At 53.7% G+C, this 190,441-nt stretch carries 174 protein-coding genes, 1 tRNA gene and 5 pseudogenes (1 of these 180 running past the window's edge); 85 read left to right on the forward strand and 95 right to left on the reverse strand.

All coding sequences use genetic code 11. The features are described from left to right. The 3 genes in view from RJ38_RS16985 to RJ38_RS16995 are tightly spaced (at most 59 nt apart) and all read right to left on the reverse strand, a layout consistent with a single transcriptional unit that may run on beyond the window. On the reverse strand, window positions 1–195 hold the 5' end (the start) of the coding sequence (locus RJ38_RS16985; RefSeq protein ID WP_039020049.1) for an FAD-binding oxidoreductase. It extends 1,239 nt beyond the left edge of the window; only the first 195 of its 1,434 coding nucleotides appear in the window; its start codon is at window positions 193–195; the stop codon falls past the left edge of the window. After that, window positions 188–1,849 (reverse strand): sulfatase-like hydrolase/transferase, encoded by a 1,662-nt coding sequence (locus RJ38_RS16990; protein WP_039020050.1) that lies wholly within the window; start codon window positions 1,847–1,849, stop codon window positions 188–190. The genes RJ38_RS16985 and RJ38_RS16990 overlap by 8 nt, the downstream gene beginning before the upstream one ends. A gap of 59 nt (window positions 1,850–1,908) precedes the next feature. Then, window positions 1,909–2,478, reverse strand: a complete 570-nt coding sequence (locus RJ38_RS16995) for a TetR/AcrR family transcriptional regulator (RefSeq protein WP_039020051.1) — start codon at window positions 2,476–2,478, stop codon at window positions 1,909–1,911. A gap of 133 nt (window positions 2,479–2,611) precedes the next feature. On the opposite strand from RJ38_RS16995, the pseudogene RJ38_RS17000 reads away from it, so the two are divergent. After that, window positions 2,612–3,068, forward strand: a pseudogene (locus tag RJ38_RS17000) (nuclear transport factor 2 family protein). A 12-nt stretch (window positions 3,069–3,080) separates the two neighbouring features. Continuing rightward, window positions 3,081–3,716, forward strand: a complete 636-nt coding sequence (locus RJ38_RS17005; RefSeq protein WP_039020052.1) for a pyridoxamine 5'-phosphate oxidase family protein — start codon at window positions 3,081–3,083, stop codon at window positions 3,714–3,716. A gap of 17 nt (window positions 3,717–3,733) precedes the next feature. Here the strand turns inward: RJ38_RS17005 and RJ38_RS17010 are convergent, their stop codons facing one another. From RJ38_RS17010 to tldD, 7 genes are all read right to left on the reverse strand, one after another. After that, a complete protein-coding gene (locus tag RJ38_RS17010) occupies window positions 3,734–4,843 on the reverse strand; it encodes a THUMP domain-containing class I SAM-dependent RNA methyltransferase (protein WP_039020053.1) in 1,110 nt (369 codons plus the stop codon). 180 nt (window positions 4,844–5,023) lie between these two features. Next, entirely contained in the window at window positions 5,024–5,650 is a 627-nt protein-coding gene (locus tag RJ38_RS17015; RefSeq protein ID WP_039020054.1) for a 3-oxoacid CoA-transferase subunit B, read from the reverse strand. A gap of 40 nt (window positions 5,651–5,690) precedes the next feature. Beyond that, window positions 5,691–6,386 (reverse strand): CoA transferase subunit A, encoded by a 696-nt coding sequence (locus RJ38_RS17020; protein ID WP_039020055.1) that lies wholly within the window; start codon window positions 6,384–6,386, stop codon window positions 5,691–5,693. A 198-nt stretch (window positions 6,387–6,584) separates the two neighbouring features. After that, on the reverse strand, window positions 6,585–9,266 hold the full coding sequence (gene topA, locus RJ38_RS17025; RefSeq protein ID WP_039020056.1) for a type I DNA topoisomerase: 2,682 nt from the start codon (window positions 9,264–9,266) through the stop codon (window positions 6,585–6,587). A 124-nt stretch (window positions 9,267–9,390) separates the two neighbouring features. Next, window positions 9,391–10,560: a DNA-processing protein DprA gene (dprA, locus tag RJ38_RS17030; protein ID WP_337588984.1), complete on the reverse strand. Its 1,170-nt coding sequence runs from the start codon at window positions 10,558–10,560 to the stop codon at window positions 9,391–9,393. 74 nt (window positions 10,561–10,634) lie between these two features. Then, the gene (locus RJ38_RS17035) at window positions 10,635–11,144 is read right to left on the reverse strand and encodes a hypothetical protein (RefSeq protein WP_039020057.1); all 510 of its coding nucleotides are present in this window, start codon (window positions 11,142–11,144) and stop codon (window positions 10,635–10,637) included. Between the two features lie 148 nt (window positions 11,145–11,292). After that, window positions 11,293–12,732: a metalloprotease TldD gene (tldD, locus tag RJ38_RS17040; protein ID WP_039020058.1), complete on the reverse strand. Its 1,440-nt coding sequence runs from the start codon at window positions 12,730–12,732 to the stop codon at window positions 11,293–11,295. Between the two features lie 244 nt (window positions 12,733–12,976). Here tldD and coxB point away from each other — a divergent pair, with 244 nt between their 5' ends. The 10 genes from coxB to RJ38_RS17090 all read left to right on the forward strand — a co-directional run bounded on the left by coxB (window position 12,977) and on the right by RJ38_RS17090 (window position 22,039). Continuing rightward, window positions 12,977–13,849 (forward strand): cytochrome c oxidase subunit II, encoded by an 873-nt coding sequence (gene coxB / locus RJ38_RS17045; RefSeq protein ID WP_039020059.1) that lies wholly within the window; start codon window positions 12,977–12,979, stop codon window positions 13,847–13,849. A gap of 58 nt (window positions 13,850–13,907) precedes the next feature. Then, window positions 13,908–14,855 (forward strand): heme o synthase, encoded by a 948-nt coding sequence (cyoE, locus tag RJ38_RS17050; RefSeq protein WP_039020210.1) that lies wholly within the window; start codon window positions 13,908–13,910, stop codon window positions 14,853–14,855. After that, complete coding sequence (locus RJ38_RS17055) at window positions 14,855–15,043, forward strand: hypothetical protein (protein ID WP_052245516.1); 189 nt, start codon at window positions 14,855–14,857, stop codon at window positions 15,041–15,043. Before cyoE ends, RJ38_RS17055 begins: the two co-directional genes overlap by 1 nt. Then, window positions 15,040–15,627 carry a cytochrome c oxidase assembly protein gene (locus tag RJ38_RS17060; RefSeq protein WP_039020060.1) on the forward strand — a complete coding sequence of 196 codons (588 nt, stop codon included), beginning with the start codon at window positions 15,040–15,042 and terminating at the stop codon, window positions 15,625–15,627. The genes RJ38_RS17055 and RJ38_RS17060 overlap by 4 nt, the downstream gene beginning before the upstream one ends. A gap of 31 nt (window positions 15,628–15,658) precedes the next feature. Then, window positions 15,659–16,462 (forward strand): cytochrome c oxidase subunit 3, encoded by an 804-nt coding sequence (locus RJ38_RS17065; protein WP_039020061.1) that lies wholly within the window; start codon window positions 15,659–15,661, stop codon window positions 16,460–16,462. 95 nt (window positions 16,463–16,557) lie between these two features. Continuing rightward, window positions 16,558–17,232 (forward strand): SURF1 family protein, encoded by a 675-nt coding sequence (locus tag RJ38_RS17070; protein ID WP_039020062.1) that lies wholly within the window; start codon window positions 16,558–16,560, stop codon window positions 17,230–17,232. A 13-nt stretch (window positions 17,233–17,245) separates the two neighbouring features. After that, the gene (gene thrC / locus RJ38_RS17075; protein ID WP_039020063.1) at window positions 17,246–18,634 is read left to right on the forward strand and encodes a threonine synthase; all 1,389 of its coding nucleotides are present in this window, start codon (window positions 17,246–17,248) and stop codon (window positions 18,632–18,634) included. Continuing rightward, complete coding sequence (locus tag RJ38_RS17080) at window positions 18,631–19,932, forward strand: M16 family metallopeptidase (RefSeq protein WP_272945950.1); 1,302 nt, start codon at window positions 18,631–18,633, stop codon at window positions 19,930–19,932. The genes thrC and RJ38_RS17080 overlap by 4 nt, the downstream gene beginning before the upstream one ends. After that, window positions 19,932–20,516, forward strand: coding sequence for a GNAT family N-acetyltransferase (locus tag RJ38_RS17085; protein ID WP_039020064.1), 585 nt, complete (start codon window positions 19,932–19,934; stop codon window positions 20,514–20,516). Before RJ38_RS17080 ends, RJ38_RS17085 begins: the two co-directional genes overlap by 1 nt. Before the next feature lie 107 nt (window positions 20,517–20,623). Further along, complete coding sequence (locus RJ38_RS17090) at window positions 20,624–22,039, forward strand: FAD-binding oxidoreductase (protein ID WP_039020065.1); 1,416 nt, start codon at window positions 20,624–20,626, stop codon at window positions 22,037–22,039. 13 nt (window positions 22,040–22,052) lie between these two features. Here the strand turns inward: RJ38_RS17090 and RJ38_RS17095 are convergent, their stop codons facing one another. The 15 genes from RJ38_RS17095 to RJ38_RS17160 form a co-directional block, all read right to left on the reverse strand. Then, complete coding sequence (locus RJ38_RS17095; protein WP_039020066.1) at window positions 22,053–23,189, reverse strand: sterol desaturase family protein; 1,137 nt, start codon at window positions 23,187–23,189, stop codon at window positions 22,053–22,055. Further along, entirely contained in the window at window positions 23,186–23,842 is a 657-nt protein-coding gene (locus RJ38_RS17100) for a phosphatase PAP2 family protein (RefSeq protein ID WP_052245517.1), read from the reverse strand. The genes RJ38_RS17095 and RJ38_RS17100 overlap by 4 nt, the downstream gene beginning before the upstream one ends. Window positions 23,843–23,905: 63 nt before the next feature. After that, entirely contained in the window at window positions 23,906–24,526 is a 621-nt protein-coding gene (locus tag RJ38_RS18330; protein WP_162183589.1) for a hypothetical protein, read from the reverse strand. Next, window positions 24,469–24,885, reverse strand: a complete 417-nt coding sequence (locus RJ38_RS17105) for a Rieske 2Fe-2S domain-containing protein (protein WP_052245519.1) — start codon at window positions 24,883–24,885, stop codon at window positions 24,469–24,471. The genes RJ38_RS18330 and RJ38_RS17105 overlap by 58 nt, the downstream gene beginning before the upstream one ends. Further along, window positions 24,882–25,871 carry a DUF3419 family protein gene (locus tag RJ38_RS17110; protein ID WP_420319428.1) on the reverse strand — a complete coding sequence of 330 codons (990 nt, stop codon included), beginning with the start codon at window positions 25,869–25,871 and terminating at the stop codon, window positions 24,882–24,884. The genes RJ38_RS17105 and RJ38_RS17110 overlap by 4 nt, the downstream gene beginning before the upstream one ends. Before the next feature lie 62 nt (window positions 25,872–25,933). Beyond that, window positions 25,934–27,178, reverse strand: coding sequence for a CoF synthetase (locus RJ38_RS17115; protein ID WP_238321749.1), 1,245 nt, complete (start codon window positions 27,176–27,178; stop codon window positions 25,934–25,936). Beyond that, entirely contained in the window at window positions 27,175–27,993 is an 819-nt protein-coding gene (locus tag RJ38_RS17120) for an MBL fold metallo-hydrolase (RefSeq protein WP_039020068.1), read from the reverse strand. The genes RJ38_RS17115 and RJ38_RS17120 overlap by 4 nt, the downstream gene beginning before the upstream one ends. Beyond that, window positions 27,990–28,967, reverse strand: coding sequence for an NAD-dependent epimerase/dehydratase family protein (locus RJ38_RS17125; RefSeq protein ID WP_039020069.1), 978 nt, complete (start codon window positions 28,965–28,967; stop codon window positions 27,990–27,992). Before RJ38_RS17125 ends, RJ38_RS17120 begins: the two co-directional genes overlap by 4 nt. A 1-nt stretch (window position 28,968) precedes the next feature. Further along, on the reverse strand, window positions 28,969–29,970 hold the full coding sequence (locus RJ38_RS17130; RefSeq protein WP_039020070.1) for a 3-oxoacyl-[acyl-carrier-protein] synthase III C-terminal domain-containing protein: 1,002 nt from the start codon (window positions 29,968–29,970) through the stop codon (window positions 28,969–28,971). A 319-nt stretch (window positions 29,971–30,289) separates the two neighbouring features. Continuing rightward, window positions 30,290–30,823: an adenine phosphoribosyltransferase gene (locus RJ38_RS17135; RefSeq protein ID WP_039020071.1), complete on the reverse strand. Its 534-nt coding sequence runs from the start codon at window positions 30,821–30,823 to the stop codon at window positions 30,290–30,292. Then, a complete protein-coding gene (locus tag RJ38_RS17140; RefSeq protein ID WP_039020072.1) occupies window positions 30,820–31,851 on the reverse strand; it encodes a DUF418 domain-containing protein in 1,032 nt (343 codons plus the stop codon). Before RJ38_RS17140 ends, RJ38_RS17135 begins: the two co-directional genes overlap by 4 nt. A gap of 11 nt (window positions 31,852–31,862) precedes the next feature. Beyond that, complete coding sequence (locus RJ38_RS17145) at window positions 31,863–32,345, reverse strand: DUF2269 family protein (protein WP_039020215.1); 483 nt, start codon at window positions 32,343–32,345, stop codon at window positions 31,863–31,865. After that, entirely contained in the window at window positions 32,345–33,619 is a 1,275-nt protein-coding gene (locus tag RJ38_RS17150) for a DoxX-like family protein (RefSeq protein WP_039020073.1), read from the reverse strand. Before RJ38_RS17150 ends, RJ38_RS17145 begins: the two co-directional genes overlap by 1 nt. Continuing rightward, on the reverse strand, window positions 33,616–34,494 hold the full coding sequence (locus RJ38_RS17155) for an S-methyl-5'-thioadenosine phosphorylase (RefSeq protein WP_039020074.1): 879 nt from the start codon (window positions 34,492–34,494) through the stop codon (window positions 33,616–33,618). The genes RJ38_RS17150 and RJ38_RS17155 overlap by 4 nt, the downstream gene beginning before the upstream one ends. 36 nt (window positions 34,495–34,530) lie before the next feature. Then, window positions 34,531–35,136 (reverse strand): flavin reductase family protein, encoded by a 606-nt coding sequence (locus tag RJ38_RS17160; RefSeq protein ID WP_039020075.1) that lies wholly within the window; start codon window positions 35,134–35,136, stop codon window positions 34,531–34,533. Between the two features lie 96 nt (window positions 35,137–35,232). On the opposite strand from RJ38_RS17160, the gene RJ38_RS17165 reads away from it, so the two are divergent. Continuing rightward, window positions 35,233–35,721, forward strand: coding sequence for a GNAT family N-acetyltransferase (locus RJ38_RS17165; protein ID WP_039020076.1), 489 nt, complete (start codon window positions 35,233–35,235; stop codon window positions 35,719–35,721). A gap of 4 nt (window positions 35,722–35,725) precedes the next feature. On the opposite strand, the gene RJ38_RS17170 is transcribed toward RJ38_RS17165, so the two are convergent. The 8 genes from RJ38_RS17170 to RJ38_RS17210 form a co-directional block, all read right to left on the reverse strand. After that, window positions 35,726–35,923, reverse strand: a complete 198-nt coding sequence (locus RJ38_RS17170; protein WP_039020077.1) for a hypothetical protein — start codon at window positions 35,921–35,923, stop codon at window positions 35,726–35,728. Window positions 35,924–36,016: 93 nt separating this feature from the next. Beyond that, window positions 36,017–38,257, reverse strand: a complete 2,241-nt coding sequence (gene ptsP, locus RJ38_RS17175) for a phosphoenolpyruvate--protein phosphotransferase (protein ID WP_039020078.1) — start codon at window positions 38,255–38,257, stop codon at window positions 36,017–36,019. Window positions 38,258–38,651: 394 nt separating this feature from the next. Next, window positions 38,652–38,978, reverse strand: a complete 327-nt coding sequence (locus tag RJ38_RS17185; RefSeq protein WP_039020080.1) for a DOPA 4,5-dioxygenase family protein — start codon at window positions 38,976–38,978, stop codon at window positions 38,652–38,654. A gap of 177 nt (window positions 38,979–39,155) precedes the next feature. Continuing rightward, window positions 39,156–40,391 carry an aspartate kinase gene (locus RJ38_RS17190; RefSeq protein ID WP_039020216.1) on the reverse strand — a complete coding sequence of 412 codons (1,236 nt, stop codon included), beginning with the start codon at window positions 40,389–40,391 and terminating at the stop codon, window positions 39,156–39,158. Between the two features lie 126 nt (window positions 40,392–40,517). Then, on the reverse strand, window positions 40,518–41,621 hold the full coding sequence (locus tag RJ38_RS18335; RefSeq protein WP_052245520.1) for a Hint domain-containing protein: 1,104 nt from the start codon (window positions 41,619–41,621) through the stop codon (window positions 40,518–40,520). A gap of 345 nt (window positions 41,622–41,966) precedes the next feature. After that, entirely contained in the window at window positions 41,967–42,617 is a 651-nt protein-coding gene (locus RJ38_RS17200; protein WP_039020081.1) for an SDR family oxidoreductase, read from the reverse strand. A 30-nt stretch (window positions 42,618–42,647) separates the two neighbouring features. Next, the gene (locus RJ38_RS17205; protein ID WP_039020082.1) at window positions 42,648–43,124 is read right to left on the reverse strand and encodes a DUF1178 family protein; all 477 of its coding nucleotides are present in this window, start codon (window positions 43,122–43,124) and stop codon (window positions 42,648–42,650) included. Window positions 43,125–43,236: 112 nt separating this feature from the next. After that, on the reverse strand, window positions 43,237–43,710 hold the full coding sequence (locus tag RJ38_RS17210; protein ID WP_039020083.1) for an NUDIX hydrolase: 474 nt from the start codon (window positions 43,708–43,710) through the stop codon (window positions 43,237–43,239). Between the two features lie 317 nt (window positions 43,711–44,027). On the opposite strand from RJ38_RS17210, the gene nrdR reads away from it, so the two are divergent. Both nrdR and ribD read left to right on the forward strand, forming a co-directional pair. Then, complete coding sequence (gene nrdR / locus RJ38_RS17215; RefSeq protein WP_039020084.1) at window positions 44,028–44,495, forward strand: transcriptional regulator NrdR; 468 nt, start codon at window positions 44,028–44,030, stop codon at window positions 44,493–44,495. A gap of 21 nt (window positions 44,496–44,516) precedes the next feature. After that, complete coding sequence (ribD, locus tag RJ38_RS17220) at window positions 44,517–45,614, forward strand: bifunctional diaminohydroxyphosphoribosylaminopyrimidine deaminase/5-amino-6-(5-phosphoribosylamino)uracil reductase RibD (RefSeq protein ID WP_082005816.1); 1,098 nt, start codon at window positions 44,517–44,519, stop codon at window positions 45,612–45,614. Here ribD and RJ38_RS17225 read toward each other — a convergent pair whose 3' ends face one another. The 3 genes from RJ38_RS17225 to RJ38_RS17235 all read right to left on the reverse strand — a co-directional run bounded on the left by RJ38_RS17225 (window position 45,615) and on the right by RJ38_RS17235 (window position 50,225). After that, complete coding sequence (locus tag RJ38_RS17225) at window positions 45,615–47,687, reverse strand: capsular polysaccharide biosynthesis protein (protein ID WP_039020085.1); 2,073 nt, start codon at window positions 47,685–47,687, stop codon at window positions 45,615–45,617. Window positions 47,688–47,690: 3 nt separating this feature from the next. After that, the gene (locus RJ38_RS17230; protein WP_039020219.1) at window positions 47,691–48,779 is read right to left on the reverse strand and encodes a polysaccharide biosynthesis/export family protein; all 1,089 of its coding nucleotides are present in this window, start codon (window positions 48,777–48,779) and stop codon (window positions 47,691–47,693) included. Window positions 48,780–48,923: 144 nt separating this feature from the next. Then, on the reverse strand, window positions 48,924–50,225 hold the full coding sequence (locus tag RJ38_RS17235; RefSeq protein WP_039020086.1) for a capsule biosynthesis protein: 1,302 nt from the start codon (window positions 50,223–50,225) through the stop codon (window positions 48,924–48,926). A gap of 206 nt (window positions 50,226–50,431) precedes the next feature. Between RJ38_RS17235 and RJ38_RS17240 the strand changes: the two genes are divergently transcribed. The 3 genes from RJ38_RS17240 (at window position 50,432) to RJ38_RS17250 (ending at window position 54,754) form a co-directional block, all read left to right on the forward strand. Beyond that, the gene (locus RJ38_RS17240) at window positions 50,432–51,034 is read left to right on the forward strand and encodes a riboflavin synthase (RefSeq protein ID WP_039020087.1); all 603 of its coding nucleotides are present in this window, start codon (window positions 50,432–50,434) and stop codon (window positions 51,032–51,034) included. Window positions 51,035–51,271: 237 nt separating this feature from the next. After that, window positions 51,272–53,578, forward strand: coding sequence for a xanthine dehydrogenase family protein molybdopterin-binding subunit (locus RJ38_RS17245; RefSeq protein ID WP_039020088.1), 2,307 nt, complete (start codon window positions 51,272–51,274; stop codon window positions 53,576–53,578). A gap of 12 nt (window positions 53,579–53,590) precedes the next feature. After that, window positions 53,591–54,754, forward strand: coding sequence for a DUF2235 domain-containing protein (locus RJ38_RS17250; RefSeq protein ID WP_052245521.1), 1,164 nt, complete (start codon window positions 53,591–53,593; stop codon window positions 54,752–54,754). An 18-nt stretch (window positions 54,755–54,772) separates the two neighbouring features. Here the strand turns inward: RJ38_RS17250 and RJ38_RS17255 are convergent, their stop codons facing one another. Both RJ38_RS17255 and metF read right to left on the reverse strand, forming a co-directional pair. Continuing rightward, window positions 54,773–55,255 carry a PaaI family thioesterase gene (locus RJ38_RS17255; RefSeq protein ID WP_039020089.1) on the reverse strand — a complete coding sequence of 161 codons (483 nt, stop codon included), beginning with the start codon at window positions 55,253–55,255 and terminating at the stop codon, window positions 54,773–54,775. 160 nt (window positions 55,256–55,415) lie between these two features. Further along, window positions 55,416–56,282 carry a methylenetetrahydrofolate reductase [NAD(P)H] gene (gene metF, locus RJ38_RS17260; protein WP_039020090.1) on the reverse strand — a complete coding sequence of 289 codons (867 nt, stop codon included), beginning with the start codon at window positions 56,280–56,282 and terminating at the stop codon, window positions 55,416–55,418. A 108-nt stretch (window positions 56,283–56,390) separates the two neighbouring features. Here metF and RJ38_RS17265 point away from each other — a divergent pair, with 108 nt between their 5' ends. The 4 genes from RJ38_RS17265 (at window position 56,391) to RJ38_RS17280 (ending at window position 61,299) form a co-directional block, all read left to right on the forward strand. Further along, window positions 56,391–57,305: a LysR family transcriptional regulator gene (locus RJ38_RS17265; protein WP_039020091.1), complete on the forward strand. Its 915-nt coding sequence runs from the start codon at window positions 56,391–56,393 to the stop codon at window positions 57,303–57,305. 32 nt (window positions 57,306–57,337) lie between these two features. After that, on the forward strand, window positions 57,338–58,042 hold the full coding sequence (locus RJ38_RS17270; RefSeq protein ID WP_156121921.1) for a hypothetical protein: 705 nt from the start codon (window positions 57,338–57,340) through the stop codon (window positions 58,040–58,042). A 165-nt stretch (window positions 58,043–58,207) separates the two neighbouring features. Next, window positions 58,208–60,718 (forward strand): GcvT family protein, encoded by a 2,511-nt coding sequence (locus RJ38_RS17275; RefSeq protein WP_039020093.1) that lies wholly within the window; start codon window positions 58,208–58,210, stop codon window positions 60,716–60,718. A gap of 131 nt (window positions 60,719–60,849) precedes the next feature. After that, window positions 60,850–61,299: an NUDIX hydrolase gene (locus RJ38_RS17280; RefSeq protein ID WP_039020094.1), complete on the forward strand. Its 450-nt coding sequence runs from the start codon at window positions 60,850–60,852 to the stop codon at window positions 61,297–61,299. Here RJ38_RS17280 and RJ38_RS17285 read toward each other — a convergent pair. Continuing rightward, complete coding sequence (locus RJ38_RS17285; protein WP_039020095.1) at window positions 61,292–62,371, reverse strand: NAD(P)/FAD-dependent oxidoreductase; 1,080 nt, start codon at window positions 62,369–62,371, stop codon at window positions 61,292–61,294. The genes RJ38_RS17280 and RJ38_RS17285 overlap by 8 nt on opposite strands. Window positions 62,372–62,640: 269 nt before the next feature. On the opposite strand from RJ38_RS17285, the gene RJ38_RS17290 reads away from it, so the two are divergent. Then, on the forward strand, window positions 62,641–62,949 hold the full coding sequence (locus RJ38_RS17290) for a hypothetical protein (RefSeq protein WP_156121922.1): 309 nt from the start codon (window positions 62,641–62,643) through the stop codon (window positions 62,947–62,949). A 216-nt stretch (window positions 62,950–63,165) separates the two neighbouring features. On the opposite strand, the gene rlmB is transcribed toward RJ38_RS17290, so the two are convergent. Continuing rightward, a complete protein-coding gene (rlmB, locus tag RJ38_RS17295; RefSeq protein ID WP_039020097.1) occupies window positions 63,166–63,942 on the reverse strand; it encodes a 23S rRNA (guanosine(2251)-2'-O)-methyltransferase RlmB in 777 nt (258 codons plus the stop codon). Between the two features lie 158 nt (window positions 63,943–64,100). Here rlmB and RJ38_RS19000 point away from each other — a divergent pair. The 3 genes from RJ38_RS19000 to RJ38_RS17305 all read left to right on the forward strand — a co-directional run bounded on the left by RJ38_RS19000 (window position 64,101) and on the right by RJ38_RS17305 (window position 65,728). After that, a tRNA-Tyr gene (locus RJ38_RS19000) sits at window positions 64,101–64,184 on the forward strand. Window positions 64,185–64,274: 90 nt separating this feature from the next. Beyond that, the gene (locus RJ38_RS17300; RefSeq protein WP_156121923.1) at window positions 64,275–64,691 is read left to right on the forward strand and encodes a hypothetical protein; all 417 of its coding nucleotides are present in this window, start codon (window positions 64,275–64,277) and stop codon (window positions 64,689–64,691) included. 2 nt (window positions 64,692–64,693) lie between these two features. Further along, complete coding sequence (locus RJ38_RS17305; protein ID WP_039020099.1) at window positions 64,694–65,728, forward strand: tyrosine-type recombinase/integrase; 1,035 nt, start codon at window positions 64,694–64,696, stop codon at window positions 65,726–65,728. A 284-nt stretch (window positions 65,729–66,012) separates the two neighbouring features. On the opposite strand, the pseudogene RJ38_RS17310 reads toward RJ38_RS17305, so the two are convergent. From RJ38_RS17310 to RJ38_RS17345, 9 genes and pseudogenes are all read right to left on the reverse strand, one after another. Continuing rightward, window positions 66,013–66,670: pseudogene (locus tag RJ38_RS17310) on the reverse strand (IS3 family transposase); the annotation flags it as partial. A 12-nt stretch (window positions 66,671–66,682) separates the two neighbouring features. Continuing rightward, window positions 66,683–67,483 (reverse strand): annotated as a pseudogene (locus RJ38_RS19355) (phage tail tape measure protein); the annotation flags it as partial. A 605-nt stretch (window positions 67,484–68,088) separates the two neighbouring features. Then, window positions 68,089–68,313 (reverse strand): annotated as a pseudogene (locus tag RJ38_RS17315) (DNA adenine methylase); the annotation flags it as partial. 238 nt (window positions 68,314–68,551) lie between these two features. Then, window positions 68,552–68,752: a hypothetical protein gene (locus tag RJ38_RS17320; RefSeq protein ID WP_156121924.1), complete on the reverse strand. Its 201-nt coding sequence runs from the start codon at window positions 68,750–68,752 to the stop codon at window positions 68,552–68,554. Window positions 68,753–69,046: 294 nt separating this feature from the next. Next, window positions 69,047–69,802: a M48 family metalloprotease gene (locus tag RJ38_RS17325; RefSeq protein ID WP_039020102.1), complete on the reverse strand. Its 756-nt coding sequence runs from the start codon at window positions 69,800–69,802 to the stop codon at window positions 69,047–69,049. A 241-nt stretch (window positions 69,803–70,043) separates the two neighbouring features. Continuing rightward, complete coding sequence (locus tag RJ38_RS18340; protein ID WP_052245522.1) at window positions 70,044–71,978, reverse strand: midas domain-containing protein; 1,935 nt, start codon at window positions 71,976–71,978, stop codon at window positions 70,044–70,046. Window positions 71,979–72,199: 221 nt separating this feature from the next. After that, complete coding sequence (locus RJ38_RS17335) at window positions 72,200–73,582, reverse strand: TolC family outer membrane protein (RefSeq protein WP_238321750.1); 1,383 nt, start codon at window positions 73,580–73,582, stop codon at window positions 72,200–72,202. A gap of 110 nt (window positions 73,583–73,692) precedes the next feature. Then, entirely contained in the window at window positions 73,693–74,346 is a 654-nt protein-coding gene (locus tag RJ38_RS17340; protein WP_039020223.1) for a protein-L-isoaspartate O-methyltransferase family protein, read from the reverse strand. Between the two features lie 195 nt (window positions 74,347–74,541). Beyond that, complete coding sequence (locus RJ38_RS17345) at window positions 74,542–74,856, reverse strand: DUF6280 family protein (RefSeq protein ID WP_039020103.1); 315 nt, start codon at window positions 74,854–74,856, stop codon at window positions 74,542–74,544. A 229-nt stretch (window positions 74,857–75,085) separates the two neighbouring features. On the opposite strand from RJ38_RS17345, the gene efp reads away from it, so the two are divergent. Continuing rightward, window positions 75,086–75,649, forward strand: coding sequence for an elongation factor P (gene efp / locus RJ38_RS17350; protein WP_039020104.1), 564 nt, complete (start codon window positions 75,086–75,088; stop codon window positions 75,647–75,649). Between the two features lie 88 nt (window positions 75,650–75,737). On the opposite strand, the gene RJ38_RS17355 is transcribed toward efp, so the two are convergent. Together RJ38_RS17355 and ygfZ are read right to left on the reverse strand one after the other, a co-directional pair. Further along, window positions 75,738–76,376: an invasion associated locus B family protein gene (locus RJ38_RS17355; protein WP_039020105.1), complete on the reverse strand. Its 639-nt coding sequence runs from the start codon at window positions 76,374–76,376 to the stop codon at window positions 75,738–75,740. Between the two features lie 94 nt (window positions 76,377–76,470). Beyond that, window positions 76,471–77,241 carry a CAF17-like 4Fe-4S cluster assembly/insertion protein YgfZ gene (gene ygfZ, locus RJ38_RS17360; RefSeq protein WP_039020106.1) on the reverse strand — a complete coding sequence of 257 codons (771 nt, stop codon included), beginning with the start codon at window positions 77,239–77,241 and terminating at the stop codon, window positions 76,471–76,473. Between the two features lie 57 nt (window positions 77,242–77,298). On the opposite strand from ygfZ, the gene RJ38_RS17365 reads away from it, so the two are divergent. Then, window positions 77,299–78,012 carry a glycosyltransferase gene (locus tag RJ38_RS17365; RefSeq protein ID WP_039020224.1) on the forward strand — a complete coding sequence of 238 codons (714 nt, stop codon included), beginning with the start codon at window positions 77,299–77,301 and terminating at the stop codon, window positions 78,010–78,012. Window position 78,013: 1 nt separating this feature from the next. On the opposite strand, the gene RJ38_RS17370 is transcribed toward RJ38_RS17365, so the two are convergent. Then, window positions 78,014–79,810, reverse strand: a complete 1,797-nt coding sequence (locus RJ38_RS17370) for an ABC transporter ATP-binding protein (RefSeq protein WP_039020107.1) — start codon at window positions 79,808–79,810, stop codon at window positions 78,014–78,016. 158 nt (window positions 79,811–79,968) lie between these two features. Between RJ38_RS17370 and RJ38_RS17375 the strand changes: the two genes are divergently transcribed. The 3 genes from RJ38_RS17375 to RJ38_RS17385 all read left to right on the forward strand — a co-directional run bounded on the left by RJ38_RS17375 (window position 79,969) and on the right by RJ38_RS17385 (window position 83,145). After that, window positions 79,969–81,216, forward strand: a complete 1,248-nt coding sequence (locus tag RJ38_RS17375; protein WP_052245523.1) for a pyridoxal-phosphate-dependent aminotransferase family protein — start codon at window positions 79,969–79,971, stop codon at window positions 81,214–81,216. 67 nt (window positions 81,217–81,283) lie between these two features. After that, a complete protein-coding gene (locus tag RJ38_RS17380) occupies window positions 81,284–82,102 on the forward strand; it encodes a ChaN family lipoprotein (RefSeq protein WP_039020108.1) in 819 nt (272 codons plus the stop codon). 56 nt (window positions 82,103–82,158) lie between these two features. Next, window positions 82,159–83,145: an NADPH:quinone reductase gene (locus RJ38_RS17385; protein WP_039020109.1), complete on the forward strand. Its 987-nt coding sequence runs from the start codon at window positions 82,159–82,161 to the stop codon at window positions 83,143–83,145. On the opposite strand, the gene RJ38_RS17390 is transcribed toward RJ38_RS17385, so the two are convergent. The 4 genes from RJ38_RS17390 to RJ38_RS17405 form a co-directional block, all read right to left on the reverse strand. After that, window positions 83,146–84,255, reverse strand: coding sequence for a pyridoxal phosphate-dependent aminotransferase (locus RJ38_RS17390; protein WP_039020110.1), 1,110 nt, complete (start codon window positions 84,253–84,255; stop codon window positions 83,146–83,148). A 117-nt stretch (window positions 84,256–84,372) separates the two neighbouring features. Further along, on the reverse strand, window positions 84,373–87,360 hold the full coding sequence (locus tag RJ38_RS17395; protein WP_039020111.1) for a valine--tRNA ligase: 2,988 nt from the start codon (window positions 87,358–87,360) through the stop codon (window positions 84,373–84,375). A gap of 82 nt (window positions 87,361–87,442) precedes the next feature. After that, window positions 87,443–88,939, reverse strand: coding sequence for a D-alanyl-D-alanine carboxypeptidase/D-alanyl-D-alanine endopeptidase (dacB, locus tag RJ38_RS17400; RefSeq protein ID WP_039020112.1), 1,497 nt, complete (start codon window positions 88,937–88,939; stop codon window positions 87,443–87,445). An 81-nt stretch (window positions 88,940–89,020) separates the two neighbouring features. Next, window positions 89,021–89,623: a nicotinate-nucleotide adenylyltransferase gene (locus RJ38_RS17405; RefSeq protein ID WP_039020113.1), complete on the reverse strand. Its 603-nt coding sequence runs from the start codon at window positions 89,621–89,623 to the stop codon at window positions 89,021–89,023. A 304-nt stretch (window positions 89,624–89,927) separates the two neighbouring features. Here RJ38_RS17405 and RJ38_RS17410 point away from each other — a divergent pair, with 304 nt between their 5' ends. From RJ38_RS17410 to RJ38_RS17420, 3 genes and pseudogenes are all read left to right on the forward strand, one after another. After that, window positions 89,928–90,371, forward strand: coding sequence for a hypothetical protein (locus RJ38_RS17410; RefSeq protein ID WP_156121925.1), 444 nt, complete (start codon window positions 89,928–89,930; stop codon window positions 90,369–90,371). Window positions 90,372–90,455: 84 nt separating this feature from the next. Continuing rightward, window positions 90,456–92,110 (forward strand): annotated as a pseudogene (gene ettA, locus RJ38_RS17415) (energy-dependent translational throttle protein EttA). A gap of 57 nt (window positions 92,111–92,167) precedes the next feature. Next, a complete protein-coding gene (locus tag RJ38_RS17420) occupies window positions 92,168–93,157 on the forward strand; it encodes a hypothetical protein (protein ID WP_052245524.1) in 990 nt (329 codons plus the stop codon). Window positions 93,158–93,308: 151 nt separating this feature from the next. Here RJ38_RS17420 and RJ38_RS17425 read toward each other — a convergent pair whose 3' ends face one another. Continuing rightward, on the reverse strand, window positions 93,309–93,590 hold the full coding sequence (locus RJ38_RS17425) for a hypothetical protein (protein ID WP_039020115.1): 282 nt from the start codon (window positions 93,588–93,590) through the stop codon (window positions 93,309–93,311). 249 nt (window positions 93,591–93,839) lie between these two features. Between RJ38_RS17425 and RJ38_RS17430 the strand changes: the two genes are divergently transcribed. The 5 genes from RJ38_RS17430 (at window position 93,840) to RJ38_RS17450 (ending at window position 99,106) form a co-directional block, all read left to right on the forward strand. Next, entirely contained in the window at window positions 93,840–95,096 is a 1,257-nt protein-coding gene (locus RJ38_RS17430; protein ID WP_039020116.1) for an NAD(P)/FAD-dependent oxidoreductase, read from the forward strand. An 82-nt stretch (window positions 95,097–95,178) separates the two neighbouring features. Beyond that, a complete protein-coding gene (proS, locus tag RJ38_RS17435) occupies window positions 95,179–96,516 on the forward strand; it encodes a proline--tRNA ligase (protein WP_039020117.1) in 1,338 nt (445 codons plus the stop codon). Between the two features lie 48 nt (window positions 96,517–96,564). After that, on the forward strand, window positions 96,565–97,053 hold the full coding sequence (locus tag RJ38_RS17440) for a DUF2937 family protein (protein WP_039020118.1): 489 nt from the start codon (window positions 96,565–96,567) through the stop codon (window positions 97,051–97,053). Window positions 97,054–97,143: 90 nt separating this feature from the next. Beyond that, window positions 97,144–98,430 (forward strand): lipoprotein-releasing ABC transporter permease subunit, encoded by a 1,287-nt coding sequence (locus RJ38_RS17445; RefSeq protein WP_039020227.1) that lies wholly within the window; start codon window positions 97,144–97,146, stop codon window positions 98,428–98,430. Next, entirely contained in the window at window positions 98,423–99,106 is a 684-nt protein-coding gene (locus RJ38_RS17450; RefSeq protein ID WP_039020119.1) for an ABC transporter ATP-binding protein, read from the forward strand. Before RJ38_RS17445 ends, RJ38_RS17450 begins: the two co-directional genes overlap by 8 nt. Before the next feature lie 10 nt (window positions 99,107–99,116). Here RJ38_RS17450 and RJ38_RS17455 read toward each other — a convergent pair whose 3' ends face one another. Then, window positions 99,117–99,974, reverse strand: coding sequence for a hypothetical protein (locus RJ38_RS17455; protein ID WP_052245525.1), 858 nt, complete (start codon window positions 99,972–99,974; stop codon window positions 99,117–99,119). Between the two features lie 62 nt (window positions 99,975–100,036). Continuing rightward, on the reverse strand, window positions 100,037–100,486 hold the full coding sequence (locus tag RJ38_RS17460) for a DMT family transporter (RefSeq protein WP_039020120.1): 450 nt from the start codon (window positions 100,484–100,486) through the stop codon (window positions 100,037–100,039). A gap of 537 nt (window positions 100,487–101,023) precedes the next feature. Between RJ38_RS17460 and RJ38_RS17465 the strand changes: the two genes are divergently transcribed. Then, window positions 101,024–101,290: a hypothetical protein gene (locus RJ38_RS17465; protein WP_039020121.1), complete on the forward strand. Its 267-nt coding sequence runs from the start codon at window positions 101,024–101,026 to the stop codon at window positions 101,288–101,290. Here the strand turns inward: RJ38_RS17465 and parE are convergent. Next, entirely contained in the window at window positions 101,287–103,248 is a 1,962-nt protein-coding gene (gene parE / locus RJ38_RS17470) for a DNA topoisomerase IV subunit B (protein WP_039020122.1), read from the reverse strand. The two genes, RJ38_RS17465 and parE, sit on opposite strands and share 4 nt — an antisense overlap. Window positions 103,249–103,446: 198 nt before the next feature. On the opposite strand from parE, the gene RJ38_RS17475 reads away from it, so the two are divergent. The 4 genes from RJ38_RS17475 (at window position 103,447) to RJ38_RS17490 (ending at window position 107,603) form a co-directional block, all read left to right on the forward strand. Continuing rightward, complete coding sequence (locus RJ38_RS17475) at window positions 103,447–104,889, forward strand: pyridoxal phosphate-dependent decarboxylase family protein (protein ID WP_039020123.1); 1,443 nt, start codon at window positions 103,447–103,449, stop codon at window positions 104,887–104,889. Window positions 104,890–104,971: 82 nt separating this feature from the next. Beyond that, window positions 104,972–106,210: a threonine ammonia-lyase IlvA gene (gene ilvA, locus RJ38_RS17480; protein ID WP_039020124.1), complete on the forward strand. Its 1,239-nt coding sequence runs from the start codon at window positions 104,972–104,974 to the stop codon at window positions 106,208–106,210. Between the two features lie 85 nt (window positions 106,211–106,295). Continuing rightward, on the forward strand, window positions 106,296–106,904 hold the full coding sequence (locus RJ38_RS17485) for a carboxymuconolactone decarboxylase family protein (RefSeq protein ID WP_039020125.1): 609 nt from the start codon (window positions 106,296–106,298) through the stop codon (window positions 106,902–106,904). Window positions 106,905–107,273: 369 nt separating this feature from the next. Continuing rightward, window positions 107,274–107,603, forward strand: coding sequence for a hypothetical protein (locus tag RJ38_RS17490; RefSeq protein ID WP_039020126.1), 330 nt, complete (start codon window positions 107,274–107,276; stop codon window positions 107,601–107,603). A gap of 17 nt (window positions 107,604–107,620) precedes the next feature. Here the strand turns inward: RJ38_RS17490 and RJ38_RS17495 are convergent, their stop codons facing one another. After that, window positions 107,621–108,817 carry a winged helix-turn-helix domain-containing protein gene (locus RJ38_RS17495; RefSeq protein WP_052245526.1) on the reverse strand — a complete coding sequence of 399 codons (1,197 nt, stop codon included), beginning with the start codon at window positions 108,815–108,817 and terminating at the stop codon, window positions 107,621–107,623. Window positions 108,818–109,006: 189 nt separating this feature from the next. On the opposite strand from RJ38_RS17495, the gene ppk2 reads away from it, so the two are divergent. The 3 genes from ppk2 to RJ38_RS17510 all read left to right on the forward strand — a co-directional run bounded on the left by ppk2 (window position 109,007) and on the right by RJ38_RS17510 (window position 112,713). Then, on the forward strand, window positions 109,007–109,942 hold the full coding sequence (gene ppk2 / locus RJ38_RS17500; protein WP_039020230.1) for a polyphosphate kinase 2: 936 nt from the start codon (window positions 109,007–109,009) through the stop codon (window positions 109,940–109,942). Between the two features lie 115 nt (window positions 109,943–110,057). Further along, entirely contained in the window at window positions 110,058–111,218 is a 1,161-nt protein-coding gene (locus RJ38_RS17505; RefSeq protein WP_202903904.1) for an amidohydrolase, read from the forward strand. A gap of 160 nt (window positions 111,219–111,378) precedes the next feature. Beyond that, window positions 111,379–112,713: an MATE family efflux transporter gene (locus tag RJ38_RS17510; RefSeq protein ID WP_039020127.1), complete on the forward strand. Its 1,335-nt coding sequence runs from the start codon at window positions 111,379–111,381 to the stop codon at window positions 112,711–112,713. 60 nt (window positions 112,714–112,773) lie between these two features. Here RJ38_RS17510 and RJ38_RS17515 read toward each other — a convergent pair whose 3' ends face one another. Both RJ38_RS17515 and RJ38_RS17520 read right to left on the reverse strand, forming a co-directional pair. Then, entirely contained in the window at window positions 112,774–113,190 is a 417-nt protein-coding gene (locus RJ38_RS17515) for a hypothetical protein (RefSeq protein ID WP_039020128.1), read from the reverse strand. A 51-nt stretch (window positions 113,191–113,241) separates the two neighbouring features. After that, entirely contained in the window at window positions 113,242–114,444 is a 1,203-nt protein-coding gene (locus RJ38_RS17520; protein WP_039020232.1) for a pyridoxal phosphate-dependent aminotransferase, read from the reverse strand. 81 nt (window positions 114,445–114,525) lie between these two features. Here RJ38_RS17520 and RJ38_RS17525 point away from each other — a divergent pair, with 81 nt between their 5' ends. From RJ38_RS17525 to RJ38_RS17545, 5 genes are all read left to right on the forward strand, one after another. Continuing rightward, a complete protein-coding gene (locus tag RJ38_RS17525) occupies window positions 114,526–114,918 on the forward strand; it encodes a helix-turn-helix domain-containing protein (protein ID WP_039020129.1) in 393 nt (130 codons plus the stop codon). Window positions 114,919–114,920: 2 nt separating this feature from the next. Continuing rightward, a complete protein-coding gene (locus RJ38_RS17530; protein WP_039020130.1) occupies window positions 114,921–115,184 on the forward strand; it encodes an FAD assembly factor SdhE in 264 nt (87 codons plus the stop codon). A 55-nt stretch (window positions 115,185–115,239) separates the two neighbouring features. Beyond that, entirely contained in the window at window positions 115,240–115,620 is a 381-nt protein-coding gene (locus RJ38_RS17535; protein ID WP_052245527.1) for a copper resistance CopC family protein, read from the forward strand. Window positions 115,621–115,641: 21 nt separating this feature from the next. Next, window positions 115,642–116,466, forward strand: coding sequence for a CopD family protein (locus tag RJ38_RS17540; RefSeq protein WP_082005819.1), 825 nt, complete (start codon window positions 115,642–115,644; stop codon window positions 116,464–116,466). Between the two features lie 99 nt (window positions 116,467–116,565). Continuing rightward, a complete protein-coding gene (locus RJ38_RS17545; RefSeq protein ID WP_039020132.1) occupies window positions 116,566–117,063 on the forward strand; it encodes a MarR family winged helix-turn-helix transcriptional regulator in 498 nt (165 codons plus the stop codon). A gap of 71 nt (window positions 117,064–117,134) precedes the next feature. On the opposite strand, the gene RJ38_RS17550 is transcribed toward RJ38_RS17545, so the two are convergent. After that, window positions 117,135–117,563, reverse strand: a complete 429-nt coding sequence (locus RJ38_RS17550; RefSeq protein ID WP_039020133.1) for a VOC family protein — start codon at window positions 117,561–117,563, stop codon at window positions 117,135–117,137. A 153-nt stretch (window positions 117,564–117,716) separates the two neighbouring features. On the opposite strand from RJ38_RS17550, the gene RJ38_RS17555 reads away from it, so the two are divergent. After that, entirely contained in the window at window positions 117,717–118,550 is an 834-nt protein-coding gene (locus tag RJ38_RS17555; protein WP_039020134.1) for a thymidylate synthase, read from the forward strand. Further along, window positions 118,551–119,036 carry a dihydrofolate reductase gene (locus RJ38_RS17560; RefSeq protein ID WP_039020135.1) on the forward strand — a complete coding sequence of 162 codons (486 nt, stop codon included), beginning with the start codon at window positions 118,551–118,553 and terminating at the stop codon, window positions 119,034–119,036. It begins immediately after the preceding gene. Window positions 119,037–119,108: 72 nt separating this feature from the next. Here the strand turns inward: RJ38_RS17560 and RJ38_RS17565 are convergent, their stop codons facing one another. Further along, a complete protein-coding gene (locus RJ38_RS17565) occupies window positions 119,109–119,318 on the reverse strand; it encodes a cold-shock protein (protein WP_039020136.1) in 210 nt (69 codons plus the stop codon). Window positions 119,319–119,543: 225 nt separating this feature from the next. Between RJ38_RS17565 and RJ38_RS17570 the strand changes: the two genes are divergently transcribed. Next, entirely contained in the window at window positions 119,544–119,876 is a 333-nt protein-coding gene (locus RJ38_RS17570; protein WP_039020234.1) for an arsenate reductase family protein, read from the forward strand. Window positions 119,877–119,917: 41 nt separating this feature from the next. Next, entirely contained in the window at window positions 119,918–120,271 is a 354-nt protein-coding gene (locus RJ38_RS17575) for a hypothetical protein (protein WP_039020137.1), read from the forward strand. A gap of 56 nt (window positions 120,272–120,327) precedes the next feature. On the opposite strand, the gene RJ38_RS17580 is transcribed toward RJ38_RS17575, so the two are convergent. From RJ38_RS17580 to thrS, 5 genes are all read right to left on the reverse strand, one after another. After that, window positions 120,328–120,888, reverse strand: coding sequence for a DoxX family membrane protein (locus tag RJ38_RS17580; RefSeq protein ID WP_039020138.1), 561 nt, complete (start codon window positions 120,886–120,888; stop codon window positions 120,328–120,330). Between the two features lie 4 nt (window positions 120,889–120,892). Beyond that, entirely contained in the window at window positions 120,893–121,648 is a 756-nt protein-coding gene (locus RJ38_RS17585) for an HvfC/BufC N-terminal domain-containing protein (protein ID WP_039020139.1), read from the reverse strand. Beyond that, window positions 121,645–122,517, reverse strand: a complete 873-nt coding sequence (gene bufB, locus RJ38_RS17590) for an MNIO family bufferin maturase (RefSeq protein ID WP_039020140.1) — start codon at window positions 122,515–122,517, stop codon at window positions 121,645–121,647. Before bufB ends, RJ38_RS17585 begins: the two co-directional genes overlap by 4 nt. Window positions 122,518–122,660: 143 nt before the next feature. Continuing rightward, a complete protein-coding gene (locus RJ38_RS17595) occupies window positions 122,661–122,969 on the reverse strand; it encodes a BufA1 family periplasmic bufferin-type metallophore (protein ID WP_039020141.1) in 309 nt (102 codons plus the stop codon). A 226-nt stretch (window positions 122,970–123,195) separates the two neighbouring features. After that, a complete protein-coding gene (thrS, locus tag RJ38_RS17600) occupies window positions 123,196–125,145 on the reverse strand; it encodes a threonine--tRNA ligase (RefSeq protein WP_039020142.1) in 1,950 nt (649 codons plus the stop codon). Window positions 125,146–125,448: 303 nt separating this feature from the next. Between thrS and RJ38_RS17605 the strand changes: the two genes are divergently transcribed. From RJ38_RS17605 to RJ38_RS17615, 3 genes are all read left to right on the forward strand, one after another. Beyond that, window positions 125,449–127,032, forward strand: a complete 1,584-nt coding sequence (locus RJ38_RS17605) for a Hint domain-containing protein (RefSeq protein ID WP_039020143.1) — start codon at window positions 125,449–125,451, stop codon at window positions 127,030–127,032. Between the two features lie 136 nt (window positions 127,033–127,168). Next, window positions 127,169–128,971 carry an aminopeptidase P family protein gene (locus tag RJ38_RS17610; RefSeq protein WP_039020144.1) on the forward strand — a complete coding sequence of 601 codons (1,803 nt, stop codon included), beginning with the start codon at window positions 127,169–127,171 and terminating at the stop codon, window positions 128,969–128,971. A gap of 73 nt (window positions 128,972–129,044) precedes the next feature. Then, the gene (locus RJ38_RS17615) at window positions 129,045–129,386 is read left to right on the forward strand and encodes a DUF427 domain-containing protein (protein WP_039020145.1); all 342 of its coding nucleotides are present in this window, start codon (window positions 129,045–129,047) and stop codon (window positions 129,384–129,386) included. 9 nt (window positions 129,387–129,395) lie between these two features. Here the strand turns inward: RJ38_RS17615 and RJ38_RS17620 are convergent, their stop codons facing one another. Further along, window positions 129,396–131,039 (reverse strand): chloride channel protein, encoded by a 1,644-nt coding sequence (locus RJ38_RS17620; RefSeq protein ID WP_238321751.1) that lies wholly within the window; start codon window positions 131,037–131,039, stop codon window positions 129,396–129,398. A 144-nt stretch (window positions 131,040–131,183) separates the two neighbouring features. On the opposite strand from RJ38_RS17620, the gene RJ38_RS17625 reads away from it, so the two are divergent. Then, window positions 131,184–132,551, forward strand: coding sequence for an FAD-binding oxidoreductase (locus RJ38_RS17625; RefSeq protein WP_039020147.1), 1,368 nt, complete (start codon window positions 131,184–131,186; stop codon window positions 132,549–132,551). Window positions 132,552–132,560: 9 nt separating this feature from the next. On the opposite strand, the gene cobT is transcribed toward RJ38_RS17625, so the two are convergent. From cobT to RJ38_RS17640, 3 genes are all read right to left on the reverse strand, one after another. Beyond that, on the reverse strand, window positions 132,561–134,435 hold the full coding sequence (gene cobT, locus RJ38_RS17630) for a cobaltochelatase subunit CobT (RefSeq protein ID WP_039020148.1): 1,875 nt from the start codon (window positions 134,433–134,435) through the stop codon (window positions 132,561–132,563). Window positions 134,436–134,535: 100 nt separating this feature from the next. Continuing rightward, complete coding sequence (gene cobS, locus RJ38_RS17635; protein ID WP_039020149.1) at window positions 134,536–135,507, reverse strand: cobaltochelatase subunit CobS; 972 nt, start codon at window positions 135,505–135,507, stop codon at window positions 134,536–134,538. A gap of 256 nt (window positions 135,508–135,763) precedes the next feature. After that, window positions 135,764–137,782, reverse strand: coding sequence for a hypothetical protein (locus RJ38_RS17640; RefSeq protein ID WP_156121927.1), 2,019 nt, complete (start codon window positions 137,780–137,782; stop codon window positions 135,764–135,766). Window positions 137,783–137,929: 147 nt separating this feature from the next. Between RJ38_RS17640 and RJ38_RS17645 the strand changes: the two genes are divergently transcribed. Continuing rightward, a complete protein-coding gene (locus tag RJ38_RS17645; protein WP_039020235.1) occupies window positions 137,930–138,634 on the forward strand; it encodes an SIMPL domain-containing protein in 705 nt (234 codons plus the stop codon). 60 nt (window positions 138,635–138,694) lie between these two features. Here the strand turns inward: RJ38_RS17645 and RJ38_RS17650 are convergent, their stop codons facing one another. After that, window positions 138,695–139,327 (reverse strand): J domain-containing protein, encoded by a 633-nt coding sequence (locus RJ38_RS17650; RefSeq protein ID WP_039020151.1) that lies wholly within the window; start codon window positions 139,325–139,327, stop codon window positions 138,695–138,697. Between the two features lie 107 nt (window positions 139,328–139,434). Between RJ38_RS17650 and RJ38_RS17655 the strand changes: the two genes are divergently transcribed. After that, the gene (locus RJ38_RS17655) at window positions 139,435–139,695 is read left to right on the forward strand and encodes a BolA family protein (RefSeq protein WP_039020152.1); all 261 of its coding nucleotides are present in this window, start codon (window positions 139,435–139,437) and stop codon (window positions 139,693–139,695) included. A gap of 89 nt (window positions 139,696–139,784) precedes the next feature. Here RJ38_RS17655 and RJ38_RS18345 read toward each other — a convergent pair whose 3' ends face one another. From RJ38_RS18345 to gatB, 3 genes are all read right to left on the reverse strand, one after another. Then, window positions 139,785–140,198, reverse strand: a complete 414-nt coding sequence (locus RJ38_RS18345) for a DUF4177 domain-containing protein (protein WP_052245530.1) — start codon at window positions 140,196–140,198, stop codon at window positions 139,785–139,787. A gap of 395 nt (window positions 140,199–140,593) precedes the next feature. After that, window positions 140,594–142,285, reverse strand: coding sequence for a bifunctional helix-turn-helix transcriptional regulator/alpha/beta hydrolase (locus RJ38_RS17665; protein ID WP_052245531.1), 1,692 nt, complete (start codon window positions 142,283–142,285; stop codon window positions 140,594–140,596). Between the two features lie 291 nt (window positions 142,286–142,576). Continuing rightward, window positions 142,577–144,088: an Asp-tRNA(Asn)/Glu-tRNA(Gln) amidotransferase subunit GatB gene (gatB, locus tag RJ38_RS17670; RefSeq protein WP_039020153.1), complete on the reverse strand. Its 1,512-nt coding sequence runs from the start codon at window positions 144,086–144,088 to the stop codon at window positions 142,577–142,579. A 148-nt stretch (window positions 144,089–144,236) separates the two neighbouring features. On the opposite strand from gatB, the gene RJ38_RS17675 reads away from it, so the two are divergent. Continuing rightward, window positions 144,237–144,824, forward strand: a complete 588-nt coding sequence (locus RJ38_RS17675; RefSeq protein ID WP_039020238.1) for a lytic transglycosylase domain-containing protein — start codon at window positions 144,237–144,239, stop codon at window positions 144,822–144,824. Between the two features lie 24 nt (window positions 144,825–144,848). Here the strand turns inward: RJ38_RS17675 and RJ38_RS17680 are convergent, their stop codons facing one another. The 3 genes from RJ38_RS17680 to pepN form a co-directional block, all read right to left on the reverse strand. Next, a complete protein-coding gene (locus RJ38_RS17680; RefSeq protein WP_039020154.1) occupies window positions 144,849–145,376 on the reverse strand; it encodes a hypothetical protein in 528 nt (175 codons plus the stop codon). Between the two features lie 48 nt (window positions 145,377–145,424). Further along, complete coding sequence (locus RJ38_RS17685) at window positions 145,425–145,727, reverse strand: I78 family peptidase inhibitor (protein WP_039020155.1); 303 nt, start codon at window positions 145,725–145,727, stop codon at window positions 145,425–145,427. A gap of 71 nt (window positions 145,728–145,798) precedes the next feature. Continuing rightward, on the reverse strand, window positions 145,799–148,342 hold the full coding sequence (pepN, locus tag RJ38_RS17690) for an aminopeptidase N (protein WP_039020156.1): 2,544 nt from the start codon (window positions 148,340–148,342) through the stop codon (window positions 145,799–145,801). Between the two features lie 248 nt (window positions 148,343–148,590). Here pepN and RJ38_RS17695 point away from each other — a divergent pair, with 248 nt between their 5' ends. The 3 genes from RJ38_RS17695 (at window position 148,591) to RJ38_RS17705 (ending at window position 152,058) form a co-directional block, all read left to right on the forward strand. Then, the gene (locus tag RJ38_RS17695; protein ID WP_039020157.1) at window positions 148,591–150,717 is read left to right on the forward strand and encodes a malate synthase G; all 2,127 of its coding nucleotides are present in this window, start codon (window positions 148,591–148,593) and stop codon (window positions 150,715–150,717) included. Between the two features lie 3 nt (window positions 150,718–150,720). Continuing rightward, window positions 150,721–151,149 (forward strand): GlcG/HbpS family heme-binding protein, encoded by a 429-nt coding sequence (locus tag RJ38_RS17700; protein ID WP_039020158.1) that lies wholly within the window; start codon window positions 150,721–150,723, stop codon window positions 151,147–151,149. A gap of 150 nt (window positions 151,150–151,299) precedes the next feature. Then, complete coding sequence (locus RJ38_RS17705) at window positions 151,300–152,058, forward strand: gamma-glutamyl-gamma-aminobutyrate hydrolase family protein (RefSeq protein WP_420319427.1); 759 nt, start codon at window positions 151,300–151,302, stop codon at window positions 152,056–152,058. 224 nt (window positions 152,059–152,282) lie between these two features. Here RJ38_RS17705 and RJ38_RS17710 read toward each other — a convergent pair whose 3' ends face one another. Both RJ38_RS17710 and RJ38_RS17715 read right to left on the reverse strand, forming a co-directional pair. After that, a complete protein-coding gene (locus RJ38_RS17710) occupies window positions 152,283–154,523 on the reverse strand; it encodes a xanthine dehydrogenase family protein molybdopterin-binding subunit (RefSeq protein WP_039020160.1) in 2,241 nt (746 codons plus the stop codon). A gap of 3 nt (window positions 154,524–154,526) precedes the next feature. Beyond that, a complete protein-coding gene (locus RJ38_RS17715) occupies window positions 154,527–154,988 on the reverse strand; it encodes a (2Fe-2S)-binding protein (RefSeq protein ID WP_039020161.1) in 462 nt (153 codons plus the stop codon). 92 nt (window positions 154,989–155,080) lie between these two features. On the opposite strand from RJ38_RS17715, the gene RJ38_RS17720 reads away from it, so the two are divergent. Continuing rightward, window positions 155,081–155,692 (forward strand): TetR/AcrR family transcriptional regulator, encoded by a 612-nt coding sequence (locus tag RJ38_RS17720; RefSeq protein ID WP_052245532.1) that lies wholly within the window; start codon window positions 155,081–155,083, stop codon window positions 155,690–155,692. Window positions 155,693–155,817: 125 nt separating this feature from the next. Here the strand turns inward: RJ38_RS17720 and kynA are convergent, their stop codons facing one another. The 3 genes from kynA to kynU are packed head-to-tail and all read right to left on the reverse strand — an operon-like array spanning window position 155,818 to window position 158,341. Beyond that, a complete protein-coding gene (gene kynA, locus RJ38_RS17725; protein ID WP_039020162.1) occupies window positions 155,818–156,663 on the reverse strand; it encodes a tryptophan 2,3-dioxygenase in 846 nt (281 codons plus the stop codon). Next, entirely contained in the window at window positions 156,660–157,190 is a 531-nt protein-coding gene (locus tag RJ38_RS17730) for a GNAT family N-acetyltransferase (protein WP_039020163.1), read from the reverse strand. The genes kynA and RJ38_RS17730 overlap by 4 nt, the downstream gene beginning before the upstream one ends. Then, window positions 157,148–158,341 (reverse strand): kynureninase, encoded by a 1,194-nt coding sequence (gene kynU, locus RJ38_RS17735; protein WP_039020164.1) that lies wholly within the window; start codon window positions 158,339–158,341, stop codon window positions 157,148–157,150. The genes RJ38_RS17730 and kynU overlap by 43 nt, the downstream gene beginning before the upstream one ends. Window positions 158,342–158,650: 309 nt before the next feature. On the opposite strand from kynU, the gene RJ38_RS17740 reads away from it, so the two are divergent. Then, on the forward strand, window positions 158,651–160,222 hold the full coding sequence (locus RJ38_RS17740; protein ID WP_039020165.1) for a Re/Si-specific NAD(P)(+) transhydrogenase subunit alpha: 1,572 nt from the start codon (window positions 158,651–158,653) through the stop codon (window positions 160,220–160,222). 13 nt (window positions 160,223–160,235) lie between these two features. After that, window positions 160,236–161,669 (forward strand): NAD(P)(+) transhydrogenase (Re/Si-specific) subunit beta, encoded by a 1,434-nt coding sequence (locus tag RJ38_RS17745; protein WP_039020166.1) that lies wholly within the window; start codon window positions 160,236–160,238, stop codon window positions 161,667–161,669. 68 nt (window positions 161,670–161,737) lie between these two features. On the opposite strand, the gene RJ38_RS19550 is transcribed toward RJ38_RS17745, so the two are convergent. After that, the gene (locus RJ38_RS19550) at window positions 161,738–161,857 is read right to left on the reverse strand and encodes a YHYH domain-containing protein (protein WP_156121928.1); all 120 of its coding nucleotides are present in this window, start codon (window positions 161,855–161,857) and stop codon (window positions 161,738–161,740) included. Window positions 161,858–162,064: 207 nt separating this feature from the next. Between RJ38_RS19550 and RJ38_RS17750 the strand changes: the two genes are divergently transcribed. Next, complete coding sequence (locus RJ38_RS17750; protein ID WP_039020167.1) at window positions 162,065–163,333, forward strand: DUF3422 family protein; 1,269 nt, start codon at window positions 162,065–162,067, stop codon at window positions 163,331–163,333. 153 nt (window positions 163,334–163,486) lie between these two features. Here the strand turns inward: RJ38_RS17750 and RJ38_RS17755 are convergent, their stop codons facing one another. The 3 genes from RJ38_RS17755 to RJ38_RS17765 all read right to left on the reverse strand — a co-directional run bounded on the left by RJ38_RS17755 (window position 163,487) and on the right by RJ38_RS17765 (window position 167,298). Then, window positions 163,487–164,497, reverse strand: coding sequence for an ABC transporter permease (locus tag RJ38_RS17755; protein WP_052245533.1), 1,011 nt, complete (start codon window positions 164,495–164,497; stop codon window positions 163,487–163,489). Then, window positions 164,490–165,497 (reverse strand): ABC transporter permease, encoded by a 1,008-nt coding sequence (locus RJ38_RS17760; RefSeq protein ID WP_039020168.1) that lies wholly within the window; start codon window positions 165,495–165,497, stop codon window positions 164,490–164,492. The genes RJ38_RS17755 and RJ38_RS17760 overlap by 8 nt, the downstream gene beginning before the upstream one ends. 100 nt (window positions 165,498–165,597) lie before the next feature. Then, entirely contained in the window at window positions 165,598–167,298 is a 1,701-nt protein-coding gene (locus RJ38_RS17765; RefSeq protein ID WP_039020169.1) for a peptide ABC transporter substrate-binding protein, read from the reverse strand. 456 nt (window positions 167,299–167,754) lie between these two features. On the opposite strand from RJ38_RS17765, the gene RJ38_RS17770 reads away from it, so the two are divergent. The 7 genes from RJ38_RS17770 (at window position 167,755) to RJ38_RS17800 (ending at window position 176,869) form a co-directional block, all read left to right on the forward strand. Then, window positions 167,755–169,575, forward strand: a complete 1,821-nt coding sequence (locus RJ38_RS17770) for an ABC transporter ATP-binding protein (RefSeq protein ID WP_039020170.1) — start codon at window positions 167,755–167,757, stop codon at window positions 169,573–169,575. 219 nt (window positions 169,576–169,794) lie between these two features. Next, a complete protein-coding gene (gene argE / locus RJ38_RS17775; protein WP_039020171.1) occupies window positions 169,795–170,973 on the forward strand; it encodes an acetylornithine deacetylase in 1,179 nt (392 codons plus the stop codon). Further along, the gene (locus RJ38_RS17780; RefSeq protein WP_039020172.1) at window positions 170,970–172,313 is read left to right on the forward strand and encodes an NAD(P)/FAD-dependent oxidoreductase; all 1,344 of its coding nucleotides are present in this window, start codon (window positions 170,970–170,972) and stop codon (window positions 172,311–172,313) included. The genes argE and RJ38_RS17780 overlap by 4 nt, the downstream gene beginning before the upstream one ends. Window positions 172,314–172,336: 23 nt before the next feature. Further along, complete coding sequence (locus tag RJ38_RS17785) at window positions 172,337–173,503, forward strand: M20 aminoacylase family protein (RefSeq protein ID WP_039020241.1); 1,167 nt, start codon at window positions 172,337–172,339, stop codon at window positions 173,501–173,503. A 52-nt stretch (window positions 173,504–173,555) separates the two neighbouring features. After that, entirely contained in the window at window positions 173,556–174,725 is a 1,170-nt protein-coding gene (locus tag RJ38_RS17790; protein ID WP_039020173.1) for a M20 aminoacylase family protein, read from the forward strand. Window positions 174,726–174,873: 148 nt separating this feature from the next. Then, window positions 174,874–175,797, forward strand: coding sequence for a PHP domain-containing protein (locus RJ38_RS17795; protein WP_039020174.1), 924 nt, complete (start codon window positions 174,874–174,876; stop codon window positions 175,795–175,797). 346 nt (window positions 175,798–176,143) lie between these two features. Continuing rightward, window positions 176,144–176,869 carry a hypothetical protein gene (locus RJ38_RS17800; protein WP_156121929.1) on the forward strand — a complete coding sequence of 242 codons (726 nt, stop codon included), beginning with the start codon at window positions 176,144–176,146 and terminating at the stop codon, window positions 176,867–176,869. Between the two features lie 111 nt (window positions 176,870–176,980). On the opposite strand, the gene moaA is transcribed toward RJ38_RS17800, so the two are convergent. Then, window positions 176,981–178,009, reverse strand: a complete 1,029-nt coding sequence (gene moaA, locus RJ38_RS17805) for a GTP 3',8-cyclase MoaA (RefSeq protein ID WP_039020176.1) — start codon at window positions 178,007–178,009, stop codon at window positions 176,981–176,983. A 156-nt stretch (window positions 178,010–178,165) separates the two neighbouring features. Between moaA and RJ38_RS17810 the strand changes: the two genes are divergently transcribed. After that, window positions 178,166–179,788, forward strand: a complete 1,623-nt coding sequence (locus RJ38_RS17810; protein ID WP_202903905.1) for an AMP-binding protein — start codon at window positions 178,166–178,168, stop codon at window positions 179,786–179,788. A 349-nt stretch (window positions 179,789–180,137) separates the two neighbouring features. Here RJ38_RS17810 and RJ38_RS17815 read toward each other — a convergent pair whose 3' ends face one another. The 3 genes from RJ38_RS17815 to glmU are packed head-to-tail and all read right to left on the reverse strand — an operon-like array spanning window position 180,138 to window position 183,998. Beyond that, window positions 180,138–180,818, reverse strand: coding sequence for a DNA alkylation repair protein (locus tag RJ38_RS17815; protein ID WP_039020177.1), 681 nt, complete (start codon window positions 180,816–180,818; stop codon window positions 180,138–180,140). Then, complete coding sequence (gene glmS / locus RJ38_RS17820) at window positions 180,815–182,632, reverse strand: glutamine--fructose-6-phosphate transaminase (isomerizing) (protein ID WP_039020178.1); 1,818 nt, start codon at window positions 182,630–182,632, stop codon at window positions 180,815–180,817. The genes RJ38_RS17815 and glmS overlap by 4 nt, the downstream gene beginning before the upstream one ends. Before the next feature lies 1 nt (window position 182,633). Further along, entirely contained in the window at window positions 182,634–183,998 is a 1,365-nt protein-coding gene (gene glmU, locus RJ38_RS17825; protein WP_039020179.1) for a bifunctional UDP-N-acetylglucosamine diphosphorylase/glucosamine-1-phosphate N-acetyltransferase GlmU, read from the reverse strand. Between the two features lie 153 nt (window positions 183,999–184,151). Between glmU and RJ38_RS17830 the strand changes: the two genes are divergently transcribed. From RJ38_RS17830 to RJ38_RS19010, 5 genes are all read left to right on the forward strand, one after another. Then, complete coding sequence (locus tag RJ38_RS17830) at window positions 184,152–184,817, forward strand: HAD-IA family hydrolase (protein WP_039020180.1); 666 nt, start codon at window positions 184,152–184,154, stop codon at window positions 184,815–184,817. Window positions 184,818–184,829: 12 nt separating this feature from the next. After that, window positions 184,830–186,038, forward strand: coding sequence for a DegT/DnrJ/EryC1/StrS family aminotransferase (locus RJ38_RS17835; protein ID WP_039020181.1), 1,209 nt, complete (start codon window positions 184,830–184,832; stop codon window positions 186,036–186,038). Between the two features lie 112 nt (window positions 186,039–186,150). After that, complete coding sequence (locus RJ38_RS17840) at window positions 186,151–186,600, forward strand: SRPBCC family protein (RefSeq protein WP_238321752.1); 450 nt, start codon at window positions 186,151–186,153, stop codon at window positions 186,598–186,600. A 179-nt stretch (window positions 186,601–186,779) separates the two neighbouring features. Then, window positions 186,780–187,085 (forward strand): hypothetical protein, encoded by a 306-nt coding sequence (locus RJ38_RS19440; protein WP_039020182.1) that lies wholly within the window; start codon window positions 186,780–186,782, stop codon window positions 187,083–187,085. Continuing rightward, a complete protein-coding gene (locus RJ38_RS19010) occupies window positions 187,086–187,400 on the forward strand; it encodes a hypothetical protein (protein ID WP_039020183.1) in 315 nt (104 codons plus the stop codon). It begins immediately after the preceding gene. 39 nt (window positions 187,401–187,439) lie between these two features. On the opposite strand, the gene RJ38_RS17855 is transcribed toward RJ38_RS19010, so the two are convergent. Next, window positions 187,440–188,261, reverse strand: coding sequence for a TauD/TfdA dioxygenase family protein (locus RJ38_RS17855; protein WP_039020244.1), 822 nt, complete (start codon window positions 188,259–188,261; stop codon window positions 187,440–187,442). A 90-nt stretch (window positions 188,262–188,351) separates the two neighbouring features. Between RJ38_RS17855 and RJ38_RS17860 the strand changes: the two genes are divergently transcribed. Next, a complete protein-coding gene (locus RJ38_RS17860; protein WP_082005823.1) occupies window positions 188,352–189,290 on the forward strand; it encodes a LysR family transcriptional regulator in 939 nt (312 codons plus the stop codon). 127 nt (window positions 189,291–189,417) lie between these two features. Beyond that, a protein-coding gene (locus RJ38_RS17870) for an IS3 family transposase (protein WP_238321753.1) occupies window positions 189,418–190,441 on the forward strand; the annotation gives its coding sequence in 2 pieces (ribosomal slippage) (window positions 189,418–189,664 and window positions 189,664–190,441; 1,025 coding nt annotated over the 2 pieces). This gene is flagged as partial in the annotation.

Below are 190,441 nucleotides of genomic sequence, written 5' to 3' on the forward strand. Positions count from 1 at the left end.
CACGGGTGTGTTGGTCGCATCGGCCAATTCAAGGATTTGCGCGACCTCGGCCGTACTGGCTGGGCGTACGACCGCGAGGGATTTTCCGATTTTATCACCAAAGACATCAGTATCAAAACCGGCGCGCTCATCATCGCCGGACAAGACATGTTTTTCTCCGCAAATGTCACGAAGTGCTGAGATCAGGTCAGTCATGTGTATAATCCTTTCGCGCCGCCCCGATGTATTTTTCACGGGCCTCTTGAGGGACGTCATCTTCCTCATAGTGGCCGATAAATATGCCAACGCCGCCACCAGGTGTGTTACCTTGGCGCGGGATGATTTGCGCATCTGACATGGTGACGCGTTGACTCATCCTGCGGCCCCATTGCCCAAGACGATCATACATTTTTCTAATGATGTCAGCGTGATCTAGGCTGTTCCCAAGATCTGTGTATTCATTTGGATCATTTCGAAGATCAAATAGCATAGGGGCGAATCCGCCTTCGGAATGCATGAACTTCCAACGATGATCTGTGATCATGAACAAGCGCGCGTCTGTGGGGCTAAGGCCAAGTTCGGCGCACATGGGTGTGCAAGAAAAATCATATTCGCTGACGGCCCAGTCGCGCCATTTAGGTGTTTCACCACGCAGCAAAGGCATAAGCGATTGCCCCTCGCAAATGTGGTGGGGGATTTCGCCACCGGCCACGTCAATGAAGGTGGGCAACAGGTCAATGGCCTCGACCAAAGCATCGCAAGTTTCCCCGCGCATAGCATCTGGCGATGGATCATAGATGATCAAAGGAACCTTGACTGAAGCCTCGTGGAATAGGTCTTTTTCGCCCAGCCAATGATCCCCAAGATAGTCACCATGATCTGATGTAACGACGATCATCGTATCGTCCATCCGACCCGTGGCCTGGAGATGTGCGAACAGGCGTCCCATCTGATCATCGGCTTGTTTGATCAATCCCATATAGGCGGGAATGACCTTTTGCCGAACCTCGTCACGGGCGAATGTCTTGCCAACCTGATTGTTCATGAAGGCGTCGTAAACGGGGTGTGGGGTTTGGCGTTCAATCGGTGATTTTATTGCAGGAACAACATGTTCTGATCCATACCTGTCGTGATAAGGGGCGGGCACGATATAGGGCCAATGGGGTTTGATATAGGACAGGTGACACAACCAAGGATCATCACCTTGAGCGTCGATGAAGTTAATCGCCTCATCGGTTAACCACGGTGTTTCGCTGTCTTCTTCCCGAATGTTGGCGGGTTTGTTGGCGTGTTCCATGAACCAACCCGAGGCGAGGTTGCCTTCGTGGATACCGGCGTTGGCGAACTCGGCCCAGGGGTTTTCACCGGGATAGCCTTTGGATTTTAGATACTCATTATAAGGGGATCGTTTTTCATCGTAGAACCCCTTTGGTCCCTCAGCCCACAGCCCATCATCACGGGCCCATACGTCAAAACCGCATTCCTCTTGGCGGGCTCCGATGATGCTGTCGGGGGCCAGTCCAAGACGTTTCATGCCCTCTACATCGGCTTTCATATGGGTTTTCCCAATGAGGTGACAGGACATGCCGCTAGCACGCAAATGGTCGCCCATTGTCATTTCACCCACACGCAGAGGAAATCCGTTCCATTGCGCGCCATGGGACGATGCATATCGCCCCGTGTAGGTTGACATGCGCGAGGCACCACAGACGGGGGATTGCACGTAGGCACGTGTAAAACGGGTGCCTTTCGCAGCAAGGGCATCCAGGTGAGGGGTGTGCAAATGGGGGTGGCCCGCACAGCTGAGATAGTCAAACCGCAACTGATCAAACATGATGAACAGAATGTTCTTCGCCGTTGTTGAACTCATTTGGATCCCCCGTTTTTCTATGTTTGTGACATAGCTGAAGGGTCAGGCAAAGGGATATGTTAGTCTTGGCGTTTGGCTGTGCATAACAACGTAACGGCGGCCTTTCGTGCATCCCCTGCGGGATCGTCGACGACGCCCATAACGGCGGCGACGATGGCCCCTTGTGCAAGCAACCAGATGCTCAAAGCGATATCGGCTGGGGAAGAAAAACCGGCCTTTTTTGCCAGGTCATGGTAATAGGCCAGCGCCTGCCTTTGATGGGCGCAGGATTGTTGGTGAATAGGATGGTCCACGTCTTGAAATTCGGCGCAGGCCTTGATGAACAGGCAACCGAAAAACCCTTTTTGCGCGAACCATTCTGCATGTGCGTCAAAGACCGCCAACAAGCGGGATTCGGCCGTATCCCCCAGCGCTTCGATCCGAGAGACCATCCATGCTCGAAATTCTTCGTCACGCAGCTGGATTACAGCCAAGATAAGATCGTCTTTCGTGCGAAAGTGATTGTAGATCGCAGTCTTAGAAATACCGGTCTCTTTTGCGACCAGATCCATGCCACTGGCGTGAAAACCATGACGATAATAGACATCCAACGCTTTGCGGACCAGTTCGTCTTTTTTGCTCGGGCGCATTGGATCTCCTTCGATTTTGGCAAAGTTACTGAACTTGCGGGCGAGAGACAAGTCTGAGCGCTTGACTTTAAATACCGATCGGTACATTTAGTAAAAAGAATGATCGGTAATGTTTGAAAGCAAAGGAATGCAAATGCTGCGCCACCCACTTCCCCCGTTCACCCATGAAACGGCCATTGAAAAAGTTCGCCTTGCCGAAGACGGCTGGAATTCGCGCGATGCAGCGCGGGTGACACAGGCCTATAGCGACGATTCCATTTGGCGAAACCGCAATGTGTTTTTGCGCGGCCACGATGAAATTGAAGCGTTCCTATCTGGAAAGTGGGATAAGGAACGACAGTATCGATTGATCAAAGAATTGTGGGCCTTCAGTGGAAATCGGATCGCCGTGCGCTATGCGTATGAGTGGCATGATGCGGATGGGCAGTGGTGGCGTTCATATGGAAATGAGAACTGGGAATTCGACGAAGATGGACGCATGCGCGAGCGTCATGCAAGCCTGAATGACTTGCAAATATCCGAAACAGATAGATTGGCCCATTGGGCGGCGCCCCGATGACCATGCCAGCTTGTCTGATCTTGGACTTTAAGGAAAAAATACAATGACATATCCCTTCGCAGATATCCTTTTTACCGACGACGTGAAACAACTTCAGACGGATGCTGGATCGCGTGAAGGGTATGAAAAAATGGTGACACGCTCTGACCGCCAGCAAGGTGGTCAGACAATAGGTGTTGATGAAAAAGCCTTCATTGAAGCGCGTGATGGATTTTATCAAGCGTCGATTTCCTCGTCCGGTTGGCCCTATTTGCAGTTCCGGGGCGGGCCTGCGGGCTTTGCCAAGGTCACGGGTGAAAGAACTATCGCTTGGGCGGATCTGCGCGGAAACCGGCAGTATATTTCCGCGGGCAACTTGCATCATGAAGATCGCGTCGCGCTGTTCATGATGGATTATCCCAATCGATCGCGCCTAAAAATCTTGGGGCGTGCCAAAATTCTAACCCTGGAAGACGCACCTGATCTGCTGGAACAAGTTGCAACGCCAGAAATGAATGGTCGTGCCGAACGCATCATCGAAGTGACGGTCGAAGCGTTTGACTGGAATTGCCCAGCCCATATCCCACAGCGATTTACAGTATCCGAGTTGGACCCACATCTTGGGCCTTTGCGCGACCACATTGCGAAGCTCGAAGCCGAAAATTTGTGGCTGAACGCGCGACTGGATGCCAAAGAATAACAGCTTCAAGCGGGGGGTTAGGGAAGCTTACCTGTCTCAAATAGGCGTATTTTCAATCCACCATTAGGGATGGGTTTGCCTTCCGACTTGAATTTCAAACCGGTCGCTCGTGCGAGGCCGGCGTCGGTTGTGATGATCCCGACGCGCCAACCTGAAAAACGTTCCAACAAGACCTTCCCAAGCGCGCCGTACAGGCCAAAAAGCAGCTTTTTATTGCCAATACGCGCGCCATAAGGCGGGTTAACAATGACAATACCTGGCGCGCAATCTGGACGTTGCAGATCGCTTACTGGCCCGGTTTGAAATAAGGTCGCGTCGGAAATGCCCGCGCGTTCCGCGTTTTGCTGTGACATGCGCACAGCACCCTGATCGCGATCTGACCCGAAGAACTGCAATTGTGCTTGGCTTGCTGGCTGGGAACGCATTTTCTGCCAAACATTCGCGTCAAAGGTTGCAAGTTTTTCAAAGGCAAAGCTGCGGCTACGTCCTGGCAAAAGTTTGGCGGAAATTTCGGCGGCCTCAAGAATAAAGGTTCCGGATCCGCACATTGGATCAAGCACGGCCTGGCTGCCGTCATAGCCCATTTCATACAGGAACCCGGATGCCAGAGTTTCGCGCATGGGGGCCTTGTTTACCGCGACTTTATGGCCACGTTTGTGCAGGCTTTCGCCCGTGGTATCGACGCTGAAGACGCAATTATTGTCATCAATTCGCAGCTTTAGACAGATGTCTGCATCCGCTGATATTTCTGCGCCTAAGGTTTCTTTGATTGCCGTTTCTACACGCTGTTTCGCGGCACCGGCATGGTATATTTTGGACTTTTTGTTGGTTGAAACTTCTACACGAATGGGGTGGTCTGCGCGCAAAACATCCGCCCATGGGAATTTACGAGACCGCTTGTCCAACTGCGCAAGATGAAAGGCCCGAAATTCACCAATCCGCGCAAGTACGCGCGTGGCTGTTCGCAGTGTCAGGTTCGCCCGCCAAACTTCGCCCCAATCACCTGTGCAGGTAACACCGCCAGGGGTGATTTTTGGGTTTTCAAAGCCAGCGGCTTGCGTCTCGGCAAGAAGGACGGCTTCAAGGCCTGGGGCGATCGAGAGAAATATTTCAAAATTCGTATCCATGCGCCGTATTAACGTAGAAGCTTCGTGCTGGCGACCGAATTCGCGGTGATTTGCTATTTATGGGGGGGCTTGTACCGGCGCGGGCGTGGTTCACGCCACCTGTGACATATCATCTGTTTGGATACCAATGCCGTGGAGATGTTGGGACGAGACAAATCGCCCCAACATAATATCTTGATCTTAGTTGACGATGGTGGCTTCTGTTGCCGCGCGAATTTCTTCGTCTGTCACGCCGTCGGCCAGTTCCAGCAGCTCCAGGCCGCCTTCAACAACGTTGAACACACCAAGGTTGGTGATGATCATGTCAACAACGGCTTTGCCGGTCAGGGGCAGGGTGCATTCTTTCAAAAGCTTGCTTTCGCCCTTTTTGTTGGTCTGGTCCATGACGACCACAACACGGCCAACACCAGCCACCAGATCCATCGCGCCGCCCATGCCTTTAACCAGCTTGCCCGGGATCATCCAGTTGGCCAGATCACCGTTTTCGGCAACTTCCATAGCACCCAGAATCGCCATAGCGATTTTGCCGCCACGGATCATGGCAAAGCTTTGCTCTGAGCCAAAGTAAGATGTGCGGTCAAGTTCGGTGATGGTCTGCTTACCCGCGTTGATCAGATCCGCGTCAATCGCGTCTTCCGTCGGGAAGGGGCCCATGCCCAACATGCCGTTTTCAGACTGTAGCGTCACGTCGACGCCCTCAGGAATATAGTTGGAAACCAGCGTCGGAATGCCGATGCCCAAGTTCACATACCAGCCGTCCTGCAGTTCCTTTGCGGCGCGTGCCGCCATTTGATTACGATCCCACATGTTCTGTCTCTTTCTGTAAATCTTCAGGTGCCTGACGGCATTAAGCGGCGGTTACGGTGCGCTGTTCGATGCGCTTCTCGTGGTCACCTTTGATCACGCGGTGCACATAGATGCCGGGCGTGTGGATCAGATCAGGGTCAAGCGAACCTGTTGGGACGATCTCTTCAACCTCAGCGATGCAGATCTTGCCACAAGTGGCGGCGGCTGGGTTAAAGTTACGGGCGGTTTTACGATAGATCAGGTTGCCCTGTTCGTCGGCTTTCCAGGCTTTCACAATCGCCAAGTCGGCTTTGATACCCGTTTCCAGAATGAAGGTTTCACCGTCGAAATCTTTGTGCTCTTTGCCGTCGGCAATCACGGTGCCAACGCCGGTTTTTGTATAAAAACCTGGGATGCCAGCCCCACCTGCGCGCATGCGTTCCGCAAGCGTGCCCTGTGGGTTGAATTCCAGTTCAAGTTCGCCGGACAGGTACTGGCGCATAAATTCAGCGTTTTCACCCACATAGGAAGAAATCATTTTCTTAACCTGTTTGGTTTGCAGCAGAATGCCGATGCCAAAATCGTCAACGCCGGCATTGTTTGACGCAAATGTCAGGTCTTTTACACCATCTTCCTTGATCGCCTGTAGCAGCAGTTCAGGAATGCCACAAAGGCCGAACCCGCCGGAGGCGATAAACATGCCGTCAGAAAGAACGCCATCCAGCGCTTCTTTTGCGGAACCATAGATTTTTTTCATGAGTGTCTCCCAACGCATGAGGCCAGTTTTTTCATGCCTCAATGAATATCTGGTCGCATTTCTGTACGCGAGATGTTGGGAAGTCAATTGATTGCTGCGCTGCGGCGGGAAATAAAATTTGTTATTTTGCGGGCTGGTTAAAATAAAAACACCCAGCCAAGGCCGGGTGTTTCCATGTTTTTACTGCATTGCAGCGGTTTACTCGATGACATCACCGCTGTCAGTGGCCGTCGCTTTCTTCGCAGGCGCCTTTTTTGCAGCAGGCTTTTTCGCCGTTGTTTTTTTTGCGGCGGGTTTCTTTGCGGCTGTCTTCTTCGCAGCAGGTTTCTTAGCTGCCGCCTTTTTCTTGGGGGCAGCCTTTTTACGTGTGCCCTTTTTCGCCGCTTTTTCTTCGATCAGCACCATGGCTTCTTCAACGGTCAGATGCTCAGGGTTGGTTTCCTTCGGCAGGGTGGCGTTGACCTTTTCCCATTTCACATAGGGGCCATATTTGCCTTCCATGATCTGGATCGGGCCACCATCATCAGGATGATCACCCAGTTCACGCAGGATCTTGGCAGCCGCACCACGCCCGCCACGGGACGCTACTTTTTCCGCCAAAAGCTGAACTGCCCGATTCATGCCCACTGTGAACACTTCATCCAAATCTTCAAGGTTGGCGTTGGTGCCGCCCCGGTTCGACGTGGTATCCGCATGTTTCAAATAGGGGCCATAGCGACCAATATTCGACCAGACATTTACGCCATCTTCGGGGTGCGGCCCCAGGAGGCGCGGCAAGGACAGAAGCTTAACAGCCGTGGCCAATTCAACATCCTCTGGCGGCCATTCTTTTGGAATGGATTGACGGTTCGGTTTTTTGTTTTCTTCAGTCACTTCACCACGTTGGGCATAGGGGCCAAAGCGACCTTTATGCACCCAAATGTTGTCGCCTTCATCTTGACCCAACATCTTACCTTCTGGTGGAATCGCGCTTTCGCTTTCCATGCCAGGGGGGCCGAAGGGGCGCGTGTAGCGGCATTCAGGATAGTTGGAACAGCCAATGAAAGCGCCGCCGGAACGCGCTGTGCGCATGGACAAACGACCTACGCCACAGTTTTTACAAGCGCGTGGATCAGACCCATCTTCTGTTGGTGGGAACAGGTGCGGTTCTAGAACTTCGTTAATTTTATCAAGAACTTCGGTGATGCGCAGTTCCGTGGTTTCACCGATGGCAGCTGAGAAGTCGCGCCAGAAACGGGCCAAGACGTCTTTGTAATCGGCGTTGCCTGCAGAGACTTCATCAAGTTCATTTTCCAAGTTCGCTGTGAATTCATACCCGACGTATTTGCGGAAATAATTGTTGAGGAACACAGTCACAAGACGACCTTTATCTTCTGGATAAAGACGGTTCTTGTCCTTGCGTACATATTCACGATCTTGAATCGTCGTCACAACTGAAGCGTATGTGGAAGGACGACCAATGCCGAGTTCTTCCATGCGTTTCACAAGGGTCGCCTCAGTATAGCGGGGCGGCGGTTGTGTGAAATGCTGATCCGGGGTGACGGATGCCTTCTTGGCGGCTTCACCAGAAGCGATCTGTGGCAGACGTTTATCGTCTTCATCCACCACATCATCGCGACCTTCTTCATAGACTTTCATGAAGCCGTCAAACAACATCACCTGACCAGAGGCGCGCAGTTCAATCTGTTTGTCCGCGCTGCCGACAGTCACGGTCGTGCGTTCCATACGCGCCGCTTCCATTTGGCTGGCAAGCGTGCGCTTCCAGATCAAATCATATAGTTTGCGCTGATCTGGATCGGCAATCTTCAAATCTTCGGTGGCCTTGGACAGTTCGGTCGGACGAATACATTCATGCGCTTCCTGCGCGTTCTTCGCCTTGTTTTTATAGACCCGTGGCGACGCAGGGACATATTCCTTGCCGTAACGACCAGCAATCGCATCACGTGCGGCCGTGATGGCCTCGGGTGCCATGTCGATACCATCGGTCCGCATATAGGTGATCAACCCGGCCTCATACAAACGTTGGGCGCAAGACATGGTTTGCCGCGCACCAAAGTTGAACTTGCGGCTGGCCTCTTGTTGAAGGGTCGAGGTCATGAAGGGCGGGGATGGGTTCCGGCTTGCGGGTTTCGCTTCAACGCTTGCAATCGACAGATCACGCGAATTGATCGCATGGACGGCCAATTCTGCAGCTTCAGTTGTCGCGATATCGAATTTATCCAGCTTTTTGCCACCAAGAACAGTAAGTTTGGCTTCAAAGCTTTGACTGCGTGGGGTTTCAAGCATTGCTTTAACCGACCAATATTCGCGGTTATTAAAGCTTTCGATTTCCATTTCGCGTTCAACGATCAAACGCAGACAGACCGATTGTACGCGACCCGCTGATCGTGCGCCAGGCAGTTTACGCCATAGAACCGGTGACAGGTTAAAGCCCACTAGGTAATCGAGGGCGCGGCGTGCCAAGTAAGCTTCAACCAATTCCATATCGACATCACGCGGGTTTTTCATCGCTTCCGTCACGGCGGATTTGGTGATCGCGTTGAAAACCACGCGCTTCACAGGCGTGTCTTTCTTGATGGCCTTACGTTTGGTTAGGGCTTCCTGCAGGTGCCATGAAATTGCTTCGCCTTCGCGGTCGGGGTCGGTCGCGAGGATCAGGTCGTTGTCATCCGCAAGGGCATCGACGATTGCTTTGACGTGCTTTTTGCTGTCGCTCGCGATCTCCCATTTCATGTCGAAATCGTTCTCTGTATCTACGGATCCATCCTTGGGTGGCAGATCGCGCACGTGCCCATAAGAGGCAAGAACCACGTAATCATCACCGAGATACTTGTTAATAGTCTTGGCTTTGGCCGGGGATTCGACGACGACAACAGGCATGAAATTCCTTTCGACTCATAAAGAGTGTATAGCGGCGCAAAATGTGCGAGGGATGGGATGAAAGTCAATGGGGCAATCTGATCACAACATTACGAGTGTTGCCCATTGGATGAAATTCAAACCTTCATTCTTGGCGCAACAGCCGTAAAACGCCCCCGGTTTTGCGTTCTATGCGTCCGTCGATTTCCAATCTGGTTAACAATAGGTCTAGGTCAGGCAAGGTCACGTTGAGATCTTCCATCAGTTGGGTTTCCGCCAAAGGGGCGGTCGTCAATGTGTTGAGAATTTGATTGTGCAACTCGGCGACCTCTGCCGGGCGTTTGCGTGGCGGGCGCTTGCGCGGGGAACTGTGGTCGAGGTCGCTGACGGTATCTATCAGTTCGGCAGCGGGTGTTGGTTGATCTTGAAGCTGGGGAAGGGCGGTTAGAATATCATCGACGTTGCGGATCAAGGTCGCGCCATCGCGGATCAACGCGTTGCACCCGCTGGCCCGCATATCAATTGGATGCCCAGGAACGGCCAATACATCACGTCCCTGATCCAGCGCGTTTTTTGCGGTGATCATAGATCCAGATTTCAACGCGGCTTCCACCACCAAGACCCCCTGACTAAGCCCCGAGATGATTCTGTTGCGCATGGGGAAATGCCGCGCCGTGGGTTTTGTGCCTGCAGGATGTTCAGACAGGATTAACCCATTTTTCGCAATGCCGTTATGTAAGGCTTTGTTTTCAGATGGGTAAATCACATCGACCCCGCCTGCAACGACAGCAATGGTGCCAAACGCCAAAGCCCCGTTATGTGCGGCACTGTCTGTCCCGCGTGCTAGGCCTGAAACCACGATGATCCCATTTTTTCCCAACTCACCGGCCAATCGTTTTGCCATGCGCAACCCGATGGATGACGCGTTGCGCGCGCCGACAATGGCGACGGCCGGGCGTTGCAATAGATCGATATTTCCCTTTGCCCAAAGTGCTGCAGGCGGATCTGGGATGTCTTTCAGGGGGGCGGGGTAGAAGGGGTCGCCCCATAAGATTAAGCTTGCCTTGGCGGCCTTTCCTGCCTTGAGTTCCTGATGGACCTGTTCGCGTGCAATAGGCGACCAATCTGGGCGGTCTTGCGCCATGACATCAATGGCGACGCGCGCGGATCCGTGTCGATCCAGCAGGCGATAAAATGTTGTTAGCCCGACCTTTGGCGAACGGATCAATTGCAGCCGCGCAAAACGTTCCTTTGGATCCGGCGGGGCAAGTTCCGCCGTGTTTCCTGTAAACAGATCGTGGTCAATGTGTTCCAAATCATTCGCCCCAGAGGCCAGATTACCCTGGCACAGACAGTGACACAGAAGCGGTTAATGATTTCTAAAGAAAGTCAGGAGAACACATCCGTTGTGTCTGGTTCAGGCTGGAACAGTGCTTTGTGGAAGACTCGAAGGAGTAACCATGTGAATAAGTTCGCAAGAAGAAAGGGCAAAAGAGCTATGAAAAACACAGAGGTTTCGCTTAAGCGCAAGAAGAAAATAGACTCCAAACTGGCTCCTAGGTAATGGATCAAAAGCTGCGAGAGCAGGCCACCAAGCAGTGCAACAATCAAGACACTACTCAAGCCGCCTCTTCCATGACGAAACAGATATCTGAACAGGAAAAACATAATGGGGAAGGACAAAATCTGAACTACCATAGATATTCCATAGATAATCGCGGCATCGTCTGTGAAATTTCGATGTAGAGATGTGATACTTACTTCTATGGTCGCAAAGCTGACAATGGAGACTATAAGTGCAATCACTGGAGCCAGTATAAGCGCAAGCAGCAGCCGCCATGCAATCTTTTCCTGTGCTGCCTTGGCATTGGTGTGAAACAGCCAGTGAGAACGTCGCATGTGAAACCCCTTACTCAATAATTCTTATCTTAAACAGCCGTGTGACTGGCACGAGAGGCACATTAGGTCAATCCATAGCGCAATAGAGATATGGCTCTACGCAACAACGTGTTTGTTACTACACTAGAGCCAAGAAAGCTGTGAAGCATTAGGTTGCAGCGCCACCAACTGTTAGCCCTGAGATCAACAAACTTGGCTGTCCCACGCCCACGGGCACCCATTGGCCTTGTTTGCCACAGTTGCCCATGCCGGGATCCATTTCCATGTCGTTGCCGATGGTGCGGATTTGGTTCAAGGCGGTGGCACCGTCACCAATTAGGGTGGCGCCTTTGACGGGGGCGCCGACTTTGCCGCCTTCCACGCGATAAGCTTCGGTACAGGAAAACACGAATTTACCATTGGTGATATCAACCTGACCACCGCCAAACCCAACCGCATAAATACCGTCTTTTAGCCCAGATAGAACTTCTTCGCGGGTTGCGTCACCGCCCAGCATATAGGTGTTGGTCATGCGCGGCATTGGCGCATGGGCATAGCTTTGGCGACGACCGTTGCCGGTGGCCTCAACCCCCATCAGGCGGGCGTTTTGGCGATCTTGCATGAAGCCGGTTAGAATGCCGTCCTCGATCAACACGTTCTTGCCGCCGGGTGTGCCTTCGTCGTCAATCGTGACGGATCCCCGGCGGTCAGGCATGGTGCCATCATCCAAAACGGTGACGCCTTTTGCAGCGATGCGTTTGCCCATGAGGCCCGCAAAAGCGGATGATCCCTTGCGATTGAAGTCGCCTTCCAGCCCGTGACCAATGGCTTCGTGCAGCAAAATACCAGGCCAGCCAGGGCCAAGCACAACATCCATGACGCCAGCCGGGGCAGGGACGGCCTCAAGGTTCACATTTGCGACGCGCAATGCTTCACGCGCAACCGATTGCCAATGATCGCGCTGCATCAGTCCAAGGATACCGGCACGTCCGCCACCACCAGCACCGCCGCTCTCGCGCCGACCGTCTTTTTCAACGATCACTGAGATATTCAGGCGCGCCATGGGGCGGACGTCCGTGAGGCGCGTGCCTTCGGGGCGTAGAATTTCGATTTCCTGCACGGATGCGGCAAGGGTTGCTGAGACTTGAACAACACGTGGATCAAGACTGCGCAGGAAATCATCGATCTCGCGCAATACTTCAAGCTTCACAGCAAAAGGCGCCTCAGAGATAGGATCCAGAGGTTGATAAAGCTGTGTATTCGTACGGCGCGGGGCATCCGCGAGGGTGCCACCTCCAGATGCTACCGCGAGGCGCGCGGTCTCTGCGGCACGCTTCATGGCAGATTCGGTCATTTCTGTGGAATGGGCATACCCCGTGGTTTCCCCTTTGACCGCCCGCAGGCCAAAGCCTTCGGAGGCATCAAAACTTGCCGTTTTAAGACGACCGTCGTCAAACACCAATGCCTCAGAGCGGGCGCGTTCCAAGAAAATCTCGCCATCATCCGCGCCATTCAGCGTCTCTCGCAGTAAGGTTAATGCGCGGGCCTCATCAAATGTCTCGTCAAAAGGGCGGAAACGATCAGTTGCAGGTGTCTGTGGGGTGTTCATTGGTGTGGCTCCGCCTCTGTTTCAACGCCATTTAAGCCGTCTTGGCCAATTGGTCGCAGGAAATTGGTGATAAAATCACAAATGTGGGCCAAAAGCGCACATGAATTACTTGTTCCATACGCCTTAATATGGTTTCAAGCAGGCCAGACACAATTGGATTCCGTCGGTTTTCGCCAAAAGCGGCAGAATTAATCGTCCGTGGCAGTAAAACGGACGACCGGGGAAAAGTGAACAGGACGAAGATATGCAACTTAAAAGCACAGTTTCAGGCTTCTTGGCATCAGCAGCCAGCGTAATTTCAGTGGGCAGCGCCTTCGCACAAGATTCAGGTGATGGAATCACCGGCCTTGAAGTGATCGGCGCACCAACAGCGGGCGGCGTTAACTTTCAGCCAGCAGCGACAAACATCGCGCAACAAGCCTTTGGTCTGGATACGCTGGTTCTTTGGATTATTTCAGGTGTCGTCCTTTTCGTTGTTGCCTTGCTTGCCTATGTGATTTTGCGTTTCAACCAGCGTGTAAACAAAACGCCAGCGACATTTACCCATCATTCACAACTTGAAATCGCATGGACGATACTACCGGTCGTCGTTTTGGTCTTCATTGGTGCCTTCTCTCTGCCGGTTCTGTTTAACCAGCAAGAAATTCCCGAAGGTGACATTCATATCAAAGCGACAGGCAACCAATGGTACTGGTCCTATGAATACATCGGCACAGACATCGCGTTTGATAGCTTCATGCTGGGCCGTTCTGCTTTGGAAGAAAATGGCTATACTCAAGACGAATATTTGCTGGCAACTGACACTGCGATTGTTCTGCCATCAGGCAAAGACATTGTTGTACGTGTGACGGCTGCTGATGTGATCCATTCCTGGGCGATCCCTGCCTTTGGTGTGAAACAAGATGGTGTTCCTGGTCGTACCGCTGAACTTTGGTTCAATGTAGATGTTGGCAACGAAGGCATCTATTTCGGTCAGTGTTCTGAGCTTTGCGGTAAAGATCACGCCTATATGCCAATCACTGTGAAAATCGTGACGCAGGCGGAATATGAAGCATGGTTGGGTCGTCAGGCGTCTTTGGACGTTGATGCGACCATCCAAGTTGCTTCCGCTGACTGATCCTGAAGCCCGGACCCGAGCGGTTGATGCCGCTGGGTCTTCGCAACGTGGAACTGACATGAGCGATATGAGTGCAGATAAATCAATCACCTCCGGCTTCGAATATGAAGCCGGTTTTGGCGACTATTACGCCCTGTTGAAGCCACGGGTGATGTCGCTTGTCGTCTTCACAGCCTTCGTTGGCTTGATGGTGGCACCCGTGTCCGTTCATCCGTTTTTGGCCTTTGTGTCGATCTTGTTTATCGCGCTGGGCGGCGGGGCCTCTGGGGCGTTGAACATGTGGTATGACCACGACATTGACGCCAAAATGAAACGCACGATGAACCGCCCAATCCCTGCGGGCAAAGTCACCAAGGAAGAAGCTTTTGGCCTTGGCTGTGCACTTTCCGGTTTTTCCTGCATCATGCTGGCCTTGGCTGCGAATATTTTTGCTGGCCTGTTTCTGGCGTTTACGATCTTCTTTTATGTGGTGATCTACACCATGTGGCTGAAACGCCTGACACCGCAAAACATCGTTATTGGTGGCGCGGCTGGTGCCTTTCCCCCGATGATCGGTTGGGCTGTGGCCACCGGTGGTGTGTCAATCGAAAGCATCTTGATGTTCATGATTACATTCATCTGGACCCCCCCGCATTTCTGGTCTTTGGCGCTGTTTACGAAGACTGATTACGCGGATGCGGATGTGCCGATGCTGACTGTGACTCATGGACGGGTTGCCACACGCAAACACATTCTGGCCTATACCATCCCTCTGGCGATTGTGACGCTGGGGATTGCGGCGACATCCATTGGTGGTTGGGCATATCTGATCACGTCCATCGTGCTGAACGCATTGTTTATCCGTGGCGCTGTCCAAATCCTGCGTCGCGATGATGCGGCGGCCGAGGCGGATGATTACAAAGTCGAGCGCCGCTATTTCAAGCTGTCACTGCTATATCTATTCCTACATTTTTCAGCATTGCTGTTGGAAGCTGGATTGAAATCTTTCGGATGGGGAGGTTTCTAATGGATCTCAGAGTTGAACATGAAATTCACAAGCGCCGCTTCAGCCGTAACGCGGGCCTCGGCCTTGTTCTAGCGGCGTTCGTGGCCTTGGTTTTTGGCATCACCGTTGTAAAGGTGAACATCATTGGCGATGTACCAGAGGCCTATAACGCCTCACGTGGGTTGACCAACGAAGGGGCGAGCGAATGAGCGCGCAGCAGCCACAAGTAAGTCACGGCAAAACAGTTCTGACATTGGTTGGCGTTGTTTTTCTGATGGGTGGATTGGCCTGGGCGTCGATCCCGCTGTATGACTGGTTCTGCAAAGTCACGGGTTTTGGCGGCACCACGCAGGTGGCTGCAGATGGATCCGGTGTGGTATTGAATGAAACCATCATTGTGCGTTTCGATGCGTCTTTGGACCGCGACATGCCATGGGAATTCAAAACCGTACAAGACGACGTCACAATTCGCATCGGCGAAACAGGTCTGATCTATTATGAGGCCTATAACCCAACGGATCGCGTTGTGGCCGGCACAGCCAGTTACAACGTCGCGCCCTATTCAACAGGCGCTTATTTCACCAAGATTGATTGCTTCTGCTTTACCGAGCAGGTGCTGCAACCCGGGGAACGTGTGATGATGCCGGTGACATTCTATGTCGACCCGGAAATCGTAAACGATCGTGAAGCAAAGTTTGCACAACACATCACACTGTCCTACACCTTCTATGAAACCGACTTGCCGGAAGATGTGGCGCAACTTGCGTCCGATACTTCGGTGGTACAGAATTAAACACGAATAGCCTCCAGCAGGGGAAACGCACATGGCACACGAAAAAAATCACGATTACCACATCCTAGCCCCAAGCTGGCTGCCATTGATGGCCGCTGCTGCAGGGTTCTTCATGCTGTATGGCGCCGTTCTTTGGATGGCCAATGATATGCCTTGGATGTTCTTTGCGGGCCTGGCTGGCGTTCTTTATGTGATGTTCGCTTGGTGGTCTGAAATGGTCACTGAAGGTCAAGGTGGTGTGGATCACACACCGGTTGTGCGCATCGGCTTGCGTGTTGGGTTCATCCTGTTTCTGATGTCTGAAGTTATGTTCTTTGTAACATGGTTCTGGGCTTTCTTTAAGAATGCTATGTATCCAATGGGCCCAGACAGCCCAGCGATTGATGGTGTTTGGCCACCTGTTGGTATCGAAACATTCGACCCGTTCCACCTGCCACTGATCAACACATTGATTCTGCTGTGTTCTGGTGCGGCTTGTACTTGGGCACACCACGCCTTGGCGCATGAAAACAATCGTAAAGACATGATCAATGGTCTGTTGATCGCTGTCCTTCTTGGCGTCGTGTTTACGTTCTTCCAAGCCTATGAATACAGCCACGCAACCTTTGGTCTGGGCGGCAGTGTGTATGGCGGCGTTTTCTACATGGCGACTGGCTTCCACGGTTTCCACGTCATCGTTGGCACCATCTTCCTGTTTGTGTGCCTGATGCGCGCAAAAGCAGGCCACTTTACCCAAGAACAGCACGTCGGTTTTGAAGCTGCGGCTTGGTATTGGCACTTTGTGGACGTTGTTTGGCTGTTCCTGTTTGCCGCGGTTTATATCTGGGGCGCCTAAGGTTGAACCTTCCGGCAATAACGGCTTTAAAGCGCAGGTGGAAACATCTGCGCTTTTTCCGTTTTTGGCTCCGGCGCGCATGAGTGAGATGACGAATGAACGGTAAGACAATCCTGACAGTGATCTTTGGTGCAATTGGCTTGGTCATTTTGTTGTGGCTGGGGTTTTGGCAGGTTTCGCGTCTGGCTTGGAAAAACGCGAGCCTGGCTGAGATTGAACTGCGCATTCAGGCCGAACCCGTTGCCTTGCCCGATCAACTGGACCCCGAACGCGACCGGTATCTGCCTGTGGCTGTCACAGGCATCGCAAGCCCTGGGGTGCAGGTTTTCGCGACCGCCAAAGCCCAAGGGGCGGGGTTTCGCATGTTGTCGGTGTTTGAGGTCAAGGGGCGTAGAATTTTGCTCGATCGAGGCTATCGCAAACAAACAACGCCCGATGACCTTTTGTCCGAGGTGGAGTTGAGCATCACTGGCAACCTGCTTTGGCCTCAGGAAGTCGACGGGTTCACACCGGAACCCGAAGGCACCACTTGGTACGCACGTGACATTCCGGCCATCGCTATGTCGCTGAACACCGAGCCGATCCTGATCGTTGCCCGTAGCGTGACCCCCAATACCTTCAAAGCCAGACCAATGCCGGTTTCAACCGAAGGCATCCCAAATGACCACTTGGGATATGCGATCACATGGTTTTCTTTGGCATTTATCTGGTTGGTGATGACAGCCGCCGTTGTCTGGCGTATCAGACAACAAACCCCGAAGCTTCAGTGAGCAAAGCAGAGCGATGAAATATATCTCTACACGTGGCCAAGCGCCGGAACTGACATTTGAAGACGCCATGTTGACTGGCCTTGCGCGCGATGGTGGACTTTATGTGCCTGAAACTGTGCCGACCCTAACCAAGGATGAAATCGCCGAGATGGCGGGCCTGTCTTATGAAGATATTGCTTACCGCGTCATGCGCCCGTTTGTAGGCGAAAGCTTTGGCGATGACGAATTTCGCACGCTGATCAAAAACGCATATGCCGGTTTTGCACATGACGCGCGTGCGCCCCTGAAACAACTTGCCCCGAACCATTTCTTGCTGGAACTGTTCCACGGTCCGACTTTGGCGTTCAAAGACTTTGCCATGCAGTTGATTGGGCAGATGTTCCAAGCCGCACTGACAAAACGCGGTGAACGCGTGGTGATTGTTGGTGCGACCTCTGGTGATACCGGGTCCGCCGCGATTGAGGCGTTCAAAGGTCTTGATAACGTCGACGTCTTTATCATGTTCCCAGAAGGGCGCGTATCTGAGGTGCAACGCCGCCAGATGACCACGCCATCCGAAAGCAATGTGCATGCCTTGGCCGTGAAGGGTGATTTTGACGATTGCCAAGCGCGCCTGAAAGATATGTTCAACGACCATGATTTCCGCGACGAAGTTGGTCTTGCAGGTGTGAATTCGATCAACTGGGGCCGCGTTTTGGCGCAGGTTGTTTACTATTTTTCCTCCGCCGTTTCGCTTGGTGCGCCGCATCGTGAAGTGTCCTTCACTGTGCCAACAGGTAACTTTGGCGACATTTTCGCCGGTTATATCGCTAAGAAAATGGGCTTGCCGATCAACGACCTTGTGATTGCGACGAACCAAAACGACATTCTGCATCGCACCATGGAAACTGGCGCTTACACAAAAGAAGGCGTGACCCCGTCCATCAGCCCGTCCATGGATATTCAGGTCAGTTCCAACTTTGAACGTGCCCTGTTTGATGCATATGGCCGCGATGGTGCTGCGATCCGCCAACTGATGGAGGACATGTCTGAAAAAGGCAGTTTCACCATCAGCCAAGGCGCGATTGAAGCCCTGCGCGAGCAGTTTAAATCTGGCCGCGTTTCCGAAGAAGAAACCAACGAAACCATCAAAGATATGCTGGCGCGCACTGGCGAAACCCTGTGCCCACATTCTGCGATTGGCGCGCGTATTGGTGATCAGAACCTGTCTGACGTCCCGATGATCACGCTTGCCACAGCACATCCAGCCAAGTTCCCCGCAGCGGTAAAAGCCGCCTGTGGTGTTGACGTTGGTTTACCACCTCACATGGGTGGATTGTTTGACCGCGACGAGCGCGTCACACCCGTCGCCAACGATCTTTCCGCCCTTACAACCCTCATTCGGGAGCGCCTGAACAAGTGAACGTTGACTTAACCCGTACCGCATCCACTGGATCCAGCCAGAAAATTCACACGCTTTCCAATGGGTTTCGGATTATCACCGAACATATGCCTGGTCTTGAAAGCGCCACCCTTGGAATTTGGGTGAACGCTGGTGGCCGCAATGAGGCTGAAAGTGAAAACGGCATCGCGCATTTCTTGGAACATATGGCGTTCAAAGGCACGGATACACGTTCGGCCCTTGATATTGCGGAACAAATTGAAGATGTGGGCGGTTACTTGAATGCCTATACATCGCGCGAAATGACCGCCTATTACGCGCGTGTCTTGGAAAGCGATGTTCCATTGGCCTTGGATGTGATCTCGGATATTTTGTTGAACCCAACGTTTGATCCGGCGGAAATCGAGATCGAACGCGGTGTCATTTTGCAAGAAATCGGCCAAGCGCTTGATACGCCGGATGATGTGATCTTTGATTGGCTGCAAGAACGCGCCTACCCAGATCAGCCGCTTGGGCGCACGATTTTGGGCCCTGGTGAAAAGGTATCGGCCTTCCAGAAAGCAGATCTTCAATCCTTCATTGGCACCCATTACGGCCCTGAAAATATGATCCTTGCCGCTGCTGGTGCCATTGATCATGACAAACTTGTTGCCCAGGCCGAAGCCCTGTTTGGCACACGCGTTGCGGGGGCTGCACCTGCCTTGATCACCGCGTCTTACCATGGCGGTGAAGTGAAGGTCGAAAAGGATCTTGAACAAGCGCATTTCGCATTGGCGTTTGAAGGCCCAAGCTACACCGATGATGCCATCTGGGCGGCGCAGCTGTATTCCGGTGTGCTTGGCGGGGGCATGTCTTCGCGCCTGTTCCAAGAGTTGCGCGAAAAACGTGGGCTTTGTTACACGATCTATGCCCAAGCTGGCGCCTTTGCTGACAGCGGCATGATGACGATCTATGCGGGCACCAGTGGTGACCAAGTGGCCGATTTGGCGCTTGTCACCATTGACGAGATGAAACGGGCAGCCGGCACAATCACGCAGGCTGAATTGGATCGCGCCCGCGCGCAGATGAAAGCGGGGATGTTGATGGGGCTTGAAAGCCCGTCAAATCGTACGGAACGTCTGGCACGCATGATGTCAATCTGGGGCAGGGTGCCGCCGGTTGCGGAAGTGGTTGAGAAAATCGACAGTGTTGATTTGACTGCTTTGCAGGACTTCGGTGCAGATATGGCCAGCAACGCAGCGGCGACCCTGGCGCAATATGGGCCAGTGTCCGACGCCGTCGATTTGGATGGGATTACACAACGACGCAAGGCTGGCTAATGCTTGGTCGCAATCGGAAACTTCGGCTTGAAACGCAACGCATGTATCTGCGTCCGCCCCAACACGGTGACTTCCGTGAATGGGCGGCGCTGCGTCGCAACAGCGCCGAATTTCTAACACCGTGGGAACCGGCCTGGTCGCCAGATCACCTGTCACGCAAGGGTTTCACCAATCGTGTATATTGGGCGCGGCGTTCCATTGCCCAAGGCACAGCAGTGCCTTTGTTCATTTTTCGCCGGTCTGATAACTATCTGATTGGGGCAATCACAATGGACACGATCCGGCGTGGCCCGGCACAGGCTGCGACGCTTGGATATTGGATCGGACAAGGGTTTGCACGCCAAGGTTACATGCGGGAAGCCATTCTTTCTGTTGAACATTTTGCATTCCGCAGTTTGGATTTGTCACGTCTAGAGGCGGCTTGCCTTCCAGAGAACAAGCCTAGCCGGGGATTGCTTGAGCGATCCGGTTTCAAATATGAAGGTGTCGCGCAAAGCTATCTGCAAATCAATGGCCGCTGGCGCACGCATGTATTATACGCAAATCTTCGTGGGGATCGGCGCGGTCGCACTGACGTGTGTTAGACCTCACTTCAGGTGGTCGTTTGGGGTAAGAAGAGATTGCGCAAAACAAACGCTTCTTTCTTGAATGCCGACTTCAGACATGATCAGTTCAGCACCGGAGGCCCCACATGCTAAACCCTGCCGATCCCGAATTTATTGCACATTTGACGTCGCTTCTTGGCGATGACATTTTGCGCCCTGCATCTGAACTATATTTAGAAGAACCCCGCAAACGCATCACTGGCCATGCAGGCGCGATTGTGGCGCCACGTGATACGAATGAAGTGTCGCAGATCCTTGCGCTGTGTTCAGAACATCAGGTTGGTGTGATCCCATTTGGCGGTGGTACGGGGCTTGTTGGTGGGCAACTTATGTCTGCGGATCAAGGGGTTGCCCCGTTGATCCTGTCGCTTGAGCGTATGAACAAGATGCGCGATATTTTCCCTACGGAAAATGTGATGATTGTGGAAGCGGGCATGACTTTGGCAGCCATACAGGACGGAGCCGCAGATGAAGACTTGCTGTTTCCGCTGTCATTGGCATCCGAAGGCACATGCCAGATCGGCGGAAACCTTGCGACCAATGCGGGCGGTGTGAACGTGCTGCGTTATGGCAACACGCGCGATTTATGTCTTGGGGTTGAGGCCGTTCTCTCTGATGGCCGGGTTCTGAACAATTTGTCGCGGCTGCGCAAAGACAACACAGGATACGATCTTAAGAACTTGTTGATCGGGTCTGAAGGCACGTTGGGGGTGATCACGGCCGCCAGTTTACGCCTGTCTGCGCGGCCTGCGCGTGTTGGAACCGCAATTCTGACTGTTCGCGATCCCGCTGCCGCATTGGAACTTTTGTCAAAAGCGCGCGAGATCACGGGGGATGCTGTTTCCGCATTTGAATTGATCAGCGGCACGGGCATGGAATTTGTGCGTGACACATTGCCAGGTATTCATCAGCCCTTTGCCCAGTCGCCTGAATGGTCGGTGTTGGTGGAATTTGGTGTGCCTGCGGCGTTGAACCCAGAAACCTTGTTGGAAGATCTCTTTGTTACGGGAAGCGAGGCGGGTCTCGTGACGGATGGGGTGATTGCCCAGTCTTTGGCCCAACGCACCGAGATGTGGTCTCTGCGGGAACATATTCCCGCTGCAAACAAAAAAATCGGCGCCATTGGCAGCCATGATATCTCATTGCCACTGTCCGAAATGGCGCGTTTCATCCCCCTTGGCATGGCAGAAATTGCCAAGATCGCACCTGTGCGCGTGAACTGTTTTGGTCATTTGGGGGACGGGAACCTGCATTATAATGTCTTCCCACCTGCTGGGCAGAAGGCCAGCGCCTTCGCGGATTATAAAGATGAGATTGAACGTTTGATCCATGATTTGGTCCATGCTCATGGCGGGTCATTCAGCGCGGAACATGGGGTGGGGCGGCTGAAATCTGGCGAGCTTACCCGTTACGGCGACCCAACAAAGCGCGCGATGATGCAGCAGATCAAGCAAGCTTTGGACCCACGTGGCATCATGAACCCCGGCGCGGTTCTAGACTGATTTTCTTGCCGTTTCATTGCATTGGGTCTTCTGCATTTGGGCTGATTACACTTCGGTCGCGTCCGATTCCTGCCAACAATGATAGGCTATGGATGATCAAGGCAAGGCAGCCCACCAGCCAAGCATAACTTGCGCCACTGTTCAGCGCTTCGAGCATAAGAAATGCACTTGTAAGGTGCCAACCGTAAAGCGCCCAGAGGCGACCTTCGCTTATTCCACCGAGGGCAATGGCTCCAAAAGCCAACAAGGCGAAGCGTGTCAGCTGGCTATAACTTGTGTCCGCATATCCATACCCGTAAAGCCACACATATCCGGTGACGAGGGCGAATAAGACTATGGTTCCCACCAGAACCATTACCCCATTCGCATGGTAGGAAGGGATGGGCTTTGCGACGCTAACGTTCCAGTTCAACAGGTGCCGTAAGACGGGGATGTTGCTCGCGATTGCTGGGTTGAACGACGGTGACGCCCCTTTGACGCCATAGTTGAAATCATCTTCGGGAAGGTCGGGGCGATAGGTGTTGAACAGCTTGTCCCAAATGACAAAACTGCCGGCGTAGTTGCTGTCGGACCAAGCTCTGTCGGCCACGTGATGGATGCGATGGTGGGTTGGGGTGACCAGGATATGCTCTAAGAACCCTAGATGAGGTGTCAGTGCGCTGTGGTTCATCAGTTGAATGCCGTAATGTACCACGGACACTGAGATGAACATTTCAACCGGAATGCCGAGCAATGCCAATGGGATAAAAAATGGAATAGAAGCCAGTGATGAATACCATGAATTGCGCATTGCGAGGGATAGATTGAAGTGCTCGCCCTCATGATGAACAACATGGACCGCCCAAAGGATGCGAAACTTGTGATGCAACCGGTGCAGCCAATAGAAGCAAAAGTCCCAACCAATGAGGGCGATGGCCCAGACAACTGCAACAGGCCAATCGCTGACAAAACCGGTGCCAAACCTGTTCAGGATCAAGCCATAGACGGCGATTTCTAACCCGCGAAACAGCCAAACCATCAAATGTCCAGAATTGAGATTAAAGACAACATCGTGCCAATCGACGACATGTCGGCCTTGACGGTTGAATATGATCATTTCCGTTAACACAAGGATCAACATCAAGAGAATGGGGAACGCGACTGCGGTCATGGCGTGCCCCCCCAACGGATAATGCCATAGCGTTTGAAAATGACGGTAGCTGCACAGGCCAACAGGGCCAATCCTAGCCCCGCCAGAAGATCGACGAACTGGTGTCGGTGAAGCGGTAAGATAGAAACCATTATCACTACGGCCCATCCCGTCAGCAGCAGGTTGCGCCAGAGATGTCCCGCCTGCAACAGTGCCAACAGCGCCAAGCATGTCAGTGTCACGTGCAGGGAAGGCAGGCAGTTGACCACTGCATCATAGCGCATCAACAGTTTAAGCGTTTGTGCGCTTAGGCCTTGTTGCGTGACGTCTGGGAAAACCATGGTCGTTGGGAAAAAACCAAACACAATTGCGGCACCTATTGCGCTGCACAGCATGACACAGCTTAGCCATTTCACGCGTTCGGGCTGGGCGCAGAAAAACCCCATGGGAATGAACAGGAAGAACGACATATACACCCAAATCGCGGATGGGGTGAACGGGAACCAAAGGTCTATCGATGACGGCGTCAACAGATGTGCGGCTTCGGCGCCGCGCAGGCCCGACAGCGTATAGACAATGCCAATCGATCCCCAACTGGACACCATCAAGACCAGTCGTGACAAAAACGACAAAGTCACCTTACTGGCGGAAGCGTCGTCTATATTATCGAACATTGAGAACTCTCCAAAATGACATTGAATATTGAGAGGGGGCAGAAGATTGCACTTTTGGCTGGCCTAAATATCCAGCGTGACGCGTTGGACATCAACATTATTCGTTTGCCCGTCAAGCACCTGCGAAATCAGCGGGTATAAAATATCAAGCGGGCCATTTGCATGCGGTGGCTTTCCGGCGGCTTCCCAATTTTCGGTCGCATTTGCCATAATCCGTAAATCTTGCGAAATTACAATGCGCATCAGGGGCACAAAAAGCAACGCTTTGATCCAGCCAAGGCCATACTGTCGCGGCCCGGTCATCACGGCGAACCCCCGTAAATGCGTGTCATCTTCACGGGTGAAGTAAAGTGTGGTGACAAGATTTAACCCATGCTTCCCCCAGTATTCGAGGCTTACAACACCGGGGCGGCGAAAGCGGCTGATGGCGTGACTGCGTTGGCTTTCAAGCAGTCGGGACATCAAGCCATTGGATTGCGTTTCACCACTGTAGCGCATCACAAGTTCTCCAGCGTCGATCCCGGCTTCAAGGGTCACCTTACTGGTCGGGCCACCACCACCGCGGATAATTCCGCTGTGCACAAACAGAGTGTGAATTGGATCAAGCACGTTTTCCACGGCATCTGTCAACGTCGCGTGTGCGTGGCTTTCCAAATCCGAGAAACCTGTGCTTGGTGGTCCCATGTCGGCGCAGGAATTTCGCCTGCGGCCTTGGCGTCGCGGGTGACAAAGACCAGGCCATGTGCTTCGCGGGCGTCCCAAGATCGCACCAAGCGGTTTTTCACGGGACCCTCAGCAAGCGGGATATGCGTGCAAACGCCTTTTCCGTTGAACCGCCAGCCATGATAGGGGCATTCAACGGTGCCGTCGATAACGCGCCCTTTCGACAGCGAGGCCGAGCGATGTGGGCAACGATCGGCAATAGCAGACACGCCATTTAATGTACGGAAGAGGACAAGTTTCTCGCCTTCGAATGTGACGGCGCGCGGTTTTTTCTTCAGCTTTGAGGCGCGCAATACGGGGTGCCAATGGGTTTCGGTCATGTGGTGATCCTTCCGGCGCGGATGTCATATATGATGGCCCGGTCATGCTTAGTCAGCTGATCTGACAGGGGGTGATCTATTTCAATACGGTCATCAGGCAAGGCAAGTGGGTTCATGAATATGCGTTCAACAAAACAGGCATTTGGGCGTGCAGCCCGAAGAACACCATCCCACGCCTGCGCATAGGTTCTCGGGCTGGTGTACGACCCAAAGTCCGACAACGAAAACCCATCGGCATTGGTGCATCTGTCCAGTTGATGTAGCCCCGTCAGGCGTATTTCAAGTCGCTCAAGCCGGGCTTGTACGGTTTCATAGTTCTCGGCCAAAAGATGCAACGGCAATGCGTTTGGCAGCGCGGAGTGGCCGCGCAGTATCAGTGACGCGAAATCACTGTTGCGAAACAGAAACGTGGAGGACGCGCGTGTAAACGCCCCGGCGAGGCGGGCTTCGACGTGCTGCGGTTTTGGCAGGAATGCGCCGCCGGGTTCTCCGATCACGCGTGTCCAAATCCAGGGTCGCCCCAATGTGCGAATGGAAAGCCGCCAGATCCAGTCGTCAAAATGCTGTGCCCAAATTTTGGCTTGCTCATCAAGATCGTGGGCGTTGAAAAGCGCGTCAATCCTGCGCCCTCGGATCAGACGCGTGCCACATGCGCCCTTGCGCAATACCCGTTCCCAAAGCCCGGCATACCAAATACCACCTTGGATCTGCCGGCGTTTCAGCGTCCAAAAGGTTGCGTGGTCTTCTGATAGATGTTGGCGTATTTTGTCCCAATACTCTAACGGATCCCCCGGAAGAATGCCCAGAAAAGTTAGCATTTCGTGGTGATCAAGACAACGGATGGCGGCAATCTTTAAACGAAGTAACGCGTTCTGGACGGGATTCATATCGACGGAAATGACCGTTTCGGCGTTGGACAGAAGCATGTCTAATGGCCGAGTTCCAGACCCTGTGATACAGACCATGCGTTCAACAGAATTGGCCAAACCCGTCAGTTCGCTCCGCCCGTCCTCATTGGATGAAGCGAAGTTGAGATTTTGGAAAAAACTCATTCAGGGGGGCTCCAGCAATTTTCAATGCGGCGTAATTTTTGACTGGTGTCCAGCTGCAAAGGCGCGTGCTGAAGGTTTACCGAGATATCTAATCCGCGCGTTTCAAAGAGCTTGGCAAGGCTGGCCAGCGCCGCAAGTGCATCTGCGTTGGCTTGTTCTGGCTTCAACACCAGTGTGACGGATTTTTCCGCCTCACGCCGGACGCGAAAATCGTCAATGCCACGGGCGGCATCTAAGACAGCGTTGCGCAGAATGTCAGGGGTTATCAGCTTGCCATCGAAAACAAATACATCATCCATGCGCCCAACCACTTCGTCGATTACACGTAAGGGGGATCCACAGGAACAGGCGTCGGGCGACAATCTAAGCAGGTCATTCATGCGATACCGCGCCATGATCTGAAACCTGCGTCGAAAGCCTGTGACCAAAGGGGATACCAAACCGTCATCCATCGGCTCAAACTCAAAATAAGTTGCGTCTTCCGCAAGGTGTAACTTGCCATGGGCACAACTCACCCCGAACAACCCTTCTGTCGCCATATAGATCTGCCCAAGTCGCAGGTTGAAATGGGTTTCGATCACATTTCGGTCGATCTGATCCAAGGTTTCAGCCCCGGAAAATACTTTACGTGGTTTTAAGTCAGCGCCGGTTTCCGCCAAGTGACGCAACACCCGCGGAGGCGCAGTGATCGTGGTCGGATCAAATGTCATCAGCCTGTCTTGCCAAGTTTCTGGGCCTTGACGTAGATCGAAAAATTGCAATCGTAACCGCCGGCTTTTGTTTGCCTCGTCATACAGGCTTGAGGACTGCGGCAATATCACAGCAACCCTTTCCTTGCGCCACAAAAACTGCGGAGCCGTTTTCGCCAACATCGCCCCAAGCCAACGGTTGCGTTCATCAGATGTCACAGCATAAAGGGCGCGGTTGCCAGATGTACCGGTTGATGCACCGATACCTACGCCGTTGATCTCGCCGCTTCCTGCCATCGCGTCCCAAGCCTTTGTCTGCGTGATGCCCCCCAAATTGAACGCTTCAAACTGATCCATGACGATGGCTTTGTCGGTGATCTTAAGGTCGGCCAATTCGGTGGGGTTTTCGGTGTAATATCCCACGCGCGGCAAGTCGTCTGACAGCCAGCGCTTTAGCCGACGCGCCTGCCAGCGGTCAAACTTTGGGCGTGACATGCGGCTCACCCAAAGGGTTTCCAATAAAGCGGCAAGCACTTGAGACATTTGTTTCATGTGTTTGGCTTTCGATCATACGCAGTCATTTCCGGGGTGTGACAGAGTAAAACATCGCCACCCGCACGGGCAAAACCGGCAACCTTTGCCGTGCTTTCACGTTGGGCATGGGGATCTTCCGCGACCAGCCGCCCGGGGTATCCTATCGGGCCACGTGTTAACGCCGCCGTCACCCATTGCACATCCGCAGCATATAGCATTGGGCGTTCCAGTTGCGGAAAACATAGTCCAAAATGCCCCTCAGCGTGGCCAGGCAATCTGATCGCTAGGATGCGATTATCTTCAAATATATCATAGACTAGGCCAAGGCCAAGGGGGCCGTTTACCTGTGGTTTATCAAAGACGTTTTCCAAGCGAACGGTCATATCATTTGGCAAAAATTCAGGAAATATCCCACGATGAATATTGGCCCAGATGCTTCGCGTTCTTACGTTCTCAAAGGTCTGTTGGCAGGCAATCAGGCGTGCGTTTGGAAAACGTGCCAAGGCCGATATGTGATCGACGTGGAAGTGCGTAAGGATGATCGCTTTAACGTCGTCAGCCGTGTAGCCCATCTGCGATAAAGCTTCGATCGGGTCCCCATCAGGCAGAAGTTCAGGGGAAAACGCCCATGAATACGCCCGCAGCATGGGCGAGCGTCCGGGGGCACTGATGGCTTCGGGGCTGTACCCTGCATCGATCAAAACCACACCATCAGGGTGCTCAATGATCCCAACGCGTACCTGCAACGCCAAGCGTTTATTCCAGCGCCCTTTGTTGAGAACCAAGCGTTCCCGCGTGTGAACATATGCGGTGTTGGTGAAAGTGATTTTCATCGCGTTTTCCCTGCGAAGGTTAGTTCTAATCCCTTAGAAAATGGCACGCGCGGTGACCAATCCAGCTGGTGTTTCGCTTTGTCGATATTGAGACTTTGCCGATAAGCAAAAAGACCCAATGCATAGGGGGTGATGCGTGGTTCTGAGCCGTTCGGATGAAGCTTGCTGACCGCATCTGAAATGCGCGCAACGGCGAGGGCTGGGCACAGCGGAACTGAGCGCCACGTCACCGAAACATCTGCGCGTGCGGCGGCAAGTTCTACGATGTCACGGACTAACGTTTGCTCGCCGCTTGAGATGTTGAAGCTATGACCTTCTACTTCGGGGCCGGCAACCAATGCCGCTTCGATCGCACTGACGACATCGGACACATGGGTCAGATCGATAGCTGCATTTCCGCCATGCAGGCTTGGTAGGGGGCCTCGCTTGGCGGCGGCCAATAAACGGGGTAAGAGTGCCGTGTCATTGGCACCATAAATGCCGCGTGGTCGCAAATTGATTGGGTGAACCGTTTGATGTGCAAGCACCCGGCGTTCCGCTTCGGCCTTTGTGGCGGCATAAGCATTCACGGGTTTCGGCAAAGGGTGGGTTTCGGTGACATTTTCCTGATCACAAAAGTCAAAATAGATAGTCGGGGACGAGATATTGATGAACCTCTGCACACCGGAGGTTTCCGCGATTTTAAGTGCGTTTTCCGTGCCAAGAATATTCGCCCGGTGGAATGCGGAATGCCTTCCCCATGGGGCCGAAAGGGCGGCGCAATGGATAAAGGCATCCGCACGTCCTATGCGATCAATCGAGGCGTTCGTTGGAGAGGCGAGATCGATCTCGGCGCAGTTAATCCCCTGTTTTCTCAATGCATCAAGACGTAGTTCGTTCCGACCGATGGCCAAAACATCATATCCTGTTGCCGCGAGATGCGCTGAAACCGCCCCCCCAAGGAAACCCGTCGCACCTGTGACCAACACCCGCATGTCAGACCTCAATCGCCATGCCGCCAAAGCTTACTCCGGCAGAGGTCCCCAATATCAGCAGCCGCGTCCCTTTGCAGATACGTCCATCCTTTCGCGCAATATCGAGGGCCGTGGGGATGGATGCCGCAATTTGGTTGCCCAAATGGCTGGCGATATTCACGACTTTTTGCGTGTCTAGGCCGATCGAACGGATCATGTGTTCAAGCGCAATTGGGCTTGCTTGGTGGGGCACAATAAGATCGACGTCGCCTTGGTTCCAACCGGCGCATTGCAATAGATCATCCACAAAACCTGAGAAATGGCGATGCGTAACACGGAACAGCGCGGTTCCATCCATGTGGAACACGGCGTTCTGTGCAAATTCTTCGGGCCGCGTGTGGAAATCAATTCGTGTTCCACCAGAGGCGATGGAACTTGCTTCATATGCGGACGGGTAGGTGCACATCATGCTGGCGCGAATGCAGCCTTGCCCTGGTGTCGCTGTGGTCAAAATCGCAGCGCCCGCGCCGTCGCCAAAAAGTGCGGCCACTTCGGGTTGCGTTGACCAAGGAAGGGTTTTCGAGGCGACTTCAGACGAGACAACCAGCACCATGCGTGCCCGTCCCATAGCAATGCGCGTTGCTGCGATATCAAGCGCGGTTACAAAGCTTAGGCACGTGGAATTGACATCGAATGCCTGCGCAGACCCATCATTCATGCCCAATTCGCGCATGATTAAAGGTGCTGTGCTTGGCAGTGCCTGATATGGAAGCCCCGACGCGCCGATTACCAGGTCAATGTCGTTCAGATTTATGCCTGCGTCATCTAACGCGATACGTGCCGCCTGGACCGCGAGGTCGATTTGACTTTCATTAGTGCAAATGCGGCGTGCGATAACACCGGTCGCCTGTTCAAGGTGACCGCAGTTTAAATTTAGGCAGTGGTCAAAATCAGTCGACAGCTTTTCGGTCTTTGGCAAGGCATGACCAGTGCCGAGAATTCGGGCAGGGAGCACATTAAACATTTTCAAACACGACCATATTATAAATTACTGAACACCGTTCATATATGGGGGAGGGCGCAACGAACGTCAAGCGCGTCCTGTAATGTCTTAAGGCACCAAATGGTTTTGAGCCTTCTACGTTTGGCTGGTGTGGCGAGCGTTTATCGTGGAGCAAGGGGGTCGTAATAAAAGAGACCGCCCTGAGAAACAGGGCGGTCGGTTCTTTACGTGTGTTTTGCAAACAGCGTCCGTGGGTAGCGGACCGGTCCTTTCTACGGGGTAATTCTTACCGAAAGATTTATAAAGTTAGCGAAATTGAGGATTTCTTCGATTTCTAAGTTTATAGCCCATCAAATTCGCAAAGCGAGTATACATCCATGCCAAGCGCCTCCAGCTTTTTGCGGCCGCCAAGGTCAGGCAAGTCGATCACAAAAGCGCATCCGACGATATCCGCGCCCAGTCGTTCAAGCAGCTTGATCCCGGCCTCGGCAGTGCCGCCGGTCGCCAGAAGATCATCAACAACAAGAACGCGCTCACCTGGTTTTAGCGCATCGTCATGGATCTCGACCGTGGCTTCGCCATATTCCAAAGTGTAATCTTGGCTGATGGTCTTGCCTGGAAGTTTGCCCTTTTTACGCACAGGGACAAATCCAACAGACAATTGATGTGCGATTGCGCCGCCCAAAATGAAACCACGCGCTTCTAGGCCGACGATTTTGTCGATGGGTTGGCCAACATAAGGGTGCAACAGTTGATCGATGGCTAAGCGAAACCCACGTGGGTCTTCAAATAGTGTGGTGACATCGCGAAACATGATGCCTTCATGTGGGAAATCCTCAATCGTGCGGATATAATCCTTGACGGTTTTATTCATCTTACTTTGCCTTCCGTGGTGAGCCGCATCAGGGCCTCAAGCGGGCCGCGTTTGAACTTATAGAACCAGAGGCGGGCGAACAATGCGGCAATCAGGCAAAATCCAACGGAAATTGCAAATACTGTCATTGTTGTCAGGCTTCCATCAAGTTTTCCCAAACCTTCAAGCACCCCCATCCCGATGTAGATGTGCGCCATGTATAAGGTTAGGCTCATGCGGCCCGGTGCTGCCAGAATGGCCCCGATGTATAAGCGGTCAAGTACTGGCGTTATCCGCAAGACCAACCCCAATGTTGCCAATGCCGAACCCGTCCCGGCCAAGATGTAAAACGGGGTTGGGGGAAGGGGGGATGTTCCGGTGATTTCAGCAAGTTCTGGATCTAGTGCACCCAAGCCCCAGCTGAGTGTTGTGACGATGACCGCCATGAATATGCCGCCCACAATCAACCGCAACTGCACATTTTTCGCACCCAAGTCTAGCCGTCCGATCCACATGCCAATCAAAAAGAACGCAGCCCAGGGGAACACAGGGTGCCAGCCATTGTAAAATGAGTGGCGAAAAAACCCCTGTAGTGACCAAAAGTCATTGTATTTCAATGTGTCAAAGTCCCAGCCTGCCTCGTAATTGAAGGTGAACACGGCAATATACCCGATCAACGTGATTGCCACAGCCCCAAGCAATAGGCCTTTGTTCGATGCACGGGTGAACAAGATGCCAATCACAAAATAAAGCGCGTAGAAATGCAAAATATCTGCATCGAACACGATCATATCCAACATGCCGATGACAAATAAAAATGCAGCGCGGCGCAAAGTAAGGTGCCAAGGTTGCCGCCCACTAGATTGCCCAAAGGCGAAACCGACCCCGGCGAGGATTACAAACAATGCCGCTGCGCGCCCTTCAAGCCCATTGGTGATAAGTGACGGCAGGTCGGACGTGGCATTGACTTGGGTTGCGATCCGAAAATTCACCAAAACCATGCCAAGAAAGGCGATGAAACGCGCGATATCAATGCCTTGCAGTCGCATGTTGAGGCTCCCTAAAACAGTTGTGGTTTGGTGATCATCAGCCAGAATATTCCGGTCAACCCAAGGAAAGCGGGCCAGCCGAGGAAAAACCAGATTTTAAAAAGGCGGAAGGCTTCGTCTGGCAGGGGTGAAGCTGTCTCAAGCGCCTGTGCGGCCAAGTTTCTGATTTTGATCTGCAGATGTACGACGGGTAACCAGCAAACCAGGGCGATGAAATAAAGCGCGTAGGTTGCGATCAGCCACGATTCTGTCAGCGCCCATCCTTGCAAATAGATCAGCCAAAGCCCTGTTGCTGGCTGGATTATCCCGGCCGGGGTAGTGAAGATCCAATCGGCCAGCACCACACCGCAGACAACCGAATGCACCGTTTCCACGCGTCCTTTGCGGGACAAATGCATGGCCCAAACCATTTGAAAAGCGGTTCCAATGCCGGTTCCGAACAACACCGTCGAACACAGGATATGTAGATATTTTGCAACGAAATAGCAATCCATCATCGTTCTTCTTCAAGGATGAGAAAAATACATAATAACAACAAAATTGGAATGTTCTTTAACAGGCCTCCGACTGGTAATAACCACAGAGATGGCGCCAAAACGGTCAACCCGATACTGTACCCTCCGACAAGTGCCAGCTGGATCCAGCCCATTAATTTCAACCGCCATCCGCGCAATAATGCAAGGGCGATTGCCAAGTCTGCCAAGCCGCCTAAACGCGCGATTGCGATCAAGGCGCTGTCTGGCAAGGCAGCGCCAGACAACATTGGTAAGAATGCTTCTGACGGCAATAATAGGCCAACTAACCCGGATAAAACCCACATGAAGATTAGGGTTAGCCGCAATACGGGTCGCAACAGATATAGCCGGGCTTGCCACAAATCTTGTGTGCCTGCTGGGCGGGCGTTGATGAAATCAGAAAACCCACGCGGTTTGTTCTTCAACTTCGTCGTGAGGGCTGTGTCCTTCGCTAAGACGCCGACCTCTAGCTGGGATAGGGCGGTGGTGGAAATTGGCCCCATTTGCATGAAATCCCCACAGCGACCTGCCCATCGCGCAAGCCCCTTTGGCAGCGTGAAACATATGCTAGGCCGCAGACCATACCAGCCGCGGTATCCTGCGATCATTTGTCGTTGAGACACTTTCTCAGGCCCGCCAATATCGTGGGGGCCTGATCCAAATTGTGAAGGGGTTTCGACGATTTCGCGTGTGACCCGGGCCAGATCGGCCGCATGTATTGGGTTCATGATCTGCGTCCCTCCGCCGGGAAGAGGTGTTAGCGGTACGCTGGCCAACGCCCGAAGCAATGACGATCCGCCATAAGACGTGTCGCCCAAAACGAGGCCGGGGCGCAGACAGGTGACGTTATGAGTTTGGGCAAGGGCTTCGCCCGCGCGACGCCAACGGGCAAATCTTGTGGTGGCCGTGTCAATGCCCACCGCAGAGATCAAAACTGTTTGCGCGCGGCGTGCCGCTTCATACAGCGCCTTGGGCGCATTGACGTGTACGGCCTCAAACACGGTGTCGGATGCATTCAATAGGCCAGCGGCATTTATCACCACGTCGCAATCTTCTGCAGCGGTCTTCCAAAAGGATGGGTCATGTGTTTCGCGCTTGGACAGATCGGCGTGAAAGGTTTTAAACCCCATATTTTTCAAGGCCTTTACCCGTCTGGCGCAGGCAATTACTTCCCATCCTGCTGTGCGAAACTCAAACGCGATGTGTCGGCCAATAAAGCCGTCGGCACCAAGAATTAAAATGCGTTTTTTCACCCGATCACACGTCCTGCAACGGCATCTAGTTTTGCCATCAGGGCGGGGTCACGTTTGTCAGCCGCTGTTAGGATCGCAAATTCAAGTGCACGATCACAGCCATGCACACAGGGGGCACGATCAGCGCCCAACACCTCAGGCAGTCGGGCAACCATGTCTCGCCCCTTGTTCGCATTTCCCATTAATGTCTTAATGATTTCAGTGACATCAACTTCACCATGGTCCGGGTGCCAGCTGTCATAATCGGTGATCATGGCAACAGACGCATAGCAAAGCTCGGCCTCGCGGGCCAATTTAGCTTCGGGCATGTTGGTCATGCCGATCACATCGCAGCCCCAGCTTTCGCGGTACATTTTGCTTTCGGCCAGCGTAGAAAACTGAGGGCCTTCCATAGCCAAATAAGTGCCGCCACGATGTACATTTATGTCGGCGTGCCGTGCCGCAGTTTCGCAAGCGTCCGACAGACGGGGGCAAGTGGGGTGCGCGACCGAGACATGAGCGACACAACCCGTGCCAAAAAAGGACTTCTCTCGCGCAAATGTGCGATCAATAAATTGATCTACAATGACGAAGTCGCCGGGTGCCATTTCGTCTCGGAAGGATCCGCAGGCAGATACAGAGATCACATCGGTGACGCCGATACGCTTCAATGCGTCAATATTTGCGCGATAGGGCACGGTTGACGGGGAATGCACATGGCCTCGGCCGTGACGCGGAAGAAAGGCCATTTTAACGCCATTCAACACGCCGGTCAGAACCTCATCCGATGGTGTGCCCCAAGGGGTTTCAATCGCCTGCCAGGCCGCGTTGTCAAGCCCATCAATCTCATAGAGGCCAGACCCCCCGATCACGCCAATCATGGTTTCTGTGGTCATCAATGGGCTCCTGCATTGGGTTGTGTTTGGGGTAAGTTAATCATCGGGACGCTTTAGGGTAAAGACCTCTTCCACCTTTGCATAATCACGATATCCCATGCGGGCCAGCGGCTGGTATTTTGTCGCGTCAAATATTCCGTCTGTCATACAATCATCGTTCAAATGTACGCCGATAACTTCGCCAAAGACTACGGTGTTGGCCTCACCCGGCAATTGCACCATTTTTGTCATTTTGCATTCTAAGGCTGCCGGGGCGTTTGCGACGCGGGGGACGTTGATGCCTGTGCAATCGAGTTTTTCCAGACCGGCGTGCAGAAACTCATCTTCATCGGCTGTGAGGGCCGCTGAGGTCGCATTCATTGCGTCGCGCATCTCAAAACCCACGACATTTACGCAAAAAACGCCAGTTTCCTGGATGATGCTTGCGCTGTCTTTCATTCCATCGCGGTCGGGCTTGCCCGAGGTGGTGGCAAACATCACTTGCGGTGGCTCGTAGGCCACCCCGTTGAAAAAGGAATAGGGAGCAAGGTTGTCGCAGCCTTGTTTATCGCGTGTCGATATCCAGCCAATGGGACGCGGAGTGATCAACGCATTAAACGGGTTGTGGGGCAGGCCATGGCCATCTTCTGGGCGGTAAAACATCTGCTTTCCTTCAAAGGCGTCGCGGTTTACTCAGAGGTAATGGCGCATTGGTCCGGGGTCCAGTGCTTGGATAGAAAAACTGTGTGAGGGGACGCGGTGATTGAACTTAGGCAGGAAACGTCAGCGGATTGCTGGGAAGTTGAAGCACTTTATGATCTGTGTTTTGCGCCGGGGCGCGAGGCACTATCATCCTATCGTTTGCGCGAAGGCGTGGATCCTGTTGCTAAACTGTCCATTGTCGCCCGTGACGAGATGAATATCCTTGCAGGCGCAATCCGATATTGGCCGGTCGATGTAAGTGGACAGCGCGTTCTGCTTTTGGGACCAGTCGCTGTACACCCCACCCACCAAGGCGAAGGTCTTGGGGGGTCCTTAATGCGTCACAGCATTGAACTTGCTAGGGAAACCGGATGGAAACATGTGATGCTGGTCGGTGATGAACCCTATTATCACAGATTTGGTTTCCGCCGACTGACCGGTGTGTTCATGCCGCCCCCCACAAATCCGGAACGTGTGCTTGGACTTGAACTTGTGCCGGGCTGTTGGCTTGGGGTCGCAGGCGATGTTCGTAAGGTCGATGTGTAACTGATTATGGCGTGAAGCGCACAAGGTTTCTGTGACGTTTCGTGTTTTGGATGAATGATGCACATCCCATGACCAACAAAGTGCCAGCACCTGAGAGACTGTAACCACAGACCACTGCCCAAACTGGAGCAGCGGTCAGCCATAGGCTAATGGCAATCGAAATAGCAACAAAAAAGCTAAGCGCAATATCAGAGTGATTCATGGTATTCCCCAAGTCGAAATCGAGACATTAATTATGCCCCTAGACTGTCTTGGAAATATTAAATATCCATGAATGTTCCTGATAAGTTCTGGTTTAGCGTTTGTGTAAATAATCCAACACTGCAGGTCGCACCGTTTGGGCTCCGGTCGCACGTGCTTCGTCGATCACGTCCCGCAGTTCTTGCAGGTTTGTACGTCGCAAATGATGTTTGACCGGGCCAATGGATGCAGGGCGCATGGAAAGCGTGTGCAAGCCAATCGCAGCAAAACAGAGTGCTTCTATCGGGCGCCCGGCATCTTCGCCACAGAATGAAAGCGGTGTATTGCTGGCATGGCAGCGTTCGACAATCGTTTCCAAGAAATTTAGAAAACTGACGTTCAGAGTGTCATAGCGTTTGCGCACCCGTTCATTTTCACGATCTGCCGCGAAGAAAAACTGTTTCAAATCGTTGCCGCCGATTGATATGAAATCCGTCATTTCAAAGAACTGCGGAGGCGAAAACGCCAAGGAGGGTGTTTCCAGCATTGTTCCGATTTGCAGGCTTTCGGGCAAGGCATGGCCTAAGACACGTTCGCGTTCGACCTCGCGTAGGATCAGATCTCGGGCCTCTTTGAACTCGGCGAATTCTGCAACCATCGGGAACATCACAGATAATGGCCGCCCCTTGGCAGCCCGCAACAGCGCTTGAATTTGCATGCGCATGACACCGGGTTTATCAAGGCCAACCCGGATCGCACGCCATCCCAAGGCGGGGTTGGGTTCATCCAGCGGGTTCATATAGGGCAGTACTTTGTCTGACCCAATATCAAGCGTACGGAAAATCACGGGCTTGTCTTGTGCTGCATCCAGAACTTGGGTGTAGGTCGCTGCCAATTCGGCACGTTTGGGCATTTTGTTGCGAACTAAAAATTGCAACTCGGTGCGAAACAAACCCACACCTTCCGCGCCCGAGGTGGGCAGGGAGGGGAGATCGGCCATCAGGCCAGCGTTCATGGTCAGCCTGATGACTTCGCCTGAGAGGGTTTCTGCGGGTTTGTCGCGGATCGATGTATAGCGTTCCTGGGCTTCAGCTTGCATCAAGATCTTGTCGCGAAACGCAGTTGCAACGCTTTCATCAGGGCGCAAATGCACAGTACCATGTTCGCCGTCCACAAGAATCTGGTCGCCATTCAGTGCTTCGTTGGTGATACGTTCCGTATGGATCACAAGCGGGATCGCAAGGGCACGTGCAACGATGGTGGCATGGGAGCCAACAGAGCCTTCCTCAAGCACGATCCCCTTCAGCCCCCGGCCGTATTCCAGCAACTCAGCGGGGCCAATATTGCGCGCAATAAGGATCGGGTTTTCGGGCATTTCCGCGCCGGTATTACTGCCCTGACCCGTCAAAATACGCAGCAAGCGATTGGAAAGATCATCTAGGTCGTGCAATCGGTCGCGCAAATACGCATCCGATGCTTGGGACATGCGCGCGCGGGTGGTGGATTGTTCCTTCTCAACCGCAGCTTCTGCGGAAAGCCCACGTTTGATGTCTTCGGACATCCGACGCATCCAACCCTTGGAATTGGCAAACATGCGATAGGCTTCAAGAACCTGCACCTGGTCTTTGTCTCCGCCCGCTGCGTTGTCGAGCATTTCGTCAACGGAAATTCGCAGCTGGTCCACGGCTTCTTCGAGACGCGCTTGTTCCGCTTCGGGATCCTCTGCAATTGGGTTGGTCACAACAACGCGGGCCTCATGCAGCCAGACATTGCCTTCTGCCACGCCTTCTTGTGCCACGGATCCGCGCAACATCACTGCCTGGCTGTGGAGGGGGGATAGCGCCGCGCCTTCGCCAACAAAGGCCCCTAATTCCGTCATTTCAGCCAAGACCATGGCAACGACTTCTAGGGCATAAACTTCATCATCGGTATATGTGCGCGCGTCTTTGGATTGCACGACCAACACGCCCAAGCGTTCACCTAGGCGCTGCACAGGCACGCCTAGGAAAGAGGAAAATACTTCTTCCCCGGTTTCGGGCATATAGCGGAAGCCCTTTTCGGATGGGGCGTCGGGTGTGTTCACAAGGCGCGAGAACTTTGCAACTTTACCAACCAGGCCCTCGCCGATTTTCATACGGGTTTGGTGCACAGATTCCGCATTCAAACCATGCGTCGCGCAAAGCTCAAGCGTGTCATCATCGCGAAACAGATAGATAGAACACACTTCGGCCTGCATCGAATCCGCGACAAGTTCGGTGATCCGATCAAGCCGTGCTTGGCCCGCTGTATCTTGCGCCAGTGTTTCTTGCAGCCGCCCAAGAAGCTTGCGGCTTTCACTTTCAGTGCTGTGTGCCATGTTCTGTCCTGTGGAACCCTGTTTTCTGCAGCTTATGCAAAAAACAAAAGAGGAACCAGTGAAATGCGCCACCAGAACCATATCCTTCATTCCAATGACAATAAGGATATGTTGCGGTGTGATTGTACTGCGCTATGGTTGCAAGTGGGGGATGAAAGGCAAACCTATGAGAAATGTACGAATAACGCTGTCGAGCTGTGTAATGGTCGTCGCATTGGCCGGGTGTGAACGAACACCAGAACGGGACCAGGCCATCAATGAATTCCTATGGGGCCAGAATTACAATCAAAGTTGTAATGACATTTACAACCAAACCCTGCGTGAAGGATACTCAGAGAGCCGCGCGCAAGAGGCCTATCGTGGCTGTAAGGCCAGCGGTCGGACATAGCTTCGTCTACTGAAAGATCGATAAATCCAAATCAAGTCCGACGCCCAACCATATTCCTCGGTCGCGGTGATCTTGGAGATGCTGCCCGGTGTCTGGATGTGAAAAAACGATCAGCCCCTGACGGTTCAAAGCAAGCCAGGGCAGAAGTTCTGCGAATTGTTCCGGTGTTGCCCCCAGCTGACATGAAGGCATGGGGTGGGGGCCAACGGGGCGGTCATGCATGCGCCCCATGGTGACGCCGAATTTTGCAGCGGCTTCATGGCAGATAGCGTCTGCGCGGGCCTTACTGCCGGCTTCATAGTAAATATGTGCGTGATATCCGATTATGGTCATGGGGGCCTCTGCAGAGTGGGTGGTCTGCATGTAATTTGGTCGTGAAGCCCAGGCAGCACAAGCGCAATATCGGTGAGTGGGTACAGGACCTATGTGCGCCTCTGCACGGAACCCGTCAGAAAAAAACCACCGACCTGCAACGGCAAATCGGTGGTTTTTTAGTGTATTTGAAAAAGGTTAGGCTTTTTCCAGCTCAAAGCTGTCATGCAGCGCTTGCACGGCCAATTCCATGTATTTGCGCTCAACCAGAACAGAGATCTTAATCTCGGATGTGGTGATCACTTTGATGTTGATGCCTTCGTTTTGTAGCGCTGCAAACATCTGCGCGGCAACACCCGCGTGGGACCGCATGCCGATGCCGACGATGGAGATCTTGGCAACAGCTGTGTCAGCGACCAGATCGTGATAGTTGATGTCGCCCGCATCTTTAGAAGCTTGCATTGCCGCTTCTGCACGCGCGACTTGGTCGGTCGGACAGGAGAACGTCATATCCGTGCGCCCATCTTCAGAGATATTCTGCACGATCATATCGACGTTGACGCCAGCCTCTGACAGGGGGCCAAAGATCGCGGCAGCAATGCCAGGACGGTCCGCGACCGAGATCAGGGTGACTTTCGCTTCATCGCGGGAATAGGCGACGCCGGCAACTACATTTGATTCCATGATTTCCTCCTCGGCGCAGACAAGCGTACCGGAATTTTCATCGTTATCTTCAAAACTGGACAGAACCCGCAGACGCACACCAAAGCGCATCGCAAGTTCAACAGAACGGGTTTGCAGAACTTTCGCACCTAGGGATGCCAGCTCCAGCATTTCTTCAAAAGCAATCTTATCAAGTTTGCGCGCCTTGTCAGAAATACGCGGGTCGGTGGTGTAAACCCCGTCCACGTCAGTATAGATGTCGCAACGTTCCGCGCCAAAAGCGGCGGCAAAGGCCACAGCGGTTGTGTCAGATCCCCCGCGACCCAAGGTCGTGATGCGCCCTTCATCCGAGATGCCCTGGAAGCCTGCAACAACAGCAACCCGCATACCTTCGCCAAATTTGGCGTTCAGATTGTCGGTTGGGATTTCTTCAATCCGGGCGTTTGCATGTGCGGACGTGGTTTTCAGCGGCACTTGCCACCCTTGCCAACTGCGCGCCGGCACATCCATTTGCTGCAACGTCAAAGCCATCAAGCCTGCCGTGACGTTCTCGCCAGAGCTGACCACAGCGTCATATTCGCGTGCATCATACAGCGGCGAGGTCTCATTCACCCAACCCACAAGTTCATTGGTCTTGCCCGACATTGCCGAGACAATCACGATCACGTCATAGCCTTTGGCGACTTCCACCCCAACCCGCTTGGCCGCACGTTTGATGCGATCAAGGGATCCGACAGAAGTTCCGCCAAATTTCATTACCAAAAGCGGCATGGTGTTTCCTTTACCCAGCGCCAATAAATCCAGCATTTCATAGGAGGTTGGTCGCCCGGGGGCAAGAGCCAAGAGCGCCTTCATGCGCCAGGTCCGCATTGTGCCTAATAAATGGGCATTGGCACCTTACGCAGAGGGGGATTCAGAAATGAAGCTGTGTTTGTTTTTCTCGAGACGGCGGATGAAATTTTGTTGGCGTTTTCCGGGTGGGATGGGCCGCGCGGACGCACGGGAAAACGTGTTTTCGCTTAACTCTGGAAACAGAGTGAATATTTCTTCCAGCGCTTTTTGGGGAAGGGTTTTGAGCGCCTCTGGGCCGGTGTGCAGGCTTTCCGACGGGGCCCCTTCAGCATAGACAATTTCATGTTGGTCGAACAGCAGGTGGTAATAGGTCACGGGCCCGTCCACAGGCATGATCTCGATATCTGGAAGTGCAGTTAACTTGATGGCTGAAATCAAGACTTCATTCTCGTCAAACATTCGTTTGGAAAGCCGCGACACGGTCAGCATCCGGTGTTGCCGTGAAACAATCAAATCTCGCGCTGGGGTCATATTCGCCAAAGCACCAGCTTTAATGCAAACGGGCCGAAGTTTATGGTTTCTCTCAAGTTGGGCAGACGAAATTTCTTTTTTTCCAATCCATCGAATTGGTTGTGTGCCTCTGTCTCGGGTCATGACCAGATCGCCGGGCGACAGGTTTTCAACGGCCACACATCCGGTTTCAGTTTCAATCATTGTACCTGCGGTAAAACAGACAACATCATCAACATCGCCTGTGGATAGAAAAATCCAACCATGCTGTCTGTCAGCGTCAAAGTTTGTCACCGTGATCTGGTCAAACGCAGTGTTGACAGAGACGTTTTCAACGATGTTTGTATTGAACGGCGCTTCGTAAACAGCTGTGGTGCCGCTGGTGCCCGTGCTGAGATTTGTGACGACGGGGGTTCCGGCCAGTGTCGATTGAATTTCAAGGCGGTCGTTAAAGCCGCCTTGGTAGTTGTTCGAATTCACATCGCCGATGCTAAATGTGAGATCTTTAACGGGTTTGGAAAACGTCAGCGTGAACGTATCTGCATCCGTGTCGACTGCGTTGTCGGATTGCACCTGTCCAGTGCTGTTGATGTGAAATCCGCTGGTGAAGGTCGCCGTTACTGTAACGGTTTGGCCATCAGCGTCGACAATGGTTTGGGCCCCATTGCTTAGCAATGTGGCGAAATTGATCGCGACCATTTTGGATTCCAATTGTCCAACAAGAAGGGGGGAGGCAACGCACAGATTTCACAAACAAGAAAATACGATGATGCAACGAGACCTGTTTGCGGCTCTGACGAGATGCAAGTTGCGCGAACAGTAACGCGCTATGGTTCGATGTATTCAGAGCAGTCTAAACATCGGAAATATGGCCTAAAAAAGGCATTTTCAAAATTACAATTTTAGATTGCTCGCGTCGATTCCCAAATCACTTTATGGGGGTGATTTGGGACCGAAATGCTAATCATAGAGCCCGTGATAGGGGGAGAATGTGTCTACGTTAGAAGCTGGTAATTATTTTGGTGGTTTGCGAAATCATCCCAATTACAATGCGTGCGGTGTTCCGTCGAACGCCAGAAACTCGCCGCTGCGGGTCATACTGAGGCGCGCAAAGTGGCCGATCAACTGTGTTGCGGACTCGGTCGGTGTGACATGGCCTTCATCACCGCCCATGTCTGTTTGAACCCAGCCGGGATGGTATACGCCAACAGCTATGCCCTCACTGCGCAGATCATGGGCAAGGTTGAATGTTAAGTTGATGACAGCGGCCTTAGATGCGCGATAAATATAGCTGCCGCCTTGGGCCTTGTCGCGGGTGCCCATTTGTGAACCGATAATCGCGATCTTAGGGCTTTGGGCGCGGCGCAAAGCGGGCAGGGTGGCCTCAATCGTTTTGTAAACACCGGTGACATTGGCAGCGAACGTTTGCGCCCACATGTCAGCAGGCAAATCATCCCCGCTATAGCGACCTTTATCCAGATACACGCCCGCGTTACAAACCAGCAAATCAATGCCCTGGGTTTCCAGAGACTGCCCTAAATCCTTGGCAGAGCTTTCGCAGGTGACATCAAACGACAAAAAATCACGGCTTTCTGGGCCTCGTGTTGTGCCGATCACGCGTTGGTTTTTCGCCTGATACTGAAGCATCATTTCTGCGCCAATGCCCCGATTTGCCCCGGTGATCAGAATTGTCATGATGTATCTCCCGCCAGAATTTTGGGCAGGTTAGTTGGTTTTGCGCGTGGGGGTAAAGGGCAAAGGCAACACAGGCACGCCGTCTTCGATCAGTGATTTGGCCTCTTCCGGTTTTGCTTCACCCCAAATGGGGCGGCTGTCGATGTCGCCGTCATGCATGGCGCGCGCTTCCTCTGCAAAGCTCATCCCGACGTATTCCGAGTTTTTTTCAACGTCAGATTTCATCCGTGCGATTGCAGCTTCAGCATCTGTTTGAGGCGCAGATAGTGGCTTTTCCACCGCGGACGGTGACGGTGGGGCAGTCGCCTCAGCCGGTTCTGCGGGTTTGGCCGCCTTTTTGCGCGCGGTCGTCACTTGTGGGGCCATCAACGATTTTCGCGTATCTGCAGATCCACAGACAGGGCAGGCATTCATCCTCGCACTTTGAAGCGTTTCAAAGGCATCGGATGATTTAAACCAGCTTTCAAAGCTGTGATCGTTTTCACATTTCAGCGTATAGCGGATCATCTACCCATCCTGTCCCTAAATCGTAAATAAGCCCCTAGCGCCGCAAAGACAATGATATGTTAAGGCTGGGCGCTGATATTCTGTGATTTGGCGCGCCAAAGTAGGGGCAGAGTTAGTCAAAGGTCTTTGGATTAAAGTTTTGGATGATTTGCGCCAGTTCCGGTTCATCAACCAAACTTGCGGCTTTCTTTGGGGAAAACCATTGCCGTGAACGCTCATTGACTTCGGGGTAGTCCTTCAAGACTTGCTTCACTTTCAGCGGGAAAATCGCAACGATGCAGGGGATTAATTCATCGGAATTTCCTGATGCTTCCCGCATGGTTGAATACAGGCCCAACACCGTTTCATAGACCTTGCCTTTTACGCCCGCTTCTTCAAAGGCTTCGACAGATGCAGCTTCTGATGGTGTTTTACCGTCCATCGGCCAGCCCTTTGGAACGACCCAGCGTCCGACACCGCGAGATGAGATCAGCAAAACCTGTAGGCGTCCCTGATGACGCCGGTAGCATAGGCTACCAAATTGCGTCCGCAAAGAACGTTTCCCGCCGTCGGCAAGATTGATCGGTTGTTGCTTTGTTGGTATCATCGTCAGACTTGTTGTACCTGCCGCGCATAGTATCAAGGATTTGTTTCAAATACCTTACTATACGGGATATTTCCTGTTCGCATTCACTTTGCCCCTTATTGGAGCAGGCCATCGCATACGCCCATGAACTGTATTTTTCAACCACAATGTCCGGTGTTGGTTGTCAAACCCCGCAAAATGGACGGAATTTCTTGAAAAATCGTGATTTGCACGACGCCGGTCCGCCCATGTTTAGTGGGTGAAACTTTGGACTACCCAAAACCCAGGGGGCTGCCTATAGTGCATATATTGATGATCACCAAGGCAAGGGGACTGCAATGCGCTGCCCATATTGTGGAAATGTAGATACGCAGGTGAAAGATTCACGCCCTGCGGAAGATCACGTTGCGATCCGTAGACGGCGGTTTTGTCCGTCTTGTGGTGGGCGCTTCACGACTTACGAACGGGTGCAGCTGCGCGATCTCGTGGTGATCAAATCCAACGGCAAACGTGAAGACTTTGATCGCGACAAATTGGAACGTTCTATTCGAATTTCCATGCAGAAACGTCCCATCGAACCTGAGCGGATTGATCAGATGATTTCGGGCATTGTGCGCCGCTTGGAAAGCATGGGTGATACTGACATCGCATCTGGCCAAATCGGCGAGATCACCATGGAAGCGCTGGCGCGGATTGATACCGTTGCATACGTGCGTTTTGCGAGTGTTTACAAGAACTTCCAAGCCGCCGATGATTTCGATAAATTTGTCAGCGAACTGCGCCCGCCAGAAGCGGCTGACGACTGATTTACCCGCAAGGATGTGCTGATGTCGGCTGACGATTTGCGCCATATGAAACATGCGATGTCGCTTGCAAGGCGTGGATTGGGAACGGTTTGGCCGAACCCTTCGGTTGGCTGCGTTATCGTGAAAAATGGCGTCACGGTTGGGCGTGGCCACACTGCGGTTGGCGGCCGTCCGCATGGCGAACCTCAGGCGTTGGCTATGGCTGGAAACGCTGCCATGGGCGCGACGGCATATGTCACCCTTGAACCCTGTTCCCACACCGGTAAAACCCCGCCCTGTGCACGGGCTTTGATTGATTCCGGTATCGTGCGTGTGGTGTCGGCTTTGGAAGATGACGATCCAAGGGTTGCGGGGCGTGGACACAAGATCTTGCGTGAGGCAGGGATCGAAGTCGTCACAGGGATCTGTGCATCTGAGGCCCATGCGCTGAACGAGGGTTTTTTTCGGCGGATCAATCTGGGCCGTCCGATGCTAACTTTGAAACTGGCGTCCAGTTTTGATGGACGTATCGCAACTGCGCGTGGCGAAAGCCAATGGATCACAGGACCGGCTGCGCGGCGCAATGTTCATATGGAACGGGCCCGTCATGACGCTGTTTTTGTTGGGGCAGGGACCGCACGTGCCGATGACCCGTCGCTTAACGTGCGTGGGCTTGGTGTGAGACAGCAACCGGTGCGCGTGGTCGCCGCGCGGATGCTGGATATTCCTTTAAGCAGCAAGCTTGCGCAGACCGCGCGCGAAATTCCGGTTTGGATAATGCATGGCCCATCCGCGCTGCGTGAACATCGTGACGCTTGGACTGCATGCGGTGTGAAACTTATTGAAGTTGCTGAAGAGAATGGCACTTTGTCACCGCTTGCGATGATGCAGGCGCTTGGGCACGAAGGCTTGACACGGGTCTATTGTGAAGGCGGGGGGCAGCTTGCTGCGGCTTTGTTGCGTGCCAATATGGTCGATCATATTTCAGGCTATACTGCTGGGATCATGCTGGGGGCAGAAGGCCTGTCGGGGCTTGGGCCGATGGGGTTGGATCATTTGGCGGACGCCCCGCGTTTCACCTTGAAGGATGTGAAAGCTCTTGGAGGCGACACGGTTCACAGCTGGCAACGTGAAAGCTGATCAACGCGTCCAAATCCAACGATAGCTGGCCAAACGCCCCTGTAGCTTCGATAAGATCCGATTGTATCGAGAGGGGGCAGGAAAATCCCCCGAGATCAAACGCTCGACGATTGTCTCAGCTGGCGAAGCACGTCCGGATTTTGGATCAAAATAGCGGGGGTAATCGATTAGGGCCGCATAAGCCAAGCCCGCAACAGTTGGTCGTGCATGACGGCGTTTAGGTGTTTCAGACATATCCTGGGTAAGCCCCCACCCGGCATAAAACGGTACACCATAACAGGTGACTTTGTTGCCACGCAGAAGGGCTTCAAACCCCATCAGTGACGTCATGGTTGACACTTCATCACAGTGATCAAGTAGAACCGCAGGATCGGCATTGTCTATGACGTAATCGGCCCACTGAAGCGCCTCTGATTGATCTAGGCCCCCCGTGCGCAGGCCAACTTCACAATCCGGGTGGGGTTTGTATAGGATCTGCGCATCAGGGTTGGCTTCGCGGGTGGCTTGCAGCAAACCTGCATTGCTGCTGATCGCATCCGTTCCAAACCGAATAGAGGCATCATCTTCGACCTGCCCCGGCACCAATATGCATTTTCGGCCCTCTGCGCGCGGTGGTAAAGTGATTGCGTCTGGTTTCAGATTATACTTGCTGAGCCTTGCATCGGTGATTTTATGGATCAGGCGCTCAATGCGTGTATCTTCGGCGTCGCTTAGACGCTGGCGCTCTGCTATCAGGTGTTCCAACCGGCTTGGGGTGCGTGGATCATAATATATGCCTACGTCATCCGCGACCAAGGATAGGGGCGGGGTTAAGTTTGCGCCCAGCCCGCGCGAACGTAGGAAACCATCTTCAACACGTCTTAGGGTGGTGTGTTTGGCCGCATCGCGAATACGATCATCTGCATATCCAGCCCAAATCATCAGATGTCGGCGGTCATGTCTTGCATTGGCGGCAGCGCGTTTAGGGCGGTCGTCAAACCGTACTGCGCGTTGATGTCCAAAGAATTTTTGTAGGTGCCCGCGTTTCCAACTGCGCATGGCCATGGCGATATAGCCTTGTCGATCCTCTCGCCACTGTCGAACTTCGGCTTCCAACGCACCGATCGCGTCCTCTAAGCTACAGAGGCGATCATTGCACGGGTCATACCAAGTCGGGTATAAAATCATTGCTCCGGCAAAAAGCTGGGCACGGGTTAAAACACGTTGGCGCCGATCAACGGGGTGTTCGTCCTGTGTCAGCCCCCAGCCAGCATAAAAGGGTTGACCAAACACGCGTGGTTTGTGGCCTGCGAAAATGGCTTCAAACCCCAAGGTAGAGGACACTGTGTACACGGCAATCGCCCCTTGCATTAAGCCATAGGGGGACACTGGACCCGTGAATAAGGTGACGCGGTCGTTCTCGTCACTGGGTGTGAAGTAACCTTCGCGATGGCCAGCGGCGGTTTCTGGGTGGGTTTTGATTAGTATCTTTGCGTGCGGATGTTCTTGTTGTGCAAAGACCAACATCTCTCGGAAGGTGTTTGAGTTGGCCCCGCTATATGTCACCGAGGCGTCACCGCGCGTTTGATCGAGAACCAGTACATAACCGGCTTCGGGTAAGTCATGGGCTGGATCAAAGTTGTTATACTTGGACAGATGGGCCTTGTGGATGCGCTCGATTGCACCACGGGCACGATTTAATATAGCGGTGTCATCTAAAGGGGTTTGTGTAAGGATTTCTTCAAGTCTAGAGGGGGTGCTGCTGTCGAAATGCACGGCTTTGTCGTCCAAAAGCAGACCAATGGGTTCACTGCCACTTCGACCGGGTAATACTGATCGCAAGAAAGCATCTTCAACCCGCAGGATGGGTGCGTCATGTCTGTCGGCCACCTTTTCACCGCGGGGCGAGGTCGGACTTTTCCCCCAAACGCCTACCATGTCGCCTGCGGAAGGAGTGCCGATTTTTATCTCATATCCGGCAAGTGTGAGCATGCGCCGGATACGGGGTTGAGTGAGAAAACCACCATTATAGACATAAAGACGCTGGCCCTTTTCAGGTCCAGCGTCTTGTAAGCCGTTACTCTGCTTCGTCATATGTTAATTGGCAATGCTGCTAATGGCAGTCGCAGATTGCAAAGACCCGGTGAGTGCGGAGATGGATTTGTTCCAACTCACGAATGGGGCCTCAGTGACGTAGATCGTGTCTTCGTCGCGGATCATGAAATCACGCGCGATGAATACGCCGTTCGGTTTCGTTAAATCGAGGATATATGCAACCCGCTGCGGCCCTGCCAGATCGCTGCGTCCCAGCACGGCATTGGCTGTTTTTGCAGACTCGGTGCGGAAAACGAAGATGCCGGTCGGGTCCGCGGTGTTTGTAGAGATGCCGCCGACACGCGCGATGGCTTCTACAGCAGAAAGTTCCCGAGATTCGAACGGTACAAGGCCTTGGCCACCGGTTGCGCCCATAGTGGTGTATGCGCGCTTATCGGCCTCTACGAGGATGCGATCATTGCCACGTAGGGCGATATCCAGTTCTGGATTTTCATACAGATCTTCAAGCCAGACTGTCCCGCGCTGAGAACCCCGTAGCACTGTGATATGGACGATTTCTGGTGCAATAGAGATGCCGCCAGCGCTGGCAAGCATTGGTGCAAGGGTTCGCGTTGGACGTTCAATTGTGAACACACCCTGTGTGCCGGCGCTGCCGACAATAGAAACAGTTGCACCGTCCCCAGCCAAGCGCGTCACCAAAACTTGGGGATCGGGCGTCTGATCATCAAGTTTCTCTGTAATTATACGACGTAATGCTTCAGGCGTGTTTCCAGCTGCCCGTACACGGCCTGCGTAGGGAACGAAAATCATACCGGCACCGTCAACTTGCAGTTCACTCAACGTGGAAGGGGCACCGCGCGTGCCAAGAACGCCAGCGTCAACGTTTTCCCAGATAGAAAGGCCGAGCGTGTCACCGGGGCGAATCGTGTCGGATCCGATCTGGCTTGCGTTCAGGAAGGCTTGTGAAAATCCGGTTAGGGGTTCTTCGACAATCAGGTTTGATGTTTGGTTGGTCACCGGAATAATGAATGAGCTATGTTGGACATCATCGGCGCCTGCAAGAATTTCCCGCTTGCTTGGTCCGGAGCGCGGCAAACCGCAAGACGTAAGCGCAAAAATAACTGCGGTCATAGCAAGGGGTTTCACCCATCCGGTTGTCAAATAAATCACTACTCTGCCCTCATGTATTATTATTTGCGGCATTTTTTGACCGCAGTATTATTTAGGGTACCTTACGCAAGGGGTGGTTAGAAATCCAGCTACGTTTGTTGTAGCTCACCTTATGCTTTGCAATTGTTGCCTTGGTGCCGCGTTCCCGGTCATTAATGCCTCATAAGGATCCAGGTCGGCCAACATCATGTCGACGACCTGGCGTAGGGCCTGACGCCGTCCGCGCGCTGAATAATATCCGCCGATGATTTGCGATGTTTCCAAGATAAAATGCCTATAATCACGGTATGCGCGCGTGTCTGGGCGGTTGGGTTGGGCAAAGAATTCCGCCAAGGGTTGCTTAGAGACGAATTCCTGTTTTGCGTAGATCGCATCGCCAAAAACCTTCAAAGGCAGTCCGCGCCAAAGCACCTGCTGGCCAGCAGTGGAATTGACGGTGATTGCGCTTCTGGCGTGGTTCAAAAGTTTGGCAAGTTTGCCGCCGCGTACATAATGAACCCGTTTTTCGACGCCAAACTCGCGAGCGATTCGCTGAATTTCCCGCCGTTGAGGGATCCGCCCATCTTCCAATGGGTGGGCCTTGAACACCAAGTGGTGGTGCAAAGGTGCGCCTTCGGAAAATCCTTTAACTGCCGCTTCCAAGAACTGTGTCATCGTTGCAAAGGGGCTGTGCATACGAAAACTTGAATCATGTTCCAACTGAAGCAAAGCCAGATGAAAGGGGAAGCCACCGTATTTGATGCGTGTACTTGCCGCAATCCGGTCCATAGCCAAAAAAGGTGCCAACATGAGGCTTCGGAAATATAGATGAAACTCGCGCCAGACGCTGATTTCACGGTGGGGTTTAAACCCTTTGTACTTCCGGTTCCGCAGCATCACATACCAATGGTACAGCGCGCCGTAAAACATATGTTGACGCATGTCGCCCCAGTTCGCGGGAACTTCTGGCACATCCATATCAACGGTTTCCAAGGCTTTTTGCATGTCTTGAAGGTTCAGCTCCATCAGCCGAGAGTTGCCGTTTGATCCACCGCGCTCATAGGTGATCCAATAGGGGCGCAAATATCCTTCTTCAAAGATATGTACCCGCAGCCCTCGGGCATTGGCCAATGAGACGGCGGTGGCATGAATGTCGCGGGTGTCACCATAGAGCACGATATCGCTGACTTTATGGGCGTCCAGCTGGGTTTCAAAAAATGGCCCCCAGTCTTCGGGGGTTCCCATGTAAGGAATATAGCCCGGCCCACGAAACCACATGGCCTGATCTCCGGCATTAAACCCAACCCGGTGAACCTCGGCACCTGCCGAGCGTAACATTTTTCCGAGCCGTGAAAAAAACGGCCCGTGCGGTCCTTGCAAGAACAGAAAACTGCTCCCAGCTGGAGATGGTTGTGAGATTTTACTCATTACTGCCCGCACTTTCTGTGAGTCTACGCCCTCAGTTGAACCTGATGTTATGTCGCTGAAGTTTAGCCTATTACAGATATAAGGCGAAACTAAGGGTATAGTTACCCATTGCAGGATCATTGCGCAAGTTTGTCACAAGGGTTTCACTTGCGCCAGCTTTCTCAAAAAGCTAACCCGGGGCAAAGGCATCTAATCAGGGGCGTAGCATGTTTACTGGAATTATTACAGATATTGGCGAAGTTCTTGAAGTTGAACAGCGCGGCGATTTGCGTGCGCGTATCGGTACGTCTTATGATGTGGACACCGTTGATATGGGGGCTTCGATTGCGTGTGATGGTGTGTGCCTCACTGTGATCGCGACCGGGACGGTGCCAATGAATTGGTTCGACGTTGAAATTTCAGCTGAAAGCGTCAATCTGACCAATATTGGCCGCAATGCATGGTTTGCCGGGCGTCGTCTGAATTTGGAACGTGCGTTGAAGGTGGGCGATGAGCTTGGTGGGCATATCGTATCTGGTCACGTCGATGGAGTAGCGGAATTGATTGAGCTGCGCGACGAAGGTGACAGCACCCGCATGACGTTCCGTGCCCCTGAAGAACTTGCACGATTTATTGCGCCCAAAGGTTCTGTTGCGCTGAACGGGGCGTCGTTGACTGTGAATGAGGTCGAAGGATGTACATTCGGCATCAATGTTATTCCTCATACAAAAGAAGTTACGACTTGGGGGGATGTCAGTGTAGGCGATCATATCAATCTTGAGATAGATACAATGGCCCGCTACGTCGCACGTTTGCGCGATTTCGACTAATTTCAGTGCCGCCTCGGTGGCAATGAATGTTCAAGCGGGCGGGGTGGTGAAATACATGCACCTTGTCGGTTTCCAAAGTTGGGCGATGGACATGACCGAAGTAAGGCGTGCATAAATTGCGCAGGGCGTTCGCATCTGTTTGATTGATTTGCTGTGCCGCATTTGTGTAATCGCTATGGACAAGCGCGCGGTGGGGGCTAGGCTAGAGAAAAGACCTAGCCGCACAAGAGAGACCCCATGGAAAAATTCGGAAAAAGCCAACCAGTGAAACGGGTTGAAGATGTGCGCTTCTTGACCGGCCAAGGTCAATATGTCGATGACATTCGCCCGGACGGCGCGTTGGTGGCTTATTTTTTCCGCTCACCTGTGGCCCATGCCGATATTACCACGCTGGATCTTTCTGATGCGCGGGATGCGGAGGGTGTGCATCTTGTTTGGTCTATCGCAGATTTAGAAGCGCTGGGCATAGAGATCGGTTTGAACGGTTCCGTGGTGACAAATCGCGACGGATCTGACGGGGCATCGCCTTTGCGACCCGTGCTTGCGAAGTCGCGTGTGCGTCATGTAGGGGAAGCGATTGCAGTGATCATAGCGGACAACATGGAAGCCGCAAAGGATGCGGCCGAGTTGATCGAGTTTGATTTTGACGAATGTCCTGTGCATTTAGGGCTAAGCGTTGGCGGCGATGCGATCCATGATGAAGCCCCCGATAACCTTGCCTTCGACTGGGGGCTGGGGGATGAAACCGCTACCCAGGCAGCTTTTGATGCTGCGGCCCACCACGTAACTTTGGACATTGGCGATAATCGTGTGATCGTGAACGCGATGGAACCACGCGGGTGTTTCGCAGAACCTGACCCGACACAAGACGGCCGTTTGCATTTCAGTGTGAATGGGCAGGGCGTTTGGGGGATGAAGAAAGATCTGTCAAAAGCGCTGAAGATTGACCCTGAGTCCATCCGGGTGACCAACCCAGATGTGGGGGGAGGCTTTGGCATGAAGGCAATGCATTATCCCGAATATATCCCTGTGGCGGCGGCGGCGCGTATTTTGCAGCGCCCAGTGCACTGGATGGCAGACCGCACCGAAAGCATGTTGTCCGATAATGCAGGGCGGGATCTGACATCGACCTGTGAATTGGCCTTTGATGCGGATCATCGCATTCTTGCCTATCGTGTGAATACTATTGCCAATATGGGGGCCTATAATTCGGGTTTCGCCCAGCCTATTCAAACGCAGTTGTTTTCGCGGGTTCTGATGGGAACTTACGACTGCCAGACGACATGGTTGCGGGTGCAGGGGATCTATACGAACACCACTTGTGTTGATGCCTATCGTGGCGCTGGGCGGCCTGAAGCCATCTATGCTTTAGAACGCCTGATGGATCGTGCTGCGCGTGAATTGGGCGTTGATCCATGGGAGTTGCGCCGTATCAACTTTATCAAAAAGGATCAGTTTCCGTATAAGGCGGCGACGGGGGAAACCTATGACGTTGGCGACTTTCATAAGGTTTTGGATCGTGCCGCATTGGAAAGCGATCAATCAGGGTTCGCAGCGCGCAAAGCCAAAAGTGCGGCGGCGGGTTTGTTGCGGGGACGGGGGCTTTGTTATTATATTGAATCTATCCTCGGTGACCCTTCTGAGACATCTAAAGTCGAGTTCACCGCAGATGGCGGGGCAGAATTGCTGGTTGGTACGCAAAGCAATGGCCAAGGACACGAGACGGTTTATGCGCAATTCTTGTCTGACCAAAGCGGGATCCCAATTGATCGCATCAAAGTGATACAGGGTGACTCGGCCCGTATTAAGCAAGGTGGTGGCACAGGTGGATCACGTTCTGGCACGGTGCAAAATGCCGCGACTTTGGAATGTGTTTCGGTGATTGTGAAAGCGTTGACACCCTTTGTTGCGACACGTTTGGGTGTGGCAGAAGATGACGTTAGTTTCGATCATGAAAGCTTTCGTGCGGAAGGATCAAATCAGACGCCTGATATCCTGACTGTGGTTGCTTGGGCACGTGAAGACGGGCGCGAGGATCTTTTGCAACACGAGGCTAGGATCACTCTTGATGCGCGTTCCTTCCCCAATGGTGCGCATGTGGCTGAGGCAGAAATTGACCCTGAAACCGGTGTTGTATGTATAGATGGTTACGCCGTCGTCGATGACTTTGGCAACCTTATTAACCCGATGGTGGTAGAAGGTCAGATACATGGCGGTGTTGCGCAGGGGTTGGGCCAGGCGATCACGGAACAGGTTGGTTTTGATGAAGATGGCCAGCTCCTCACGGCAACGTTCATGGACTATGCAATGCCACGTGCCGATAATATGCCATGGGTTACATTCGTGAACGAACCCACGCCTTCAAGTTACAACCCTATGGGAATGAAGGGCTGTGGCGAAGCTGGAACCGTTGGTTCGATGGCGGCAGTGGCCAATGCGGTACAAGATGCGCTCTGGGAACGTGGGGTGCGTCAGGCAGATATGCCGTTCACACCGCTTCGTGTTTGGGAGATGTTGAAAAATGCTTCTGGTGACAAACTTTAAAGGAACAGTTTAATGCGCATTGTTCAGCGCATAGCGAATTGGCTGCGTCCATCAAGTTGGCGCAGTGACACCCGTGCTGTGGCGCGGCGTGGACCTGTAAACCATGTGGTGATCATTGATGGAACCATGTCGTCTTTACACCCAGAATGCCATACCAATGCAGCGATAACTTACAAGCTATTGCATGAACGGGCACCAACTGCGGATATGACATTGTTTTATGGCGCCGGTGTGCAGTGGAAATCATGGCGCGACACGGTGGACGTCATCCGAGGGCGGGGTATTAACCGTCAAATCCGGGCTGCATATGGGCATTTGTCTTCAAAATATAGGCCGGGGGATAGGATATTTCTGTTTGGATATTCGCGTGGGGCTTTCGCCGTGCGATCCCTTGCAGGTGTCATTGATCGCATTGGTTTGTTGCGCCCAGCAGAAGCGACGGAGCGCAATATACGTCAAGCCTACCGACATTATGAATGCTCGCCAGGGGCCGAGACTGCCCAAAGGTTCGCGCGCATGTATTGTCATAACACGCCGGTTGAGATCGAGATGATCGGCGTGTGGGATACTGTCAAAGCCTTGGGGTTTCGTGCCCCGCTGATTTGGCGATTTGTGCCGGATGTCTATGAGTTTCACAATCACACACTTGGGGCATCTGTACGCCATGGGTATCACGCTTTGGCGTTAGATGAAACGCGCCAGGCCTTTGCGCCAGTTTTGTGGGATACGCCGGGCGATTGGGCTGGGAACGTTGAGCAGATGTGGTTTAAGGGCGCGCATAGTGACATTGGCGGTCAGATCGGTGGGCATGAAGAAAGCCGAGGCCTGTCGAATATTCCTCTCGTCTGGGTACTTGGACGGGCGGAAGCGCTGGGCTTGCAATTGCCTGATGGATGGCGTGCACGGTTCAAGCGAGATGCAACTGCACCGGCGGTTGGATCCTATCGCGGGTGGGGCATGTTGTTTTTAAATCGTCGGCGACGCAATGTAGGGCGCGATGTATCTGAAATGATCCACGAAAGCGCTGTCGGACATTCGCCCACAGCGCGGATTTTGCGGGCTGACCTCGCGGAACAAATTTTGGGCGAAACTTCTGAGGTGGCGGGGCCACAAAAAACCGCCAAACGCATGGGGGGTGATCGGATGCTTGGTGCGGGAGCGGTGCAAGGTGAATAAGGCAGGGCGCATGGTGCGTCAGGGTTTCATGATGATGCAGGTTGTCGACCCGGTGGCATAAAGCTTTCCATCGGCGACACCACGCAATTCGCCACGGGAAATCCCGGTTGATCGACCAGCATGTTGAACGACGCCGACGGCCTCAACCTCTGTGCCTAAGGGAATGGCGCGGTTGATATTTATTTTATATTCCAAGGTTGTGTAGATGGAGCCTTTCGGCACTTCAGTCATGACCGCGCAAGCCATGCAACTGTCGAGGATCGTACCATACCAACCGCCATGCACCGTCGACATCGGATTGGTCAGGTCAAATTCAGGCGTGCCGCGAAACACGACGTGACCCTGTTCTACGCTGTGCAGGTGAAATCCCATTGTTTTGCCAATGGGAGGGCCTGACAAAGTGCCGTTGAGGACATCCTGCATGAATTCCAGACCTGAGCGTGAGAAGAGATCTTCTTGCGTTGGCATTTGAGCGGGGGAGCTTGCGATGAAAGAGGGCATGGGGATCCTTGATGTTTCCCCCAGTTGGCCATGAGTTGTATTTGTTTTCAACCCTAACGCGGGGTCGCAGGGCTCCCGCCCCTTTAGCAACGGCGAAGTCGTCGCAAAAAGTGTTGGGCCGGGCGCGCTTCGCGCGAAGATCAAATGGGTCGGTTATAGGTTAGGCAACATTTTGCAGTTTGACCTCGGGCTCAATCCCCAAAGCGCGACAGGTGTCGCGGGTGAGGTTTGGGGTGTTCAGGGTGTAAAAATGTAGGTCTTGTACGCCCCCATCTAGCAAATCTGAGCAGAGTTCTGAACATTGGGCGAGGGCAAGCAGTTCATGGCAGTTATCCCGAGCAGCGTTCTCAAACGCTTGACGAATTTCGGCTGGAATTTGGGTGCCACAGCTTTGTGCGAATTTGCGTGCACCCGCCCAATTTTCGATGGGAAGAATGCCGGGAAGAATACGATCTCCGTCAATGCCAGCGGCTTGGCAGGCATCGCGGAAGCGAAAGAATGTGTCGGGGTCGAAAAAGAACTGGGTGATCGCAGAAGTCGCGCCCGCTTCGAACTTACGCTTCAACCACGCAATGTTCTGCGCCATGTCTGTGCTTTCGGGATGGGTTTCGGGGTAGGCGCCAACGCGGATATTGAAATCGCCCGCATTGGCCAAGCCTTCGATCAACTCAATCGAGTCCGTAAACCCATCGGCGCGCGGAATAAATGCACCGCCCCCGGGGGTATCGCCGCGCAGGGCCACCAAATCGCGGACGCCGGCCTTGGCATAGTTGGCGGCAATCGCAAGCGTCTCTTCGCGACTGGAATCAACACAGGTCAGATGGGCCGCAACATTCAACCCTGTGGCTTTGCCGATGGTGGTCACGGCGTCATGCGTCAATTTTCGGGTTGTGCCGCCCGCGCCATATGTCACGGATACGAATTCGGGAGCAAAGGGCGCAAGCGCCTGCACCGTGTCCCAAAGTCGAAAGGAAGCCGCGAGCGATTTGGGCGGGAAGAATTCAAATGAGATATTCGGGCGGGTCATCGGCACGGCATCCTTGATCAGCTTTGTTTCGGGTTGTTCATTGGATTGCAGGTTGGTTAGAATGAATCAATTTCATAATTCTAAAGATCAATATGAGGATTACTTGAATTGCATATCGAACTTCGCCATCTGCGCACCATAAGAGCCATCCATGAATCTGGCGGCCTGGCCCGAGCGGCGGGGGTTATGAACATCACCCAAAGTGCGCTTTCGCATCAGATAAAAGGGCTTGAAGATCAGGTCGGTGTTGAGCTTTTTGTGAGGCGCACCAAACCTTTACGCCTGTCATCTGCGGGATTTAGACTGTTGCGTTTGGCCGAGCGGATTTTGCCAGAAGTTGCCGCAACGGAGGAGGAGTTCAGAGGTCTGCATACGGGGCGTCACGGACGGCTTCATATCGCGATTGAATGCCATGCGTGTTTTGAATGGTTGCTACCAGTTTTAGAAGAATTCCGCAAAGCCTGGCCCGATGTGGACGTGGATATCCGCGCGGGGCTGGCGTTTGACGCGCTGTCTGCGCTTGCACGCGAGGACGTGGATCTGGTGATTTCGTCCGATCCTGAGAACCTGCCAGGCGTGGAATTTAAGCCTTTGTTTGACTATGAACCCTTGTTGGTGGCCGCCGCGCACCATGATTTCGCGCAAAAACCTTGGGTGGACGCGGCGGATTTGCGCGACGAAACCTTGCTGACCTATCCGGTGGACCGCACGCGCCTTGATGTGTTCACGGAACTGCTGACCCCCGCCAAGATCGAGCCCAAAGCCACCCGAAAAGTGGAATTGACAGCAGTGATGTTGCTGCTAGTGGCCTCGGGGCGCGGGGTGGCGGTCTTGCCCGATTGGGTCCTGCGCGAGGTGCGCTACAGTTCCGATTATATCACCCGATCCCTGACCGAAATCGGCCTAACCAAACGCCTCTATGCCGCCGTGCGATCCGACGACGCCGCCCAACCCTATATGGCGCATCTCATCCGTCTTGCGCGCACGGAACCTGTGAAGTTGCAACGGGGGTTGGAGGGGTAACTACAATACTTTAACATGATAGGAGTGTTTTCTTGAAGACTTTTGGACAAACTATGGCCCGCATTGGGTTAGGCTTAACCGCTATGGCATTTCTTATGTGGTTGATGTGGCCTTCTGATCCTATTCAAGCAATTCGGGATGTCGAAGCAGAACCGTTGTTCGCTTTTAGTGTCGCGCTGTTCGTCTGGATTGCGTCTGAGTTTAAGCGCAGCGAAGAAGTGATTTTTAGAGAATCCTCACCTAACGATGTTGTCGTTGGCCGACGTCTGGTCAGTTATAGCGCTTACCAATTGCGTGAAGTTTTACGCGATCACGAATTTAGTGATGGTTTGCCTTATCGATACTCAACAGAACTTCAGGGATTGAGAGACGAGATTTCCATAGGTCTTATGGGTTTTCAAAACAAAAAACTACAAGAGTACTTTGGCAGCTTTTATCATGAGCTAGAACAGCTTACATTGATGTTAGCCACTTATACGTCGCCTAGTGGTTTGGGGGATGCAACGCTGTTATACGTTAAGGCTCCAAAGCTGCATCGATACGGGGGTATAGAAGACCGTTTCAATTCTGGTGAATTTACGGATGTTCAGCTCAAAGAAATAAAAGAGCTGAATGAAAAATGCCGTGTTACCTGGTCCTCTCTTCAGAGATTGATCAAGAAGGTCAAAGAGCAGGTGCCAGAAGTTTTTGATGAAGCAATTGAATACAAGTGGTTCTATTGGCGCTCTGAAGAGTGATGCACTTGGTTCCTTTTACCGGACAAGACCCGTCGATTGAGGGAGGGGTGTCAGATCCGACACCCCCACGTCGGTTTTGCGCGAAATCGGGTCGCGGGGCACTTTCCATGAATGTTACTTCTAGGGCAGATTAAGCATAACATTCTGACAGAGAGAGTCGTGCTCATGAAAACACAGGTCAAAGCCCTTGTCGTTGGTGGCGGTGCCATCGGGACTTCCATTGCCTATCACCTTGCCAAAGCGGGCTGGGATGATGTGATGCTGATTGAGCGGGATGAATTGACATCCGGCTCGACATGGCACGCCGCTGGTCTGCTGCCACTGTTCAACATGTCCTATGCGACGACGCATATCCACAAATACTCGGTTGATTTTTACAAATCCCTTGAGGCAGAAACCGGTTTGAACGCTGGTTTTGCTGTGGTGGGAAACTTGCGTATGGCGCAAACAGATGAGCGTATGGACGAATATATGCTTTACGCGTCCACGGCGGAAACCTGTGATGTGCCTTATGAGTGGCTGACCCCGGATGAGATCAAATCCCGCTGGCCGCTGATCAACACGGAAGATCTGAAAGGCGCGCTGTATCACAACACCGACGGCTATATTAACCCAGCTGACGTGACCCAGGCGATGGCGAAGGGCGCGCGTCAGCACGGTGCGGATATCGTGCGTAAATTGCAGGCGGATGCCTTCCATTGGAACGGCACGCATTGGGACGTCACCTGTACCAAGATGGTCGAAAAAGGTGGCAACCTGGTGGAAAGCGACGAACAGGTCGTGATCACGGCGGAACATGTCATTACAGCGTCCGGTAACCACGCGCAGCGCACAGCGAAAATGCTGGGCATCAAGATGCCAGCCGTGCCTGTGGAACACCAGTTTGTCGTGATGGATCAGGACCCCGAGCTTGTGAAATATCGCGAAGCTGGCAACCCAGAGCACCCGGTTATCCGTGATGCGGATGCGCAATCCTATGTGCGTGAAGAACGCGGCGGCTGGATCCTTGGTGTGTACGAGAAAAACGCACCAGCCTGTTTTGAACATGGTGTGCCGGATTCATTCCGTGCCGATCTGTTCCCACTGGCGCTGGACCGCATTGAAGACCAATACATGGCGATGATCCACCGGATGCCGTCTTGTGAAGAAAGCGGCCTGAAAGATGATTTCAACGGCCCGATTTGTTATACCCCTGATGGCAACCCATTGGTTGGTCCGGCCCCTGGTCTGCGCAACATGTGGTTGGCAGAAGGGTTCTCATTTGGGATCACGGCTGCGGGTGGTACGGGTTATTACCTTGCCCAGATGATGGTTGATGGCGAAGCTGAAATCGATATGGCGTCGCTTGACCCGAAACGTTACAGCCAAAGCTGGATGACCACGGAATTCGCGGCGCGTAAGAACGAAGAATGCTACGATCACGTCTATGTTTTGCATCACCCGGATGAGGAACGTCCAGCGGCACGCCCATTGCGTTGTGCGCCGGCGTTTGATCGCCAAAAAGCGCTTGGTGCGCAATTTGGTTGGGTCAATGGGTGGGAGCGTCCGAACTATTACGGCCCACTCGATGCGCCAGAAAACTTTGACCATGACGCGCGGTCCTTCCGCCGTGGTGGCTGGTGGCAACACGCTGTGGATGAAGCAAAAGCGATCCGCGAAGGCGTTGGGCTTGTGGATGCAACCGCCTTCACCAAACATGTTGTAAAGGGCCCAGGTGCGACGCAGTTCCTAGATTGGTTCACCTGTAACAAATTGCCAAAAATCGGCCGTATCAACCTGACCTATGCGCTGACATCTAAGGGCACAACACGCACGGAATACACCATCGTGCGCAACGGCGAGAACAACTACTACCTTGTTTCTGCTGGGGCTTGGACAGAATATGACGCGGATTTCTTGCGCAAAGCTGCGGAAGATAAGATGGAAGACTTCGGCTACATCGAAATCCAGGACGTCACCACGCAATGGGGTGTGTTTGCGATTGCCGGGCCAAAATCCCGCGATGTGTTGAAAGAGATCATCAACGACGCCGATCCAGAAACAGCCTTGTCCAACAAGCGTTTCCCTTGGCTGTCAGCCCGTCAGATCGAATTGGGCATGTGCCCTGTGAATGCGATCCGTGTGGCTTATACAGGCGAACTTGGTTGGGAGCTTCATCACCCGATTGAGATGCAGAACTATCTTTGGGATCTGCTGCTGGCCGCTGGCGAGAAACACGGCATGAAACTGGTTGGTGCACGTGCACAAAACTGGTTGCGCCAGGAGAAATCCTACCGTGCGTTTGGCAACGAACTTGGCCGTGATGCAACACCTGCTGAGGCGGACCTACCGCGCTTTATCGATCTGGAAAAAGATTTCCACGGTAAAGACGCAATGGTTGAAACTGGTGTGCGCTTTAAATGTTGTACGCTTCTGATTGATGGGCCGGATGATGCGGATCCTTGGGGTCACGAGGCGCTCTATCTTGAAGATGGCACAACCCGCGTTGGTCGTCTGACCTCTGGTGGCTATTCCGTGGCCTTCGAGAAATCCATCGGCATGGGCTATGTGTCGCCTGATATCACGGTGCCTGGCACCAAGTTGAAGGTGAAAATGCAGGACAAGCTGTGGGACGCAGAAGTGACTGTGGACAGCCCTTATGACCCAACCAACGCGACCATTCGTGTAACTGGCTAAGCTTCAGTGGGGGGCAGCCCCCACACCCCCGGAGTATTTATTGCAAGATGGAAACAGCCCTCGCAGAAATGCGGGGGCTTTTGTATTGTTTCCCTTGGTGAGGTGATTTGGATGAACTTGGAGGATGAGACATGGCTGTCTGGCGACCGGTACAAACCATTCGGGTGAAAGCACTTGGCTTACATTGGAGAGATGGGAAGTTGCTTGCTGCAGAGGTGAAGTGTGATGATGGCGAGATCAAGGGGGTGCGTCCCTTGGGGGGCAGTGTTGAATTCGGCGAAGTCTGGCAAGGGGCGTTGCTGCGAGAGTTTCAAGAAGAACTGGGCATTGATGTGCGCATTATCAGTGCGCCGACGGTCATTGAGAATTTGTATACGCACGAAGGCAGCCAAGGGCATGAGATCATATTTGTGGCGGAAGTTGCGTTTCCCACCGGTGCATTTGCAGGCGAAGATTCGATTGAGTTCTTTGAGGACAACGGCACGAAATGTGTCGCGCGTTGGTTTGACTTAAAGGATTTGGAAAGCCGCGAGATCCCTCTTTTTCCTGAGGGGATCGCCGCAAAAATTCTGATCAGGTAAATCGCGTGGGTGAGAGGCGTTTGATGATGTCGGTGTCGATTTTCGAGGGCCGACCTATGATCAGGTCCGCTACGAGTTGCCCCGTGGCAGGTGAGCTTTGCATGCCATAGCCACCTTGGCCTGCGCACCAGAAGAAGCCGGGGGCTTGCCCGTCAAAGCCCAGCACAAGGTTTCGGTCCGGAGCGAAGCTGCGCAGGCCGGCCCAGTTGGATGTGACGCGGGTGACCTCGCTGGTGACGACCTCTTGGTAGCGGGCGATGCCTTCTGCCAGGGTGATATCATCGGCCCAGGCGTCGTGAGCGTCCACCGGGTCCTCATCCGCGGGCGAAATGATCAACGCCCCGGCATCTGGTTTGGCGTACCAAGTTTCGCCTGGGCCAAATAGGATGGGCCATGCCGAGACGTCTAGGTCTGCGGGGGCAGGGATGCGGGCAACAGATCGGCGAAAGGGTTGAATGAGAATGCCTTGAGCGCCGGCAATCTGCGCGATGTGACTGGCCCAAGCGCCTGCGGCATTGATTACTACATCTGCAGTGAATGCTTGTTCGCCAGCCATCACGTGCCATCGGCCGTTCACGCGGGACATCTTATCAACATGGGCGTTCATAACAAACTTAGCACCATCGGCGCGCGCCATTTTTGTATAGCTTTGCATCAGGCGGTCTGTGTCGATATCCGACGCGCCATGCGCGTGGGCATAGCGTGTAATCACGTCGGGGTTCAGGATCGGAATAATGGATTGCGCTTGCGTTTTGGTGAGCTCTGTTAGCCCCATGGCCTCTACATCAGCATCAAATGCTGCATTTTGACCTTCCTTTCCCACAAGCATAAAGCCGCGCGGTGACAAGAAACCGCCGTCATGGGTGTCCATGAACGAACGGCTGGCTTTGTTGAGGGCGATGGTGGTCTCTTGGCCGTATTGTTCTTCGAATAACGCGGCAGAACGCCCGGATGTGTGGTACCCAGTCGCGCTTTCAGCTTCGAGCATTGTGACATTGGCGTGTGCTGCGAGATGTGCTGCCGCGCTGAGGCCAGCTACTCCGCCGCCGATAATGAGAATATCTTGTTTCATGCGACGAATTTGACATGGGTTAATAGAATATCAAGCGAAATTTCGCGTGCCTAACGTGGCGGAGAATTGCGCTTACTGCATGGCAGCCATGATGGCACTGCGAACACACGCATATGTGCGCAGCTGCAGGGTGGAAACTTGGTGAAAGATCCCTAACTGAAGGACAGAAAGAACATAGATGTGCGATTTCTCAGTGGGTCCCTGCGTGTTGAGGCAGATTGGCCCCGAAAGAACGCTGCGATTGTTGAGAAAGCCTAGGTTGATAAGGATTGAAGATGAAATTGTTAAAATACATGGCCTCCAGTTTTGGTGGCATCTGCCTTGGGGTATTGATCAATCCGGCATTCGCTGATCCGTCCGTAACAGGGAACGGGGCGTTCCCGCGGGTATCAAGTGAAGTTGTTCAGGAGGTGCCATCCGTGCCAGCTTCAGTGCAGCCGGGTCACAGCCCAGAAGCGCAGGCAATTTTTGATCAGTTGGCTGCAGAGGAAAAAGGGCGCTCACCCGTGGCGCGTTCAAGTTTGGGAACGATGATACAGTCCTCAAAACCGGCAATAGATTATCCTGAAGGGCGCTAAACCTGTCCAAAGACTTTAGCGTAACCTCCGATGATCGTGTAGCTGTATTGTTTCGCGCAATAGCAAAAGAAGTGACGCCCGTCGGGGAAACGGGCGCCAAGGGCGGAACGAGGGACAGAGGAAGCGGATGTTCCAAATCATGCTTCCTGATTGGTATCTAGGTACTGATTTCTAGATAGAAAGGGTTTGTAACCGTTTCGTGAAGATGTTGGATCTTTATGTACTGGCTTTGGTCACTGCATAGAGGCCCACGGCGGCGGCATTCGAAACATTGAGCGACCCAACCCCATCGGCAAAGTCGATTTTCACCAAGTGATCACAGGTTTCTTTGGTGCGATCACGTAGACCAGGCCCCTCGGCCCCCAAAACCAACGCGATAGGGCGGCCGGAATAATCATCCGCCATAGTTTCAATGGAGTGTTCCGCAGTGCCATCAAGGCCAAGCATGACGTAACCCATCTTGCGCAGGCGTTCCATTGTGTCGGCAAGGTTCTTAACACGCAGATAAGGTTGACGTTCAAGCGCACCAGAGGCGGTTTTTGCTAGGGCACCTGTTTCAGGTGCGGAATGACGATGCGGGGCGATGACAGCGCGGGCACCGAAAACCTCCGCAGAACGCAGGATCGCACCGACGTTATGAGGATCGGTCACGCGATCAAGTAGGATCAGGCGTGGCATCTTTTGCCCATCCACTGCCATACAGCATTCGTCAATGGATCCCCAGTTCAAAGGTTTGACCTCAAGGGCCGCGCCTTGGTGCACGGATTGCTTGTCGAGAGGCACGTCAAACTTGCGTGGATCCGTGACTTCGGGCGTCACGCCGCTCTTTGCAATATCTTCTGCCAATTTGTCATGAGCATTCTTGGTAACCACGAGGCGCAGTTTGACGCGATCAGGGTTCAGCAAAGCGTCACGCACGGCATGAAGGCCAAAAAGCCAAAAGGTTTCGCGGCGTGCCTGTTCTTTTTCGACCACCCACTTTGGCTTTATCATGACTGTAATCCTTAATTTTTAGGTCTTTTCTAGCAGTCCTTAAGATGAACCTTGTAGGCTTTGGGCGCAAGTGGGCATTTGATGTGAAATTAAGGTGAGGAATTTGATGTTTTCCTGTTGACGCCCCCGATGTGTAACTATAAATCCAGCGACAGGTTGGGCGTCAGGCCGCAAGGTGTGGCAGGGGACTGTAACTCCCTCGAGGCGACTCACGCCTGGTTCGATTCCAGGGTCGCCCACCATAACGCTATTGCGTTGATTTTCCTTATGTTGTTAGATTTACCCCTACTGAGGGGTCCGTATCTGGACACATTTCGAGGATTTCTGGACACATGCGGACACAAAAGGTCGATCATCTCAAGGTAAACGGTGGACGATACTACTATCGCAGGCGTGTTCCAGCGAAGCATCAGAAGACCTTGGGGATTAAGAACTGGAACCGTCCGTGTGGGAAGGTGTCGTATCAACAGGCTGTTGTGCTCGTCACGGAATGGGCCGTTGAACACGATGCTTTATTGTCGCGGCTTGATGATCCCACAGTTGCAGAAAAGACCCGCTACTCCACAGAGGTTCACCTGTTAGAGACACCGATGATGCAGGTCGCAGATACAATGACAGACATCGGTATGGCCCCCGGTAACTGGCGCGGTGATGTTATGCTGGCCGCTGCAAAGGTTGCGTTACAAGCTGCTGATGAGCATCCAGAAAAGAGTTCTGCTGCACGTTTGGTTGGAATAAAAGCATCTTAGCATTGTGTTTTAATGATAATGTCATCACTCCTACTGACCTTGATGAGCGTGATGAATTTGATCTGGTGAAGCGGAAACTGGAGCGTCGTATCAACGATTTGGGTGGCAACCCTAATACGATCACTGCGATGTCAGAAGCCTACTTCAAAAAAAATCAATTGAAGCCAGAAGTTCGGAACAAGTATCGTCGTGTGATCAGACGTTTAATCACACAAGTGGGCGATATCCCGTTAGAGCATTTGAATGCAGATAGGCTCCGTGAGTTTCGTGATGCACAACCAGATGATGTTAAAGCAAGTTCGCTTCAATCATTGTTCACACCAATTAGGGGCATGTTCAAATACGCGATTGGTGAGGGGAAAATATCTGATAACCCTATGCCATCTGTGGTGTTGAAGCCTGAGAAACGTTCCACCCAGATGATCAAATGGAAACCATTTTCTCCCGAGGAGGCGCGTCGTATATTTGCGGCGATGGACGAAGTGTGGGGATCACCGCTGCGTGGGATGTCAGATAAACGTCGCCGGGCTATCCATATGGTTTGTCGGGTTCAGGCGTTTACTGCCATGCGCCCCAAAGAAGTTCTGTCTCTGTTGCCTGAAAATGTCACCGACAAAAGTCTGATCGTTATTGGATCGAAAACTGAGGGATCGGACAGGTCTATTCCGTTGCACCCTGAGATTGCTGATTTCCCAGCATTTTTCCATGCGGGCGGGTTCGATACGTTTTTATCACAAAAGAAGGATCGGGCGCAGACGGTGCGGCACAACTTTATCAGGCTCATCAGAGAAATTATGGACCCTCCGATAATTCACAAAAAGAAGGTCCTTTACTCTTGGAGATCGACGTACAGCAATGCAATGCGTCGTGCTGGCGCTGATGGCGAGATGCGTCGCGCAATACTGGGTCATATTGAGGCAGGTGCATTGGCCCATTACGACGACGGACCTGAGTTCTTCAAGAAGCGTAAATGGATCAGGGCGTCCGATCCTAGAATCGACTATCCTGACCCAGGTGAAGATGATGATCTGGACTGAAACGTTAACTTAAAAGGCAACCGCAGGGGAGCGCATCTAAATCGGGATCATTCGGAGGCATCTAATTGTTGGCTACCTACAGCTTTTTGTCCTGCGACTGTTATGATGCTTCATATGACCTGACGATCAAATCCTTGGCACGTTCAAAGTCATCATAGGTTTTCACCGAAACTTCCAAGTCTCCTGTTCCAAAATGGCCGACGGAAGATACATCACGAGTGAACCCATCCTCTAGCTCTACCACAGTGGTCTTGTCCCGCTTACGTTCCGGTCTCTGAACTCATTTATGCGGCCTTTCGCTCAAAAGCCAAGGGACTTTTCCCGCCAAGCGATGAGTGGCGACGGCGCGGGTTATAGAACCCGTTGATATACTGGAAGATCGCGCCTTCAGCCTGACGGCGTGTGTCCCAACGGTTGCGCCAAATCAGCTCAGCCTTAATGGATTTGAAGAACGTCTCGACCATAGAATTATCATAACAATTTCCCTTGCCGCTCATCGAGACCTTGAAACCGTGCTTGGACAAGCGCTTCTGATACTCATTTGAGCAATATTGGAACCACGATCCGTATGGTGAATGCAATCCTCCGGTGGTTGGCGCAAAGCAACGGCCATATCTAACGCCCGGATTGCCAGATCCTTCTTCATGCGGTTACTGATAGCCCACCGATGACGCGGCGAGAATACAGGTCAAGGATGACGGCAAGATACAGCCAACCTTCGCTGGTCCAAATGTAGCTGATGTCGCCAGCCCATTTCTGATTGGGGCCAGTCGCTGAGAAATCTTGATCCAACAGATTTGGTGCAATGTTGAACGTGTGGTTGCTGTCCGTTGTCGCCTTGTATTTCTGGGTTCTGATGATCTTGATGCCATTCTCGCCCATCAGACGTCCGACCCTGCGATGGCCCACCGGTAATCCCAATTCTTGCAGTTCCTCGGTCAGCGCCGCAATTTCAGGGCTGGCACCGGATGCTAGGATCGTAGCACTCAATGCGGCGATTTCGCTGGCAGCGAGGCCAGCTGATTTTGCGACAACACCTTGTCGATTGATGACCTGCATAATATCGGCTTCGTTCGTCGCCATCGTGTTGCCAAGAAGGTTGACTGTATCGCCTAGAAGCATTGCCTCATCTTGCGAAAGCCCTAGGTTTTGCCGCCAACGCGCAAGAGCCATACCAGCCTCATCAGCCGACACCCCGAACGCAACTGCCATCATGGACGCAGATGTTGCAAATTCAAGTAATTCCGCACGCTTTTGGGCATCTGGCAGATTGGCATCAACAACGCCCATTCGGCCGGCTGCTGCCACGATATCCTCAACTGCTGATGCTGTGGTCGCAAGACCACCATCGGTGACCAGGTTACGGATATCTTCCTGCAGAAGGCGGAAGCCATTATCCTCATTGAAGTCGATAACTTTGGATATCTCGGCAAGGCGTACTTCTGCCCTGATCGCGGGTTCAGTCAGCCCCGCGAGAGCTGTACCAATTGCCACCGCACTAAAAGCAGCTTTTCGCATGCGGTCTTTTTGTCGATCCAATAGCCCGTTCGTGCGCTCAATCTTACTGTTTAATCTTTTTTGGGAATTTGCCAAAGCGTCCGTTGCACGCTGATGAACACGGGATGCGCGACCAGCCATACGGCTGGACGCAGCTGATGCGCGCCCCATGCGTTCCTGCAACCTCATGAACCGCCGCGCCGGTCGTGTGGCCCGGTCGATGAGTTCGAGAATCATTTCTGCCTTGCGACGGCTCATGAGGGTTTGCCACTTTCTTTTTCTGAAGCTTTGCGCTGTTCTTCAGCAACGCGACGATTGAATTCGATGGCTTCTTCCAACCAAAAAACGAATTCTTCTTCATCCATCAGGTTCAGATCGGAATGCGACCAGCCACAGTCGATCAGATAGACGTGATCAGCGAGGCTGCTTAATGCGGCTTTCCCGCTGTGTCGTCCTCGTCGTCGTCATCGCCAAAGACCGCGCTCAGCAAGCCAAGCAACAACTGGCGACGATTTGAAACTATAGCGCTCATGCCGCCACCTCATAGCATTGTGGAAGGTCAGGTGATTGCATTCCCGTGATAACACCTAAAGGGCCCTTGATTAACGTGATTGGCTCGTACGTTGCTTTGTTACGGGCATCTGATTGCGCGCCAGAACGCACATCCTCACGGGCTTTAGCTAGGCAGTAAGCATCGCTTAATTCGCTAAGCTTCTGGATCCCAATCCAACCCAATCGGGTACGATTTTCTAAGCTATTCAGCTCAGCAAGAAGGCTGACCGCAGAGCTAACCCGAAGAGCATTGGCAGCTTTGACAGAAACCCATGTGCGGCGCAGGCATTGTGCGAACACTGCCCGTAGTTGGCGCGGCGCATATCCGGGTCAGTTTTGCTGAGACGGTCAAATTCAACGCGTGTGGTCAGTTGGAATTTCAGCACATCTAGAAACTGGGGATAGTGACGTTGCAGGATGCGAAACAGATTGGCGACATCGCGGCCCAGATCGTTGATCACTTCAGCACGAGGCTGGTGTTGACGCTTCAGAAATATCCCACCCATGCCGACAAAGGGTTCTGCATAAGTGATGTGATTATACCAGCTTGCGCTGTTGTTCTTCGATGAAGTGCAGTTCAATCACGCTGTTGTATTGTTCAGGAACTACAATCAGACCGAACATCTCAGCAGAAAACCCTAAGATATCATCTCATTGTTCTGTCTAAACCGGGTAGGTCCCCTATAGAGGCATGTCATCCTTTTCCCTGCGCGTTTGATCAGGCTGCCTGCTGAATGATTTAACCGTGGTGCGCTGAAAGGCACGATCTCACGGTTAGTTCATGCTATGGTACTCGCCAAAACGCGATCTGGAGGATGCGGGTGATCGCATTTTTCTCCGCGCGCTTAAGGCTTGCTGCATTTCATCACGTTCACGTTCACGGATGGGAACAGATTTTTCGGACGTGCGAAAGGGCTGGTTTCCGGTCGAATGACCAAAAACAGGACTGCCTTCAGTAACCTGAATACGATTCATGATATCCACCTGTATGTTTGTCCGAACTTTGCGATCGTGATGATTGGGGTAATAGAATCATGGAATAGCAATCGGTGTCAATATACTTTTGAGTGGATTTGATTTAATTGATTCAATGCCTTGAATGCATATTGGGCCGAGACATGTTTCGGGTGTAAGCTGCCGTGGCAGGGGGCTGCTGCAGTCTTCGGTCTAGTATTTTGGTGACTGCCTAGGCGGATTCAGCATGATCGCGCCCTCGGGGGCGAGGTGTTCAAGGGCAGAACGAGTAAGCCCTTGAACGGTGTTTCGAAATTATAGACCGGCGGCGACGCGTTCCACGTTTTCAATGCGTTTGGCATCTGGTGGGTGGGTCGCGAAGATCTGTTGGCGACTGTTACCACCGCGGGCAAAGAACTGAATGCCTTTGACGGGATCATAACCGGCGCGATGGGCAATGGCTGCGCCTAAACTGTCGGCTTCAAGTTCAAAGCTTTGACTGTAGCCTCGGGATCCAAGGAAACCGCCGATGCGTGCACCATCGTTTACATTTACCCCGATCTGGCTGGCAAGGATCGCGCCAAGCAGTCCCCCAGCTTGGGAGTTGCGTTGCTGGCGAGGCAAGTGGTTTCGGATGTGGTGCGAGGTTTCATGGCTGATGATAAAGGCGATTTGATGCGGATCTTTAACTTGGTTCAGCAGGCTTCGCGTCAGGATCACAACGGGTTGGTTGCCATCGCGTGTTTGAAAGGCGTTCACAGGCGCCTTGGGATTAATGTCCTCAAGGAAGGCGAAGTCACATTCGCGGACGCCACGGGCGCGGCATTCAGCTTCTGCAACGGGCTTCACCCGTGCAAGCGCGGCACGGTAATGTGAGGATCCGCGCGATGCGATGATGAGATTCGGATTCCCGGCCGCGATACGTTGGGCTGCAAGATTTCCCCGATTGGACGGCGCTGCGGGGGCGGACGCAGTGGTCGGCTTTGTCGATGACGGTGCTGTTGTGTTGGTGTCAACACAGCCTGCCAAAAACGGCACAGCGGTAACAATCGCAATGATTAAATGACGCAATTTATTCCTCCGGAATATCTGAATTTTGAAGCGTCCCCAAAAGGGGGGCGGTTTTGTACGGAACGAAGTTTAGGCGTGGATTGGCGAAATGCAAGGCGTTTGGCCTAGCGGACTGCATTTCATCTGTCGCGCAACATATTGGTGGGGTTGGCTACTGCGTTTGAACATCATGACAGCACTGTCCATAGCAGAACAGTGCCACCCAAAGATGCATGAGATTAATCCATTGTGGATGTGTGGCTTAGTTTTCGCAGTCGCGGGCAGAGACTGTGCGGTAGATTTCACGGCGCACCATCTTGCGCATATTGCGGGTGATACGTTCGCCGAGAGGGCCACGTAATTCTTGGCGCACAACATCTGAAATAAGGTCGCGCAATGCGTCCTCATTTGCCAAGAGGTCAGTTGCTGTTGAAACAGTTTCTGTCGGCGCTGAGGCCTCTACAGCTGCTGGCAGCTCTGGGGCAGTGTTTGCTGTGGCCTCAGAGGCGGTCGCAACCGCCGCGTCGCTTGTTTCGATGATGGTTTCTTCGGCTTCCGTATCAACATCAGTGCGTTCGTCAGCCTCAGGGTCTGCCTCTTGGTCCTGAGAGGTGATTGCTTCTGGGTCAGCAACGGCTTCTTGGATATCCTCGACATCGGTAGATGTTTCTTGTGTGTCGTTGGCGTCGGTATCCGTCAGAGCGATCTCTGGGGTTACTTCGTCCACGGTTACAATTTCGGCGATCGTTGACGCATCTGTTTCGACAACAGCATCGTCGACGGCCGCGGCGGCTACGGTCACGATGGTTTCTTCGTCACTTACGGGCAGTTCATCCGCCGATGTTTCGGGGGTGTCGCTGCTGAGCATCTCTGGCTCAGTGAGCTCGCTCGCCATCAGAATCAATGGCCCATCGAGGGAAGCGACGGGGGCAGGGGGCTCTGCGTTCATAGCAGTATCTGCCGGGGGCTCTGGCGGTGTCTGATCCATCGTTAGAGAGCCAGCTTCCAGCATGATATCTTCGATTTCGGGACTGTCGCTTAGATCGTCACCATCCTTAGAAACAAGGGGTTGATCCGCGTTATCTTGCTGTGCGGGGGTGATGGTATCATCGGCTGTCGAGACCTGTTGCATAGCATCTAGCATCTCAGCATCGGCAGCTTCTTCGGTTGTGGTGAGGTCTGCAGCATTGTCATCGGTCGAAGATTGAAACGGGTGATCGCCGTGCAGGGCGTCTGCCAATAGGGGGTCGGTGTGTTCGGTAATGGGGGCGTCAGAACCGAACTCTGTTGCGTGATCCGTGGCCTCGAACACTTGCGGGGCTTCGGGGGTTGCCAAATCCATCGGTGCCACGGCCTCTTCTTGACCGAGAACATAGGGCGCAAGGGGGGGCTGTGTTTCGGTTTTCGTTACCTGAGGGTCTTCGGCGCGTTGGATGTCGCCCAGCACCAAGGGTGCGTCTTGTGCGGTCGGGGAAAGATCCGCTGTCGGCGCCGTTGCGTTAGACAAGGTTTCATCGCTGGTGACGCGATCAAGTAACATTGTTGAATTCTGCGCGTCCTCGTCTGATCCGTCTGGTTCCCATTCATTGTCTTGTTCCGCGATGGCGACTTCCATATGGGCCGCACGTTCTTCCAATCGCTGGAAGCTTGGAACGTCGCTGGGGGACACCGCATCTTGAAATTCGGCGATGGGTTCATGCGCCAATTGATTGAAGTCCAGTTCGGTCGTGTTCTCGTCCGTTTCGTCGTCTTGGACGGGATCTGAAATCTCTTCCTCTGGGGGGGAGATTTCAGCAATATCATTCAAATTCGTTGCTTCGGGCACAAGTTTGAGGATGGAAGCGGTCGAAGTGTCGGTCTCTGGTGCAGGCGATTCTGTCGCCGTTGCAGGGACTTCGAGGGGGCTTTCTGCCTGTTCGGTTGTCTCTTGAATGCGCAGGTCGGGCGAGAGCACAAAACGGGTGTTCCATGTGGTGTCAGCGGGGTCCGAAGGCGCGATTTCTGACGAGACTTCGGACCCAATATTTGGGGTTAAGCCATTTGTTTCATTGGCATTGTCAGCAGTATTGGTCGCAACGCGGATGTTTGATGCAGGCTTAGGGGCTGATGCTGGAACAGTGAGAACTTCGTCGGACACAAGTCTACGAATGGAGGATAACACATCCTCGACTTCAGCTTTAGAGACGGGTTCTGACATGGTCTGATCCTGTGGCAGCTTTGCGCGTTAAATACGCATCCTAAGAGGTCCCAATATAGACGTGGACCGGTTCTCACACAACAGACAGGTAAAATTCTAAATGATGGGGGATATGTCGACTGGTTATGTCACAGGTGTGATGTCCTGGGCGCATAGATTGCCTGACATCGCGGTATTTCTGGTGGGGCCCAAAGGGGCCGCGCACCATGATTTAGGGGGGCTTAGTTGCCGCCGCCCGCAATAGAACGCAGCAGTGCATCAAGGCGTTCACCTTGTTCGCTGGTGGGGCGTGTCGGGGCGTTGGATACCGAATTATAGTAAGCTGCTGGATCGTAGGTTTGGACGCCGAGATTCAGGTGTTTAACGGTCAGCAAGCCCATGGAAGACAGAAGGGAATAAGCGGCAACTTGCGCGTCGCTTTGTGCCGTCACCAGATTGGAACGCGCATCCAAAAGATCTTGTTCGGCGTTCAAAACATCAAGCGTTGTGCGTGCACCAAGGCGGGCTTCTTCCCGAATACCTTCCCAAGCCGCGCGAGAGGCACGGATCGCCTGATTAGAGGCGCGAATCTGAGCACCGGAAATCGCGAGGTTTGACCAAGCAACGCCAACATTTTGTTGAACGGATTGCCCGGCCAGCAAAACCCCGGCGCGGGCTGCGTCACGCTGGGCCATGGAGGCACGTTGCGCAGATTTCAGCTGACCACCTTGATAGATGGGGCCCGTGATGTCCAAGCCAACGGTCGCATTGTCACGAGAGTTTTCAATGACCGACCCGCTGGCGCGCGCGCTGACGGTTGGCAGCATCTGGCGTTCCGTCAGCATGAGGTTCAGCTCAGCCACGGTGACGTCACGTTGGGCGCGCTTCAGGTCTGGGTGGTTGTTTCGTGCAAGCGCCTGTGCGGCATCTATGTCGGATGCGGTGGACGGCGCGCGGGGTGGGGATGCCAAACTGTTGGGGTAATGACCGACGGCGGCGCGGTATTCTTCGCGGGCAACTTGTAGACCACCTTCGCGGGCGGCCAATGTTGCGCGGGCAGATGCCAAGCGGGCTTCGGCCAAGGAAACGTCGGTGCGGGTGATTTCACCAACTTCAAAACGATCACGTGCCGCGCGCAATTCTTGGGTGATCAAACGCACGTTGTTGTGGCTGAGGTTCACGAATTCCGCATCGCGGCGTACGTTCATATAAGCTTGGACCGCGCGCAATAGAACTTGTTGCTCAACGCCGACAAGGGCTTCGCGGGTGGCAAGGACTGTTTCCTTCTGCGCTTCGATGGCCAGGCGGCCTCGGCCAAATTGATAAATTGGCAGAGTGAAGTTCAATGTTGCTGATTCAGTGAAAGGCGCGGTGTGAGACCCTTCCTGATATGTTGCTTGGCTGCGCAGCAGGTAGGTCACAGTTGGGCGCAAAGCCGCAACGGCTTGGGCGACATTTTCATCCGCAGCCCGAAGGACAGCACGGTTCTGTTGCAGCAACCCGGATTCTTCATAGGCTGATACAAGCGCATCTGCCAATGTTTCTGCGTGGGCTGCTGCGCTGGAGAAGAAAAGGGAGGTCACCGTGAATGCGGTAATAGTGAGTTTGCGTAGCGGGAAGGTCAATTCCTGTCTCCTGTACCAATTATGCGGTCTGCATCTGTATGAAACGCAGACCGTGCCAATTTCTGTCGCAGGGGTAAAGGGCACAGAAGTGCACATCCTGATCTGCGTATTTATAGAGCGAAGGCGGCCTCTGTTTCAAAACCAGGCAAAATTGGTGCAGTCGCATTAAATGAATCGCGCCATGTGATTCTACCATCGGCCTTATGGCCCACACGCATGGTTCCAAGGGCACCCTGCATAAAGATCGCCCCGATCCGGCCACCTTCGGCCAATTGATCGGAAATCGCGGCGGGCAATTGTGCAATGCCACCTTCGATTAGGATGACATCGTAAGGGCCGTGCTTGGGCGCACCTTCCGTCAATGCACCGGCAATCACCGCTGCTGTATCGGCACCTGCGGAGCTTAACATCGACTGGGCTTCGTCAGCCATGCCGTCAAGTTCTTCAACCGCAACCACCGCGTCACACAGACGAGATAGAACTGCGGCGGAATAACCCAGGCCGCAGCCCAAGTTTAAGACCAGCTCAGTGGGCTGAATATTGAGGGCGTCCAACATTTTGGCAAATGTGCGTGGCTCGGTCACAACGCGACCAGGGGCCAGAACGACTTCGCGATCGGCATAGGCCGCGTCACGTTGGGCCTCGGGGACATAGTTTTCACGCTCAACCTTCAACATCGCATCGATGATGGGGAATTTGGTGACATCGGATGGACGCACCTGCGTGTCGACCATCATTGTGCGGCGGGTAGAATAATCTGACACAACTAAACTCATTCGTTTGGTTTCGTTGATCTTGTCATGCCACAGATGAGACGCAGGGGCAATACACCGATCGATCAGGGGCGGCATTCCTGCCGAAGGTTTAATCTAGCGTTGATAGAAGAGGGCGAGAACGACAAAACGCGCCCAAAGTCAGGCGCGTTTCGTAAAATTGTGACATTAGGTGGTTAAACCTGTTTATGCAGCTTCCGCTTGTTGGTTGCGGCGTTCGCTTTCTTCACGAGAAAGGGCCACAGATGTGCGAACACCTTTGTCAACGAATTCCATCAACCCACCAACAACGCGTTCGTTGGGATCGATGCCAGCGCAAGATAGAACTTCGCGGCCGTCACGTGAACGCGCCCAACGTGCGATTTGCTCGGGGCCGTTTCCATATTTTTTATCGTCGGCAATCGCATCATCTAATGCGGCCAGGACGACAGCGGCAAAAAGCTTTTTAGCTCGGTTGCCTTGTTCATTGTTAAACGCTGAACCATCAACAAAATCTAGCATCTCGCGTTCTCTTTCTTTTTTGCTCTTGTGCTTTGAAGCGTGACGTTCAATATGCACTACTCTGAACGATTCGGCCTTGCCATATTTGTATACCTGCCATGCGTATGGTGCATAGCTAAACAAAACCCTAACGCTCAGGAACCTCACCTTGTCAGCTTGGCGTGTTGAATATATAGGTTCAAACCAGCTTCGATCAAGATTTATCAAGAAATTACCCAGGAACACACGCATGCCTAAGATCAATGGAAATGAAATTCGCCCCGGCAATGTGCTGGAACATAACGATGGTCTTTGGGCGGCTGTGAAGGTCGACCATGTGAAACCTGGCAAGGGTGGTGCGTTTGCTCAGGTGGAAATGAAGAACCTGCGCAACGGGTCCAAATTGAACGAACGGTTCCGGTCTGCGGATAAAGTAGAACGCGTGCGCCTTGAGCAAAAAGACCAGACGTTCCTTTATGAAAACGATGGAATGTTGGTGTTCATGGACACGGAAACCTATGACCAGATTGAATTGCCGTCTGATATCCTAGGCGATCGCCGCCCATTCCTTCAAGACGGCATGACAGCTGTGATCGAATACCACGAAGATGAGGCCCTATCCGCATCATTGCCGCAGAAAGTGACTTGCAAGGTCGTTGAGACAGAGCCTGTGATCAAAGGCCAAACCGCGGCCAACAGCTTTAAGCCTGCGATCTTGGACAATGGTGTGAAAGTCATGGTGCCACCTTTTGTTGGCCAAGACGAAGACATCGTCGTGAACACGGAAACCATGGAATATTCAGAACGCGCCTAAACCACATCGTGTTCTCGTTTTTGAAAAGCGCCCTTTGGGGCGCTTTTTTTGATGGAAGACCGATTTTCGTGACCACCCTGTTGGTGGATTAGGGAAGTGTTACGCCCTGATAGCTGTTGCCATAGCGCTGCTTTTCCGATGCTTCGGCGACGCCCAGGGCTTCTTCCAAACGTTCGGTCCCAAGTGTCGTAAAGTGTCGCTGCCCGTTGGCATCAGATACCGTAAGCTGGATTTCACCCGCACGCAGGAGATCTTCCCAGTCTGCGCGCTTGAATACGACCCGGGCTGTGCAGCGTTCATCATTGCAGTATTCATAGTCGACATTGAGGTTTACCCCTGATGCGGTGCTGATCGTCACACCGTCAGCAGTGTGATAGCTTTTGCGAAAGCTCATAGCCAAGGCGCGGTGATGGGGTGGGGCATCAAATATTCTTGCGACTTGGGCGCGTAAGAAGTGACCTTTGGATCTTTCGTCTACCCGGGCGGTGGCCCAGCATCCCTTCGTCGCGTCCTTGCAAAGCACGGACCAATATCCGTGCCTGCTGATGTAGCGAAACCCCGGGCCGACGGCGTCTTGCCAGCTTTGCGGGAGGCGTTCACTTTGTGTGCTGGAAAATTCTGGCTCTGTATTGACGTGCTGTACGGGTCGATCTGATGGGGTGGGTTGATTTTGCTGACAGGCCGCAAGAAAAAGTGCCCCTGTCAGTAATGCTGTAATTTTCCACATGGAATGACCCTTTATATGCTAGCCTTAGAACTGTGTGAGCAAAGCAAAAGCGGCTTTCTCATGTGAAGCAGTTTGCTTTTGCCAATGCGCCGCGTCAAGCGTTGGATTGCTTGGATAATGTGACTTTCGCGGCGCCTGCGACCATACCGTCTTTGGCACGGTCAAAACGCAGATAGGCAATCGCCTGATCGCCTGCGCGGCTGTGAAGCGTGCCAACAGCCTTGCCATCCAATGTGATAGCTGTGCCGGGAGGGGCGTCGCCTTCAACCGTGACATGGGCCAATCCTTTGCGCAATTCGGTTTTGTATTTCATGCGGGCAACGATTTCTTGTCCGATAAAGCACCCTTTTTTGAAATCAACGCCGTTCAGACGTTCAAACCCGGCTTCTAAGATATAGGTGTCAGGCGTGAGCTCTTCTCCGGTTTGGGGGATAAGATGTTCCACATATAGGGCGGTGTTGTCCGGGGCGGTTTCAAGATCTGTTGGATCACCATAGGCGCGCCAACCCAATGCTGTGTGGCGCGGGTCAATGTCGGCGGTTTCCGGGGGGGAATCATAGCCAATGATCACCGACAGGGGGCTGGTTGTGAACTGCACATCAGCGCGTAAGCGATACATCGTCAGACGTTGTAGCAGCATATCGGCATGGGTTTCGGCGACATCCAGAAGTAGGGAATCTGGCTGGGGTTTGATGAAGAAATCCGCAAGATACTTGCCTTGAGGTGTCAGCAATGCAGCATAGATCAAACGGGTGTCGCTTGGGCCGTCTGGAATGGTATTGGTGATCAAACCTTGCAGGAAGCCAACCCGTTCAGAACCAGTGATCGTGATGACGCGTCTGCCGGGGAGATGGAATTTGTTCATAACTCTGTCCTATTGTGCGGTCTCTAGGATATAAGACTTTTATATGGAAAGAAAATGATGCGTGCACCTGTTTCTGTTGTAATTCCCACGTTGAATGCCCGTGAAGCCTTGCCCGGTTGCCTTGCCGCCTTGCAAGAGGGGCTGGATGCTGGCCTGATCCGCGAGATTATCGTGTCTGATGGGCGATCTTGTGACGAAACGCTTGATATCGTGGCTGCGGCGGGGATCACTGCGGTGACTGGACCGCCAGGGCGTGGTGGGCAATTGAAACGGGGGGGCAGTCAGGCGCGGGGGTCTTGGTTGTTGTTTTTGCATGCGGACAGCTGGCTTGCCGCTGGATGGACCCAAGAGGTGCTGGATCATATTGGGGCGCACCAGGGCCCCGCAGCATTTTCATTGGCATTTCGACAATCAACCACATGGGGAACCACGGCAGAACCCAGTGGTCTGAGGGCAAAGATTGTTGCGGGGTGGGCGAACCTGAGAAGCCGCAAGTTTGGTTTGCCTTACGGAGATCAAGGGCTATTGGTGCCACACCCGCTGTATCGCGAAGTCGAGGGGTATGACGACATCCCATTGATGGAAGATGTCGCGATTGCACGACGTTTGAAGCCGATACGACTGTTGGACACACGGATTTTCACCAGCGAAGACAAGTACAGCCGCGAAGGCTGGTTTCGGCGTGGGGCCAAAAACCTAACCCTGTTGATGCGATATTTCCTTGGCGCATCGCCGGATATCCTGGCCGAAGCCTATAATCGGAGGCGATAGATCAGGTCGCAGGTGACTTTGATTGCAGCGCCCAAAGCCCGGCGTAAATGCCATCTTTTGCCAGAAGGTCATCGTGGCTGCCTTCTTCCGCGACGCGCCCTTGATCCAGCACGATGATCTTATCCGCATTGCGAATGGTCGACAGGCGGTGGGCGATAACCAAAGTCGTGCGCCCCTCTGATAGGGCTTCGATCGCGGCTTGAACCACCGCTTCTGATTTTGTGTCGAGGGCCGATGTCGCCTCGTCTAGCAATAAGACACGGGCGTCGCGTAGCAAGGCGCGGGCGATTGCGATGCGTTGGCGTTGACCGCCGGACAGATTGGCACCGCGTGGGCCCGCTGGGCTGTCCAACCCGTCGGGCAGGCTGTTGACAAAATCCGCCACATTGGCGGCCTCCAGAGCTTTTTGCAGATGTGTATTGTCCACATTCGCAATGCCGGGCATGACGTTTTCGCGTAGGGTTTCGTCAAACAGCAGCGCGTCTTGCGCCACGGAAGAGAACTGTGCGCGTAGATCATCCAAGGACAATTGCGAAATATCCGTGCCACCCAATGTCACATGGCCAGATGTGGGATCTGTCATACGGGTGAGAACGTTGAAGACCGTGCTTTTACCCGCGCCGGACGTGCCGACGAACGCAGTGGTTTTCCCGGCCTCGGCAACGCAATTCAGACCACGCAGGGCAGGGATGTTTCCATAGTCAAGTTTGACATCGTTGAATTTGACTTCAGTTCCAGCGTCGGCACGCAATGCTGTGGGCGCGCTGGGCGAAGTGATGGTCGGTTTGGTGTCAAACAACCGATAGAGACGCTCAAGGCTGGCGGCGGCGATTTGCCAGGTGCCAGCCGCCGCGCCCAACCGGCGCAAGGGTTGAAACGTCAGCGACATGGCAGTGAAAAAGGTCATAAATTGGCCAACAGATTTCTCGCCGGAAATGATTTCTTGGCCGCCAACGATCAAGACAGCAAAAAAGCCAAGCCCGGTGATGAAGTCAATCATGGTGGGAGTAGTGGCTTGACCCGCAGCGGTTTTCACCTCGGCCTTGACGATGCGGTCAATGATGCTGCGAAACTGCGAAACCTGATAGGTCTCCATCTGGTTCAGCTTGATGGCGTGAATGCCATGGAAGATCTCGTCCAGACGGGTGGATCGCTTGCCTGCTTCTTCGCGCAAATGTTTGGTCTTGCGACGAATGTACCGTTGAAGGGCTGCGGTTGGTAAAATCAGCAAAGGTACAGCGATCACCGCGAAAAATGTCCAAACGGGATCGGTGATGATGGCCACGAAAAACAAGCCAAACAGCGAGAAGAAATCACGACCAATGCCTTGGATGACAACACGCCAAACGCTTTGAACTTGAACCGTATCCCCTTGAATACGTTCCATAAGTGATCCAGGTGGGTTCTTATGAAAGAACTGACTGTCAAGCGATAGGATATGGCGAAGCAGATCAACTTGCATGTCGGTGGATGACCGCATGGAGATTGACGCCAGCATGGTTTTGCTGATCAGTTCTGCGATGCCGCGCACGACAAACAGCCCCAAGATTACGCCGCCAATCCACCAGGTCGCCCCGGCATCACCGCCCACAAATACATTGTCAAACATAGGTTCAAGCATTTTGGCCAAGACCGCCAGAGATCCACCATTGATGATCATCAAAATCGCAACCACGGCCAAGGGAAGTTTGTGATGACGCAGATAATCGGTCCACAGCCGGGCAAATAGGGTGCGCGACGTGTATTCGATTTCGGGGTTTGTTGGGGTCGTTGTATTAGGGGAGGCGGTTTTGGTCACGGTCTATCCTGTCTCGTGCAGTGCTTCAGATGTAACGGCTCTGGCGCAGGGGTGCAAGAACACTGAAATGCATCCGCCTGTTTCGGCAAAGATAGTTTGATTGACGCGATAGCTTTCGCGCCGTAGCTTTTTCCCAACCAGAGATCGTAGGGCTTTTCATGACAGATCAAAACAATTCGCTTTCAGCAAGAAAATCTCATGCTGCCACCTTGGCTTCAGGGCGACATTACCTTGCGATTCCAGGACCTTCCGTTATGCCTGATCGGGTGTTGAACGCGATGCATCAACCTGCGCCCAACATTTACACCGGTGCGTTGTTGGACATGATGGATGGTTTGGTCGCCGATCTTAAGGCCGTCGCACGCACCCGTCACCATGTGGCAATTTATGTGTCGAACGGCCACGGCGGTTGGGAAGCCTCACTTGTGAACACCACGGCGCCTGGTGAAAAGGTTCTGGTGTTGGTGAACGGGATGTTCGGTCAGGGCTGGGCAAATCATGCAGCGGGCCTGGGCCTTGACGTTGAGATCATGGATTTCGGCAAAAACGCCGGATGGGATTTGGCGCGTATTGAGATGCGTTTGCGTGACGATCCGAAAGGCGAAATTCGCAATATTCTATGCGCACATGTCGACACATCGACCTCATATAAAAATGATGTGGTCGGGCTGCGCAAAGCGATTGATGAGGCGGGGCATGACGCCTTGTTGCTATGTGATTGCATTGCGTCCATGGGCTGTGATCGCTTCGAGATGGACGCTTGGGGCGTCGATGTTGCTGTCACGGCTTGTCAAAAAGGCCTGATGGTGCCGCCAGGTGTTGGGCTTGTGTTTTTCAGCGACCGCGCGGCGGAACGTCAGAAGAACTTGAAACAGGTTTCTCCCTATTGGAACTGGGTCCCGCGCGCCAACCCTGAAGGGTTTTATCAGTTCTTTAATGGCACAGCCCCCACCCATCATTTGTTGGGTTTGCGCGAAGCCTTGAATATGATCATTCACGAAGAAGGCATTGAAAATGTTTGGAAACGTCATGAACGTTTGGCCCGTGCGGTTTGGGCGGCTTGTGATGCTTGGGCCACTGGTGGCCCCTTGGAAATGCATGTTCCAAACCCGGATCAGCGCAGTCACGCCGTCACCGGGGTCAGCATTGGTGCCCCAACCGGGACGGCCTTGCGCGATTGGTTGACTGAGAATCTGGGCGTGACGCTGGGCATTGGCTTGGGCATCGTCCCTGCCGGTGATCCAGAATGGCATGGCCATTTCCGCATCGGCCATATGGGGCATGTGAATGCGCATATGGTTCTGGGCACTTTGGGGGCGATTGAAACCGGGATGCAGGCACTGAATATCCCGCATGGTCCCGGTGCATTGGCCGCAGCCAGTAAGGTTTGCGCTGGGAGATTATAGGCTTTGAAATTGACTTGCTGGGCCTTGATGTATACCTGACTAATCAAGTCAGACACTGGGGCGTGCAATGAAGCTTAATCACATATCAGGTCTAATCTGTGGCCTTTGCATCGGGCTTTGCGCACCAAACGGGCGCGCCGAGACACTAAAGCTTATGGGTGACGCTGACGTTGTTTTCTTGGGCGAGGTCCATGACAATCCGGCGCATCACCTGCGTCAGGCCGAGCTGCTTGAGATCTTGGCACCGACAGCACTTGTGTTTGAAATGCTGACGGCAGATCAAGCGCAGGCCGCAACGGATGAAGCACGAAAGGATCTTGTTGAGCTGAGAACGGCCCTGGATTGGGATGCAACGGGTTGGCCTGACTTTGCGATGTACGGCCCGCTTTTTCAGGTTGTGCCTGAGGCAAAGATCTATGGGGCGGCTGTGTTGCGTGAGCAGGCGCAACAGGTGATGCGGTCAGGCGCCGCGCAGGTTTTTGGCACAGATGCGGCGCAGTTTGGTTTGGATCAGCCGCTGCCGCAGGAGGAACAGACCTCTCGTGAACAGGCGCAATTTGCGGCTCATTGTGATGCGATGCCAATGGAAATGATGGCCATGATGGTCGATTTTCAACGCCTCCGGGATGCCAACCTTGCCCGCACAGCTTTGAAGGCGCTGCATGAAACCGGCGGCCCCGTGGTGGTGATCACAGGCAACGGCCACGCGCGTATGGATCATGGGGCGCCCTATGTGCTGGCGTTGGCGGATGGCCGGCTGAAACTTCACAGTTTTGGACAATTTGAAACCCATGCCGCCCCGGATGCCAATGTGAAATTTGACAGCTGGGAGGTCACCGACGCAGTCAACCGCCCCAATCCCTGCGATGCTTTTATACGCGATTGAGATTGCGAATCTGGTGCCCCTGTCTATCCTGACAATATAAGCGAGGGAGCAAGACAATGCGCGCAATCACCTATGATCGGTTCGGCACGGCCAATGATGTTCTGAGATTGAAGGAATACGACAAACCGTCGCCTGCTGCGGGTGAGGTCCTGGTGCGCGTGAAAACATCCGGCGTGAACCCATCCGATATTCGCGCACGTGCGGGTGGTCGCCCCGGCGTGACAAAACCTGCCTTCCCGGAAATCAGCCCACACAGCGATGGCGCGGGTGTGATTGAAGCGGTCGGACCCGGGGGTGATGCCGCGCGCATAGGCGAACGGGTGTGGATCTGGAACGCGCAATGGCAACGTGCGTTTGGCACGGCGGCGGATTACATCGCAGTGCCGTCAGAACAGGCTGTGTTGCTTCCCGATCACGTCACATTTGAAACCGGGGCCACCCTTGGCATTCCTGCCCTGACGGCGGTGCATGCAGTGTTGGCTGGGGGGGCTGTCGCGGGGAAGACCGTATTGATCAGCGGCGGAAATGGAACCGTTGGTCATCTTGCCGTGCAGGTCGCGGCCGCTTCTGGTGCGCGGGTTTTGGCCACGGCACGCGGTGATGCGATGGCGGATGTGAAAACCGCGGGCGCTGCGCATGTGTTTGAATACGATGCACCCGATCTGGCTGATCAAATCCTTCAGGCCACCGGTGGTGAACTGGTTGACCGTATCGTTGAGGTAGAGTTCGGTAAAAACGCTGACACCAACGCCAAAATCATAGCGGAACGCGGTACCATCGCGGCCTTCGGATCTGCTTTGGATATGGCCCCAGTGATGCCGTTTTACCCGCTGATGTTCAAAGCTGTGACGATTGATTTGGTCTTGGTGTATCTGCTGTCCAAGGCTGAACGGGCCGCCGCAGTTGAAACATTGACCGAGCTACTGATGCGGAATGCACTGAACATCCGCATCTCTGACGTGTTTGCGTTGGAAGACACGGCAAAAGCCCATGACGTGGTGGCATCAGGCCAACGGTCTGGGTCGGTGATCCTTACGATCTGATCAGCTTTTGGCGGCTTTGAGGGCTTCCGGTAACATTTCTGCAAACAGGTCCATCTCGGCTTTTGGGCCGGTGGATACCCGGATGCAGCGGTTCTGTGGGGTTGCGAAAGGCATGCGGATAAACACGCCGCGTTTGCCCAACTCAGTCACGATACGGGCCGCAAAGGCGCCGTCTTGGCCGCAATCGATCGCTACGAAATTTGTCGCAGACGCAAGGGCCGTCAGCCCGTTTTTCTGGGCGATCTCAGTGATCCGGATGCGGGCCCGTTCGATGTTTTGCAAGGTTTCGTTCAAGTAAGCTTGGTCCTGCAATGCGGCCAATGCGCCAGCTTGGGCTGCACGGTTCATGCCAAAATGGTTGCGGATTTTGTTGAAAGCCATGATGATGTCTGACGTGGAAATCCCATATCCAACACGCGCGCCCGCCATGCCGTAAGCTTTTGAAAACGTACGGAAACGAATGATACGTGGATCATTGACGTCAATCGCGGGGGCGGTGCCTTTCGGGGCAAATTCAATGTAGGCTTCGTCCAGCACCAACAACGCGCCCTCAGGCACGGCGTCGATCATATTCTGGATCGTTTCAGCCGAATGCCAAGTGCCCATCGGGTTGTCGGGATTGGCGATATAGATCAGCTTTGCACCCACCTCACGCGCCTTTTCGATCAAGGCGATAGGGTCCTCAAAATCGCCGGAATAGGGCAGTTTGTGTAGTACGCCACCAAATCCCGCGACGTGATAATTAAACGTCGGATAGGCCCCGTCAGAGGTAACGACGGCATCGCCCTCGCGGATAAATAGACGCACGAGATAACACAATAATCCATCAATGCCTTCGCCGATCATGATGTTCTCGGAGAGGATATTGTGATGCGCGGCAAGGGCTTGGCGCAGATCGTGGCTTTCGGGGTCGGCGTATTTCCAGATCTCAGAGGCCTCGGCTTGCATGGCCTTGATCGCACGCGGGGATGGGCCCAATCCCAACTCATTCGCGCCAAGGCGCGCATCAAATGCGCGGCCGTTTGCACGTTCTTGGGCTTCGGGGCCAATGAAGGGCACAGAAGCGGGCAGGGTGGCGGCGAGTGGGGTGAGGCGGGGATCGGTTTTCATGGTCATGTGCAATTGATAACCGTTTGAGATAGCGGGGGCCAGCCCCCGCACCCCCGGAGTATTTTGGGCAAGATGAAATGAAAAACGCCTGACATCAGCCAGGCGTTTTTTTTGATGTTAACCGATTTCTTTGAGGCGGTTGAGAGCGGTGGTGATGGTTGCTTCTTCTTCCTCACGCAGGGCGAGGTTTTCGCGGGTTTCTGCGACGACCTCAGGGGGGGCGCTGTCGGCGAACTTTGGATTTTTCAGGCGACCGCGCAGACCGCCGAGTTCCTTGGCAAGCTTTTGCAGGCCCTTTTCAAGACGCTCAATTTCCGCATCAATGTCGATGATATCGGCCAAAGGCAGCGCGAATGCTCCACCATCTACAGGGACGGGGCTTGCGCCTTTTGGCAGATCGGCCATTTCGGTGATGCTGTCGATACGGGCGAGCTTTTTGATCATCACCTCGTTGTTGGCAAGTGCCGTGCGGCCTTTGTCATCAAGGTGTTGCAAGATCACAGGGATCTTGAGGCCCGCATTTACACGCATTTGCGCGCGTGCGGAACGGATGCCGTCAATCAGCGCAATCACCCAGTTCATTTCACGATCCGCATCCGCGTCCACAAGATCAGCAGAGAGTTCCGGCCAATCCGCATGGATCACAGGTTTTGTGCGATCCGCCGTAAGACCCCAAAGTTCTTCCGTGATAAACGGCATGATCGGGTGCAGCATGATCAGCGCTTGGTCAATCGTCCAGGCCAGTGTCGCTTTGGTTTCTGCAATCAGGGCTGCGTCATCGCCGCCCAACAGGGGTTTTGAGAACTCGATATACCAGTCACATAGCTTGCCGCGTGTGAAGGCGTATAGGGCTTGGGCCGCGTCATTGAAGCGGAAGCTGTCAAAGGCTTCATTCACCTCGGCCTGGACCTTCGCGACTTCACCGATGATCCATTTGTTCAGGGCAGCGGTGGCTTTTGGCGGCGTCGCGGACGGGGTGTAATCGGCGTAGGCTTCGACGTGGGTCAGCGCGAAAGAAACGGAGTTCCACAGTTTTGTGCCGAAGTTGCGGTAGCCCTGGATGCGGGCTGTGTCCATTTTTAACGTGCCACCAAGGCTGGCCATCGCGGCGGAGGCGAAGCGCAACGCATCAGCGCCAAATTCGTCAATCAGGTCCAGCGGATCAATGACGTTGCCGACGGATTTCGACATTTTCTTGCCCTTGGCGTCGCGGACAAGGCCGTGCAGATAGACAGTGTCGAATGGGTTTTTGCCGACAACGGCTTGCTGCATCATCATCATGCGGGCCACCCAGAAGAACAGGATGTCCTGGCCGGTGATCAGCGTGGAAGTCGGGAAATAGGTGTTATATTCTGGCGTGTCTTCCGGCCAGCCCAGGGTGCCAATGGGCCAGAGACCAGATGAGAACCAGGTGTCCAGCACGTCGGGGTCGCGGGTGAGGTCATTACGAAAGTCACCTTTGATAATGCCAACGGACACAGCAGACGCAACGTTGACTGCTGCCTCCGCCTTTAAAAACTCATAATACTGTTCGTATGCTTCCTTCTCATTGGGCGCACAAAACATATTCCCGTTTGTATCAAACCAAACAGGGATTTGGTGGCCCCACCAGAGTTGGCGAGAGATGCACCAGGGCTCGATATTGTCCAGCCAGTGGTAGAAGACTTTCTCACCGCTTTCGGGGATGATTTTAACTTCGCCATTACGCACGGAATCCAGCGCCGGGCCGACGATTTCTTTGGCGTCCACAAACCACTGATCGGTGAACATCGGTTCAATCACCACTTTGGAACGATCGCCAAAGGGCTGCATGATGGGTTTGTTTTCAACATAGGCAACGGTTTCGGTCACTTGTACCTTATTGCCGTCCTCATCCTTTTCTTCGCGGGTGACCTCATGCATGACTGCAAGGCCCTCACGCGTGATCTGATCGACCACGGCTGTACGTGCTTCAAACCGATCCATGCCGCGCAGTTCTTCCGGCACAAGGTTGATCGCGTCGACTTCATTTTCGTTGAAAGCGGCGCCACCCGCAAAGCTTTGTGCCTTTGCGCTTTCCTCACCATAAGGCGCACCGTCAGCGCGCATCGCGCCTTTGGTGTCCATCAGGCGATACATTGGAATGCCGCCGCGTTTGGCAACCTGGAAATCGTTGAAGTCATGCGCGCCGGTGATCTTCACGGCACCTGAGCCGAAATCCTTATCGGGGTATTCATCGGTGATGATCGGGATCAGGCGGCGATGTTCCTTTGGACCAACCGGAATTTCGCAAAGTTTGCCAACGATGGAGGCGTAGCGTTCATCCGATGGATGCACCGCAACCGCACCGTCGCCCAGCATGGTTTCAGGGCGGGTGGTGGCGATGGAGATGTAATTGCGGGTCTCTCGCAGGGTGACATTGCCGTCTTCGTCTTTCTCGACGTATTCATAGGTGACACCATCGGCCAGCGGGTACTTAAAGTGCCACATATGACCGGGGGTCTCGATGTTTTCGACCTCAAGATCAGAAATCGCGGTTTCAAAATGCGGGTCCCAGTTGACCAGACGTTTGCCGCGATAGATCAGACCTTTGTTGTACATTTCAACAAAGACTTTGATCACAGCATCGTGGAAGTTCGGCGCACCTTTGCCAAGGTCGGGATCACCCTTAGCGCCGCCCATGGTGAAGGCTTCGCGCGACCAATCGGCGGATGCGCCAAGGCGTTTCAACTGACCGATGATGTTGCCACGGGATTTGACTTTTTGCTGCCAGACGCGATCAAGGAATTTCTCACGGCCCATTTCACGGCGGGTTTCTTCACCGTTGGCGGTCATCTCGCGTTCCGTCACCATTTGGGTCGCGATGCCCGCGTGGTCGGTGCCGGGTTGCCACAGAACATCAAAACCCTGCATACGTTTCCAGCGGATCAGGATGTCTTGCAAAGTGTTGTTGAACGCGTGCCCCATGTGCAGCGCACCGGTCACATTGGGCGGGGGGATCATGATGGTGTAAGGGTCAGCGCCTGGGCGTTTGTTTGCACCCGCTTTGAAGGCGCCGTCAGCTTCCCATTTTGCATAGATTGCCGCTTCGCGTTTGCCCGCGTCAAAGTTCTTTTCCATCGCCATGTTGGCCGTCCCATCGTCACTAAATTCTGTTGAACTTGGTCTAACGAAACGGGCAACAAAGGGCAATGGGGCGGTGATGTGCTTAGGCGTCGTAAACGGCGGACCAGCGTTCAATCAGTTTGAGTTGCATGGCGCGAGACCTGCGTGACCAGCCGCGCGCACCCGAGGGGGCTTCGCGATCATTGCGGGCGATGGCGGCGCGGCGGGGCAGATCTGCGGTGAATGTGGCAAAGGCAAGGTCACGTCCATTTGGCGTGCGAATATAACCCGCAAGCGATGAGACAAAGTTCAACGTGCCGGTTTTCGCCCGGATATCAATGCGATGACTGCCCGCGCCGCCGCCGTTCGCTTCTTTTAGGTTGATCTCTTTCATCAGGGGGCGCAGGGGGCCGTTGGGGCCAATTTCCGTCAAGGCACGGACCATATCGGATGCGGACAATCGCGAGGCTTCGCTTAGACCTGAGTGGTCCGCCAAACGCGCGCGTCGGGTGTTCAGGCTGCGGTCGGACCAGGCGTTCATTTGCTGTGCTGAGGCGCGCAGCGTGTTGGGGCGGTTGCCACTCGCGACGGTTGCCGTAAGTCCCGCAACCTCGGCGATCAAGTTGTTGGAATATTTTAACATATCGCGCAGAATGACGGGCAAAGCTTCGCTTGTGTGCTCCGTAATGACCTGGCCTTGGGCGGGGGTGGTTGTGATGTCGGGCGCCGATATTGTCACGCCTTGGGCGCGCAAAAGGGATCGAAAAACCTCGGCGGTATAGGCGTCTGGGTGGCGCACAGGCAACCAGCGACTGCCTGCATTTCCAAGGGCTTGGCGTGACACTGTCCAGCGATCTTGGTTCTGATGTTCGCGATAGGTGTAAATCGGCAGGTCGCGATTGACGATTTCCATCCGGGCGTTGCGCACACTGGGGCGGTGGTGATCTGTGCGGGCCTCCATGGTGGTGGTGTAGCCCGCGCCCGCGCGCTTCCATTCGAAATGCACCCGGTTAAAGTTCAGATTTAGGCCAGAAATTGCCGGGTTATATCCGACATGTTCAGGTTGGCTGGGGTCAATGTATTGGATGTATGGCAGGGCTTGGGCTTGCACATAAAACTGACCCGCCACCTCACGAATGCCTGCGTTGCGAAGCGTGCGGGCCAGGGTGGCCAAGTGGTCGGTGTCAAGCGTTGGATCCCCCCCCCCGACCAGCCATAGATTGCCGTTCAACCTGCCGTTTGACACAGGGCCGTCCGCCAGAATTTTCGTGCGAAAACGATAGTTTACCCCAAGGTTTGATAGGGCGTAAATCGCGGTTAAGGATTTGGTGACCGAGGCCGGGGGCAGGGCCAATACAGGGTTGTGGGCTTCCAATATTTCGCCGCTGCGCGCGTCAGCGAGAACAAAACCAACCTTGGCTGATGCGCCCAATTCTGCTTCGTTGATCAAACGTGCAGAGGCCGGGGCGGCGAGGGCTTGGGCATTTGCGGGGCGTGGGTTTGGATAGGGGCTGGTTTCTGGGGCATTGGCGCAGGCTGCACTTGCGGATGTGGCCAAAAGGGACGCCAAAATATCGCGACGGGTGAAAGCAGAGGTCATGGTTGGGCCCTATGAAAACAAAATAAGATATTGCGAATTTGTGCCAGAGGTGGCCTTGAATCTCAACCGCTTTGCGGATCTTTAGCTGGCCCAGTTACCCCTGTTGCGGATTTGGGTCGATGAGGTTTTGTTCATCGGGGCGTTGATAAAGCACCATGCGGGCGTTGTTGCATGCGCTAGGCGATGGCTTTGTTTTCCGGAAATGCGTGCGAAATCAAAACGCTTTGCGGCAAAGCTTGTGCGTGCTGCGGTGCGCTGACCGGGCCGTGCGATGACGCCGATGGGCACGTTTTCCATGATCCATTGCCAATTGTCCCAGTGGTGGAAACTGGCAAGATTGTCGGCACCCATCAGCCAGACGAAATTGGCGCGGGGGTAGGTTTGGAACAGGGCTTGCAAGGTTTGCGCTGTGTAACGTGTGTTCGTGTGACGTTCAAAATCCGTGGCCTGAATGCGCGGGTGATGAAGCATGGTCTTGCAGGCTTCCATTCGCTTGGGCAGCGGGGCGGGGCCGCGTGATTTCAGGGGGTTACCGGGAGTGACCAGCCACCAAACTTGATCCAACCCGAACCGTTTCAACGCTTCCTCTGAGATATGCAAATGCCCTTCATGGGGCGGATCAAACGACCCCCCCAGCAATCCGATCGTGGCACCGTCCGGCGCATGTGGCAGATGAAAACGCATATGTGCTTTTCAGCGGAAATGTACATTCTGTAAACCCTTAAACGGGGCGAGTGTTCGATCTGTAGTGCACCCGCCACAGGGGTTCCCTGACTTGACCGAGGTGCATAGGTATCGCATCTAGAATAGAAATGAATGCGATAAGAAAGTTGACGCTGTGGTCACGATTGCCAGCAATCCGTTCGCTGTCCCCAGTGACAGTCCGCTCGTTCTCGCGTTACGCGCGACAATTAATTACGTCGAAACCCATAATTCGATCAGTCTAAGCGACGCGGGCACGCCCTCGCGATTTCAGGATTGGGCAAAGATGCATTTTACCTGGCCTGCGGGTGCGAGGGTGGATGAGATTGAGCATTGGTTCTGGTTGCATATGTCGTTTCTTACGAAGTCAGGGGTATTTGAAAAGAAACGTAACCGTTTGTTCTTACAGCGTGGTTTTGACGTGGCAGAGCGACAAGCTGAGCTTGTTGATTGCTGGTTAAATCACGTGCCACATCTTCACATGTCGGCTTTTGTAAAAGGTGGTGCTGACAATCCAATGAACTGGCACGACATATATCAGACTTTGCGATTGATCCCCGACGGAGGAATGCTGTGCAGTGATCTGGAGGCATTAATCGAAAGAAAACACCCTGAGGTGATTTTCCCATGGTGCGAAGTTTTTCACCCGCTGCGTTGGTTGGGCGTGCTGACTGTGGATTGCGTCGACGATGACATGGGCAACGACATTTACATGCATGGCAACCTATAGGCCGGATTTATCGTGTCTCCCATTGCCCCCGCACAGCCCCCAGGCTATCAACGCCTTCAAATCTCATTCAGCCGGAGCATCCCCATGGCCGCTTATCAATATGTCTATCACATGGACGGTGTGTCCAAAACCTACCCTGGTGGGAAGAAATGCTTTGAGAACGTCAAGCTTTCGTTCTTGCCTGGCGTGAAAATCGGTGTTGTTGGTGTCAACGGCGCGGGTAAATCGACCCTGATGAAAATCATGGCCGGTATGGATAAGGATTTCACCGGTGAAGCCTGGGCCGCTGAGGGCGCGCGCGTTGGTTATCTGCCGCAGGAACCAAAGCTTGATGAAACCCTGACCGTGCGTGAAAACGTTATGAAGGGTGTGCAGGCGAAGAAGGATATTCTGGACCGCTACAATGAATTGGCGATGAATTATTCGGATGAAACCGCCGAGGAAATGGGCCGTCTTCAGGATGAAATTGACGCGCAGAACCTTTGGGATCTGGACGCCCAAGTTGACGTGTCTATGGAAGCGCTGCGTTGCCCGGCCGATGATGCGGATGTTGCGTCGCTGTCCGGTGGTGAAAAGCGTCGCGTGGCCCTGTGTCAGCTGTTGCTTGATGCGCCAGATATGCTGCTGCTTGACGAACCAACCAACCACTTGGACGCGGAAACGATTGCTTGGCTGCAACAGCACCTTGTTGATTATAAAGGCACAATCTTGATCGTAACCCACGACCGTTACTTCTTGGATGCGATTACGGGTTGGATTTTGGAATTGGATCGTGGCCAGGGGATCCCACATGAGGGCAATTATTCCTCATGGTTGGAAGCCAAAGCGAAACGCCTAGAGCGCGAAGCGAAGATGATAAATCCAAGCAGAAAACGCTTGAGCGCGAATTGGACTGGATGCGTCAAGGTGCGAAGGCCCGTCAGGCGAAGTCGAAGGCCCGGATCAGCGCGTATAACGACCTTGCCAACCAGTCTGAGCGCGAGAAACTGATGAACGCCCAGATCGTTATTCCAAACGGCCCACGCCTTGGCAATAAGGTGATTGAGGTTGAAGGTCTGAAGAAGGCCATGGGTGATAAGTTGTTGGTCGAGGACCTGACGTTCGCGCTGCCACCCGGTGGTATTGTCGGTGTGATCGGGGCCAATGGCGCGGGTAAAACCACGCTGTTTCGGATGCTGACGGGGCAGGAACAGCCTGATGAGGGCACTGTTGAATATGGCGACACGGTTGAGCTGTCTTACGTGGATCAGTCGCGTGACGATTTGAACCCGGATGAGAACGTTTGGGAGGCAATTGCCGACGGCCAAGATGTGATCCAGTTGGGGGATGCGGAAGTGAATGCGCGGGCTTATTGTTCGGCGTTTAACTTTAAGGGCGGCTCCCAGCAGAAGAAGGTGTCCTTGCTGTCTGGTGGTGAACGCAATCGTGTGCATATGGCGCGTTTGTTGCGCACGGGCGGTAACGTTTTGCTGCTCGATGAGCCGACCAATGATTTGGACGTTGAGACACTGCGCGCGCTTGAAGATGCGCTGGTGGATTTCGCGGGTTGTGCTGTTGTGATTTCCCACGACCGTTTCTTCTTGGATCGGATTTGTACGCATATGCTGGCCTTTGAGGGCGACGCGCATGTGGAATGGTTCGAGGGCAACTTCGCGGATTACGAGGAAGACAAGAAACGTCGTCTTGGTCCCGACGCGCTGGAGCCAAAGCGGATCAAACATAAGAAGTTTGTGCGGTAGACGAATACAATCAAAGCTGACATCCTCTTGGAGTAAATTACACTTCAAGAGGATATTATGACAAAACAATTAGTGCTCTTTGGTAATGGCTTAGGCCGCGCCATTGACAATGATTTCTACCCACTTGAGCGTGCTATGAAAGCTGCATGGGATGATACTACCGTTCTTGATACAGTTCAGAAAAACCTGATTTGCGGGTGTATTGAGGATGAACTGATAGAGGGCGACTTGGTTGGGCCTACTGAAGAAGAGCAGCTTACAGATCTGCAACGCGTTCTTACGGCATGTGATCTAGTGTCTGAATTTGAGGCCAAACTAAATACCGGAGAAACATGGCTCACGGAGCATGGTAAAGCGTTTCCTAAAGCTATTCGCAGATATTTTCACGACGTTGCCAGCCGATTTCATGATCCCGAAAAACAACTCCCTGACGACTTTGCAAACAGCTTACGCGATTTTGTTCGTAGCAAACGCCCACATATCGCGACTTTGAACTATGATGATTTACTGTACGAGAGCTTTACAGAAACCGACATCTTCAATAAACATATGTTGCGGGACGGCTTCTTTAAAAAGTTTAATTTTAGTCTGCATGAATATCACTATTCTAGCAATGAAGGTTGGTTTCTACATCTCCATGGATCACCTTTATTCATAAATGTGCAAGGTACTCCCTGCAAAGTAAAACGCTGTAATCTAGCTTTTCATCAAGGTACTGATAGCAATCATCTAGTGCTGACCAATGCGACTTCGAAGCCTTCGGTTATCCAGAACTCTGTTGTGTTGAAACGATATTGGGAGAAATTTGCCGAGATCATTAGCCAGGGCGTTGACATCACCCTATTTGGTTACGGTGGGGGCGACTTACACCTTAATGACCTGATTTCTAAATCTGGGGATAATGTGTCCCTCAGGATCGTTTGCAGGGATAGTGGTGATTTGCCAGCAGAGCTTGATACGCTGTGGCATGGTCGCTTTAACGGCAAGGACCCAAAGAAGATCAATATCATTCGAAATGAGAATATTTTGGACTTCCGAGATTGGTGAAAACGACTTGTGAGCAATAGGGCAGCGCCTGACCCTAGGTGGGTGCGAAGTGCCCTCCCGTGGGGAGGGTCGGGCGCTGCCCGGCGGGGCCGGGCAAGGGGTGCTATCTTAAAAGCCTGCGCCGACAAACCACTTTTCGGCATATGGGCGCTCAGAATGCGTCGGCTTCGGGGACGTTGCCGTGTCGGGCGAGGAATGTGGGGGTGCTGACTTCGCCGGAATTTATGTCTTCCTCAACCATATATGCGTCGGCGCCGACGCAGCCCTCAGAGCGGCACTCGCGCTCGGCGCGTTCTTCGGCCGCTGAAGCCGTGGTGTATTGGAACAGTTTGCCCAATTGCAAAGCGCCTTGTTGGGCATGTGCTTCACTTTTTGCGGTGTATGTTTGGCAAATATAGTGAATCTTTGAGGCGGTTTCGTTTTCTTCGTCCATGACAGTTATCCTGATTTGACCTGGAACAAATTAGGAACATTTTAAACATTTTGCAAGATGCTTCTGTCGATCAAGAGGTGCAATGCGTGGAAAGGGACGTTGCACGTTGATGGAGGAGGGGTAGGAAAGATATCCATTCCAAAACCTCATTAGCCCACATCGAAAATCTGCTTTTTTGTTGTGAAGGTTTTGGGTTATGCCAGCATTGGGTGAGATCCTCACCCCGTTCCCATATTTCAGGAGAGCAGGATGGAAAACCTCTGGGCTGTTACCGCGCCGTCGATTGCGCCTTTTCCACGGCTGGAAAATGATATCACCGCCGATGTTGCGATTGTTGGTGGTGGCTATACGGGCCTGTCTGCGGCATTGCATTTGGCCGAGGCGGGGAAATCCGTGGTTTTGCTTGAGGCCCGCACGATGGGGTATGGGGGCTCGGGGCGAAATGTGGGGTTGATCAATGCCGGGCTTTGGACGCCCCCAGATGAGGTCGAGGCCTCGCTTGGGAAATTGGCTGGTGAAAAGCTGAACGGGGTTTTGGCCGGTGCGCCAGCCTATGTCATGGCGTTGATCGAGAAATACGAAATCGACTGTGAGCTGACCAAAACCGGGACGTTGCATTGCGCCCATAGCGAAAAGGGCTTTGCTGATCTTCAGGCCCGCTTTGCCCAGCAAAAGGCGCGCAAAGCACCGGTGACCTTGTTGACGCGCGACGAGACCGCAGAACGTGTGGGATCAACGCGGTTCTTTGGGGCTTTGCATGATGCGCGCGCGGGCACCTTGCAACCTTTGGCTTTTGCGCGAGGGCTTGGACATGCGGCGCGACAGGCTGGGGCGCAACTGTTTGAGGACAGTGAAGTGGTGCAATCTGATTTTGATGGATCACACTGGCATCTGCGCACCCGCGAGGGCCAGGTCACAGCCAAACATGTGATCGAAGCGACCAACGCCTATGAATGCAAACCAGGCACGCCGCGATATACGCCGGTTTACTATTTTCAATGCGCGACAGATCCCGTGCCGACCGCGCTGCGCAAAGATATTTTGCCAGGTGCCGAGGGATGCTGGGATACCGCCATGGTGATGTCGTCGTTTCGCTGGGATAAAGCCGGGCGCATGATCATTGGCGGCGTTGGAAAGTTGGATGGACTGGGCGAGGGGGCGCATCTTAAATGGGCCGCCCGGAAAATTGCACAGATTTTTCCGTCTCTTGCGGGGTTGCCTTTGACGACGGGTTGGCATGGGCGGATCGCCATGACGCGGGACCACATGCCCAAAGTGGTTGAGACGGGCATGCATAAAATGTCGATATTCGGATACTCTGGGCGTGGGATTGGGCCTGGCACGGTATTCGGCAAAGCCGCATCTGATTGGGTTTTGCGCGAGGACTCTTCTGTTTTTCCGGTCGCGTCAATGCCTTCATATCGCGAGAAACACAGCAAGGTGATGGATGTATATTACCAAGCTGGTGCGGTTGCAGCACACCTAAGCGGGGCGCGACGATCTTGATGTGACAGGATTGGTGGTGTCTCTTGTCTGTCTGCGCGCAATGGCGTAGAGCAGGGGAAACCCAATAAGACAGAGAGAAACCATGCGCCTCAGCCGTTATTTCCTGCCCGTTCTCAAAGAAAACCCGGCAGAAGCCGCGATTGTCAGCCACCGCTATATGTTGCGGGCTGGCATGATCAAACAATCCAGCGCTGGGATCTATTCCTGGTTGCCGCTTGGGTTCAAAATCTTGCGCAAACTTGAGAATATCGTGCATGAAGAACAGCAGAAGGCGGGTCACATGCCGATGCTGATGCCGACCATTCAGTCTGCGGATCTGTGGCGTGAATCGGGTCGTTATGAAGATTACGGCGACGAGATGCTGCGTATTTTAGACCGTCACGGGCATGATCTGCTGTATGGTCCGACCAATGAGGAACAGATCACCGACACGTTCCGCGCCCATGTGAACAGCTATAAAAGCTTGCCCCTGACGCTGTATCAAATTCAGTGGAAGTTCCGCGATGAACGCCGCCCTCGTTTTGGCGTGATGCGTGGTCGCGAGTTCCTGATGAAAGACGGCTACAACTTCGATCTGACCAAAGAAGACGCGCTGCATGCGTATAACCGCCATCTTGTGACCTATCTGCGCACCTATGAACGCATGGGGCTTCAGGCGATCCCGATGCGTGCGGATGGTGGTCCGATTGGTGGCGATTACACCCATGAATTTTTGGTGCTTGCTGAAACCGGTGAATCCGAGGTGTTTTATGACTCTGAGGTAACCGACATCAAGCTGGGCCAGCGCGACGTTGATTTTGACGACAAAGCGCAATGCGAAGCGATTTTGGAAGAGTTCACAACGCGTTACGCACGCACCGATGAAACCCATGACGAGGCGATCTTTAACGAGGTCCCTGAGGAACGTCGTCGTTCCGCACGTGGCATCGAAGTCGGGCAGATCTTCTATTTCGGTACCAAATATTCCGAAAGCATGAACGCAACTGTCGTAGATGAGAACCAGAAACAGGTGCCTGTGCACATGGGGTCGCATGGTATCGGTGTGTCTCGTTTGCTTGGGGCGATTATCGAAGCATCTCATGATGATAAGGGCATTATTTGGCCTGAAGGCGTGACGCCATATCATTGCGGTATCGTGAACCTGAAACAGGGCGACGAAGAAGCGGATGGCGCGTGTGAAGCACTGTATGCAGCCCTGACCAAAGCGGGGCTTGAGCCCCTGTATGACGACCGCAAAGAACGCGCGGGCGGTAAATTTGCCACCATGGATCTGATCGGTCTGCCATGGCGCATTACGGTCGGTCCACGCGGGTTGAAAAACGGTGTTGTTGAGGTGACATCGCGCAAAACGGGCGAAAGCGAAGAAATGACACCAGAAGCGGCGATCAATAAAATTATCGCGATCTACGCAGCTCTGTAAAATTTGAAATGCGGTGCTTCGGCGCCGCATTTTTCTTTGAGGTTAAAGATGTTTTTACGTGTGATTGCATTTGCGGGTGGCCTGGCGGGGGCTGCGGGCTTTTCCCAATTTCCTGAATTTTCGCAACAATATTTGCAACGCCTAGGCGGCGCGGTTGAGGCATTGGAACAGGTTGTGGCGGATTTTGATGCGTCTGCTGTGGCGGAAGGTCTTAGCCGGGAAGCGGCCCTTGATCAGATGCGGGGCACAGCATTCCTTGAGCGCCGTCGCGACGATATGCAGGACACGATTTCGCGTTTCACGGGCTTGCGCGGCGATCTTGAGGCGCTGGAATCGCGTTCTGCCTGGGGGCGTGCAGCAGCCGGTTGGCGCTTTGGCGACGCAGAACTGATCAGTGATACTTCAAAAGCCTTTCGTCCTGGCCTGCCTTTGACCCTGGAAGGGGCGGGGTTTGCGGGGGCTGGTTTTCTGACGGGTTGGGCCTTGTTGCTGGCGTTTTTTGCAGTGCTCAGCTGGCCTTTTCGGCGAAAGGGCTGAGACCCGCGCAATACCACCAGGAAAGGGACATTGCGCTTGATCTTTGGCAAGCTGCAGCCCATGTTCCACCCAACAGAAACAGGAGCTCTCATGGCCGGATCAACCCGCCCGTTTTCACGTTTTGAATGGCTGATCGCTTGGCGGTATTTGCGCGCGCGCAAAGCCGAAGGCGGGGTCAGCACAATGACGTGGATTTCATTGATCGGGATCATGTTGGCTGTTGCCGCGTTGATCATCACCTTGGCCGTGCGTACGGGATTTCGCAATGAATTTGTCGACACAATCCTTGGCGCAAACGCGCATGTGACCGTCTACCAGCAAAGCACAGTTGGCGCGAATGGGCAGCTGGCGAACACGATCGAAGACTATCTTGGCAAGGCCTCTGTTCTAGGTGCGGTTCCGGGTGTCACGCGCGCGGCCCCTTTGGTGCGTGCCCAAGTGATGGCGAACAATCGTGACAATAATGCGGGTGTTGAGGTTTACGGCATTCGCCGTGAAGACATCATGTCGATCCCACGGATCGCGGATCCTGAAACCGGGCGTGGCGATCTTGCGCGGTTTGAAGACGGCGTGTCAATTGGCATGCAAGTCGCCCGTGAATTGGGCCTGTTGGTTGGGGATCGGATCAAGCTGATTTCCCCCAATGGCGTGAAAACAGCCTTCGGCACCAGCCCACGTGTGAACACCTACGAGGTCGTGCACATCTTTAATTCCGGTCGTTATTTGATTGACAAAACCCGCATCTATATGCCCTTTCCCGAGGCGCAGAGCTTCTTCAATCGTGAAGGTGTTGCCGATGAGGTTGAGCTGTTCATTGAAGACCCGGAAGCTGTCGATGACATGACATTGCCACTGCTGGCTGCCGGGGGCGAGGGCACATTGATTTGGACGTGGAAAGACAGCTCGTCCGGATTTCTAAACGCGCTTGAAATCGAAGACACTGTGATGTTTGTTCTGATGAGCGTCTTGGTTTTGATCGCATCTTTGAACATCATTTCAGGCCTTGTGATGCTTGTGAAAAACAAGACCCGTGACATTGGCATTCTGCGCACGATGGGCTTGTCTCAGGGATCCATCATGCGGGTCTTCTTTATTTGCGGGTCGCTTGTTGGCCTGATTGGCACGGCGTTGGGGGTTGTTCTTGGCTGCCTGTTTGCCCTGTATTTCGACAGTATTCTGGCGACAATCAACGAATTATCCGGTGGTCAAGCTTGGGATGCATCCGTGCGCGGCGTCTATCGCCTTCCGGCGGAACTTGAATGGCAAGATGTGATGTCCGCCGTTGGCCTGTCGCTGTTCCTGTCCTTTGGTATTACGATTTTCCCGGCCCGCCGTGCGGCACGCATGAACCCAGTAGAGGCGCTTCACAATGACTGATTTGGTTTTGGAATTGCGCAACCTGCGTAAGACGTACAACGCGGGCTGTGTGAATGAAGTCGAAGTGTTGAAAGGCGCTGACCTTCGCTTGAAACGCGGCGAAGTCGTGGCTTTGATCGCGCCATCCGGGGCTGGAAAATCAACCTTGTTGCATGTGGCTGGTCTACTTGATCAGGCCAGCAGCGGTGAAGTCGTCTTGGCCGGTGAAGCCCTGACCGGGCGATCTGACAATGCGCGCACCATGGCGCGGCGCGGCGGCATTGGTTTTGTCTATCAGTTCCACCATTTGCTGCCGGAATTTACAGCACTTGAAAACATCATTTTGCCACAGCTTGCAAATGGCACGTCTGAACGGGCGGCGAAGGCGCGGGCAGAAGACCTGTTGGAACGTGTTGGTGTGTCTGATCGCAAAGGTCATCGCCCGGCCGAATTGTCTGGTGGGCAGCAACAGCGCGTTGCGTTTTGTCGGGCCATGGCGAACGGGCCACAGCTTTTGTTGGCGGATGAACCCACAGGAAATCTTGATCCGGAAACGGCAGATCAGATGTTTGAAACCCTGATGGAAATCACCCGCGACACGGGGATGGCCGCGCTTATCGCGACGCATAACCATGAATTGGCGGGAAAAATGGATCGTGTGGTGAAGCTGGAAAATGGCGTGTTGACCGAGGTCTAAAGACCAACATTTAGAGACCGGCGTCAGCGAGATCCGGTGGGTTGCCCAGATCCACCAAGGACTTCCCAATTCGGAAGGGTGCGGCAAAGGCGACAAGGCAGATTGCGAAAATCTGCAACAACAACAGCAATACGTTTTCTTGCAAAAAATCCCATTCCTGTTTCAACCCGGACACTTGCGTCAGCAATTCATCATAGGCCTGCGCGATCACAATGAACCCTGCGCGCGCGGCATAGGCGGCCCCGGCGTCGGATGCGTTGGCGGTGTGCCCGAAGTGTTCCAATGCGGTCAGCGCGGTTTCGGTGCTTTCGTCGCGTGCTTCAAACACCAAAAGCTCCATGGGATCAAAGCCTTCGCCTGTCGCACTCATGCCTGCGTTTTTCATGTCATCGGCATCCGGGCGGCTGCTCCAGACGCTTAACAACAGGCCCAATTCTTCCAGTGGGGTTGGGGTGCGGGCGACCTCATAGAACAGAGGCAGTTGGCGGTTGCCCGAGACAGAAGCCGAGAGGAATTCCACCTTATCACATAGGCTGTGGATGTCGGCCTCTGTGCCTGCCGCCAGCGGCGCATCATCGCAGAATGTCAGGCGGAAACGCGCGGCGTCATGTTCAAACTGTCGCGTCACGGCAAAGGCCACAGCGATCTGGCGATCAAGCCGCGAGCTGTCTTCCTGCCACACGCCTGCCAGCAGGGCCGTCACCGCACCAAAACCACCAAGCCCGACCCACATAAGATCGGCAATATACCAGCCTTTGCGCGTGCAATTGCATTTCAGCATAAACCAAGTGCCAAACACGCCGGCGAAAAAACACCCGGCAATAAATAAAATCTGATTGTCGATCACGAAATCCAAAGGCCTATCCATTTCTATGTTCTATGAATAGAGCGTTGTAGGGGGCGCTGGCAATGCTGGTCGCGCGGATGTGATCAGCGGGCCAATTGCGTGATCCAAACCCCCGCCGCCATCGTGGCAACACCCAGGGCGCGGGTGAAGGTGAGGGGGCTGATCTGTGCGCCGAACAATCCCCAATGGTCAATTGCGGCGGCGGATATCATCTGGCCCAACAGTACAAAGAACACCGCATTGCCAACCCCGAATTTGGGTGCGATCCAGGTGATGGACAGCAGGTAGAACGCAACCAGCAGACCCGCCATAAACAGATGCTTTGGGGCCGAGGGGGCAAGTTTCAAAACCGATGGACCCGCAGTGAGGATCATGACGAGGGTGGTGGCGCTTAAGGCAACGATAAACAGGATAAACCCAGCCGCGGCGGGTGATCCCAAATGCTGCCCCAGGCGGGCATTGAGTGCCGCCAACACCGGAATGCCGATCCCGGCGGCCAGCATGATCGAGGCATAAAACGTGGTCGGGGTCATGGGCTTTTCCTTTGCGCGTGTTACCGGCAGTTTGCCGTGTCCGCAGCCAGAGGCAAGCCCAAAGCGCAAAACGTTACGGAACTGTGAAGGGAGTAGGGCGCGCGCCTGCCCGTGGGAACGGGCGCGTTTATAGTGTGAGATTTGCAAAGGGCAGCGCGTGACCCTGGGTGGGTGCAAAGCGCCCTGCCTTGGGGATGAAGAGGGACCGTCGTTCCTGTGGAACGGCGTAAGCCCGATGAACAGGCGCGCTTGATGTGCGAGATTTGCGGAAGGCAGTGCATGACCCTGGGTGGGTGCGAAGCGCCCTCCCGTGGGGATGAAGAGGGACCGTCGTTCCAGTGGAACGGCGTAAGCCCGATGAACAGGCGCGGTATGGTGTGAGATTTGCGGAGGGCAGTGAATGACCCTGGGTGGGTGCGAAGCGCCCTCCCGTGGGGAGGGTCAGGCGCTGCCCATGCTGGGCATGGGCGGTGACATCTTGTCATGGGAGGACTTGGCAGTAAACTGACTTCAATCTCACTTAAGGATAATCCCGTTATGCAAGAGCTAAACCATGCCTACGAAAGTGCCCAACATGCCATTTCAGAACTGAAAGCATCAATTCGAACAGTGCTTTCTGTGTCGCCGCACCCCTTGTCCAATGCTGAAATTGGACGAACACTAGGCGTTTATATGGGGCATATTGGGCATGAGGGACATATTTCCCGAACCCTACTTGCAATGATGCAAGCAGAGGGAGTTGTCGATCAGGATGAAAAAAATAAACGCTGGCATTTAGTCGATCACATTGACGTTAATACCTAAACATCCAGCTCCTCGACGAACTTGGCGTTTTCTTGGATATACTGGTAACGCATCTCCGGCTTCTTACCCATGAGGCGTTCTACGAGATCTGCGGTTTCGCCGGGCTCGTCCTCGTCGATTGTGACGCGGATCAGCTTGCGAGACTTGGGGTCCATGGTGGTTTCTTTCAGGTCTTTGGCATCCATTTCACCAAGCCCCTTAAACCGTTGCAGATCAATTTTCCCTTTGCCGCCAAGACCTTTTTCCAAAAGCATGTCTTTCTCAGCATCATTCGCCACGTAAACGCGTTTCGCGCCTTGGGTTAGACGATACAGCGGCGGACAGGCCAAATACAGGTGCCCCTGATCAATCAAAGGCCGCATCTGCGTGTAGAAAAACGTCATCAGCAAAGCCGCGATATGGGCGCCGTCGACATCCGCATCGGTCATGATGATGATCTTGTCATAACGCAGATCATCAACGTTGAATTTCGTGCCCATGCCGACGCCAAGCGCCTCGCAAAGGTCGTTGATTTCGGCGTTGGTGTTCAGCTTGGAACTGGCAGCACCCAGCACGTTTAGGATCTTACCTTTCAGAGGTAAAAGCGCCTGGTTCACACGATTGCGCGCGCCTTTACCAGAGCCACCCGCTGAGTCCCCTTCCACGATGAACAATTCCGTGCCTTCGCGGTTCTTGGCAGTGCAATCGGTCAGTTTGCCTGGCAGGCGTAATTTCTTGGTGGCGGATTTACGGGCGGTCTCTTTTTCCTGACGGCGGCGCAGACGTTCTTCTGCTCGCAGCACTAGGAAATCAAGGATCGCACCAGCTGCTTTGGTGTCGGATGCCAGCCATGTGTCGAAATAATCGCGCACGGAATTTTCAACCATACGCTGGGCGGCTTCGGTCGACAGGCGGTCTTTGGTTTGGCCCACGAATTGCGGATCACGGATGAAGCAAGACACCAATGCACAGCCGCCTGACATCAAGTCATCACGGGTGATTTGCGCGGCCTTTTTGTTGCTGACCAATTCGCCGTAAGCTTTGATGCCCTTCAGAACAGCGGCCCAGAAACCCGCGACATGGGTGCCGCCTTCGGGCGTGGGGACCGTGTTACAGTATGATTGGATCGATCCGTCGCGCGCCGGCGTCCAGTTGATCGCCCATTCCACAGAACCCGGTTCGCCGAATTTCTCCTGGAAGGTCACTTTGCCCGCGAAAGGCGCGTCGGCATAGGTTGTGACGTTTTCCAGGGTTTCATTTAGATAATCGGCCAGGCCGCCTGGAAACTTGAACGTGGCTTCCATCGGCATATCGCCATCTTCGATCTCGCTTTTCCAACGGATTTCAACGCCGGAAAACAGATAGGCTTTGGATCGCGCCATGGTGAACAAACGCTTGGGTTTGAACTTTTGTTTGCCAAAGATCTGCTCATCCGGGTGGAAGTTCACAGATGTGCCGCGCCGATTTGGGGCAGCGCCGATTTTTGCGATGGGGCCAGTGGGCACACCGCGTATAAATTCGATCGCAAACAGTTCTTTGTTGCGCGCAACCTCGACATACAAACGATCAGACAAGGCGTTCACAACGGAGGAACCCACACCGTGCAAACCGCCGGAGGTCTCATAGGCGTCGCCCGAGAATTTACCACCAGCGTTCAGCGTACAAAAGATGATCTCAAGCGCGGATTTTGACGGGTCAGAGGGGTGTGGATCGGTGGGAATGCCACGTCCGTTGTCAACGACTGTTACGGAATTATTCGCATGCAACGTGATGTCGATGCGGGTTGCGTGACCTGCAACGGCCTCATCCATAGAGTTGTCGACAATCTCGGCCACCAAGTGGTGGTAGGAACGTTCGTCAATGCCGCCGATATACATGCCCGGACGCAGTCGAACGTGCTCGATCCCGTCAAGGACCTGGATAGAAGATGCGTCATAAGTTTTTTCGGGTTCAACTGCGCCAAGAAGATCGTCTGCCATAGAGTGTGCTGCTCATTCTTTACTAAATTTTCAGCATTATGGCAGGTCCCGGGGGACTCGGGAAGGGGGAAGGCATGCGCATATTCCCATATCTTGTGGATGGATCTGGGGAAACTGTGCAAATGAGGCCGCATTTGAGGCTTGGGCTGGCGCTGTGCTGTGGTAACAAAGTGTCAAAAGAGCGGGGAGGTCGCAGCGATGCAGGATGATTTCAAAGGTGGAAAACTGGATCCACAAGATGCTGATGCGTTCCGCGCGCAGGCACACCGGTTGTTGGATGCCTGCCTAGATCAGTTGGAAACCGCAGATGAACGCCCTTGGCAATGCCCGCCGGATGATATCGACCAACGGTATGAAATTCAGGCCAATGGGCGCGATGTTGATGATGTGATTGACCAAATCCAAGGTGATGTGTTGCCGTATCATGGGGGCAATACGCATCCGAAATTTTGGGGATGGGTGCAGGGTTCGGGCCTTGCCAGCGATTTGATCGCGTCCATGGCCAGTTCGGTTGTGAACGCAAACCTTGGCGGGCGTCATCATGGAGCCAACCACATGGAACGCGCCGTGGTGGATTGGGCGCGCGCGAAAATGGGTTTCCCCGAAACCGCGAGTGGGCTTTTGGTCGCGGGCACGTCGCAGGCAACTGTGATTTCCTTCCAGGCTGCCCGTCTGCGGGTTGTGAAAGACCTGCGCGTGTCAGGACAAGGGGCGCATCATTTGACCGCCTATGCGGCGGCTGGCGTGCATAATGCCACGCGCAAAGCCCTGGAATTATTAGGTGTAGGGGCGGATAACCTTCGCCTGGTGCCGTTGAAAAATGGTCAAATGGATGTGGATGCCTTGCGAGATATGTTGCATCAAGATCGCGCCAAAGGCTGTATTCCTTTTCTGCTGGTGGGCACCGCCGGGTCCGTGGATATCGGGGGCTTTGATGATCTAACAGCCCTCGCCGATGTTGCAGAAAATGAGGGGCTTTGGCTGCATGTTGATGGTGCCTTTGGTGCCTGGACCCGCATTGCTGCCCCCGCCATTCGCACTTTGACAGATGGCATCGAGCGGGCGGATTCGATTGCGCTGGATTTCCATAAATGGATGTATGTTGGCTATGATTGCGGCATGGTTCTGATCTGCAATGAGGAAGAACATCGTGCGGCTTTTGCAGCACGTCCGGCGTATCTGCAAGGGGCGGATCGGGGCCTTGCCGGGGGCGAACCTTGGTTCACGGATTACGGCATCGATCTGTCGCGTGGCAATCGCGCGCTGAAGGTTTGGTGCGCCTTGGAAATCTACGGAGAGGCGGCTTTCGCGGATGCGATCACGGGAAACTGCCAATTGGCACGGTTGATGGCGGATGAGGTCACCACACAGCCCTTGATGGCGCTTGGCGTTGATGTGATTTCCAATATTTGTGTCTTTACCGCGCGACGCGATTTGCCCGCAGCGGCGCAATCCGCGCTGAACAGCGAAATTGCCCAGAATTTGCAAGAAAGCGGAGAGGCCGTGTTCTCGACCACCGGGATCAACGGGGTGACCATGCTGCGCGCCGCGATCACCAACCATCGCACGCGCCCTGTCGATATTGTGGCGGCGATTAAAGCTGTTGCGCGCGAAGCGTGTGACTTGGGGGAAAGCAGTTGAAGTCAATCGACCCACGGCCTAAGCACAAGCGGCCAGGATCGGTTTCCCAGCGTGATTTTTACCTTATTTTGACGGACCTGACATGACCTTCCAAGACAATGCAAAAGCCGCCACCGAGAATATGCGCGCGCTGTTTAAACGCACGCCGCTGCATCGCAATGATCATTTGTCGGATAAATTCGGTGCCGAGATCTGGTTGAAGCGCGAAGATATGTCGCCGGTGCGGTCGTATAAAATTCGCGGTGCCTTTAACGCGATCAGCAAGGCCCTTACAAATGCCCCGGATCAACGCCTGTTCGTTTGCGCAAGTGCGGGAAATCATGCCCAGGGCGTGGCACGGGTCTGTGCGCATTTTGGTGTGAGAGGCGTGATTTATATGCCTGTCACGACCCCCAAACAGAAGGTGGAAAAGACCCGAATTTTTGGCGGAGATGCGATCCAAGTTGTGTTGGAAGGCGACTATTTCGACGAAACCTTGGCGGCCTCACAAGCCTATTGCGCAAGCCAGGGGGCACATTTTCTGTCGCCCTTTGATGATGCCGATGTAATTGAAGGCCAGGCAACGGTTGCTGTGGAAATCGAAGCGCAATTGGGCCGTGCGGCGGATATGATCGTGCTGCCTGTGGGGGGCGGTGGCCTATCTGCGGGGGTCACCAGTTATTTCGGCACAGACGGGCCCACCTATACATTTGCGGAACCTGCGGGCGGCGCCAGTTTGGCGCTTGCGGTGGAAAAAGCTGCGCCAACCGCGCTGGAAAACATCGACAGTTTTGTGGATGGGGCGGCTGTTGCCAAAATCGGTGCGAAAACCTTTGAGTGCCTAAAAGACTTTGCCCAAGATCAGATTTTTGCCGTGCCAGAAGACCGCATTTGCACAACGATCCTTGAGATGTTGAACATTGAGGGCATCGTCTTGGAACCCGCGGGCGCGCTGTCGGTGGATGTGCTGAAGGACATCAAAGATCAAATCCAAGGCAAAACTGTGGTCTGCGTGACTTCTGGTGGGAACTTTGATTTTGAACGCCTGCCAGAAGTGAAAGAACGGGCACAGCAATATCTGGGCCTGAAGAAATATTTCATGCTGCGCCTGCCGCAGCGTCCGGGTGCCCTGAAAGATTTTCTTGGTTTGCTTGGCCCAGATGATGACATCGCACGTTTTGAATATATGAAAAAATCGGCGCGTAACTTTGGGACAGTTCTGTTGGGGATTGAAACCACAGCCGAGGAAAACTTTGCTGCCCTGCATGAGCGGATGGAACGTGGCGGCTTTGGCCTGCAAGATATCACGGGCGATTCTGCTTTAGCTGATCTTGTGATCTAGCCGTCGAAAAGTTAATTTTGCGCAAGGTCTTCTCATTTGCAATGATCCAAGGCAGTCTCATTCTCAAAACAGGAGAGAGATTGAGATGTCTTGGATCAAAACCGTTCCCTATTCGAGCGCCACTGGCAAGCTGAAGATGTTGTATGATCGGGTCAAAGGCCCTGACAATAACGTCGATAACATCATGATGATGCACAGCCTGCGCCCCCATTCGATGGAAGGGCATATGGCGATCTATAAATATGTGCTGCACCATTCTGGCAATACGATCCCCAAGTGGTTTCTGGAATGTTTGGGCGTTTGGGTGTCGTCGCTGAATGAATGCAACTACTGCGTGGAACACCATTTTTCTGGGCTGAAACGCCTTGTGGGGGATGATGCGAAATCTGCGGCGATCCGCACGGCAATTCAATCGCGGGATGTTGATGGCGCACCGCTGAGTGAAGCGCAAAAGCAGGCGATGCGCTATGTGCGGACCTTAACCCGGGATCCAAATGCGTTGCGTGAACTTGACGTTGAAGAATTGCGCGCCGTGGGTTGGGATGATGGCGAGATCCTAGAGATCAACCAGGTCAGCGCCTATTTCGGTTATGCCAATCGGACCGTGTTGGGGTTGGGGTGTTCGACGAAAGGGGACATCATTGGATTGTCGCCAAACAACAATGCTGATCCGGAGGATTGGAACCATAGCTAAGAAGGTCAGCGATTCGCTGTGCGCGGGTAGACATGCGTCCAAACCGGAGAATGCGTTTCTGGTTTGGGCGAATTTATCTAATATTTCCAACATTGTTTCTCAATTTCGCAGTATCCTTCGGAGTTCGGCGATGGAAAATCGTGATTTGATTTTGGCCGGTGACGGTGAAATCACTTGGATATTTCTAAATTTGTTATGCAAAACAACAGTGTGCGCTGAGGCAGCTAAAGTTAACCAACAGTGACTTTTTCTGGCGATTTTTAGATGTTTTGCGTCATATTGTTTGCACAAGGCCGCTTTTCTCTTTGGGCTTTGTAGGTTTGTGAGTGTGTGCTGGCGTGGCTGGTACGTTATGTGAAGGAAAGTGTTATGGAAAAATTGGAAACCCGTGCCCGTGAGGGCCGTCAATATGCGTTACGTGGTCAAGATGTTGTGCGCATGCGATCTGCCACTGACAAAGCTGAGCCCCCATCCATTTTTGCGCGTGCCAAGCAAATCATCCGTGATGAAACCACCAGTCGTTTGTTTCGTGAAAAGGCAGCCGTGGGTGCGCGCCGCAATGCTGTGTTGATTGACTTAGCAGATGCCCGCCGGATGCGTGATCTGGCTGCACGATATAACCAAGGCCAAGCGCGTCGGCGGGCAGCCTTATTGGCAGAGTTGGACGAAACTCGCGGAACGCTTCAAGACGCTGACTGATATTCGCAGATCTGCGGTTACCGACCGTACGCGGCCGCTGGTGGCTGCGCCGCCTGATGTTCGCATTGCCAGCGGAGGTCATGACAGTCGCAGAGGCGCATCACGCGATCCAATTCAGCGTCCAACCGCTTCATGCGGGTCTGACCCCATTTGACACCGGATTCAGCCCATAGGTTTACTACGGTCAAAACGCCTGTCTTGCGATCCGCGCGGGCTTCGATGCGGCCGACGAATTGGTCACCTTCCAGCAGTGGATACACGTAATATCCCCAGATCCGTTTGGCTTGGGGCACAAAGATCTCAATGCGATAATCAAACCCGAACAGACGCTTCAAACGGGTGCGATCGCGTATCAGGGGGTCAAAGGGGCTGAGAAGACGCATCCGTTTTGCTGGCTGTTCCAAAGCGGCAATACGTGCGGCAATATCTGGGGGAATATAGCAATCATAGAATTGGCCGTCTGACCCGGAAAATTGCGCTTTTTCGGGAGGGTTTTCACCAATCCATGTTTTTATTTCGGCGGCGCTTGCCGCATCCCAAAAACGCTGGATCTCGCCGGGGTTGGCGAATGTAAGGCGCTGTAGGGCCTGCTGACAAAGCCAATCCAAACGTTCAGCATCAGGCAGTGTTTTGTTGCGAATTTCGCTTGGATAGACGCGTTCTGCCAAGTCATATACTTTGGTAAAGCCGCGGCGATGGCAAGTCGCCAACTCGCCGGAATACCACATGAAATCAAGGGCCATTTTATGCGGTGGTCGGGACCAAGCTTCGCCTTTTCGCTGATTTTCGCTGTCGAAATCATGGGTGGACAGCGCACCTTCACGACGAATGCGATCTTTGATGTCGGCGCGGGCTTGGATGTCGGACATGCCTGAAAACCAAGATGATTTGCCCAGTTTTTCGGCTTTGCGTTCAAATTGCCGTTGCCAGATAGGTAGGAATTCCATCGGCAGAACCGACGCATCATGCGTGAAATGTTCGAATATCTCACGCCGTGGGTTCAATGCCGGGTCAAGGTGTTTCTCACGATAATTCTGATTGCGTGACCATAGAATGTGATGATGCGCCCGGGTCAGAATGTTGATGGTATCAAGCTGCACATATCCAAGATCGCGTATGATTTCGGCGACATCAAGCGGGCCGGTGGGCGCTTGCATCAATCCAAGGGAAGACAACCAAAGGCGTCGGGCAGTGTTGTTGTCAATCTGTCGCATGGGCCCTCACATCCAATTGGCATGAAGGTGGAACATTTAAGGAACAAAGGCAAGACGGCAGTTCAATTCGCGGGTTCAATTATTTTTTTACGGGGGCAGATTAATCAAGAGAAGTATTGATCTGCGTCAAGGCGCCACAGGTTTCGATGGGCTAGGCAATCGCATGTGAGTGAATTGGAGGACGATTATATGACAACAGCCACCCCGAAAACGACAGCTGCAAATGCTGCGGCCAAACCCGTCGTGGTTGAGAAAAAAGAGGATTTTCCTAAGGTTAGCATGGATTCTATCCGGCAAACCTTTGAAGGGGGAACTTATCCTTACACTGATAAGATGCCTAAAAAAGCTTATGAGGCTGAAAAAGCGCGACTTCAGGCTGAGCTTTTGAAAGTTCAAAAATGGGTGGATGAGACAGGTCAGAAATTCGTTCTGTTGTTCGAAGGGCGCGATGCGGCTGGTAAGGGCGGCACGATTAAGCGGTTCATGGAACATTTGAACCCACGCGAAGCCCGTGTTGTTGCGCTGAATAAGCCCACGGATCGGGAACGTGGCGAGTGGTATTACCAACGTTATATTCAGAACTTACCGACCAAGGGAGAAATGGTTTTTTATGACCGGTCTTGGTACAATCGAGCCGGTGTGGAACGTGTGATGGGGTTCTGTACGCCAAATGAATATCTTGAATTCATGCGTCAAACCCCGGAATTTGAGCGGATGATCACGCGATCTGGTGTGCGCCTGTATAAATATTGGTTCTCGGTCACGCAGGAAGAACAAAAACGCCGCTTTGATTCCCGCCAGGGGGATCCGTTGAAGCAATGGAAATTGTCCCCGATTGATAAGGCGTCCCTTGCGAAATGGGATGATTATACCGAGGCAAAGGAAGCGATGTTCTTTTACACCGACACCGCTGACGCGCCTTGGACGATCATCAAGTCGAATGACAAAAAACGTGCGCGTTTGAATTGCATGAAGCATTTCCTGTCGACGATTGAATACCCTGACAAGGATCATTCTGTTGTGACCGCACCGGATCCACTGATTGTCGGCAATGCCGGCCAAGTTGTTCACAACTCTGATCATATCCTTGGAACATCCATCCACCCGGATCAGCGCCGGGGTTGATAATCACTTAACGTGTTTCAAACAGGCGTCCAATTGGGCGCCTGTTTTGGGTTGAAAACCTTGTGTAATTCTGGCTGTGTGCGACGGACTGTGATTGATCCAACTGGGGGCCATTATGCTGAGTAACAGCGACATCATCGAGCTGACTGCATTTCGTCGAAAACTGCATGAAATGCCTGAGATTTCTGGCGAAGAAGTCGAAACGGCGAAGCAGGTTGTGGCCTTCATGTCTGACACGCAGCCCGATCACGTTTTGACCAAACTTGGCGGCACAGGCGTTGCCATCGTCTATGAAGGTGCCGCCCCAGGCCCCACCGTTATGGTCCGTGCAGAACTTGACGCCTTGCCGATTGAAGAACTCACCGATGTTGTGCATAAATCGCAAATTGCGGGCAAGGGGCATCTATGTGGGCATGATGGTCACATGGCGATGACCTGCGCTGTGGGTCGTATGTTGGCAAAGCAGCGCCCGGCCAAAGGGCGTGTGGTTTTGTTGTTTCAACCCGCCGAGGAAACCGGGCAGGGGGCGCGGGCGGTGCTTGAGGATCCTCGGTTTGCGGATGTTGCACCTGATATCGCTTTGTCACTGCATAACCTGCCAGGCCTCGCGCTTGGACATGTTGGGATCGCGTCGGGGCCTGCCAATTGCGCCTCGCGGGGTTTGCAGATTGAACTGACCGGCAAAACCGCCCATGCGTCGATGCCGGAAACCGGAACATCGCCTATGGCTGCGATCGCTGAATTGATGCCAGCCTTGACGAAGCTTGGCCCCGGAGGGGCACTTGAAAGCGGATATCGCTTGGTGACGGTGACCCATGCAGAGATGGGCGAAGCTGTGTTTGGTGTTACGCCGGGCCATGCGGTGGTTTATGCGACGCTGCGCTGTTTGGAAGATGCGGATATGGCGGCGCTTTGCAGCGCTGCGGAAACATTGATTTCTGAGGTGGCACAGCGGGAAGGCCTTGAGGTGAGCTTGAGTTATCATGACGTTTTTCACGCCTGCACCAATGCACCAGCCCCCACAGCTGCGTTGATCAAGGCCTGTGAAAGTCAGAACATCCCGTTGCACCATGACTTGGGTGCGATGCGTTGGTCCGAGGATTTCGGGTTGTTCGGGCATGAGGCATTGGGATGTGGGGCGCAATCGGCGATGTTTTTGCTGGGGTCCGGCAGTGAACAACCCCAGTTGCACAACCCGGATTATGATTTCCCAGATGACCTTATTGCGATTGGGGCGTCGGTTTTCCACCGGGCGATCCGCGATATTCTGGACTGATCCCGCAACTTTTCTTTCTGTCAATTGCATGCGCTTCGCGGAAGGGTTTTCTGGAAAAGGGCTTGAACCTGATTAAGTTTTCTGGTTCGCTGAAGCTTGGCGGTCATCTCCGCCCAGGGGATGGCTCCCCCCTTTTTTAAGCTGACCACCGGATAAAGACATGACTTACAGAGCGCATATCAAGGCGGTTCTGCTGCTGGGGCTTCCTCTTGTTGGAAGTCACTTGGCCCAAATGGCAATTGGTGTCACAGACACTGTGATGATCGGCCTATATGATGTGACCTCGCTGGCCGCCCTTGGTTTGGCCAGCTCGTTTTTCTTCATGTTTTTCGTGTTTGGTGCCGGGCTTGGCAACGCGGTTATGCCCATGGTGGCTGAGGCCAGCGCATCTGGGGATGACGTGCGTGTGCGCCGTGTGACGCGCATGGGCCTTTGGGCGTCGCTTGCTTATACGTTGGCGGTGCAACCGGTGTTCTTCTATTCTGAAAGCGTATTGATTTTTCTGGGACAACAGCCCGAAGTTGCGGCTTTGGCACAAGAATATCTCGCGATCGCCGGTGTTGGTTTGATCCCGGCGTTGTTGGTTGTCACTTTGAAAAGCTATTTATCTGCCATTGAGCGCACGACCGTTGTGTTGGTGGCGACGATTGCCGCAGCACTGCTGAACGGTGTGATGAATTATATGCTGATTTTCGGCAATTGGGGCGCGCCAGAGCTGGGGATCCGAGGCGCGGCGATTGCATCGGTGGTGAACCAATTCCTGCCTCTGTTTATTCTGATGGCATATGCGGCGATCAAGCAGCGCAATCATGCATTGTTCGTCCGCTTTTGGAAGATCGATACTGAGGCCCTGTGGGAAGTCACACGTCTTGGCGTCCCAATTGGGATTACGATCATCGCTGAGGTGGGGCTGTTCACGGCAGCTTCCATTATGGTGGGCTGGTTTGGCGCGATTGAGTTGGCCGCCCATGTGGTGGTGCTTCAGATCGCATCAGTGACGTTCATGGTGCATTTGGGGCTGTCAGGTGTGGCAACCATTCGTGCGGGGCGTGCGATTGGTGAGAAGGATGAAGATCGTTTGCGTAAAGGCGGGATTGTCGCATTGTCGATGTCATTTGTGTTTTCGGTGCTAACGGTGATCTTATTCGTGTTCTGGCCCGATCCATTGGTGGATCTATTCTTGGCCGAAGACGAACCTGCGCGCGAGGCCGTCATCGATATTGCGCGTGCACTGATGGTGCTTGCCGCATTGTTCCAGTTGACGGATGGGATGCAAGCGATTGGGATTGGGCTGTTGCGTGGTGTTCAAGACACTCGGGTGCCGATGATCCTTGCGGGCACTGGATATTGGTTGATCGGGGTGCCCATCAGTTATGTTCTGAGCCAGCATATGGGCTATGGCCCGTCAGGTGTTTGGATGGGATTGGTTGTGGGGTTGTCTGTGGTTGCCGTGATGCTTAACATACGGTTCTGGAACCGAAAGTGGGTTGCGTAATCCAAATTTCTTTCAAAGAAATTTGACCGGAGTTTTTCAAAAACTCCGGTCGGGTTCCGATTATGTATTCGCTTCGCTTGCGGCCAGCAAGCGGTCGGCTTTCTTGCGCACCAGTACAGACCGCAGATCATGCATGGCCAATAAAAGCGTATCTGTGATGGCTTCCAAATCATCGTCTTCTGCTTTGGATTGAGCCCATTGAGCGGTCAGATTTAGATGATCTACGGTGCGTAAAATGTCATCGATATTCCGCTGTGCCAGCAGTGCTTGGCGTTCCGTGATCCATTCTGAAAGCACTTCGATGTCACGTTCCGACAACTCACGTTTGCCATGTGGCTTGATTTCACCATTGCGCACGTTGAGGACTGCGATCTGATCCATCTCGATCCGACGGTGCCTGTTCTCGGTGTCGATACGGAAGGCAATTGCCCCATTTTCACGGGTGCGGAAGTAATATTCTGGCAGTTCAGTAGACATGTTGCGCGGCAACCTTTTTAAAATCGTAATAATTATACCAATGTCGGTAGATTAAACCAACCCATCACAGAACGCGCGTATGCGCATGCAGGCTGCCCGTAGGACATCATCGGATTCAGCATAACTGACCCGAAAGTTTGGTGATAAACCAAAAGCAGCACCAAAGACAACAGCGACGCCCGTGTCTTCAAGCAAAGCGGTGGCAAAGACTTCATCATTGGCGATAACTGTACCCTTTGGCGTGGTTTTTCCAATGCAGTCTAGGATGGAAGGGTAAACATAGAATGCACCATCAGGCATGGGGCAGGTGATGCCCTTACATTCGTTCAGCAGTTCAACCACCATATCGCGACGCTTTTGGAAAACCCCTAAACTGTCATGGATATAATCCTGTGGGCCATTCAAGGCCTCAACGGCGGCCCATTGGCTTACGGAGCAAGGGCAAGAGGTTGATTGCGATTGCACCTTTCGCATAGCTGCGATCAGCGGTTCGGGTCCCGCAGCGTAACCAATACGCCAACCCGTCATAGCATAAGCCTTAGACACGCCGTTACAGGTCAGGGTGCGCTCATACAGGCCGGGTTCAACCTGTGCCGGGGTGCAGAAGGTGAACCCATCATAGGACAGATGTTCATACATATCATCTGTCATGATGTGTACGTGAGGGTGGCGCATCAATACATCCGTGAGTGCTTTCAGTTCTTGCATGCTATAACCCGCGCCCGTTGGGTTGGACGGCGAATTGAAGATCAGCCATTTGGTGTTCGGCGTGATGGCGGCTTCTAGTGCAACGGGCGTCAATTTAAAGCCAGCTTCAATCGGACATTCTACGACTACGGGCGTTCCTCCGGCCAGTAATACCATGTCGGGATAGCTGACCCAATACGGGGCAGGGATGACCACCTCATCGCCCGCGTCCAGTGTCGCCATCAATGCGTTATATAGAACCTGCTTGCCACCCGTGGATACGGTGACCTGTGCGGGGGAATATGCCAGATCATTCTCGCGTTGAAACTTGTCACAGATCGCCTGCTTTAGTTCCGGGATGCCATCAGGTGCCGTATAGCGCGTTTTGCCAGCGTCGATTGCGGCCTTGGCTGCATTGCGGATGTTTTCGGGTGTGTCAAAATCCGGCTCGCCGGCTGACAATGCAATGATATCATGTCCAGCAGCGGCCAGTTCCTTGGCTTTGCTGCTAATGGCCATCGTGGGGGACGGTTTGACGCGGGACAGAGAGGCAGAGATCAGAGACATAATGTAGGCCATGTTTGTATGTTAGGTACAATTGATTTAGGCTGTGCCGAGAACATGGGCAACATAAAGTAGAAAAACATCATGGATGACGCAGAGAACGACTGGTTTAGTGCGGAATATACCACTTTTGGCGATCGGGTTGTGGGGGCGCGTGAAGCGCTGAACATGTCGCAAGATGAACTGTCGCGCCGCCTTGGCGTTAAGTTGAAGACAATCCGCGCATGGGAGAACGACCTATCTGAACCACGTTCCAACAAATTGATGAGCCTCTCTGGTTTGTTGAATGTATCGATCATGTGGTTGCTGAATGGCGAAGGTGATGGGGTCGGTGGCCCGGAAGATGAACAACCCCTTGCGCAGGATGTCAGTGACATTCTAACAGAGATCCGCGACCTCAAAACCCAGATCAGCAAATCCGCTGACCGTCTGGGCCGACTTGAGAAAACGCTACGATCTATTTTGAAAACGGCTTGATCATGTCTGAGGAAACCAGAGAACACCGTTTGAAGCGGTTGCATATGCGATCTATTCGGCGTGGCATCAAGGAAATGGATCTTATCCTGACAGGGTTTTCGAACGCGGCGTTGGCTGATCTAACCCCAGCGGAGTTGGATCTGTACGAGGGGCTGCTTGAGGAAAATGATCACGATTTATATGGTTGGGTTTCAGGTCAACTGGCCACCCCTGACCATTATTTGGCGTTGATCACAAAAATCGCGATGATCCATAAAGCGGCTTGACCTCGCCCCTACACTCAGGCCCAAAGTGGGCGCACCCATCAGGAGATGCCCACTTATGCCAGCCAAGATACAATTCCCGCGATTTCTGTTGACCCTTTTGTGGGCCGCATTGTGTAGCTTATCGCTGTTGGGCAGTGCACATGCGCATTCAAAATTGCTATCGACCCATCCGGTGGATGGGGCCGAACTTGCAGAGGCCCCACACCAGCTGTCACTTGTTTTTAACCGTCCTTTGCGTTTGGTTTTGGTGACGCTGACCGATGCGACGGGCACTGTGGTGACTTTTGACCTTCAAAATCTTCCGTCTACCTCAGGTGAGAATTTCGATTTGCCAATGCCTGAGATCAACCCGGGTGACTGGTCTGTATCCTGGAGCGCGCTGGGCAGTGATGGCCATGCGATGCGCGGTGGGTTTGCCTTTACGCTCCTACCGTAATTCATCAGATCGGTTGACGGTATGATGTTTGAAGACATTGAAATGTTGATGATCGCACCTGTCATCGTCAAATGGGTGATCTGGATCTCTGCTGTTGTGACCAGTGGGGGGCTGTTGGCGACAGTGATGTTCAACTTACCATCGTTACGGCGCTTGCAAGTGGCGTTTGCGATCATCGGGGCGGGCGGTTGTATCCTGTCCTTTGGCGTTGCTGGGGCCGTATTAATGGGCACTTGGGACGGGATCCTTATGCCGGGTATCGCGGCCCTACTGTGGGGCGGTGGGTCTGGGCCATGGCTGACGGCCACGGCGTTGGTCTTCCTCACGGGGGTGCATGTTTCAAGAACAGCCTGGATCAACTTGCTTAAAGCGGTGTTGCTGTTGTTTTGCCTCACCATGCTAAGCCATCTATCAGGGCTGATGAAAGCCTTGCTGTTTATACATTTATTTGTGGCGGTCACCTGGGCGGGCGTGGTTTTGCCATTTTTGCTCTGTGATAGAGCGGAACAGTTGCGGCACTCTGCGACGCTCTTTGGTCGGTGGGCACCGGTCATATTGGGGGTGTTGGCAGTCTGTGGTGGCGGTTTGGTTTTGCTCAAAACCCAAGGGGACGTTTTCTTGCTCCTGCAAAGTGATTGGGGGTGGGCATTGCTTGCGAAGCTTGGGTTTGTAGGCACTGCGGCGCTGATCGGACTATGCAACAAAGTTAAAATTGTACCGAACTTGCAAGACGAACAAGAGAGGGGATTTCGGGTTTTTCGCGGATTGATGCAGGTAGATATCCTTGTTTTTATGGTGATTGTTTTGATTTCGGCTTGGCTTTCATCCGGGGCGACGCTGGGGTAACTCTCGAAAAATACCCGAAAATTTCTTGCATCGTTTAACCGTTTTTTCGCCTTTTCAGCGCAATCTCACTGTCAAATATTCAGGTCGCCGGAGAGATAAATGAGTTTTCAGTCAAAAGTAAGTATCAGCGGGCAACACGACTTCATGACGAACTACCTCGAAGCGCTTGCGCTGGTGGAACGTCTACATCGACTGTTGCTTGACGTTATTAAAGATGAATTTGAACGTGTTGGTGTTTTGGAAATTAATGCCGTTCAGGCGTTACTTCTGTTCAATATTGGCGACAATGAAGTCACCGCCGGTGAGCTAAAGTCACGGGGTTACTATCAGGGATCAAACGTATCTTATAACTTGAAAAAATTGGTGGAACTTGGCTTCATGCATCATCAGAGGTGTGAAATTGATCGCCGATCTGTGCGTGTGCGCCTCACCCAAAAAGGGCGTGATATCCACAAGGCAGTGACAGAATTATTCTCACGCCATGCGGAAGGATTGCAGTCAAAAGGTGTGCTTGGCAGTGATGGAATCGATGGTATCAATACCAGTTTGCGACGGGTTGAACGCTATTGGACGGATCAAATCCGCTACATCTACTAATGCAGCTCGCTGCCGCCTACCGGGGCAAGAGTGTTGTACAGGCGCCAGATGTCTCTGGCGCCTAAAGGGGGTTACCAGCTGCCGGTGTTGCCGAGGCTGGTCCAAGGTTCCGCGGGTTCTAAAGCGTCGCCATTTTGTAAGATTTCAACGCTGACGTTATCCGGTGAACGGACAAAAGCCATACGACCGTCATGGGGTGGGCGATTGATCAACACGCCATTGTCTTGCAGATGCTTACATGTCGCATAGATATCATCTACGCCGTAACACAGATGCCCGAAATGGCGGCTGTCTGCAGGCAGGCCTTCGTCGCCATCCCAATTATGGGTAAGTTCTAGTTCAGCTTCCTCCTGACCAGGAGGGGCCAGATATAGCAGCGTGAAGCGCCCTTTTTCACTGTCGTAGCGCCGGGTTTCCTTGAGGCCAAGCAGCTCATAAAACGCTTGGCTTTTTTCGAGGTCCGCCACCCGGACCATCACATGCAGATATTTCAGTGCCATTTCAGAAACCTTTCATATTTTGCCGCAGTTTGGCCCGCAATCTATCTCTGGGCAAGGGCATAGTTCGCTTGCAGCAGGGGGCGTCGGAACGTTATGCTGACGCAACACCGCCAACTAGGTTCATAATGATTTCCCCGGACAACGGAGACACGGATGCAAACATATCTCAACGCCTTACAGGAAATTTTGGATCGAGGCGAACCCTCGTCTGATCGCACTGGAACGGGCACGATTTCCGTGTTTGGCATGCAAAGCCACTATGATCTGTCCAAGGGGTTTCCTCTGCTGACAACGAAAAAGCTGCATGTACGTTCTATCCTACATGAACTTCTTTGGTTTTTGGCTGGCGACACCAATATTGCCTATCTCAAAGAAAATGGCGTTTCTATTTGGGATGAATGGGCGGATGAAGACGGTGATCTTGGTCCAGTGTATGGTCATCAGTGGCGACGGTTTCCTGCATTGACTGCTGCGGGCGAAGAAAAGGATGGTGAACCCCTGTTTTTTGCGCGTTCCGTCGATCAAATCTCAGATTTGGTTGAAAACATCAAAAAAACACCAGACAGCCGCCGCTTGATTGTCTCAGCTTGGAACCCTGCGGATGTTCCGGATATGGCCTTGCCCCCGTGTCACACGCTTTGGCAGGTGCGTATTTTGAACAATCGTTTGCACATGCAGCTATATCAGCGTTCGGCTGATATGTTCCTTGGTGTACCCTTTAACATCGCCTCCTATGCGATCCTGCAGCATATGTTGGCACATGTAACCGGTTATGAAGTGGGCAATTTCGTGCATACTTTGGGCGATGCGCATATTTATTCCAATCATATGGATCAGGTGCAGACACAATTGTCGCGCAGCCCCAAACCCTTGCCGCAATTGAAGATTAAGCGCAAAGTCGACAGTCTATTTGACTTTAAATATGACGATTTTGAGATCGTCGATTATGCACCAGACCCTTCAATTTCAGCTCCGGTGGCCGTCTAAATGATTACACTTATCGTAGGTCGTGATCGCAATGGTGCGATAGGAAAAGACAATGACATTCCTTGGCATGCGCCGGAAGATTTAAAGTTCTTTCAGCGCGAAACCTTGGGCGGCGCAATTATTATGGGGCGAAACACTTGGGACAGCCTGCCATTCAAGCCATTGAAAAATCGGCTAAACATTGTCGTTTCTTCTGGTGATGTGGATGCGGATCATGTGTTCTCAAGTCTAGATGCCGCGATCACGTTCGCTGAAAGTCAAGGATATTGTCGTGTTTATGGTATTGGTGGTCACGGGATTTACAAAGCCCTGATACCGATCGCCAACCGTTTACTGATCACTGAAGTCGATTTGGAAATTGAGGCGCCAGACACTTATTTCCCCGATTTTGAAGATGCGCAATGGAAGAAAATTGGGTCTCTACCTCTGCGCGAAGAGGCACCAATCTGTGTGGCCGATGAATATCTTCGCGTGCAAACAGATTAAAACAGTATTTCACATAAAAAAGCCCCGCAATTTTCTTCAAATTGCGGGGCTTCGAATTCTTTGGACTAAAACTTAGTCAAGCAGCTTGAGTTCACCAGCTGATTCGCGGCCGTCACGGCCAGCAGTCATTTCGAATTCTACTTTTTGGTTGTCGGCAAGACCGGTCAGGCCAGCGCGTTCAACAGCAGAAATGTGTACGAAAATGTCTTTTCCGCCTTCGTCTGGTGCGATAAAGCCGAAGCCTTTAGTAGTGTTAAACCATTTTACGGTGCCAGTAGCCATCCGTATTCTCCTTATTGAACCCGCCCACGTTATTGCGGCGGGGTGGTGCAGCCAGGTCTTCAGTCTTCAGGCCGCGCCCAAAAAGGGAAGCGTGCGTCAGTAAAGCCTTTGTCACAGATGAGACAATGCGCACAGTCTGAGAAAAAAGCAACCCGTTAACCGATTGTGTTGACTGCGTGAGTGGCAGAAAATATGAAAAATGTCGAAAACTTGAGGGTGATGAACATGAAATTGTATGGAATTAAGGCTTGCGATACATGCCGTAAGGCGTTGAGGGAACTGACTAAATCGGGTTTTGTGGTCGAGTTTGTCGATATTCGGGCCACTCCGCAGGATGCTGCATTTTTCGATCAAGTTTTTGCAACCTTTGGTGGTATTTCGGTTAATCAACGGTCCAAAACATGGCGTGAGATGACGGAAACGGATCGAGAGCTTCCGAAAAGTCAAATGTTTACAGCCTTCCCAACCGTCATGAAACGACCCGTGATCGAAGATGATGGTGTCATGACTTTGGGCTGGTCACCTGAGACCAAGGCACAATGGACTGGCAATTCCTGAACGGGTCCCTATATCGAACGCAATAGATATAGGAGTGTGCAATGCGCAATGCAGCGTTGGTTTTAGGGATTATTGCCGGATTAATCGGCTTGGTCATTGGCTTTTTCAGCTGGGGTTTGATCGAAGTGTCCCAATGGATTGATGAACCTGGGTTGATCAGCTGGATCGACCACCCTCAACTTATCCAGATCGTCGGGTTGCTTGGCCCGGTGATGGCGATCTCTGGTGGGGCGATGGCTCGATCTTCTGCGCAGGCGGGGGGCGTTCTGTTGTTGGTGTCAGCGGGCGGCATGATGTTCGCGTTTGGCTTCAATTTCTTCACCATGTTCCCGATTGTCATGGCGGGGCTTGGTGGTATCTTGGCTGTCGCGGCGCGTACACCTGACGCACATTAAATCGTAGGCCCGAGCAAAGATGTCCTTTGCTCGGGCTCTTTTTCAAGAATTATTCTTTAGAAGTTATTGCTGCCTTGACGTGAAAGCGCGCGGTCTACTGAGAATGGGCCTGCGCCCTTGACGATCAAGACGACCAGGATTGTTACCCAGAACAGGCGTTGATCAAGGATCTGGCTGTCATGGATGCGGTCAAACCAACTTCCGATTGTGCTGGCATCCGCATGGTGACCGACGATATCGGTCAAGGATTGCATGAAGACAAAACCGATCATCGCGATGGACGCGAGACGTGTGAAAAGCCCGATCAAAATCAATAGGGGAAGGATGAATTCCGCAGCGGTTCCCGCAACAACCACCAGCCATTGGAACCATGACATTGCACTTAAATCATATCCAGCGGCTTCAATGGCGCGTGGCCAAATCTGGGTGTATCCGCCAAAGGATGGCGATAGGATGCCGAAAATGCCATCGCCAAGTTTGGTCACGGCTGAGTTCCAGAAATACATCATAAGAACCGCTGCGAAGGTGAACCGCGCAAGGGTTGGCAAAAGCCATTCGCCGGCCAGTTTTTGCACTAGGCCAAAGATGGAATTGTGTAGATTTATCAAGGCGTTCATTGTTTTATCCTTCTTTGATGCCAGTGATTGCATTGCCTGTTAACAACGCGGCGAGGGTTTGGGATAGGTCGAATTCGGGGTTATGTGTGCTGGCTGCTGTCAGAGCGTCGCCAAATATTTTTTGTTGTATTAACGCCTGAACAAAGATGCCGCCGCATCGGGGCAAGACGATGTTCTGCGGGTCAAACTCTGGGCGAGTGATCAGCACATCTTCGGCGCGCATTTTTGGTTTAGGTCCGGCTGCCATGTTGAATTGCCAGATTTGAAAAATCGGCCATTGTGATGAAATGAGTTCGGTTGCAGGGGCAATTTCTAATGTCGCAAGCATCAACTTTTCTGGGGGCAGGGCCTGCAAGGCTTCGGGGTGCAGTGGCGCGCTGTCTGCCGCATGATATGACCGCCGAATGGCCAGTTCCAACCGTGCGATATCGGGAAGGTATCCGTATTGTTGGGTGGGTTCAAAACCTTGCAAGAAGCTGGGCAAGGCTTCACCATAATGCATCATCAAGGGGGATGTTGGGGGATGGGCACGTAGGAATTGGCCCGCCAAAACGCGAAAATTGTCGTTGCCCAGAAGTTTTACGATGACGGGAAAGGCTTGGATCAGGGCTTCGGTTAGGGAGACTGCAACATTGTTGCGATAGACTGAAAACCGCTTCCCCGCCGGGTCGCCTTTGGCATCCCGCAGCCCTGCGGGCACGTCAAGCGTTGGGGTCATGATGGCTTTGGTGAATGCGGCTTGGCTGACGGTGAGGTTCATTGCGCCGCCACCTGAGATTGCTGCGTCAAAATCGTATCGGCACGCATGGCCTCATCCGCCAAGACGGTCCAATCGGGCACATCCGTGTCCCATTCAATGAGCGTGGGCACAGGCCCTGTTTTCGCAATAGTATAGTCATAGAGGGCCCAAACCGGATCAACAATTTCACGCCCATGGCTGTCGATCAGCAAGGGGGCCCCATCGCTGTCTTCATCTTCATCATGGCCGCCAAGGTGAATTTCCTTAACGCTATCAATGGGAAAGGCGTCGATATAGGCGCGTGGGTCATAATTAAGGTTGGTGGCGGACACGAACACATTGTTCACATCCAATAGCAAGCCACAGCCCGTGCGTTTGGTGATCTGATCTAGGAAGTCATATTCTTCAAAGGTGCTTTCGGCGAAGGCCAGATAACTTGATGGGTTCTCAAGCAACATGGTGCGACCAAGATGATTTTGCACTTGATCCACATGATTGGCGACCAGGGTAAGCGTGTCTTTTGTGTAGGGCAGGGGCAGAAGATCATTCAGAAAATGGCTGTCATGGGTCGACCAAGCCAAATGTTCCGAGAATTGCGCAGGTTGCAACCAATCGCATAGCGTCTTCAGGCGGTCCAAATGGTCAACATCAAGATCGGTTTCACTGCCGATCGACAGACCAACTCCATGCACTGAAAATGCAAATTTTGAGGCTAGCGCACGCAATTGCGCAAGTGGACGTCCGCCTTGGCCCATGTAATTTTCTGCGTGGATCTCCAGCCATTCTACGGGGGCAGGATTGTCCATGATCGCTTGGAAATGTTGCGGCTTATAGCCAACGCCTGTGGCTGAAGGCAGTTTACGAAACGGATGTTGTAGCGGGACGTTCATGATCTGCCTGTCTGTTTCAGCCACGGGCGGGTGTTAATTGCAGCGTATAGAAATAATTAACCCCTCGCAAACATATCAAACACATATGCCCACGAGGGGTTAGGTGTTCCCCGACACGGGCCGAGGAACGAGGGACAGCGAAATTAGCTTTGTGGCAGGTCGCGGTCGAGTTCTTCCAAAGAACCCATACGTGCGGTGCCGTCTGCCAAAGCAGGAAGTTCCATATCAACGCAGGTGCCTGCGTCTACGATTTTCCAAGCGTTGCCTTGGTAGTCAACAGTGGATGTGCCCGCACATGTGGTGCCTGGGCCGGCTGCACAGTCGTTTGCGCCAGCAAGGGACACGCCGTAGCACTTTTCGCCACCAGCAGCAGCGGCAGATGTTGTCATCTGAGCGGTCATAGCGGCGGCAACAGCGCCAGCAACAGCGAGAGTTTTTACAGTGTTAGACATGAGTTCAGTTCCTCTGTGTTTAATTTCGAGCCGGTTAATCTTGCGGCTTGAACTGAACATAATCCGAAGTCGTTAACACAGGCCACTCACAAACCCGTCATTCACGCTGGCGTTATTAAAATTCGAAATTCTGTGATGGGTAAGATGTGAGACCCCTTAAAAATATAGCGGCCCGCCTGGCAATGTTACCAAACGGGCCGTTCAATCATTTCAAATCTTACAGAAATCAGTCGCGCAGATCCGGCGCCAGGGCTTCTGCGCGCAATTCTGTTACAATCTCGTCAATTGTTACAATCTGGCTTTGCTTGCTGCCAAGACGGCGGGCGGAGACTGTGCGATCTTCGACTTCTTTCATGCCGACGGCCAAGATGACCGGAACCTTGCCCAGTGAATGTTCGCGGACTTTATAGTTGATCTTCTCGTTGCGAATATCGGCTTCCGCACGCACGCCAACTGCGCGCAATGCTTCAACGACTTCCTGTGCGTAGTCATTGGCATCGGTCACAATGGACGCCACAACCACCTGACGCGGGGCCAGCCAGAACGGCAATTTGCCAGCGTGTTCTTCGATCAGAATACCGATGAAACGTTCAAACGACCCCAAGGTCGCGCGGTGCAGCATAAGGGGGCGATGGCGTGCGCCGTCTTCCCCAATATAGCTGGCATCAAGGCGTTCCGGCAGGTTCGGGTCAATCTGCAATGTGCCACATTGCCAGTCGCGCCCGATGGCATCGGTCAGAACGAACTCAAGCTTGGGTCCGTAAAACGCGCCTTCGCCTTCTTGGATTTCGAAATCGTAACCAGCGGCCTTGATCCCATTGGCAAGCGCTTCTTCCGCCTGATCCCAGCTTTCCTCAGATCCAACACGTTTTTCGGGGCGGGTGGACAGCTTGACGCTCCAGTTCTCAAACCCAAGGTCTTTGTAAACCAAAGCCAAGAAATCAACGAAGATTTTGGTTTCTTCTTCGACCTGGGCTTCGGTACAGAAAATATGCCCGTCATCCTGTGTAAAGCCACGCACGCGCATGATGCCATGCATCGCGCCGGAGGGTTCATAGCGGTTACAAGATCCAAATTCCGCCATGCGCAGGGGCAGGTCGCGGTATGATTTCAGACCTTGGTTGAACACTTGAATATGACAGGGGCAGTTCATCGGTTTCAACGCGTTCACGGCCTTTTCGCGGGCGTGATCTTCGTCAACTTCTACGATGAACATGTTTTCCTGATAGTTGTCCCAGTGACCAGAAGCTTCCCACAGTTTGCGGTTCACAACCTGGGGCGTGTTGACCTCAACATAACCGCCCTTGTCTTGGCGACGGCGCATGTAATCTTGCAAAAGTGTGTAAATACGCCAGCCATTGGGATGCCAAAACACCATGCCAGGCGCTTCTTCCTGCATGTGGAACAGGTTCATTTCCTTGCCCAATTTGCGGTGATCGCGCTTGGCCGCTTCTTCCAGCATGTGCAGATGCTTTTTCAACCCGTCTTTGCCGGTGAAAGCCACGCCATAAATACGTTGCAACATCGCACGATCACTGTCACCGCGCCAATAAGCACCGGCCACAGACATCAGTTTAAACGCATCACCCGGCACCTGACCCGTGTGTTGCAAATGCGGGCCACGGCAAAGATCTTGCCAGTCCCCATGCCAATACATACGCAAAGGTTCATCGCCAGGAATGCTTTCGATCAACTCGACTTTATAGGGTTCATCATTGGCGGTATAGAAATCAATCGCGCGTTGGCGTTCCCAAATTTCGGTCCGCACGCTATCGCGTTTGTTGATGATTTCTTTCATCTTTTTTTCAATCGCGGTAAGATCTTCCGTGCTGAAAGGCTCTGTGCGGTCAAAATCGTAATACCAGCCATCTTTGATCACAGGACCGATGGTAACCTTCACGTCAGGCCAAAGTTCCTGCACAGCGCGCGCCATGATATGGGCGCAATCATGGCGGACCAATTCTTCGGCTTGGGCTGTGTCTTTCATGGTGTGGATGGCGATTTGCGCATCTTCAGTGATCGGCCATTGCATATCGTAATGCTGATCGTTCACCGTTGCGGAAATCGCTTTTTTGGCCAGCGAATTTGAGATGCCAGCTGCGATATCAGCCGCAGTTACGCCTGCGTCATATTCGCGTGCAGTGCCATCGGGAAAAGTAAGGGAGATTTGGGCCATCTGTTGGGCTCCTCGTCAGTTTGGCGCCCACGGAACGCCCGGTTGCGGGTTATATTTCGCGCATGTTGTGCGCCCAGGCGCGGAGATTGTCAATCAATGAAGAACGAGGCGATGAAGAACAAGGCAACACAGAATTAGGCAACGAAGAATTAGGCGAGCTTAGTTTTTTGATTCATCTCCTAATTGCGAAATTATGTTGTTTAATTTTATCTATTAGATTAATCGTATTTGAATTGAATTGAATTGATCTGCGGGGGCCAGATCGTCGGAAAACGACGGCAGGAGCACCCACAGCGAGGCAAAATGGCGGTAACAGGCACACCAGGTTCTGGTGACGATATCCTGACGGGTGATGGTGCAGATGACACTGTCGCGGGTCAGCAGGGGAATGATACGATCTCCGGGGGCGGTGGCAATGACACCATCCATGGCGATGTTTTGTTCGCCGCCAATGGACCACTTGATTCAAATCAGAATGACAACAGCTGGAGCCAAGGTTCCGTCGTGGGATGGTATAACACCGGATCTGGCGGCACGATTGAACGTTGGGGGGATGGGTTTCTGGGCCTGTCTACCGCGGATGGGTCTGCCTTCATTGAACTTGACGGCAACACTGCCGGTATCGACCATGTTCAAACCGATGTTGAGCTGGCCACAGGTGTTACTTACGTCCTAAGCTTTGATCACGCGGCGCGCTCTGGCGGATCTGTGAATGATGATTTTCAGGTCACGCATAATGGAACAGTCATCGCGACCATCAGCCCGTCTTCAACCGGGTATTTCACGACGACAACGCTTACGCTTACGGGGTTGTCTGGCACTGATACGATCGGCTTTCGTGAACTGGCCAGTCAAGACAATGGGCTGGGGCCACTTCTTGACAACATCAAGTTTGCCCTGACCCCGGCGTCTGTTGCCGCCAGCGGTCACAGTTTCAATGATACACTTGATGGTGGCGCGGGAGACGACAAAATTTATGGCCAGGAAGGTGACGATACCATCACCGGCGGGGCGGATGACGACTATATTGAAGGCGGCAGTGGCAATGATACCTTTGTGTATGCCGATGGCTCTGGTCAAGATGTCATCAAGGATTTCACCATTGGCGAAGATATATTGGATGTATCTGGGCTGAACAATGGGGCCGGGCAACAGGTCGGACATAGTGATGTGACCGTGACCTCTGATGGCGAAGGTGGATCCATTCTGACCTTCCCAAATGGGGAAACCATTCGATTGGTCGGCGTCGCCCCGACAAGCATTGACACGCCTGAGGAATTGGCAACCATTGGGATCCATTGTTTCACCCAAGACGCAATGATCTTAACCCCAACTGGCGAACGGCGTATTTCAGACCTGATCCCGGGCGATGATGTTGTTACCCGTGACAACGGCGTGCAGAAGATACGTTGGATTGGGCAACGTTTTATGCATCCCACCCGTTTGGCACAACAACCCTGGCTGCGCCCGATCCGCATCAATAAGGGCAGCATGGGGGGTGGGGTTCCGCGCAATGACCTGTATCTCTCGCCGCAACACCGATGCGTTGTTGGCGGGGCAATGGCGGAATTGATGTTTGGCGCAGCTGAGGTCTTCGTGCCTGCAAAAGCTCTGACGGGGCTTCGGGGCTGTGCTGTCTCAGGTCGGGCTGATGTTGTGTATTATCACCTATTGTTTGACGCGCACCAACTGATTTGGTCCAATGGGATGCTGTCAGAAAGCTTCTACCCGGTTCAGGCTTTGCAGGACGATGACCTTCACGAAACGCAGCGTGAATTGATTGAGATCTTCCCTGAGTTGGAACATTGCCCGCAGGATTATGGCCCCACCTGTTTGCCCAGTCTCACCAAACGCGAAGCCAGCGTATTGGTCGCTTCTCTCCAATAAAACGCCAAGACATGCGATCCTTGCGAGGGCTGATACGGTGCAGACAACTATATCGCGCATTTCCAATGGACAAACACGCCAGACTGTATGACCTTGTCGACAATTATTCTGTCAATCGCCGTCTATGAGGTCGTCCATGTTCCAAAGCTATGAAACCCGCTCTGAGCCAGAAAAAGGGCCGGCGCGTCTGGAAGATCTGCGGCGCGAAATGCGCAAAGAAGCTGTGGATGGGTTTCTTGTGCCGCGTGCGGATGTGCATCAGGGCGAATATGTGGCGCAACGTGACGCGCGGCTGGGTTGGTTGACTGGGTTTCAGGGCTCTGCTGGGTTTTGCGTCGCACTGCAAGATACGGCTGGGGTGTTCATTGATGGGCGCTATAAGGTGCAGGTGAAAAGCCAGGTTGATCTTGATCATTTTACACCGGTGCCGTGGCCGAAAACCCAAGCCGGTGATTGGATCACGGAACACGCCCCAGATGCTGCTGAAATCGGATTCGACCCCTGGCTGCATACCCTGTCAGATGTCGAGAAAACAGATGCGATCTTGGCGGAAACCGGGCGTAAACTGCGGGCGACGGCCAATCTGGTGGATCGTATTTGGGCGGATCAACCCGAGGCCCCCAAAGTGGCCGCCTTTGCGCATCCGGTTGAATATGCAGGGGAAACCCATGCCGACAAACGTGTTCGGATGGCAGATGCTCTGCGGGAGGCTGGCGAAGATCATGCTGTGATCACCTTGCCAGACAGCATCTGTTGGTTGCTCAACATTCGCGGGCATGATGTCAGCCATAATCCGGTGGTCCAAGGACTGTTGATTTTGCACAATGACGGCAAGGCGGATCTCTTTGCGCATCCCGATAAATTGACAGATATCCAAGGCCATTTGGGTGCTGATGTGCGCTGCTATCCGCAGGATGACTTCGCCCAAGCCCTTACCGATCTGAACGGGGTGGTGCGGGTTGATCCCATGAACGCCCCCTTTGCCGTTGCCTCTATTCTGACCGCTGCCGGATGTGAGATTAGCCGCAACCCTGATCCCTGTATTCTGCCGAAGGCCGTGAAAAATGAGACTGAGCTTGCAGGCATGCGCAGTGCGCATTTGCGGGACGGAGCCGCAATGGCCGAATTCCTGTGTTGGCTGTCGCATGAGGCCCCGCAGGGCGGGTTGACAGAGATTTCCGTAGCGCAGCGCCTTGAAGGCTTTCGTCGGGCGACCAATGCCCTGTTTGATATCAGCTTTGAAACGATTTCGGCGACCGGACCGCATGCACCGATTTGTCATTACCGGGTGACGGAAGACACCAATCTGCCGGTCGAGACGGGCCAATTGCTGTTGGTCGACAGTGGCGGTCAATATAAAGACGGGACAACAGATATCACGCGTACCATTGCCGTGGGGGTGGTTGGCGATGATGAAAAACGCTGCTTTACCCGCGTGTTGCAAGGCATGATTGCCCTATCACGCGTCCGTTGGCCACGTGGCCTGTCCGGGCGTGATTTGGATCCGATTGCGCGTTATCCCATCTGGCTTGCGGGTCATGATTTTGATCACGGCACCGGCCATGGTGTTGGGGCGTTTCTGTCAGTGCACGAAGGCCCGGCGCGGATTAGCAAAGTGTCTGAAACCCCGCTTGAGCCAGGCATGGTGCTGTCAAACGAGCCCGGATATTACCGCGAGGGTAAATTTGGCATACGGATCGAAAACCTGATTGTAGTGCAAGATGCCGCAGAACTTGCGGGGGCTGATGCGCGCGACATGTTGGATTTCGAAACCCTTGCCTATACACCAATTGATCGCAATTTGATTGTTGTTGATATGCTATCTGGTGATGAGCGGGCGTGGCTGAACGACTATCACGCCAAAACATATGCGCTTTTGGCGGATGTGGTATCTGAGGCGACGCAAATTTGGCTGAAAGATGCCTGCGCCGCACTGTAACGTCACGATAGGATAGGCGTGTGTATTACTGTTACACTGCGCTTGTATCAGCAGCCCGATAATGGAGAATAACATGACTAACACAATTAAAATCACCCCGGTCAGCGGGTTGTGTACTGTTCGGGCTGGCGGGGCTATTCTGGGGGAAAGCCGCGCTGCGTGGGAATTGCGTGAGGGGGACCTTGAACCTGTAATCTATTTCCCCGCCGGTGATATCGCGACGGCGTTTCTGGATGACAGTGACACCACCAGTCATTGCCCTCAAAAGGGGGATGCGCGCTATTATTCCATCCAAACCAAAAGCACTGTGATCGAAGATGCGGCTTGGTATTATGCGGATCCGGTTCTGGCCGTTTCCGCGATCAAAGGGCATATCGCATTTTTCACTGACAAAGTGACCGTCGAAAAGATCTAATTAAGATCCTTAACTGTGTTCTTCGGCGGCGTTTTCTTTTAGGGCGTCGTTGAACACGTGTAAGGCGTCGACTTCAAATATCGCGCCCCACAGTTCTGGGGGTTGATCTTCGCCCCCCAATGTCAAAACCGGAATGAAATCTGCGCCACTGTTGTCAAAAATTGGCATGGCCGCTTCTAAGGTTGCGTTACCATCGACATAAATACCCTGTTCGACAAGCGCCCAACACGCATCCTCTGGCGCGGCGTTTTCATCGGTGCGATCACGCATGATATCAGCCACTGAAAATGTCGCCAGCAACCAAGCCTGTGGACCCGCAGCAATGTGGATATTGCGACGTTCCAACTGGGTCAGGAAGAAACTGCGATCAACCAATCGACTGGCAAGGGCTGTGGACAGCGAAACAGCGACCATAACCGCAAGCCCGGTTTGCCAATCGCCCGTCAATTCAAACACGATCAATGTGGTGGAAATCGGTGCGCCCAAAACGGCCGCCGCAACCGCGCCCATGCCCGCCAGCGCATAAAGCGTCTCTTCTCCGGACACAGATGGAAAAATGCTGGTGGCAACCATGCCAAAGGCAAGCCCGGTCATGGCCCCGATCATCAGGGAGGGCGAGAAAATCCCCCCGCCCATACGCCCGCCAAAGGTCACAGCCACGGCGATGCATTTGAGGATGACAAATAGGATGGCTTGGGAAAACAAAAGCTTACCGGTCAGTGCCGCAGAGGTGGTCTCATATCCAACGCCGATGATATGCGGGAAGAAAACCGCGATGACCCCAAGGACCAACCCAGACAACCCAGGGCGCAGCCAATCCGGAATGTTCCAGCGGGCCTGAAGTTGATTGCCTGCCTGTTCAGCAAAAAAGACAGATCGCATGAAGACCGCCGCGACCAACCCAGAGACCAAGCCGAGGATCAGAAAGGCGGGCAATTCGATATAAAACTGCATCTCATTGTTTTGCTTCAATACGAATTCAGTCACATTCCCGAATTGCAGGCGATTGACCACAGTACCGGCAACGGATGCGATAACAATTGGGGCGAATGCATGCACTGCAAAATGGCGCAACACGACTTCAAGCGCGAATAGGGCGCCTGCGATTGGGGCGTTGAAACTGGCAGATACCGCACCGGCGACGGCACATCCCAGCAGGTCACGCCCGGTGATGCCGGATGCGTTGATGCGGTTGGAAACCCAGGTTGAAATCACCCCGGCCAAATGCACAACCGGGCCCTCACGCCCACTGGATCCACCCGTGGATAGGGTCACAAGGGACGCCAAAGCTGACCCGATGCCCGCCCTTTGTTCCACGCGACCATTGTGCAAGGATGCGCCTTCGATCACATCCGCCACAGACCGCGCACGCCCGTCCGGCGTAAACCACTGCAACAGCAGTCCACTGACAATCCCCCCGAGAACCGGGATGCTGATGATCCAATACCAGGACAGATCACTTAGATAAGAATGTAAGGTGCGCGTGTCATCGGCACCATAAATCGCTGTTTGTAGCGCCTCAATTCCCATGCGAAACCCAAGGGCCGCAAAGCCAGCACCAACCCCAACGATCAGGGCGATAAACCAAAACTGGATCTCACCTGGGCCCTTGACGCGCAACACTTGCCACGCGGTCTTCAGGTCATTCTGCATTTGTTTCAGCAGGGGTCTAATGTAACTTGACGTCATTGTTTACGCGTGGACCTGTTGTCTCTGGGGTTCTCAGGCAATTGGTTCTAAACGTTACCTGAGAAAAATTAACCATATCTTTCCTGCCTGCCATGTCTGAGGGGTCAAATGGAAGTCAAAACAGCAGTTTCCGAGTTGAAATTATTGTTAGGGGATCGTGTCAGTACATCTGATGCCGACCGCTTTCATCACGGCAATAGCGAAACTTGGTTTGCCGCCGCACCGCCGGATGCGGTGGTTTGGCCCGAAAATACAGCTGAAGTTGCCGAGATCATAAAAATCTGCGCCGCCCATTTGGTGCCGGTTATCGGGTTCGGGGCGGGGACGTCGCTTGAAGGGCATACCTCTGCGATCCATGGTGGAGTTTCAGTAAATTTCTCGCGTATGAACAAGGTTTTGCGGGTGAATGATCAGGATCTCACTGTGCAGGTCCAGCCCGGAATTACCCGCGAAGAGCTGAATCAAGAACTGCGCGCAACCGGCTTGATGTTTCCGGTGGATCCCGGTGCAAATGCAAGCATTGGCGGCATGGCCTCGACCCGGGCCAGCGGGACGACGGCGGTGCGCTATGGAACCATGCGCGACAATATCCTCGCGATGGAAGTCGTCTTGGCCGACGGTCGCGTCATTCGCACGGGCACAGGGGCGGCGAAATCGGCGTCGGGGTATGATTTGACCGCGCTTTTCTGCGGGGCAGAGGGCACTTTGGGTTTGATCACGGAATTGACCCTGCGCCTGCACGGCCAACCGGAAGCCGTTGGGGCGGCGGTTTGCGCATTTCCGGATATGCAATCCGCTGTGAATGCGGTGATCATGACGGTGCAATGCGCGATCCCCATGGCGCGGATCGAATTCCTTGACGCTTTGGCGGTGGAGGCGGTGAACAAAGATGCAGACATGGGATTGCCCGTGCAGCCGCATTTGCTGGTCGAATTCCATGGCTCTGACGCGGCGGTTGCAGAGCAGGCCGAACGATTTGGCGAGGTGATCGCGGATTTTGGGGCGAGTGGCTTTGATTGGTCGGCCCAGGCCGAAGATCGCTCGCGTCTTTGGGCGATGCGCCACCGGGCTTATTATGCCTGCCTTGGGTTGCGTCCCGGCAAAACGGCGGTGGTGACGGATGTTTGCGTGCCGGTATCACGCCTGGCCGAGGCGGTTATTGCCGCACGCGCATTGATCGACGCTGCAGGTCTGGTCGCGCCGATCCTTGGTCATGTGGGGGATGGCAATTTTCATGCGATCCTGCTGATTGACCCTGACAATGGCGAAGAACTTACGCGCGCAAAATCTGTTTCACATCAAATGGTGGAACATGCGCTGTCCATGGGGGGAACCGCGACGGGTGAACATGGCATTGGCCAGGGGAAAATGGATCTTCTGCGGCAAGAACATGGGGAGGCCGTGCAGGTCATGCAGGCAATGAAGCAGGCGTTAGACCCGCAAAATATCATGAATCCCGGTAAGATCTTCAGCTGAAAGCGGGCCTTACGTGGCCCGCTTTATCCCCATCACACGCGCGCGGGCACGTGGGTCGTTGTCGAATAGGGATGCCAATTGTTCGGTCATTGCACCGGCCAATTGTTCGACATCCGTGATCGTAACCGCACGATCATAATAGCGCGTCACGTCATGGCCAATCCCGATCGCCAGCAATTCGACGGCCTTGCGCTTTTCCACCATGGCAATCACATCGCGCAGGTGTTTTTCCAAGTAATTCGCGGGGTTAACTGACAAAGTACTGTCATCCACCGGGGCGCCATCTGAAATCACCATCAGGATTTTGCGGGCCTCGGGGCGGGCGACCATACGGCGATGGGCCCATTCCAAGGCCTCACCGTCGATGTTTTCCTTCAGCAGGCCCTCTTTCATCATCAAACCAAGGTTCGGACGGGACCGGCGCATGGGGGCATCCGCAGATTTATAGATGATATGGCGCAGATCGTTCAGGCGACCTGGCTGCTCTGGGCGGCCATCAGCAAGCCATTTCTCACGGGACTGGCCACCTTTCCAAGCGCGGGTGGTAAAACCCAGGATCTCGACCTTCACCTGACAACGTTCAAGCGTCCGGGCCAGAACATCGGTACAGATCGCAGCGATGGAAATTGGACGACCGCGCATAGAGCCGGAATTATCCAACAAAAGCGTCACGACCGTGTCTTTGAATTCCGTGTCTTGTTCCATTTTGAACGACAGGGGGGTGGTCGGTGAAATCACCACACGCGCCAAACGACCAGCATCAAGAACACCTTCTTCAAGGTCGAATTCCCAGCTGCGATTTTGCTGCGCTTGCAGGCGGCGTTGCAACTTATTTGCAAGGCGCGACACAGCCCCTTTCAATGGCTCCAACTGTTGATCCAAATAGGCGCGCAGGCGTTCCAACTCTTGAGGTTCTGCCAGATCTTCGGCGCGGACCTCTTCGTCAAATTCAGCGTGGAACACATTATAATTCGGATCAGCATCTGAAAAAGGGGCAGGGGGCGGGGGATCCATGGGCGCGTCGCCCTCGGGCATCTCGGCCTCGTCACCTTGTTCCTGATCGGCCATGTCATCAATTGTGACCTGGGCTTCGGCTGCATCTTGGCTGTCGTCTTGGCTTTGCTCAGGTTGGGCTTCGGCCTCTTCTTGGTTTTCTTGATCGCCCTGGCTGTCTTGTTCCTGCTCTTCGTCGCCGTCTTCCTGGGCTTCGTCTTCAGCCTGATCGTCTTCCGCATCCGGGTCATCGCCCAGCTGGTCGCCGTAGCCCAGATCATCGATCATTTTGCGCGCAAATTTGGCGAAAGCGGATTGATCTGACAGGGTGTCTTGCAGCGTGTCCAGCGTTCCACCGGCCTGGCCTTCAATATAGTCTTTCCAGAGGTTCTTCACATTCGCCGCAGAGGCAGGCAGTTCACGCCCTGTGGCCAATTCACGTACAAGATATCCGGCAGCCGTCGCCAATGGGGCCTCGGCGCGATCCGTGATTTCACCGTAACCCTTTGACTTTGCTTCTGCTTCAAGTTTCACGTCGATGTTTGACAATGCACCGGGCATTTGGCGTGCACCCATCGCTTCGCAGCGGGCTTCTTCCATGGCGGAATATAGATCGCGCGCCATTTGGCCTTGGGGCAGGTATTTATTATGTGTCGTTGCATCATGATGGCGGTGGCGCATCGCAAGCGCATCTGCCGTGCCGCGCGCCATGAGAACCTCATCGCGGGTCATACGACGGGTGACTTGCGGTAGACGAATAGTGTCATCCGTCTTGCCCGCCGGATCAACCGTATAGGTCACGGTCAAATCCGTGTCATTGGCCATGGTTTTCGTGGCCTCAGCCAAGGCCTTTTTGAACGGATCAGCGGGGTTTATAGTCGGTTTGCTCATGGTGCCAGCCTAACGATTTTCTTGGGTGCCCTGCAACAGGGCTGCGCCAGGCCCTCCCTAGGGGGAGGGCGTCGCCCGACCCGAAGGCCAGGCGAAAGGCTTAGCTCATCGCCGCAGAAGCTGCGCTTTCGGGCAGTTCTTCGTCGAAACAACGTTGGTAGAACTCAGCCACGGTTTGGCGTTCAAGTTCGTCACATTTGTTCAAGAAGGACAGGCGGAATGCATAGCCGACGTTGTGGAAAATCTTGGTGTTTTGCGCCCAGTTGATCACGGTGCGAGGGCTCATCACGGTGGACAGATCGCCGTTCATGAAGGCTGTGCGTGTCAGGGCTGCGACGGTGACCATCTGGCTGACGGTCTTGCGGCCTGCTTCGGTGTTGAACAGCGGATTTTTCGAGATCACGATGTTGGTTTCCGCATCATGGGACAGATAGTTCAACGTCGCAACCAAGGACCAACGGTCCATCTGGGCTTGGTTGATCTGTTGTGTGCCGTGGTACAGACCAGTTGTGTCACCCAGACCAACGGTGTTCGCGGTGGCAAACAGGCGGAAATTCGGGTTTGGTGTGATGATCTCGTTTTGATCCAGCAAGGTCAGTTTACCATCGGTTTCCAACACGCGTTGGATCACGAACATCACATCCGCACGGCCCGCATCATATTCGTCAAAGACGATGGCAACATTGTTGCGCAACGCCCATGGCAGGATGCCTTCGTGGAATTCAGTGACCTGTTTGCCGTCCACCAATTTGATGGCGTCTTTACCGATCAAGTCAATGCGCGAGATGTGGCTGTCGAGGTTCACACGCACGGAGGGCCAGTTGAGGCGCGCCGCGACTTGTTCGATGTGAGTCGATTTACCTGTGCCGTGATAACCTTGGATCATCACGCGGCGATTATATGCAAAACCAGCCAAAATGGCCAAGGTCGTATCAGGATCAAACTTATAGGTCGGGTCGATCTCTGGGACGCGATCCGTGCGTTCCGCAAAGCCTTTCACAACCATATCGGTGTCGATGCCAAAGACGTCGCGTACTGAAATCTCTTCGGTGGGTTTTACATCGTTCGTCATAATCTAATCCGTCTCTAGAGGTCTTGACCCGAGTCCTTTGATGTCCGTCCAGATTGTCTGGAACCAGAAGGGTTCTGGCCATATCGGCTTATTTTGGCGCACATGTCGCCCGCGGTCAGGCCGCATCCACGCTTTCGTGCCCCATATTTCAGGCTTACGCAAGGGGATCTGGCATGATATTTCAATACACCGCTAAAATGGGGCAGGCCCGTCGTATTGCGCCATGCTTGCCCCAGATCTACGACATATGGTGTGATCAGTTCCTTGGAACTTCCATCGTCGTGTTGCGCCCACCTTTGACATATTGAAGGCTGTTATCGCCGATGGCGGCAATACGCCCGCCCGCGATCGTGTCACCAACTTCGACACGAACATAGCGGCCAGATCGCGTGCGCATCAAAGCACGTCGGGAACCGGATGTTTTATACACGCCCACGAGGCTAAGTCGGCGCAAATGTATCGCATTGCTGATGGTGGCCTGGCGTGCGACCGAGGCACGCGTTGGGATTGTCGGGGCTGCGGCGCGGGGGCGACTGCTGCTGGAACTAGACGCGCTGCTGGACGCCGTATCACGCGAGGTGCTGCTGGCCGCTTGGGCGGCTGCGACGATCGCGTCAAAATCATTGGGGCGCGGCGACGGCACAACAGAGGTCGCAACCGCGAATTCCGTTGGTGTGACGTCTACATCCGGTGCAGATTGTGCAGATTCTGGCCGCAATTCGGGCTTGCGGGCGGCAAGTTCGCTGCGGGTTAGGCCCCCGTAGACATTGCGTTCATGGGTTTCGATTAAGTTACTTGGGCGCAATTTCGGCGGGAATGAGGACAAATCTATCGTGTCTTCATCGGTGACACTTTCTTCAGCCGCGTTTTCCGCTGCCTCGGGGGCGGTTTCCGCATCGGTGGGGCGCGGGGGGATCAGATAATCTGGACGGCCGGCAAAAATTTGTACGCCTTCAGGCGTTTGCGTGCCTTCGGGTGTCGGGATGACCAAGCCAATCGCATTCACCGCGAATGTCTCACCGGCTGGTGCGGGGTCCGCAATACTGGGCAAACTGCGCCCGGATGTTGCGGTATTCAGCAACGGCAGCGCAAGCGCATCAAAGGAAGACACGACGGCGTCATGGGAGGGCACATAAAGCCCGCGCTGACCAAACTGACCTGATGCAAACGCATCGGGCTGGTTGGGGGTTTGCGTCGTTGGATCTTCATATTGACCAACATCTGGGCTTAAGATCCAGATGTTGTTTTCTGCATAGAATTCCTCGGCATCTTCATAGCTGGGCACGATGATGGCCAGTGTTGTTGTGTCTGGTGTTGTTGTGTCTGGTGTCGTTGCGTCTGGTGTTGCTGTGGTCGTCGTTACTGGCACCTGTGCAATTGCTGCGGGGTCACTGGTTTCTTGCTGGGCGGTTGTTGGATCGACAGAGGCTGGCGTGGGGCTGTCGATCTGTGATGTTTGTGTCAGCCAAAACGCTGCGAACACACCAATGCCAATCGCCCCCACAGCGGCACCGGCGATGGCCTGAATGGGCAATTTAGGCTTCGCGTCCGCGCCCACAAGTGTTGCGGCTGATTCAAGCGGCGTGGGTATTTGATTTGCCAGCGTTCGATCTGCCAGCGTTTGATCAGTTTGCGGCTGAAGATCGGGTTGGGCGGGGACCACAGGGGGGGTAGCCACAGGGTGCGAAACCACAGGGGCTGAAATCACGGGGGCAGCAATTATGGGGGCGGCAGGTTCAGCAGAGACGGGAGCCGCGCCGTTGAGGGCGGCTGCGTATTTCGTATCCCCAAAGAAGACCTCACCCATAAACCCGTTGCTGACCTCAGGATGTGCCACAAAACAGACCGGATTGAACTGATGTTCATCTGCAAAGGTCTCGGCCTCGGCCAGTGTTTCATGGGCGATCGCTGCGATGTAAAACATGCCGTCGCGACGCTGCCAATCATATGCCAGTTCAGCCAAGGGATATGGGGTCTTGCCGTCTAGGGCCTCTGTGATGTGTTGTTGTTCTGCTGCACGATCCGCCGGGATATCGGACGCGTCGGCTTCCATATACAAGACCTGCGAGTTGGGCAGGATCAACTGACATTGCAGCCCGTTTGGTTCAAGCTCGATTGCAGTGGCGCGCATCTCGGCCAGCGTTTCGTTTAAGTTGGGATCGTCCAGCTGGGCTTGACCAATCTCATACCATTCCTGATCCTTGCGATGCAGAAGACTGATACCACTATGGGTCAGATTAAGGGCAAATCCGGGTGTCATAGGGTTGAGGGGCATAGGCCGTCGTGTCCTGTGGTCATCTGTATGTCTATCCCCGTCATATCGCAGAAATCCGCCGGGTTGAAGTTTATGTAGAGAAAAATCCAAGAAACCGCCGATGCTATGCGTCATAAGAACATGAAAGCAGTACCGAAAGGAATTCAAATGCGTTTTCTAACAAAAATGACGGCGGCAATCTGCCTGGCCGTGAGTGTGGCACATGTTGCAAATGCTACGCCAATCGGCACGACACCACAGATTGTGGTGCAGGGCACCGGCTTGGTTGCGGTTGCGCCTGACATGGCCGTGGTTGCGATTGGGGTTGAAACCCGCGGTGCAAACGCAGCTGAAGCAATGGCTGGGACGTCCGACAAAATGGCGGTTTTGATGGGGGTCGCAGCTGAGGCCGGGGTCGAAGCCCGTGATTTACAAACCAGCCAGTTGAACCTGCGCACGGATTATGCGCACAGCAACAATGGCCAACCCCCGAAGATCTCTGGATATATCGCGTCAAATATGCTGACGATCCGCCTTCGGGATCTGATGGCTGCGCCACAGGTGTTGGATCAATTGATCTCAGCTGGGGCGAACCAATTGCACGGGGTACAGTTTACGGTCCAAGATCCAACCCCACATCTGAACGAAGCACGGCGTCTTGCGGTGGCAGATGCTTTGGAAAAAGCCGCGTTATATGCCCAGGCGGCAGGGGTGAATACAGGTGTGATCCTGCGCATTGAAGAACCACAGACCGGGGGCAACGTGCCAATGATGCGCATGGCGATGGAATCCGCTTCCGCAGGCATGCCAATCGCCGCAGGGGAACAGAACATCAGTGCCAATATCTTGATTGTGATCGAATTGACGGATTGATCTGAGATCGATGCAAACAAAAAGGGCGCCGTTTCAAATGAAAGCGGCGCCCTTTATCGTTTATTCTTTAAAGCTGCGGCTGGCCTTGATGGTGTCCCATGCCCAAACCACGTTTTGCAGCCGTTCCTCATCAGAACGGTCCCCACCATTTAGGTCTGGGTGCAAGATCTTGATCAATTTCTTGTATGCCTTGCGAATTTCAGCTTTGGTCCAATGGTCCTTCGCTTCCAAAAGCTCAATCGCACGGCGTTCCGTCGGCGGCAACTTACGTGTACTGCCGGTGATGGATTTGCCAGGATTGCGCGTGGCATTTTCACCCAAAACTTGATGCGGATCATCAACGCCGAGGCGTTCCCAGGCGCGCTGCTCGTCGCTTTTACGGATAGGTTTCGTTGGGCGTCCACCGACTCGATCCGATTGAATCTGATCGTCTATTTCTTCTTCTGTCGCGCCGCTGAAAAAGTTCCATTTCAAATTGAACTCTTTGACGTGATCCTTACAGAACCACAGATATTCGTCGAGATGATCCGGCGAACGTGGGGCACGATATTTGCCCTGTTCTTTGCAATTCTCATGTTCGCAAACCCGTTGCGAGGTTTCAAACGCGCCGGACATGCCACGCTTGCCGCGCGGGTTTTTCTTTTTTGCCGTGCTTACCGACATATCGAAACCAAATGGATCGTCTTTTTTCATGACCAGTATTCCCTTTCACGCGGTATTTTCTGTCGCCGCGGCCTTCCCGACTCGGAGGAGAGAGTTTAGACCAAACTCAGCCGGATTGAAGGGGCAGATTGGAAAAAATGATGGTAGTGGACGAAATTCGTGATCGGCTTGAAGCCGCTTTCACCCCCAAGCTGTTGGAAGTGATCAATGAAAGTAACCTGCATCAAGGGCATGCGGGCGATGATGGGAGTGGCGAAAGTCATTTTCGTGTGACGATTGTGGCAGCCGAATTTGAAGGCAAATCACGTATCGCAAAACATCGTGCAGTGCATGCAGCGTTGGGCGCGGACCTGATTGGGCGCATTCATGCTTTGGGATTGGATATCAAAGCAGGCTAAGGTTTGCGGCTTGGCGCGGAACGGAGTTTTTGAAAAACTCCGTCTCGTTTTCCGTCGCGGAAAACGGGACGTCGCTGTGTGTTGGGCGCTTATTCCGCAATTTTCGCTTTTGGTTCGTTGGGCACATCATCATCTGATGCTTGAGTTTCCTCAATGACGTCTGTGGTAACATCTTCTTCAACAGGGGCTGAGGTTGTCACACGACGCAGAACTGGCGTGGCGGGCAGCTCCACTTCCGGAGTTGTCTGTGTTTCTTTGTCGTCTTCGACGGTGGTTTCACGACGAAACACCAGCATGTTCAGGAATTGGGTGGATTTTTTCCCCATGGCGCTGCGGCTTTCGCACGGCAATGTTTCACTGCGCTGATATTCCCAACCGTCTTTGCCCATTTCGTTCATGGCTTCCATAAGTGCGGCGGCAAAACGCGCATCCGTTCCACGAGCCCCTTTGGATTTGATTCCTTTAAGCGGGGCAGGGACGACTTTATATTCGAAGGCAGGCATGGGGTTCTCCGGCAGATGGCAAGCTTGCCGCTGCTACCACATCGCCCGGGCTGCTGTCTAAAGAAACCACAGTTTTTTTTCCGTGATCAAGAAGGTGTTGCGGACAGATCGCAGCAGATGATCTGAAAACGTATATGCACGAGGATCAAGGGGTAAACAGCAGCTGCAGCTTCAGGATCAATGGTGTGGGGCATAGATACCCGAAGCTGCAAAGACCGGACAGGGTCTCGTGCCGTAAGTAGGACATACGGGGTTTTCCAAAAACACAGACAACCACATCATGTCGATTTCAATCGTTAACAAAACACTAATGAAACAACCGTTACTATGTTTACATTACTGTCATGTTCCGAAAAATGGCGCAAACCCCAATTGGGGTAAAATCGTCGAATTGTTCAAAATTGGCCGATTTTTTTGAGGGCTTTGTCCCAGTGGCTGTAGATCAGCAATTGGCCGGCCCCTTCGATCAACTCATAGGTGACCCAGGGGTGATCGCGGAAGAAGGGGGTTATGATCTCCATCGTGGCCTGTGCATCCATGGTGCCATTGATGAAATGCACCGGAACCTTACCTTCCAAAGCGCTGAATTCGTCATGCCACCCCTTAATTTCCTCAGAAATCATGCGTGCGAAGGCCTTATGGGCAGAATGTGTATCCGACAGGCAGATTTGGATGCCTGTGATCACGGCCTCCCAAATGTCGGGATCGTTGAACTGTTCAATATCCGCTTTGGATTTCCCGTAAACATGTTCCAAAAATTTGCGCTGACCGTATTTCCGAGCCATCAAAAAGCCCGCTTTTACCGTGAACGTCAAAAGATGTGGCGTATAACGGGCGCAGACCAATAGGAAGCGCTGCCACAGATCCATGTGATCATAGTCGCTGACAGAATCAGGTGGCGGGGTGCCCGCGACAGCAACCAAGCCGGTCATGCGTCCAGGGGAGTGCTTTTCAATATGTGCGCCAAAACGAACATCCGCACAAAGTGAAATGACAGAAAACCTATCTACGTTTTCGGCTTTCAGCACATGCATAATATCGTCGATGACCCCGGCTGTGAAGTCGGCTTTATTGGGCAACGGGGTGCTATCACCATATCCGGCACGGATCGGGGTGATGATTTTTATGCCTGCCTTACGTGCGGCCTGTTCCCCAAGTTTGGGCCAACGCGACATGCCGATTTCAACATGCAACAAAACGCAGGGTTTGCCGTTGGGATCACCCCATATGAGATAATCCAAACGTCGCCCATCGGGGGCGAATGTGGTGTGAAGGGTTGCCGCGCCTTGGTTGTTTGAATTGGGAATATAGCCGCGACTCCAGGCTTCTGTCGTGGCGGGGCCTGCAACCGCAAAGCCCGTCATATCCATCATAGACAGGATCAAGCGAATCAATTCGACCTGCGAGCGCGTCGCGGTCTTTGCTAAAATCGACTTGATTTGTGCCCGGATTGTATCGATAGAACGCCCACGCTGATCCGCGATGTCTTTGACCGAACAACATTCAATCAACATGCGTACAATATCAACTTCGGTTTGAGTGAAGCTGAAAGCTTCGCCGAGAATACTGTCGAATTCTGGTGGCCATGCGAGTTCAGATGTCGCAACCACAAGCGCTTGCGCCCCGTCACGCAACTTGCGCAGACGGATACGGAAAATGATGAAATGCCCGCAATCAGTCGCACGTACGCGAAACAGAGACATGTTCGGCCCGCGCCCTTCCAGCATATCGCGCATCTGCCGCATGAGGCTTGGAAGATCGGCTTCGTCGACCGGCAAAGAAGAAACGGGTGCCCCTTCTGAGATCTGCAAGGCGGCTTGCGCCCCGGCGTTTAAGATGCCGATGTTCAGGTCACTTTCGACCAGAAAAGCCGCAGCCATATCAAATGAATCGATTAAGGCTTGGCGCTCATTGGGGGGCTCAAGTGTATTGGCATAACGTTCAAGAAAACGATCAGCGCGGGAAATATGTTCTTCCATTGCGCTGTCATTCAGCAAGATATGTTCGTGTTTGTCCGCAGAGTCGCGCATCGGCTTGACCAAGGTTTCCCATTGCTCAAGCAGCTCAACTGCGCGGCCAGGGTCCATAGCCACTTCATACAGTCGATCAATCAGTACGTCCCGGTGACGATCAGTCTCCGAGTTACGCCCATTTAGGTCTTTTTCCAATATTCCACACGCCCGAATTTACATCAGAACAACGCCAAAGCCTGTCCGCTTCAGAGTTGAGTCTAGCATAAGATAGTTAACGGGACAGGCAATGCGCAAAACGAAATTTGCCTGTGCGATTTTGTGACAATATACAGAAAATAAGGCGCCCAAACCAATTGTCGGAGCGCCTTAAATACCTAGGGTATACCCATATTGGAGGAGTGCAATCTAAAGGCCGAGCTTTGCACTTACCAACTGATTCACGACCGCCGGATTGGCTTTGCCACCGGTGGCTTTCATGACTTGGCCAACAAACCAACCTGCAAGTTTTGGATTGGCTTTCGCTTTCTCAACTTGGGCAGGGTTTGCGTTGATGATCTCATCCACAGCGGCTTCGATCGCGCCAGTATCCGTGACCTGTTTCATGCCGCGTGCTTCAACGATCTCAGCGGGATCACCACCTTCGGTGTAGACGATTTCGAACAGATCTTTCGCGATCTTGCCTGAGATGTCGCCCTTTTTGATCAAAGCGATAATGCCCCCAAGCTGTGCCGGGTTCACAGGGCTGTCTTGGATTGTTTTGTCGTCTTTCTTGAGACGGCCGAACAATTCGTTGATCACCCAGTTCGCCGCCAATTTCCCGTCACCGGCTTTGGCAACGTCCTCAAAGAAATCAGCATTTTCAACGTCAGATGTCAGCACGGATGCGTCATAATCTGACAGACCGAATTCCGTCATGAAACGGGTTTTCTTGGCGTCTGGAAGTTCGGGCAAAGTTGACGCGATGTCATCAACCCAAGCCTGTTCGATCTCTAGCGGCAGCAAATCAGGGCAGGGGAAGTAACGATAATCATGCGCTTCTTCTTTAGAGCGCATAGAACGGGTTTCGTTCTTATCTGGATCATACAGGCGTGTTTCCTGATCAACCTTGCCGCCGTCCTCAATAATCGCGATTTGACGGTTGGCCTCGACCATGATGGCCGCCTGAATGAACCGCATTGAGTTCATGTTTTTGATTTCGCAACGCGTACCAAGGTGACCAAAATCACCGGTTTCCATGAATTTCTCATATTGACCGGGAGGGCAGACAGACACGTTCACATCTGCGCGCATATTGCCGTTTTGCATGTTGCCATCACAGGTGCCGAGATACCGCAGAATTTGGCGCAATTTCACAACGAATGCGGCGGCCTCTTCGGGGCTGCGAATGTCGGGGCGCGATACGATTTCCATCAAAGCAACGCCCGTGCGGTTCAGGTCCACAAATGACATGGTTGGGTCCATATCGTGGATGGATTTACCGGCATCTTGTTCCATGTGGATGCGCTCAATACGCACATTGCGCGCCACACCTTCGGACAGTTCAACAAGGACTTCGCCTTCACCCACAATCGGATGATACAGCTGTGAAATCTGATACCCTTGCGGCAAATCTGGGTAGAAATAGTTCTTACGGTCGAAGGCTGAAAATAGGTTGATTTGCGCGTTCAGACCAAGACCCGTGCGTACCGCTTGTTCAATGCAGAATTCGTTGATCACGGGCAACATGCCAGGCATGGCCGCGTCAACAAAAGCCACGTTTGAATTGGGTTCATTGCCGAATTTCGTCGACGCGCCCGAAAATAATTTCGACTGACTGCTGATTTGTGCATGGATTTCCATGCCAATGACAAGTTCCCAATCATCGCGCATGCCGCTGATGACGGTGGGTTTGGGGGATTCATAGGTCAGATCAAGCATTCGGAGGCCTCATAATACGTTACGCTTCTTCTATGCCAGCATTGCTTGAGGGGCAAGAGGTTGCGCAGAACGGGATGGGGGAACGCATATGCTTGTGCCTGATGCGGATTGGGGGGAAGCTTACCGCGAACATCAAAGGGGAAATCTGATGCGTGGAATGACATATATTGCCTTATGCTTGGCACTGATTGGATGTGGTGAGGAACCCGTAGAAGAAGTGTCGCGCATGACGCCGAATGAAATCCCCGATTTACGTTGGAGCCACCTGCCACAGGGGGACGCCTGGACCAAGGCCACCTTGGATGCGATTTCCAGCCATGGGCAAGCTTTGACGCAACTTGTCCCGCGCGACGCCGAAACCTGGTGCCCAGGATATGAGGCACAATCAACGCAGGGACGCGCCGCTTTTTGGGCGGGGCTTTTGTCGACATTGTCCAAACACGAAAGCACCTGGAACCAACGCGCAGCCGGGGGCGGGGGAAAATGGTTTGGCCTTGTTCAAATAGCACCCGCAACGGCAGCTGGGTACGGCTGTGACGCGCGCAGTGCCGAGGCCCTGAAAAATGGCGAAGCAAACCTGTCCTGCGCCGTTCGCATTATTGCTCATACAGCCGTGCGTGACGGGGTGGTGTCCGAAGGTTGGCGCGGCGTTGCTGCGGATTGGGGGCCGTTTCATTCGGAAAGCAAACGCAATGACATGATCGAGTGGAGCCGCGCGCAACCTTATTGTCAGTAATAGGCGAATTTACCTGTAACCGAGTTACCGAATCCGAAAGGCGCGTTTGATATCTTCAAGCGCGTCTTTCTGGCTTTCGCTTAGGCCGTTACCTGCACCCGCGATGTCGCCAATGACCTGCATGAGGGGCTCAAAGCTATCGGCCCCATTCAGTTTGAACAACTTCCGAGACGTCCGGGCGACGGCCTGGCTTGGCGTGCCACATTCATTCACCAACCAGCGTCCCAGAATTGCCATTTCTGCGGCGTCTTTTTGGGGCAGGGCAAGGGCTTGGGCCAGCGCGGCTTCAAGCGCGTCACGCTGATCGGCTGTGGGCAGATCATCCAGTTCAAGGAACGCGACCGACAAGGCCCCCACCGCGACATCTGCATCTTCAATCGCCTCAACAGGATGGATGTTCGTTTTGCGTGTGAAGCCAAAGCGCCGGGCAGCGAGACGCACATCATTGGCCGCATTGGCCAAATCCCCAACCAGGCTGGATGCGTCACGGGCGCGGTTTATCCAAAAATATGCAACGGCTGCGGCGCTCAGAATCGCGAGAATAAAAGGCATGGTCTGTCCTAAGTTAATTTCTGCAGTGGTTTGAATAATTACGGGTCTTTAATAACAAGAAATCCGGGCGATTATACCGCCTTTATCGACTTCAATGTTGGTGCGTTCCGGGCGTAGATCCAAGGTTACTGCGTCTCCTGGATGGATAACACGAAGCCAGACCGTGTCTGACAGCGCTTCCTGATCAAACGCGGCGAAGTTTTTGCCTACCATATGGGCCAATTTATCCGCAGAACAACTGTGGATGCGCGGGGTTGGATCTATATGCGCGTCATCAACCTGCTGGCACCCGACGAGGGATAGACAGACGGCAATGGGACATGAAATCGCGGAAATGGGATTGAAACGCATGGAATACCTCTTAACATCACAGGCAGGATGTTTACCCCGCCTGTTTTACTGTGCAAATTATGCACTTTATATCACGCGCCTAGAATACGCGTGACCATTTCGCCCAAGTTTCGGCTGAGATCAGCCGTCTCGTTGATACGTTTCAGTGCGGCCTGTGCCTTGGCTTGGCGGTCTGCATCATATCGCTTCCAGGTTTCAAACCCCGTTGACATGCGCGCGGTGATTTGGCCGTTGAATGGATCCAGCTTGATCAACCAATCCGCCAGCAAATCATATCCCGCACCATCTGCACGATGGAAGCCGGCGTGATGCATCATCAAAGCGCCAAAGACAGCGCGGAAACGATTTGGGTTTTTCCAATTGAAATCAGCGTCATGGGTCAGGTTTACAGCAATCTCGACGCAGGTTTCTGGGCTGGCAAAGCTGACCTGTAGGCCAAACCATTTGTCCATCACCAAACGATCCTCTTTCCACTGCTCTCGGAAGGCCGCCAGCGCGGTTTCGCCTTTTTCCACGGACAGAAGGCAAGCAAGGGCCGACAGCTGTTCGGTCATATTGCCCGCCGATGCATAGGCGTCATTGGCCGCGGCCCCGCCATCGATCTGGGACAGATAGGCCAAAGCGACACCATGTAAGGCGCGCTTTCCGGCGGGTTCGGCCTCGGGTGAATAGGGGCCGGGTGTTGCCATTTCAGACAACAGTCGCGGCCAGACATCTTGAAGATGCTGGGCAATTGCCTGCTTCAACGTTTGATGCGCGCGCCAGATTTTATCCGGGTCAGGGGTGATGCCGCGTGCAGACAAAGCACTTGCCACGTCATCTTGCCCGGGTAGGCCAAGCGCCAAGGCCCGGAAGGCCGGATCAAGACCGTTGTCGCGAGCGACCGCAAGCAGGCCATCCAGCAAGCCCTGATCCGCGGTGCCGCCTTGGGTCATGTTAATCAGGGTTTCACGCGCCAATGCACGTCCGGCGTCCCATTTGTTGAACGGGTCCGTGTCATGGGCCAGAAGAAAGGCCTGTTCTTTGGGCGACGTTTCACGTTCCAGCACCACGGGCGCTGAGAATTCCCGTAGGATAGATGGCACGGGCTTCGCGCTAAGCCCTTCAAAGGAAAAGCTTTGTGTGTCTTGCGTCATCTCAAGGATCTGCGTTGGTAGGATTTCATCCCCATTGGGGTTCAAAAGACCAACGGCGATCGGGATCACACGGGGTTTCTTGTCGTCCTGGCCCGGCGTTGGAGCAGTGGTTTGCGTGAATGTCAGCGTATAAGTGCCGTTTTCAAAACGATCCGCAACCTTCAGATGGGGCGTGCCCGCATCGGTGTACCAGCGCTTGAACTGCGCCAAATCCCGACCCGTGGCGTCCTCAAACACCTTCAGCCAGTCCTCAATCGTTGCCGCATCGCCATCATGGCGATCAAAGTAAAGATCCAGCGCTTGTTTATAATCCACATCCCCCACCAAGTGCTTAAGCATGTTGATCACCTCAGCGCCTTTTTCATAGACGGTAGAGGTGTAAAAGTTATTGATTTCAACAAAATGGTCCGGGCGCGGCGGGTGTGACAAAGGCCCAGCGTCTTCGCGGAATTGACGACCACGCAGGGTGAGCACATCGTTAATACGTTTCACCGCATGGCCACGCATGTCGCCTGTGAATTGCTGATCTCGGAAGACCGTCAAACCTTCTTTCAAACACAGCTGAAACCAATCACGACAGGTGATGCGATTGCCCGTCCAATTGTGGAAGTATTCATGGGCAACAATGGCCTCAATGCGTTCAAAGTTCCCATCGGTTGAGGTCTCTGGGCTGGCCAACACAACGGCCGAGTTAAAGATATTCAACCCTTTGTTTTCCATCGCCCCCATGTTGAAGTCATCAACCGCAACAATGTTAAAGATATCAAGGTCATACTCGCGCCCATAAACCTCTTCATCCCAGGTCATGGACTTCTTCAGCGCTTCCATCCCAAAGGCGCATTTTCCTTCATCCCCAGGGCGCACCCAGAGGTTCAATTCCACATCACGACCGGACATGGTTTTGAACTGGCCGGGATAGTTGCGCAGATCACCTGCAACAAGGGCGAACAGATAGGCGGGTTTGGGCCACGGGTCGTGCCATTCCGCCGAGGCCTCACCGCTGGTTGTCGGGTTCCCATTGGACAGAAGAACGGGCATATCCCCTTCAATTCTAACGGTAAAGACGCTCATGACATCGGGGCGGTCGGGGTAATAGGTAATGTGACGGAAGCCTTCGGCCTCGCATTGGGTGCAATACATGCCGCCGGACATATACAGCCCCTCAAGGGATGTGTTGCCCTCTGGGTCGATCTCGACCTCACATTCCCAGGTAAAAGCGACATCAGGCACCGCACAGCGCAGACCGCCCGCAACCAGATCCGGCGTCACATCAGCGCCATCAATCTTTGCCCATTTCAAGTTAAGATCTTCCCCATGCAGGAAAAAATCACGTGATGGGCTGTCAGGGTTGGGCGTGAACTGGATACGAGACACCACACGCGTGGCATTGGCTGCCAGCTTAAATGTCAGATGCACATCTTCCACGATAAAACCAAAAGCTGTGTAATCTGAAAGGTAAATGGTATCCTGAACGGTCATTGGGTGCTCCTGCAAAGTTGGTGAATTTGTAGCGCATCCATAGGGCAGGGCAAGGGGTGATTGCGGTCAGTTATACGTTGCGGTCCTTGATGTCTTTTACGGGACTGGGCGAAAATCCGGGGTATTGCCATGATTTTCAAGAAAGCGCTTCGTTGGGTATCTGGTAAAATGATCTGACCAATGGATTGTCTCGGAGCGGGAATTTTTGTATCCATCAGGGGAATTGTGAAACCCTGAGGAAACCTCCCATGTCTGCATATATCGAGAAATCCGACCTGAAGGTCGACAGCCAGGTTGTAGAATTTATCGAAACGCGCGCCTTGCCGGGCACGGGTGTTGCGGCGGATGCGTTTTGGGCCGGCTTGTCGGACCTTGTGAACGGCTTTGGCGACGAGAACCGCGCATTGCTTGCGAAACGCGCAGAGATCCAAGGGCAAATTGACGCTTGGTATAAGGAACAGGGCGACGCGGCGCTGGACCCCACAGCCCAAGAAGCTTTCCTGCGTGAGATCGGATATCTTGTGCCAGAAGGCGAAGATTTTGCGATTGAGACCGCAAACACCGACCCAGAAATCGCGAAAGTTGCGGGCGCACAGCTGGTGGTGCCGGTGATGAACGCGCGCTATGCGCTGAATGCAGCGAACGCCCGTTGGGGCAGCCTGTATGACGCGCTTTATGGCACGGATGCGCTGGGCGATCTGCCTGCGGGCAAGGGCTATGATGCAGAACGCGGTGCACGCGTGATTGCTTGGGGCAAAGCGTTTCTGGATGACGCGCTGCCGCTGGCAAATGGGTCTTGGGCGGATGTGAATAAGGTGACTGCTGGCACCACAATGAGCCCTGCGTTGAAGAATGCGGATGCCTATGTTGGATATCAGGGCGCGGCGGATGCACCAACTGCGATTGTTTTGAAAAACAACGGTTTGCACGTGATTTTGGACATTGACGCCAGTACAGCCGTGGGCGCGGCTGATCCCGCGGGCATTTCCGATATTCGCATGGAAAGCGCGATGTCTGCGATCATGGATTGCGAAGATTCCGTGGCCGCCGTTGACGCCGAAGATAAGGTTCTGGCTTGGGGCAACTGGCTTGGCCTGATGAAGGGCGACCTGTCTGAGGAGGTCCAGAAGGGTGGCAAAACCATCACCCGCGTGCTGAACCCAGATCTTGAAATGACCACGCCTGCGGGCGGCTCAGCAACCCTTAAAGGGCGCGCCCTTTTACTGGTGCGCAACGTTGGCCACTTGATGACCAACCCGGCGGTTTTGGATGCGGAAGGCCGCGAAGCGGGCGAAGGGTTCTTGGATGCGATGATCACTGTTTTGGGGTCCATGCATGATCTGGCGCGTGACGGCGGAAATTCTCTTCATGGGTCTGCCTATGTGGTGAAACCAAAGATGCACGGTCCCAGCGAGGTCGCCTTCACCGATCGCATCTTTAGCCATGTGGAAAAGACCCTGGGCCTTCCGCAAGATACTGTAAAAATTGGTATTATGGACGAGGAACGTCGCACATCCGCCAATCTGAAAGAATGTATCCGCGCAGCGAAATCACGCGTTGCCTTCATCAACACGGGCTTCTTGGATCGCACCGGTGACGAAATTCACACCGCCATGGAAGCAGGTCCAATGATCCGCAAAGGTGACATGAAAGCCAGCCCTTGGATCGCCTCTTATGAAGATCGCAATGTTGATATCGGTTTGGCGTGTGGTCTGTCCGGTAAGGCGCAGATCGGCAAGGGCATGTGGGCGATGCCGGATCGCATGAAAGAGATGCTGGACGTGAAGATCGGCCACCCGAAATCTGGCGCGAACTGTGCCTGGGTGCCGTCCCCAACGGCCGCGACTTTGCACGCGACGCATTACCACAAGGTTGATGTTTTCGCGCTTCAGGCGGATCTGATTAAAGGCGGCGCGCGTGGCACTTTGGCTGATCTGCTGACAATTCCCGTGGCGCGAGGGCAGAACTGGTCGCCGGATGAGGTTCGCGAAGAAATCGAGAACAACGCCCAAGGGATTTTGGGTTATGTCGTGCGCTGGGTGGATGCCGGTGTGGGCTGTTCCAAAGTGCCTGATATCCACGATGTTGGCCTGATGGAAGACCGCGCAACCTGCCGGATTTCGTCCCAAGCCATGGCGAACTGGTTGCACCACGGTGTCATCACAAAAGATGAGGCCATGGCGGCAATGCGCAAGATGGCGGCGATTGTGGACACACAGAACGCGGATGATCCGACCTATAAAGCAATGGCACCGGGTTACGATACGGTCGCGTTCAAAGCGGCTTGTGATCTGGTGTTTAAGGGGCGCGTGCAGCCGTCTGGCTATACAGAACCGGTTTTGCATGCACGTCGTCTTGAAGCCAAGGAAGGATGAAAAATGTCTGAAATTTCAATGGATCAAGCGCAGGTCATGATGAAGGTCGCGCTGGAAAAAGGCCGCGAGATGGGGCTAAAGCCGCTGTCTGTGGTCGTGCTGGATGCGGGTGGTCATGTGAAAACGTTTCTGCGCGAAGATGGTGCTGCTCCGGGCCGATTCCCCATTGCCCACGGCAAAGCCTACGGCGCTGTCATGTTGGGCATGGCGGGCACCGCACAGATGGCGCGCGCAGAACAGCAGGCCTATTTCATGGCGGCAGTGAACGGTGTGTACGGCGGACAAGTTGTGCCCGTGCCAGGTGGCGTTTTGGTGCGTGACGGCGCGGGCAAAGTGGTCGGCGCAGTTGGCTTGACGGGTGATACGTCTGACAATGACGCGATTGCTGCCAAGGCTGGCGTCGAAGCTGCTGGGTTGATCGCCGAGATCTGATTTCACGCCTAAGTGAATATCCGTAATGAATATGTACAAAGCGCACAGGCTCCCTCATGAACCTGTGCGCTTTTGCGTTGTGAAAAGGCTCGACCAATAGGGATACCGGCGTTAGATTGCTTGGCAATTCAATTGATGCAGGAGAGAGCCGTGCGCCCGGTTATAGGTATTATTTCAAACTCTTACGAGATGAACGATCAATATCCGGTGTTTGCTGCCGGCACCATGAACACCGAAGCCGTCGCCCATGTGTGTCGCTGTATGCCGATGATCATCCCCGCGACGCCGAAATATGGCACGGTCGAAGAACTCATGGCGCTTTGTGATGGGTTTATTTTGACCGGCGCGCAGCCCAATGTGCACCCCTCGGAATATGGCCATGAAGAAACCGAAGCCCATGGCAGTTTTGATCGCGATCGCGATGCGCTGGCCTTGCCATTGGTGCGCGCCTGCGTTGAGGCGGGCCAACCCGTGATGGGCATTTGCCGTGGCTTCCAAGAAGTTAACGTCGCCATGGGCGGCACGCTGCACCCTGAAATTCGCGAACTTGACGGGCGCAACAATCACCGCATGCCGCCCGATGGCACATTGGCTGAAAAGTTCGAACTACGTCACGATGTAGAAGTATCCGAGGACGGCCCCTTCCACAAAATCTTCGGCGCAAAACGCGTCTTCACCAACACACTGCACGGCCAAGGCATCTGCCAACCCGGCCCGCGCGTGGTGATTGATGGCCGCGCGGACGACGGAACCCCAGAAGCGATCTACATCAAAGATGCCCCCGGATTTACCTGTTCGGTTCAATGGCATCCAGAATGGAACACCGCCAACGACCCCGTCTCACGCCCCTTGTTTGAGGCCTTCGGCGACGCTGTTCGCGCTTTCAAATCTGCCCGCACAGATCGTTGATCGCCAAACCAGGGCGATTATTTCACCTTCTGCAAATACTCCGGGGGTGTCAGCGCAGCTGACGGGGGCTGGCCCCCATGGGGCGCGTAAGCGTGGGGGGAAATGATGTGGCACGCGAAGCGTGGGGGGGAATGATTTGGCACGCGAAGCGTGCCGGGCCCAACAGGTGACATTCGTCAGAATGAGAACTTGGCGGGAGAAATCCCTTCCCGCCAAGAGCTACCTTAGTATTTGAAATCAAACGTCTTGTTCAAAGGCAATTCGCGTGCGCGGGTGCCGGTGAGGTCAAACAAAGCATTCGCCAGTGCAGGTGCGATCGGTGGTGTTCCGGGTTCACCCGCACCGCCAAGGTGTTCCTGCGCTTCCAAAATCGCGACTTCCACTTCGGGCATTGTGTGCATGCGGGTCGCGTCAAAATCGGGGAAGTTATATTGTTCGACTTCGCCATTTGAAAAGGTGATTTCTTCATAGATCGCAGCCGACAGACCATAAACCATGCCACCAAACATCTGTGCTTCGATGATGGACGGATCAAGGGCCGTGCCCATATCACAAGCGATCCAGACCTTATTCACATGAATGCCGCTGTCTTGTTGCACCACTTCCACCACCTGGGCCACGGGCGTGCCAAAGCTATAGGCAAATGCCACACCGCGCCCGACACCTTCTGGTGTTGAACCGGTCCAGGCGGACATTTCGCGCACTTTCTCAAGGCAAGCCGCCCCTTCGGGGAATTCCTCACGCATATGTTGCAGGCGGAACTCAAGCGGGTCCACACCGGCGGCATGGGCCATTTCATCCATGAAACTGTCCTGGAAAAACGCATTGAAAGACGCCGCCACAGACCGCCAGGCCCCAACAGGCACATCAACATCCGCGTGATAGCCGCGCACGCGGTGGTTCTCAATCGCGTAGGGTGCGTTAAAGATCGCATCCACATGGCCTTTGTCCGGGCCACCGACCTCAAAATCCATCCAACGTTTCATGACTTGAACTGTGGTGGATTGGGCTGAAACTTGACCATCCAAAAGCACCGCACGCCCATCCTTCACCGCACCTTTCATCCGTGCAAGCGCACCAGGGCGGTAGAAATCATGGCGCATGTCTTCTTCGCGCGACCAGGTCAACATCACAGGCGTGCCCTGCATCTGCACCGCGAGGCGTGCGACATAGCTGGTGTAGTCGAAATCACCGCGACGGCCAAAACCTCCGCCCAGATAAGGCGTGTGCAAAGTGACCTGTTCTTCCGTCAAGCCGGCCTCAGCGGCGGCATGTTGACGGTGTAACATCGGTCCCTGATTGCCCGACCAGATCTCCATTGCGTCTCCGGTATAAAGCGCAGTTGCATTCAGGGGTTCCATGGCCGCATGGGCGAGATAGGGGGCTTTGTATTGCGCCTCAACTGCAAGGCTGCCTGTAGGCGCGCCCGCCTCAGCGTCACCGTCATCTCGCATGGTTGAGTTCGCTTCAAGGTCGAACCCTTGTTCGATGCGGGCAAAGATTTGGTCGGTTTCGTTTGGATAGAGCGCAGCACCCCAGGTGACCTCCACGGCTTCAAGGGCCTGCATCGCAAGCCATGTGTTATTGGCGACAACGGCGATGGCGTCCCCAAGATCATAGACCCCTTCGACGCCGGGCATGGTTTCAGCAGCACTGGCATCAAATTTGGTCATACCTGTGCGTTTGGGGTTGGCCCGTAGGGCTGCGAATTTCAGCCCTTCAGGGCGCACATCCATGCCATATTGCGCTGTGCCTGTGACCTTACCGGCCATATCCACGCGGGGCATGCTTTTGCCGATGTATTTCCACTCGGATGCGGGGCGCAATTCAGGTTCGCTCAAATCCATTTGACCGGCTTCAGCCGCAAGTTCTGTATAGGCAAGCGTTGTGCCGTCAGCTGCGATGACTTGGCCGTTCTCTGTCTTTAGCTGTGATTTCGCCACGCCCAGACGGGCGGCTGCCGCATCTTTTAAGGCCTCACGCGCCGAGGCCCCGGCCAAGCGCATTTGCGTAAACCCATCCTTCATGGCGGATGAGCCACCGGTCACCTGCATGTTCAAAACTTTGCCCAACACGCCAAGGGTTTCCCCCAATGCGTGGGCGAAACCGCCGCGATCATAACCGTTTCCGGGAACCAACTCACCAAGCAGGGCGCTGTTGTAATAAGCTTGGGCGGGTTGCCCTTGCAGGACGCGTACGTCCTCAAGGCGTACATCAAGCTCTTCGGCGATCAAAGCGGCCAATGTGGTGCGTGATCCTTGGCCCATTTCCACATGTTTCGCGATCAAGGTGATACCGTTTTGGTCGATCAGCACAAAGGGATTGAAGGCCGCGCCACCTTCAGGTGTTTTCAAGGGGTTCTCAGCGGGGCGGTTGACATACCAAGCGCCAAAAGCGGCCCCACCGACAATGGCGGCGGACCCAATCAGGAAGGTGCGGCGGGCGATTTTACGAATATTGGCCATGGGTTAGCCTCCGATCTTGCTGGCGGCGTCATGGATGGCGGCGCGAATACGGGGGTAGGTGCCACAGCGGCAAAGGTTGCCCTGCATGGCGTCATCAATATCTTGATCCGTCGGGGTAGGGTTTTGTGCCAAAAGGCTTGCGGCTTGCATGATCTGACCCGATTGACACCAACCACATTGCGCGACTTGATGGTCTAGCCATGACTGTTGGATCACGGCCATATTGTCTGGTGTGCCTAGGCCTTCAATCGTGGTGACGTCGCCCCAAACATCGCCAAGCGCGACCTGGCAAGACCGTTGCGCTTCGCCATCAATATGCACAGTGCAGGCGCCGCAGGCGGAAACCCCACAGCCAAACTTTGTGCCGGTCATGCCGAATTCATCGCGCAGAACCCACAATAGGGGCACATCTTCGGGCAGGTCGGTGTTTAGCTGTTTGCCGTTTACAGTCAGTCGGGTGGCCATGGCTTCCTCCGGGGTTTTGATTTCTGACAATATTGCCTTTAAGTGTCAAGATGTCAATTGACATTTTTCACCAAAACTGTCAGAGACGGCATATGACGATTGACACGCAGACCATCCCCACCGCCCAAAGCGCTGATCCCAAGGTGTATTCCATCCTAGAGGCGGCCTTTACCTGTTTTGTGAATTACGGTGTGCAACGCACGTCGATGGCCGATATTGCCAAGGCTGCGGGCATGTCACGTCCGGCACTATATCTGCATTTCCCCAATAAAGACGCGATTCTAAGTGGTCTGGTGCATGGGTATTTCCAGAAGGCCTCTGCGGATATGACACAGGCGCTGGCCCAACCCGGAACGCCAGCGCAGCGCTTGTTGGCCGCGATGCATGCGAAGGATGGGGATATGTTGGAAAAACTAATGGCGACCCCACATGGGCCGGAACTTTTGGATGTGAAACGCACTGCGGCAAGTGATATTGTGGCCCAGGGCGAAGCGCAGATGAAGGCGGTATTTTCGGACTGGATCAGGCAAGGCCTATCTGATGGGTTTTTAACCATGGCCCGAGTTCCCGGCACGCCCGAGAGCTTCGCACATACTTTATTGCTGACATTGATTGGTCTTAAGACGGGTTTCACCACCGTTGAAAGCTATCGCGAAAGCCAACGTCAAATTGCGGAAAGCTTTGGTGCGATGTTGCAAGCGTAGCGGGGGCCAGCCCCCGCACCCCCGGGATATTTGCACTGATAAGAAAGGCATGAGGTTTTCTATTTCTTTTCAGTAAAAATATCTCGGGGGAGTCCCGCAGGGACGGGGGCTGGCCCCCTTTGATCTTACAGTTCGGTACGTAAATGCCAAAGTTCAGGGAAGATCTCTACATCCAGCATCTTGCGCAGATAGCTTGTACCGGATGTGCCGCCGGTGCCGCGCTTGAATCCAATGATGCGTTCGACCGTTGTGACGTGGTTAAAGCGCCAGCGGCGGAAATAATCCTCAAAATCAACCAGTTTTTCTGCCAACTCATAGAGTTCCCAATATTTGGACGGGTCTTTATAGACCACACTCCAGGCTTGCATCACGGCGTCATTGGCGTGATAGGCATCAGATAGATCGCGGTTCAGGACATCATCGGGGACCGATATTCCGCCCGCATTCAGCGCGCGCAGGGCGACGTCGTAAAGCGAGGGTTCTTGCAATTCCGCCATCAAGGGCCCGACATATTCTTCGCGATGGGCATGGGGCTTTAGCATGGCTTTGTTGCGATTGCCGACCATGAATTCGACCAGGCGATATTGCCAGGATTGAAATCCCGAACTTTGGCCCAAAGTCTCGCGGAAGGTGGTGTAATCAGAGGGTGTCATCGTGCGCAAGACATCCCAGGCATTGTTGAGTTGTTCGAAAATGCGGGCCACACGCGACAGCATTTTGAAAGCCGGGCGGGTTTCGCCTGCCAGTAATAGTTTGCGCGCGGCACGCAATTCATGGATCGCAAGGCGCATCCAGAGTTCGGATGTTTGGTGCTGAATGATGAACAACATTTCATCATGGGCGTCAGACACCGGGTTTTGCGCCGAAAGGATCGGATCAAGTGACAGGTAATCGGAATAGGACATCCGCCCGTCAAAGCGCATTTGTGGGCCGTCATCTTCAGGATTGAAGGGGCATTTTTGTTCAGTCATTTTGTGTCTCGTATGATATGCGACATGCGGAAACGCTGGATCTCGACGCCGTCGCGGGTAATGGTTTCTGGGGCATCCACCTGCCAGCCGTTCCTTTCAAAGAAGGGCCGTGCAAGGTGGCTTGCCTCAGTGTGCAGGCGGGTTAGGTCAGCACCGCGCGCCCATTCATACAATTGGTCATAGAGATTTTGCGCCAGGCCGCGACCCATCCAGCAGGACCGCACAAAGGCGAGGTCAAGGTGGCCGTTTCGTTCCATCGCGAAAAAGCCTTCAAGACGTCCCGGCTGATCAGGGTTTTCAGCCACGATGGCAACCATATCAAGCATCTTATCCGGGGTCTCAGGGCGGAAACCATCAAGAGGCGCCCAAGCCGCGCGTTGCGCAGGCGTGTAAGCCCGCGCCGCACCATTATGTACGGCGTCATAATAGACGTCGAAACCGGCGCGGCGGTCACTTTCGCGATATGGACGCAGGATGAGATCACTTAGGTGACACGGCTTTTGATCTTGTATTCTGGCTTGTCCCATAGGTCGTTCTCCATCACGTCTTTCAGGATGGACACTGCGCCGTCAACGTCGGCCTCATTAATGTAAAGCGGGGTAAAGCCAAATCGGATGATGTTAGGTGCGCGGAAATCACCGATCACACCGCGTGCAATCATGGCTTGCATGATGGCGTAGCCCTCAGCGTGACGGAAAGACACTTGGCTGCCGCGTTTCGTGCCATCACGCGGTGAGGCAAGCGTCAGGGTTGGACAGGTGGCTTCAACCCCCGCAATGAACCGATCACACAGGTTGATCGAAGCCTTGCGAATATCCTGCATGTCGATCTGATCCCAGATGTCCATCGAGGCTTCCAACGCGGCGAGTTGGAACACCGGCGGGGTGCCAACGCGCATACGTTCAATGCCCGCACCTGGGCGGTAGTCCAAATCAAATGCGAAAGGTGCGTCATGACCAAGCCAGCCAGACAGGGCCGGGCGCGCCACGTCTTGGTGACGGGGTGCCACATAGATAAACGCCGGGCCACCGGGGCCAGAATTCAGGTATTTATAGGTGCAACCGACAGCGAAATCAGCATTGCAACCCGCCAGATCCACGGGCAGGGCCCCTGCGGAATGGGCCAAATCCCAGATGGTGATAATGCCAAGGGATTGCGCCTTTGCGGTTAGGGCTTTCATGTCATGCATGCGTCCTGTGCGGTAATCCACCTCGGTCAACATCAGAACGGCGATGTCTTCCGAGAGGGCGTCTTCAACCGCTTCCGGCTCCACTGTGCGCAGCGCGTAATCGTCGCCCATGGTTTTGCACAGCCCATCCGCCATGTATAAATCCGTCGGGAAATTGCCATTGTCAGACAGCACGATTTTACGGTCTGGGTTCATTTCGAGGGCTGAGGCCACGGCCTGATAGACTTTGATCGATAATGTGTCGCCCATGACAATTGTGTTTTTCTCGGCGCCAACCAAACGCGCGATACGGTCGCCAAGGTCGGTGGGCTTGTTCATCCATCCGGCCTTGTTCCAACCGGTGATCAACATGTCGCCCCATTCATCCGTGATGGTGCGTTCAACTTTCGCGGCGGTGGCCCAAGGCATCGCACCCAAAGAATTCCCATCAAGGTAAATCATGCCCTTCGGAATGTGGAACATCGCTTTGGTGGTGGCGAAATCGGGCATGGGTCTCTCCGGTTTTATAAGATGCTTCATGCATAAAGCATCCTGCCTTGGCAAAAAGCAAGTGTGAAGACGAAATCGCCCGATAGATTCGGGGTGCAATGGTATGCGAATGCATACTTTTCCCTTTGCCGAAAGTTTTTCAAAATTCCCCGCATTTTTTGACGGCGAAACATCATCACGGTTGCGTCATGCTGTTGTGAAATATTGTTACTCAGGTTAAGCAGTCTGGGACTGAAAAATGTCGCACATGGCAACTATATTGTCGTGGCGGAGATTTTTCCGGAATGTAGTAGGAATAGGGGAACAGGTTTGAAAATCGGGGCACCAAAGGAAACATTTGCCGGGGAAGCGCGCGTTGCTATGACGCCGGATTCGGCGATACAATTGCAAAAATTGGGCTATGACTGCGCGATTGAAAGCGGCGCGGGCGAAGCTGCGGGTTTTTCCAACGCAATGTATAAAGACGCCAATGTCGAGGTTCTCAAAACCGGCGCGGCGCTGTTTAAGGCCTGTGATATCGTGGCCAAAGTACGCCAACCTGATGCGACGGAATTGAAACGTTTGCACAAAGATCAGACGCTGATCTCCTTCTTTAATCCGGCGGCCAACGACGACGGCATGGAAGCAGCGAAAGCCAAGGGCGCAAACGTCATCGCCATGGAAATGGTGCCACGTATTTCGCGTGCGCAGAAAATGGATGCCCTGTCATCCATGGCCAATATCGCGGGTTATCGCGCGGTGATTGAGGCGGGCAACAACTTTGGTCGCTTCTTCACGGGTCAAATCACAGCAGCGGGCAAAGTGCCCCCGGCGAAGGTTTTGATCGTTGGTGCGGGCGTTGCAGGTTTGGCGGCGATTGGCACATCCACAAGCCTTGGCGCGATCACATTGGCGTTTGACGTGCGGCCTGAAGCTGCGGAACAAGTTGAATCCATGGGGGCCGAATTTGTCTACCTCGACTTTGAGGAAGAACAGGCGGACGGCGCGTCCTCTGGTGGTTATGCCTCTGTGTCTTCCCCCGAGTTCCGCGAAGCGCAGCTTGCGAAATTCCGTGAACTCGCACCTGACGTTGACATCGTGATCACCACAGCCCTGATCCCGAACCGCGAAGCGCCGGAATTATGGACCGAAGACATGGTCGCCATGATGAAACCGGGTTCCGTGATCGTGGACCTGGCGGCTGAAAAAGGCGGCAACTGTAAACTGACCGTGATGGATGAGAAAATCGTCACAGATAATGGCGTGACGATTGTGGGTTACACCGATTTCCCATCGCGCATGGCGGCCCAGGCATCGACCCTGTATGCGACCAATATCCGTCACATGATGGCTGATTTGACCCCTGAAAAGGACGGCCAGATCAATCACAACATGGAAGATGACGTGATCCGCGGCGCGACCGTGGCCTTTGAGGGCGAGATCACCTTCCCGCCACCGCCGCCAAAAGTCCAAGCGATTGCCGCGAAACCCAAGGACGTCGTTCCAGAACTGACGCCCGAGGAAAAACGCGCGGCAGAAACCGCAGCGTTCCAAGCCCAGACCAAACAACAGGTGATCCTGCTGTCGGTTGGCGCGGCCTTCTTGCTGGGTGTGGGGCTTGTGGCCCCAGCCAGCTTTATGCAGCATTTCATCGTCTTTGTGCTGTCGATTTTCATCGGTTTCCAGGTGATCTGGGGCGTGGCACATTCATTGCACACACCGCTTATGGCGGTGACCAACGCAATTTCTTCCATCGTGATTTTGGGTGCCTTGATGCAGATCGGATCCGGGTCGTTCCTGGTGATCCTCCTGTCGAGCCTCGCGGTGTTTATGGCCGGGATCAACATCTTTGGCGGCTTCATGGTGACACGGCGTATGCTCGCCATGTTCCAGAAATCTTAAGGGGGCCGAATACATGGATTACGGTTTTACAACAGCGGCTTATGTCGTCGCAGCGGTTCTTTTCATTCTGTCGCTTGGGGGGCTTTCCAGCCAGGAAAACGCCAAGCGCGCGATCTGGTATGGCATTGTCGGCATGGCTTTGGCCGTTGCGGCGACGCTTATGGGGCCGGGCTCTGGCCTGTGGTTCCTGTCGATCGTTTTGATCGCAGGGGGTGCTGTGATCGGCTGGCAATTGGCCAATAAAGTGCAGATGACACAGATGCCTGAACTGGTGGCAGCGATGCATTCACTTGTCGGTCTGGCAGCGGTGTTCATCGGCTATAACGCCCATCTTGAATTGGGCAATGTTCTGGCGATGACAGCAGATGAGAAACACGGTTTGGAGGGTTTTGCAGCCCTTCTGGCCCATAAATCAGGCGTTGAAATTGCGATCCTTCGGGTCGAGCTGTTCCTTGGCGTCTTTATCGGTGCCGTGACTTTCACAGGTTCCATCGTTGCTTATGGCAAATTGGCGGGCAAGTTGAATTCCAAGGCGGAAAAACTGCCCGGCGGTCATATGTTGAACGCGGGTGCTGCGGCGATTTCTGTTTTGACGTTGATTTGGTATTTCAACACAGGCGGTTTCTTTCCGCTGTTCCTGATGACCTTGGCGGCGCTGTTCATCGGCTACCACCTGATCATGGGCATTGGCGGCGCGGATATGCCGGTTGTTGTGTCCATGTTGAACAGCTATTCCGGCTGGGCTGCGGCGGCGATTGGTTTCAGCCTCGGCAATGATCTGTTGATCGTTGTGGGCGCGCTTGTGGGCTCAAGCGGGGCGATCCTGTCTTACATCATGTGCAAGGCGATGAACCGGTCGTTTGTGTCGGTGATCCTGGGCGGCTTTGGCGGCACCACGGGCCCTGCGATGGAAGTTGAAGGCGAACAGATCGCGATTGAAGCCGATGGCGTGGCCAGCGCTTTGGATGAGGCCGACAGCATTGTCATCATCCCGGGTTACGGCATGGCGGTGGCCCAGGCACAACAAAACGTGGCTGAACTGACCCGTCGTTTGCGTGCCAAAGGCAAGACCGTGCGCTTTGCGATCCACCCTGTTGCGGGGCGTCTGCCTGGCCATATGAACGTGCTGCTGGCCGAAGCCAAAGTGCCCTATGACATCGTGATGGAGATGGATGAAATCAACGATGATTTCCCTGAAACCGACGTGGCGATTGTGATCGGGTCCAATGACATCGTGAACCCGGCAGCCCAAGAAGATCCCAACAGCCCAATCGCGGGCATGCCGGTTCTGGAATGCTGGAAAGCCAAGCAGGTGTTTGTGTCCAAACGCGGTCAAGGTACCGGTTATTCCGGCATCGAAAATCCATTGTTCTTCAAGGAAAACACCCGGATGTTTTATGGCGATGCGAAAGCCAGCTTGGATCAATTGCTGACGATGATTCAGTAGGATAACTGGAAAATGAAATGGAAAAGGCCCGCAATATTGCGGGCCTTTTTGTATTTGTGATGTGGCCTTTAATGACAGTGATATGGGCGCGAGCCCGCATGACAGCCATCTTTATTAGTGCCGCCGGAATGGGCGATGGCAGATGTGCAGGTTAAAAGAACGACGAGAAAGGTAAATACAGATTTCATGTGTTAATCCATTATTAAGTAAGGTTAATGGATCAACCGTAGGGTGAAGTAAGCTTATGGGCAATCCCTGACTGCCTTGGGATTGTGCTGTATACAATGGTATTCTGTAACATCTTGAAAGATATAGATTTTTATCTTTACTACAGGGAGAATTTCGGTTTAGCGTCCGCCTAAGAGACTAGGGTAAGACTGGGGCAGGACAGGCAGATGAATGCGATTATTGACCATCAGCAGCGTTATGCGCTGGCAAATGAGCTGCACGCGCGGCCTTTTCCAACGCTGAGTGTTGGCGCGACTGCGATCTATTTGGCGGTGAAGCGCCCGGCGGATGCCGCAAGGCGTGACAGAGGGGCGGATTTGGCCCATCTTTTGGCTTTGCTTGACCACTTTGGCGCAGATCATCCCCGGCCTGGTGCCACGCATTATTCTGGGCGTCTTGGCCAGCATCAGATCAAATGGGAAAGCCACACGGAATTCGTGAGCTATACGTTATTTGTTGATGGGCGCGGGGTGGACGGTGATGGGTTCGGACTGTTTCCACGCGATTGGCTGATGGAAATGCCTGGGGTCCGCTTGACCTCGGCCGTGATCCAAGTCAGCGAAAAACCTGCGGATAAGGCCGATCTGGCGCGTGTGTTGAAAGAAGACTTTGTCCCAGAAAGCTTGGCTGCCAGCAATGTGTTGGATGGGGCCGCAATCATCGCTGGCGATTTTCGCATTGATGCGCAGGGGCAGATGCGGTTTCGGGTGATTGCTGCGCCAAAGACTGGTGCGCAACGGATTGGCCGGATCGTGCAGCGTCTGTGCGAAATCGAGACCTACAAGGCGATGTCGATGCTGGGATATCAGCGCGCGAAGGATGTGTCACGTGACCTAGGTGGGATCGATATGCGTCTTAACCGCTTGATCAATCGGATGAGCGGCGCCGAACCCGAGGCAGTCTTGTCAGCGCTTTTGCCTTTGACGGCGGAATTGGAAGCGATTTCGGCACAGACGGCGTTTCGGTTTTCGGGCACCCGGGCCTATAGCAGTTTGGTTGCGGATAAGATCGCCGTGCTGCGGGAACGTCGTATTGGCGGGCGGCAAACCTTTGAGGAGTTCATGTCGCGCCGGTTTGAACCGACGATGCGCACCTCTGAGGCGGTTGAGGCCCAGTTGCAAAATATCTCAGCGCGGGCGTTTCGAGCGGCAGAATTGCTGCGCACGCGTGTAGAAGTGGAACGTTCTGCACAGAACCAGCTCTTGCTTGAAAGCATGGATCGTCGCGCGGATCAGCAGCTGCATTTGCAAAAGACCGTTGAGGGTCTGTCCGTGGTGGCGATCAGCTATTATGCAGTGAATTTGGCAAGCTATGCGCTGTACCCTCTGGCGATACCCGCAGGGTTGGATAAGGCGATGTTGACAGCGATGCTGATCCCGCCTGTGATTGCTGCGGTTTGGTTGACGGTTCGGCGGATCCGCAATGCGTTGCATTAAATCCAGCGAAGATCGCTTGGGCACGTATGGGACATGCGGTGGGGCGTGAATGAGACACAGAAAACGGCCCGTGCATTTCTGCCGGGCCGTTTTATATTGGGTGGTCGGAATTTTTGAAAAATTCCGGAACGGTTTCTTTCAAAGAAACCGGGGCTAGCGCCCGCGGATCCGTGGATCCAATGCGTCACGCAGGCCGTCACCGATGTAGTTCACAGAAAGAACCGTCAGTGAGATGGCAAGACCTGGGTAGATCACGCGCTCTGGGTAAGAGACCAAGAAGTCAGTGCTATCAAACAGAAGGCGTCCCCAAGTCGGGAAATCCGGTGGAAAACCGAGGCCCAAGAAAGATAGGGCCGATTCTGTGATGATCGCGTTGGCGATCCCCAAAGTCGCTGACACCATGATCGGGGACATCACGTTCGGTAGAACGTGGCGCATGATCAACTTGGAATTGGTGGTGCCGATGGAACGGGCTGCCAGAACGAACTCACGTTCCTTGATGGCAAGTACATCGCCACGCACAATCCGCGCCGTGGGCATCCAGCTGGTGATACCAATCGCGGTGACCATCAGAATGAAGGCGCCCATTTCCGGCCCAAAGTTTGAATTCAGCGTGTCGCGAAACAGCATGAACATCACAAGGAGCAACGGCAGAAGGGGCAGGGCGAGGAACAAGTCCGTCGTCCGCATCAGCAGGCCATCAAGCTTTTTGAAGAACCCAGCCAACACGCCGACCAATGTCCCTACGAACAAAGCCAAAAGCATCGCTGTGACGCCAACAGCCAAGGACACTTGCCCCCCTTTGATGACCCGTGCGAGGTTGTCACGCCCCAGCTGATCTGTGCCCAAAGGATGTGCCCAATAGACCTTCAATCCGGTTTCGGCTTTCATCGAGATTGGGTCCGCCAAACATCGTCCGATCATTCCCCAGTCCTGCGAAAAGCAAGAACTGATGGCACGCGCGTTCTTAGCACGAATGTCGATGAAGGTCGCATCGGTTGACCAAAGCCAAGGCCCCAGAAGGATACCAAAGACGATCAACAGGAAGACGAAAGCCCCAATCATCGCGCCGCGGTGGGTGCGGAACTGTGCCCAGACATCCCACCACTGGCTGCGAGACGCGCTTGCGGCGATGTCCTGTTGGGTTACGGTTTTATCAGTCATAGCGGATCCTCGGATCAAGCACGCCGTACAGGACATCGGCAATCAGGTTAAAGAGAATGATCAATACGGCGAAGATCACGGTCAGGGTTTGCACCATCGGAATGTCATTGGCCTGAATGGCGGTGATCAGAAGCTGACCAAGGCCGTTCACCTTAAACACTTGTTCCGTGATGATAGCGCCTGAAAATACAGTCGGCACACCCAAAGCAATCACGGTCACAACCGGGATCATTGAGTTGCGCATCACATGCACCAAGACCACAGCTTTTTCGCCAAGCCCTTTGGCCCGCGCTGTGCGAACGTAATCTTGGTTGAGATTGTCCAGCATGGATGCGCGCATAAAGCGGCTGATTTGGGCTGCGTTATACAGCGCAAGCACTGACACTGGCAGGACCATTTGTTTGACTTGTTTTACGAAGTTCGCCCAGCTGTCGACCACAAGGGTGGTATCATAGATTGACGGGAACCAGCCCAGATTGACCGAGAAGATCACAATCAGCAGAACACCCGTAAAGAAGGTCGGTACAGAAAAGCCAACCATCGAAATGAAGGTACCGATCTGGTCAAACCAGCTGTATTGTTTATAGGCTGAAATAACGCCGATTGGCAGCGCAATCAATGTCCCAACCAAATAGCCAAGCCCAACAACCCATAGGGTCTGTGGGATGCGTTGCCAGACGATATCCATCACCGGGGACCGGCTTTGGAATGAGATAATCCGCTGTTGATCCCAGTAGGTGTTCAAACCGGTGAGCTGCTCGATGGTGTACATCGGCTCAATCCAGAAGAAGGCATAGAACCATTTCACAAAGCGAACAAATGGGTTCTGCCCCAGGCCAAGGGATTCACGGATAGCCGCCTTAACTTCAGCAGGGATCGACAACGGCAAACTTGCAGTTGGATCACCTGGCGCCATGGCCAGCAGCATGAAGATGACGAAGGAGATGAAGAACAACGTCAAAACGGATATGCCCGATCGACGAATGATAAAATTGAGCATTGAGGTGCCTCAGGATGCGCGTTCCGGGTAAGACTTGCCCCGCGAAAGGGCGGGGCAAGTCCGTTCTATGTGTCAGGCAGCGTGGCTACCTGTAACGGGATTAGCCGTCAACACGATGCCAATCAGCAACATTCCAAAGTTCGCTATCCCATGTGTTCAGGATAACGCCACCAAGGGTGTTTGCATGTGCAGATACACGACCACGGTCCACAAGTGGGATGATCACATATTCTTGCATCAGCATGTCGTTCATGGCTTTTGCCAGACGTGCACGCTCATTCAGATCACCAGTTGTCGCCATTTCAGCAACCAAGGCGTCATATTCATCGGAACAGAAGCGCGGCATGTTGTTGCCCTGCCATTGTGTTTCAGGGCGTGGTGCCTGCTCACAAGCCCAGTTCGCCATGTATGACTCAGGGTCTGTACCGTCAAAGTTGTTCGCGTACATTTCAACGTCAGCAAAGAACTTCTGGAAGGTGTCGTTGGACGCTGGATCGCCGCCGAAGAACACAGATGCGTCGATGTTGCGCAACTCGGTTTCAACACCGATTTCTGCCCACCACTGTTTGATCAGCGCTTGGAAATCCTGGCGCACAGCGTTTGTGGATGTTTGGTACAGCATGGACAGACGAACGCCGTCTTTTGCACGAACACCGTCAGAACCCATGGCCCAGCCAGCGCCGTCCAGAAGTGCGTTTGCCGCTGCGATGTCTTGTACAAGGCATGCGTCATTTGCAGAGGACTTGTAGATCGCAGGTGCTGGCAGAACGTTACAAGTCGGGCGACCTGCGGTGCCATAGCCGATTTCAACCAGAAGGTCGCGATCGATTGCCATGGACAGTGCTTTACGCACGTTGATGTCTGACAGGAATGGGTGCGCATTATCAGCAGTACCACGACGATCGCCAAGATCAGCAGAAACGTCAGTTTGGTTGACCATGATACGCTCAACAAGGGTACCGAAGGAAGATACAACAGTACCTTTGCCTGCGGACGCCATTTCAGCAAGCACGTCTGGTGCAAGTTGCAGGTTCCAAGCGTAGTCGAATTCGCCGGTTGCCAGAACTGCACGACCAGCGTCAGTTGCGGATCCGCCACCTTTCAAGGTCGCTGTTGCGAATGCTGGTTTAGATGCATCGCGGTAGTTCGGGTTCGCAGCCAAAGACACAACGTCATTGGAACGGAAGTCAGTTACGGTGAACGGACCAGTACCCTGTGGTTTGAAGTTCGCATCTGTACACTCAGGTGCTTTTGCACCGAGACAGTCTGCAAATTGTGCTGCCTGGATGATTGGCGCTTGTGCACCAACAAATGGGCCGTATGGGAAAGGCTTGGACACACCAAAGTGTACAGTCACGGTGCGATCATCAACGATTTCAACATCGGTCACATCGTTGTATTTCTCAGTCTGAGCACATCCGCCGCCTTCAGCAGTACAATACTGCCAAGAAAAACGTACATCCGCAGAGGTCACAGCAGAACCGTCAGCCCAAAGAAGGCCTTCTTTTAGGGTCCATGTGATGGATGTCAGGTCTTCAGACACGCCGCCGTTTGCAACTGTTGGAACGGATTCCGCAAGCCAAGCAACCATGGTGCCTTCTTCGTTGTAACGTGCGAGTGGCTCAATCACGAGGCTGGCTGCCTCAAGTTCTTTCGTGCCACCGGATAGATATGGGTTCATGCCAGATGGGGCTTGCCAATAGATGATATTGACGTGACCGTCTGCGCCACGTTCCGCCATGGCAGCCGGGGCCATTGCAAAAGCAGCTGCAGCACCCAGAAGGGTTGCTTTGAAGTTCATGTTTCTCTCCTTGTTGGTGATCCCGATCAAAGTGAACGGAACCGAAGTAGGTTTTGACGATGGTTTTTCTTTTCTCATTGGCCTTATGCGGGCCTGAAAAACTCTTCGACAAGTGATGTTAGTTCAGACAATCCGTAAGAGAAAAGCAAGTCGCTTACCCAAATTAAAAGAATTTTAATGAATTGACGCTGTGAAACGTAATTTTTTAACGCGTCGAGACGATTCTTGGACATGTTCGAAAATCGCAGCTGACATGTCTAGATACCGCTGAGGTCCCGCCAATCGGCCCATCCCCATGGAATCGATTCTGTTTGCGATGTTCTTTGCCTTTATTCACTGTTTATAAATCTTTCGTGATTTTCTGTGTTTCGCGTTAGTTGTTTGACAGGGCTGCAATCCGGTGCGTAGCTTGCACGGGAAAACAGCAAAAATAACAAAATCCGGGGGGAATATTTCATGTTGGACAAGCCACTTGTTGATATTCAAAATCTACGCGTTGAGTTCGAAACCTCAAGCGGGCTTGTTGTCGGCGTGGAGGACGTGTCCTTTCATGTGAAACCCGGCGAAACCCTTTGTATCGTAGGTGAATCAGGTTCGGGTAAGTCCGTTTCCTCTTTGTCGATGATGCGGCTTGTGGAATTTGGCGGCGGTGAAATTGCCGGCGGCTCGCTTAAGTTTGATCGCGGCGAAAAAGGTGTGGTCGACATTGAAAATGCCGATTCTGCTTTGATGCGCGAAATTCGCGGCAATGAAATCGCGATGATCTTCCAGGAACCCATGACGGCCCTGAATCCGGTGTTCACGGTTGGCCGCCAGCTGACCGAAGGGCTGAAAGTTCACAAAGGCATGAACAAGGCGCAAGCCAAGGAACGTGCGATTGAACTTTTGAAGCAGGTGCGCATCCCGGAACCTGAACGCCGTTTCGATCAATACCCGCATGAGTTATCAGGTGGCATGCGCCAGCGCGTGGTGATTGCGATCGCCATGGCTTGCGAACCCAAAGTTCTGATCGCCGATGAACCGACCACCGCACTTGATGTGACGATCCAGGCTGAAATCCTTGCATTGATTGACCGTTTGAAACGCGAAAATGACATGGCCGTGATCTTTATCACCCATGACATGGCCGTGGTGGCGCAGATGGCGGATCGCGTGCTTGTGATGTTCCGCGGCAATATGGTCGAAGAGGGGACCGTCGAAGAAGTCTTTGAAAACCCCAAAGAAGATTACACCAAAGCCCTGCTGGCCGCCGTGCCGCGCCTTGGTGAAATGAAGGGCAAATCCAACCCCGAACCCATGCGCCTGATTGGCCAGCCTGAACCAAAAGCACTTGATGCACCCGTGGTTGATCCCAAACCGCTGCTTGAGGTCAAAAACCTGATCACGCGGTTCCCGGTGAAAAAGGGCGTCATCCAAAAAGTCGTGGCCAATGTGCATGCGGTGGAAGACGTGAGCTTTACCATCAATGCCGGGCAAACTGTGTCGCTTGTGGGGGAATCTGGCTGCGGTAAATCCACGGTGGGGCGGTCGATCCTGCGTTTGGTTGAACCGACCTCTGGTCAGGTCTCCATGGAAGGCAAGGATATTCTTTCCCTGTCGCCCGAAGAAATGCGTATGGAACGTCGCGATATGCAGATGATCTTCCAGGATCCATTTGCCTCGCTCAACCCGCAGGTGCGTCTGTTTGATCAGGTGGCCGAGCCTCTGCGCAATTATAACATCTGTTCCGGTTCGGAACTGGAAGATCGTGTTGCCAACCTGTTTGACCGGGTGAAACTGCCACGCACGTTTATGCGTCGGTATCCGCATGAGATGTCCGGTGGCCAGCGTCAGCGTGTGGCGATTGCGCGTGCTTTGGCTTTGAACCCGAAACTGATCATCGCGGATGAAGCCGTGTCAGCATTGGACGTGTCCGTGCAGGCCGAAGTTCTGAACTTGATGATGGAATTGCAGGCCGAGCTTGGCCTCGCTTTCTTGTTTATCAGCCACGATATGGCCGTTGTCGAACGCGTCAGCCATATCACAGCTGTGATGTATCTGGGTCGGATCGTTGAGATCGGCCCACGCGCGCAGGTGTTTGAAAACCCACAACACGCTTACACCAAATCGCTAATGTCTGCGGTGCCTGTCGCTGATCCACGCAGGAAAATGATCGGTAAGGAATTGAACTTTAAACCAATTCCGTCGCCAATCTTCCCGGTAAGCCACACCGCAGGCCCTTCAGAATACGAAGAAATCGGCCCGGAACACTTCATCCTGAAGGGTGACTGGTACTGATCTTTCTTCGCCCTGTGCTGTGTCATCAGCGCAGGGCGAATTTTATTTGGCCCTTCGGGAATACGTTATTTCCACGGTATGGGCTTCGCTTGATCGATCTTGTACGAATGACTTGAAACCCTGTCTTTCCCTGGATGTTTCGTAATATCTAGGGATGCGATCTGACGGGGGGCAAGAAAGACGTGCAATGACTTATTATGAAAAGAAGATGGACCTTCGATGAGTATGAACCTCTCTGCCCTTGAGATCATGACAAAACTGATCTCTTTCCCGACCGTCAGCCGCGACAGCAACCTTGATCTGATCGACTGGGTGGAAAGCTATCTTGCATCCCACGGCATTGCATCTACCCGCGTGCCAAACCCCGAGGGCAATAAATCCGCGATCTATGCGTCGGTTGGCCCAGATGCGCCTGGCGGTGTTGTTCTGTCTGGTCACACAGATGTTGTGCCGGTGGATGGGCAGGATTGGTCAAGCGATCCTTGGACTGTGACGGAACGCGACGGGCGGTATTACGGTCGTGGCACCTGTGACATGAAGGGCTTTGATGCAATCGCGCTTTGGGCCATGGCGCAGGCGGCGAAATTGCATGCAGATGGCAAGTTGAAGAAACCTCTCCAGGTGGCCCTGTCGTATGACGAGGAAATCGGTTGCACCGGTGCCCCGCCGATGATTGCGCATATGGTTGCAAACACGGATATTCCGCGCGCAGAAGCTGCGATTATTGGTGAACCTTCCACCATGCAAGCGGTCACCGGCCATAAGGGCGGTTTCGGCTGGGATGTGCATGTGAAGGGCTTTGAAGTGCACTCATCCCTGATGCACACGGGCGTTTCTGCCATCCTGGAAAGCGCAAAGATCCTGACCTGGATCAACGAGACCAACGCAGAACTGGCCGCAAAAACCCCAAGCGCTATTGCAGGCATGTTTAATCCCCCGTTCACCACCGTGCATTCCGGCACGATTGAGGGCGGCACAGCGGGCAATATCACAGCAGGGGATTGCCGGTTTGACCTTGATTTTCGTATTGTTGCGGACGAAGACCGCGCCCAGTGGGAAGCCCGTCTTCTGCCGTTTGTCGCCGACTTGGATGCGGAACTAAAAGCCCGTCACCCCGACGCCGGTGTGATCATGGTTGAGGATTTCTCTCTGCCGCCTTTGCGCCCGGAAAAAGATGGTGCGGCGGAAACTCTTGTGCGCGCGATCACCGGTGACAACGCCAGCCATGTTGTGTCTTACGGCACTGAGGCCGGGCAATTCCAAGAAGGTGGGTATTCCGCCGTGGTCTGTGGCCCCGGTGACATTGCGCAAGCGCATCAACCGGATGAATTTATTGAGATTTCTGAGTTTAACGCCGGTGTTGGCTTTATGGATAAGCTTCTGGTTCGCCTGCAATGACAAAACCCTTCCGCCTGCCTGACCCCGCGCCATATCGCGGGGCGCTGCCGGATGCTGTTGATCTGGCCATTATCGGCGGCGGGATCATCGGCATCACCACAGCGCTTTATGCAGCGCGGGCGGGCTTGTCGGTTGTGGTGCTGGAAAAGGGCCGTGTTGCAGCGGAACAATCCAGCCGCAATTGGGGCTGGATCCGCATGCAGGGGCGGGATTTTGATGAGATCCCCATCATGCAGGAGGCACAGCAGCTTTGGCAGGATCTTGACACGGACAGCAATGGCGCAATGGGCCTGCGGTCCTGCGGTGTCACCTATCTGGCGCGTGATGCGGCGAAGATGGATCTGTATCGCGACTGGTTGGAAAAGGCGAAACCTTACGGCGTCAGCAGCCAAATCCTTGACCGCGCACAAATTGATCAGATGCTGGGGACCCCAAAAGGGGACTGGATTGGCGGGTTGAATACCCCCACCGACATGAAGGCCGAACCTGATGTTGCCGTGCCATTGATGGGGGATCTGGCACGCGATGCCGGGGCGCAGATCATTGAGGGCTGTGCCGTGCGTGGTCTCGATATGGTCGCAGGCAAAGTCGCGGGTGTTGTAACCGAAGCCGGAAAAATCGCTTGTGATCAAGTGGTTCTGGCCGGTGGTGCTTGGTCACCCTTGTTCCTGCGGCAACATGGTATTTCGATCCCGCAAACATCCGTGCGCAACACGGCTTGCGCGACGTCGCCGGTTTCTGGCCCGGAAATGACCTGCGCCGTGGACCCTGATTTCGCCATGCGCCCGCGTGAAGATGGGGGCTTTACGCTTGCGCCGTCCACCGACACGGATGTCTATATTGGGCCCGATGTGATCCGCCTGATGCGCTGGTATCTGCCCTTTGTGTTCAGTGGTGGATTTAAAGTAAGCCTGCGTCCGCCCGCGCCAAAGCATTTCCCCGATGCGCTGTTCACCGCGCGGCGCTGGAATGACGCCAATGAAACACCGTTTGAACGCATGCGCATCCTGTCGCCCAAACCGGACATGAAAAAAGTTGCGGCCACGGTGAAGGCGTTCAATCGCGCTTGGCCCGATACCGCTGAGGCAACGGTCGCAGATGCTTGGGCCGGGATGATTGATGTGCTGCCTGATGTTGTGCCCGTGGTCGATCGCGTGGAAAAACTGCCCGGCCTGACTGTGGCGACGGGCATGTGTGGCCATGGGTTTGGCATCGGTCCGGCCTTTGGTCGTATCCTTGCTGATATGGTGCAGGGGCGCGATGTGGGTTACGATATGACGCGTTTTCGTCTGTCGCGTTTTTCTGATGGCTCGCCCATGGTGCCTGGCCCAAATGTTTAGCCGAATGTATGAAGGAGGCAATGATGCCCGTTAAGAACCGTTTCGCTGAAATGCACAATGAAATCACTGGTTGGCGTCGCCACCTTCACGCCCATCCCGAACTTATGTATGACGTGCATGAAACAGCCGCGTTTGTGGTGGAACGTTTGACCGAATTCGGCGTCGATGAGATCACGCCGGGCATCGGTAAAACCGGTGTCGTCGCGCTGATCAAAGGCAAAACCGACACCAAAGGCCGCGTCATTGGCATGCGCGCTGATATGGATGCTCTGCCGATTGAGGAAGCCACCGGGGTTGAATATGCCTCCACCGTGCCGGGGAAAATGCACGCTTGTGGCCATGACGGGCATACGGCGATGTTGCTGGGCGCTGCGAAGTACCTAGCGGAAACCCGTAATTTTGATGGCACTGTCGCCTTGATTTTCCAACCGGCGGAAGAAGGCGGGGCAGGCGGACTTGCCATGTGCCAAGACGGCATGATGGACCGCTGGAACATCCAGGAAGTTTACGGGCTGCACAACTCACCGGGCATTCCGGTGGGCGAATTTGCGATCTGCCCCGGCGCGCTTTTGGCGTCTTCTGATGAATTCAAAATCACCGTGACCGGCAAAGGTGGCCATGCGGCGGAACCTGCATTGGCGATTGATACAACCCTTGTGGCGGCGCAAATTGTTGTGTCTTTACAGACGATTGTCGCACGCAATGTTGATCCGCTGAAACGCGTTGTTCTGACCGTCGGCACGTTTAACACCGACAGCGCCGCCAGCAACGTCATCGCCCATGAGGTGGTGATGGAAGGCACGTTGCGCACGCTGGACAGCGAATATCGCTCGATCTGCGAAGACCGTATTAAACGCGTGGCCACGGACACGGCCTCGGCCTTTGGGGCTGTGGCTGAGGTGGAATGGACACCCGGCTATCCCGTGACATTAAACACTGACGCCGAAACCGCATTTGCCGCCGATGCCGCCAGGGCCGTTTCTGCACAGGTGAATGACAACACCGATCCTATTATGCCCTCTGAGGACTTCTCCTATATGTTAGAAGAACGCCCGGGAGCGTATATTTTCCTGGGCAATGGTGACACGCAGATGTGCCATCACCCAGAATATAATTTCGACGACGAAGCGATCCCCTTTGGCAGCGCCTGGTTTGTCGAACTTGCCGAACGAAGAATGCCCCTGAGCTGACTAAAACATCGGGTCAGGATATGCGCTGACCCTTAAACCTAAGGATAATAAAATGCCTCCCAAGAACCGATTTGCCGAACTGCAAAGTGAAATCACCGGCTGGCGCCGTCACCTTCACGAGAACCCTGAACTGTTGTTTGATTGTCATGAAACCGCCGCTTTTGTTGAGGCGCGCTTGAAGGAATTTGGCGTTGACAGCATTGAAACCGGTGTCGCACAAACTGGCGTTGTGGCTGTGATCAAAGGCAAAACCAACACAACAGGCAAGACCATCGCCCTGCGTGCTGACATGGATGCGCTGCCGATTTTGGAAGACACTGGCCTCGAATATGCTTCGAAAACGCCGGGTAAAATGCATGCTTGTGGCCATGATGGTCACACGTCCATGTTGTTGGGTGCCGCGAAATATCTTGCGGAAACCCGCAATTTTGATGGCACTTGTGTGCTGTTGTTCCAACCGGCTGAAGAAGGCGGCGGCGGCGGAAAAATCATGGTGGATGAAGGGGTTATGGACAAATATAACGTCGATGAAGTCTATGGTATGCACAATTGGCCCGGTCATGAAGTGGGATCTTTCGCAATCCGAACAGGTGCGTTTTTCGCGGCGGCTGACCAGTTTCACATCACCGTCAAGGGCCTTGGGGGCCATGCGGCAAAACCAAATGAATGCATCGATACAACTGTGATTGCCTCCCATATGGTTGTTGCTTTGCAGACCATTGCCTCGCGCAATGTGGATCCTGTGAAGCAGGTCGTCGTGTCCGTCACAAGTTTCGAGACCGAAAGCAAAGCCCATAATGTGATCCCTGAAACTGTGACCCTACGCGGCACGGTGCGTACACTTGATACCGGCGTCCAGGATCAGGTCGAAGCGCGCTTCAAGGCGATTTGTGAAGGCATTGCAACGACCTTTGGCGGCTCTGTTGATGTGCAATACACACGCGGCTATCCTGTGATGGTCAACGCGGAAGAACAGACCAAATTTGCAGCAGATGTTGCGCGCTCTGTGTCTGGCAGTTGTGATGACAATGCAGCCCTGATCATGGGCGGCGAAGACTTTGCCTTCATGTCAAATGCGCGTCCTGGGGCTTATATCTTGGTTGGCAATGGCACAGATGGCGCCATGGTCCATCACCCGAAATATAACTTCAACGACGAAACCTTGCCTGCCGGTTGTTCATGGTACGCCGAGATCGTTGAAAAAGGCATGCCAGCGGCTTAATCGCGTCGCATTCTTGGCGCTGGTGTCGCTGCGGGACAACCGCTGTTTCATCTTGCCGAAAATACTCATTTCTACGGCATCGCTTTGCGGTGCCGTATTTTTGTTACCTGACCCAACTACAAGCGTGCCAAAAGCAGGAGCCCGCATCATGATCCCCACCGCATATTCCAAACCCGGCCGTTTCTTTCGTGGAAACTTGCACACCCATTCAACCCTGTCTGACGGGCTTGTAACGCCAGAAGAAGTCTGCCGTCGCTATAAAGCGGAAGGCTATGATTTCATCTCGCTGACGGATCACTTCGTGGGCCTGTATGATTGGCCAATTGCCGATACCACAGCGTTTCACGATGATGAATTCACCACGATTGCAGGTGCTGAATTGCATTCAGGTGCGCAAGAAAACGGTGACCTTTGGCATATCGTGGCCGTGGGCCTGCCTAAGGATTTTGCACCGTCAAAGACCAAGTTTTTCAGTGTCACCGATGATCAGGAAACCGGCCCTGAGATCGCGCAACGTGCACGTGATGCAGGGGCTTATGTGATCCTGGCGCATCCCGAATGGTCGGGTCTGACCAATGCGGACGCACGTTCCATTGAGGCGGCCCATGCGGTTGAGGGCTATAACCACAGTTGCTACGTTGATTGTGCCCGCCCAGACGGGTGCCACACGCTTGATGTGCTTTTGATGGAAGGCCGTCGCGTGAACCTGGTTGCCACCGATGACGCACATTTCAACGGTCATGATGCTTTTGGCGGCTGGGTGATGGTCAAGGCTGAGAAAAACGATCCAGAACTGCTTTTGGAGGCTTTGAAAGCCGGTGATTTTTATTCATCGCAAGGTCCAGAAATTCGCCATATTGAGATCAAAGACAAGAAAATCCACGTGGAATGTTCCGCGGCGGCCCGCGTTATCTTTCAAGGGGTTGGCTGTAAATCACATGCGGTATTCGGCGAAAGCATGACGCGTTGTGAGACACCTCTGAACAAGATGGGGCATTCCAAATGGTTCCGTGTGACCGTTGTTGATCGCGCGGGCAAGATGGCCTGGTCAAACCCGATCTGGTTGGATTGAACCAAGCGGTTTTCTTCGAAAACCGCGCGCCTTCGGCGAGAGTATTTAAGGCAAGATGAAAGGGCGCTTTCGGGCGCTCTTTTTTGTTGTTTCTCCCGCGAGTGGTGCCCTTGGTTGCGCTGCGGCGGCTGTTCAGGGTTATTTCATGATTTGTGGGGTAGTCTGCCTGTGAAAGGGTGTTCCCATGCAAATCAGCTCCATGCAGGCTATGCCCCTGCAGATAAAACCCGCCGTAACGACCGCAACACAGGCTGCGACTGTAGAGCAGGAAAAACCTGAACAGATCAGTGCTGATATCAAGAATCCATCAACGCTTGAGGCAAGGCTGCGCGCTTGGCACAGGTTGATGGAAAGCGAGCGCCCCAACTATCAGGAGTATCGAGCTGATTTTGCGCGCTATCAGGTTGAGGCTGCCGGGCAGGAAAAATCGGAACAAATCAGTGCTAAGCTCAGTGCTGACATAGAGAACGCAACAACGCACGAGGGCAAAATGCGCGCTGTGTACGCGATGATGGAGAACAGCCGCCCTAACGATCATGAATACCTGGCCGATCTTGCGCGCGACAAAGACCGGTTTATTGAGCTAGCGCGTCTGAGTGATGAAAAGGGCTTTGCGCCAAAGGTGAATCAGGCCTCAACAGCACTATACCACGGGGCACAGGCCGGGACCCTAAAACCTTTCAGCTTTGGTTCTCGTGATGATGCCGTGGAATATGCAAGCAGGACAATCAGTGTCATGCAAGGCAGCATTAGTATTATTAATCATTTCGGCGGCGGCGACCCGAAGATCGACGGCACATTTGAGGGCCGTACACTGCGTGAGGGCCAAGAGATGACCCTAAAGATGCAGCAAATGAACGCTATGGATGAAGACCGTCTGAACGCCGCCCGTATGCGCCTGGTGGTAGAGGCCGACGTTCTTGCAAAAAGCCTTGGCGTTGATGGGCCGATTTACGGTCAAAAAGACGGTCAGATGCAGCTGTCTTCTTTCGACATTTCATTCGAGGGTGAACCACTCATGCGGTCCTTCTCCGGCGGAACTTATACCGAATACCGGCAGGATGCACATTGAAAATGGACGCGCGGGCCTGATTTTTCCTGTTGGATCTGACGGGGTGTTTTCGATGCCAGTCAATGCCAAACAGGGGGGTACATCCCTGCCGTAATAGAAAAATATGAAGGCTTAACCGCCGGTGTGGCTCATGTGGCGGGTCATTTTGCCGCCAACGTCTTGGCGGGAATAATCGAAATCATGGCCTTTGGGTTTTAGGCCGATGGCATGGCGGATCGCGGCCTCTAAGGGCGCGTCACTTTCTGTATCTGCGCGCAGGGCAGATCGCAGATCGCTTTTGCCTTCTTGACCCAGACATGTGTAAATTTCGCCCGTGCAGGTCACGCGCACGCGATTGCAGCTTTCACAGAAATTATGCGACAGCGGTGTGATCAGCCCGATTTTTTGACCGGTTTCTTCCACCCGCATATAGCGGGCAGGGCCGCCGGAACGTTCCGTTAAATCCGTCAGGGTAAAGCGTTTCGCAAGGTCAGCGCGCAGATCATTAAGCGACCAGAACTGGCCCAAACGTGCCGCGTTTTCAATGTCTTCGCCCATGGGCATGACCTCGATAAAGGTCAGGTCCATATCGCGTTCCGCGCAGAATTGCGTCAGGTCAAACAGCTCGCTGTCGTTGAACCCTTTCACAGCCACAGCGTTGAGTTTGACACGCAGGCCAGCGTCACGCGCTGCATCGATGCCTTTCAGCACCTGAGGCAGGCGGCCCCAACGGGTGATTTCAGCGAATTTATCGTTGTCTAATGTATCAAGAGAGACATTCACCCGGCGCACGCCAGCGTCATACAAAGGCTGTGCAAATCGAGCGAGTTGTGAGCCATTGGTCGTTAAGGTGAGTTCTTTCAAAGCACCAGATTTGAGGTGACGTGACATGCCTTCAAAGAACGTCATAATCCCTTTGCGCACAAGGGGTTCACCACCTGTGATGCGCAGTTTTTCGATGCCGAGACCAATGAAGGTTGAACAGAGGCGATCCAGTTCTTCCAAGGTCAGAAGGTCGACCTTGGGCAGGAAGGTCATATGTTCCGACATGCAATAAACACAGCGGAAATCGCAACGATCCGTGACGGACACACGGAGATAGTTCACTCGGCGTGCAAAGGGGTCGATCAGGACGGGGCTATCTGTGTCTGTCTGTGTCATGCAACCTATGTAAGCATGCCAGCAGGGCACAGCAAGCGCAACTGCGACGTGAGGGCGTCAATAACAGGCAATTGACAGTTTTTATCGGAGACGGCAAAGTAACTGAACACCTGTTCAATTTATATCGAAGTGGGCAGAGGGATGGGGAGAGCCAACATGGCCTATAAGCAAGCAGACCGACGGTTAAAGCATCCGGGTGACTGGGCGAAATCTGTGCAGGATTTCTCTTGGGATGTGCCTGAGCGGTTTAACATCGCGCAGGCCTGTGTCAGCCGTCATGCGCTGGCCACCCCAAATGCGACGGCTCTGATCCATATCCATGAAGACGGGGCACAGGAAATCTGGAGCTATGCCCAGTTGGAAGATGCCAGCAATCGCATGGCGAATGTGTTCCGCACGCAGGGGGTTCAGGCCGGGGATCGCGTGGCGATTATCCTGTCCCAATGTCCCGAAGCGTTGATCAGCCATTTTGCCGCTTATAAATTGGGGGCTGTGGCGTTGCCCTTGTTTGCTTTGTTTGGCCCGGATGCGCTGGAATACCGCCTGGCGGACAGTGGCGCGCGGGTGGCAGTGACCTCGGCTGAGACATTGGAGCATTTGGAAGCGATTGACGGTGAATTGCCCGAATTGCAGGCAGTGTTCTGTGTCGATGAAACTGACTTTGATGTGTTTGACTTTCAGGGGGAACTGAAAGCTGCGGCGCGAGACTTCACGCCGGTTGAAACCCTGGCGGATGATCCGGCCTGCTTGATTTACACATCGGGCACCACCGGGTCGCCCAAAGGCGCATTGCACGCGCATCGCTTTCTGATTGGGCATTTGCCGGCGGTGGAGATGTATTATGATTTCTTCCCACATGACGGGGATATTTGTTGGACGCCAGCGGATTGGGCTTGGATCGGGGCTTTGATGGATTTGGCCATGCCCGCGCTGTATTTCGGTCTGCCGCTGGTCAGTCACCGGATGCGGAAGTTCACGCCTGCGGGGGCGTATGATTTGATCCGCAACACCGGCGCGAATGTGATGTTCTTGCCGCCCACTGCGTTGAAGATGATGCGCAAAGATGCGGTGCCGGAAGGGCTGCCGATCCGGGTGATCTCATCTGGGGGCGAGACCTTGGGCGCGGATCTGATATCCTGGGCGAAAGACAGTTTCGGGGCCGATGTGAATGAGATGTACGGCCAGACCGAATGCAACCTTGTGGCGGGATCTATCCGCAGCGCGGGCGTGACGCGCGAGGGCTGGATCGGGACCGCTGTTCCCGGGCATGAACTGGCGATCCTGGATAAGGATGGCGCGCCCGTGACTGCGGGTGACACGGGTGAGATCTGCGTGAAGACGCCGGATCCCGTGATGATGCTGCGCTATTGGAACAAGCCTGAGGACACAGCCGATAAGTTCCGCGATGGTTGGCTGCGCACCGGTGATCTTGGGGTGATGGAAGACGGTTGGATCCGCTTTGCGTCCCGGTCTGATGATGTGATTTCATCCGCCGGATATCGCATTGGGCCAAGTGAAATTGAGGATTGTCTGTCAGGCCATGATGACGTGATCATGGCGGCGGTGATCGGCGTGCCCGATGAGATCCGGGGCCAAGCCGTAAAGGCCTTTGTGGTGCTGCGCGACGGTGCACAGTGGGACGGGCTTGAACGTGATTTGATTGATCGTGTCAAAGCCCATGTCAGCCCACATGTTGCGCCCAAGATGATCGAGCGGCGCGATGTCTTACCGATGACGGCGACAGGGAAAATTCTGCGCCGGGCTTTGCGTGAGGAATAAAGGCAGCGAGACGATTAAAAGGGGAAGGGGGCCAGCCCCCATCCACCAAGGTGGATTCCCCCGGGATATTTAGACTGAAAAGAAAGAGACAGCCTTTTGGTCGGTGCAAATCAATGATCTGCCCGATGTCATCTTGTGATATGTGAGGTCTTGCCGATAAAGTGGCGGCGCCGCCCATACGGAGAGAGTGAGACCCGGCTGATTAAACCCGGTGATAAGCTTGTTTCGCCCTGATTTTGGCAGGGCCTCTGATCCGTTGTGGTCCCCGGGATTTGGCCCGGGGTAATCGCGATTGCCTGTAGAATGGCGTGAAAGCCCTAACAATCCGCAAGCCCTGCGTGCGTAGGGCTTACTTTATGCGTTTTTCGATGTCTTTGCGCAGAGAAGGACGCAAGGCCTCTCCGTGGTCCGCAAGGAAGGTTTTTACGCGTTCTGCATCATGTTTTGCCAAAGAGGTCAGCCAAGTTGTGACAGCTTTTTGCGTGGCCCAGGTGGTGTCTGCCATATAAGTCGCAGCCCATGTCAGGGCCTCTGTGCGGATGGCTTCGTCACCTTCTTTGAGGTTGTTCATCTTGGCCCAGGGCAGCGTCGCATCAAGGGCTGCGCATTTGGTCCAAAGGCTGTCAGCTTCGACCCATGTGCGCAGGATTTCGATGCGGGATGGATCGGCGGTCAGGCGTTTTTGCACGGCCGTCGCGACCTGATCGGCGATGGCGGCGCAATCGATCTGCGTTACCCAAGATTGCAGCAATTCCCATGCCACATCATCGGGGCGCAGGCGGGCTTGGGTCAGAAGTTTGGCGGCGGCAATGCGGCCTTCAAACACGTCGCCGTCCCAAAGGGCGCGGGCAAGTTCAACACGTTCTTCAACGGACATCTGGTCGCGCCAGGCTTTTTGCGCCGCCTCAATGGCCGGGGTAGGCACGCCGAGGTAAATGCGTTCTGCCTTGTGAAAGGACTGCATTTGCGCGTCTTTGCCCGCCACAATATGAGGGATAAGTTCTTTGAGAGCTTCGTCTGCGGTCTTCATTCTACGGTCACCGATTTTGCAAGGTTGCGGGGTTGGTCCACGTCAGTGCCTTTGGCAATCGCGGTGTGATAGGCCAGCAATTGTGCGGGCACTGCGTAAAGAATGGGTGCGATAAACGGGTCACATGGCGGCATGGTGATGAGATGTTCCATCCCGTCACCTGCAGCGCGCGCGCCCTGGGCGTCGGTGATCAAAGTGATGCGACCACCGCGTGCCATAACTTCCTGAACATTGGAAATCGTCTTGTCAAACAATGGGTCTGTTGGGGCCATAACAACGACCGGAACGCTGTCGTCAATCAGGGCAATTGGGCCATGTTTGAGTTCACCTGATGCATAACCTTCGGCATGTATATAGCTGAGCTCCTTGAGTTTTAACGCACCTTCAAGGGCCAGCGGGTAAAGTGGGCCACGGCCCAAGAACAACACGTCGCGGGCTTGCGCGGCTTTATGGGCGGCGTCTTTCACGCTGTCTTCAATGGCCAAGGATTGGTTGATTAGGCCTGGCAGGCTGCGCAGTTGGGCAAGCTTTTCAGCAAGGCCTGCATCATCCAATTCGCTGAGATCATAGGCGGCTTTCAGGGCAAGGGTTGCGAGTACGACCAATTGGCAGGTGAAGGCTTTGGTCGAGGCCACGGAAATTTCCGCGCCGGCCAAAATCGGCAGGATCAAGTCACTTTCACGTGCGATGGAACTTTCCGGGACATTGACCACGGAAATGATCTTATCGGCCTTGCCTTGGGCATATTTCAACGCGGCCAGTGTGTCGGCGGTTTCGCCGGATTGGCTGACGAACAGCGCCACTGTACCATTTGGCAGAGGCGGTTCGCGGTAACGGAACTCAGACGCGATATCGACCTCAACGGGCAGACGCGCAATTTGTTCGAACCAGTATTTTGCAGTGAGACAGGCCAGATATGCCGTGCCACAAGCGACCATGGTGACGCGGGACACGTCTTTGAAGTCAGGGGTTTCTGCGGGCAGGTTCAAGCCCGTATCCGGGGCGTAATGGTTGATCGCGGCACCCAGAACGGTGGGTTGCTCGAAAATCTCTTTGGCCATGAAATGCTTATGGCCGCCCTTTTCAACGCGGGTGGCGTCAAGATTGATGCGTTGCTTTTTGCGGTTGGCAAGCGTGCCATTGACGTCATGGATCGTTAGGGATGTGCGCGTGAGAACCGCAAAGTCGCCTTCCTCTAGATAGGTGACGTCAGCGGTCATCGGGGCCAAGGCAAAAGCGTCTGATCCCACGAACATTTCGCCGTCACCATGGCCGATCGCAAGAGGTGATCCCATGCGGGTCGCGACCATCAAATCCTGCTCGCCTTCAAAGAGGAAACACAGGGCAAATGCGCCTTCCAAACGGGCGGTGACGGAACGGGCTGCATCCACTGGCGCAAGGCCGGATTTCATCGCTTGTTCGGTCAATAGGGCAACGGTTTCCGTGTCAGTTTCTGTGACGAAATCAACGCCGGAAGCGGCCAGTTCTTCGCGCAATTCGCGGAAGTTTTCGATGATGCCGTTGTGTACGACAGCTACGGGGCCAGCTTGATGCGGGTGGGCATTGTCAACGGTCGGCGCACCGTGGGTTGCCCAACGTGTATGACCAATGCCGGATTTGCCCGCCAGCGGATTATGTACCAGCTCATCCGACAGATTAACCAGTTTCCCAACCGCGCGGCGGCGATCCAAAGCACCATTATTCACGGTGGCAATCCCGGCGCTGTCATAGCCGCGATATTCGAGGCGTTTTAGGGCTTCGACAAGGATAGGGGCAACTTCATGGGTGCCAAGCACCCCAACAATACCACACATATTAAACCTTCCCGTCCAGCTTGGCCTTGGTGGCCTTGAGTTTATCCATCAACCGGCGTGCAAGGCCAGGTTTTACGTCTTGGCGGGCACGGGCCACGGCCAATGCACCGGCTTCCACGTCGGATGTGATGACAGAACCAGAGGCGGTCATGGCCTCATCGCCAATCGTTACAGGGGCGACCAACATGGTGTTGGACCCGATAAATGCGCCTTCGCCAATGGTGGTTTTATGCTTCATCACGCCGTCATAATTGCAGGTGATCGTGCCCGCGCCAATGTTGGTGCCCTTGCCGATTTCAGCATCGCCAATATAGGACAGGTGATTGACCTTCGCACCCTCAAGGATTTGGGCGTTTTTGACCTCAACAAAGTTGCCAATGCGGGTGAATTCAGCCAGTTCCGCACCCGGACGCAGACGCGCATAGGGACCCACTTGGGCGCCACGGGATACATGACAGCCTTCAAGGTGGGAAAACGCACGAATATGGGCGTCATTTTCAACAGTCACACCAGGGCCAAAGATCACGTTGGGTTCAATCAATGTGTCACCGCCAATATAGGTGTCATAACAGAAAAACACCGTTTCTGGCGCGGTCAGCGTGACACCGTTGTCCATGACTTCCGCGCGTTTCATATCCTGAAACAGCTTTTCCGCAATCGCCAGATCAGCGCGGGTGTTAATGCCCTGGGTTTCGCTTTCTTCACAGGTGACAAAGCCCGCATTTAAGCCGCGTTGACGCGCCAGCTGCACCACATCGGGAAGGTAATATTCGCCACTGGCATTGTCATTGGACACCGCATCCAACAGCTCAAACAACAGCTTGGCATCAGCGGCAACAATGCCCCCGTTACAAAGGGTTATGCGGCGTTCAAAAGGGGCGGCGTCCTTGTATTCCACCACACGTTCCAGGCTGTCACCATCGGTGATCAGGCGGCCATACCGTTTGGGGTCAACGCAGTCCATGCCCAGCAATACAACATCATTGTGAGTGCGGGCCTCAAGCAGGGCTTCAATCGTGGTTTTGCTGATGAAAGGCGTGTCGCCAAACAACACAAGTACATTGCCGTCAAAACCCGCCAAGGCTTCGCGCGCCTGCATGACCGCATGGCCCGTGCCCAGCTGTTCTTCCTGCAAGACAACCTCGGTCGTTTCGTCGTATTCCTGCACGGCTTTGGTCACCGCATCGGCACCATGGCCCGCGACAATAATCGTGCGCGTGGGTTCCGCCAAAGCGGCACTGTCCATGGCATGCACAACCAATGGCGTTCCACCAAGCGGGTGCAAAACCTTGGGCAACTCAGAATTCATACGTGTGCCACGACCCGCAGCAAGGATGATCAGAGCAGTGTTTTTATCAGCGGACATAGATGTGCCTCTTTCTTTCTGTTACGGGGGGTTTTAAGCCTTGCGGGAACAGAAGCAAGGGGCGGGGCGGTCAAAAAGCTTTACGCTTCATTACAAAGCCCACGCGGAAAACCGCCGGGCGATCATTGGCACGGGTAAAACCAGGGGAAATTGATGCGTACAGTTGTATTTGATTTGGACGGAACATTGGCAGATACGGGCGCGGATTTGATCCATGCCGCGAATGCCTGCTTTCGGGAACGTGGCCTTGGGGACCTGCTTGATCCGGAAACGGATAAGGGCATTGGCATGAAGGGCGCGCGCGCGATGTTGACCGCTGGTTTTATGCGCCATTTTGGGTCCGCAGACGAGGTAATGTTGCTGGAAGATTATCCGAAGCTTCTGGAATACTATGCTGAAAACATTGACGTTTATACGAAGATGTTCCCCGGTGCGGTGGATGCGATAACAGAGCTGCGCCAAGCGGGTTATGCCGTGGGGATTTGCACCAATAAGCCCGAAGGCCTTGCGGAAACCCTGTTACAACGCCTTGGGGTGCGCGACCTGTTTGATGCCATGATCGGGGCGGATACTTTAAGCGAACGCAAGCCCCATCCCATGCCGCTGGTGGAATGCGTGAAACGTCTGGGGGGCGATATTTCGCGCACGGTTCTGGTGGGGGACACGATCACCGATCATAACACGTCACGCGCCGCAGGTGTTGCATCTTTGTTGGTGACATTTGGCCCCGACGGCGAAAAGGTTAAGGAATTGCAACCAGATGGCCTGTTGTGGGACTATAAAGACCTACAAACAGAAGTGTCGGCGCTGATCGGGTAAGGGGATTTACAGATGACTGAGGTTTTCACAGGGAATTTCACACAGCAAGAACCGATCTCAGATGAAGCGATTGAAGCTGCCGTTTCGGTGATGCGCAGCGGGCGGTTGCACCGCTATAATGTCGGTGAAGGCGAGGCGGGCGAAGTCGCGTTGCTGGAACAGGAATTTGCGACCTATATGGGGTCAAAATTCTGCCTTGCGGTCAGTTCCGGCGGCTATGCCATCGCCACGGCTTTGCGCGCCCTTGGCGTGGCACCGGGGGAACCTGTGCTCACCAATGCGTTCACGCTGGCCCCGGTGCCTGGCGCGATTGCCTCAACGGGCGGCGTGCCGGTGTTTGTGGGTGTGACGGAAGGGCTCGTGATTGACCTGCCGGACTTGGAAACCAAGATCAAATCCACGGGTTCGCGTATACTTTTATTGTCGCATATGCGCGGGCATATTTGTGACATGGATGACCTGATGATGCTGTGTAACGCATTGGAAGTACAGGTGATTGAGGACTGCGCCCACACCATGGGGGCGCGTTGGAATGGCGTGCTATCCGGGCGCCACGGCGTCATGGCGGCCTATTCCACCCAGACCTATAAACACCTGAATTCCGGCGAAGGCGGCTTGCTCGTGTCCGATGATCCTGACCTCATGGCTAAGGCCACGATGCTGTCGGGCAGTTACATGTTGTTTGAACGCCATTTGGCCACCCCTAGCCCTGAATATTTCGCCCAAACTAAATATGAAACACCTAATATCTCAGGCCGTATGGATCATCTGCGCGCCGCGATCCTGCGGGTGCAATTGCGTGATCTGGCTCAGCAATGCGCACGCTGGAATGAACGCTATCTTGTGGTGGAAAATGTGTTGCAAGACACGACGGGCATGACCCTGATCAATCGCCCAAAACCCGAAGCCTATGTGGCGTCCTCCTTCCAATTCCTGCTTCTGGATTGGTCCGAAGCCACGATTGATGACGTGGTGCAACGCTGTCTTGCGCGCGGGGTCGAGCTGAAATGGTTCGGCGGCGCAGAACCTGCGGGCTTTACATCCCGCTACGACAGCTGGCGTTACGCCCCAAGTGACCCCATGCCCGACAGCGACCGGGTGCTCAAAGGCATCCTTGATCTACGCCTGCCTCTGACGTTCACCTTGGATGATTGCGCCCAAATCGCGCGGATCATCAAGGCAGAGGTTGCAGCAGTTTACCAAATGTCGCACGGAAAATAACCTACACTCCTGTCATCCTCCTGACAGGATGCTGTCAGGAGGGGCATGTTACATCCTGCCTGAAGGCTGCTATGGTGATTGGATAGCCAGTACCCATGATAGGACATTTATAGTGATACATCTTCAACGCTCAGCCGAAATCAAAGCCACACCCGAAGCCGTCTGGGCCGAACTGAGCCGCTTCATGCATATCGACGAGTTCGCACCGGAAGTCGTCAAAACCGAAGCCTTAAGTGACGCGCAATCCGGTCTGGGGGCCAAGCGGCGTTGTCATTTCAAGAACAACACTGCCATGGCGGAAGAGGTGGTGAAATGGGAAGACGGCAAGATGTATCGCGTGCAATTGTCTGAACTCGACGCCATGCCCCTGCACGAAGCCGCCGCTGAAATTATGGTCGAGCCCGCAGGCATTGGTCACAGCCGCGTGGTCTGGAGCTTTGACTTCCGGGTGAAATACGGCCCCCTGGGGTGGCTGTTGGGCCAAACCCTGATGAAGATGATGATGGGCAAGATAATCGACGGCAACCTGAAAGGCCTTGCGGGTAAAGTTACCACAGCCTGAATGATCTCACTTAAAACAGTGAAACACCGCCCCATTTCGGGCGGTGTTTTTGTTTCCCGAACATCTTCGCGTTTGTTGGGTCACCTGTCCAATTTCTGCAGCTGATTGTCTGATGTGTCGATCGATGAAGTGGTGCAGCGTTGCCCGGTGCGTGGCGTTGATTTGAGTGGCTCGGCGGCATGGAATCTGCCGGTTCCACGTCCCGCTACGACAGCTGGCGCTACGCCCGAAGTGAAACGATGCCCGATAGCGACCGTATCCTCAAGGGCATCCTTGACCTACGCTTGCCCCTGACCTTCAGTTCGGTCGATTATGCCAAAATCGCGCGCAACAATCGGGTGGAACTGTCAGCTGTGCATCAGGCGCGGCAGGTGTTGCCCATTGTTGTATCGTCTAAGGTCTTCTTCGAGTCCAATCTAACTGATGCCGCGACTTGCACCGATGTCTGCTATACAGGCACTGCGACCGTTCGAAGGTTTTCGTGATTGGTGGCATTGCGCCTATCATCCATCAGGTGTTTGCATTTTCCACGCCTGAAGCAATTTTGGGAGATCCTTGTTTCAATCCATGACGCCCACGCGATCAGCCCATGCTTGGTATTGGCGTATCAGCTCCTTTTCAAGCTTTGGGCTGCACCTGGCAAGATTAGTCAGCTCGGTGCGGTCGACCTCAATGTCGTAAAATTCCCACGGGCGATCATGCCGGCGTACGAGCTTGAACTGCCCTCGTCGGATCGCGGCGTTGCCTTCATGTTCCACAAAAATCGGCTGTTCGCGCTGCCAGTCCTCGCCCTCAAATAGTCCATGGCAGACCGTTCTGTGGGATTAATCCGTAACAGATTATGTGAGCGGGACGCCCTCGATGGTGACGCGGTGCATCAGACGGCGGAAACCATTATAGTCGTTGATCGCCTTATGCCACGTGGCGCGATTATCCCACATGGTGATGTCCCCGGCTTTCCAGCGCACGCGGCACTGAAATTCTGGCTGCAGACAATGAGCATAAAGCATCTCTAAAAGCGCATCGGATTCAGCTGTGCTAAGGTCTTCGATATGAGTGGTGAACACCGGGTTCACAAACAATCCGCGCCGCCCACTAATGGGATGAGTGATGACAACCGGGTGACGCACGTCCTGCGTTGCGGCCTCGGCATTTCCTAAGCGTCCACTTTTGGCAGCTTCACTGTCCATGGCGGATGCACCGAACACATGCCGCGACGAATGCACTGCCGTCAAACCGTCCAGAAACTTACGCATTGGTGTCGAGAGCGTCTCATAGGCCATCCCCATCGACACAAATAAGGTATCGCCGCCATAAGGGGGCATCTCAAGAGCGCGCAAAATCGACCCCAACGCCGGTGCCTGATCGTAAGAATGGTCTGTATGCCACCCCTCACCAACGGCTGCCGTCTGATCCTTTTCCTTCAACACCATGGCAATTTCTGGATGCCCCTCAACCGGCTTGAAAAAACGGTTGATGTTGACCGGACCAAAGCGTTGCGCAAAGGTAAGATGATCCGCTGGTTCTGCATTTTGCTCTCTCAGGACAATGACCGAGTATTTCGCGAATGCATCCTGGATTTCGTTGAAATCTGTTTGACGACGAATGTCAGCGCCTATGATTTCCGCGCCTAATCCACCTGTCAGCGGTAAAATTTCCATACCATCATCCTTCATGTGCTTACGTCACTATAGGTCTTGCCTAAAGCGCAGAAAAACTGTTTTAATTATGCATAAAGAAAGCTTTTATTGATGATCCAATTCACCCTTCGGCAACTCGCCTATCTGACGCAAACCGCGCAGCAGGGTGGAATAGCACAAGCCGCCCGACAGTTGAATGTTTCGCCTGCAGCCATTGCTTCGGGGATCGACAAGCTTGAAGCTGTAACTGGCCTGACACTGTTTGACCGCTTTCCGGCGCAGGGCATGCGCCTCACCCGCGCAGGGGAAGAGTTCGCAGCACAGGCTACGATGTTGTTATCACAGGCCGAAACGCTTGACCGGCACGCGTCGGACCTGGCATCAGGACGAACCGGCGCAATTCATATTGGAACCCATCACGCATTGGCGCAACAGATCGTCCTGCCTGCAGTGCTTGCTTTCCGCGAAAGCCACCCCGGCGTTCGGATCGAAGTGGTGGAAGCCGACTATCCAACGTTGATAGAAGCGCTGGACACCGGAAAAGTAGACGCACTGGTTGTCTTTGATCAAGGCTTCGTATCTGCGCGTCACAAATGTGAGGTGCTCTTGAAATTGCCCCCGCTGGTTTTGTTGTCGGCGGAACACAAGCTGGCAGCGCAGAGCCAGATAGAACTGTCCGACCTAGCGGATTTGCCCTACATCGCCGTGTCACCCGCAGGCCCAGGTCCAAGTTATCTACAGCTATTGCAAACTGCAGGCGTGCATCCAGAAGTACCTTTTCAATCTCAGTCACGCGAGCTGGTTCAAGCCTATGTCGGCAAGGGCCTTGGGTTCACACTCGTCGGATTTTCGCCCAAACAAAACCTTACAATCGAAGGTGATCCGGTTGTAGCGCGTCCCATCAAAGAAGATATTGGTCACTATAAAGTCGTGGTCGCGCGCACGCGAAATGCCGTCCGCTTAGACTTGGCATGCACCTTTCTCGCTGCATGTGGGGCCGTGGCGAGAAGCACAATTGCCAAAAACCACCAAGAGATTGAGAGTTTATAAAACCGCTGCTCGTCAACATTTCGACATTAGCCCATATGGGCTCGCTCTTGCATAGGTCCAGTTTTGGTCTTGTCGCGGTTTAGTTCCGGTCTCTTTCGAGCAATGTTTGCTATGAAGGAGATAGAGAATGGCAAAGAGATACACAGACGAGTTTCGGCGTGATGCGGTGCGCATGGCGACGACGAGTGGCTTAACGCGGCCTCAACTTTCATCAGATTTAGGGGTTGGGCTTTCGACGCTGAACAAATGGGTTCAACAGCATCAACACGATGACCTGATGTCAGGACCGCATGAAGACGTTGAGAAGGAGAACACGCGGCTTCGCAAGGAAGTCCGTCTGCTGCGCGAGGAGAGGGAAGTGTTAAAAAAGGCGGCAATCTTCTTTGCAGGCCAAAGCCGGTGAGATTTGCGTTCATCGACGCCTGGAAAGAAGAATGGCCAGTTGAGTTCCTGTGCAAAGTTATGCGGGTCACATCACGTGGTTTTCGCGCGTGGCGGGTTCGCCCGATGAGCCAGCGTCAACGCGATGATATGGTGATCCTGGCTCACATCCGTGAACAGCATCGCTTAAGCCTGCAAAGCTATGGGCGGCCTCGGATAACCGAGGAACTGCAAGAATTGGGATTACCGGTGGGCCATCGCAGGGTCGGACGTCTGATGGGCGAGAATGGCATCAAGATCATCAGAACCCAGAAATACAAGGCGACAACGGACAGCAACCACACGTTCAACATTGCACCAAATCTGTTGGATCAAGATTTCTCAGCGACTGGCCCCAATCAGAAATGGGCTGGCGACATCAGCTACATTTGGACCAGCGAAGGTTGGCTGTATCTTGCCGTCATCCTTGACCTGTATTCTCGCCGCGTCATCGGATGGGCTATCAGTAACCGCATGAAGAAGGATCTGGCAATCCGGGCGTTAGATATGGCCGTTGCTTTGCGCCAACCACCGGAGGATTGCATTCACCATACGGATCGTGGTTCAGAATATTGCTCAAATGAGTATCAGAAGCGCTTGTCCAAGCACGGTTTCAAGGTCTCGATGAGCGGCAAGGGAAATTGTTATGATAATTCTATGGTCGAGACGTTCTTCAAATCCATTAAGGCTGAGCTGATTTGGCGCAACCGTTGGGACACACGCCGTCAGGC

The organism is Halocynthiibacter namhaensis (assembly GCF_000812685.1).
In the GTDB taxonomy this organism is placed as follows: domain Bacteria; phylum Pseudomonadota; class Alphaproteobacteria; order Rhodobacterales; family Rhodobacteraceae; genus Halocynthiibacter; species Halocynthiibacter namhaensis.

What these genes read in the sequence shown, in the direction of transcription:
- RJ38_RS16990 (WP_039020050.1), bottom strand. Translation starts at nt 1,849, where the DNA reads ATGAGTTCAACAACGGCGAAGAACATTCTGTTCATCATGTTTGATCAG.
- RJ38_RS16995 (WP_039020051.1), bottom strand. Translation starts at nt 2,478, where the DNA reads ATGCGCCCGAGCAAAAAAGACGAACTGGTCCGCAAAGCGTTGGATGTC.
- RJ38_RS17005 (WP_039020052.1), top strand. Translation starts at nt 3,081, where the DNA reads ATGACATATCCCTTCGCAGATATCCTTTTTACCGACGACGTGAAACAA.
- RJ38_RS17010 (WP_039020053.1), bottom strand. Translation starts at nt 4,843, where the DNA reads ATGGATACGAATTTTGAAATATTTCTCTCGATCGCCCCAGGCCTTGAA.
- RJ38_RS17015 (WP_039020054.1), bottom strand. Translation starts at nt 5,650, where the DNA reads ATGTGGGATCGTAATCAAATGGCGGCACGCGCCGCAAAGGAACTGCAG.
- RJ38_RS17020 (WP_039020055.1), bottom strand. Translation starts at nt 6,386, where the DNA reads ATGAAAAAAATCTATGGTTCCGCAAAAGAAGCGCTGGATGGCGTTCTT.
- topA (WP_039020056.1), bottom strand. Translation starts at nt 9,266, where the DNA reads ATGCCTGTTGTCGTCGTCGAATCCCCGGCCAAAGCCAAGACTATTAAC.
- RJ38_RS17035 (WP_039020057.1), bottom strand. Translation starts at nt 11,144, where the DNA reads ATGCGACGTTCTCACTGGCTGTTTCACACCAATGCCAAGGCAGCACAG.
- tldD (WP_039020058.1), bottom strand. Translation starts at nt 12,732, where the DNA reads ATGAACACCCCACAGACACCTGCAACTGATCGTTTCCGCCCTTTTGAC.
- coxB (WP_039020059.1), top strand. Translation starts at nt 12,977, where the DNA reads ATGCAACTTAAAAGCACAGTTTCAGGCTTCTTGGCATCAGCAGCCAGC.
- cyoE (WP_039020210.1), top strand. Translation starts at nt 13,908, where the DNA reads ATGAGCGATATGAGTGCAGATAAATCAATCACCTCCGGCTTCGAATAT.
- RJ38_RS17055 (WP_052245516.1), top strand. Translation starts at nt 14,855, where the DNA reads ATGGATCTCAGAGTTGAACATGAAATTCACAAGCGCCGCTTCAGCCGT.
- RJ38_RS17060 (WP_039020060.1), top strand. Translation starts at nt 15,040, where the DNA reads ATGAGCGCGCAGCAGCCACAAGTAAGTCACGGCAAAACAGTTCTGACA.
- RJ38_RS17065 (WP_039020061.1), top strand. Translation starts at nt 15,659, where the DNA reads ATGGCACACGAAAAAAATCACGATTACCACATCCTAGCCCCAAGCTGG.
- RJ38_RS17070 (WP_039020062.1), top strand. Translation starts at nt 16,558, where the DNA reads ATGAACGGTAAGACAATCCTGACAGTGATCTTTGGTGCAATTGGCTTG.
- thrC (WP_039020063.1), top strand. Translation starts at nt 17,246, where the DNA reads ATGAAATATATCTCTACACGTGGCCAAGCGCCGGAACTGACATTTGAA.
- RJ38_RS17085 (WP_039020064.1), top strand. Translation starts at nt 19,932, where the DNA reads ATGCTTGGTCGCAATCGGAAACTTCGGCTTGAAACGCAACGCATGTAT.
- RJ38_RS17090 (WP_039020065.1), top strand. Translation starts at nt 20,624, where the DNA reads ATGCTAAACCCTGCCGATCCCGAATTTATTGCACATTTGACGTCGCTT.
- RJ38_RS17095 (WP_039020066.1), bottom strand. Translation starts at nt 23,189, where the DNA reads ATGACCGCAGTCGCGTTCCCCATTCTCTTGATGTTGATCCTTGTGTTA.
- RJ38_RS17100 (WP_052245517.1), bottom strand. Translation starts at nt 23,842, where the DNA reads ATGTTCGATAATATAGACGACGCTTCCGCCAGTAAGGTGACTTTGTCG.
- RJ38_RS18330 (WP_162183589.1), bottom strand. Translation starts at nt 24,526, where the DNA reads ATGGGACCACCAAGCACAGGTTTCTCGGATTTGGAAAGCCACGCACAC.
- RJ38_RS17105 (WP_052245519.1), bottom strand. Translation starts at nt 24,885, where the DNA reads ATGACCGAAACCCATTGGCACCCCGTATTGCGCGCCTCAAAGCTGAAG.
- RJ38_RS17115 (WP_238321749.1), bottom strand. Translation starts at nt 27,178, where the DNA reads ATGAAACAAATGTCTCAAGTGCTTGCCGCTTTATTGGAAACCCTTTGG.
- RJ38_RS17120 (WP_039020068.1), bottom strand. Translation starts at nt 27,993, where the DNA reads ATGAAAATCACTTTCACCAACACCGCATATGTTCACACGCGGGAACGC.
- RJ38_RS17125 (WP_039020069.1), bottom strand. Translation starts at nt 28,967, where the DNA reads ATGCGGGTGTTGGTCACAGGTGCGACGGGTTTCCTTGGGGGGGCGGTT.
- RJ38_RS17130 (WP_039020070.1), bottom strand. Translation starts at nt 29,970, where the DNA reads ATGTTTAATGTGCTCCCTGCCCGAATTCTCGGCACTGGTCATGCCTTG.
- RJ38_RS17135 (WP_039020071.1), bottom strand. Translation starts at nt 30,823, where the DNA reads ATGAATAAAACCGTCAAGGATTATATCCGCACGATTGAGGATTTCCCA.
- RJ38_RS17140 (WP_039020072.1), bottom strand. Translation starts at nt 31,851, where the DNA reads ATGCGACTGCAAGGCATTGATATCGCGCGTTTCATCGCCTTTCTTGGC.
- RJ38_RS17145 (WP_039020215.1), bottom strand. Translation starts at nt 32,345, where the DNA reads ATGGATTGCTATTTCGTTGCAAAATATCTACATATCCTGTGTTCGACG.
- RJ38_RS17155 (WP_039020074.1), bottom strand. Translation starts at nt 34,494, where the DNA reads ATGACCACAGAAACCATGATTGGCGTGATCGGGGGGTCTGGCCTCTAT.
- RJ38_RS17160 (WP_039020075.1), bottom strand. Translation starts at nt 35,136, where the DNA reads ATGTTTTACCGCCCAGAAGATGGCCATGGCCTGCCCCACAACCCGTTT.
- RJ38_RS17170 (WP_039020077.1), bottom strand. Translation starts at nt 35,923, where the DNA reads ATGAATCACTCTGATATTGCGCTTAGCTTTTTTGTTGCTATTTCGATT.
- ptsP (WP_039020078.1), bottom strand. Translation starts at nt 38,257, where the DNA reads ATGGCACACAGCACTGAAAGTGAAAGCCGCAAGCTTCTTGGGCGGCTG.
- RJ38_RS17185 (WP_039020080.1), bottom strand. Translation starts at nt 38,978, where the DNA reads ATGACCATAATCGGATATCACGCACATATTTACTATGAAGCCGGCAGT.
- RJ38_RS17190 (WP_039020216.1), bottom strand. Translation starts at nt 40,391, where the DNA reads ATGCCGCTTTTGGTAATGAAATTTGGCGGAACTTCTGTCGGATCCCTT.
- RJ38_RS18335 (WP_052245520.1), bottom strand. Translation starts at nt 41,621, where the DNA reads ATGGTCGCGATCAATTTCGCCACATTGCTAAGCAATGGGGCCCAAACC.
- RJ38_RS17200 (WP_039020081.1), bottom strand. Translation starts at nt 42,617, where the DNA reads ATGACAATTCTGATCACCGGGGCAAATCGGGGCATTGGCGCAGAAATG.
- RJ38_RS17205 (WP_039020082.1), bottom strand. Translation starts at nt 43,124, where the DNA reads ATGATCCGCTATACGCTGAAATGTGAAAACGATCACAGCTTTGAAAGC.
- RJ38_RS17210 (WP_039020083.1), bottom strand. Translation starts at nt 43,710, where the DNA reads ATGATACCAACAAAGCAACAACCGATCAATCTTGCCGACGGCGGGAAA.
- nrdR (WP_039020084.1), top strand. Translation starts at nt 44,028, where the DNA reads ATGCGCTGCCCATATTGTGGAAATGTAGATACGCAGGTGAAAGATTCA.
- ribD (WP_082005816.1), top strand. Translation starts at nt 44,517, where the DNA reads ATGTCGGCTGACGATTTGCGCCATATGAAACATGCGATGTCGCTTGCA.
- RJ38_RS17225 (WP_039020085.1), bottom strand. Translation starts at nt 47,687, where the DNA reads ATGACGAAGCAGAGTAACGGCTTACAAGACGCTGGACCTGAAAAGGGC.
- RJ38_RS17230 (WP_039020219.1), bottom strand. Translation starts at nt 48,779, where the DNA reads ATGACCGCAGTTATTTTTGCGCTTACGTCTTGCGGTTTGCCGCGCTCC.
- RJ38_RS17235 (WP_039020086.1), bottom strand. Translation starts at nt 50,225, where the DNA reads ATGAGTAAAATCTCACAACCATCTCCAGCTGGGAGCAGTTTTCTGTTC.
- RJ38_RS17240 (WP_039020087.1), top strand. Translation starts at nt 50,432, where the DNA reads ATGTTTACTGGAATTATTACAGATATTGGCGAAGTTCTTGAAGTTGAA.
- RJ38_RS17245 (WP_039020088.1), top strand. Translation starts at nt 51,272, where the DNA reads ATGGAAAAATTCGGAAAAAGCCAACCAGTGAAACGGGTTGAAGATGTG.
- RJ38_RS17250 (WP_052245521.1), top strand. Translation starts at nt 53,591, where the DNA reads ATGCGCATTGTTCAGCGCATAGCGAATTGGCTGCGTCCATCAAGTTGG.
- RJ38_RS17255 (WP_039020089.1), bottom strand. Translation starts at nt 55,255, where the DNA reads ATGCCCTCTTTCATCGCAAGCTCCCCCGCTCAAATGCCAACGCAAGAA.
- metF (WP_039020090.1), bottom strand. Translation starts at nt 56,282, where the DNA reads ATGACCCGCCCGAATATCTCATTTGAATTCTTCCCGCCCAAATCGCTC.
- RJ38_RS17275 (WP_039020093.1), top strand. Translation starts at nt 58,208, where the DNA reads ATGAAAACACAGGTCAAAGCCCTTGTCGTTGGTGGCGGTGCCATCGGG.
- RJ38_RS17280 (WP_039020094.1), top strand. Translation starts at nt 60,850, where the DNA reads ATGGCTGTCTGGCGACCGGTACAAACCATTCGGGTGAAAGCACTTGGC.
- RJ38_RS17285 (WP_039020095.1), bottom strand. Translation starts at nt 62,371, where the DNA reads ATGAAACAAGATATTCTCATTATCGGCGGCGGAGTAGCTGGCCTCAGC.
- rlmB (WP_039020097.1), bottom strand. Translation starts at nt 63,942, where the DNA reads ATGATAAAGCCAAAGTGGGTGGTCGAAAAAGAACAGGCACGCCGCGAA.
- RJ38_RS17300 (WP_156121923.1), top strand. Translation starts at nt 64,275, where the DNA reads ATGCGGACACAAAAGGTCGATCATCTCAAGGTAAACGGTGGACGATAC.
- RJ38_RS17320 (WP_156121924.1), bottom strand. Translation starts at nt 68,752, where the DNA reads ATGAATCGTATTCAGGTTACTGAAGGCAGTCCTGTTTTTGGTCATTCG.
- RJ38_RS18340 (WP_052245522.1), bottom strand. Translation starts at nt 71,978, where the DNA reads ATGTCAGAACCCGTCTCTAAAGCTGAAGTCGAGGATGTGTTATCCTCC.
- RJ38_RS17345 (WP_039020103.1), bottom strand. Translation starts at nt 74,856, where the DNA reads ATGCTAGATTTTGTTGATGGTTCAGCGTTTAACAATGAACAAGGCAAC.
- efp (WP_039020104.1), top strand. Translation starts at nt 75,086, where the DNA reads ATGCCTAAGATCAATGGAAATGAAATTCGCCCCGGCAATGTGCTGGAA.
- RJ38_RS17355 (WP_039020105.1), bottom strand. Translation starts at nt 76,376, where the DNA reads ATGTGGAAAATTACAGCATTACTGACAGGGGCACTTTTTCTTGCGGCC.
- ygfZ (WP_039020106.1), bottom strand. Translation starts at nt 77,241, where the DNA reads ATGAACAAATTCCATCTCCCCGGCAGACGCGTCATCACGATCACTGGT.
- RJ38_RS17365 (WP_039020224.1), top strand. Translation starts at nt 77,299, where the DNA reads ATGCGTGCACCTGTTTCTGTTGTAATTCCCACGTTGAATGCCCGTGAA.
- RJ38_RS17375 (WP_052245523.1), top strand. Translation starts at nt 79,969, where the DNA reads ATGACAGATCAAAACAATTCGCTTTCAGCAAGAAAATCTCATGCTGCC.
- RJ38_RS17380 (WP_039020108.1), top strand. Translation starts at nt 81,284, where the DNA reads ATGAAGCTTAATCACATATCAGGTCTAATCTGTGGCCTTTGCATCGGG.
- RJ38_RS17385 (WP_039020109.1), top strand. Translation starts at nt 82,159, where the DNA reads ATGCGCGCAATCACCTATGATCGGTTCGGCACGGCCAATGATGTTCTG.
- RJ38_RS17390 (WP_039020110.1), bottom strand. Translation starts at nt 84,255, where the DNA reads ATGAAAACCGATCCCCGCCTCACCCCACTCGCCGCCACCCTGCCCGCT.
- RJ38_RS17395 (WP_039020111.1), bottom strand. Translation starts at nt 87,360, where the DNA reads ATGGCGATGGAAAAGAACTTTGACGCGGGCAAACGCGAAGCGGCAATC.
- dacB (WP_039020112.1), bottom strand. Translation starts at nt 88,939, where the DNA reads ATGACCTCTGCTTTCACCCGTCGCGATATTTTGGCGTCCCTTTTGGCC.
- RJ38_RS17405 (WP_039020113.1), bottom strand. Translation starts at nt 89,623, where the DNA reads ATGCGTTTTCATCTGCCACATGCGCCGGACGGTGCCACGATCGGATTG.
- RJ38_RS17410 (WP_156121925.1), top strand. Translation starts at nt 89,928, where the DNA reads ATGCATTTTACCTGGCCTGCGGGTGCGAGGGTGGATGAGATTGAGCAT.
- RJ38_RS17420 (WP_052245524.1), top strand. Translation starts at nt 92,168, where the DNA reads ATGACAAAACAATTAGTGCTCTTTGGTAATGGCTTAGGCCGCGCCATT.
- RJ38_RS17425 (WP_039020115.1), bottom strand. Translation starts at nt 93,590, where the DNA reads ATGGACGAAGAAAACGAAACCGCCTCAAAGATTCACTATATTTGCCAA.
- RJ38_RS17430 (WP_039020116.1), top strand. Translation starts at nt 93,840, where the DNA reads ATGGAAAACCTCTGGGCTGTTACCGCGCCGTCGATTGCGCCTTTTCCA.
- proS (WP_039020117.1), top strand. Translation starts at nt 95,179, where the DNA reads ATGCGCCTCAGCCGTTATTTCCTGCCCGTTCTCAAAGAAAACCCGGCA.
- RJ38_RS17440 (WP_039020118.1), top strand. Translation starts at nt 96,565, where the DNA reads ATGTTTTTACGTGTGATTGCATTTGCGGGTGGCCTGGCGGGGGCTGCG.
- RJ38_RS17445 (WP_039020227.1), top strand. Translation starts at nt 97,144, where the DNA reads ATGGCCGGATCAACCCGCCCGTTTTCACGTTTTGAATGGCTGATCGCT.
- RJ38_RS17450 (WP_039020119.1), top strand. Translation starts at nt 98,423, where the DNA reads ATGACTGATTTGGTTTTGGAATTGCGCAACCTGCGTAAGACGTACAAC.
- RJ38_RS17455 (WP_052245525.1), bottom strand. Translation starts at nt 99,974, where the DNA reads ATGGATAGGCCTTTGGATTTCGTGATCGACAATCAGATTTTATTTATT.
- RJ38_RS17460 (WP_039020120.1), bottom strand. Translation starts at nt 100,486, where the DNA reads ATGACCCCGACCACGTTTTATGCCTCGATCATGCTGGCCGCCGGGATC.
- RJ38_RS17465 (WP_039020121.1), top strand. Translation starts at nt 101,024, where the DNA reads ATGCAAGAGCTAAACCATGCCTACGAAAGTGCCCAACATGCCATTTCA.
- parE (WP_039020122.1), bottom strand. Translation starts at nt 103,248, where the DNA reads ATGGCAGACGATCTTCTTGGCGCAGTTGAACCCGAAAAAACTTATGAC.
- RJ38_RS17475 (WP_039020123.1), top strand. Translation starts at nt 103,447, where the DNA reads ATGCAGGATGATTTCAAAGGTGGAAAACTGGATCCACAAGATGCTGAT.
- ilvA (WP_039020124.1), top strand. Translation starts at nt 104,972, where the DNA reads ATGACCTTCCAAGACAATGCAAAAGCCGCCACCGAGAATATGCGCGCG.
- RJ38_RS17485 (WP_039020125.1), top strand. Translation starts at nt 106,296, where the DNA reads ATGTCTTGGATCAAAACCGTTCCCTATTCGAGCGCCACTGGCAAGCTG.
- RJ38_RS17490 (WP_039020126.1), top strand. Translation starts at nt 107,274, where the DNA reads ATGGAAAAATTGGAAACCCGTGCCCGTGAGGGCCGTCAATATGCGTTA.
- RJ38_RS17495 (WP_052245526.1), bottom strand. Translation starts at nt 108,817, where the DNA reads ATGCGACAGATTGACAACAACACTGCCCGACGCCTTTGGTTGTCTTCC.
- ppk2 (WP_039020230.1), top strand. Translation starts at nt 109,007, where the DNA reads ATGACAACAGCCACCCCGAAAACGACAGCTGCAAATGCTGCGGCCAAA.
- RJ38_RS17505 (WP_202903904.1), top strand. Translation starts at nt 110,058, where the DNA reads ATGCTGAGTAACAGCGACATCATCGAGCTGACTGCATTTCGTCGAAAA.
- RJ38_RS17510 (WP_039020127.1), top strand. Translation starts at nt 111,379, where the DNA reads ATGACTTACAGAGCGCATATCAAGGCGGTTCTGCTGCTGGGGCTTCCT.
- RJ38_RS17515 (WP_039020128.1), bottom strand. Translation starts at nt 113,190, where the DNA reads ATGTCTACTGAACTGCCAGAATATTACTTCCGCACCCGTGAAAATGGG.
- RJ38_RS17520 (WP_039020232.1), bottom strand. Translation starts at nt 114,444, where the DNA reads ATGTCTCTGATCTCTGCCTCTCTGTCCCGCGTCAAACCGTCCCCCACG.
- RJ38_RS17525 (WP_039020129.1), top strand. Translation starts at nt 114,526, where the DNA reads ATGGATGACGCAGAGAACGACTGGTTTAGTGCGGAATATACCACTTTT.
- RJ38_RS17530 (WP_039020130.1), top strand. Translation starts at nt 114,921, where the DNA reads ATGTCTGAGGAAACCAGAGAACACCGTTTGAAGCGGTTGCATATGCGA.
- RJ38_RS17535 (WP_052245527.1), top strand. Translation starts at nt 115,240, where the DNA reads ATGCCAGCCAAGATACAATTCCCGCGATTTCTGTTGACCCTTTTGTGG.
- RJ38_RS17540 (WP_082005819.1), top strand. Translation starts at nt 115,642, where the DNA reads ATGATGTTTGAAGACATTGAAATGTTGATGATCGCACCTGTCATCGTC.
- RJ38_RS17545 (WP_039020132.1), top strand. Translation starts at nt 116,566, where the DNA reads ATGAGTTTTCAGTCAAAAGTAAGTATCAGCGGGCAACACGACTTCATG.
- RJ38_RS17550 (WP_039020133.1), bottom strand. Translation starts at nt 117,563, where the DNA reads ATGGCACTGAAATATCTGCATGTGATGGTCCGGGTGGCGGACCTCGAA.
- RJ38_RS17555 (WP_039020134.1), top strand. Translation starts at nt 117,717, where the DNA reads ATGCAAACATATCTCAACGCCTTACAGGAAATTTTGGATCGAGGCGAA.
- RJ38_RS17560 (WP_039020135.1), top strand. Translation starts at nt 118,551, where the DNA reads ATGATTACACTTATCGTAGGTCGTGATCGCAATGGTGCGATAGGAAAA.
- RJ38_RS17565 (WP_039020136.1), bottom strand. Translation starts at nt 119,318, where the DNA reads ATGGCTACTGGCACCGTAAAATGGTTTAACACTACTAAAGGCTTCGGC.
- RJ38_RS17570 (WP_039020234.1), top strand. Translation starts at nt 119,544, where the DNA reads ATGAAATTGTATGGAATTAAGGCTTGCGATACATGCCGTAAGGCGTTG.
- RJ38_RS17575 (WP_039020137.1), top strand. Translation starts at nt 119,918, where the DNA reads ATGCGCAATGCAGCGTTGGTTTTAGGGATTATTGCCGGATTAATCGGC.
- RJ38_RS17580 (WP_039020138.1), bottom strand. Translation starts at nt 120,888, where the DNA reads ATGAACGCCTTGATAAATCTACACAATTCCATCTTTGGCCTAGTGCAA.
- RJ38_RS17585 (WP_039020139.1), bottom strand. Translation starts at nt 121,648, where the DNA reads ATGAACCTCACCGTCAGCCAAGCCGCATTCACCAAAGCCATCATGACC.
- bufB (WP_039020140.1), bottom strand. Translation starts at nt 122,517, where the DNA reads ATGAACGTCCCGCTACAACATCCGTTTCGTAAACTGCCTTCAGCCACA.
- RJ38_RS17595 (WP_039020141.1), bottom strand. Translation starts at nt 122,969, where the DNA reads ATGTCTAACACTGTAAAAACTCTCGCTGTTGCTGGCGCTGTTGCCGCC.
- thrS (WP_039020142.1), bottom strand. Translation starts at nt 125,145, where the DNA reads ATGGCCCAAATCTCCCTTACTTTTCCCGATGGCACTGCACGCGAATAT.
- RJ38_RS17605 (WP_039020143.1), top strand. Translation starts at nt 125,449, where the DNA reads ATGGCGGTAACAGGCACACCAGGTTCTGGTGACGATATCCTGACGGGT.
- RJ38_RS17610 (WP_039020144.1), top strand. Translation starts at nt 127,169, where the DNA reads ATGTTCCAAAGCTATGAAACCCGCTCTGAGCCAGAAAAAGGGCCGGCG.
- RJ38_RS17615 (WP_039020145.1), top strand. Translation starts at nt 129,045, where the DNA reads ATGACTAACACAATTAAAATCACCCCGGTCAGCGGGTTGTGTACTGTT.
- RJ38_RS17620 (WP_238321751.1), bottom strand. Translation starts at nt 131,039, where the DNA reads ATGCAGAATGACCTGAAGACCGCGTGGCAAGTGTTGCGCGTCAAGGGC.
- RJ38_RS17625 (WP_039020147.1), top strand. Translation starts at nt 131,184, where the DNA reads ATGGAAGTCAAAACAGCAGTTTCCGAGTTGAAATTATTGTTAGGGGAT.
- cobT (WP_039020148.1), bottom strand. Translation starts at nt 134,435, where the DNA reads ATGAGCAAACCGACTATAAACCCCGCTGATCCGTTCAAAAAGGCCTTG.
- cobS (WP_039020149.1), bottom strand. Translation starts at nt 135,507, where the DNA reads ATGACGAACGATGTAAAACCCACCGAAGAGATTTCAGTACGCGACGTC.
- RJ38_RS17640 (WP_156121927.1), bottom strand. Translation starts at nt 137,782, where the DNA reads ATGCCCCTCAACCCTATGACACCCGGATTTGCCCTTAATCTGACCCAT.
- RJ38_RS17645 (WP_039020235.1), top strand. Translation starts at nt 137,930, where the DNA reads ATGCGTTTTCTAACAAAAATGACGGCGGCAATCTGCCTGGCCGTGAGT.
- RJ38_RS17650 (WP_039020151.1), bottom strand. Translation starts at nt 139,327, where the DNA reads ATGAAAAAAGACGATCCATTTGGTTTCGATATGTCGGTAAGCACGGCA.
- RJ38_RS17655 (WP_039020152.1), top strand. Translation starts at nt 139,435, where the DNA reads ATGATGGTAGTGGACGAAATTCGTGATCGGCTTGAAGCCGCTTTCACC.
- RJ38_RS18345 (WP_052245530.1), bottom strand. Translation starts at nt 140,198, where the DNA reads ATGCCTGCCTTCGAATATAAAGTCGTCCCTGCCCCGCTTAAAGGAATC.
- RJ38_RS17665 (WP_052245531.1), bottom strand. Translation starts at nt 142,285, where the DNA reads ATGGACCCTGGCCGCGCAGTTGAGCTGCTTGAGCAATGGGAAACCTTG.
- gatB (WP_039020153.1), bottom strand. Translation starts at nt 144,088, where the DNA reads ATGCTTGATCTGACCTATGAATCCCCCAAACCCACCGTCATCAGCGGC.
- RJ38_RS17675 (WP_039020238.1), top strand. Translation starts at nt 144,237, where the DNA reads ATGCGTGGAATGACATATATTGCCTTATGCTTGGCACTGATTGGATGT.
- RJ38_RS17680 (WP_039020154.1), bottom strand. Translation starts at nt 145,376, where the DNA reads ATGCCTTTTATTCTCGCGATTCTGAGCGCCGCAGCCGTTGCATATTTT.
- RJ38_RS17685 (WP_039020155.1), bottom strand. Translation starts at nt 145,727, where the DNA reads ATGCGTTTCAATCCCATTTCCGCGATTTCATGTCCCATTGCCGTCTGT.
- pepN (WP_039020156.1), bottom strand. Translation starts at nt 148,342, where the DNA reads ATGACCGTTCAGGATACCATTTACCTTTCAGATTACACAGCTTTTGGT.
- RJ38_RS17695 (WP_039020157.1), top strand. Translation starts at nt 148,591, where the DNA reads ATGTCTGCATATATCGAGAAATCCGACCTGAAGGTCGACAGCCAGGTT.
- RJ38_RS17700 (WP_039020158.1), top strand. Translation starts at nt 150,721, where the DNA reads ATGTCTGAAATTTCAATGGATCAAGCGCAGGTCATGATGAAGGTCGCG.
- RJ38_RS17710 (WP_039020160.1), bottom strand. Translation starts at nt 154,523, where the DNA reads ATGGCCAATATTCGTAAAATCGCCCGCCGCACCTTCCTGATTGGGTCC.
- RJ38_RS17715 (WP_039020161.1), bottom strand. Translation starts at nt 154,988, where the DNA reads ATGGCCACCCGACTGACTGTAAACGGCAAACAGCTAAACACCGACCTG.
- RJ38_RS17720 (WP_052245532.1), top strand. Translation starts at nt 155,081, where the DNA reads ATGACGATTGACACGCAGACCATCCCCACCGCCCAAAGCGCTGATCCC.
- kynA (WP_039020162.1), bottom strand. Translation starts at nt 156,663, where the DNA reads ATGACTGAACAAAAATGCCCCTTCAATCCTGAAGATGACGGCCCACAA.
- RJ38_RS17730 (WP_039020163.1), bottom strand. Translation starts at nt 157,190, where the DNA reads ATGGGACAAGCCAGAATACAAGATCAAAAGCCGTGTCACCTAAGTGAT.
- kynU (WP_039020164.1), bottom strand. Translation starts at nt 158,341, where the DNA reads ATGCCCGATTTCGCCACCACCAAAGCGATGTTCCACATTCCGAAGGGC.
- RJ38_RS17745 (WP_039020166.1), top strand. Translation starts at nt 160,236, where the DNA reads ATGGATTACGGTTTTACAACAGCGGCTTATGTCGTCGCAGCGGTTCTT.
- RJ38_RS19550 (WP_156121928.1), bottom strand. Translation starts at nt 161,857, where the DNA reads ATGAAATCTGTATTTACCTTTCTCGTCGTTCTTTTAACCTGCACATCT.
- RJ38_RS17750 (WP_039020167.1), top strand. Translation starts at nt 162,065, where the DNA reads ATGAATGCGATTATTGACCATCAGCAGCGTTATGCGCTGGCAAATGAG.
- RJ38_RS17755 (WP_052245533.1), bottom strand. Translation starts at nt 164,497, where the DNA reads ATGACTGATAAAACCGTAACCCAACAGGACATCGCCGCAAGCGCGTCT.
- RJ38_RS17760 (WP_039020168.1), bottom strand. Translation starts at nt 165,497, where the DNA reads ATGCTCAATTTTATCATTCGTCGATCGGGCATATCCGTTTTGACGTTG.
- RJ38_RS17765 (WP_039020169.1), bottom strand. Translation starts at nt 167,298, where the DNA reads ATGAACTTCAAAGCAACCCTTCTGGGTGCTGCAGCTGCTTTTGCAATG.
- RJ38_RS17770 (WP_039020170.1), top strand. Translation starts at nt 167,755, where the DNA reads ATGTTGGACAAGCCACTTGTTGATATTCAAAATCTACGCGTTGAGTTC.
- argE (WP_039020171.1), top strand. Translation starts at nt 169,795, where the DNA reads ATGAGTATGAACCTCTCTGCCCTTGAGATCATGACAAAACTGATCTCT.
- RJ38_RS17780 (WP_039020172.1), top strand. Translation starts at nt 170,970, where the DNA reads ATGACAAAACCCTTCCGCCTGCCTGACCCCGCGCCATATCGCGGGGCG.
- RJ38_RS17785 (WP_039020241.1), top strand. Translation starts at nt 172,337, where the DNA reads ATGCCCGTTAAGAACCGTTTCGCTGAAATGCACAATGAAATCACTGGT.
- RJ38_RS17790 (WP_039020173.1), top strand. Translation starts at nt 173,556, where the DNA reads ATGCCTCCCAAGAACCGATTTGCCGAACTGCAAAGTGAAATCACCGGC.
- RJ38_RS17795 (WP_039020174.1), top strand. Translation starts at nt 174,874, where the DNA reads ATGATCCCCACCGCATATTCCAAACCCGGCCGTTTCTTTCGTGGAAAC.
- RJ38_RS17800 (WP_156121929.1), top strand. Translation starts at nt 176,144, where the DNA reads ATGGAAAGCGAGCGCCCCAACTATCAGGAGTATCGAGCTGATTTTGCG.
- moaA (WP_039020176.1), bottom strand. Translation starts at nt 178,009, where the DNA reads ATGACACAGACAGACACAGATAGCCCCGTCCTGATCGACCCCTTTGCA.
- RJ38_RS17810 (WP_202903905.1), top strand. Translation starts at nt 178,166, where the DNA reads ATGGCCTATAAGCAAGCAGACCGACGGTTAAAGCATCCGGGTGACTGG.
- RJ38_RS17815 (WP_039020177.1), bottom strand. Translation starts at nt 180,818, where the DNA reads ATGAAGACCGCAGACGAAGCTCTCAAAGAACTTATCCCTCATATTGTG.
- glmS (WP_039020178.1), bottom strand. Translation starts at nt 182,632, where the DNA reads ATGTGTGGTATTGTTGGGGTGCTTGGCACCCATGAAGTTGCCCCTATC.
- glmU (WP_039020179.1), bottom strand. Translation starts at nt 183,998, where the DNA reads ATGTCCGCTGATAAAAACACTGCTCTGATCATCCTTGCTGCGGGTCGT.
- RJ38_RS17830 (WP_039020180.1), top strand. Translation starts at nt 184,152, where the DNA reads ATGCGTACAGTTGTATTTGATTTGGACGGAACATTGGCAGATACGGGC.
- RJ38_RS17835 (WP_039020181.1), top strand. Translation starts at nt 184,830, where the DNA reads ATGACTGAGGTTTTCACAGGGAATTTCACACAGCAAGAACCGATCTCA.
- RJ38_RS19440 (WP_039020182.1), top strand. Translation starts at nt 186,780, where the DNA reads ATGGAATCTGCCGGTTCCACGTCCCGCTACGACAGCTGGCGCTACGCC.
- RJ38_RS17855 (WP_039020244.1), bottom strand. Translation starts at nt 188,261, where the DNA reads ATGGAAATTTTACCGCTGACAGGTGGATTAGGCGCGGAAATCATAGGC.
- RJ38_RS17860 (WP_082005823.1), top strand. Translation starts at nt 188,352, where the DNA reads ATGATCCAATTCACCCTTCGGCAACTCGCCTATCTGACGCAAACCGCG.